The 186,467-nt window shown below is 59.3% G+C and carries 163 protein-coding genes, 4 tRNA genes, 5 pseudogenes and 1 riboswitch; of the genes and pseudogenes, 82 read left to right on the top strand and 90 right to left on the bottom strand.

Translation table 11 applies throughout. The features are described 5' to 3' along the window. Positions 1-147: 147 nt before the first annotated feature. From RG836_RS18370 to RG836_RS18380, 3 genes are read right to left on the bottom strand one after another with little or no spacing between them, the layout of a single operon-like run. The gene (locus tag RG836_RS18370; protein ID WP_310848180.1) at positions 148-1,494 is read right to left on the bottom strand and encodes an ATP-binding protein; all 1,347 of its coding nucleotides are present in this window, start codon (positions 1,492-1,494) and stop codon (positions 148-150) included. Further along, a complete protein-coding gene (locus RG836_RS18375) occupies positions 1,491-2,168 on the bottom strand; it encodes a response regulator transcription factor (protein ID WP_310848182.1) in 678 nt (225 codons plus the stop codon). The genes RG836_RS18370 and RG836_RS18375 overlap by 4 nt, the downstream gene beginning before the upstream one ends. A gap of 49 nt (positions 2,169-2,217) precedes the next feature. Beyond that, entirely contained in the window at positions 2,218-2,556 is a 339-nt protein-coding gene (locus RG836_RS18380; protein ID WP_310848183.1) for a hypothetical protein, read from the bottom strand. A gap of 166 nt (positions 2,557-2,722) precedes the next feature. Here RG836_RS18380 and RG836_RS18385 point away from each other — a divergent pair, with 166 nt between their 5' ends. Continuing rightward, positions 2,723-3,448 (top strand): 4'-phosphopantetheinyl transferase family protein, encoded by a 726-nt coding sequence (locus RG836_RS18385; RefSeq protein WP_310848185.1) that lies wholly within the window; start codon positions 2,723-2,725, stop codon positions 3,446-3,448. A gap of 159 nt (positions 3,449-3,607) precedes the next feature. Here the strand turns inward: RG836_RS18385 and RG836_RS18390 are convergent, their stop codons facing one another. Both RG836_RS18390 and RG836_RS18395 read right to left on the bottom strand, forming a co-directional pair. Next, entirely contained in the window at positions 3,608-5,218 is a 1,611-nt protein-coding gene (locus tag RG836_RS18390) for an ATP-binding protein (RefSeq protein WP_310848187.1), read from the bottom strand. Next, on the bottom strand, positions 5,215-5,937 hold the full coding sequence (locus RG836_RS18395) for a response regulator (protein WP_310848189.1): 723 nt from the start codon (positions 5,935-5,937) through the stop codon (positions 5,215-5,217). Before RG836_RS18395 ends, RG836_RS18390 begins: the two co-directional genes overlap by 4 nt. A gap of 765 nt (positions 5,938-6,702) precedes the next feature. Between RG836_RS18395 and RG836_RS18400 the strand changes: the two genes are divergently transcribed. Next, positions 6,703-9,597, top strand: coding sequence for a ribonucleoside-diphosphate reductase subunit alpha (locus RG836_RS18400; protein WP_310848191.1), 2,895 nt, complete (start codon positions 6,703-6,705; stop codon positions 9,595-9,597). A 672-nt stretch (positions 9,598-10,269) separates the two neighbouring features. Here the strand turns inward: RG836_RS18400 and flgE are convergent. The 6 genes from flgE to RG836_RS18430 form a co-directional block, all read right to left on the bottom strand. After that, positions 10,270-11,589, bottom strand: coding sequence for a flagellar hook protein FlgE (gene flgE, locus RG836_RS18405; RefSeq protein ID WP_310848193.1), 1,320 nt, complete (start codon positions 11,587-11,589; stop codon positions 10,270-10,272). Between the two features lie 31 nt (positions 11,590-11,620). Continuing rightward, positions 11,621-12,346, bottom strand: coding sequence for a flagellar hook assembly protein FlgD (locus RG836_RS18410; RefSeq protein ID WP_310848194.1), 726 nt, complete (start codon positions 12,344-12,346; stop codon positions 11,621-11,623). A gap of 15 nt (positions 12,347-12,361) precedes the next feature. After that, on the bottom strand, positions 12,362-12,805 hold the full coding sequence (flgC, locus tag RG836_RS18415) for a flagellar basal body rod protein FlgC (protein ID WP_310848196.1): 444 nt from the start codon (positions 12,803-12,805) through the stop codon (positions 12,362-12,364). Between the two features lie 3 nt (positions 12,806-12,808). Next, on the bottom strand, positions 12,809-13,216 hold the full coding sequence (gene flgB / locus RG836_RS18420) for a flagellar basal body rod protein FlgB (RefSeq protein ID WP_310848198.1): 408 nt from the start codon (positions 13,214-13,216) through the stop codon (positions 12,809-12,811). 359 nt (positions 13,217-13,575) lie between these two features. Further along, positions 13,576-14,403 (bottom strand): protein-glutamate O-methyltransferase CheR, encoded by an 828-nt coding sequence (gene cheR, locus RG836_RS18425; protein ID WP_310848200.1) that lies wholly within the window; start codon positions 14,401-14,403, stop codon positions 13,576-13,578. Between the two features lie 45 nt (positions 14,404-14,448). After that, positions 14,449-15,381 (bottom strand): chemotaxis protein CheV, encoded by a 933-nt coding sequence (locus RG836_RS18430; RefSeq protein WP_310848202.1) that lies wholly within the window; start codon positions 15,379-15,381, stop codon positions 14,449-14,451. Positions 15,382-15,462: 81 nt separating this feature from the next. Here RG836_RS18430 and flgA point away from each other — a divergent pair, with 81 nt between their 5' ends. The 4 genes from flgA (at position 15,463) to RG836_RS18450 (ending at position 18,073) form a co-directional block, all read left to right on the top strand. Continuing rightward, complete coding sequence (flgA, locus tag RG836_RS18435) at positions 15,463-16,224, top strand: flagellar basal body P-ring formation chaperone FlgA (RefSeq protein ID WP_310848203.1); 762 nt, start codon at positions 15,463-15,465, stop codon at positions 16,222-16,224. 161 nt (positions 16,225-16,385) lie between these two features. Beyond that, positions 16,386-16,712, top strand: a complete 327-nt coding sequence (gene flgM, locus RG836_RS18440; protein ID WP_310848204.1) for a flagellar biosynthesis anti-sigma factor FlgM — start codon at positions 16,386-16,388, stop codon at positions 16,710-16,712. Positions 16,713-16,761: 49 nt separating this feature from the next. After that, positions 16,762-17,229 carry a flagella synthesis protein FlgN gene (locus tag RG836_RS18445; protein WP_310848206.1) on the top strand — a complete coding sequence of 156 codons (468 nt, stop codon included), beginning with the start codon at positions 16,762-16,764 and terminating at the stop codon, positions 17,227-17,229. A gap of 97 nt (positions 17,230-17,326) precedes the next feature. Then, positions 17,327-18,073 carry a flagellar brake protein gene (locus RG836_RS18450; protein ID WP_310848207.1) on the top strand — a complete coding sequence of 249 codons (747 nt, stop codon included), beginning with the start codon at positions 17,327-17,329 and terminating at the stop codon, positions 18,071-18,073. 77 nt (positions 18,074-18,150) lie between these two features. Here RG836_RS18450 and RG836_RS18455 read toward each other — a convergent pair whose 3' ends face one another. From RG836_RS18455 to RG836_RS18470, 4 genes are all read right to left on the bottom strand, one after another. Beyond that, positions 18,151-19,545, bottom strand: coding sequence for an MFS transporter (locus RG836_RS18455; RefSeq protein WP_310848209.1), 1,395 nt, complete (start codon positions 19,543-19,545; stop codon positions 18,151-18,153). A gap of 69 nt (positions 19,546-19,614) precedes the next feature. Continuing rightward, a complete protein-coding gene (locus tag RG836_RS18460; protein WP_310848473.1) occupies positions 19,615-20,856 on the bottom strand; it encodes a glutamine synthetase family protein in 1,242 nt (413 codons plus the stop codon). A 242-nt stretch (positions 20,857-21,098) separates the two neighbouring features. Next, positions 21,099-21,791, bottom strand: coding sequence for a sensor histidine kinase (locus RG836_RS18465; RefSeq protein WP_310848211.1), 693 nt, complete (start codon positions 21,789-21,791; stop codon positions 21,099-21,101). Further along, complete coding sequence (locus RG836_RS18470; RefSeq protein WP_310848213.1) at positions 21,788-23,392, bottom strand: response regulator; 1,605 nt, start codon at positions 23,390-23,392, stop codon at positions 21,788-21,790. Before RG836_RS18470 ends, RG836_RS18465 begins: the two co-directional genes overlap by 4 nt. A gap of 211 nt (positions 23,393-23,603) precedes the next feature. Between RG836_RS18470 and RG836_RS18475 the strand changes: the two genes are divergently transcribed. Beyond that, positions 23,604-24,596, top strand: coding sequence for a membrane dipeptidase (locus RG836_RS18475; protein ID WP_310848215.1), 993 nt, complete (start codon positions 23,604-23,606; stop codon positions 24,594-24,596). A gap of 18 nt (positions 24,597-24,614) precedes the next feature. Here RG836_RS18475 and RG836_RS18480 read toward each other — a convergent pair whose 3' ends face one another. Continuing rightward, positions 24,615-25,571, bottom strand: coding sequence for a LysR family transcriptional regulator (locus RG836_RS18480; RefSeq protein WP_310848217.1), 957 nt, complete (start codon positions 25,569-25,571; stop codon positions 24,615-24,617). 110 nt (positions 25,572-25,681) lie between these two features. Between RG836_RS18480 and RG836_RS18485 the strand changes: the two genes are divergently transcribed. Continuing rightward, positions 25,682-27,109 (top strand): aldehyde dehydrogenase family protein, encoded by a 1,428-nt coding sequence (locus RG836_RS18485; protein ID WP_310848219.1) that lies wholly within the window; start codon positions 25,682-25,684, stop codon positions 27,107-27,109. Between the two features lie 12 nt (positions 27,110-27,121). On the opposite strand, the gene RG836_RS18490 is transcribed toward RG836_RS18485, so the two are convergent. Beyond that, positions 27,122-27,198, bottom strand: a tRNA-Arg gene (locus RG836_RS18490). Between the two features lie 293 nt (positions 27,199-27,491). Here RG836_RS18490 and RG836_RS18495 point away from each other — a divergent pair. The 3 genes from RG836_RS18495 to RG836_RS18505 all read left to right on the top strand — a co-directional run bounded on the left by RG836_RS18495 (position 27,492) and on the right by RG836_RS18505 (position 28,677). Continuing rightward, positions 27,492-27,713 carry a hypothetical protein gene (locus tag RG836_RS18495; protein ID WP_310848221.1) on the top strand — a complete coding sequence of 74 codons (222 nt, stop codon included), beginning with the start codon at positions 27,492-27,494 and terminating at the stop codon, positions 27,711-27,713. Positions 27,714-27,735: 22 nt separating this feature from the next. Continuing rightward, entirely contained in the window at positions 27,736-27,915 is a 180-nt protein-coding gene (locus RG836_RS18500; protein WP_310848223.1) for a PA3371 family protein, read from the top strand. Between the two features lie 435 nt (positions 27,916-28,350). Beyond that, the gene (locus RG836_RS18505) at positions 28,351-28,677 is read left to right on the top strand and encodes an Arc family DNA-binding protein (RefSeq protein WP_028620557.1); all 327 of its coding nucleotides are present in this window, start codon (positions 28,351-28,353) and stop codon (positions 28,675-28,677) included. Between the two features lie 119 nt (positions 28,678-28,796). On the opposite strand, the gene mgtE is transcribed toward RG836_RS18505, so the two are convergent. Beyond that, entirely contained in the window at positions 28,797-30,239 is a 1,443-nt protein-coding gene (gene mgtE, locus RG836_RS18510) for a magnesium transporter (protein ID WP_310848225.1), read from the bottom strand. A 306-nt stretch (positions 30,240-30,545) separates the two neighbouring features. Here mgtE and RG836_RS18515 point away from each other — a divergent pair, with 306 nt between their 5' ends. Continuing rightward, positions 30,546-31,070 carry a DUF4124 domain-containing protein gene (locus tag RG836_RS18515; RefSeq protein WP_310848227.1) on the top strand — a complete coding sequence of 175 codons (525 nt, stop codon included), beginning with the start codon at positions 30,546-30,548 and terminating at the stop codon, positions 31,068-31,070. A 19-nt stretch (positions 31,071-31,089) separates the two neighbouring features. On the opposite strand, the gene RG836_RS18520 is transcribed toward RG836_RS18515, so the two are convergent. The 7 genes from RG836_RS18520 to ltaE form a co-directional block, all read right to left on the bottom strand. After that, positions 31,090-31,166, bottom strand: a tRNA-Arg gene (locus RG836_RS18520). A 72-nt stretch (positions 31,167-31,238) separates the two neighbouring features. Further along, positions 31,239-31,315 (bottom strand) — tRNA-Arg (locus tag RG836_RS18525). A 108-nt stretch (positions 31,316-31,423) separates the two neighbouring features. Continuing rightward, a tRNA-Ser gene (locus tag RG836_RS18530) sits at positions 31,424-31,514 on the bottom strand. Positions 31,515-31,576: 62 nt separating this feature from the next. Further along, entirely contained in the window at positions 31,577-31,765 is a 189-nt protein-coding gene (gene csrA / locus RG836_RS18535) for a carbon storage regulator CsrA (protein WP_002554426.1), read from the bottom strand. Positions 31,766-31,954: 189 nt separating this feature from the next. Further along, positions 31,955-33,196, bottom strand: coding sequence for an aspartate kinase (locus RG836_RS18540; protein WP_310848229.1), 1,242 nt, complete (start codon positions 33,194-33,196; stop codon positions 31,955-31,957). An 86-nt stretch (positions 33,197-33,282) separates the two neighbouring features. Beyond that, positions 33,283-35,901, bottom strand: coding sequence for an alanine--tRNA ligase (gene alaS, locus RG836_RS18545; protein ID WP_310848231.1), 2,619 nt, complete (start codon positions 35,899-35,901; stop codon positions 33,283-33,285). A gap of 146 nt (positions 35,902-36,047) precedes the next feature. Further along, entirely contained in the window at positions 36,048-37,052 is a 1,005-nt protein-coding gene (gene ltaE, locus RG836_RS18550) for a low-specificity L-threonine aldolase (RefSeq protein WP_310848232.1), read from the bottom strand. Between the two features lie 197 nt (positions 37,053-37,249). Then, positions 37,250-37,421, top strand: a riboswitch (FMN riboswitch). 100 nt (positions 37,422-37,521) lie between these two features. Between ltaE and RG836_RS18555 the strand changes: the two genes are divergently transcribed. Further along, entirely contained in the window at positions 37,522-38,031 is a 510-nt protein-coding gene (locus RG836_RS18555; RefSeq protein WP_310848234.1) for a 6,7-dimethyl-8-ribityllumazine synthase, read from the top strand. Between the two features lie 50 nt (positions 38,032-38,081). Here the strand turns inward: RG836_RS18555 and astE are convergent, their stop codons facing one another. The 7 genes from astE to RG836_RS18590 all read right to left on the bottom strand — a co-directional run bounded on the left by astE (position 38,082) and on the right by RG836_RS18590 (position 45,955). Further along, positions 38,082-39,092, bottom strand: coding sequence for a succinylglutamate desuccinylase (astE, locus tag RG836_RS18560; RefSeq protein WP_310848236.1), 1,011 nt, complete (start codon positions 39,090-39,092; stop codon positions 38,082-38,084). 12 nt (positions 39,093-39,104) lie between these two features. Continuing rightward, on the bottom strand, positions 39,105-39,392 hold the full coding sequence (locus RG836_RS18565; RefSeq protein ID WP_310848238.1) for a topoisomerase II: 288 nt from the start codon (positions 39,390-39,392) through the stop codon (positions 39,105-39,107). Between the two features lie 68 nt (positions 39,393-39,460). Further along, positions 39,461-40,807, bottom strand: a complete 1,347-nt coding sequence (gene astB, locus RG836_RS18570) for an N-succinylarginine dihydrolase (protein ID WP_310848240.1) — start codon at positions 40,805-40,807, stop codon at positions 39,461-39,463. 138 nt (positions 40,808-40,945) lie between these two features. Next, positions 40,946-42,412 carry a succinylglutamate-semialdehyde dehydrogenase gene (gene astD, locus RG836_RS18575; protein ID WP_310848242.1) on the bottom strand — a complete coding sequence of 489 codons (1,467 nt, stop codon included), beginning with the start codon at positions 42,410-42,412 and terminating at the stop codon, positions 40,946-40,948. Further along, on the bottom strand, positions 42,409-43,437 hold the full coding sequence (gene astA, locus RG836_RS18580) for an arginine N-succinyltransferase (RefSeq protein WP_310848244.1): 1,029 nt from the start codon (positions 43,435-43,437) through the stop codon (positions 42,409-42,411). The genes astD and astA overlap by 4 nt, the downstream gene beginning before the upstream one ends. A 47-nt stretch (positions 43,438-43,484) precedes the next feature. Then, complete coding sequence (gene aruF / locus RG836_RS18585) at positions 43,485-44,504, bottom strand: arginine/ornithine succinyltransferase subunit alpha (RefSeq protein ID WP_310848245.1); 1,020 nt, start codon at positions 44,502-44,504, stop codon at positions 43,485-43,487. 230 nt (positions 44,505-44,734) lie between these two features. Then, complete coding sequence (locus tag RG836_RS18590) at positions 44,735-45,955, bottom strand: aspartate aminotransferase family protein (protein ID WP_310848247.1); 1,221 nt, start codon at positions 45,953-45,955, stop codon at positions 44,735-44,737. Positions 45,956-46,263: 308 nt separating this feature from the next. Here RG836_RS18590 and RG836_RS18595 point away from each other — a divergent pair, with 308 nt between their 5' ends. Then, positions 46,264-51,315, top strand: coding sequence for a dermonecrotic toxin domain-containing protein (locus RG836_RS18595; protein WP_310848249.1), 5,052 nt, complete (start codon positions 46,264-46,266; stop codon positions 51,313-51,315). Here the strand turns inward: RG836_RS18595 and argR are convergent, their stop codons facing one another. The 7 genes from argR to acs all read right to left on the bottom strand — a co-directional run bounded on the left by argR (position 51,316) and on the right by acs (position 59,151). Further along, positions 51,316-52,296, bottom strand: a complete 981-nt coding sequence (argR, locus tag RG836_RS18600; RefSeq protein ID WP_310848251.1) for a transcriptional regulator ArgR — start codon at positions 52,294-52,296, stop codon at positions 51,316-51,318. Positions 52,297-52,449: 153 nt separating this feature from the next. Next, complete coding sequence (locus RG836_RS18605) at positions 52,450-53,214, bottom strand: ABC transporter ATP-binding protein (RefSeq protein WP_192305779.1); 765 nt, start codon at positions 53,212-53,214, stop codon at positions 52,450-52,452. A gap of 27 nt (positions 53,215-53,241) precedes the next feature. After that, on the bottom strand, positions 53,242-54,354 hold the full coding sequence (locus RG836_RS18610) for a succinylglutamate desuccinylase/aspartoacylase family protein (protein WP_310848253.1): 1,113 nt from the start codon (positions 54,352-54,354) through the stop codon (positions 53,242-53,244). Position 54,355: 1 nt separating this feature from the next. Then, entirely contained in the window at positions 54,356-55,054 is a 699-nt protein-coding gene (locus RG836_RS18615) for an ABC transporter permease (protein WP_310848254.1), read from the bottom strand. Next, entirely contained in the window at positions 55,051-55,740 is a 690-nt protein-coding gene (locus RG836_RS18620; RefSeq protein ID WP_007951063.1) for an ABC transporter permease, read from the bottom strand. Before RG836_RS18620 ends, RG836_RS18615 begins: the two co-directional genes overlap by 4 nt. A 91-nt stretch (positions 55,741-55,831) precedes the next feature. After that, complete coding sequence (locus RG836_RS18625; protein WP_310848258.1) at positions 55,832-56,605, bottom strand: ABC transporter substrate-binding protein; 774 nt, start codon at positions 56,603-56,605, stop codon at positions 55,832-55,834. A 590-nt stretch (positions 56,606-57,195) separates the two neighbouring features. Then, complete coding sequence (gene acs / locus RG836_RS18630) at positions 57,196-59,151, bottom strand: acetate--CoA ligase (protein WP_310848260.1); 1,956 nt, start codon at positions 59,149-59,151, stop codon at positions 57,196-57,198. Positions 59,152-59,565: 414 nt separating this feature from the next. Here acs and RG836_RS18635 point away from each other — a divergent pair, with 414 nt between their 5' ends. The 7 genes from RG836_RS18635 (at position 59,566) to RG836_RS18665 (ending at position 65,154) form a co-directional block, all read left to right on the top strand. Continuing rightward, the gene (locus tag RG836_RS18635) at positions 59,566-59,829 is read left to right on the top strand and encodes a DUF2790 domain-containing protein (protein WP_310848262.1); all 264 of its coding nucleotides are present in this window, start codon (positions 59,566-59,568) and stop codon (positions 59,827-59,829) included. 698 nt (positions 59,830-60,527) lie between these two features. Continuing rightward, the gene (locus RG836_RS18640; protein ID WP_201120113.1) at positions 60,528-61,778 is read left to right on the top strand and encodes a ribonucleotide-diphosphate reductase subunit beta; all 1,251 of its coding nucleotides are present in this window, start codon (positions 60,528-60,530) and stop codon (positions 61,776-61,778) included. Between the two features lie 397 nt (positions 61,779-62,175). Continuing rightward, a complete protein-coding gene (locus RG836_RS18645; RefSeq protein ID WP_310848479.1) occupies positions 62,176-62,337 on the top strand; it encodes a hypothetical protein in 162 nt (53 codons plus the stop codon). A 353-nt stretch (positions 62,338-62,690) separates the two neighbouring features. After that, positions 62,691-62,912: a DUF7683 domain-containing protein gene (locus RG836_RS18650; RefSeq protein WP_310848265.1), complete on the top strand. Its 222-nt coding sequence runs from the start codon at positions 62,691-62,693 to the stop codon at positions 62,910-62,912. 190 nt (positions 62,913-63,102) lie between these two features. Beyond that, positions 63,103-63,366, top strand: a complete 264-nt coding sequence (locus RG836_RS18655; protein ID WP_310848267.1) for a colicin E3-like toxin immunity protein — start codon at positions 63,103-63,105, stop codon at positions 63,364-63,366. A gap of 317 nt (positions 63,367-63,683) precedes the next feature. Beyond that, positions 63,684-64,673 carry a hypothetical protein gene (locus RG836_RS18660; RefSeq protein ID WP_310848269.1) on the top strand — a complete coding sequence of 330 codons (990 nt, stop codon included), beginning with the start codon at positions 63,684-63,686 and terminating at the stop codon, positions 64,671-64,673. Positions 64,674-64,836: 163 nt separating this feature from the next. After that, the gene (locus RG836_RS18665; RefSeq protein ID WP_310848271.1) at positions 64,837-65,154 is read left to right on the top strand and encodes a helix-turn-helix domain-containing protein; all 318 of its coding nucleotides are present in this window, start codon (positions 64,837-64,839) and stop codon (positions 65,152-65,154) included. Between the two features lie 162 nt (positions 65,155-65,316). Here the strand turns inward: RG836_RS18665 and RG836_RS18670 are convergent, their stop codons facing one another. Beyond that, positions 65,317-66,390, bottom strand: a complete 1,074-nt coding sequence (locus RG836_RS18670) for an MBL fold metallo-hydrolase (RefSeq protein ID WP_310848273.1) — start codon at positions 66,388-66,390, stop codon at positions 65,317-65,319. Between the two features lie 214 nt (positions 66,391-66,604). Here RG836_RS18670 and RG836_RS18675 point away from each other — a divergent pair, with 214 nt between their 5' ends. From RG836_RS18675 to RG836_RS27345, 4 genes and pseudogenes are all read left to right on the top strand, one after another. Further along, a complete protein-coding gene (locus RG836_RS18675; RefSeq protein WP_310848275.1) occupies positions 66,605-67,213 on the top strand; it encodes a TetR/AcrR family transcriptional regulator in 609 nt (202 codons plus the stop codon). A gap of 166 nt (positions 67,214-67,379) precedes the next feature. Continuing rightward, positions 67,380-68,456, top strand: coding sequence for a diguanylate cyclase (locus RG836_RS18680; protein ID WP_310848277.1), 1,077 nt, complete (start codon positions 67,380-67,382; stop codon positions 68,454-68,456). A 183-nt stretch (positions 68,457-68,639) separates the two neighbouring features. Beyond that, positions 68,640-69,413: pseudogene (locus tag RG836_RS27340) on the top strand (PAS domain-containing protein); the annotation flags it as partial. 108 nt (positions 69,414-69,521) lie between these two features. Then, a pseudogene (locus RG836_RS27345) lies at positions 69,522-69,959 on the top strand (methyl-accepting chemotaxis protein); the annotation flags it as partial. A 137-nt stretch (positions 69,960-70,096) separates the two neighbouring features. Here the strand turns inward: RG836_RS27345 and RG836_RS18690 are convergent. After that, complete coding sequence (locus RG836_RS18690; RefSeq protein WP_310848281.1) at positions 70,097-70,423, bottom strand: DUF2025 family protein; 327 nt, start codon at positions 70,421-70,423, stop codon at positions 70,097-70,099. A 247-nt stretch (positions 70,424-70,670) separates the two neighbouring features. Between RG836_RS18690 and RG836_RS18695 the strand changes: the two genes are divergently transcribed. The 3 genes from RG836_RS18695 (at position 70,671) to RG836_RS18705 (ending at position 73,652) form a co-directional block, all read left to right on the top strand. After that, positions 70,671-71,798 (top strand): glycerophosphodiester phosphodiesterase, encoded by a 1,128-nt coding sequence (locus tag RG836_RS18695; protein ID WP_310848283.1) that lies wholly within the window; start codon positions 70,671-70,673, stop codon positions 71,796-71,798. 176 nt (positions 71,799-71,974) lie between these two features. Beyond that, complete coding sequence (locus RG836_RS18700; protein WP_310848285.1) at positions 71,975-72,292, top strand: PepSY domain-containing protein; 318 nt, start codon at positions 71,975-71,977, stop codon at positions 72,290-72,292. A gap of 175 nt (positions 72,293-72,467) precedes the next feature. Next, positions 72,468-73,652 (top strand): GAF domain-containing sensor histidine kinase, encoded by a 1,185-nt coding sequence (locus RG836_RS18705; RefSeq protein WP_310848287.1) that lies wholly within the window; start codon positions 72,468-72,470, stop codon positions 73,650-73,652. A 15-nt stretch (positions 73,653-73,667) separates the two neighbouring features. Here the strand turns inward: RG836_RS18705 and RG836_RS18710 are convergent, their stop codons facing one another. Further along, a complete protein-coding gene (locus RG836_RS18710) occupies positions 73,668-75,290 on the bottom strand; it encodes a methyl-accepting chemotaxis protein (protein ID WP_310848289.1) in 1,623 nt (540 codons plus the stop codon). 283 nt (positions 75,291-75,573) lie between these two features. On the opposite strand from RG836_RS18710, the gene RG836_RS18715 reads away from it, so the two are divergent. The 3 genes from RG836_RS18715 (at position 75,574) to RG836_RS18725 (ending at position 78,444) form a co-directional block, all read left to right on the top strand. Continuing rightward, positions 75,574-76,596: a transporter gene (locus RG836_RS18715; RefSeq protein WP_310848291.1), complete on the top strand. Its 1,023-nt coding sequence runs from the start codon at positions 75,574-75,576 to the stop codon at positions 76,594-76,596. 262 nt (positions 76,597-76,858) lie between these two features. Next, complete coding sequence (locus RG836_RS18720; RefSeq protein WP_310848293.1) at positions 76,859-77,725, top strand: 2OG-Fe(II) oxygenase family protein; 867 nt, start codon at positions 76,859-76,861, stop codon at positions 77,723-77,725. Next, positions 77,722-78,444, top strand: a complete 723-nt coding sequence (locus RG836_RS18725; RefSeq protein WP_046031989.1) for a TylF/MycF/NovP-related O-methyltransferase — start codon at positions 77,722-77,724, stop codon at positions 78,442-78,444. The genes RG836_RS18720 and RG836_RS18725 overlap by 4 nt, the downstream gene beginning before the upstream one ends. A 160-nt stretch (positions 78,445-78,604) precedes the next feature. Here RG836_RS18725 and RG836_RS18730 read toward each other — a convergent pair whose 3' ends face one another. Then, on the bottom strand, positions 78,605-79,501 hold the full coding sequence (locus RG836_RS18730; RefSeq protein ID WP_310848296.1) for a LysR family transcriptional regulator: 897 nt from the start codon (positions 79,499-79,501) through the stop codon (positions 78,605-78,607). Positions 79,502-79,625: 124 nt separating this feature from the next. On the opposite strand from RG836_RS18730, the gene RG836_RS18735 reads away from it, so the two are divergent. Further along, complete coding sequence (locus tag RG836_RS18735) at positions 79,626-80,384, top strand: SDR family NAD(P)-dependent oxidoreductase (RefSeq protein WP_310848298.1); 759 nt, start codon at positions 79,626-79,628, stop codon at positions 80,382-80,384. A gap of 52 nt (positions 80,385-80,436) precedes the next feature. Here RG836_RS18735 and RG836_RS18740 read toward each other — a convergent pair whose 3' ends face one another. After that, complete coding sequence (locus tag RG836_RS18740) at positions 80,437-80,871, bottom strand: multidrug/biocide efflux PACE transporter (RefSeq protein ID WP_310848300.1); 435 nt, start codon at positions 80,869-80,871, stop codon at positions 80,437-80,439. 88 nt (positions 80,872-80,959) lie between these two features. Here RG836_RS18740 and RG836_RS18745 point away from each other — a divergent pair, with 88 nt between their 5' ends. Then, the gene (locus tag RG836_RS18745) at positions 80,960-81,814 is read left to right on the top strand and encodes a LysR family transcriptional regulator (RefSeq protein WP_310848303.1); all 855 of its coding nucleotides are present in this window, start codon (positions 80,960-80,962) and stop codon (positions 81,812-81,814) included. A gap of 44 nt (positions 81,815-81,858) precedes the next feature. On the opposite strand, the gene RG836_RS18750 is transcribed toward RG836_RS18745, so the two are convergent. The 4 genes from RG836_RS18750 to RG836_RS18765 form a co-directional block, all read right to left on the bottom strand. Then, a complete protein-coding gene (locus tag RG836_RS18750; protein ID WP_310848305.1) occupies positions 81,859-83,094 on the bottom strand; it encodes an RNA polymerase sigma factor in 1,236 nt (411 codons plus the stop codon). Further along, a complete protein-coding gene (locus RG836_RS18755; protein WP_310848307.1) occupies positions 83,094-83,570 on the bottom strand; it encodes an SRPBCC family protein in 477 nt (158 codons plus the stop codon). Before RG836_RS18755 ends, RG836_RS18750 begins: the two co-directional genes overlap by 1 nt. A 28-nt stretch (positions 83,571-83,598) precedes the next feature. Beyond that, entirely contained in the window at positions 83,599-83,943 is a 345-nt protein-coding gene (locus RG836_RS18760; protein WP_310848309.1) for a YciI family protein, read from the bottom strand. Positions 83,944-84,022: 79 nt separating this feature from the next. Beyond that, positions 84,023-84,457 carry a YybH family protein gene (locus RG836_RS18765; RefSeq protein WP_310848311.1) on the bottom strand — a complete coding sequence of 145 codons (435 nt, stop codon included), beginning with the start codon at positions 84,455-84,457 and terminating at the stop codon, positions 84,023-84,025. Between the two features lie 156 nt (positions 84,458-84,613). Here RG836_RS18765 and RG836_RS18770 point away from each other — a divergent pair, with 156 nt between their 5' ends. Continuing rightward, entirely contained in the window at positions 84,614-85,102 is a 489-nt protein-coding gene (locus RG836_RS18770) for a GNAT family N-acetyltransferase (RefSeq protein WP_310848313.1), read from the top strand. Positions 85,103-85,115: 13 nt separating this feature from the next. On the opposite strand, the gene RG836_RS18775 is transcribed toward RG836_RS18770, so the two are convergent. The 3 genes from RG836_RS18775 to RG836_RS18785 form a co-directional block, all read right to left on the bottom strand. Continuing rightward, positions 85,116-85,457, bottom strand: a complete 342-nt coding sequence (locus RG836_RS18775; RefSeq protein WP_310848315.1) for a type II toxin-antitoxin system RelE/ParE family toxin — start codon at positions 85,455-85,457, stop codon at positions 85,116-85,118. Beyond that, positions 85,441-85,716 carry a type II toxin-antitoxin system Phd/YefM family antitoxin gene (locus tag RG836_RS18780; RefSeq protein WP_310848317.1) on the bottom strand — a complete coding sequence of 92 codons (276 nt, stop codon included), beginning with the start codon at positions 85,714-85,716 and terminating at the stop codon, positions 85,441-85,443. Before RG836_RS18780 ends, RG836_RS18775 begins: the two co-directional genes overlap by 17 nt. A gap of 97 nt (positions 85,717-85,813) precedes the next feature. Continuing rightward, positions 85,814-86,305 carry a GNAT family N-acetyltransferase gene (locus RG836_RS18785; RefSeq protein WP_310848319.1) on the bottom strand — a complete coding sequence of 164 codons (492 nt, stop codon included), beginning with the start codon at positions 86,303-86,305 and terminating at the stop codon, positions 85,814-85,816. 164 nt (positions 86,306-86,469) lie between these two features. On the opposite strand from RG836_RS18785, the gene RG836_RS18790 reads away from it, so the two are divergent. Continuing rightward, a complete protein-coding gene (locus RG836_RS18790) occupies positions 86,470-86,634 on the top strand; it encodes a hypothetical protein (protein WP_310848321.1) in 165 nt (54 codons plus the stop codon). Here RG836_RS18790 and RG836_RS18795 read toward each other — a convergent pair. Beyond that, positions 86,621-87,109, bottom strand: a complete 489-nt coding sequence (locus tag RG836_RS18795; protein ID WP_310848322.1) for a GyrI-like domain-containing protein — start codon at positions 87,107-87,109, stop codon at positions 86,621-86,623. The genes RG836_RS18790 and RG836_RS18795 overlap by 14 nt on opposite strands. 66 nt (positions 87,110-87,175) lie before the next feature. Continuing rightward, positions 87,176-87,838 (bottom strand): LysE family translocator, encoded by a 663-nt coding sequence (locus tag RG836_RS18800; RefSeq protein ID WP_310848324.1) that lies wholly within the window; start codon positions 87,836-87,838, stop codon positions 87,176-87,178. A 137-nt stretch (positions 87,839-87,975) separates the two neighbouring features. Here RG836_RS18800 and alaC point away from each other — a divergent pair, with 137 nt between their 5' ends. Further along, positions 87,976-89,187: an alanine transaminase gene (gene alaC / locus RG836_RS18805; protein WP_310848327.1), complete on the top strand. Its 1,212-nt coding sequence runs from the start codon at positions 87,976-87,978 to the stop codon at positions 89,185-89,187. A 217-nt stretch (positions 89,188-89,404) separates the two neighbouring features. Here the strand turns inward: alaC and RG836_RS18810 are convergent, their stop codons facing one another. After that, positions 89,405-90,757: a GntP family permease gene (locus RG836_RS18810; RefSeq protein ID WP_310848328.1), complete on the bottom strand. Its 1,353-nt coding sequence runs from the start codon at positions 90,755-90,757 to the stop codon at positions 89,405-89,407. Between the two features lie 82 nt (positions 90,758-90,839). Next, positions 90,840-91,373, bottom strand: a complete 534-nt coding sequence (locus tag RG836_RS18815) for a gluconokinase (RefSeq protein WP_310848331.1) — start codon at positions 91,371-91,373, stop codon at positions 90,840-90,842. Positions 91,374-91,589: 216 nt separating this feature from the next. Here RG836_RS18815 and gntR point away from each other — a divergent pair, with 216 nt between their 5' ends. The 3 genes from gntR to RG836_RS18830 all read left to right on the top strand — a co-directional run bounded on the left by gntR (position 91,590) and on the right by RG836_RS18830 (position 94,538). Next, positions 91,590-92,621, top strand: coding sequence for an HTH-type transcriptional regulator GntR (gntR, locus tag RG836_RS18820; protein ID WP_310848333.1), 1,032 nt, complete (start codon positions 91,590-91,592; stop codon positions 92,619-92,621). Positions 92,622-92,815: 194 nt separating this feature from the next. Beyond that, positions 92,816-94,159 carry a hypothetical protein gene (locus tag RG836_RS18825; protein WP_310848335.1) on the top strand — a complete coding sequence of 448 codons (1,344 nt, stop codon included), beginning with the start codon at positions 92,816-92,818 and terminating at the stop codon, positions 94,157-94,159. Next, the gene (locus tag RG836_RS18830) at positions 94,152-94,538 is read left to right on the top strand and encodes a hypothetical protein (protein ID WP_310848337.1); all 387 of its coding nucleotides are present in this window, start codon (positions 94,152-94,154) and stop codon (positions 94,536-94,538) included. Before RG836_RS18825 ends, RG836_RS18830 begins: the two co-directional genes overlap by 8 nt. Positions 94,539-94,609: 71 nt before the next feature. Here the strand turns inward: RG836_RS18830 and RG836_RS18835 are convergent, their stop codons facing one another. Further along, positions 94,610-94,969 carry a DUF6124 family protein gene (locus tag RG836_RS18835; protein WP_310848338.1) on the bottom strand — a complete coding sequence of 120 codons (360 nt, stop codon included), beginning with the start codon at positions 94,967-94,969 and terminating at the stop codon, positions 94,610-94,612. A gap of 439 nt (positions 94,970-95,408) precedes the next feature. Here RG836_RS18835 and RG836_RS18840 point away from each other — a divergent pair, with 439 nt between their 5' ends. The 3 genes from RG836_RS18840 to RG836_RS18850 all read left to right on the top strand — a co-directional run bounded on the left by RG836_RS18840 (position 95,409) and on the right by RG836_RS18850 (position 102,243). Continuing rightward, positions 95,409-96,833 carry an MFS transporter gene (locus tag RG836_RS18840; RefSeq protein ID WP_310848340.1) on the top strand — a complete coding sequence of 475 codons (1,425 nt, stop codon included), beginning with the start codon at positions 95,409-95,411 and terminating at the stop codon, positions 96,831-96,833. Between the two features lie 274 nt (positions 96,834-97,107). Beyond that, the gene (locus RG836_RS18845) at positions 97,108-101,472 is read left to right on the top strand and encodes a dermonecrotic toxin domain-containing protein (RefSeq protein WP_310848342.1); all 4,365 of its coding nucleotides are present in this window, start codon (positions 97,108-97,110) and stop codon (positions 101,470-101,472) included. 201 nt (positions 101,473-101,673) lie between these two features. Then, positions 101,674-102,243 carry a hypothetical protein gene (locus RG836_RS18850; RefSeq protein ID WP_310848344.1) on the top strand — a complete coding sequence of 190 codons (570 nt, stop codon included), beginning with the start codon at positions 101,674-101,676 and terminating at the stop codon, positions 102,241-102,243. Between the two features lie 229 nt (positions 102,244-102,472). On the opposite strand, the gene RG836_RS27350 is transcribed toward RG836_RS18850, so the two are convergent. Both RG836_RS27350 and RG836_RS27355 read right to left on the bottom strand, forming a co-directional pair. Continuing rightward, positions 102,473-103,042 carry a methyl-accepting chemotaxis protein gene (locus RG836_RS27350; protein WP_409078093.1) on the bottom strand — a complete coding sequence of 190 codons (570 nt, stop codon included), beginning with the start codon at positions 103,040-103,042 and terminating at the stop codon, positions 102,473-102,475. Beyond that, positions 103,016-103,792: pseudogene (locus RG836_RS27355) on the bottom strand (PAS domain-containing protein); the annotation flags it as partial. The gene RG836_RS27350 and the pseudogene RG836_RS27355, both read right to left, overlap by 27 nt. Positions 103,793-104,552: 760 nt before the next feature. On the opposite strand from RG836_RS27355, the gene RG836_RS18860 reads away from it, so the two are divergent. Beyond that, positions 104,553-104,966 (top strand): GNAT family N-acetyltransferase, encoded by a 414-nt coding sequence (locus RG836_RS18860; protein WP_310848348.1) that lies wholly within the window; start codon positions 104,553-104,555, stop codon positions 104,964-104,966. A 96-nt stretch (positions 104,967-105,062) separates the two neighbouring features. After that, a complete protein-coding gene (locus tag RG836_RS18865; RefSeq protein ID WP_310848350.1) occupies positions 105,063-105,887 on the top strand; it encodes a class I SAM-dependent methyltransferase in 825 nt (274 codons plus the stop codon). Between the two features lie 138 nt (positions 105,888-106,025). On the opposite strand, the gene def is transcribed toward RG836_RS18865, so the two are convergent. The 3 genes from def to RG836_RS18880 form a co-directional block, all read right to left on the bottom strand. Continuing rightward, positions 106,026-106,565: a peptide deformylase gene (gene def / locus RG836_RS18870; RefSeq protein WP_310848352.1), complete on the bottom strand. Its 540-nt coding sequence runs from the start codon at positions 106,563-106,565 to the stop codon at positions 106,026-106,028. 2 nt (positions 106,566-106,567) lie between these two features. Beyond that, the gene (locus tag RG836_RS18875; RefSeq protein WP_310848354.1) at positions 106,568-107,512 is read right to left on the bottom strand and encodes a YihY/virulence factor BrkB family protein; all 945 of its coding nucleotides are present in this window, start codon (positions 107,510-107,512) and stop codon (positions 106,568-106,570) included. 172 nt (positions 107,513-107,684) lie between these two features. Then, positions 107,685-107,876, bottom strand: a complete 192-nt coding sequence (locus tag RG836_RS18880) for a CsbD family protein (protein ID WP_046816634.1) — start codon at positions 107,874-107,876, stop codon at positions 107,685-107,687. 198 nt (positions 107,877-108,074) lie between these two features. Between RG836_RS18880 and RG836_RS18885 the strand changes: the two genes are divergently transcribed. Then, complete coding sequence (locus RG836_RS18885) at positions 108,075-108,452, top strand: hypothetical protein (RefSeq protein WP_310848357.1); 378 nt, start codon at positions 108,075-108,077, stop codon at positions 108,450-108,452. 267 nt (positions 108,453-108,719) lie between these two features. Here the strand turns inward: RG836_RS18885 and fadD1 are convergent, their stop codons facing one another. Both fadD1 and fadD2 read right to left on the bottom strand, forming a co-directional pair. Then, positions 108,720-110,420 carry a long-chain-fatty-acid--CoA ligase FadD1 gene (gene fadD1 / locus RG836_RS18890; RefSeq protein ID WP_310848359.1) on the bottom strand — a complete coding sequence of 567 codons (1,701 nt, stop codon included), beginning with the start codon at positions 110,418-110,420 and terminating at the stop codon, positions 108,720-108,722. A 388-nt stretch (positions 110,421-110,808) separates the two neighbouring features. Next, positions 110,809-112,497, bottom strand: coding sequence for a long-chain-fatty-acid--CoA ligase FadD2 (fadD2, locus tag RG836_RS18895; RefSeq protein ID WP_310848361.1), 1,689 nt, complete (start codon positions 112,495-112,497; stop codon positions 110,809-110,811). A 214-nt stretch (positions 112,498-112,711) separates the two neighbouring features. Between fadD2 and RG836_RS18900 the strand changes: the two genes are divergently transcribed. Both RG836_RS18900 and RG836_RS18905 read left to right on the top strand, forming a co-directional pair. Next, positions 112,712-113,656 (top strand): alpha/beta hydrolase, encoded by a 945-nt coding sequence (locus tag RG836_RS18900; protein WP_310848363.1) that lies wholly within the window; start codon positions 112,712-112,714, stop codon positions 113,654-113,656. 40 nt (positions 113,657-113,696) lie between these two features. Further along, positions 113,697-114,167: a MaoC family dehydratase gene (locus RG836_RS18905; protein WP_093099066.1), complete on the top strand. Its 471-nt coding sequence runs from the start codon at positions 113,697-113,699 to the stop codon at positions 114,165-114,167. A gap of 323 nt (positions 114,168-114,490) precedes the next feature. Here the strand turns inward: RG836_RS18905 and RG836_RS18910 are convergent, their stop codons facing one another. Beyond that, complete coding sequence (locus RG836_RS18910) at positions 114,491-114,958, bottom strand: ferritin-like domain-containing protein (protein ID WP_310848366.1); 468 nt, start codon at positions 114,956-114,958, stop codon at positions 114,491-114,493. 206 nt (positions 114,959-115,164) lie between these two features. Between RG836_RS18910 and RG836_RS18915 the strand changes: the two genes are divergently transcribed. Continuing rightward, positions 115,165-115,401 (top strand): DUF3820 family protein, encoded by a 237-nt coding sequence (locus RG836_RS18915; RefSeq protein ID WP_099585436.1) that lies wholly within the window; start codon positions 115,165-115,167, stop codon positions 115,399-115,401. A gap of 30 nt (positions 115,402-115,431) precedes the next feature. After that, on the top strand, positions 115,432-116,613 hold the full coding sequence (locus tag RG836_RS18920) for an aminotransferase class V-fold PLP-dependent enzyme (RefSeq protein WP_310848369.1): 1,182 nt from the start codon (positions 115,432-115,434) through the stop codon (positions 116,611-116,613). 21 nt (positions 116,614-116,634) lie between these two features. On the opposite strand, the gene RG836_RS18925 is transcribed toward RG836_RS18920, so the two are convergent. The 4 genes from RG836_RS18925 to zwf all read right to left on the bottom strand — a co-directional run bounded on the left by RG836_RS18925 (position 116,635) and on the right by zwf (position 120,371). Continuing rightward, complete coding sequence (locus tag RG836_RS18925) at positions 116,635-117,357, bottom strand: intradiol ring-cleavage dioxygenase (RefSeq protein WP_310848371.1); 723 nt, start codon at positions 117,355-117,357, stop codon at positions 116,635-116,637. Between the two features lie 161 nt (positions 117,358-117,518). Further along, positions 117,519-118,184, bottom strand: a complete 666-nt coding sequence (locus RG836_RS18930; protein WP_310848373.1) for a bifunctional 4-hydroxy-2-oxoglutarate aldolase/2-dehydro-3-deoxy-phosphogluconate aldolase — start codon at positions 118,182-118,184, stop codon at positions 117,519-117,521. A gap of 17 nt (positions 118,185-118,201) precedes the next feature. Next, on the bottom strand, positions 118,202-118,915 hold the full coding sequence (pgl, locus tag RG836_RS18935; protein WP_310848375.1) for a 6-phosphogluconolactonase: 714 nt from the start codon (positions 118,913-118,915) through the stop codon (positions 118,202-118,204). Further along, on the bottom strand, positions 118,902-120,371 hold the full coding sequence (zwf, locus tag RG836_RS18940; protein WP_310848377.1) for a glucose-6-phosphate dehydrogenase: 1,470 nt from the start codon (positions 120,369-120,371) through the stop codon (positions 118,902-118,904). The genes pgl and zwf overlap by 14 nt, the downstream gene beginning before the upstream one ends. Before the next feature lie 268 nt (positions 120,372-120,639). On the opposite strand from zwf, the gene RG836_RS18945 reads away from it, so the two are divergent. After that, positions 120,640-121,500, top strand: coding sequence for a MurR/RpiR family transcriptional regulator (locus RG836_RS18945; protein ID WP_310848475.1), 861 nt, complete (start codon positions 120,640-120,642; stop codon positions 121,498-121,500). 174 nt (positions 121,501-121,674) lie between these two features. On the opposite strand, the gene RG836_RS18950 is transcribed toward RG836_RS18945, so the two are convergent. From RG836_RS18950 to edd, 11 genes are all read right to left on the bottom strand, one after another. Continuing rightward, positions 121,675-122,529, bottom strand: a complete 855-nt coding sequence (locus tag RG836_RS18950) for a D-hexose-6-phosphate mutarotase (protein WP_310848379.1) — start codon at positions 122,527-122,529, stop codon at positions 121,675-121,677. 109 nt (positions 122,530-122,638) lie between these two features. After that, complete coding sequence (locus tag RG836_RS18955) at positions 122,639-123,985, bottom strand: carbohydrate porin (protein ID WP_310848381.1); 1,347 nt, start codon at positions 123,983-123,985, stop codon at positions 122,639-122,641. 188 nt (positions 123,986-124,173) lie between these two features. Further along, the gene (locus RG836_RS18960; protein ID WP_310848383.1) at positions 124,174-125,334 is read right to left on the bottom strand and encodes an ABC transporter ATP-binding protein; all 1,161 of its coding nucleotides are present in this window, start codon (positions 125,332-125,334) and stop codon (positions 124,174-124,176) included. Positions 125,335-125,336: 2 nt separating this feature from the next. Beyond that, positions 125,337-126,182: a carbohydrate ABC transporter permease gene (locus RG836_RS18965; RefSeq protein ID WP_310848385.1), complete on the bottom strand. Its 846-nt coding sequence runs from the start codon at positions 126,180-126,182 to the stop codon at positions 125,337-125,339. Then, positions 126,175-127,083 carry a carbohydrate ABC transporter permease gene (locus RG836_RS18970; RefSeq protein WP_017340433.1) on the bottom strand — a complete coding sequence of 303 codons (909 nt, stop codon included), beginning with the start codon at positions 127,081-127,083 and terminating at the stop codon, positions 126,175-126,177. Before RG836_RS18970 ends, RG836_RS18965 begins: the two co-directional genes overlap by 8 nt. 157 nt (positions 127,084-127,240) lie before the next feature. Beyond that, positions 127,241-128,542 carry an ABC transporter substrate-binding protein gene (locus tag RG836_RS18975; RefSeq protein ID WP_310848388.1) on the bottom strand — a complete coding sequence of 434 codons (1,302 nt, stop codon included), beginning with the start codon at positions 128,540-128,542 and terminating at the stop codon, positions 127,241-127,243. Positions 128,543-128,660: 118 nt separating this feature from the next. Further along, the gene (locus tag RG836_RS18980; protein ID WP_310848389.1) at positions 128,661-129,920 is read right to left on the bottom strand and encodes a D-mannose isomerase; all 1,260 of its coding nucleotides are present in this window, start codon (positions 129,918-129,920) and stop codon (positions 128,661-128,663) included. Positions 129,921-130,184: 264 nt separating this feature from the next. After that, a complete protein-coding gene (locus RG836_RS18985) occupies positions 130,185-131,654 on the bottom strand; it encodes an ATP-binding protein (RefSeq protein WP_310848391.1) in 1,470 nt (489 codons plus the stop codon). Further along, the gene (locus tag RG836_RS18990; RefSeq protein WP_310848393.1) at positions 131,644-132,375 is read right to left on the bottom strand and encodes a response regulator transcription factor; all 732 of its coding nucleotides are present in this window, start codon (positions 132,373-132,375) and stop codon (positions 131,644-131,646) included. Before RG836_RS18990 ends, RG836_RS18985 begins: the two co-directional genes overlap by 11 nt. Before the next feature lie 186 nt (positions 132,376-132,561). Continuing rightward, positions 132,562-133,521: a glucokinase gene (locus RG836_RS18995; RefSeq protein WP_310848395.1), complete on the bottom strand. Its 960-nt coding sequence runs from the start codon at positions 133,519-133,521 to the stop codon at positions 132,562-132,564. Further along, positions 133,518-135,344 carry a phosphogluconate dehydratase gene (edd, locus tag RG836_RS19000; protein WP_310848397.1) on the bottom strand — a complete coding sequence of 609 codons (1,827 nt, stop codon included), beginning with the start codon at positions 135,342-135,344 and terminating at the stop codon, positions 133,518-133,520. The genes RG836_RS18995 and edd overlap by 4 nt, the downstream gene beginning before the upstream one ends. A 220-nt stretch (positions 135,345-135,564) precedes the next feature. Here edd and gap point away from each other — a divergent pair, with 220 nt between their 5' ends. From gap to RG836_RS19070, 14 genes are all read left to right on the top strand, one after another. Next, positions 135,565-136,566, top strand: coding sequence for a type I glyceraldehyde-3-phosphate dehydrogenase (gene gap, locus RG836_RS19005; protein WP_310848399.1), 1,002 nt, complete (start codon positions 135,565-135,567; stop codon positions 136,564-136,566). Between the two features lie 108 nt (positions 136,567-136,674). Next, positions 136,675-137,199 (top strand): RNA polymerase sigma factor, encoded by a 525-nt coding sequence (locus RG836_RS19010; protein WP_310848401.1) that lies wholly within the window; start codon positions 136,675-136,677, stop codon positions 137,197-137,199. A gap of 67 nt (positions 137,200-137,266) precedes the next feature. Then, entirely contained in the window at positions 137,267-138,232 is a 966-nt protein-coding gene (locus tag RG836_RS19015; protein WP_310848403.1) for a FecR family protein, read from the top strand. A 121-nt stretch (positions 138,233-138,353) separates the two neighbouring features. Continuing rightward, on the top strand, positions 138,354-140,918 hold the full coding sequence (locus tag RG836_RS19020) for a TonB-dependent receptor (RefSeq protein ID WP_310848405.1): 2,565 nt from the start codon (positions 138,354-138,356) through the stop codon (positions 140,916-140,918). 125 nt (positions 140,919-141,043) lie between these two features. Next, positions 141,044-141,652, top strand: a complete 609-nt coding sequence (locus tag RG836_RS19025) for a biliverdin-producing heme oxygenase (RefSeq protein WP_310848407.1) — start codon at positions 141,044-141,046, stop codon at positions 141,650-141,652. 166 nt (positions 141,653-141,818) lie between these two features. After that, positions 141,819-142,220, top strand: a complete 402-nt coding sequence (locus RG836_RS19030) for a YbaN family protein (RefSeq protein ID WP_310848409.1) — start codon at positions 141,819-141,821, stop codon at positions 142,218-142,220. A gap of 47 nt (positions 142,221-142,267) precedes the next feature. After that, entirely contained in the window at positions 142,268-143,611 is a 1,344-nt protein-coding gene (locus tag RG836_RS19035; RefSeq protein WP_310848410.1) for a CoA transferase, read from the top strand. 440 nt (positions 143,612-144,051) lie between these two features. Beyond that, positions 144,052-145,479: an arginine-ornithine antiporter gene (arcD, locus tag RG836_RS19040; protein WP_310848412.1), complete on the top strand. Its 1,428-nt coding sequence runs from the start codon at positions 144,052-144,054 to the stop codon at positions 145,477-145,479. A 32-nt stretch (positions 145,480-145,511) separates the two neighbouring features. Beyond that, positions 145,512-146,768, top strand: a complete 1,257-nt coding sequence (arcA, locus tag RG836_RS19045; protein WP_310848414.1) for an arginine deiminase — start codon at positions 145,512-145,514, stop codon at positions 146,766-146,768. A gap of 13 nt (positions 146,769-146,781) precedes the next feature. Then, positions 146,782-147,792, top strand: a complete 1,011-nt coding sequence (locus RG836_RS19050) for an ornithine carbamoyltransferase (protein ID WP_310848416.1) — start codon at positions 146,782-146,784, stop codon at positions 147,790-147,792. A gap of 142 nt (positions 147,793-147,934) precedes the next feature. Beyond that, positions 147,935-148,864 (top strand): carbamate kinase, encoded by a 930-nt coding sequence (gene arcC / locus RG836_RS19055; RefSeq protein ID WP_310848417.1) that lies wholly within the window; start codon positions 147,935-147,937, stop codon positions 148,862-148,864. Positions 148,865-148,876: 12 nt separating this feature from the next. Continuing rightward, positions 148,877-149,236, top strand: a complete 360-nt coding sequence (locus RG836_RS19060; RefSeq protein WP_310848419.1) for a DUF5064 family protein — start codon at positions 148,877-148,879, stop codon at positions 149,234-149,236. 196 nt (positions 149,237-149,432) lie between these two features. After that, positions 149,433-150,941, top strand: a complete 1,509-nt coding sequence (locus tag RG836_RS19065) for a sigma-54-dependent transcriptional regulator (protein ID WP_310848421.1) — start codon at positions 149,433-149,435, stop codon at positions 150,939-150,941. A gap of 110 nt (positions 150,942-151,051) precedes the next feature. After that, a protein-coding gene (locus RG836_RS19070; RefSeq protein ID WP_310848423.1) for an IS3 family transposase occupies positions 151,052-152,421 on the top strand; the annotation gives its coding sequence in 2 pieces (ribosomal slippage) (positions 151,052-151,528 and positions 151,531-152,421; 1,368 coding nt in all). A gap of 80 nt (positions 152,422-152,501) precedes the next feature. Here the strand turns inward: RG836_RS19070 and RG836_RS19075 are convergent. Further along, positions 152,502-155,108: a beta-galactosidase gene (locus RG836_RS19075; RefSeq protein ID WP_310848425.1), complete on the bottom strand. Its 2,607-nt coding sequence runs from the start codon at positions 155,106-155,108 to the stop codon at positions 152,502-152,504. 93 nt (positions 155,109-155,201) lie between these two features. Next, positions 155,202-157,346, bottom strand: coding sequence for an ATP-dependent DNA helicase DinG (gene dinG / locus RG836_RS19080; protein ID WP_310848427.1), 2,145 nt, complete (start codon positions 157,344-157,346; stop codon positions 155,202-155,204). 100 nt (positions 157,347-157,446) lie between these two features. Between dinG and RG836_RS19085 the strand changes: the two genes are divergently transcribed. After that, positions 157,447-157,911, top strand: coding sequence for a CopD family protein (locus RG836_RS19085; protein ID WP_310848429.1), 465 nt, complete (start codon positions 157,447-157,449; stop codon positions 157,909-157,911). A 200-nt stretch (positions 157,912-158,111) separates the two neighbouring features. Here RG836_RS19085 and RG836_RS19090 read toward each other — a convergent pair. From RG836_RS19090 to RG836_RS19105, 4 genes and pseudogenes are all read right to left on the bottom strand, one after another. Beyond that, positions 158,112-158,862: pseudogene (locus RG836_RS19090) on the bottom strand (collagen-like protein). Continuing rightward, complete coding sequence (locus RG836_RS19095) at positions 158,855-159,133, bottom strand: DUF1145 domain-containing protein (protein WP_310848431.1); 279 nt, start codon at positions 159,131-159,133, stop codon at positions 158,855-158,857. The pseudogene RG836_RS19090 and the gene RG836_RS19095 overlap by 8 nt, the downstream one beginning before the upstream one ends. Positions 159,134-159,298: 165 nt before the next feature. After that, complete coding sequence (locus RG836_RS19100) at positions 159,299-160,024, bottom strand: PA1041 family peptidoglycan-binding anchor lipoprotein (RefSeq protein ID WP_310848433.1); 726 nt, start codon at positions 160,022-160,024, stop codon at positions 159,299-159,301. Between the two features lie 92 nt (positions 160,025-160,116). After that, positions 160,117-160,812: a PA1041 family peptidoglycan-binding anchor lipoprotein gene (locus tag RG836_RS19105; RefSeq protein ID WP_310848435.1), complete on the bottom strand. Its 696-nt coding sequence runs from the start codon at positions 160,810-160,812 to the stop codon at positions 160,117-160,119. A 192-nt stretch (positions 160,813-161,004) separates the two neighbouring features. Here RG836_RS19105 and RG836_RS19110 point away from each other — a divergent pair, with 192 nt between their 5' ends. The 5 genes from RG836_RS19110 (at position 161,005) to RG836_RS19130 (ending at position 166,803) form a co-directional block, all read left to right on the top strand. Then, entirely contained in the window at positions 161,005-161,502 is a 498-nt protein-coding gene (locus RG836_RS19110; protein ID WP_310848436.1) for a DUF6231 family protein, read from the top strand. A gap of 165 nt (positions 161,503-161,667) precedes the next feature. After that, the gene (locus RG836_RS19115; protein ID WP_310848438.1) at positions 161,668-162,816 is read left to right on the top strand and encodes a tyrosine-type recombinase/integrase; all 1,149 of its coding nucleotides are present in this window, start codon (positions 161,668-161,670) and stop codon (positions 162,814-162,816) included. After that, positions 162,816-164,492: a hypothetical protein gene (locus RG836_RS19120; protein ID WP_310848440.1), complete on the top strand. Its 1,677-nt coding sequence runs from the start codon at positions 162,816-162,818 to the stop codon at positions 164,490-164,492. The genes RG836_RS19115 and RG836_RS19120 overlap by 1 nt, the downstream gene beginning before the upstream one ends. Further along, positions 164,489-166,378 (top strand): site-specific integrase, encoded by a 1,890-nt coding sequence (locus RG836_RS19125; protein WP_310848442.1) that lies wholly within the window; start codon positions 164,489-164,491, stop codon positions 166,376-166,378. Before RG836_RS19120 ends, RG836_RS19125 begins: the two co-directional genes overlap by 4 nt. After that, positions 166,375-166,803 (top strand): TetR family transcriptional regulator, encoded by a 429-nt coding sequence (locus tag RG836_RS19130; protein ID WP_310848444.1) that lies wholly within the window; start codon positions 166,375-166,377, stop codon positions 166,801-166,803. The genes RG836_RS19125 and RG836_RS19130 overlap by 4 nt, the downstream gene beginning before the upstream one ends. 291 nt (positions 166,804-167,094) lie before the next feature. Here RG836_RS19130 and RG836_RS19135 read toward each other — a convergent pair whose 3' ends face one another. Beyond that, a complete protein-coding gene (locus RG836_RS19135; protein ID WP_310848445.1) occupies positions 167,095-167,418 on the bottom strand; it encodes a helix-turn-helix domain-containing protein in 324 nt (107 codons plus the stop codon). Between the two features lie 1,456 nt (positions 167,419-168,874). Here RG836_RS19135 and RG836_RS19140 point away from each other — a divergent pair. From RG836_RS19140 to RG836_RS19150, 3 genes are all read left to right on the top strand, one after another. Then, positions 168,875-170,224, top strand: coding sequence for an AAA family ATPase (locus tag RG836_RS19140; protein WP_310848447.1), 1,350 nt, complete (start codon positions 168,875-168,877; stop codon positions 170,222-170,224). Next, positions 170,224-170,955 (top strand): HNH endonuclease family protein, encoded by a 732-nt coding sequence (locus tag RG836_RS19145; protein WP_310848449.1) that lies wholly within the window; start codon positions 170,224-170,226, stop codon positions 170,953-170,955. Before RG836_RS19140 ends, RG836_RS19145 begins: the two co-directional genes overlap by 1 nt. Before the next feature lie 406 nt (positions 170,956-171,361). Continuing rightward, positions 171,362-173,032: an ATP-dependent nuclease gene (locus tag RG836_RS19150; protein ID WP_310848451.1), complete on the top strand. Its 1,671-nt coding sequence runs from the start codon at positions 171,362-171,364 to the stop codon at positions 173,030-173,032. 69 nt (positions 173,033-173,101) lie between these two features. Here the strand turns inward: RG836_RS19150 and RG836_RS19155 are convergent, their stop codons facing one another. Both RG836_RS19155 and RG836_RS19160 read right to left on the bottom strand, forming a co-directional pair. Beyond that, a complete protein-coding gene (locus RG836_RS19155; protein ID WP_310848453.1) occupies positions 173,102-173,962 on the bottom strand; it encodes an ImmA/IrrE family metallo-endopeptidase in 861 nt (286 codons plus the stop codon). 2 nt (positions 173,963-173,964) lie between these two features. Continuing rightward, positions 173,965-174,288 (bottom strand): helix-turn-helix domain-containing protein, encoded by a 324-nt coding sequence (locus RG836_RS19160; protein WP_079301519.1) that lies wholly within the window; start codon positions 174,286-174,288, stop codon positions 173,965-173,967. Between the two features lie 144 nt (positions 174,289-174,432). Between RG836_RS19160 and RG836_RS19165 the strand changes: the two genes are divergently transcribed. From RG836_RS19165 to RG836_RS19175, 3 genes are all read left to right on the top strand, one after another. After that, positions 174,433-175,542 (top strand): multiubiquitin domain-containing protein, encoded by a 1,110-nt coding sequence (locus RG836_RS19165; protein WP_310848456.1) that lies wholly within the window; start codon positions 174,433-174,435, stop codon positions 175,540-175,542. Continuing rightward, on the top strand, positions 175,539-176,915 hold the full coding sequence (locus RG836_RS19170; RefSeq protein ID WP_310848458.1) for a ThiF family adenylyltransferase: 1,377 nt from the start codon (positions 175,539-175,541) through the stop codon (positions 176,913-176,915). The genes RG836_RS19165 and RG836_RS19170 overlap by 4 nt, the downstream gene beginning before the upstream one ends. A 162-nt stretch (positions 176,916-177,077) precedes the next feature. Then, on the top strand, positions 177,078-177,257 hold the full coding sequence (locus RG836_RS19175) for a ubiquitination-like system serine protease family protein (protein WP_310848477.1): 180 nt from the start codon (positions 177,078-177,080) through the stop codon (positions 177,255-177,257). Between the two features lie 381 nt (positions 177,258-177,638). Here the strand turns inward: RG836_RS19175 and RG836_RS19180 are convergent, their stop codons facing one another. Together RG836_RS19180 and RG836_RS19185 are read right to left on the bottom strand one after the other, a co-directional pair. Continuing rightward, complete coding sequence (locus RG836_RS19180; protein ID WP_310848460.1) at positions 177,639-179,339, bottom strand: hypothetical protein; 1,701 nt, start codon at positions 179,337-179,339, stop codon at positions 177,639-177,641. Next, positions 179,336-180,454, bottom strand: a complete 1,119-nt coding sequence (locus RG836_RS19185) for a protein kinase domain-containing protein (protein ID WP_310848462.1) — start codon at positions 180,452-180,454, stop codon at positions 179,336-179,338. The genes RG836_RS19180 and RG836_RS19185 overlap by 4 nt, the downstream gene beginning before the upstream one ends. 212 nt (positions 180,455-180,666) lie before the next feature. On the opposite strand from RG836_RS19185, the pseudogene RG836_RS19190 reads away from it, so the two are divergent. The 6 genes and pseudogenes from RG836_RS19190 to RG836_RS19215 all read left to right on the top strand — a co-directional run. Next, a pseudogene (locus RG836_RS19190) lies at positions 180,667-180,983 on the top strand (IS5/IS1182 family transposase); the annotation flags it as partial. Positions 180,984-181,275: 292 nt separating this feature from the next. Further along, positions 181,276-181,752: a YchJ family protein gene (locus RG836_RS19195; protein ID WP_310848464.1), complete on the top strand. Its 477-nt coding sequence runs from the start codon at positions 181,276-181,278 to the stop codon at positions 181,750-181,752. 46 nt (positions 181,753-181,798) lie between these two features. After that, on the top strand, positions 181,799-182,293 hold the full coding sequence (locus RG836_RS19200; protein WP_310848466.1) for an LEA/WHy family protein: 495 nt from the start codon (positions 181,799-181,801) through the stop codon (positions 182,291-182,293). Beyond that, positions 182,293-182,502 carry an SEC-C metal-binding domain-containing protein gene (locus RG836_RS19205; RefSeq protein WP_007906737.1) on the top strand — a complete coding sequence of 70 codons (210 nt, stop codon included), beginning with the start codon at positions 182,293-182,295 and terminating at the stop codon, positions 182,500-182,502. The genes RG836_RS19200 and RG836_RS19205 overlap by 1 nt, the downstream gene beginning before the upstream one ends. Positions 182,503-182,823: 321 nt before the next feature. Further along, positions 182,824-183,468 (top strand): glutathione binding-like protein, encoded by a 645-nt coding sequence (locus RG836_RS19210; RefSeq protein ID WP_310848469.1) that lies wholly within the window; start codon positions 182,824-182,826, stop codon positions 183,466-183,468. 262 nt (positions 183,469-183,730) lie between these two features. Next, complete coding sequence (locus RG836_RS19215) at positions 183,731-186,178, top strand: penicillin acylase family protein (RefSeq protein WP_310848471.1); 2,448 nt, start codon at positions 183,731-183,733, stop codon at positions 186,176-186,178. Positions 186,179-186,467: the final 289 nt, after the last annotated feature.

Genomic DNA, 186,467 nt, shown 5'->3' on the forward strand with positions numbered 1-186,467 from the left:
GAGGCCATCACCCAAGAAATGGATATGTACACCTGCAAAAAATCCATCGCCTAAGACATAGTCATCGCTGGCAAGCCAAGCTCCCACTGGTTTCTGCGTCGTGCACAGAAACCTCATTCGGCGTTGGCGACAGTGAAAAAAAGCCAATCAGGCCATCGGAAAATGTATCCGAAACGCCGCGCCGCCCAAGGGTGAATCGCCCAGGGTCAGCTTGGCGCTGTAGCTCTCGATGATGTCCTTGACCACCGCCAGACCAATGCCCTGCCCCGGATGCTGACGGTCGAGGCGCTCGCCCCGTTGCAGAATCCTCGCGCGCTGGTCCACCGGTACGCCGGGGCCGTCGTCTTCGACGCACAGCTCGAGCCCCACCAGGCTCTCGCGCACGCTGATGCGCACTTCCTGCAAACACAGGCGATAGGCGTTTTCCAGCAGATTGCCGAGCATTTCCAGCAAGGCGCCCTGCTCGATCGGCACGTAACAGTGTTCCGGCAGATCGAAGGTGACCTTGACCCGTTTGTCGCGGTACACCTTGTCCAGGGTGTCGCAGAGGCTTTGCAGCACCGGGCGCAGGCGCACCTGATGGCGCACCAGGCCGCTTTTGCGCAGGCTGGCGCGCTGCAATTGATAGCTGATTTGCTGGCTCATGCGCTCGATCTGCCCTTGCAGCACCCAGGCCTGATCGCGATTTTCCGGACGCTGCGCCATGTCTTCACTGACCCCTTGCAACACCGCCAACGGGGTTTTCAGGCTGTGCGCCAAATCGTCCAGAGAATCGCGATAACGACTGCGTTGCTCGCGCTCGCTGTGCAGCAGACGGTTCAGCGAGCCGGTCAGGCGCAGCAGTTCGCGCGGGTGTTTTTCGCTGAGGCTTTCGCGGGTGCCGCCCTCGATTTCATCGAGTTCCTGGCTCAGCCGCCGCAGGGCGCGCAAGCCCCAAGTCAGGCCGCCCCACAACAACGCCAGCAGCACCAGCAACGCGGCGCCGAAACCGAGGTAGAGGTTTTCCCTCAGACCTTCGAGCGTGATCTCGTAATCGCGCACCGGTTGCAGGGCAACGATGCTGAACGCTGCGCTTTTGCCGCCGAGCAGTTGGACCTCGACGTCATAAACGAAGAACTCCTCGCCATTGGCCTCGCGGATCCGCGCAAACTCATTGCCGCGTCCGTCATAGCGTGGCTTGTAGTTGATGTGTTCTTCCTGAGTCGCCTTGGAGCGCCAGACCTGGCGCCCTTCGCGGTCATAGATGTAACCGAGCAAGCGGCTGTCGGTGAGGTTGAAGCGCTCGTCGGGCAACTGCGCCGGCATCACCAGGTGATTGCCGTCGACCCGGGCGGCGGAGATCAGCGTGGTCACGTCCGAGGCCAGCCGTTGCTCGATGGAATCCTGCAACGCCAGGCGGAACGCGCCCTGCATCGCCGGCAGCAGGGCCAGCATGAACAACACCGCCAGCAGCGCGGCGGCGAGCATCAAGCGCACCCGCAGGGAGCGAATCAAGTGCAGCGCTCGTTGAACAGGTAACCGAGGCCGCGCACGGTGTCGATCGGCTTGAAGCCCGCCGGCCCTTCGAGTTTGCGCCGCAACCGCCCGACCAACACTTCGATCACGTTTGGATCACGCTCGTCATCGTCCGGGTACAACTGCTCCATCAAACGATCCTTGGCCACCACTTGCTGGTGATGGCGCATCAGGTATTCGAGGATGCGGTATTCGTAGGCGGTCAGCGCCAGGGGTTGATCGTCGAGCGAGGCCTGTTTGCGATTGAGGTCCAGCCGCAACGGCCCGGCGACGATGGTCGATTGGGTGAAGCCGCTGGAACGGCGCAGCAGTGCATTGAGGCGAGCGTCCAGCTCTTCGAACTGGAATGGCTTGACCACGTAATCGTCGGCGCCGGCGGCCAGGCCTTCGACCTTGTCCTGCCAATTGCCCCGGGCGGTGAGGATCAGGATCGGAAAGCTCTTGCCGCGGGCGCGCAGCTGGCGGATCAGGTCCAGGCCGCCAAGGCCCGGCAGGCCGAGGTCGATCACCGCCAGGTCGTGGTTGAACTGCTCGGTCTGATACAGCGCCTCTTCGGCATTGGCCACGGCTTCCACCACATGACCGCTGTCGGTCAGACGGGTCAGCAAGTGATGGCGCAACAGCGCTTCATCTTCGACAACCAGCAGCTTCATAAGGGTCTCCCAGGCAATTCGATATCTTGCGCGGCATATTCGCGACGGCTCACGTGTTGATCCGGCCGCCTACCGGCTCCCACAGATCGTAGCGGCCCAGGGTGTCCTGGCGCAGTTTAATGCCATTGTAGGCACTGCACACGGTTTGATACGCCGCGCTGTAGCCCACTTGATGACGGGCCTGACCGAGGTGCGCGGCCCAACCATGATCCTCGCGGTGGCCGCCGCTGTCGGCGCTGCGGAAGCGGTCGTTGAGCGCGTGGGACTTTTTGTCCTTGTTGCCGGCCTGGCCCAGGTTTGGGTCCGCGAGTTTTTCATCCGCGGCGTGCACCAGGGCGCTGGCGCTCATGACGGTGAGTGCGAGCATCCATTTTTTCAAAGAAGTCATGGGTGTTTCCTCGGCGGTGTGCTTCTGGGTACGCGCCAAGGTTACCCACCTGCCCCTGAACTGGCCCTGAACACGCCTTGAACGGCGGCTGAATCAACAACGCGACCGCCAAACATTCCAGCGGCCGGGCTACCCACTCGCCCGGCAACCCGGCAAAATGCCGAACATGACGCCAATCCCCGCCCTCCCCGCCTGCTGCACCCCGCTCGATGCCCACTGGCCGCTGCCCGACGTGTTGCCGGGCACGGTGCTGATCGGCACGCATTTCAATCCGTTGAACCTGCGCGCAGATGATTTCCAGCGCAGCCTGGTGGAAGTGCCAGCGAGCATTCAGCGCTCGGTGGCCAAGCGGCAGGCAGAGTTTCTCGCCGGACGGGTGTGCGCCCGGGCCGCGTTGCTGCAGTTGGAAGGGTCCAGCGTGATTCCGCCCATTGGCGACGACCGCGCGCCGATCTGGCCGCCGCACATCAGCGGCTCGATTACCCACAGCACCGGGCGCGCGGCGGCGATCGTCGCGCATAAGCGCGACTGGCGCGGACTGGGCATGGACCTGGAAAACCTGCTCGACGCTGAACGCGCGGAACGCCTGGCCGGGGAAATCCTCAACCCGCCGGAACTGCAACGCATGGCCGCCGGCCGCCGCGACGACCTGGCGCTGTGCGTGACCCTGACCTTCTCGGTGAAGGAAAGCCTGTTCAAGGCGCTGTACCCGATCGTTCAGCAGCGCTTTTACTTCGAGCATGCCGAAGTGCTGGAATGGAACCGCCAAGGCCGGGTTCGGCTGCGGCTGCTGATTGATCTGAGCAACGAGTGGCGGCATGGCACCGAGCTGGAGGCGCAGTTTTCAGTGGCGGATGGGCAGGTGTTGAGTCTGGTGAGTATCAAGGCTTGAAGGTCTTGTGTTGGAGCTGATGGCCTCATCGCTGGCAAGCCAGCTCCCACTGGGGGTTTTGGTGTATTCACTTTTGTCTGAACACCTCAAATCACTGTGGGAGCTGCGGTGCGACGATTCGACTTGCCAGCGATGGCGGTAGCCCTGCCACCGCGGACCTCAAGGCTTGTCCTGATGCCGCGGCCAGCTCAGGCTGAAGCACGCCCCGCCGAGGTTTTTGCTTTTGCCGATCAACGCCCGGCCGTCGTGCCAGTGAATGATCCGCCGCACGATCGACAGCCCCAGACCATGGCCACCGGACGCGCGAGTGCGGCTGTCGTCGAGGCGCAGGAACGGGGTGAAGATTTTCTCCCAGGCTGACTCCGGCACGCCCGGCCCGTCATCTTCCACATCGACCCGACAGCGCAACTGCCCCACTTGATAACTGATCGAGACTTGCGACTGCGCATGGCGCATCGCATTGCTCACCAGATTCTGCAGCGCCCGGTGCAGGTAGCGCGGCTCGGCTTCGACCCAGGCGCCATCGCAGTCCGCGGCAGACAAGCAATGGCCGCGCTGCACATTGACATCGGCGCGCAGAGGCGCCAATTCTTCGATCACCTGATTAAGCAGCGCATCAAGATCGACCCGCTGGAAATTCAGCGCCGGCGAGCCTTGCTCCAGCCGCGCGTAGGTGAGCATCTCGTCCACCAGCCGATCGAGGTCCTCGATGTCGTGGTCCATGCCTTCGCGGTATTTCTCCAGGGCTTGAGGGGTGGTCGCCGAGCCGATCATCTCCAGACCGAAGCGCAGGCGCGCCACCGGGGTGCGCAATTCGTGGGACACCGCGCGCACCAGTTCACGCTGGATCGCCAGCAACTGCTGCAAGTGCTCGGCCATGCCGTTGAACGCCGACGCCAGGCGCCCCACCGAATCGGCGCCACGAGTTGGCACACGGGTTTCCAGGCTGCCCTTGGCGATGCGCGTGGCGGCGGCTTCGAGGCCGCGCAAACGGCGCTCCAGTTGCCGCACCAATAAATAGACGATCAGCCCGATCAGGCTTAACCCGAGGGCGGCGATCAACACCAGCCACTCCGGCGGATACGGATTCATCTGGTACAACGGGCCGATTTCCAAAACCCACGGCGTACCGACCATCCCGGAAAACACGCGGATCGAATCGCCGTTTTTGCCCAGCGCCATCACCGTGTCCCCCTCGGACACGCGCCGGGTCTGGTCCTCGTCCATGTCTGCTTGTTGCAGGGTGACCAGCCGCAAGTCGAAACCGAAGCCTTTATCTTCCTTGAGCTGCGCCAGGCGCTTGGGCTGCTCGACCACCGGGTAACGCACCAATTCGTCCGCCAGCAGGAAAATCGTCGCTCGGGCCAATTGCTCGCTGATCTGCTGCACCTCGCCGGTCAGCATCAGCTGTTCCTTGTCGCTGATCAGCCGATAGACCCTCGCCGCGTGTGGACCGGTTTGCTCGACCAGCGCCTGGCCGCGCAACACGCGGGTGCGCTGGCCGAGGTCGAGGTCGGTCTGGGCGAAGGTTTGCAGGGTGAGCGGAATCCCCAGCAGCCGCTCCCACACCAGCAGCGCACGGTGGCGTTCGGTCTGGTTCATCGGTTGCAGGTTGTCGGCCATCAGCGAAAACGTGCCGTGGGCCAGGCGTTCGCGGTATTGCTCGCTGCGCACCTGATTGAGCAGGTGCAGCGCCAGCACGCCGAGGACCGCCACCAGAATCAGCGCGGCGCACATGCCGCCGTAAATACGCAGAAAAATGGAATTCACAGCGGCAGGTCGACACAGGCTTCAGGCACGAACAAATAGCCTTTGCTGCGAATGGTCTTGATCAGCCGCGGATGAATCGGGTCATCGCCGATCTTCGGGCGGATTCGCGAGATGCGCACATCGATCGAGCGGTCCTGGCCGTCGTAGCCGATGCCGCGCAATGCGGTGAAGATTTCTTCCCGGGACAGGATGCGACCGGCGTTGGCCACCAGTAGCCACAGCAGGTCGAATTCGGCGCTGGTCAATTCGATGCCGACATCACTCAACCAGGCTTCGCGCAAGGCGTTATCCACCACCAGCGAGCCGAACTGCAGGCGCCGGGTTTTCTGCGGCGCCGCTTCCGGCGCTTCGCTGCGCCGCAACAAGGCCTGGATGCGCGCCAGCAGCAAGCGCGGGCGCACCGGTTTGCACACGTAATCGTCGGCGCCCAGGTCGAGGCCGAGAATCTGGTCGGTGTCGTCGCTGCGGGCGGTGAGCATCAGGATCGGCCCGTCATAGCGGTCGCGCACCTTGCGGCAGATGCTCAAGCCGTCTTCGCCGGGCAGCATCAGGTCGAGGATCACCAGATCCGGCTGCTCGTTGATGATCCGCGCCGCTGCCAGCGCCCCATTGCCTTCGATGGCGACGCGCAGGCCGTTGGCTTCCAGGTAGTCGCGAGTCAACTCAGCCAGCCGCTGGTCATCCTCGACGATCAATACCTGCCAGGCTTCTTGCTCCATGAACGACCTCTACTTGCCGACACTGATTAAAGGCTGGCCTCTATAAAGGAAGCTTTCTGCCCTCGGTTTGTCATGTCCCGTGTGCATGATCGGGGGATCGGAAAGGACGACACAACGGCCGATTGTATAAACGTCGCTCGCCGAGAACACAAGCCGCGAAACCGCCTCGGTCGGGACGATTTTTTGTGATAGCGTTCGCGCCCTCGAAATTTCAGCAGACGGATATCGAGGGATGAAAATCTGTGACAAACGGTCTACTCCAACGCCGTCGCGGCCTGCGCGTTATTTCCACCTGCAACACACACTTTACGCACAGCTTTATCCACAGGTAGTACGTTGCAATCCGTGTCCAAAACGCATTATCTTGTACCCCGGCGCCGAAAAAACCCTACATGTAGGGTTTTTGCGTAAAAGACCAACCATATTTCGGGCCCCGAACTCAAGCGCTTTATTGACTGTTTCCGGTGGAACGAAACGTTATTTTCAAAGCCCAAACCGCGCGCGCGGATGGCACCGTTATTTGAGCCGCTAACGGCCGAAACGGTACGGGTGTTGCAGTCCATGACTGTCACCCCGAAAGGAATCCCGGTCTCGAGCCCAGGCTCGAGCCAAAAGACTTCGGCATGGAAGCTGGCAGCACTGGCCTTCTTCCTACTGTCCCGAAGTTGTTATGCCCGACGCCAGTCGGTTGTAGTGCTTCAGGACGGAACGGTGGGCACCGTGATGGTGCCCAAACAAACATAAAGAACGTGGAGACACCCCCCCATGCAAACCGACACAACTCGCGAGAACCCGCAAGGCACCTTGCCGCAGGCCGCTGATTCGAATTCGGATCTGTCCGCCACCGCGCCGGGCCAATTGCGCGTGATCAAGCGTAACGGCACTGTCGTTGCTTACACCGATGACAAAATCACCGTCGCGATCACCAAAGCATTTCTCGCAGTTGAGGGCGGCACCGCTGCCGCCTCGTCGCGAATCCACGACACCGTGGCGCGCCTGACCGAACAGGTCACCGCGACCTTCAAGCGCCGCATGCCGTCGGGCGGCACCATCCACATCGAAGAAATCCAGGACCAGGTCGAACTGGCCCTGATGCGTGCCGGCGAGCAGAAAGTTGCCCGCGACTACGTGATCTACCGTGACGCCCGTTCCAAGGAACGCGCCGTCCGCAGCCCGGCCGAAGAAGCGGTCCAGGCGCACCCGTCGATCCGCATCACCCGCGCCGACGGCAGCCTCGCGCCACTCGACATGGGGCGCCTGAACACCATCGTCACCGAAGCCTGCGAAGGCCTGGAAGAAGTCGACGGCGACCTGATCCAGCGCGAAACCCTGAAAAACCTGTACGACGGCGTGGCCCTGACCGACGTCAACACCGCCCTGGTGATGACCGCCCGTACCCTGGTCGAGCGTGAGCCGAACTACTCGTTCGTCACCGCTCGCCTGCTGATGGACACCCTGCGCGCCGAAGGCCTGGGCTTCCTCGGCGTTGCCGAAAGCGCGACCCACCACGAAATGGTCGACCTGTACGCCAAGGCGCTGCCGGCCTACATCGCCAAGGGTATCGAATTCGAATTACTGAACCCGATCCTCGCGTCTTTCGACCTGGAAAAACTCGGCAAGGCGATCAACCACGAACGCGACCAGCAGTTCACTTACCTGGGCCTGCAAACCCTGTACGACCGTTACTTCATCCACAAGGACGGTATCCGCTTCGAACTGCCGCAAATCTTCTTCATGCGCGTGGCCATGGGCCTGGCGATCGAAGAGAAGCAGAAAGAAGACCGCGCCATCGAGTTCTACAACCTGTTGTCGTCCTTCGACTACATGTCCTCGACCCCTACCCTGTTCAACGCCGGCACCCTGCGTCCACAGCTGTCGAGTTGCTACCTGACCACCGTGCCGGACGACCTGTCGGGCATCTACGGCGCGATCCACGACAACGCCATGCTGTCGAAATTCGCCGGCGGCCTGGGCAACGACTGGACCCCGGTCCGCGCACTGGGCTCTTACATCAAGGGCACCAACGGCAAATCCCAGGGCGTCGTGCCGTTCCTCAAAGTGGTGAACGACACCGCCGTCGCCGTGAACCAGGGTGGCAAGCGCAAAGGCGCCGTGTGTGCCTACCTGGAAACCTGGCACATGGACATCGAGGAGTTCATCGAGCTCCGTAAGAACACCGGTGATGATCGCCGTCGTACCCACGACATGAACACCGCCAACTGGATCCCTGACCTGTTCATGAAGCGTGTCTTCGACGACGGCAAGTGGACTCTGTTCTCGCCATCCGAAGTACCGGACCTGCACGACCTGACCGGCAAGGCATTCGAAGAGCGCTACGAGTACTACGAAGCCCTCACCGAGTACCCGGGCAAGGTCAAGCTGTTCAAGACCATCCAGGCCAAAGACCTGTGGCGCAAAATGCTCTCCATGCTGTTTGAAACCGGCCACCCATGGCTGACTTTCAAAGACCCGTGCAACTTGCGCAGCCCGCAGCAGCACGTGGGCGTGGTTCACAGCTCGAACCTGTGCACCGAGATCACCTTGAACACCAACAAGGACGAGATCGCCGTTTGCAACCTGGGCTCGATCAACCTGCCGAACCACATCGTCAACGGCAAGCTCGACACCGCCAAGCTGGAACGTACCGTCAACACCGCCGTGCGCATGCTCGACAACGTGATCGACATCAACTACTACTCGGTGCCGCAAGCGAAGAACTCCAACTTCAAGCACCGTCCGGTTGGCCTGGGCATCATGGGCTTCCAGGATGCGCTGTACCTGCAGCACATTCCTTACGGTTCCGACGCCGCCGTCGACTTCGCCGACAAGTCCATGGAAGCGGTCAGCTACTACGCGATCCAGGCCTCCTGCGACCTGGCCGACGAGCGCGGTGCCTACGAGACGTTCCAGGGTTCGCTGTGGTCCAAAGGCATCCTGCCGCTGGATTCGCAACAGATCCTGATCGAACAGCGTGGCCAGAAATACATCGACGTTGACCTGAAAGAATCCCTGGACTGGGCACCGGTTCGCGCCCGTGTGCAGAAAGGCATTCGTAACTCCAACATCATGGCCATCGCACCGACCGCCACCATCGCCAACATCACCGGCGTGTCGCAGTCGATCGAACCGACTTACCAGAACCTCTACGTGAAATCGAACCTGTCGGGCGAATTCACCGTGATCAACCCGTACCTGGTCCGCGACCTGAAAGCCCGCGGTCTGTGGGACTCGGTGATGATCAACGACCTGAAGTACTACGACGGTTCGGTGCAGCAGATCGAGCGCATCCCGCAAGAACTCAAAGAGCTCTACGCCACCGCGTTCGAAGTCGACACCAAGTGGATCGTCGACGCCGCCAGCCGTCGCCAGAAATGGATCGACCAGGCGCAGTCGCTGAACCTGTACATCGCCGGCGCTTCGGGCAAGAAACTGGACGTGACCTACCGCATGGCTTGGTACCGTGGCCTGAAAACCACCTACTACCTCCGTGCCCTGGCCGCGACCAGCACCGAGAAGTCGACCATCAACACCGGCAAGCTCAACGCTGTTTCCAGCGGCGGCAACCACGGCGACGACTCGGTCCTGGCCGCTCCAGCCGGCCCGGCTCCAGTGCCAAAGGCTTGCGCCATCGACGAGCCGGATTGCGAAGCTTGCCAATAAGCTGAGCCTGGTTGGCGCTGAACAGCGCTGACATGGAACCCCCGACAGACCTCTGGTTTGTCGGGGGTTTTCTTTTGGCTGGGGGGAAGTGGTGGGTCAGGTGACGGTGTGGGGGAAGTGCGGCCGCCTTCGCGAGCAGGCTCGCTCCCACAATTTGGATTGGCGTACATCTGGTAGTGACTGGTTAGCTGTCAGGCCGCCATCGCTGGCAAGTCGAATCGTCGCACCGCAGCTCCCACAGGGTTCGGGGATGTCCGAAACAGTTGTGTACATCCATCAGGCCGAGTGTCAGCTCGCCGCGCTTTTGATCTTGATCTTGCTCTGCTTTTGATCCACCCGCCCCGTCGGAAGGCTGAGTGGAGGTGTTTATCCGGGGATTGGCGCGCAGCGCCGCATGACGCAGTCATGCTCATCGCATGCAGGTGCCAGCGAAGCCAACCGGAGGGCGATGCCCCCGGATGAATGCCGGAGCGAAGGTACTCCGAGCCTAGGCGAGGAGCCGGACGTCAGGGGCGAGACCTTTGCTTACTTTGGGGCGTTTGCCAAAGTAAGGCGCCGTAAGGGCGCAACCCTAAGCAGCCGTTACCGCAGCAACGGATATACACCCAAATCCCCCACCCAAAACACAAAAAACCCCTCAAAAAGAGGGGTCCCTTGCCCATCACCCAGACATCAAGTCATCTGAATAATCGTCTGCATAATCGTGCTCTGCGTAGAAATAGTCTTCGCATTCGCCTGATAGTTACTTTGCCCCTTGATCAAATCCACCAACTCATTGGTCAAGTTAACGTTCGACTCTTCCAACGAGTTCGCAACGATCGAACCCAACGTACCGGTCTTCGGCGCATCGATACCGGCCAGGCCCGAATCGAAGGTCTCTTTCCACGCTGTGCCGCCAATCGGCTGCAAGCCTTGCTCGTTGGCGAAGCTCGCAACGGCGACCTGGCCGATGGCCTTGGTCTGCTTGTTGCTGAACGTGGCGGTCAGAACACCGCTGGAGCTGATGGTCAGGCTGGAAATCTGCCCGGTGGCGTAACCATCCTGGCTTTGGAAGGTCCGCGCCGTCGCCAGGTTGTAGGACGTGGTGCTGGCCATGTTGAGCGTCACGCCGCCTGCTGCCGCGGCCGAACCGTTGGCCGCCCAGGTTGGCGGGTTAGTTGCTTTGTCAATGACCACGCCCGGCACCCAGCCAGTCATGGTCAGCTTGTTCCCGACCTGGGTCCAGCCAGTGGAGGTCATGGTGTCGATGCTGCCATCGGGCTTGAACACGATCTCGGCGGTGAGCGGCGTGCCCGGTGGCGGGGTCAACGGGTTGCTCGGGGTGCGGTCGCCATCCATGTAGGTGTAGACCGTCCAGGTGTTCGGCGCAGCGCCCTTCACGTAGTACTGGTCCATGCTGTGCGAGTTGCCCTGGGTGTCGAACACCTGAGTGGTGATCAGGCTGTTGTAGCTGCCCGGGGTGTTAACAGCGAACGGGGTGATTGCCGGCAGCGGATCCGAGGAGTTCAGGTTCAACGTCTGGTTGATGTTGGCCGTCGGTTTCGGGCTGAGGCTCGAAGTGTCGATCTTCAGGTCAGTCAGGATGCCGTTGATGATCTTGCCGTTGCCATCGACGCCGTAACCCTGCAAGCGGTTGCCATTGTTGTCGACGATGAAGTTTTCCGGGTCGACCTTAAATGCACCGGCACGGGTGTAGCTAAGGGAACCGTTGTCGCTCATCACGAAAAAGCCGTTGCCCTGGATCGCCATGTCCAGCACGTTGCCGGTGTTGCTCACGTCGCCCTGGCCGAACTGCTGGGAAACGTTAGCCAGGCGCACGCCGTTACCGACGGTTTTGCTGCCGGTACCCAAGCGGGTGGCCGAGTACACGTCTTCGAATTCCGCACGGGACGATTTGAAACCGGTGGTCGCCACGTTGGCGATGTTGTTACCGGTCACGTCCAGTTGTTTGTTGGCTGCATAGAGACCGCTAAGGCCGATATTGAAAGACATATTCCACTCCTTTGTGCCGGGTTAGTCGGCTCTACTTACCAATGGTTTGAACGTTGGAGATGCCCACCTTGCCGAGGCCGGCCAGGTTCAGCATTAACTCTTCGCCAGGAATCATGGTGACGCTGTTGACGGTCGCGGGCAGGTAGGTGTCCAACGCCACCGACTGACTGTCGATGGTGGTGGTGGCGGTAAAGGTGTAGCTGCCCGCCGGGGCCACTTCGCCTGCTTCGTTCTTGCCGTCCCACTTGAAATCGGTGACGCCGCCGTTCTGCTTCTCCAGGACGATCGAGCGCACGGCTTTGCCGTCGGCATCCTTGACGTTGATGGTCACGGTCAGCGGATCGCCCGACTCCGGGACCACCACAGTGCCGTCCATGGTCTTCGACGTGTCGACCACGGTCTTGTCGGTCTTGATGATCACCGAACGGCCCACCAGCGACGACGCCTGCAGCGCTTGCGACGAGCCGAACGCATCGGAGATGTTCTTCACCGAGTCGTTCAGGGTAGTGATGCCTTCCAGGCTGCTGAACTGCGCCAGTTGTGCCACGAACTCGCCGTTGTCCTGCGGATCGAGCGGGTTCTGGTTGTTGAGTTGGGTCACCAGCAGCTTCAGGAACGAGTCCTTGCCCAGGGTCTGACTACCGGTAGCCGTGCTGGTCGCCGAAGAGATCGCGTCGTTAGTGGTGGCCGGGGCTTTATAGGAGTTAGCCAGGACATCCTTGATGCTTACGCCGCCGGTGGTATCGGTCACACTCATTTGTGTCGCCCCTTATCACTGACCGAGGGTCAGGACCTTCTGCATCATGGTTTTGGCGGTGTTCATCATTTCAGCGTTGGTCTGGAACGAACGGCTGGCGGAAATCATGTCGGCCATTTCTTCAACCACGTTGACGTTCGGGTAGTAGACATAACCCTTCTCGTCCGCCGCGGGATGGTTCGGCTCGTAACGCGCATCGAGGTTGCTCTGGTCTTCGACCACGCCCAGCACTTGCACGCCTTGGCCGGCGGCATCCTGGTTCTGGAACAGCGAATCGCTGCCGCCGGTTTGGCCGCCCTGGAACATGGTGGCGAACACCGGGTGACGGGCGCGGTAGGTCTGGTCGATGCTCGACGACACGGTTTCGGCGTTGGCAATGTTCGAGGCCACGGTGTTGAGACGCGTGGTCTGGGCGCTCATGCCGCTACCGGCGATGTTGAAAACACTGGCAAGTGACATGAATTACTCCCCGCGCAGGGCTGAAACCAGCCCTTTGAATTTGCTGTTGAGCATGGTGAAGCTGGCCTGGAAGCCCACGGCGTTTTCCGCGTAGTTGGACTGTTCAAGTTGCGCATCAACGGTGTTCTGGTCGATCGACGGTTGCATCGGCGTGCGGTACATCAGCGATTCGCCGCCGTTGCCCACGCCTTCGGCCTCGATATGACGGCTGTTGGTCATGTTCAGGGCGAACTTGCCCCCCTTGGTCTTCTCGTTCTGCTCGGCGAGCACTTTCGAGAAGTCCAGGTCCCGAGCCTTGTAGTTCGGGGTGTCGGCGTTGGCGATGTTGTTGGCCAGGACTTCAGCACGCTGGGCGCGGAAGCCCAGGGCTTGTTCGTGGATACCGAGCGCTTTATCGAAGCTGATGCTCATGTCGGGAAACCTTCGGGTGACCTGATTTTTCGTATCAGGGATATAGCAAGCCGCGTGCCAAACCACTGAAGCCCCATAAACCGGGGCTTTGCCGGGAAGTGGCAAGGCGGCAATGCCAGAAAAGCGGCAATGGGCTTCCGCCAGATGCCGCTTTTCTGCCGCTTTCGCCAGCGCCAAGCCCTCCTCCTGTGGGGGCAAGCCTGCTCGCGAAGATGGCGTGTCAGTCGACATCCTCGTTGAATGACAGACTGCATTCGCGAGCAGGCTTGCTCCCACGAGGGGACGGTGCTGCCGGGGAAATCGCAGGCAAAAAAAACGGGAGCCCCTGAGGACTCCCGTTTTGCAATGCCGCCAACGAATCATTTCGCCTGATAAATAATCCCCGGGCTGCACTGGACCATTTGGTAATGATCCGGCAAACCGTTCAGCGCTTCCGACGCACCAAGGAACAAATAGCCTCCCGGCTTCAAGGTGCTGTGGATGCGCAGCAGGATGTCTTTCTTCACCTCGGCGGAGAAGTAGATCAACACGTTGCGGCAGAACACGATGTCGAATTTGCCCAGGCTGGCGTAGCTGTCCAGCAGGTTGAACGAGCGGAATTCCACGCGGCTTTTGATTGGCGCCTTGATCGCCCAGCGTCCTGGCCCTTTCGGGTCGAAGTAGCGCTGCAGGCGTTCGGGCGACAAACCTCGACCGATCGCCAGGCTGTCGTACTCGCCGGTCTTGCAGTTGTTGAGCATGGTGCCTGACAGGTCGGTGGCAACGATCTGCACGCCCATCTTCAACTGGCCGAGATTGACCCGTTCGAACTCGTCGATCGACATCGACAGCGAAAACGGTTCCTGGCCCGACGAACACGCCGCCGACCAGATCCGCAGGCGCTGGCCTGGCGCTGCCTTGATCGCTTCCGGCAAGACTTTGTTCTTCAGCACTTCAAACGGATAGGTGTCGCGAAACCACAGGGTTTCGTTGGTGGTCATGGCGTCCACCACCATCTCGCGCAAACCGCTGCGCGGCTGGGTCTGGATGCGCTGCACCAACTCGCCCAGCGACTTGATGCCCTGCTGCTCCATTAACTTATTGAGGCGGCTCGAGACCAGGTACTGCTTGTTTTCACCGAGCAAAATGCCACAGGCTTTTTCCAGGAAGACCCGGAATTGTTCGAAATCCAAATTACCCGTAGACAATGATGCCGCCTCTTACTCGTGTTGATCGCCAGCGGCAAAAGGCCCCTAGCTGATGTCTGCTGCTTTGATCCGCTCGACGACGCGGGATGCCAGGTCATCCGGGCGAAATTTGGCCAGGAAGTCATCAGCACCGACTTTCTTGACCATCGCCTGGTTGAACACGCCGGACAACGAAGTATGCAGGATGATATGCAGCTTTTGCATGCGCGGGTCGTTGCGGATTTCCGCCGTCAGGGTGTACCCGTCCATTTCCGGCATTTCGATGTCGGAAATCATCATCAGGAACTCTTCTTCCGGCTTCTTGCCTTCATCGACCAGTTTGCGCAGGTAATCCAGCGCTTGCCGCCCATCGTTCAACGCCACCACTTCGACGCCGACCGTTTGCAGGCAACGGGTCACCTGCTTGCGCGCCACCGACGAGTCATCAACCGTCAGCACCCGCAGCGACAGCGCCTTGTGTTGGGTTTCAACGTCCACCACACCGATCGAAATCGCTTCCGGAGTGGGCGCGACTTCCGCCAGCACTTTCTCGACGTCGATGATTTCGACTAACTGATTGTCCACCCGAGTCACAGCGGTCAGGTAATGATCCCGACCAGTGCCCTTGGGCGGTGGATGGATCTCTTCCCAGTTCATGTTGACGATGCGCTCCACCGAGCGCACCAAAAACCCCTGGGTCTTGGTGTTGTACTCGGTGATGATCACGAACGGATTGCTTTGGTCGAGCAACCGGCCAGAACCGGTGGCCATGGCCAAATCAAGAATCGGAATGGTCGCCCCACGAATATTTGCCACCCCGCACACGACAGGACTGGACTTGGGCATCAACGTCAGCTTCGGGCATTGCAGCACCTCGCGCACCTTGAATACGTTGATCCCGTAGAGCTGCTGGCCGTCAAGACGGAACAACAACAACTCCAGGCGATTCTGCCCCACCAGCTGTGTGCGCTGGTTTACCGAATCCATTACACCCGCCATGCCAGACTCCCCAACCAACGCTAAGTGTGTTGCGACGCACATTCATCACTAAACGGCACGGCGCTTGCTTTTTAACTTGTCATGAACGCACAAACGACATTTTTTCGACGCCTGACCTCCGCTGGCCGCCAATGGCTGTGTGCGGCGACGGCGCTCGTTCTGTTTAACGCTGGCGGCCCTGCCCTTGCGGACTCGGTCACCCTGCCTGATCTACTTATCGGCGTCACCCAGGGCTTTCTTGAATTCACCGTAGAGGACTATCTGGCCACCAGTCAAACGGAAGGTCGCTATGAAATCCAGGTGAATCAGCTCGATCCGCGCATGCGCATGCCTGCCTGCGACAAGGAATTGACAGCGACCCTGGAGAGCCCGGCGACCCCGATTGGCCGGGTCACGGTGAAGCTGCGTTGCGACGGCGTGTCGCCCTGGACCGTGTTCGTGCCCGCTCAAGTCCGCCTGTTTCGCGATGTCGTGGTGACCGTCCGGCCGCTGAAACGCGCGGGGATTATCGAGCCCGGGGACGTGGCCATGCGTGAACGCGACATCAGCCTGATCAGCCAGGGTTACCTGACGTCGGTGGACCAGGCGATCGGGCAGCGATTGACCCGACCAACGGTCAATGATCAAGTGATTACCCAAGTGCACATCGAACAAGCCGAAGTGATCCGCAAAGGTGACCAGGTGGTGATCACCGCCCGCAGCGGCACGCTCAGCGTGCGGATGCCCGGCGAAGCCCTCGCCAACGGCGGCATGAGCGAGCAAATACGAGTCAAGAACCTTAATTCGCAACGGGTGATCAAGGCGCAAGTGACCGCGCCGGGACAGGTGCAGGTGTCTATGTAGAAGACCGGATGGACGACTGGCGCGCAGCCCGGCTGTTCCCTAAACTGTGGCCCATGCTGGCAAGCGCTGACGTGCGCACGCTCATTGATAAATGAGCCTAAAGTTTTTCGGGGTATGGCCGAAAACATGGCAAGCGTCCAAATATCCAGAGGTTTTCAATCATGGTCATCGATTTCAGCCGTTTAAACAGCTCCCCGTCACTCACAGGCAGTACGCGTACCAGCGCCAGCAAGGATCTCGGAGAAACCGACAAGTCCGCGACGCTGAATAGCCCGGCCGAACAGGCCGCTGCCGCCAAGAGCGGGGAATCGGTACACCTCAGCAATGAGGCTCAGCAGTTGCAGAAGGTCACTGACAAGCTGCGCGATCAACCTGCGATCGACAAGGCGCGTGTCGCCGAGTTGAAAGCAGCCATCGCCGATGGCAGCTACAAAGTCGACAGCAACCGTGTAGCCAGCAAACTGCTCAACTTCGAAGCCCAGCGCTAAGGCCCCGGCCGGCGCCAGGCTTTTGGACGCTTAAAAACCAAGGCCAGCCATGCACGACACTAATCTACTGCAACTGATCACCGACGACTTTGCCCCAGCGCAGTATTTGCTGGAGCTGCTGCAGACCGAGTCGCTCGCCCTGCACGGTCGCGACATGCCTCAACTCGAGGACATTCTGGCGCAGAAGCAGGCGATGATCGTGTTGCTCGAACAGCATGGCCGCAAGCGCAGTGAACTGCTGGTCAGCCTGAACCTGCCGCCGACCCGCCAGGGCCTCGAGCAACTCGCCAGTCACTCCGACATTGGCGAACAGTTGCTCAGCAGCAGCGATGAATTGACTCGCCTGCTCAACGCCTGCCAGGACATCAACACCCTCAATGGCCGCTCGATCCAGGTGCAGCAGGCCGCCACGGCCAATCAGTTGAAAATCCTCAATGGTGGCGAACCGCCGACCCTCTACGATGCCCGTGGCTCGACCGCCAACATGGCCAAACCACGCCCGCTCAGCCAAGCCTGACATATCACGTAAATGAGCGCGCTCTATTCAAAGCGCGCAACATGCTGGCAAAATGCTGGCTCTTGGAAGTCGTATTTTGTCTGGAGAGTGACTGAACGTGTTCAACGCCTTAAACGCGGATGATGCTCCGCAACCGCCCAAGGTGCTTTCCACGGCGCTGGAAATTTCCAACACTCTGCGCATGCTGCAAGAAAGCCACGATCCTCTGATCATTACCTTCCACGAACGCAGCCAGCGCTTTCAGAGCTACCTGGTGAACGTTGACCGTGACAGCAACCAGATCGCCCTCGACGAAATGATTCCCCGTGACGGTGAGCGCTTTCTGCTGGCCGGCGAGCCGTACCGGATCGAAGGCTTCCATGACGGCGTGCGCGTCGCCTGGGACAGCAACGGCACGCTCGACATCGGCGAATTCGGGGGGGCGCGCTGCTACCGTGGCACGCTGCCCGACGAAGTGGTCTACCACCAACGCCGCAACGCCTTCCGCGCCGCGCTTAAACTTACCGACCTGGTGAGCATCGAACTGGGCGGCGAAAAGCTCAAGGCGCCAATCCGGGGCAAACTGCTGGACATCTCTGCCACCGGCTGCAAGCTGCGCTTCGACGGCGACATCACCAGCCGCCTGCAATTGGGCCAGGTTTACGATCGCTTCACCGCTGATCTGCCGTTCGGCAGCATGGTGGCGCCGGTCGAGCTGCGTTACCTGCATTTCGAAGAGCGCATCGACACCACCTTCGCCGGCGTGCGCTTCCACAACATGAGTGGCCAGGTACAGCGTCAGGTTGAACGTTTCGTTTATCAGCTGCAGCGCGAAGCGCGACGGTTCGATAAAGACGACATGTGATTCGAGCAGCTCAAAAAAAACGGGCAGTCCTTTGCGGGGACTGCCCGTTTTTTTATGCCTGAGGGTTTAGCGCGGGATCAGGGCCGCGCTTGGGTGAAGTCTGGTGTCTCCGGCTCAGGCGGCTCTTCATCGGTCGCCTGGCCTTGCCACTCAACCTCTGCTTCCGACTCGCCATCAGCGGCGGGCTCGGCGTCTGGTTCGCCCGTGGCTTGGGTACACATCTGATCCTGGACAATCTGCTCGTCGACCCGCGGATCGAGTGCCGCCACCAGCGGCGAACTCGACATGCTGTCGGGCATCGCCACGTGATGCAAGGGCGCATCGTCGACCTGATGCAGGTTGGTCACGGCTTTCGGGCGGATTCGCCACACCAGCACCAATGCAAAGAAGCTGAAGAACGCGTAGAGCATCTGGCTGCCGAACAACTTCATCAGCACCCCCGCCACTAACGGCCCGATGCTCGCCCCGATGCCGTAGGTCACCAGCAGCATGGCGGTCAGCGAGACCCGGCGATCGCCCTCGACATGGTCATTGGAGAACGCCACCGCCAACGGATAAAGGCAGAACTGCACCAGCGAGCAGAGGAACCCCGCTATAAACAGCACCTCCAGCGGCACCTGCGACAGGATGGCCAGCGGCAGCGCAGCCACCGCCAGGCACAGGGCGAAGCAGCGGATCAGCAGCGCTCGATCATAACGATCGGACAACCAGCCCAGCGGCCACTGCACCACCAGCCCGGCGAAAATGCAGCTACCCATGAACAGACCGACCTGCTCGGTGCTCAGCCCTTGCTGCGAAGCGTACAACGGCGCCAGACCGTAAAACGAGCCAACGATCAGACCGGCGCCCAACACGGTACTCAGCGACTGCGGCACACGCTTCATGAAGAAGCGCGGCTCCATCGGCGCCGGACGCAACGGCGCCGGGTGAATCCGCCGGGTCAGTGCCACCGGCACCAGGCACAAGGCGAAACACAGCGCCACCAGCATCAGCAATTCAAGACCCAACGACGGGTGCATGACCAGAATCAACTGACCCAGTACCAGCCCCAAATACGAGGCGATCATATAGCCGCTGAACACCAGCCCGCGCTGCTTGGCCTCGGCCTGCTCATTGAGCCAGCTCTCGATGACCATGTACTGGCACATCATGCCCAGGCCGACGATCATCCGCAGAAACAGCCACGCCGGCAGATAATCCACCAGGCCGTGGCCCAGCACCGCGGCACCGACGATCCCGGCACAGGCCGAATACGCACGAATGTGCCCGACTCGGGCGATCAACCGGTGGCCGATCTTGCCGCCCAGCACCAAGCCGAAATAGTTGGCCGCCATCAACGCACCGACCCACAGACCATCAACGTGATCAGCGGCCAGGCGCAGGGCGAGATAGGTACTCAACAGGCCTGAGCCGATCAACATCATCAGCGAGGCAAAATAGAGCGCTCGAAAGGATTTCCAGATTTCGCGCATCGGTTTTCCGAGCGGCTCCTTGCAGTAAGTATCGGTCTACCTCAACGATAGCCCGACGGCGACGGTTCGTTATGCCTGGGCCGCAAGAACACGCCGTTCCCAGGGAGTTATTTCGTTAAAGAAACTGGTTAACTCCAGGGTCTTCGAAGCGATGTAGCCTTCGATGAACTCAGCGCCGAACAGTTCCCTGGCCAATGGGCTACGAGTCAGACGTTCAAGGGCGGCATGCAAGGTACATGGCAGCGAAAGATTATCCGGCACCACGAACTCGCCCTGGATCGGCGCCGAGGGCTCAAGCTCATGCTCGATGCCGTACAGCCCCGCCGCCAAACTGGCAGCGATGGCCAGATACGGATTGGCGTCAGCGCCCGGCAAACGGTTCTCGACCCGCCGCGCCACCGGTGCACTGGCCGGTATGCGCAAGCCGGCGGAGCGGTTGTCATGGGACCAGCAGGCATTGTTCGGCGAAGCGAACGGGTGGCACAGCCGCTGATACGAATTGACGTTCGGCGCAAACAGCGCGGTCAAGTCGGCCATGCCGGCCTGCTGCCCGCCGATGAAGTGGCGGAACATCGCCGTCGGCTCGCCCACCTCGTCGCTGAACACGTTACGACCACTGACCGCATCCACCACGCTTTGATGAATATGCATCGAACTGCCTGGCGTGTGCGCCAGCGGCTTGGCCATGCAGACCACGGTCAAGCCGTGCTTGAGTGCGACTTCCTTCAGCAGGTGCTTGAACAGGAATGTCTGGTCGGCCAGCAGCAGCGGATCGCCGTGCAGCAGATTGATCTCGAACTGGCTGACGCCCATCTCGTGCATAAAAGTGTCGCGGGGCAAGCCCAACGCGGCCATGCTTTTATAGACTTCGCTGAAAAACGGCCGCAGCCCGTTGTTGGAGCTGACGCTGAACGCCGACTGCCCGTCCTCGCGCCGGCCATCCAGGCCCAGCGGCGGCTGGAACGGCAGGTTCGGGTCGGTGTTCGGCGCGAACACAAAGAACTCCAGCTCGGTCGCCACCACCGGCGCCAGGCCACGAGCGGCGTAACGGGCGATCACCGCTTTGAGTTGGCCGCGGGTCGACAAAGGCGAGGGTTCGCCGCTCAATTCGTCAGCGTCGCAAATAGCCAATGCGCGGGGTTCGTTGCTCCAGGGCAGACGATGGATTTGCTGTGGATCGGCGACCAGCGCCAGGTCACCGTCGTCGCTGCCGTAAAACTTCGCCGCCGGGTAACCGCCCATGATGCATTGCAGCAGCACGCCGCGCGCCAGTTGCAGGCGCCGGCCTTCGAGAAAGCCTTCGGCGGTCATTACTTTGCCCCGTGGCACGCCATTCAAATCCGGCGTGACACATTCAATCTCATCAACGCCGGTCAATCGCTGCGCGAGTGAACACTGGCCATCGGTTGTCATGACGCAATCCTTGTTGTTGTACCAGCCGCGAACGGCGACCCGTACAAAATAGGCTTCGGCTGTTCAGTATTTCAAGCAGCGCAACGCAAATAGCGCTCTGGATCAGGGCTTGGCCGCAGCTGAAACGATAATGCCCGGCGTCAGGGCAGATAAAGGCTGAACAACCCGCCACCCAGCGGCCCGCCATTGGCGATCCGGGTATGACCGCGCACACCGTTGCGCTGATGCAGTTCGGCAATGCGCCCCGCAAAGTACAGGCCCAGGCCGGTGCTGCCGCTGCTCTGATTGATGCCTTGCACGTATTCATCCTGACGTTCGATCATCTGCGCCGGGTAGCCGGCGCCATCATCGTTGATGGTCAGTACGGTTTGCCCGCCGTGGTCGTGCACGCTGATCAACAAGGCGTGGCGGGCATGGCGGATGGCGTTGTTGATGCTGTTGGCCAGCACCGACGCCACCAGCTCGCGATCGAAGAACCCCAGCGGGCTCAGCGGGTCGACTTCATAGGTAGCGACGATGCCTCGGCTGCTGAACACCTCTTGGTGACAGGCCAGTTGCGCTTCGATGAAGTCGTCGAGCTCGTGGTAGTCCGGCTGCATCGGCAACTGATTGACGCCGAGTTTGTACAGCCCCAGCAACTGCACAAGCATGGTATTGAGGTGCGCGAATTCGAAGTCGATCACCCCTTGCTCCGGCGTCAGGCGCTCGGGCTCCGGCAGGCGCGCCAGCCATTGCGCCTGTGCCTGCATCAGCATCGCCAGAGAGTTCTTCATGTCGTGGACAGTGGAGGCAATCACCGTGGAAAAATCCAGTCCTTGATTCTGTTCGCTCATTCGCCAAACGCCTTTATTTTCAGCTTCTGGTAACGCGGGTAGCGCGCGTCCGTGTCGGGCATCATGCCCACCATTTTCAAGCAGCCCCGGCATTCTTCCAGCTCCGCCGACGCAACGCTGGTGTCGGTGCCGTGCAGCAGTGATTGCGCCATGTTCAAGGCAATACTGATGTTTTTCGGCTGCATCGTCAGCGCACGGCGGAACAAGGTCCGCGCTTCGGGCAGATTGCCGGTCTTGTAGACCCGCACGCCTTCGCGGTTGAGCTCGGCGGCGGCGTTGCTGGAACTGAGGATTTCCGGGTCGTCGGTGAGCTTGGCGATGCTTTGCATCACCACCGGGTCGTCGCCGTAGATTTCCGCGCAGTTCTTCAGCATCGAGGCGCCGGCCTTGTCCTGGCCGAGCATCTGCAATTGCTTGGCCACCAGCAACGCGGCCTCGGGGCTCATGAATTGCTCCATGCCTTCGAGGCGCAACATGGCTTGTTCGGTGAGTTTTTCGGCAGTCTCGGCGTCATTGAGCAACAGGCTGGTGGCCTTCATCAAACGCGCGCGGATCTGCAGGCCAGGATCGGCCGGGTTTTCCTTGGCCACCACGCTCAGCGTGGTGTTGATTTCCAGACGCGTGCGGGTGTCCAGGCCTTTGTCGCTGCCCTTGCTGATCAAGGCGTGAGCCAGGCCGAGGTTGCTTTCGGCATCCTTGAACCGCGACTGCGCGCCTTGCGACACCGCTTGCCGATACGCCCGGGAGGCGGTCTCGAAGTCTTCGTTGGTCATCGCCAGTTTGCCCAGTTGCGCCTGGCGACGTACCGCCAGCGGCGACAGACGCACGGCTTCTTCCAGCACCCGCTGCGCGCCCTTGGTGTCGTTCTCCACCACCATGACTTCGGCCATGCCGTCGTACAGCGCCGGCATCATTGGGAAGGCTTTCAGGGCTTTTTCGTAGATCTCTTTGGCTTGCAACACCTGGCCGCGCTTGAAGTGCAAGCGGCCCAGCCCGACGTAGGCCCAAGGCAGCGGACGGTCGGCGAGAATCTGGTTGTACAGGCGCTCCAGCGCTTCGTTCTGGTTCATGTCGCGCAGAGCGTCGGCGCGGTAGCGCAGGCACAACGGCCCGTAGCGCGGATCTTCCTTGCACAGGGCGATGCAGGCGTTAAGCACTTCCATCGGTTTGCCGCGATCCAGTGCCTGCAAGATCGGCTTGAGCAAAGTCTTGCGTTGCTCCAGGCGTTCGAGGCGCTGGGCCAGCCCGGAACGGTTGAACGGTTTGGTCAGATAAGCGTCGGGCTCATGCTCCAGGGCGCTGAGCACCATGGCTTGGCTGCTTTCGGCAGTGACCATCAGAAACACACTTTCGTGGCTGATCAGTTTTTCGATCATCAAGTCTTCGAGCACTTGCTGACCGTTCTTCTTGCCGTCGCCGAGGTGGTAATCCTGCAGAATGAAGTCATAGCGCTTCTGCGAACACATGCGCAGCGCCTGTTCGCCGCTGTCTGCCGTGTCGACGTCCTTGACCCCCAGTTCGCGCAGCATCGAACGCACGGAACTGCGGAAATCCGAGAAATCATCGACGATCAAAAAGCTTTTTTGGTGGTACGCCAGCATCGAAGATTTCCAGGCAAGTCGTAAGTAAACCCAAAGGCATGACCAGGTTATCGGCCAGAAATGGCGAACCATAAGCGCGCGCGAGCACCACTTGATGTTCTCGCCGCTCCTTGCAGACTTAACCGGCCTGGGAGTGCAAGATGCGCAGATTGCCAACGCGCCATGGTGCGCGAATTTGTAATCAACGCCGGGACGGGAAGCGGTTGAACAGATGACGACCAAGCCAGCAGAAACCACCACACCGTTCATTCAATGGGAGGCCCACGCGTGCCTGCCGTTGATTCCCGGGCAGGACATGTCCAGCCTGTTGCGCTATCGCGACGCCGGTTTCCATCATGTGTCGGTCAATGTCGGCATGGACATGACACCCTTCGAAACGGTGGTCAGGGTCATCGCGGGCTTCAGAAGCTGGCTGCATCAACATCCGGACGACTTTGCGCTGGCGGGCACCCTCGACGATATCTTCCAGGCACGTCAGCAGTGCAGGCTTGCGGTTTCGTTCGACCTCGAAGGTTCAAGCATGCTGCTGCGCGACCCTGCCATGGTCGAACTGTTCGCCCATTCCGGGGTGCGCCAGATGTTGCTGGCCTACAACAGGGACAACGATTGCGCCGGCGGATGCCATGGCGCGGGGATGGGTTTGAGTCCACTGGGGCGCAAGGTTGTCGGCGCGATGAACAGCGCTGGCATCACCGTCGATTGTTCCCACGCGAGCAAGCGCTCAAGCCTGGAGACGATGGACATTTCACAGCGCCCGGCGATCTTCTCCCACACCAACATCAAAGCTCTGTACGACCACCCTCGGACTATCGATGACGAACAGATTCACGCGTGCGCGGCCCAGGGTGGCGTGATCGGTCTGACGGGTCTGGGCATCTTCTTGGGCGATCCATCCGCTTCTGTGGCGGCATTCGTACGACAAATCGACTATCTGGCGGAGCGCGTCGGCACACGCCATATCGGCCTGGGCCTGGACACCGAGTTGAGCCCTGAACATGACGATTTGCCCGCCGGCGTGAACCAAGAAGACTGGTGGCCACATCAACACTATGGGCCAATGACCGGGCATACCCAGTTGCAGCCAGCAACGCTCGGCGAGGTCGCTCGACAACTCACGAGTCTCGGCTACACACAAGCGGACATCCACGCTATCTATGGTGGAAACATGATGCGGATTGCCGCCGCTACTTGGCCGACTCGTTGAGCAGACCTTCAAGCGGTTTTATCTTGCAGTTGTCTGCACTGATCGAGCTGGTTTTTGTTCAGAGAGCCGAAGCGCCTCGTTCTGGTCGCCGACTTCATGAATCAGCTCGATCAACGCGCGCAATCCGGCGGGCACATGCCGATGGCCCGAATAATAAAGCGACAGCCCCGGCGCGGGCGGCGTCCAGTCTTCCAGCACTGAGATCAGGCGGCCATTGGCGAGGTCATCGGCCACGTACCACTCGGCCACCTGCGCCAGGCCGAGCCCTTGGCGCACCGCCTCAAGCATCAGAATCGGCGAATCGAGCACCAAGGTGCCGGGTACATCAAGATTGAACGCCTGCTCGTCTTCAATGAAATTCCAGGGCGACGGCACGCCGCTGGGCATGCGTGCGCGGATGCAGCAATGCTCGGCCAGATCCGCCGGCGTTCGCGGGGTTGGCTGGCGAGCGAAATAATCGGCAGAGGCCACCACCCTCATTGCAACCTCTTGGGTGAGCGGCACGCGGATCATGTCTTGTGGCACTTTCGAACTGGCGCGCAGGCCAGCGTCGAACCCTTCGGCAATGATGTCGACCAATCGACCTTCGGTGGAGATGTCCACGGTCATGGCTGGATAGCGCTGAAGGAACCGCAACAGGATCGGTTCAAACACCATCAGCGCCGCCCCCAGTGAACTGTTGATCCGCAGGGTACCGCTCGGGATCGCCGTGTGTTCCGCCACCGCGGCCATCGCTTCCTGGATGTTGATCACCGATGGGCCGATTTGCGCGACGAAACGTTGTCCAGCCTCGGTCAGCGACACGCTGCGAGTGGTGCGATGGAACAGCCGCGCACCAAGTCGCGCTTCCAGGCTGGCCACCGCATTACTGACCGCAGTAGTCGACATGTCCAGCTCCAGTGCCGCCGCACGAAAACCCTGGCGTCTCGCGACGGCGAGCACCACTTCCAGTTCAGTCAGACCGCTTTTGTACATTGTCCCGCTTACCGTAATAGCTCGTCCGTGTTTGATCCTATTATCAAAACACTGCGCTGTCCCTAAATTGTTCCTGTGCTTTCCCATCGCTAACCATCAGGAACACACCCATGTGGAAGATTGATCAGGCATACATCGACGGCGCGTTTGTGCCGGTCAGTGGCAAAGAAGTCGTCCAGAGCCTCAATCCGGCAACGGAACAGGTTATCGGTACTGCCATCCTGGGCAGCCGTGAGGATGCCAAGCGCGCAATCGCCGCTGCACATCGCGCGCAACAGGCATTGGGCCAGACCGGTAAAGCCGAGCGGATCGACATGCTCCGCAGCCTGCAAGCGGCAGTGCTTGCGAGCAGCGACCCGATTCGCGACAGCGCCATCGAGGAATACGGCGCACCGCTGGCCCGCGCGCAGTGGGTCAGCCAATACGCTTCGCAGTGCTTTGCCAACGCTGCGCAGACACTGGCCGACTACCCGCTCACGCGGCACATCGGCGCCACCCGCGTGATGATGGAACCGGTGGGTGTGGCCGGGTTGATCGCCCCTTGGAACAGCACCGCCGGCACTGTCTGCAGCAAACTGGCCTCGGCCATTGCCGCCGGCTGCGCGTCGGTGATCAAGCCCAGCGAATTGAGCCCTATCCAAACCCAAGTGCTGGCGGACGCGTTGCATCGCGCCGGTTTGCCCGGCGGGGTGTTCAACATCCTGCTCGGCCGTGGCAACGACGTCGGCGACGAAATCAGCAGCAGTGCGTTGATCAGCAAAATCTCTTTCACAGGCTCGACCCCTACCGGCAAAGTCATTGCCCGCGCCGGCCTGGACACCCTGAAAAGGGTCAGTCTGGCATTGACCGGCAAATCCGCTTCGCTGGTCCTCGAAGATGCCGACCTCACCAACGCCATTCCCTTGGCGGTGAACGCCGCTTTCATGAATAACGGCCAGGCCTGTGTGGCGGGTACGCGACTGCTGGTGCCGCGCCGCCGACTGACCGAGGTCATCGAACGGGTACAAGCCTTCGTCGGCAACCTGCGCGTCGGCGATCCGCATGCCCCTTCCACCGACCTCGGGCCCCTGGTCAACCGCGCGCAATACGAGCGCGTGCAGGGTTTTATCCGTCGCGGCCAAGAACAAGGTGCGCGTTTGATCGTTGGCGGCGAAGGCCGGCCGCTGGGCCTCGAGCAAGGCTTCTTCGTCAAACCCACGGTATTCGCCGAGGTCACCAACGACATGGACATCGCCCAGGCGGAAATCTTTGGCCCGGTGCTTTCGATTATCGCTTACGACGACGAAGACCACGCCGTCGACATCGCCAATGACTCGATCTACGGCTTGCAGGCGTATGTGTTTTCGTCGCAACCACAGCGGGCCCTACGGATTGCCGCGCGGTTGCAGGCAGGCACTGTGCTGATTAATCGAATCGCTCCCGACTTGCTCGCGCCGTTTGGCGGAATGAAGCAATCGGGAATTGGACGCGAGTTTGGGGCGATGGGCTTGGAGGCGTTTTTGGAGGCGAAGGTGGTGGCTTCGGCTGAATGCGTGTGAGGCCTTTGAAAGTGGTGTCCCAGGGCAGGTTCGAACTGCCAACCTTCCCCTTAGGAGGGGGATGCTCTATCCAATTGAGCTACTGAGACACAGGTCGACCGCGAAGAAAACGCGGTGCGAGAGACGGCGTGCATGTTAACGGTCGGGTCCGCTTTTGTCATGTCGTCCGTAGGGCTTTTTCCCCGCAGACAAACTGCCTCGCGAGTGCTGGCCCCACAGCATCGTGCAGTTTGCAACGCGGCGAAATTGGCGGCATTGCACAATGCAATGACAGGCCACCTCGGAATACCAATAACTAATTGTTTTTAATAGGTTTTTTTACAAATAACTTGTTGGCATGACGACTGCTTTATCCCTCTGTAGAGAATAAAGGAGTCGCGTCATGAACAGAGCCCTACTGCTAGCCAACGCCACCGCCCTGACGGTGCTCTTGGGCACTCATTTCATGCCGCATGCCGAAACCCTCGACGTTGTATACGGGGCGCCTGTGCACACTGCGCCGCAGCACTTGGCACAACTGGCGGTGATGAGTGACGACGCGCTGACTGTCAACGACCAGAGCGCTCCGGCCACTGCAGAGTTATCTCAACGGTTAGTTTTCTGAATTTCGAATGTTGGAGGCAAACATGTCCAAATCAGCTTTAGTGCTTTTGATCCTGGCACTGGTGAGCGGGCTGATCCATTGGTCGCTGCCACACGGGTCGTCGGCTACCTTGCCCCTGATCGCCAGCGGCGTGTTTAGTGTGATGTTTTTGTTCGCACTGATCGTCGGCCGCCGGATCAAGTTTGACCCTGTTTTACGCTGAATCTCCTTTCGCGCCTGCACTCGTTCAGGCGCATTGTTATATGCCGTCCATCCTGCAATCCCCTCTCCAGGCACCTTTACGCTAGTAAATCGGCCAATTGCCACTATCCTGTACCAGTAGGGACGCAAGATTCATTGCGCCGTGTGCCGACCTTTGGATGCGCACGCATGTGCCGTCAGGTTTGCAGACGCGGGCAGTGATACGGGCACAGGAAACTTTTCAAACCAGTCCGCATTTCTGATAATTGGTGCTGGCATAAAGCCTTTATCCAGTTCAATATTTGTCACAGAATTGACGCCAATGATCTGGCTACTTTGAGGCATGATGCGGGCCTCTTAACAATTCAGGTTGAACCATTTGGCTGAAAACCTTGTCCTACCAGACATCGTTCGGCTAATCCCGAGAACCGCTTCCCTGAACTAACCGGTTAAATATATGCGCCCATTGAAACAGGCAATTTATTCCAGCCGTACGGCTGACAAGTTCGTCGTACGTCTGCCAGACGGAATGCGTGAACGCATTGCCGAGGTGGCTCGCAATCATCATCGCAGCATGAACTCCGAAATCATCGCGCGCCTGGAGCAGAGCCTTATTCAGGAAGGTGCACTGGGTGAAGAACTGAGCATGCGCCTGGACAGCCCTGAATTGTCCTTGCACGAACGCGAATTGCTTCAACGCTTCCGCCAACTGTCCCATCGTCAGCAAAATGCACTGGTTTCGCTGATCGCTCACGACGCCGAACTGGCAGCCGACGCTTCCTGATTCAGCCCAAACAACTCAAGCCAGCCTAGCGCTGGCTTTTTTTCGTCCATGGTTTGCTTACTGCAAATTCCCAGACACAAAAAAACCCGCCAATTGGCGGGTTTTTGTTTGGAGCGGTCTCAAAGCAAGAATATCGTCGCCAGCCCCAAGAAGATGAAGAAGCCACCACTGTCGGTCATCGCCGTGATCATCACACTGGCACCCATTGCCGGATCACGCCCCAGCCGCGCCAATGTCATTGGGATCAACACCCCCATCAGCGCCGCCAGCAATAGGTTCAGCGTCATGGCGGCGGTCATCACCACGCCCAGCGACCAACTGCCATAAAGCAGGTACGCCACCACACCAATCACGCCACCCCACACCAGTCCATTGATCAATCCCACCGCCAACTCTTTGCGCATCAGCCGCGAAGTATTGCCGGTGCTGACCTGGTCGAGTGCCATCGCCCGCACAATCATGGTGATGGTCTGGTTGCCGGAGTTGCCGCCGATACCCGCCACGATCGGCATCAGTGCCGCCAGCGCCACCAGCTTCTCGATCGAGCCTTCAAACAGGCCGATCACCCGGGACGCGACAAACGCCGTCACCAGATTGACCGCCAGCCAGGCCCAACGGTTACGCAGGGACTTCCAGACCGAGGCGAAGATGTCTTCTTCTTCGCGCAGACCCGCCATGTTGAGGACTTCGTTTTCGCTCTCTTCACGGATCAGGTCGACCATTTCATCGATGGTCAAACGGCCAATCAGCTTGCCGTTCTTGTCGACCACCGGCGCCGAGATCAAGTCATAACGCTCGAACGCCTGGGCTGCGTCGTAGGCATCTTCATCCGGATGGAAACTCACCGGATCATTGGCCATGACGTCCGCGACCTGTTTGTCCGGATCATTGACCAGCAGTCGCTTGATCGGCAGCACGCCCTTGAGCACACCGCCGTAGTCGACCACGAACAATTTATCGGTGTGGCCCGGCAGCTCCTTGAGGCGACGCAGGTAGCGCAGTACCACTTCGAGGCTGACGTCTTCGCGGATGGTGACCATCTCGAAGTCCATCAGTGCGCCGACCTGTTCTTCGTCATAGGACAGCGCCGAACGCACGCGCTCGCGCTGTTGGCTATCGAGCGCCTCCATGAGTTCGTGAACGACGTCTCGCGGCAGCTCGGGCGCCAGGTCAGCAAGTTCGTCGGCGTCCATCTCCTTGGCGGCCGCCAGGAGTTCGTGATCGTCCATGTCGGCGATCAGGGTTTCCCGCACCGAGTCGGACACTTCGAGGAGGATGTCGCCGTCGCGCTCAGCCTTCACCAACTGCCAGACCGTCAGACGATCTTCGAGTGGCAAGGCTTCAAGAATGTAGGCAACGTCGGCGGAGTGCAGGTCATCAAGCTTGCGCTGCAGCTCGACGAGGTTCTGCCGGTGGACCAGATTCTCGATCCGGTCGTTATGCGGACCTTCCTGGCGATGAGTCAGGTCTTCGACCACACGCTGGCGCTGCAGCAACTCAACGACTTGAGCGAGGCGGTCTTGCAGGCTGTCTTGCGGTTTTCTTACTTCAACTTCGGTCATAGGCGAACTCCACTCCCAGCAGCGGGGCGCGCCGGAAGGATCAATCAGTCAATTCATGATTGGAAAAACGGGGTACTGAGTAACTACTGGGTAAGTCCATGGAAGTATTCCAAAAGCCCCGGCGGGGCTGACGGGCGCAATGATACACCGCCTGACGGTTTTAAACGTTAAAAAATCATGGCTAGAACAAGCGCTTGCGAGACAAACCTGAGTGCGCTCCTGATCCATAGAAGTGCGACGACTTATTCTGAAAAGAAAACACACCGGCATCGCAAAATGTAGCGACTACCCTTGTCGATAACCGTCATGGAGGACGCCCTATTGTCATCGAGTCCACGCTGTTTTCTGCTACTCGCCCTACTCTGCCTGCCTCTTGCCAGCACCGCGACCACTGTTCACCGCTGCGAGGACAGCGAAGGCCGCATCACTTTCACCACGCTCAGTTGCACCGCTGGTGAACGGCTTACGCAGCTTGAAGTCCGCACGTATCTACCGGGCAGCACCGCTGCGGTAATGGACGTGGAAAGCACCGACACATCAGGTATGAAAATGCCACCTCGACCACTTGTGGTGGTTGGCCGGCAAGAAGCGCCTTGCGAACCGCCCATCGATGCCAGGCAACGGCGAGATGCCATTCTCAACAAACGAATCATTGCCGGTATGACCGTGCAGGATGTTGAAAGCGCGCTCGGCAAGCCGGACAAGATCAATATTCGCAATTCAAGCACGAGCTATCGCTACACAGCCAAACGAGGACGCAGTGCGCAGGTGGTGTTCGATGAGAAAGGTTGTGTAAAAGGCAAACCGCAGACGGCAAAAAGCCCGCAGTAAATGCGGGCTTTTTGGTATTTGGTGCACTCGACAGGATTCGAACCTGTGACCGCTCGGTTCGTAGCCGAGTACTCTATCCAGCTGAGCTACGAGTGCAAGTTGTGTTTTTAGACCAGATCACAACTGGTTATAGCAAAGTCACTTACATCACTGCAAATAACTCTTAAATGGTGCACTCGACAGGATTCGAACCTGTGACCGCTCGGTTCGTAGCCGAGTACTCTATCCAGCTGAGCTACGAGTGCATTTGTTGCCGCGCATTATAGGCCGTCGGATCTTTTTGTAAAGCGCTTATTTCTAGTAATTTCAACAACTTACCGAAGAAGCCAGATGACAACGTACTAAACAAATAATGGCGGAGAACGGGGGATTCGAACCCCCGACACCCTTTTGAGGTGTACTCCCTTAGCAGGGGAGCGCCTTCGGCCACTCGGCCAGCTCTCCGCAACACGGGGCGTATATTAACCAGCTTCTTCCCCGTTTGCAAACACAAAAAACGATAAAAATTAATGGCTTGGTTCTTCGTCCTTCTCTTTCTTTATACGCAGGTAAATTTCTTCACGATGGACCGCCACCTCTTTGGGAGCGTTGACACCGATACGCACTTGATTTCCTTTGACGCCGAGCACGGTCACCGTGATTTCGCCGTCACCAATAATCAGGCTCTCTGCGCACCGACGAGTCAAAATCAGCATACCTATCTCCTCACGCGAGTCAGTTCAGGGACTACAGTCTGCAAAAAAAAGGCATGTGACCTACAACCGGAACGATCGCAGCCCTACAACGCCTAGTATTGACCAGCGCGAGCAAAAGAACAGTTTTGGGATCGCGCCGTTCTTGAAAGAAGGCACGGCCAGATCAGGCCGTGCCCCAGCGACAACGCATTACTCGCCCTGGCGGGCCGGCGCGTCGAGTTCGAAAGCCGTGTGCAATGCACGCACGGCCAGCTCCAGGTACTTCTCTTCGATCACGACCGACACCTTGATTTCGGAGGTCGAGATCATCTGGATATTGATGCTTTCCTTAGCCAGGGATTCGAACATCCGGCTGGCCACGCCTGCGTGCGAGCGCATGCCGACGCCGACGATCGACACCTTGGCAATCTTGATGTCGCCCACCACTTCACGGGCACCGATCTCGCGAGCGGTGTTTTCCAGCACAGTCTGTGCGGCCTGGAAGTCATTACGGTGTACGGTGAAGGTGAAGTCGGTGGTGTTATCGTGCGCAACGTTCTGCACGATCATGTCGACTTCGATGTTCGCGGCACTGATCGGGCCGAGGATCTTGAAGGCCACGCCCGGGGTGTCTGGCACGCCACGGATGGTCAGCTTGGCTTCATCGCGATTGAAAGCGATGCCGGAAATGATCGGCTGTTCCATGGTTTCCTCTTCATCAATAGTAATGAGGGTGCCCGGACCCTCCTTGAAGCTGTGCAGTACGCGCAGCGGAACGTTGTACTTGCCGGCGAATTCCACCGCACGGATCTGCAGCACCTTGGAACCGAGACTGGCCATTTCCAGCATCTCTTCGAAGGTGATCTTGTCCAGGCGCTGGGCCACAGACACCACACGCGGGTCGGTGGTGTACACCCCGTCGACGTCGGTGTAGATCTGGCATTCGTCAGCCTTCAAGGCCGCTGCCAGCGCCACGCCAGTGGTATCGGAACCGCCACGCCCCAGAGTGGTGATGTTGCCGTGCTCGTCAACGCCCTGGAAACCGGCGACAACCACCACACGACCGGACTTCAAATCACCGCGAATCTTCTGGTCATCAATCTGCAAGATACGCGCTTTATTGTGCGCGCTGTCCGTCAGGATCCGTACCTGGTTGCCGGTGTACGACACCGCAGGCACGCCGCGCTTGATCAGTGCCATGGCCAACAGGGCAATCGTCACCTGCTCGCCGGTGGAAACAATCACGTCCAGCTCACGCGGGACCGGCTGATCGTCGCCGCTGATTTGCTTGGCCAGATCGATCAGACGGTTGGTCTCGCCGCTCATTGCAGACAGCACAACCACCAGGTCATCGCCGGCATCGCGGAATTTCTTAACCTTGTCGGCGACCTGCTCGATTCTCTCGACAGTGCCGACTGAGGTGCCTCCAAATTTCTGTACGATCAAAGCCATTTCAAAGCCGCCTCTGCCCATGAAGGGCGCCCAATAATCAAACAGCTGCGAAGCCCGTCACTCGACAACGGGCTCGGCACGCAGCCTTATAAACCCTGCTCTACAAATGGAACGGTCAGGGCCAGTGCCGCGTCCAGTGCGCCGGCGTCTACGCCACCGCCCTGCGCCATGTCCGGACGACCACCGCCCTTCCCGCCCACTGCCGCAGCGGCTTGCTTCATCAAATCACCGGCTTTGAGTTGGCCAGTCAGGTCCTTGGTTACGCCTGCAACCAACACGACCTTTTCTTCATGGACACTGCCGAGCAGGATCACTGCGCGGCCGAGCTTGTTCTTCAACTGGTCGACAAGCGCCAACAGCGCCTTGCCATCCTGGCCGTCCAGACGCACGGCCAACACCTTCACGCCTTTGATGTCCAGCGCCGAGGCCGACAGATCGTCGCCCGCGGCACTGGCAGCCTTGGCCTGCAGTTGCTCCAGTTGTTTTTCCAGCAGACGGTTGCGCTCGAGCACAGCCGACAGTTTATCGATCAGGTTATCGCGGCTGCCCTTGACCAGATTGGCCGCTTCCTTGAGTTGTTCTTCCGCAGCATTCAGGTACGCCAGCGCCGCAGCACCAGTGACCGCTTCGATGCGACGCACGCCCGAAGCCACGCCACCTTCGCTGATGATTTTCAGCAAACCGATGTCGCCGGTGCGGTTGGCGTGAATACCGCCGCACAGCTCCACCGAGAAACTGCCGCCCATGCTCAGCACACGGACGTTATCGCCGTACTTCTCGCCGAACAGCGCCATCGCGCCTTTGTTCTTGGCGGTTTCGATGTCGGTTTCTTCGGTCTCGACGGCGGAATTCTTGCGAATCTCGGCGTTGACGATGTCTTCCAGCGCTTTCAGTTGCTCAGGTTTGATCGCTTCGAAATGGCTGAAGTCGAAGCGCAGGCGCTGACTGTCGACCAGCGAGCCTTTCTGCTGAACATGCTCGCCCAGCACCTGACGCAACGCAGCGTGCAGCAAGTGTGTGGCCGAGTGGTTCAGCGCAGTGGCGGCGCGCACTTCGGCGTCAACGTGAGTCTCCACCGGAGCGCCAACGGTCAGGCTGCCCGATGCCAGGACGCCGTGGTGCAGGAAAGCGCCGCCGGTTTTGGTGGTATCGCGCACGTCAAAGCGCGCACCACCCGCCTGGAAGAACCCGCAGTCGCCGATCTGGCCACCGGATTCCGCGTAGAACGGCGTCTCATTAAGGACGATCACTGCTTCCTGGCCTTCGCTCAGCACGTCGACCGACTGGCCATCCTTATAAATGGCGACAATTTTCGCCGAGCCGCTGGTGGCTTTGTAACCGGTGAACTCGGTGGCCACGTCGACCTTGACCAGGGTGTTGTAGTCCAGGCCGAACGAGCTGGCGGAACGTGCGCGCACGCGCTGGGCTTCCATCTCGCGTTCGAAGCCTTCCTCGTCGACAGTCAAGTTGCGCTCGCGGGCGATGTCGGCGGTCAGGTCCATCGGGAACCCGTAGGTATCGTAGAGTTTGAACACCACGTCACCCGGCACCACGGTGCCTTTGAGTTCCAGCAGATCCTGCTCGAGGATTTTCAGGCCGTGCTCCAGGGTCTTGGAGAACTGCTCTTCTTCGGCCTTCAGCACGCGCTCGATGTTGGTCTGTTGCTGCTTGAGTTCCGGGAAGGCATCGCCCATCTCGGCGACCAGCGCCGCGACGATCTTGTAGAAGAAACTGCCGGTGGCACCCAGTTTGTTGCCGTGACGGCAAGCCCGGCGAATGATCCGGCGCAGCACATAGCCGCGACCTTCGTTGGACGGCAGCACGCCGTCGGCAATCAGGAAACCGCACGAACGAATGTGGTCGGACACCACTTTGAGCGACGACTGATCGCCATTTTCGCAGCCGATCGCTTCAGCCGATGCTTTCAGCAGGTTTTTGAACAGGTCGATGTCGTAGTTGGAATTGACGTGCTGCATCACCGCACTGATCCGCTCCAGGCCCATGCCGGTATCGACCGACGGTGCTGGCAGCGGATGCAACACGCCATCGGCGGTGCGGTTGAACTGCATGAACACGTTGTTCCAGATCTCGATGTAGCGGTCGCCGTCTTCTTCCGGCGAGCCCGGTGGGCCGCCCCAGATGTGGTCGCCGTGATCGTAGAAAATCTCGGTGCAGGGTCCGCACGGACCGGTGTCGCCCATGGTCCAGAAGTTATCGGACGCGTAAGGCGCGCCTTTGTTGTCGCCGATGCGGATCATGCGCTCGGCCGGTACGCCGATCTGTTTGGTCCAGATGTCGTAGGCTTCGTCGTCGGAGGCGTAGACCGTGACCCAGAGCTTTTCTTTCGGCAGCTTCAACACGCCGGTGAGAAAGGTCCAGGCATAGGTGATCGCGTCGTGCTTGAAATAGTCGCCAAAGCTGAAATTGCCGAGCATTTCGAAGAAAGTGTGGTGACGAGCGGTATAACCGACGTTTTCCAGGTCACTGTTCTTGCCGCCGGCGCGCACGCACTTCTGGCTGCTGGTCGCGCGGGTATACGCACGTTTTTCCTGGCCCAGGAAGCAGTCCTTGAACTGGTTCATCCCCGCGTTAGTGAACAGCAGGGTGGGGTCGTTGCCCGGAATCAAAGAGCTGGAGGCTACACGGGTGTGGCCTTGCTCTTCGAAGAAGCGAAGGAAGGCTTCACGGATTTCTGCGCTTTTCATTAGGTTCTTCCACGGAGGCTGCGGCCAAAGGCCTGTGCGAAACGTCAACAGACGAAGCAACGGCAAAGGGCCGCATTATATCGGCCCTGCGCGCGGGGTACAGCGTGTTTATACGATTGAAAGCTTCAATTGGACGGCTAACGCCGTCAGTGGCGTGAAAACTCGACGAACGCCGCGATCACCTGCTCGATTTGCGTCGCGTTCACGTCCAGGTGCGTGACCATCCGCAGTCGCCTGGCGGCACTGAGCTTGATCCCGTGCTCGGCGGCGAACGCTTTGAGTGCTTCGGCGCGCTCACCAATGTTGACGTAAACCATGTTGGTCTGCACCGGCTCGACCGTATAACCGGCTTCACGCAGCCCCTCGGCCAGACGCTGTGCGTTGGCGTGGTCGTCGGCCAGGCGCTGAACGTTGTGGTCCAGGGCGTACAGCCCCGCTGCCGCGAGTATCCCGGCCTGGCGCATGCCGCCGCCGACCATTTTCCGCAGCCGCCGCGCCTTGGCGATCAATTCCACCGAGCCGCACAACACCGAGCCAATGGGCGCGCCAAGCCCCTTGGACAGGCACACTGAGACCGAATCGAAATACTGGGTAATCTGGCGCGCATCCACGCTCAACTTGACGGCTGCGTTGTATAACCGCGCACCGTCCAGATGCAGGGCCAAGCCGTGTTGCTGGGTAAACTGACGCGCTCGGGCCAGATATTCCAACGGCAACACCTTGCCCTGCATAGTGTTTTCCAACGCCAGCAAACGGGTCCTGGCGAAATGGAAGTCGTCGGGCTTGATCGCGGCGGCTACCTGATCCAGATCGAGGGAGCCGTCTGCCTGCACTTCTAAAGGTTGTGGCTGGATCGACCCCAGGACCGCCGCGCCACCTCCTTCGTACTTGTAGGTATGCGCCTGTTGCCCAACGACATACTCGTCACCGCGCTCGCAATGCGCCATCAGCCCGAGCAGGTTGCTCATGGTGCCGGTCGGCACGAACAGCGCGGCGGCGAACCCCAGCCGCTGGGCCAGTTCGGCTTCGAGCCGGTTGACCGTCGGATCTTCACCGTACACATCGTCACCGGTGGCGGCGGTCGCCATGGCGTCAAGCATGCCAGGGGTTGGTTGGGTGACCGTGTCGCTGCGAAGATCGATAACGCTCATGAATCTAGCCTCGGTGTGCAGGGGGAAAACCCTTTCAGGGAGATTTACTGTGGTCGGAGCCGTCAATAATCAAGCCTCGATCGTGTAAAACGCCAGATAAGCCAACAAAAATAATCGATGACAATCATCGATACGTCGCCATGCGCATCCCGGAAATATATGGTAAAAAGTCTCCGCCGCCCGACAATCGGGCGGCGCAACGTTCTTAGGGCGGGGTGCAACTCCCCACCGGCGGTAATTGCGCGCAACGCGCATAGCCCGCGAGCGCTTGGCGGCAGACACGGCTTCGGCGGTGCAGGTTGGCAAGGTCAGCAGACCCGGTGTGATCCCGGGGCCGACGGTCATAGTCCGGATGAAGAGAGAACGGGATTGACACCAAAGGGCCGCCTTGTCTCCTTGCGAGCGTGCGTACCCTTGAATCCCATTCGATTCATAACGCCCTGTTTTTCACACAAACAGGAGTCAGAACATGCAACCCACCGCAATCGACAGCAAAAGCAAACATCATTCGGGCGAGCGCGTAGCGTTCATCCAGGCCTGCTGGCACAAAGAAATCGTCGACCAAAGCCGTAAAGGCTTCGTCGCCGAAATGCTCGCCCAGGGCTATCAAGAGTCCGACATCGACTTCTTCGAACTCGGCGGCGCCTTCGAAATCCCGCTGCACGCCAAACTGCTGGCCAAGACCGGCCGCTACGCCGGCATCGTCGCCGCCGGGCTGGTGGTGGATGGCGGGATCTACCGTCACGAGTTCGTCGCGCAATCGGTCATCAGCGCTCTGATGCAGGTTCAACTGGAAACCGAAGTGCCGGTGTTCTCCGTGGTGCTCACCCCGCACCACTTCCACGCTGGCGAAGAACATCAGAAATTCTTCTTCGATCACTTTGTGCACAAAGGCCAGGAAGCGGCGAAAACCTGCGCTGACACCCTGCGCAAAGTGCGCGCACTGAGCCGTCCGGAGCAGCGCGCGGTAGCGGTTTAAGCCCCTGTGGGAGCGAGCCTGCTCGCTCCCACTTTGTTTTTGCGTTGCGCTCAGGCCAGGTTTGCGTCAGTCGTCGGCACGATCAATATGCCGGCGCGCAAGCCATTCTTGACCTTGGGATTGGGAAAGATGATGCGCGCACCCTCCTCCTCGATGATCCAGCGTGTCTGGGCAATATCTTCGGCCAACACGTAACCCACATCCAACTGCGAAAAGTTTTCGACATCCGCGGGCAGGTTCAAGCGGAAGCTGTCGCTGTGCTTGATGATTTCCCGCGCGACACTGAACAGCTGCATACCGTCGAGACCGCTGTCGGCCAGCGGCGGCTCGTTGCCTTCGATGATCTGTCGCAGTCGGGTTTCCAACGGTGACACGTTGACTCCCTGGTTCTGCCCGAACGGGCGCGCCTTGCCCAGTTCAAGCGTGAAAGCCTCGGCCCCGAGCTTGTCGTAAGTATAAGAACTGAAAACGATCGACGGCTTGTTCTGCAGCAGCACCGCTTCCATGCCAGCGGCGCGCAAACGGGCCAATTCCTGGCGGGAATGTTGGCGCCCTTCTTTCCAGGGGTACAGCGCGAACTGCTCGATCTTGGAACCACGAATGGCGGTGTGCAGGTCGTAGTGCAAGCGACCGCGATCCGGCAGGCTGAAGAAACTTGCGGCGAGGCGCTCAAGCTCACAGGCGCGCAACGCTTCAGAACCGCTGCTTTGTTCATGACGGCCGTTGAACAGCCGATTGACGTCCTGCTCGACGAAACGCTCGCCGCGACGCATGGCCTCGGGGTTGCCGAACAGAAACAGAATACGGGCGCGGGGCTTGATGTCGCCCCGGGCGATGCCATGCAGCAAGCGGTCGAGCAACTCGATCGGTGCTGTTTCGTTGCCATGGATACCGGCGGACAGCAGCAGGTCCAGGCCGTTATCACGGGCTTGCGGCGGCCGCACTTCCAGCGCGCCTTCACTCAGCCAGCGCATGCGCACGCCTTCGACAGTCAGTTGAGTCTTCTCCGCCGGTTCGCGGCCGGCGAGGGTCAGTTCAAGCAGTTTGCCGAGGGCGAGCATAGAGCCGATTCCTTAGTGATCGTGGTTGCAATCCGGACCGTGGACATGGTCTTCGTCGCCGACGTCCGCCGGTTCCATTTCCAGTTGCAGACTCACCAGATTAGTCGCCAGCGGACGCAACAACAGGTTGGCGTACTCGGCGTCACCTTCTTCGACGTCGACGCCGATCAGCAACTGGCCTCGGCCGTCGTGCTGGATCCACAGCTCTTTGCCTTGCCAAATGACCGCAACGCGGGTGCAGGACGTTTCCAGTTGCGTGCCGTCGGTGTCTTCAAGGATCAGCTGCAGGGTATCGCTCATGTCTTTACGCTCTTCGGGTGGGGATAACACCGCGCGTCGGCCACTCGATGGGTCGAGCGCGTGGGGTCTTAATTGATCTGGAAGGGATAAACCGCGCCCAGTTTAAGGATTTGCGTCAGTTCATCCAGTGCCGTCCGGCATTCAAGCAACAATTGCGGGTCTGCCAGATCGTTTTCGGTCATGCGATCGCGGTAATGCTTGTCGACCCACTGGGTCAGGCTGCCGTACAGCGGTGCCGTCATGATAACCCCAGGGTTGACCGCCGCCAGTTCGGTTTCATTGAGCGCCACGCGAAGCCTGAGGCAAGCCGGGCCACCACCGTTCTGCATGCTCTGTTTGAGATCGAATACCTGGACTTCGCGGATCAGCCCGCCCGCACTGGTCAGGCCTTGCAGGTAGTGCCAGACGCGTTCGTTGCTGCGGCACTCTTCCGGAACAATCAACAGCATTGAGCCGTCGGGACGCGACAGAAGCTGGCTATTGAACAAGTAGGACCGAACCGCATCCTCGACAGTGACCGCGGAACGCGGAACACACACAGACTGAAATGTCCCACCGACCTTGGCGAGTTTGCCTGCCAGTTCGGCCAGCATCTGTTCGGTTTCGAGGAACGCGTCCTCGTGGTAGAACAGCACCTCGCCGTTGCCCACGGCGATCACATCATTGTGGAAGACGCCATGGTCGATGACCGATGGATTCTGCTGAGCGTACACCACGCCGTCGTCTTTCAAACCGTGCAACCGCGCGACCGCCTGGGACGCTTCGAGGGTCTGGCGCGCCGGATATTTCTGCGGGGCCGGGTAACGGGTGTCGAACGCACTGCGACCAAACACAAAGAATTCGACCCCGGCCTCGCCGTAGTCACGGCAGAAACGCGTGTGGTTGGCCGCGCCTTCGTCGCCAAACTGTGCCACTGCCGGCAACGCGGCGTGATGGGCAAAGTGCTTGGGGTCGGCGAACATCGCCCCCAGCACGCGGCTGGTGGTTGGGTGTTCGATGCTGCGGTGATATTTGCAGTTGAGGTTGGCGGCGGTGAAATGCACGCGACCGTCCGCGGTGTCGGCACTCGGGCTGACCGTGGCCGCGTTGGCCACCCACATGCTCGATGCCGAGCAACTCGCCACCAGCAACGGCATCGCCTGTTGGGCGGCCTGCTCGATGACTTGCGCATCGCTGCCGCCAAACCCCAGACGACGCAGGGCGCCCACGTCCGGCCGTTCTTGCGGTGCCAGCACGCCTTGCTGAAACCCCATGTCCATCAACGCTTTCATTTTCGACAAGCCCTGCAACGCCGCTTCCCTGGGATTGGAAGACTGCTGGCTGTTGCTCTGGGACGCGACGTTGCCGTAAGACAAACCGCCGTAGTTATGGGTCGGCCCCACTAGACCGTCAAAATTGACTTCATAGGATTTCATCAGCGAGGCTCCACGAGAATCTGGTTTTTATAAGCTTCAGTACAAGTCAGTGCGACCGCGGTGCGGCCTTCGCGAGCAGGCTCGCTCCCACAGGGAAATCTATTCCAACATGGGAGCGAGCCTGCTTGCGAACGGGCATCACGCCATCTTCACGCCAGGCGTGAGGGCCGCTGGCATCACCAGGCTCGGCGTCTCCAGTGACGCCACCGGATACGCGCAATAATCCGCTGCGTAATAAGCGCTGGCACGGTGGTTACCCGACGCACCGACACCGCCGAACGGTGCACTGCTCGCGGCGCCCGTGAGTTGCTTGTTCCAGTTGACGATACCGGCGCGGCTTTCCAACCAGAACTGCTGGTAGCGTGCTTCGGAGTCCGAGAGCAAGCCAGCTGCCAAGCCGTATTGGGTGTCGTTGGCTTCAGCGATGGCCGACTCGAAATCGGTGTAGCGAATCACTTGCAGCAACGGGCCGAACAGCTCTTCATCCGGACGATCAGCCACCGCCGTGACATCCAGAATGCCCGGCGTGAGCAACGCCGCTTGCGCCTGCGGTTGAGTCATTTCCAGCAACGCCACGGCGCCATTGCCCAGCAGCTGCGCCTGAGCGTCCATCAACGCTTTGGCAGCGCCAAGGGAAATGACCGAGCCCATGAACGGCGCCGGTGTCTGGTCAAATGCGCCGACATCAAGGGTCGAACTGACCGTCACCAGCCGCGCCAGCAACGAGTCGCCCCAGGCACCTTCCGGCACCAGCAGGCGGCGGGCGCAAGTGCAACGCTGTCCCGCCGAAATGAACGCCGACTGAATGATGGTGTAGACCGCTGCATCGAGGTCCGCCACTTGATCCACCACCAGCGGGTTATTGCCGCCCATTTCCAGGGCCAGAATCTTGTCCGGACGCCCGGCGAATTGCTGGTGCAGATGGTTACCGGTGCGGCTCGAACCGGTGAAGAACAAACCGTCGATGCCAGGGTTGGCCGCCAGGGCGATCCCGGTTTCCCGCGCGCCCTGCAGCAGGTTCAGCACACCCGCCGGCAGCCCGGCCTCGATCCAGCACTTGACCGTTAGCTCAGCAACTTTTGGCGTCAACTCGCTCGGTTTGAACAGCACGCTGTTACCCGCCAGCAGCGCGGGCACGATGTGCCCGTTCGGCAAATGCCCCGGGAAGTTGTAAGGACCGAAGACCGCCACCACACCGTGCGGTTTGTGGCGCAGCACGGCAGTGGCGTCGCCTAGGGGGCCGCTCTTTTCGCCGGTGCGCTCGCGGTAGCTCTGCACCGAGATGGCAACTTTGTTGACCATGCTGGTGACTTCCGTGGCCGATTCCCACAACGGCTTGCCAGTCTCCTCACCGATACAGCGGGCCAGTTCGTCGGCGTGGTTTTTCAGGCTGGCGGCAAAGGCTTCCAGCACCGCGATGCGTTCGTTAAGCGTGCGCCGCGCCCAGCCCGGAAATGCCTGGCGAGCCGCTTGCACCGCCGATTCCACCTGTTCGACCGTGGCGCCCTGCCCCGACCACAGCACTTGCTGGGTCACCGGGTTCAATGATTCAAAGGCGTCACCTTGGCCAGCCAGCCAACTGCCGGCGATGTACAACGAATTCATTGTTTCGACTCCCGAGTAGCTGACAACGGAACGGCGCGCACCTGATCGCCGGCGTTGAGTTGCAGGCGCTTGGCGGTCAGCGGGTCGACCACCAGAGTGCCGGCGGCAAAGCGCGCAGGGGCGGCGGTGATCCGGCAGTCTTCGCGCTTGCGGTTGTGAATCAAGAAAGGCGTGGCGTCGTCGCCTGGCGTACCTACGGCGAGCACCAGGGCCTGGCTGTCGCGGACTGCGCGGATCTTGCCGGTTTCGCATTCCACGGCCGGGCCGGCGTCGAAAATATCGACGTAACCCTGGTAGCTGAAGCCTTCGCTGCGCAACATCGACAACGCCGGCTCGGTGTCCGGATGCACCTGGCCGATGACGTTGCGCGCCCCTTCCGAGAGGAAGCAGGTGTACAGCGGAAACTTCGGCATCAACTCAGCGATGAAGGCTTTGTTGCCGACGCCAGTCAGATAGTCGGCCTGGCTGAATTCCATCTTGAAGAAGTGTCGCCCCAGGCTCTCCCAGAACGGCGAGCGCCCAGCATCGTCTGACATGCCACGCATCTCGGCGATTATCTTGTTGCCGAACAGTTGCGGGAACTCCGCGATAAACAGCATCCGCGCCTTGGCCAACATGCGGCCATTGAGCCCGTTGCGGTAATCGGCATGCAGAAACAGCGAGCACAGTTCCGAGTTACCGGTCAGGTCGTTGGCCAGGAACAACGTCGGGATTTCCCGGTAGATATTCAGCTCCTGAGACGCGCTGACCGTCAGGCCGACCCGAAAGTTATACCAGGGCTCGCGCAGGCCAACCGCGCCAGCGATGGCGCTAATGCCCACGACACGGCCGCTATCGTCTTCGAGCACGAACAAGTAATCCGCATCACCCCGCCCGGCTTCACCGCGAAAGGTCTTTTCGGCCCAGCCGACCCGATGGGCCAGACGTTCCTCGTTGGCCGGCAAGGTGGTCAGACCAGTGCCGGTACTTCGGGCCAAGTCGATCAGAGCGGGTAAATCGCTGCTGCGTACGGGACGAACGATCATGCTATCTCCTCAAACGGGCCGCCTGCGCCACCCGCGAAACTCGCTGTTTAAACCGCCACCAGGCGCACGCTCGCACCTTCGCCGACGCCCAGGGCTTCGGCCGCGTCAAGGTCCAGAATCACCGGTTTGCCTGGCGCGTAATCGAGCTCAAGCAACACTGCGCGGTAATCCTGCAACTGGGCGTTGGCCACCAGGTATTGCCGCCCGGCGCCTTTGACCGCCTCGCCAATTTTTACCGGCACCACGCGGCTCTGGGCAATCGAGCGAATCCCAGAAATCCGCGCGTGCAGGGTCGGGCCACCGTCGAAAATGTCGATGTAATGATCGGTTTCAAAACCTTCGCGCATCAGGATGTCGAAGGTGATCTGCGCCCGAGGGTGCACCTGGCCCATGGCTTCCTGGGCGGAGTCCGGCAGCAGTGGTACATAGATCGGATAGTGCGGCATCAGCTCGGCGAGGAAGGTGCGGCTTTTCAGGCCACACAGGCGTTCGGCGGCGGCGTAGTTGAGGTCGAAGAAATTGCGCCCGATGGCATCCCAGAAGGGCGAGTCGCCATTTTCGTCGCTGTAGCCGACGATCTCGGTCACCACCGAATCGGCAAAGCGCTCGGGATGACTGGCGACAAACAGCAAACGGCCGCGGGAGTTAAGTTCTGACCACGGCGAACCCACCAGCTCAGGCAACACGTAGAAACTGGTCAGCAAGCTATTGCCAGTCAGGTCGTGGCACTGCGAGAGCACGTGGATCTTGTTGTGGATCTTCAGTTCGCGGGACGCGTGGACAAAAGTCTCGTTGCGGAAACTGTAGAACGGTTCGGAATACCCCGCCGAGGCGACGATCGCCGAGCAGCCCGCCAGTTTTCCGGTGGCGGTGTCTTCCAGGACGAAGAAATAACTTTCCTCACCGTTGAAGCTGACCTCAGCGGCAAACGACGCTTCGCTCGCAGCGATCTTATCGCTCAGTCGTTCCACGTCATCCGGCAAGGAAGTGACACCAATCGGGCTGTCTGCGGCCAGACGCTGTACCTCGCCCAGATCAGCCATTTGCGCGGGGCGCATCACCAACATGGTGTCACTCCTTTCCTAGAAAACTTACAGAAGAAAAATAGCCGGGGCGGCTCTGAAGCCCATCAGAGTCGAGTGTGGGAGCGAGCCTGCTCGCGAAAGCGCTGTATCAGGCACCCGAGATGCCGACTGACACGCCCTCTTCGCGAGCAGGCCCGCTCCCACATTGAATAATCCAGCCCGGAACAAAAAATTCGTTTCGGCGCCCGACGGGTCGGGCGCCGAAAGGTCTATCAAGCCTGCGTCAACTTGGCCAGCGCACGCTCGAAACGGTCGAGACCGGCATCGATGTCAGCGTCGTCGACCACCAGGCTCGGGGCGAAACGCACCACGTCCGGGCCGGCTTGCAGGACCATCAGACCTTCGCGCTCGGCGGCGTTGAAAATATCCTTGGCCTTGCCTTTCCAGGCGTCATTGAGCACGCAACCGAGCAACAGCCCAACGCCCCGTACCTGGGTGAACACGCCGTACTTGGCGCCAATCTGCTCAAGGCGCGCCTTGAACTTGTCGTGCTTGGCGTTCACGCCGGCCAGCACTTCCGGGGTATTGATCACGTCGATCACCGCTTCGGCGACTGCGCACGCCAACGGGTTGCCGCCGTAGGTGGTGCCGTGGGTACCCACCACCAGGTGCTTGGCCAGTTCATCGGTGGTCAGCATTGCCGCGATCGGGAAACCACCACCCAGGCTCTTGGCGCTGGTCAGAATGTCCGGCGTCACGCCGTAATGCTGGTAAGCAAACAGCTTGCCGGTGCGGCCCATGCCGGTTTGCACTTCATCGAACACCAGCAGCGCATTGTGCGCGGTGCACAGCTCACGGGCGCCTTGCAGGTATTCGAGTTCAGCGGGGATCACACCGCTTTCGCCCTGGATCGGCTCCAGTACCACGGCGCAGGTCTTGTCCGAAACAGCGGCCCGGAGCGCTTCCAGATCGTTGTACGGCACATGGGTAATGCCAGTGATCTTCGGCCCGAAACCGTCGGAGTATTTGGACTGGCCACCGACATTCACGGTGAACAGTGTGCGGCCGTGGAAGCTGTTGAGGGCGGCGATGATTTCGTACTTCTCGCTGCCGAACCGATCGAACGCCACGCGACGGGCCAGCTTGAACGCGGCCTCGTTGGCTTCGGCGCCGGAGTTGCAGAAGAACGCACGCTCGGCAAAGGTCGCGTCGAGCAGCTTGTGCGCCAGGCGCAGCGCGGGCTCGTTGGTGAACACGTTGGACACGTGCCACAGCTTGTTCGCCTGCTCGGTCAGCGCGCCGACCAGCGCCGGGTGCGCATGCCCGAGCACGTTGACCGCGATGCCGCCAGCGAAGTCGATCAACTCGCGGCCAGACTGGTCCCACACGCGAGAACCGGCACCACGCACGGGAATGAAAGCCGCAGGCGCGTAGTTGGGAACCATAACCTGATCGAAATCTGCGCGTTCTACCGCAGCGTGCTCAACGGACATCGGAGTCTCCTGATGAGGAACACTCGCCTGGAACTGGCGAGCTTGGTGAGGATTGTAAGGACAGTTTTCCGCCCGGCCTTGCCGCCAAGCGACAACTTCTTATAGCGCAAACCCCGGAATTCAACGGGTTTACGGCAATGCGACATATACCGTCGCAAAGGCGCAGTTTAAACCGATGTGCGGGTGTAACGGCAGCGCTGGCGACATTTGAATTCAAGTCAAATTTTCATGTGCGGTATATATATACCGCACATGAAAATTGGCGTCCGGTTCTGATAGCACGCTCGACCCGCTAAAAGGACAGCGCCATGAATCCTCCGATAGACACGCAACACCTGCCGCTATGGCCGCAGCATCCCGACACGCACTACAGCCATCTGGCGACAACGCTGCCGCCATGGCTGCTGACTGCCTCCGCCTCGCGCCGCACCGCATTGGCGGCGACCCCGCCCGACCTCGTTGATCGATTCAAGGACCTGACCTTCGAACAACACCGCGTTCTAAAAAGGCAGAACGGCACGTACTGGAAGGCGCAGAACGCCATCGACCAACACCTGGAACGATTGCAAGACGCTCATTCATTTGGCGAGCCATTGCTTCGTGACGCCCTAAAACAACAATACGGGCTCGATCTGGATGTCAGAACCACCTGGCTGCGCCTGTATATCCCGGCCTCCATCCCCTGGTTCCCGATCAAGTCCGGCGCCGCTCGCACCTGGACGGTTTCCCTGCTCGACGCGGCACTGCACAACTTCGAACCCGCAGAAACCGAAAACGACGCTTACGAGGCCGACTCGACCTACATCACCCAACCCACTGCGGCGGGCCGATTCGAGGTCCTCGACAACCTTAAGGATCGTCTCGGGATTGCTGACTTCGCGCGCCTGTGCCGAGAACTGGATCTCGGCGGAAAGTACCAGCTCATGCTTAGCGAAAACCTGGGGGTCAGCGACCCGATGGTTAACGCCGTGCTGCAACCGCAAATCAAGGCGAGCCACCAAGCCAGCCTGCACATGGCGCTGGAACTGGCGGTTGTCAGCAGGGAGCCATTGTCGCCCGACACCTATCGCTCGATTCGGGGCCTGGTAGACGGCGTGCCCGGCATGCTACTCGCCGGCAAACCGCTGCTGTGCCACGAGCTGACGATGATGTCGGCGCCGCTGACAGGCATCTTGCTGTTTGCCCCAGACCTTGAGCGCAACCGCGACACAGTCCCGGTGATTGCTTACATCCCGGATGACCCGCAGCAACCGCTGAAAGAATATCCGTCAGGGGCTCACTTGATGGCCGACCTGAGCCGAAAGCTGCGCGACACGGAGTACCAGACCTTCTTTAGCCGCTTCGTCGCCCATGCCGATCGCGGCTACTTCTTCTCCGACTTGAACCAACGCCTGACTCACACCACTTGGCATCAGCGAGCCTACGGCGACGCGCGCCCCTCCTGGCGCGCCGATGCGGCCGCCCATACCAACCTGCAATTTGCCGCGCGCCCGATTACCAGCGATGTGTGGACGCATCTGCATCAGAGCAAGCTCGACAAGATACTGAACGACGCCCGCACCCTCGCCGTGTCCACCGCCAGCGCCGATCGCAACGCTCGCTGGGAACGCTGGGACTCCTTCACGAAAATCGCCTCGACGTTGCTGCAAATTGCCGCGTTCGTCGCCCTGCCTTTTGTCCCCTTTCTCGGCGAACTGATGCTGGCGTACACCGCGTACCAGGTACTCGACGAGACCTTCGAAAGCATCGTCGACTGGGCGCAGGGCCTCACGCAACAGGCCTTCGCACACACGATGGGTGTGATTGAATCACTGGTGCAGCTCGGCGCCTTCGCCGCAGGCGGCAGTATCGCGGTTGCAGAATTTCGCCAAGCATTGCCCCGCGAATGGGTTGACTTCATCGATCGCTTCATCCCCGTCAAATCCACCGATGGGCGAACCCGTTACTGGAATGGTGACCTGACGCCCTATGAACAACCGGATGCGCTGCCCGAGTCCCAGCCCGACGCGCGAGGCCTTCAGCAGCATGGCGACAGGATGATCCTGGCGCTGGAAGGCAAGCGCTACTCGGTCGCACAAGGCGAAGAGCGTCCGGGGTATCGCATCGAACACCCGCGCCGGCCCGAAGCTTACAAACCCCGCCTGAACCATAATGGCCAGGGCAGTTGGCAAACTGAACTCGATCAACCACTGACCTGGAGCCGAGACAAGGTCATGCAGCGTCTTGGACGAATCGCGGACACCCTGTCGGCGAGCGATCGGGAAACAGCGCTGAAGGTCAGCGGTTACCACGAGAACGCCGTGCGCAAGCTGCATGTGGACCTTGAGCCCCTGCCCTCGCTGCTGGCCGACACGTTGACCCGCTTCAAAATCGACCGGGAGCTGCACACCTTCATTGCGCGACTCGCCAGCGACGATCCCGCCACTTACCTTGCCGCCGATGGCCCGACCCAGCTGCAACTGCTGACAGAGCGCCTGCCTTGGCCCGAACAGAAAGGGCTGCGCTTGATCGACGGACGCGGCGACGTGGTGTGGCAAAGCAGCTACCAGGACGGTCCGTCTTCTACAATTCATGACATTCGCCCAGGCAGTGGCGATGTCTTGAAAGCCGCGCTCGAGGGCCTCAGTGAAGCCGACATCAAGGCACTGGCCGCAGAGCGTTTCGGCGCGCCTGCGCTGTCGCTGGATGCACGCGCCACTCAGCTTCGCGTCAAACTGGCGCAGATTGCACAGCAGCAACGCAGCGCATTGTTCGACGCGCGTTATCGCGCGCAACAACGTGACATCGATCCCTTGGCGCAGCATCTGGTAGATGCGGTACCCGGCCTGCCGGGGGGCGCCGCCGAAGAACTGCTGTTGAGCGCCAGCGCCACTGAATGGCAACAGCTCGAACAAGGCGTCGTTGCGCCACGCCTGCGGGAACTGGCTCGCTGGACACTGCAAAACGTACGGGCGGTCCGTGCACGGGAAGGTCTGGACCTGGATTCCTGCGACAACCCGGACACCCACCGTCTGGCCCTGCATTCGCTGGCACGCCTGCCGGGCTGGTCCGGCGAGGTGCGCATCGACGTTACCCGCTACAGCGTCGAAGGCGATGTGATTGACAATACGGGTCTGGCCACCGCGCCGGCGCGCAAAGTGCTGGTGCAACTCGAAGAGGGTCTCTACCAGGCTTACGACGACGCCGGCCAACAATTGTCCGGGGCAGAGGATTTCTATAACTGCGTGCTCAAGGCCTTACCGGACAACGAGCGGCAGCGGATCCAGCTACAGATCGGTCAAGGTCCGGCGCTGAAACAAGCCATCGCGCGCCATTCGCCGGCCCACGACGAGGTGCAACGGCTACTGGCCTCACACCCCTTGCTCAAGCCTGCTTACGATCCGCGACTCATGCGTCTTCCTGGGGGGACCGACGGTTATCCGTATCGTCATCCCGGCGCACCGTCACTTAATTCCCGGGTCCGCGACCTCTACCCGTCCCTGAGTCCTGAACAAATTGCTGACTTTGCCCGCACCCTACAACAGCACCCGTCGGGCGCGCGGATTGAGCTGTCACGGCTGTTCGCCGAGTTCACCCAACTGGACGCCGATTTGCGCACATGGGCTCAGACGGAAGTGCACCATCACCCATTTACGGGCGCCCCACTGACACCCGCGCAATTAGCCGCCGCCGCGGATAACCGCGCCATCCTGGCAGACCAGCTGCGCTTATGCTGGCGGCGCCAGACCCCGATTACCGACCCCGCCGCCCAGGGTGGCGATCCCGATTACCTGTTCCAGTTCACTCGCCCACTGATTGGCGAGTTCCCGCGGCTGACTGCCGATTTCAGCCACATCACCTACGTGATACTCGAGGGCAACGAAAACACGCTCGGCGCTCGCGCGTTCCTGAATACATTCACCGGCGTGCGCCAACTGGCCGTGCGCAATATCGCGCTGCCGACCTTGCCCGAAGTAGTGGCGACCCGGCCGAATCTGAACCAGTTGATCATCAGCAATTGCATGTTGAGGCTCACCCCGGAAAGCCAGTCGGTGATCGCCTCTCTGCACCAACTGCACACGCTCGATTTGTACCGCAATCCATTGGGCATGGGCGTGAGCCTCGAGGCAATGCCGGACCTGGAATACCTGGACCTTGGCGGCTGCGGCTTGACCAGCACACCCGAGGGCCTGGCCACCCGGACAAAATTACGTACGGCCATCTTCACCGACAATGTGATCAGCCATTTGCCGGTCGAACTGTTTGACCTGCCGCCAAGCCGCGTCAACAACTTCGAATTCGACAACAACCCGCTATCCGTCGCTACGCGCAATCGCATCAAGGCCAGTTACCAGTCCAGCGGTCAGGACTACGGGGTTAGCGCGCCGCAAGCAGACCTGGAGCGCGCAGTCCTTTTGTATCCGCGCCTGGATCGCGAAGAGGCCAGCGCATTCGTCTACCGCTTGCCCGGCACGCTGGAATCAGGGCGCACGGAGCTGACGCGCCTGGAAGACGAGTACCGCACCCTGGTCGACACGCTGGCGAACTGGACAGCGGATGTTCCTGAAGTGCACCCCGCCAGCGGAGCCCCCTTCACGCCCGAGGAACTGTTGGCCGAGCACAGCATCCGGGACGATTTCAAACGTGAGATGGAAAAAGCCTGGCGTAAGGAAATAGATAGGGATGGGTTCGAGGAAGACTCGGACCCCGACGCAGCGTCTTACGAGCTCGTGCTCGACATGCCAGTTACTGGCGGCCTGCCTGCCCTGGAGGCGGACTTCGGCCATGTGTCGCACCTGTACATGAGCAACGAAACCGGTCTGAGCCACGTCGGCAGCGAGTTCTTGCGCGGTTTTGCCAAGCTCAAGGCCCTCACGATCAACAACTATCGCCTGGCAACCATCCCCGACGCGGTGCTCACCATGGGGCAAATGAGATCGCTGGTGCTGACCAACTGCCACCTAACCCTCACGCCCGAGACCGTCGCAGGCCTGGCCGGGATGGATAAAATGGACATTCTTGACCTGAGCCAAAACCCACTGATGCTCGCGCCGGATGTCAGCCAAATGTCCGCGCTCTCAACCCTGATCCTCAATGACACCCAGCTCACTGAACTGCCCAACGGAATGCTGGGCCTTAGATCGCTCGATGATGCCAACCTCAGCCACAATCAGATTCAGAACCTGCCGAGCGATTTGCTGGAGCTACCTATGGAGATCGCCGAAAGCATCAATCTGCGCGGTAACCCGTTTACCGGACAAAGTGTTCAGTTGCTACACGCCTACTTCCGCAGGACCGGCGTGGATTTTGGAGTGGAGTCGATTATCAATGAAGCCGAACTGGAGGTCTCGGAGTCCGACGATTCAACACCAGAGGATTGATCAGCCGCGCTCGGAAGGCACCGACGACAACTCGAATGGGCTACTGCTGCGCCGCTGGTTGCGATCTTCCCGCGGCGTGGCACCGAAGAAGTTGCGGTACGCGCTAGAGAAATGCGGCCCCGAGGAGAAGCCACACGAAAGGCCGATCTGAATGATCGACTTGCTGGTTTGCATCAACATCTGCCGGGCCTTGTTCAGGCGCAGTTCCAGGTAGTACTGGCTCGGCACACGGTTGAGGTATTGCTTGAAGATCCGCTCAAGTTGCCGACGGGACACGCACACGTGCTGGGCAATTTCGTCGGTGGTCAACGGTTCCTCGATGTTGGCTTCCATCAGCAACACCGCCTGGGTGAGCTTCGGATGGCTGGAGCCGAGGCGGTTTTGCAGAGGGATACGTTGGCGTTCGCCGCCTTCACGGATGCGTTCGACCACCAGTTCTTCGGACACGGCGCCGGCCAGTTCGGCGCCGTGATCCCGGGCCAGCACCGCCAGCAGCAGGTCGAGCACCGACAGGCCGCCGCACGCTGTCAAACGGTCGCGATCCCAGTCGAACAGATGGCTGGTGGCGATGACTTTCGGGAAACGCTCGGCGAAATCGTCCTGCCAACGCCAGTGCACGGCGGCGCGATAACCGTCGAGCAAACCGAGTTGTGCCAGGGGGTAAACGCCGGCGGACAAACCACCGATCACACAACCGGCGCGCACCAGTTGTTTCAGCGCGCTGCTCAAGGCCGGGGCCAGGGTGGTTGGCGGCTCATCCGCGAGTAAAAACAGCTTCTGCAAGCCTTCGAGCTTGCCCGCCCAAGGTTCGCCCGGCAATTGCCACGCCCCCTCGGCGGGCGACTCAGCCTGCAAAAACGACAACTCGTAAATCACGTCCGGATGCACCCGTTGCGCGACACGCAAGGCCTCCTCAGCCAGCGCAAGCGTCAACGCTTTCGTGCTGGGCCAAATCAGGAAACCTATTCGATGGGCAGTCATGGCGGGCAATCCGAAACGAAGAACAGTAATGAAGGCGTGGGCCAATGCTAGCCCGTAAGTGAACGCAAATCCCAAAACCAGCATCTGTCCCCTGTGGGAGCTGGCTTTGAGCTGCGAAGCATGCACTATCCAGGTGCGTAACGGCAGTCTTGATTACTTGAGGCTGCCCGAGAGGAACTGCTGCAAACGCTCCGACTGAGGGTTGACCAACACCTCACGGGGATTGCCGCTTTCCTCGACGACACCTTTGTGCAAGAACACCAACTGGTTCGACACTTCACGGGCGAAACCCATTTCATGAGTCACCACCACCATGGTCCGGCCTTCCTGGGCCAGGGCCTGCATGACTTTGAGCACATCGCCCACCAGTTCCGGGTCGAGGGCCGAAGTCGGCTCGTCGAACAGCATCACTTCCGGCTCCATCGCCAGCGCTCGGGCAATCGCCACGCGCTGCTGCTCGCCGCCGGACATATGCCCCGGATACGCGTCTTTGCGGTGGGCCACGCCGACCTTGTTCAGGTAGTGCTCGGCTTTTTCCCGGGCTTCGGCCTTCGGAACGCCTAGCACGTGGACCGGTGCTTCCATGATGTTTTCCAGCGCGGTCATGTGCGACCACAGGTTGAAATGCTGGAACACCATCGACAGCCGCGAACGCATACGCTGCAGCTGCTTCGGGTCGGCGGCTTTCATGGCGCCGTCCTTGTTCGCCACCAGTTTCAGCTCTTCGTTGTTGAGCAGAATCCGACCGGCGTGCGGCTGTTCCAGCAGGTTAATGCAACGCAGAAAGGTACTTTTGCCGGAGCCACTGGAGCCGATGATGCTGATCACATCACCGGCCGCCGCTTTCAGGGACACGCCCTTGAGCACTTCATGACTGCCGTAGCGTTTGTGCAGGTCTTGGACTTCAAGTTTGTACATGCGGTCGGTTCTCACAAAAACAGTCAGTCAGTCGTTGAGCAAGCGCCCGTGCCGCAGCGCTTCGCGCCCCGCCACCTTGGCCAGCCAGAAACCGGGTTGGGCATAACGCAGCCGTTCAACGGCAAACAGCACCCCGGACGTGCCAGCACACACCGTGCTGACGCGATCGGACAACGGATCGATCACTTCAAAAATCTCGTCGCCAGTCTCGACCCATTCACCGGGCCGACGCAGGAAACTCACCACACCGGGGTGCGGCGCAAACAGCAATTCGGTGCCTTCGAACGGCAGTCCTTCGCAGGCTTCGTACGCGGGCTGGGGCCAGTCGCCGCTGATCAAACCTTGTTCGGCGAGGAACGCCAGGATGCCTTCGGCGTAAGCTTCGGCGTCCGCGCGGGCGGTGTCCGCCTGGCCGCCGAGTTCAATGGTGGTCGACAGACAGGCCAGCGGGATCTGAGCCTCTGGAAAATGTCGCGACAAGCGCAGCCACGGCAGCGAACAGGCTTCGTCGAACGAACTGCCGCCGGAATCTTCCGCCAGCAGCCCGACCCGCACGTTCAGGTGCGCGGCCAGCGAGCGCCACTGGGGCCAGTGCTGCGGCAAGGCGTACATGTGCAGCGCGGCCTCGGCGTCGCAATGCAGGTCCAGCACCACATCCGCCGTGCAGGCATGACTGAGCAACACTCGCTGCATGCCTTGCAACTGGCTGGCAGCCGGCGGCAATGCCGCGAGCACGTCGCTCATGGCCTGACGGATCAAACGGACGTTGGCGTGGGGATCGTCGCCCAGGCGTCCTTTCAGCAGCGCCGCGACCGGCTCGCTCAATTCGACGAAATCACGGTTGAAATTCTTGCCGCTGCCGGCCTCGAATCGCCCTTGGTGACTGCCCTGCAGCAGTTGGCCCAGACCCAGCGGATTGGCCACCGGCACCAACTCGATAACACCGTTGAGCACGCCCAGGGCTTCAAGTTCGCCGAGGCGTTTTTTCAGTTCCCACGCCGTGCGCATGCCCGGCAGTTCGTCGGCATGCAAACTGGCCTGGATATAAGCCTTGCGCTCACCACTGCCGAAGCGGAACACCGACACTTGGCGTTCGCTGCCCAGGTGATTCCATGGCAAGACGTGATCGATGCGTTCCATATCAGTGCTTCCGTGGGGCGAGGTAGCCCAGCCAGCGGCGCTCGGCGAGTTTGAACAGGCGCACCAGGATGAAGGTCAGGCACAGATAGAACACGCCGGCGGTGATGTAGGCCTCGAACGGCAAGTAATACTGGGCGTTGACCGTACGCGCGGCACCGGTGATGTCGATCAGGGTGACGATCGACGCCAGGCTGGTGGTCTGCAGCATCATGATCACTTCGTTGCTGTATTGCGGCAGCGCGCGGCGCAGGGCCGATGGCAGCAAGATGCGCTTGTACATTTTGTAGCGCGACATGCCCATGGCCTTGGCCGCTTCGATCTCGCCGTTCGGCGTGGCGCGCAGGCTGCCGGCGATGATCTCGGCGGTGTAGGCGCTGGTATTGATCGCAAAGGCCAGGCACGCGCAGAAGGTGGCGCTGGACAGCCATGGCCAGAAAATGCTCTCGCGCACCGCTTCGAATTGGGCCAGGCCGTAGTAGATCAAAAACAGCTGCACCAGCATCGGCGTGCCGCGGATGACGTAGGTGTAGAGCCACGCGGTCATGTTGACGGCCGCGTTTTTCGAGACGCGCATCAGGCCCAGGGGCAGTGCCGCCAGCAAGCCGAAAAACAGCGACAGCGCGAGCAGCTTGAGGGTCGTTAGCAAACCGCTGAAGTACAGCGGCAGGGCCTCATAGATGACGTTGTAGTCGAAGATCATAGATCAGCCGCCCTTACGCCTACCGAGTAGCGCTTCTCGAGGTGACGCAATGCCAGCAACGAGACGCTGGTGATTACCAGGTACATCGCCGCCACTGCGAGGAAGAAGGTGAAAGGCTCGCGGGTGGCATCGGCCGCCTGCTTGGCCTTGAACATCATGTCTTGCAGGCCCACCACGGAAATCAGCGCGGTGGCCTTGGTCAGCACCAGCCAGTTATTGGTGAAGCCCGGAATCGCCAGGCGAATCATCTGCGGCACCAACACCCGGAAAAACACCTGGAAGCTGCTCATGCCATACGCCATGCCGGCTTCGGCCTGGCCTTTGGGGATCGCCATGAACGCACCGCGAAAGGTTTCCGAGAGGTATGCGCCGAAGATAAAGCCCAGGGTGCCGATACCGGCGGCCAAGGGATTGAGGTCGATGTAGTCGTCGTAGCCGAGCATCGGCGCGACGCGGTTAAGCAAGTCCTGGCCGCCGTAGAAAATCAGCAGAATCAGCACCAGGTCGGGAATGCCACGAATCACCGTCGAATACAGGTCGCCCAGCCAGGCCAGCCAGCGCACCGGCGACAAGCGCAACGCAACCCCGATCAGACCCAGCACAATCGCCAGAGCCATGGAGGACAAGGCGAGCTGAAGCGTCAACCAAGCGCCATCGAGGATGACAGCCCCGTAGCCTTTCAACATGATTCAGGTCCTCGAATGGGGGGATGAAAAAATGGCGCAAACCGCAGAGATCCTGTTGCTTGCGCCATTGGCGACGAGTCGCGGGGACGTATTACTTGCCGTAGATATCGAAGGCGAAGTACTTGTCCTGGATTTGCTTGTATTTGCCGTTCTCACGAATGGCCGCGATCGCGCTGTTGATTTTGTCTTTCAAAGCATCGCCCTTGCGCACCGCGATGCCAACGCCGTCGCCAAAGTACTTGACGTCGGTGAAGGCCGGGCCGGCGAACGCGAAGCCTTTGCCGGCGTCGGTTTTCAGGAAGCCATCATCCAGCAGCGTAGCGTCTGCCACGGTGCCGTCGAGGCGACCGGCGGCCACGTCGAGGTAGATTTCGTTCTGCGAACCGTAAGGCTTGACCTCGACACCCAGCGGGGCCAGGACTTCGCGGGCGAAACGCTCGTGGATCGAACCGCGCTGCACGCCGATGTTCTTGCCCTTGAGCTCGGCCAGGCTATCGCTCACCTGAGTGCCGGCCTTCATGACCAGGCGCGCCGGGGTGTTGTAGTACTTGTTGGTGAAGTCCACAGACTTCTTGCGGTCTTCAGTGATCGACATCGACGACAGGATGGCGTCGATCTTGCGCACTTTAAGGGCCGGGATCAGGCCATCGAATTCTTGCTCGACCCACTGGCACTTGACCTTCATTTCTTCGCACAGGGCGTTGCCGATGTCGTAGTCAAAACCGACGATGCTGCCGTCCGGCGCTTTCGACGCGAACGGAGGGTAAGCCGCCTCGATTCCGATTTTCAGTGGCTTCTCGTCGGCGAACGACGGCAGGGACAGCACGGACAGTGCCAGGGCGCCAAGCAGCACAAGTTTCTTCATCTGGGACTCCATCGGTAGAGGGCAAAACGGCAGAGTGAGCGTTAGCCCAATATGCGAATGAGTGGAACCGCAACGCGGTGCTGCGACCGTAAACGCCTGAGCCGGTTTTGGCACAGGCAACGACGAGCGAGTGATCGGCATTCTAACGACAGGCCCGAAGCCGATATTTCTTCAATGCGACAACTAATTACAGAAGCGCTGAGAAAGCCGTTTGGGCACGTTGACAGCCCTGCAATTTCATGCAAAGCCAAAAGACAGTGAACCGATACACGTAGCAAATTGCGCGCCCATTATTGGCAAAGCCTTCTAATCCGGCAAGCCTAGGCTTTTGCCTAATTTTCTGAAGGACGTGGAACGCCCGCTTGTAGGGGATTTCCGTTTCGCAACGCCCCGTTCCCGGGCGGCGGGTTACACATTTGCTGAATGGGTAACAGATGGGTGGCGGTCGATAAATATTTGGCTCACACAAATCCCTGTGGGAGCGGGCTTGCCCGCGAAGAGGCCCCCGACCAGACGACACAAAATCATGAAGAATAAAAAACCCCACCAGGCTCACACCCGGCGGGGTTTTGATGACTTAATAAAAGTGCTTACGCGACATTCATGGTCTTGTGCGTATCAATCAAATGCTGCACCACACCCGGATCGGCCAGGGTGGAGATATCGCCCAGCCCATCGTATTCCGCCGTGGCGATCTTGCGCAGGATGCGGCGCATGATCTTGCCCGAACGCGTCTTCGGCAGGCCGGGCGCCCACTGGATGACATCCGGCGAAGCAATCGGGCCGATCTCCTTGCGCACCCAGTTTTTCAGTTCCAGGCGCAGTTGCTCGCTCGGCTCTTCGCCGCCGATCAGGGTTACGTAGACATAAATGCCTTGGCCCTTGATGTCGTGCGGCACACCCACCACCGCCGCTTCGGCGACTTTCGGGTGGGCAACCATGGCGCTTTCGATCTCGGCGGTACCCATGCGGTGGCCGGAAACGTTAAGCACGTCGTCCACACGGCCGGTAATCCAGTAGTAACCGTCCTCGTCACGACGAGCGCCGTCACCGGTGAAATACATGCCGCGGAAGGTCTTGAAGTAGGTGTCGACAAAGCGGTCATGGTCGCCGTACAGGGTGCGCGCCTGGCCTGGCCACGAATCGAGAATCACCAGGTTGCCCTCGGCAACGCCCTCAACGATGTTGCCCAGGTTATCCACCAGCGCCGGCACCACGCCGAAGAACGGACGCGCCGCCGAACCCGGTTTCAAGCCGTGTGCGCCAGGCAGCGGGCTCATCATGTTGCCGCCGGTTTCGGTCTGCCACCAGGTGTCGACGATCGGGCAACGAGATTGGCCGACGTTCTTGTAGTACCAGTCCCAGGCTTCCGGGTTGATGGGCTCGCCCACCGAACCCAACAGACGCAAGCTGCTGCCATCGGCGCCTTCGACCGCTGCCTTGCCCGCGGCCATCATGGCGCGGATCGCCGTCGGTGCGGTGTAGAGGATGTTGACCTTGTGCTTGTCGATGATCTTTGCCACCCGGGTGATGTCCGGGTAGTTCGGTACGCCTTCGAACAGCAACGTGGTCGCGCCGTTGGCCAGCGGGCCGTAGACGATGTAGCTGTGGCCGGTGACCCAGCCAACGTCGGCGGTGCACCAGTAGATTTCGCCAGGGCGGTAGTCGAACACGCGCTCATGGGTCATGGCCGCGTACAACAGGTAACCGCCGGTGGTGTGCTGCACGCCCTTCGGCTTGCCGGTGGAACCCGAGGTATAAAGGATAAACAGCGCTTCTTCGGCGCCCATTTCTTTCGGCGCGCAAACGGTGCCGGCCACCTTCATCAGGTCTTCGTACCAGATGTCGCGATGCTGGTTCCACTTGATGTCGCCGCCGGTGCGCTTGCACACGATGACTTTCTGGATGCTGCTGGTTTCCGGGTTGGTCAGGGCGTCGTCAACGTTGGCCTTCAGCGAAATCTTCTTGCCAGCGCGCACGCCCTCGTCGGCGGTGATCACCACTTTCGAACGGCAGTCGATGATGCGACCGGCCAGGGCTTCCGGCGAAAAACCGCCAAACACCACCGAGTGAATCGCGCCGATCCGGGTGCAGGCCAGCATGGCGACCACGGCTTCGGGGATCATCGGCATGTAGATGGTCACCACGTCGCCGCGGTGCACGTCCTGGCCACGCAGGGCGTTGGCGAATTTGCAGACTTGTTCGTGCAACTCGCGGTAGGTGATGTTGCGGCTCTCGGCCGGGTCATCCCCTTCCCAAATAATTGCGATTTGATCGCCGCGCTCGGCCAGATGACGGTCGAGGCAGTTGTAGGAAACGTTCAGGGTGCCATCGGCGAACCACTTAATGTCGACATGGTGATCGTCGAACGAGGTTTGCTTCACCGTGGTGAAAGGCTTGATCCAGTCGAGGCGCTGGGCTTGTTCGCGCCAGAAGCCGTCCGGGTTGACGACCGACTGCTGGTACATGGCCTTGTAGGTGGCCTCGTCAGTCAGCGTGTTGGCTGCTACCTCGGGACGAACGGGATACAGAGAAGCCGCACTCATCTTTCTTACCTCGGTGGAATAGTTGTTTTTGTATGACTCCGTTGTAGCCGGGGCTGCTGCATAGAACCATTCGACGATGGTAGTAACAAGCCCCTACAGAATGTGGCGCTACCACCACCGACGCCTCAAGCCCGGCGCTCTGCGCGTTTGTTAAGGGTTTTTCATCTTCGCCCCGAGTTGGGCGGCAATCGGAATTCCCGGGCGATTGTTACAAGAATCACCAACAGTGTTTATCAAAAGCAGGTCTGTTTGGTGCAGGTCTCGGCGCCTAGAATCCGTCTCGCCAACCAGGCAATCGATTAACACGCTACAGCCCCCACGAAGGCCGTTAATCCAAGTCTCAACACTGAAGTTACACACGCAACCCCATAAAGGTTGCGTGACCCCTTTCGACCTCAAAAAGGTAAATCTGAAATGAAAGCTTTATTAGCTCTGGCCCTCAGCAGTCTGTGCGCAACCGCCATGGCTGGCGAGGCGAAGACTGATGCCGCGCAGCAACAACCAGTTGTCGAGCAATACACTTACGCCACCCATCTGGACATTGCCAAAGTTGTTTCCATGAGCGAAGTTCCGAATGTATGTGCTGTAGTGCCGATGAAAATGGAATACGACGACTCCAAAGGTGAGCGCCATATTCTGAGCTACAAAGTGATGGGCAACGGCTGCTCCAACAGCTGATGAATGCCTTGAGTATCGGCCGCAGGGAATCGGTCTTGCGGCGCCGATACTTGAACGCCTGTTTCGCGCTCGATTTGTTCGTTTTTTGATCAAAAATTGAAACCAGCCTGATGATTTTTTGATCATCTCGCCTAGTGCCTCGGAGCGCCCAAACGGCTCGAAAAACACAACATGTAGTGAAAAATCCGAAATATGGCTGTTTTTTGATCAATCACCGACCGATACCATTTTCCCGTCAAACTGCACACATCACTGTGGTCAAAACCGCTGCAAGCCACGTCCCATCTAGCCTACAGCTATTTGCATGAAAAACCTCGCCTCTACCCCTCCTCCAGGCCTTCAAAAATAGTCAAAAAAAATCTCCACCGGGCAAACCCCCGCCGTGCCTTGCTTCGCTGCCGAAACGGCCGTCGTCGACCCTGCCGTGAGCCATTTCGCCGCAACACAGCGTTAAAAAACTCCCTATAATGCCGCCTTAAACCGGCCTGCAATATTCCCTTACAGGGAGTGGACAGCAGCCTGAGGCCCACGCAGTCCACTGCGTCCTTTCGTGGCTTCAGTACACCGGTACAATTTTCTGTTTATTGCCTGCGTTAGCTGCTGCAACAAACGATTCCTTAAGATCCAACGCGGCCAGTAGGCCGTGTGAACAACCATCACACGGGCACATCTGGCCCTCACGCAGGAGACGACACGTCATGCTGAGCTGGGACGAATTCGACAAAGAAGACAGCGGCGAAGCCGTGGTAAAAGGCGCCAACGCCGGCCACGCGACTGAAGCCAACATGGACCGACTCGACACCGCTGGCGGTGTCGCCGCGCAAGAAGCGCGCGCTGTCACTGCGTCCGATTCCGCCGCCATCGCTCGTGCCAAGGCAGCGCTCGACACCCTCGACGTCGCTGAAGGCCTCGCCGAACTCGAAGGCGCCTCCGCCCGCGTCGCCGTCGACGAAAAGCGCATGATCAACTGCCGTGCCGACCTCAACCAACTCGTGCCATTCAAGTACGATTGGGCCTGGCAGAAATACCTGGACGGTTGCGCAAACCACTGGATGCCGCAAGAAGTCAACATGACCGCCGACATCGCCCTCTGGAAAGACCCGGAAGGCCTGACCGACGACGAGCGCCGCATCGTCATGCGCAACCTCGGCTTCTTCTCCACCGCCGACTCCCTGGTGGCCAACAACCTGGTCCTGGCGGTTTACCGCCTGATCACCAACCCGGAATGTCGCCAGTACATCCTGCGCCAGGCGTTCGAAGAGGCGATCCACACCCACGCCTACCAGTACTGCATCGAATCGTTGGCCATGGATGAAGGCGAGATCTTCAACATGTACCACGAGATCCCGTCGGTCGCGAAAAAAGCCACTTGGGGCCTGAAATACACCCGTTCGATCTCCGATCCGAAGTTCGAAACCGGCACCGTCGAAACCGACAAAGAACTGCTGCGCAACCTGATCGCGTACTACTGCGTTTTGGAAGGCATCTTCTTCTATTGCGGCTTCACCCAAATCCTCTCCATGGGCCGCCGCAACAAAATGACCGGCGTCGCCGAGCAGTTCCAGTACATCCTGCGCGACGAATCCATGCACCTGAACTTCGGCATCGACGTGATCAACCAGATCAAAATCGAAAACCCACACCTGTGGGATGCCGAAATGAAGGAAGAAGCTTCGCAGATGATCCTGCAGGGCACACAACTGGAAATCGAATATGCGCGTGACACTATGCCGCGCGGCGTTCTCGGCATGAACGCGGCGATGATGGAGGACTACCTCAAGTTCATCGCTAACCGTCGTCTTTCGCAGATTGGGTTGAAAGAGGAATATCCAGGGACGACCAACCCGTTCCCTTGGATGAGCGAGATTATGGACTTGAAGAAAGAGAAGAATTTCTTTGAGACGAGAGTTATTGAGTATCAGACGGGTGGTGCGCTTAGCTGGGATTGATTTCCGAGTTTGCCGCGACTTGACGATTGCTAGTTGAATCAATCAGTCAGAAAAAAAGAGCCCCGACCAAATCGGGGCTTTTTTGTGGTCGCTTGCCCCCCCCATCGCTGACCAACATCTCATAAGCCGCTTCCGCACTGCGGTGATCCGAGAATTCGCGCCTGGGTAGCTGAGTTGGAGAAAGGTGTGTGCGAAGGCTGAGGCGAAAAGGCACCGTTTTACAGATAGCATTACAAGAATTGCGTTCACAGGCTGGCGGCTGGCAGGCTGAAGTCCGTAAACAGCGATAACTCCGAACATCATTCAAGACACGTCCTACAGCCTCGATCCGTTCCGTTCGTTAACTTCGTGCAGTCCCTTTTTAGGGGCTTTCGATGGATGAACAGAAGGATGTTCAATGGCTGGCAACAAGGACATTCCACGGGTTAAGCACTCTCCTGCCGGGGATGAAGCCAGACAAAATGCTTATGACGCCACGCTCGCCAAGCAGGATGCTTTTGAACGCGATAGCCATGAAACCCAAAACCATCTGAGCCAGCACGGGGGAACAGATCGTTGAAACACACAATAATGGGTGTTCGAGATGGAGAAGATTTCACATCTTATAAAACCACCTTGAAAATTCCAAGTAATGAACTCGCTCGGGTAATGGGTTGGGAGAGTAAAGAAGATTTTGTCTATGATTACCAACTTACAAAAAGCCAAATCAGAGCTATTGAGCAAGTTTGTACGATATCGCTCCCTAATGACTTGACTCTGTTTTTAACTAGCTTTGAAAGCTGACAATGCGTCTGAGCCAACCTGGATGTGCATATGCCGTGCTCCTGACATCTGCCTCCCGTCCGCTAACGCTGGGACTGAGTGTCGGCGATAAAACCAACTGCGGATGACGCCTGTAAAACGATGAAGTACATGATTGAAGCTTTTGATAAAAGAAGCGGCTTTTTAGAATTCGAGGAAGAATTACCGAGTGGGGCAGACGAAGATATAAAAAAAATAATGGGGTGGACAACGGAACAGCAAGGCTGGGAAGGCTATGACCTCTCGCGCGGACAGATTGAAGCGTTGGAAAAACTGATGGAGAAGAAAATTTACGATCCTCTTTTCAAATTCCAACTCAGTTGCAATGTTTAAAACGTGTTTTCCTTCATATCCCAAGGCGGTGCGGCAATTGTTGGCCCATATCGTTTGGTTTGCTGGATGCGCCGCAGTCGCAGGTATTGGGGCTGCGGTGCAGCCCATCGGGAGCAAGCTCCCTCGCCACTAAAGCTGCCTGGCGTAGGCTGGCTGCTTGACGGAAGCATCACAAAATTTTGAGGCTGATATGGGACTGAAAATCAGTTTGGAGTGGTATGACAAACGAACTGAGATGGGCGAAGGGGAAGAGTTATCGAAAGACTTTGGCGATGATGGATCCGTCATTGAAGCATTGGGCCTGCCGATTGAAGGTAATGTGAACAATGGAGGTTTCAACGTCTCTGTGCAGTGGGTGGACACGCTTCAGCCCCATTTTCGACATCCCCTTCAGTTGCTCTCATATGACTACCAGGTCGCGTTTGTTTACAGGGATCGGTGGCCATCGAAGTGAACGCCGAGGATTACTGTGTTTTTGGCGAGGGAGCTTGCTCCCGCTCGGCTGCGCAGCAGTCGTCGCTGCTAGCCATTCGACATTTCTGATACGCCGCAGTCGCTGGTTTTGGGGCCGCTTCGCAGCCCAACGGGGGCAAGCCCCCTCGCCACAAATAGTGTTTACAACCTGGTTGCGGTGTTGGGTCTGGGATTCGCGAGCAAGCTCGCCCACAGGTTCAGTGGGTTGCCGCAGCTTTTGCGGCAATTTGAAAACAGTCAGTGCATCCCGCCCCGCCTCCCGCTATTAATACCCTTCCCTCCCGGCCCGAGCCTGCCATGAAATTCGACCTCGCCTATTGCCTCAGCCTCGACGACAAGTTGTCGATCTATGACGTGCGGGATTTGAATTTCGATGAAACCGTGACGTTCGATTCGGCGCAGGAGCAGTTCCTGTGCCCCAACGATGCTTGTCGCGTGGCGTTCGATGCAGCGAATGGCTTGGGGACGTTCAATGCCAAGAATGTGAATTACGTGCGTACGCCGCACTTCAAGAATCTGCCGAGTACGCGGCATGTCGAGGGTTGTCCTTACGTTAGCCTGAAGGCGTCGGCGGTGGGTGTTGAGGCGGACGGTGCGGAATCGGATAACGGGCCGGAGGAACATTTCCCGTCGGAATTGTTACTGACGCGCCGTGAGTATGTGCGCAAGCCGTCGAACCCGGTGGATTCGGCGGACGTGGCGCGAGATGCACCGTTTACTCACGCACCGGCCACTACCACCGAGACGCCGCAGAGAGAATCAGCGCCGGATAAAACCAGCGTCTTTGCCCATCCGGTGGAGTGTTTTGTCTCGAACTTCGCCGACAAGGAGTTGCTCAAGCGCATGCCGCTGAAGATCGGCGAGCATCAGGCGCCGTATGCGTCTTTCTTCAAGAAGATTGAATACCTGCAGGACAACAGAGAGCTGATTTACTGGGGCAAGATCAGGCAGATCAAGGATTACACCCAGAGCTTTCGCATCGATTTCGAGCAGAAAGTGTGGGTCAAAGCGGCCGGTGAGGCGAAGAAGAAGCCGTATTCGGTGAATGTTTATCTGAGCAAGAAGCTGATCGACACCTACCGCAAGCGCAAGGCGTTTCTACAAGAGATCAAGCACGCCATCGAGAGTGAGCGGGAGCTGTTCTGTTTCTTTTATGGTGTGACGCCGGAGTTGAAGCAGGTGCCGAGCAAGAAAAACCCTGAGCAGACGTTCGGGGTGTTCAGCGCCAATATCGAGAATCTGGATCACTTCATGGTGCGGGAGGCGCCGGGGTTGGCGCAGAGGTAACAGCCGCTCGAGGCGGATCTGAAATTGATCTTCACGCTCCCAGTCGGTCTATCGCTCCGTAAAAAATCAAACCATCAAAAATTTGAGATTGATCCGGGCGCAAAACAACTGTACAAAAACACAGTATATTTTGAATCGCCACTCTCGAGCCCGGAGAACCCCCATGGCCTCAGTCGCAATGAAAGTCACCCTGGAACGCATCGTCCTGTTCCAATTCACCCACCACCACTGCGCCCAGGCCCGCGCCATGCTGGGCTGGAGCGTCGACACCCTGGCCCGGGAATCCGGCGCATCGGTGGACGCCATCGAACGCTTCGAGGCTGGTGGCGAACTGCTCGACGTCACGCGCTTGGCCTTGGCGTTCCGCTTCGAGGCAGAAGGGTTGGTGTTCTTCCCAGGCTTCGCGCCGGGGCGCGGGATGAACGTCAGAGGCTCCACGCCAGACCCGATGGCACGGTCGGATTACGGGATGATTGAGTGACCATCAGGCGTTGAAGAAAGGAGCACCGGGCGGATTGAAGTGTTTTTCACCTGACCACCACCACTCGCTAAAACCCGTGGGCGGGGGTCAGGCTATTCGATGGTCACCCGCGAACCGCCGGTTTGCCCTCGTCCAATGCGCTCACATCCGTAGGAAAACGCGTCATGACTTGTAGCCGCTACACGCTACGTTCTCTTTTTCCTGCACCACCCCGTCCACTTCCAGCCACCAGGCGCGGCCGCGGTGTGGCTCGGTCAAGGTGAACGCTTCGCCCATTTGCGGCGTGGTAATGGCGACGCTGCGCTCCCACGCCAGGGCGAGGATGCGGTCGAAGGGTTCGTGCCAGGCGTGCATTGCCAGGTCGAAGGTGCCGTTGTGGATCGGTAGCAGCCAGCGACCTTTAAGGTCGAGGTGCGCCTGCAGACTTTGTTCGGGCTGCATGTGCACGTGCGGCCATTCGACGTTGTAGGCGCCGGTTTCCATCAGGGTCAGGTCGAACGGGCCGTACGTCTCGCCGATGCGTTTGAAGCCGTCGAAGTAACCGGAATCGCCGCTGAAGAAGATCCGCGTGGCGTCGTCGATGATCACCCAGGACGCCCACAGCGTGCTGTTGCCGTCGCTCAAGCCGCGGCCGGAGAAATGCTGTGACGGTGTAGCGATGAAGCGGATGCCATCGACTTCCGTGCCTTGCCACCAATCCAGTTGCCGCACCTTGCTGGCGTCGACGCCCCATTTGATCAGCCGATCGCCCACGCCCAGCGGCGCGAGGAAATGCCGGGTTTTGTGCGCGAGGGTCAGCACGGTCTGGTGGTCGAGGTGATCGTAGTGGTCGTGGGACAGGATCACCGCTTCGATCGGCGGCAGTTCATCGAGGCTGATCGGCGGCTGGTGAAAGCGTTTCGGGCCAGCCCACTGCACCGGCGATGCGCGTTCGGCGAACACCGGGTCAGTCAGCCAGAATTTGTCGCGCAGCTTCAACAGGAGGGTGGAATGGCCAAGCCGGAAGACGCTGTGATTGGGTGCGGCCAGCAAGTCGGCCTGGGTCAGCGCCCGCACCGGCACCGCGCCCGAAGGCCGGGTGGTGCGCGGTTTGTGGAAGATCACGTTCCAGAGGATGCGCAGGGTTTTGCGAAAGCCTTCGCGCTGCACCGGCGCATGGTTGCGAAACGCGCCATCGGTGCGGCGTGAAGCTTCGGGTGAGGCGCTGTTGTCGCGGGAAGACACTGGATTGGCCATGACGGAGTAACTCCAGAAAAACCGCAGCATCGGCGATTTTTCTTACTGGAAGATTAAGGGGCCAAGGCATGCACGCATTAGCCTAACGGTGGTGCTCCAACAGCAGAGTCAGCAAAGGACTACACTGCTCGGTGTAGTTTCTACCTTGCAACAAAGTCGTTAGTAAGTAAACTGCCGAGTGTAATTCTTCCCTTTTTCCTGCCGAAGCGTATTTATGACAGCTCCACAGCGCCTCACCGATCGTAAACGCGAAGCCATCATCCAGGCGGCGATCAGCGAATTCCGTGCCCACGGTTTCGATGTCACCAGCATGGACAGGATTGCCGCCAGCGCCGGAGTGTCCAAGCGCACGGTGTACAACCACTTCCCCAGCAAAGAAGAATTGTTCGCCGAAATCCTCAGCCAATTGTGGACCCGCGTCAGCGCCGAACTCGACATCCCCTACCGCGCCGATCAACCCCTTCGCGAGCAATTGCGACAGTTGTTGCAGGGCAAGCTGCAACTGCTGGCCGATGACAATTTCCTCAACCTGGCGCGGGTGGCTATTGCCGCCACCCTCCATTCACCGGACCGCGCGCGCAACATGGTCGAGCGCATGGGAGAGCGCGAAGAGAGCCTCACAACCTGGATCCGCGCCGCGCAGGCCGACGGTCGACTGAAACCCGTCGACCCGACGTTCGCCGCACAACAAATGCACGGCTTGCTCAAGTCATTCGCCTTCTGGCCGCAGATTTCCATGGGCCAGCCGCCGCTCACCTCGCAAGCGCAGACCCAAGTGGCGGAATCGGCGATGGATCTGTTCCTCGCCGGCTATCAAATTTAGCCGCGCCCTGCCCTTCATTGCCCGGTCATTCAGCCGATAAATGGCTTCATAGGCCACTGATCATTGCCCTTGGAATAAATGACAATGTCCGCTGAACGGCGGATCGACAGTCGCTGCCTTTCCGACACGGCAAAATTGTTTCCGAATGAATCTGGCGCAGGTATCTATGGAAAACCATCGCGGAAAAGGGCTGTCGTTTGCCAAACGGATTTACCTGCCCAGGGTGATCGGTCTCGGTATCGGCTTCATCAGCGTGGCGGTCGCGCTCTACCCGTTGAACATGCCGATGTGGGTCTGGGGGCTGATGCTGTTCAATGGCTTCGTCTGGCCGCACGCGGCCTATCAACTGGCGTCGCACTCGGTATTCCCCTATCAGGCCGAGCGCCGCAACCTGGTGTATGACTCGCTGTTCGGTGGTTTCTGGGCCGCCGCCGTACAGTTCAATCCGCTGACTGCGGTCACCATTTTGTCGATGATGACGATGAACAACGTGGCCGCCGGTGGCCAGCGATTGTTTGCGCTCGGTGCGCTCGCGCAAGCCGGCGGGGCGCTGGTGGGGTGGCTGATCTTCGGCTTCAATTTCACCTTCACCACGACTCAGGCACAAGTGCTGGCCTGCCTGCCGATGCTCACCCTGTATCCGCTGGCGTTGGGTCTGGTCAGTTACAAATTGGCGATCAAGCTCTCCGAACACAAACGCACCCTCGGTGCGCTGAGCCGCGCCGACAGCCTGACCGGTTTGCTCAACCACGGTGCCTGGAAGGACTTGCTGCACGGGCGCTTCGAAAAGTGCCGTGAGCAGCCAATGCCGGTGTCCATCGCACTGATCGACATCGACCATTTCAAGGCCATCAATGACACCTACGGGCATATCGTCGGCGACTCGGTGTTGCGCCAGTTGAGCCGCGAGTTGCAGCTCCTGCTGCGCGACAGCGAGTTGATCGGGCGTTACGGCGGCGACGAGTTTTGCGCGATCCTACCGAACATGCCGGTGCACCAGGCCAAGGAGTACATGGAGCGTCTGCGGGATGTGTTCGCCAATTACCGGCACCGCGACGTTCACCAATTGCGCGTCAGCCTGAGCATCGGCCTGGCACCTTATCAAGGGGCATTCGCCGACGCCGCCGCCTGGCTCGATCAGGCGGACAAGGCGCTGTACACCGCGAAGAACACTGGGAGAAACAAAATATGCGTGGCCACGGACATTCACCCGCAGGCTCAAACCAGCGGTCTTCCGGCCTAAGGCAAAACTTATACAAAATTATTAAAACCCCGCAAACTTGTACAAGTTTGCGGGGTTTTGTATAAGTGTCGTTGTGCCAGTAAGGGAACGCCGGCAATCAGCAGATAACGCCGATCGATATTCATTCGGCCTGCAACTGTTGTCCCAGGGACCAACTTCACGTGTCTCCCAGCCGAGCAGCCCATGCTATTCAATCGACATAAAATCGTCCTCGATCAACAGCAACTCCTGATCAGCCGCCAAACCGCCCTGCTCGACGCCATCGATCGCTCCATGGCCGTGATCGAATTCGACCTCGATGGCACGGTGTTGCAGGCCAACGACAACTTCCTCAAAACCATGGGTTACGGCGCTGCCGAGGTGATCGGCCAATCGCACCGCAAATTCTGCACCCCAAGCTTCGCCCGCAGTGCGGACTACGAACAATTGTGGGCCCGCCTGAAAAACGCGCAGTTCGAGTCCGGCACTTATGAGCGCCTCGACAGCCAAGGCCGGACGGTATGGCTGGAGGCCAGTTACAACCCGATCCAGGACGAGACCGGCCGGGTGGTGAAAGTGGTGAAATACGCCCTCGACGTGACTGCCAAGGTGCAAAAGGAAAGCGAGTCGAACGCCAAGCTGCAGGCCATCGACCGCGCCATGGCGGTGATCGAGTTCAACCTGGATGGCACTATCATCAGCGCCAATCAGAATTTCCTGAACCGCATGGGTTACAGCCTTGCTGAACTCAAAGGGAAGAATCACTCGATGTTCTGCACCCCGCAGCAGGCAAAAAGCAGCGAGTATCAGGATTTCTGGCGCCGTCTCAATCAGGGCCAGTTCTTCAGCGGCCAGTTCGAGCGCGTCGATAAACACGGGCGCACCGTGTGGCTGGAAGCCAATTACAACCCGGTCTACGACGCCAGCGGCACCCTTTGCAAAGTGGTCAAGTTCGCCTCCTGCGTTACCGCGCGGGTCGAGCAGCACGAGCAGGATTCGCGCAGTGCCAGCGAGGCGTATCACATCTCGGTCGAGACTCGCCGCGTCGCCGAACAGGGCACTGAAGTGATTCAGAAAGCCGCCAGCGAAATGCGCGATATCGCCGCCAACATCGATGAATCGTCAGCACTGATTGCGCAATTGGGCGAGCGCTCCGAGCAGATCACCGCCATCGTCAACACCATTCGCGGCATCGCCGACCAGACCAATTTGCTGGCGCTCAACGCCGCCATCGAAGCGGCGCGCGCGGGGGAACAGGGACGCGGCTTTGCGGTGGTGGCTGACGAGGTTCGGCAACTCGCAGCACGCACCAGCGGCTCGACCATGGAGATTTCCACCATGATTGGCTTGATCCAAAGTGAGACCCGGCTGGCGATCAAAAGCATGGACGGCACCCGCGACCGCGCGGCAGAAGGGGTCGGCCTGGCGGATCAGGCGGGCATTGTGATCCTGCAGATTCGCGACGGCGCGAGCCATGCGGTGCGGGCGGTGAGCATGTTTGCCAATGAGCGAACCGCGGGGTGACCGGTTTTTAACTTAAGCCCGAGGTGACTGCATTCGCGAGCAGGCTCGCTCCCACAAAGTTGTTCTGTGAGCCCAGCATTCGTGTACACCGCAGATCCATTGTGGGGGCGAGCCCGCTCGCGAAGAGGTCATCAAAATCAACCACTGACCCGACTGCGCACCGCCACAATCTCCGGCACATCCCGCTTGCTCATGTACACCCGCAACGGTTCGCTGATGTTGATCCGGTCGTCGATGTTCTGCTCCAGCAACAACTGGATGCGCTCGCGGCTCAGGGTCATGGTGTGATCGGGCCCGGCGGTCCAGACGAACTCACTGGCGGGCACGATGCCGTCGTCGGCCACGTCCATGCCGAACGCGTCTTCGCTGAAGCGAACCAAATACTGGCGGGTTTTGCGGTTGAGGCCGACAAAGCCATTGAGCTGGTCGGCGGCCTGGCAGATGAGCTGGGAAGTGATGCGCATGGTAAACCTCAAGGTTGCGTCCCGTGGGACGGTGGATCGATGGTTTACACGCAGGGCGGTGACGCGGCAGCGTTTATCGGATGACCCTCTGATGGGGAAACTGCCGACGCTAAGCCTACTGCAATGCCGTGAGCGGTTGTGTGAGAAAAATCATGAAACGTACGTTTAGGTCGGTCTCGCGATAGCGCTCGCCGCGCTCAGTTGTTAAAAGAGACGTCTCCAACAGATTTGCGAAAGGACCTCGAACATGCCCGCGACTTTCACCCAAACCGGTCTGCTGCTCAGCCTGCTGCTTGGCGTCGGCCAGGCCCACGCCGCCAGCGCGATCAGCCCCGCCGACCTGGCAGCCGAAAACGGCATCCCGCACCCGGCCGTGATCGCCCACCGTGGCGCCTCGTTCGACGCCCCGGAATCCACGGCCCCGGCCTATAAAGTCGCCCGCGATCTCGGCGCCGATTACCTGGAACTGGACCTGCAACGCAGCAAGGATGGCGTGTTATTCGCCTTGCATGACGACAACCTGCAACGCACCACGGACGTCGCCACCAAGTTTCCTGAGCGCAAAGCAGCAGCCGCGAACCAGTTCACCATGAAAGAACTGAAAACCCTCGATGCCGGCACCTGGTTCAACACCGCTTACCCCAATCGTGCGCGGCCGTCCTACGCCGGTTTGCAGATTCTGACCCTCGATGAAGTGATCGACATTGCCGAAGCCAATCCGCTGCACAAACCCGGCCTGTACATCGAGACCAAAGAGCCGAAGCAGTTTCCTGGCATCGAGGCGGACCTGAAGAAAAAGCTCCAGGCACGCGGCTGGTTGAACCCGGCCGGGACTAAACCGGCCCTCAGCGACGCCGCCGTCGGTCGTGGCAACGGTAAGGTGGTGCTGCAAACCTTCGAAAAAAGCAGCCTCGAACTGCTGCACAAGGAAATGCCGCAAGTACCGAAAATCCTCTTGCTGTGGGTCGGCCCTGGCAGCATCGAGCCGAAATCGAACGTGACCTTCGCTGCATCCGGGGAAAAGGACAAGGCCACCTACTACGCCAAACAAGAGCCGAAATCCAAGGCCGAATTCCAGCGGTGGGTTGATTACGCCAAGCGCCAAGGCGCGATCGGCACCGGCCCGTCGGCGTTGCTGACCAAGGGTGGCGACCAGAGTTACTCCGACCTGGTGCAGCCCTGGATGAACCAGTACACCCACGACCAAGGCTTGCTGGTGCACGTCTACACCGTAGACGCCGATGTGGACTATCAGAAAGTCATGGACGCGGGCGTCGATGGCATTTTCACCAACCGCGCCAGTGAACTGCTGAAGTTCTACAAGCGGCCGGCGGCAGCGACGGTGGATCAGTTGCTGCGTAACAATGGGTATTGATGGAGCGCTTGGCTGGGGACCGAGTTGAGGCGTTCGCGAGCAGGCTCGCTCCAACAAGGTTGTAGGTGAAACCAGGTCTGCCGACTTGAATGGCGGTAATGTTTGGAATTAAGGGTGAGTTAAGTTGCCAGAGATAACCTGAGGCCACTTAAATAGCTCACCCAAGGAAAGAACTTATGAAAACGTTGACTGCCCTGTTTACCGCTGCTGCCCTGACCTTCACCGCTGCCGGCCTGGCCCAGGCCGATGATGATGTCCGAGTCGATCAGATTCCTGGGCTGGTCAAGGAAGGCAAGATCAAGTCGCCAGAAGAACTGAACAAGATCGCGCTGGACCTGCACCCAGGCTTTACCATCAAAGACACCGACCTGGACAAGCGCTTCAACGGTTATGAATACGAAGTTGAATTGCGCAACGCCACCACTAACGAAGAGTGGGACGTTGAGCTGGACGCCGCCACCGGCAAAGTGCTGAAGAACAAAAAAGACGACTGATCAAATCTCGTCTGCAAAGCCGTGCAATCCATAGGGTTGCGCGGCTTTTTCACGTTTGCGCTGCTCTGAACCCCTTTAGCCGACAACCCGCTAGCGCCAACTGGCCGCCGGGCAGTTAGAATCCCCACGTCAGCCCCATGCACACCGCATGGCGATGCAGTAGGGAACCCTTGTTATGAGGCCGAGCGCGGCAGCAGACATCGCCACCATCGGTCGCATCAGCGCGGTGCCGGCGCTCCTTCAAGTGATTCGGGAAATGACCGGCATGCGCTTCGCCGCAGTAGCGCGGGTCACCGAGGATTCTTGGACCGCCTGCGCGGTGCTTGATCAACTGGACTTCGGCCTGCAAGTCGGCGGCGAACTGGATGTGGTCACCACCCTGTGCCACGAGATCCGTTCCGCGCATCAATCGGTGGTGATCGACAAGGCCAGCGCCGACCCCTTGTATTGCAACCACCACACGCCGCGCCTGTATCAGTTTGAAAGCTATATCTCGGTGCCGGTGTTCCGCAGCGACGGCAGCTTTTTCGGCACCATCTGCGCCCTCGACCCCAACCCTGCCGAACTCAAATCCAGCGCCATCCAGAGCACCATGGAGTCGTTCGCGCGTTTGCTGGCGTTGCAGATTGAGGCCGAGGAAAACCAGCAGCAAACCGAGACTGCTCTGATTGAGGAACGGCAAACCGCTGAGTTCCGCGAGCAGTTCATCGCGATGCTCGGCCATGACTTGCGCAACCCGCTGTTCGCCATCAGTGCGGCGGCGGAAATGCTGCAGCGCAAACTGGCCAACGCCAGCGGCGACAAATTGCTGGGGCATATCCTCAGCAGCACCCGACGCGCTTCGCAACTGGTGGACGATGTCCTCGACTTCGCCCGGGGTCGGTTGGGCAACGGCATCCCGGTCAACCTGGCGCCGTGCAGCGACCTGGCGCCGACGCTGAACCATGTGATCGAGGAAATCCAGAACGTGCACCCGCAGCGCCGCATCCGTGCGTCCATCGGGGATTTGCAGGGGCTACGGGTTGATCGCGAACGTGTCGGTCAATTGCTCTCCAACCTGCTGGCCAACGCGATGGTCCATGGCGAGCCACAGGGCGAAGTCGAAGTCAGCGCGCAGGTCGAGCACGGCGCGCTGCAGTTGAGGGTGAAAAACCCGGGCAAGATCGCCGACGAGATTCTGCCGCAACTGTTCCTGCCCTACTCCCGACCGACTCGCGACACGCCCCAGGCTGGTCTGGGCCTGGGTTTGTACATCGCCAGCCAGATCGCCCAGTCCCACGGCGGGCAACTGCAGGTCACCTCGACCGCACAGGACGGCACCGCGTTTACCTTCAGCTTGCCGGCCAGCCCGCAGGCTTGACCGGCGCGCGCAACATCAGGCGCTCAGGCGCGCCGTCACCTCGTTCAATTGCCCGGACAGGCCATGCAGGTTGCGACTGGCGGACTCCGTGCGCTGAACGTTGTCGAGGTTGGTGCTGGCGATCGAGGTGATCTCGGTCAGGTTGCGCGAGATGTCTTCGGCCACCGAGGTTTGTTCTTCGGCGGCGGTAGCGATCTGGCGGTTCATGTCGCGAATCGCTTCCACGGCCAGGGTGATGCGCTCCAGCATGGCGCCGGCCTGGGTCACTTGCTCGACGCTCTCTTCACTGCGCGACTGGCCGCTCTCAATGGCTTGCGCAGCGTCCACCGCACCGGTTTGCACAGTTTCAATGATCTGATTGATTTCCAGGATCGACGCCGCCGTGCGTTGCGCGAGGCTGCGCACTTCATCGGCCACCACCGCAAAGCCCCTGCCCGCCTCACCGGCACGCGCCGCTTCGATCGCGGCGTTCAGCGCCAGCAGATTGGTCTGTTCGGCAATGCCGCGAATCACTTCCAGCACTTTGCCGATGCGCCCGCTGTCGGTTTCCAACTGACGGATCACCGTGGCGGTGTTGGCGATTTCGCCGCGCATGCGCGTGATGGTGTGGATGGTGCCTTGCATGACTTTCTCGCCCTGCTGCGCCGATTGATCGGCGTCGTCCGCGGCTCGTGCGGCATCGGCGGCATGACGCGCGACTTCCTGGGCAGTGGCGGACATTTCGTTCATCGCCGTGGCCACTTGGTCGGTGCGGTTGAACTGCTCGCTGGTGCCGCTGGCCATGATGGTCGCGATGGCGTTCAATTCGCCACTGGCGCTGTCCAGGTCCGAGGCACTGCGTTGCAAGCGGGTGAAAGTTTCCGCGAGGAAGTCGCGCAAGGTGTTGGCAGCCACTGCCAGTTTGCCCAGTTCATCCTGCCGGTCGCTGGCCACGCGTTCGGCAAACTTGCCCTGGCTGAGTTGCGCCACGTAGTCGATCAGTTTGCGAATCGGCTCCACCAGGTTGCGGTTGATCAGCCACAGGCTGAGCAGCGCAATCAGCAAACCGGACGCCAGCATCACCACCACGCCCAGCAACACCGTGCGCTCGGCACTGGCGCTGATCAGGGCCGATTGCTCGTTGCCCTGTTGACGCAGTTCAGTCACCAGCTCGCTCATTTGTTCACTGGCCGCTCGGTCAACACCCTTGACGGCGTTGTCCCCCGCCGTCGGATCGGCGCCCGCCGCCACGTAGGCATCGCGGCCCTTCTGGTAGGCCGCGCCCAGCAGTCGGTGCTCTTCCCGCAGACGTTCGATGCGGGTTTTCAGGGCAGGCTCAATACCCGCCTGCCCGGCCAACTGGCCGAGAATCCGCTGCACATCCCGCTGGCGTTCTTCGAACTGCTTCCAGTATTTGTCCAGATCCGCCGGCTGCTTGCCGCGCAGCAGGACGTTCTTCCATTCCTGCACCTGAACCTTGAATTGCAAGTTGGCCTCATCGATCAACTGCGAGGTGTGCAACGGCCCGGCGATCAGTTGGCTGTAGCTCTGCACGCCACTGGACAGAAAATGAAAGCAGGCCAGCGCGATCAACAGCATCGCCAGCAAGCTGCCACTTAGCAGGGCAAGGATTTGCGCTCTCAGGGATTTCTGCAACATCGAGGACTACTCATGACAGGAATGGGGTACACCGCCCAGGCGTGATAGCACCGGCGTGAACATGGTCGACCTCCCTGTCTGCACCCCGGCTCATGGCCGGGGAGCGCAACTTAACCCAAGCGAGATCGGCGTGCCAGAGCGGTTCTTGAGGTTTATCCGACCGTCGGTAGAGGCGGATTTATGGCGCCATGGAACGGTCACAAAACCGTCAGATTCGGTTGCGATGATGGGGTTTGCTTGAATCCGTAAACCTGCGACATGCACCTCCTTTCTGCGAGCCGCCATGAACCATAGCCTCGACCACAGTCATCGCGATTCGGACCTGTTCGGCCTGCTCTACGGTTTCAGTTTTCGCCCCGGCGAACGTGGCCGCGAGATCGATTCGGCAATGGCGTTGCGCAGCCTGCAACATCTGGATGACAGCGACGAATTCCTCTGGCTGCACCTGAACCTGGCCCACGCGGCGTGCGAGCGCTGGATCAAGAGCCACCTGGCGCTGCCCGACGAGTTTTTCGAGGCGCTGCACGAAGGGTCGCGGTCGACGCGCATCGAGCATGTCGATTCGGCGCTGTTGGCGGTGGTCAACGACGTGGTGTTCAACCTCAGCAGCATGGTTTCCTCGGACGTCTCGACCCTGTGGGTGTGCGTGCGCAGCAAGTTGATTATCAGCGCGCGTCTGCAACCGCTGCACTCGGTGGACAAGCTGCGCTCGTCGGTGAAGGCCGGCGAGCATTTCCGTTCGCCGCTGGAACTGCTGGTGCATTTGCTGCGCGACCAGGGCGAAGTGCTGACGCAGATCGTGCGCAAGACCAGTCTCAGCGTCGACCAGATCGAAGATGAGTTGCTGTCGTCCCGGCTGTCCACCAACCGCGCCGAGCTGGGCGCCAACCGCCGGGTACTGGTGCGCCTGCAACGGCTGTTGGCGCTGGAACCGGGCTCGCTGCTGCGCCTGTTGAACCGGCCGCCGCCGTGGTTGCAGAAGGAGGACGTCAAGGAGTTGCGCAAATCCACCGAGGAGTTTGCGCTGATCATCAACGACCTCACGGCCCTCGGTGAGCGGATCAAATTGCTGCAGGAAGAGATCGCCGCCAACCTCAACGAACAAAGCAACCGCACGCTGTTCACCCTGACCGTGGTCACGGTGCTGGCGCTGCCGATCAACATCATCGCCGGGTTCTTCGGCATGAACGTCGGCGGCGTCCCCCTGGCCGGCGACCCGCACGGCTTCTGGGTGCTGGTGGCGCTGGTTGTGACCTTCACCGTCATAGCCGGGCGCTGGGCGTTTCGCAAGCGGCGGGATTATTAGCGGCCGGCGATCGACCTGGATTTGTCTTGTGGTGAGGGGGCTCGCCCCCGTTGGGGCGCGAAGCGGCCCTTAACCCCTACTGCCTCATTTATGGCTGACACAACCGGGTTGAATGGTTTTGGGAGCAAGCCGCTCCTGCCACAGGTTTCGTTGCGGGTTCCGGCCATTCGCGGGTTATTGTCCTACCATCCGCCAGATCGCACTTCAGTTTGCTAACGTGTGGCCGACTTTATAGAGACTCGATGTATTCAGGAGAGGAACCGTGAATCTGTACATCAATCAGCTTCAGCAAAAAGCTGACTTCAAAGAAGCCATTTACGCCGGCGATATTTTCCTGAACACGCAGTTGCGCGCGGCCAAAGACCTGTGCGCTTTCGCTCAGGAAAGCATCACCGCCGCGTTCGACGGCGAAACCCGGCACCAGGCGTTGCACACGCTGATGCCCGTGGAAGAATTCGTGGTTCTGGTGACCCGGCTCAAGGGCCAGTTCACCAACAGTCAGCGCGCCAAGGACTTGATCCTGGCGTTCATCGACGAGATCGGCGTCGACCCGCGCGAGTACATTTTCGACGTGCCGCGCATTCGCGTGGTACCGAACTATGAGTACCTGCACGCCGGCGTCAGCTACGCCTACAAACCCCATCGCGATACCTGGTACGGCAGTGTCGATTGTCAGATCAACACCTGGATGCCGGTGCACACCATCAGCCCCGACCAGACCATGATGATCAATGGCGGCTACTTCGACGTGCCGGTGAAGAACACCTCCAGCGAATGGAGCCTGAACGACTGGATCAACAACCAGCGGCACAAGGCCAAGGACAACCTCAAGGAGGAAGTCCGGGTGCATCCGGTGCCGCTCGAAGCGATCAACAGCGCGTCCGAAGTGCGGGTGGCCGGTAACAGCGGCGACATGCTGATTTTCTCCGGCTCACACCTGCACGGCACCGTCGCCAACCACACCGACCGCACCCGCTTCAGCGTGGATTTCCGCCTGATGCACCTCGACGATCTCAAGCACAACCGCGGCGCCATCAACGTTGACAGCGCCTGCCCGGATGTCGGCGCGGGCTTCAAAGATTATTTCCACGCTCACGACTTTTCGAATTTCCAAGGAATCCAGCAATGACCAAGCGTCGCATCACGCCCGCCGAGGCCCAGTACAACGAAACCCGCGCCAACGTCCTGAAACGGGTCGATGCCGAGTACGTGGCCGACGCGCCGTTCGTGTTCGCCAACCGCATCGGCGTGACCGCTGCCCTGTCGCGCATGGAGCTGTTCAAGAAAGTCGCCGAAGTACCCGGCGCGATCATCGAGTGCGGTGTGTACAAGGGCAACTCGCTGATGCTGTACATGCACTTGTCGATGATTCTCGAGCCTTACGCGATCAACCGTTCGATCGTCGGCTTCGACACCTTCGAAGGCTTCCAGAGCATCGACAAAAAAGAAGACCCGGCGGACGTCAACGAGACCATGTTCTCCGACACCGACCAGTCGCTGATCCAGGACATGATCGACGCCAACGACCTGCTGCGCCCGGTCAACCGCATCCCGCGTTGCGAGCTGGTGAAAGGTGACATCGTCAAGACCGTGCCAGAGTGGGTCAAGACCCGTCCGGATCTGGTGGTGGCTATGCTGATCCTCGACACCGACCTGTACGAGTCGACCAAAGTCGCCCTGGAAACCTTCCTGCCGTACATGCCTAAAGGCGCAATCGTGGTCCTGGACGAAGTCGCCTACCGTAACTTCCCCGGCGAAACCAAAGCCTTGCGTGAAGTGCTCGACCTGAACAAAATCGAACTCAAGCGCCTGCCGTTTGACTCGTGCGTGGGTTACTTCCACGTCTGACCCAACCCTGCAAAACCACTGGGAGCGAGCCTGCTCGCGAAAGCCCTGGCACGACCGACGATGATGTCGACTGTACCGGCCTCTTCGCGAGCAGGCTCGCTCCCACAGGGTTTTGTTTTTGGCTGAAGATTCTGGCTGACCTCAATCCATCGGGGATTGCTCAAGCCACCGCCCTGATCACTTGCCCCAGCCAATCCATGAACGCCCTGACCCGCAACGGCAGGTGTCGCTGTCGGGCATGAAGCAGTGAGACTTCCATGGCGGGCGCCGTGAATTGCGGCAACACGGCCACCAACTCCCCGCTGAGCAAATACGGGCGCATGCCGATGATGGGCGCCTGGATCAAGCCGAATCCACCCAGGCACGCCGATTCATAACCGTCGCTGTTATTCGTTGTGACGCTGCCGTCCATCGGTACCCGGTGCACCTGCCCGTCGACCTGATACACAAACCCTTCCGAGCGCGAGCCCAGCACACCGACGTAATGCACCAGCCGATGCCGCGCCAAGTCTTCAAGGCCTTCGGGCACGCCGTAGCGTTCGAGGTACGCCGGGCTGGCGCAGTTGACCATGACGAAATCGCACAGGTGCCGCGCCACCACGCTTTGATCCGGCTGCGCACCGACCCGCACCACGCAATCGAAGCCTTCGCTGAGCAGGTCCACGCGGCGGTCGGTGGTGCTGATCTCCAGTGCCAGGTGTGGGTGCAGCGCCATGAACTCCGGCAGCCGTGGCATCACCACGCGGCGCGCGAGAATGTTCGGCATGTCGACCCGGATCCGCCCCACCAGCGCGCTGGCGTCCTGGCGGAACAGGCCTTCGATTTCGTCCATGTGCGACAGCAGGTCTTTACTGCGCTCGTAAAGTACCAATCCATCCTGGGTCGCCTGCACTTTGCGCGTGGTGCGCTGTAATAACCGCGTGCCCACTAACGCTTCCAGCGCCTGTACTTGCTCCGAGACGCTGGAGCGCGGCAGGCCGAGGCTTTCGCTGGCCAGGGTGAAACTCGACATTTCGGTCACCCGGACGAAGGTGCGCAACAGGTCCAGTTTGTTCATGGGTTTGACGCCTGAATTGTTCGGCTAAACCGATCAGTGATTTCGTTTCCGCTACGTTTATCACCTTGTCGCGGATAAATACACTTCCTCACATCGCCTCCCCCATCACCCTTGAGGAATCACCATGACCCGTAAAATCGCCCTGATCACCGGCGCTAGCCGCGGCCTCGGCAAAAGCGCTGCCTTGCACCTGGCCGCGCAAGGTGTCGACATCATCGGCACGTTCAACAGCCAGGAGGCCGAGGCGCAAGCCGTGGTCGCACAGATCGAACAATTGGGCGGCCGTGCGACGATGCTGCAGCTGAACGTCGGCCGCAGCGAAAGCTTCGGCGATTTCGGCGCGCGGTTCAGCGCGATCCTCAAGGACCAATTCGGTCGCGAGCGATTCGACTTTCTGATCAACAATGGCGGGATCGGCCTGCATGCCGATTTCGTTGACACCACGCCAGAGCAATTCGACCTGCTGCTGAACATCCACTTCAAAGGACCGTTTTTCCTCACCCAGCAACTGCTGCCGCAACTCAATGACGGCGGGCGCATCATCAATATCTCCAGCGGCCTCGCGCGTTTCGCCCTGCCCGGCATGAGCGCCTACGCGGCGATGAAAGGCGCGATGGAAGTGCTGACCCGTTACCTGGCCAAGGAACTGGGCGCCCGCGGGATTGTGGTCAACACCCTGGCCCCCGGCGCCATCGCCACTGACTTCAGCGGTGGCATGGTGCGGGACAATGCTGAGGTCAACCGATTCGTGGCCGCCAACACCGCACTCGGCCGCGCCGGTGAGGCGGATGATATCGGCGGCGCACTGGCGATGTTGCTGGCACCAGGCAGTGGCTGGATCAACGGCCAGCGGATCGAAGCGTCTGGCGGGATGTTTATCTGAACGGCTAAAACCCACGAAGTGGCGAGGGCTGAAACCCTTGCCACGGCGGCGTTTAATGAACCGCAGTTTTGCTCAGTAACCGCTCGCGCATCACGTCATAGCCCCAGTGATACAAGTACGTGTACGGCAGGAAAAACAGCAACACGCCGATGTCCAGCAGGAAGGCTTGCCACAGGCTGATCTCCAGCCACCAGGCCACCAGCGGCACGCCCAGCGCGACCAGACCGCCCTCGAAAAACAACGCATGCACCGCCCTCACCCACGGCGTCCGGGCGATCGACCAACGTTTGAGCGCGCGGTCGAACACGCCGTTGAACACCACATTCCAGGCCAGTGCCAACGCGGCGATGGCCACGGTGGCCACGCCCATGTCGAACAGCGGTTTGTCCATGATCCACGCCAGCAACGGCGTACAGATCATTACCGCCAGCAACTCGAAACCAACGGCTTGCAGCACCCGTTCGGTGAAAGACTTTTGCAGGTTCATGTCCCGACTCCTGAATGACGATGGTTGCGATCATCCAGCAGCACGCCGATACTTCCTAACCAATAACCATCGACCAGGGCGATAGACCATGGCCTCCCACGAAGTATTGCTGGCGTTTGTCGAAGCGGCGACCCAGGGCTCGTTTTCCGCGGCCGGACGCAAATTGGGTAAGAGCCAGTCAACCATCAGCGCTGCGATCGCCAGCCTGGAGATCGACCTCAATCTGGTGCTGTTCGACCGCAGCAGCCGCAACCCCAGCCTGACCCCGGCCGGCCACGTGATGTTGCAACGGGCCGAAGACATCCTCGCCGCCAACAGTCGCCTGGCGATGACCGCCAGCCAGTTGTCCCAAGGCGTGGAGGCGAAGCTGACGGTGGCGATTTCCGACACTTACCAATCGAACCGCTTCGAAGCAGCGCTGAGTGCGTTCGAACAACGCTACCCGGACCTCGAACTTGAATGCCTGATTGCCGAATGCGATGACTTGGTGGCGTTGGTGCAACGCGGTCGCGCGCACGTGGCGTTCGCCGAAATGCAGGAGGTTTACCCGCCAGACCTGGTCAGCGCCACGGTGGATGAGCGGACCGAGATTGCGCTGTTCGTTGCCCAGGGTCATCCGCTGGCGCAAGCGGCGCACATCGATAAAGAGGTGCTGCAACAGCATCGCGAGCTGCGCCTGGCGACCATCGTCAATCCTTATGAAACCCGCGCTCAGGGTCGAGTCTGGTCGGCACCGAGTTACTTGATGCTGCTGGAAATGGCCGAGCTGGGTTTCGGCTGGGCCCCGCTGCCCCGTTGGCTGGTGGGGCGCTTCGGCACCGGCGTGCTGCAAGAATTGAAGGTGCGCGGCTGGCCGAAACCGGTGTTTGTCGATGCCCTGTGGTCGCGACTGCATCCGCCGGGGCCGGCGGGAAGTTGGTTGCTGGGCAAGATGTTGGACTAGAGGTGCGGCCATTCGCGAGCAGGCTCGCTGCCACAGGTAAGCGGTCAGTCAAGCTCGCTCAAGCGCCGTTCGATAAATCGCTGCTCCGCCCCTTGCTGGGTCAATTGCAGCGCTCGTTCATACGCGGCCCGCGCTTCGTCGACCCGGCCCAATTGGCGGCAGAACTCAGCGTGGGCGCAATGCGCCAAGTGATAATCCAGCAACTCGCCGCGCTGCAAAATTGCCTCGACCAAGACCAGCGCCGCTGCCGGTCCATCGCGTTTGGACAGCGCCGCCGCGCGATTGAGTTCGATCACCGGCGAGGGCATTGCGCGCAGCAATACGTCGTACAGCCCGACGATCTGCGGCCAGTCGGTGGCCTCGGCGCTGGGCGCTTCGGCGTGCACCGCAGCAATCGCCGCTTGCAGGCAATACGGACCGAAACGCCGGGTCCCGAGCGCGGCTTCGACCAGCGCACAACCTTCGGCTATCAGGTCGGCATCCCACAGCGCGCGGTCCTGCTCATCCAGCACGATCAACTCGCCGCTGGTGGAGGTGCGGGCCGGGCGGCGGGCCTCGTGCAACAGCATCAGGGCCAGCAAACCCAGGACCTCCGGCTCGGGCAACAACTGCGCGAGTAAACGGCCGAGGCGGATGGCTCCGCGGCTCAAGTCCTCGCGGGTCAGCTCGGTGCCGACCGAAGCCGAATAACCTTCGTTGAACACCAGGTAAATCACCCGCAACACGCTGTCGAGGCGCTCGGGCAATTCCGCCAGGGACGGCACTTGATAAGGGATTTTCGCATCGCGAATTTTCGCCTTGGCCCGCACGATGCGCTGGGCGATGGCACTGGGCGCCGAGAGAAACGCGTGGGCGATCTGCTCGGTGGTCAGGTCGCAGACTTCACGCAGGGTCAGCGGCACTTGCGCGTCGGCCGCCAGTGCCGGGTGACAGCAGGTGAAGATCAGCCGCAGGCGATCGTCTTCCACGTCTTCGTCACTCCAGTCGGCCTGCTCCAGGGCTTCGAGCTGGGCGATCAGCATCGGCTTGGACGCATTGAACCGCGCCCGTCGGCGCAACATGTCGATGGCTTTGAAGCGCCCGGTGGACACCAGCCAAGTGCGCGGATTGTCCGGCACGCCGTCCCGCTGCCAGCGCTCGACCGCGATAAAAAACGCCTCGTGCAGCGCCTCTTCGGCGAGGTCGAAATCCCCCAGCAAACGAATCAGTGTGGCGAGTATCCGCCGCGACTCCTCGCGATAAACCCGCTCGACCTGGGCCTTGACCGCGTCAGTCGGCATCAGTCGCGCATGCCTTCGGTCACCAGCGTCACCAGGCGATCGAGGCTTTGCCCCCAACCGTCGTGGAAGCCCATGGCCTCGTGGGCCTGGCGATCGTCCTCGTTCCAGTGCATGGCGCACGCGGTGTAAAGGGTTTTGCCGTGCATGTCCTCGAAGGTGACTTTGGCCGCCATGAAGGGCTTGCCCGAAGGAATCCAGCCAGGAATGAAGGCGTCGGTAAACACCAGGCGCTCCGGGGCGACGATTTCCAGAAACACGCCGGTGTTCGGGTATTCACTGCCATCCGGCGCGCGCATCAGGGTGCGGAATTGCCCGCCCACCCACAGGTCCATTTCGCACTCCGGGGTGGTCATGCCGTGCGGGCCCCACCACTGGGCGAGCAGCGCGGGCTCGGTCCAGGCGCGAAACAGTCTGCTGCGGGGCGCGTCGATCAGGCGACTGATGGATAACTCGAACGGGGCAGGTTGAGCAGTCATGGCAAGGATCCTGTTGTTGTGCTTGTTCTCAGGGATTCAATTCGCGGACCGGACGCACCTCCACACTGCCAACCCGGGCCGCCGGGATGTGCCCGGCGACCTGCAGCGCTTCGTTGAGGTCCTTGGCATCGATCAGGTAGAAGCCGGCCAGTTGCTCTTTGGTCTCGGCGAACGGGCCATCGGTCATCGACAACTTGCCGCCACGCATGCGCACTGTAGTCGCGGTCTGCACCGATTCCAGGGCCTCGGCGGCGAGCATCCGGCCACTGCCTTGGACCGACTCGGCGTAGGCCATGCATTCGGCGTCTTCCGGGCTATCGGGCAGGCTGTGCAGAAGGTTCTCGTCGCTGTAGACCAGGCATAGGTATTTCATGGGCGTCTCCTTGATCGAGCTGTTCAACTATGGTCGCTGATCGGCACTTTGGCGACATGGCCCGACGATCAGCCGTGGCTCAGGGCTTGAGGTCGAACAGCGCAGCGCCGCTGGCGGGGTCGAACGGCGCCGACCAGTGCTCGTGGACAATCCGCCATTGCCCGTTGATCCGCCGATAACCGGCGCTGGCGCGCATCCAGCACGACTGCATCTCCCCCTGCTCATTGGTGCCGCCGCACTGCGCCAGCCAGTGGGCGAACGCCACGTCTTCGCCGGCGGTGATGGTCGGCGCCTGGAACTCGAACATGTGCGGGCCGGGGCACATTTGCATGCAGGCTTGCCAATGCTGGTGGTAAGCGGCCTTACCGACGAATTGCAGCGCCTGGATGGCATCGAACGCAACGATGCTCTCGTCGTAGAACGACATGATGGTATCGACATCCTTGGCCGACACGGCTTGGCGGTAAGTGTCGATCAGCATCTGGATTTCAGTCTTTGCGGCAGCGGTACTCATGGTGGTTCTCCCAATGAGAAATCGGTGAAGACATCCTTAGTCGTCTGGCGTCGCAAGCAATCGACAGCGTAAATAAAAAATTATCAGCAGCCGCAACTGGCTAGAATCCGCCACCACGCTTGATGACGAAAAACGCAGTAAAAAAGGATGTCGCCCGTGACCACCCGACTCGTGCCCTACGAAAGCCTTAACGCCGTGCAGCGTCAGCAAGTCGAGGCGATTGAAGTTCACCCGCAACAGCTCAAGTATTCCGGCGACATTCACGGCGCCTTGCACGCGGTGCTGTCCAGACAGAGCAGCGGAGTCAAAGGCTTTGCCCTGCTGGCCGACGACGTGCCGGTGGCGTTTCTGCTACTGAAACGCCCACCCGCCCTGCCCGCCTGGGCCAGCGAACACAGCGCCACCCTGCACGCCCTGCAAGTCGACCACCGCGCCCAAGGCAAAGGCTACGGCAAAGCCTGCCTGCAAGCCTTGCCCGCTGTTGCGCGCGAGGCCTGGCCGGAGATCAAGGGGCTGGAATTATCAGTGGACGCCGACAACGAAGCGGCTATTGCGCTGTATGCGCGGTTTGGCTTTGTCTACAGCGGCGAGGCGTATAAGGGGCGGGTTGGGTATGAGCGGCGGATGGGGTGGGTGTTCCCATGATGTGTTCAACAACTCAAAGCGACAAACAATAATCAAGGAACTGCTTCTCGACACTTTGCCGCTGGCCTATGACTAAAACCACGACGACAAGATTCTCATTAGGGAACACTTCGTATAGAACACGCTGCCCCATGGGCAAGTATTCGTGGAAGTGGGTCACACCGAGAGACGCCGCCTGCTGACAAATAGGGAAACTATGAGCGTGCTCACTCAGTGTCGTGATCGTTTGCAAAACCAACTGGTCGACTAACTGCGCGGCTTTACGCGCGCCGTACTGCTGTGCCAAGTAGTGTTCCATCGCAATAAAGCCGTGCTCCGCCGCGGTCGCAAACTCAACTTTATACGTCTTGGTCATTGTCATCTTCTGGAGGCAACTGACGACGTTTTGCCAAACGTTCCAACAGCGTATCGCCCGTTATGAGCTTGCCTTGTTCCTTGTCTCGCGACGCAAATGAAAGCAGCTTAATCAGTGCAATGGCTTCATCCCTGCGCCGGCGCTCATCATAAGATTCAATGACATAGGCCGGTACTCCGTTCTGCGTCACCAGCATCGGTTCCGATAGATCCAGAGCCGCAGCGTTTTTTTTGACGAAACTAATCGTTTCAACTCGCATGGTTCACTTCCTCGCCTAACCGGCTCCGAAAAGGCCGGACCGCAACAAGGCCCAAATTTAGGCTAATAAAAGACTTAGCACAACATCCTGGCGCTGGTTAGCGCAACACCAACACCATCTCATGCCACGCCATCCCGCCATGCTCCGAGTCCGATGGCTTGAGGTAGGCGAAGCCAAATCCGGCGTAGAGGGGGATGTGCTGCTCCTTGCACATCAGGTGGATGCTGGCTTTGCCCAGATCGCGCATGCGCTGGATGAATTCGCCGAGCAAGCGCTTCGCCAGGCCCTGGCCCTGGAAGTCCGGGTGCACCACCACCGACATCACCACCACATGCGGGCCTGCGGGGTCGTGGCCGATCAGTTCCTTGAAGGCTTCGTCGGACATCTGCACGTCAAACGCCGCACCGGAATTGATGAAACCGGCTACAACGCCTTCCACGTCAGCGACGATGAATCCCTCCGGCCAAGTGGCGATGCGGGTGGCGATTTTTTCCCGGGTGGCGGCTTCATCGCCCTCGTAAGCCAGGGTTTCGATGGCGTAGCACCGGTCCAGGTCGGTGGCGGTGACGGGGCGAATAATGGTGGTCATGGCGGCAACAAATCAGCGGTGGCAAGGCCGGCGATGATAAAGGAATAAGGTCTTCGTATCGATCATCGCGCGCGCCGTAAAGCCTGCGTATAAGCGCTGTTGTTGCCCTGCATTTGCCGGTATTTCTGCTGCCCTGTCTCGCACATTGAAGAGGGCAAACGAGCATGGACAAGGTTCAGATAGGCCTGACGTTGCTGATCACCATCAGTGCATTTGGCCTGATCACGTTGCTGGTGGACTGGCAGCGGGCGCGTAAACGCTTCAAGGAAAAACAGCGCGGCGCGGCGGTCCGTACCGCCCCGCCGCTGCGCAAGGTCAATCGCTCTTAAGCGGTAGCCAGATTTCCAGCTTGCCGGTGTTGAGCTTCGGGTTGAAATCCTCGCTGTAACGCTCGAACTCCGGCGCGTCCGCCGCTTGCTGTCCGGACTGCGGAAGCCAGGTTTTCCAGATGTACTGGAAGGTCTGCGGTAGCTGATCGAGGGCGCCTTTGTGCTCGAACACTGCGTAGCGCTGCGGTTGCACTTCCACCCAGCGGTAGTCGTCCGGCAGGTCATCAAGTTTGCTGATCTCGACCCCGGCGATGTATTCAAAGCCACCCTTGCCGTCAGGGTTGCAGCAGATGCCGTAAGTGACTTCGTTGACCTGATCGGGAATGCTGTCGATCTGCAGAATGAATCGCTCCCACAGTTCCGGAATCTTGTGGGTGGTTTCAGCCGTGAAACGCCCGCCCAATCCGGCGATTAACAGGAACTGGCCGTGCTCGAACCGTGGCGCTGCCGGATCAACGTGTGTGTGCTCATCCATGACTCAACTCCTGGGACAAATAAGGGGTTAGGCGGGGAGTATAGAAGCCCCGCCGGATCAGAAGTGTTACACGCCTGAAACAACTGCCGCGCCTGCGCCACCGACGAACTCGTTGTACCCCGATACAATCACGTACACCGCGAAATAGCAGAAGATCGCCGCTGATGCCAGATAAGAATAACGCAGCAATTTATCTCCCAGCAGCCTGCCGCCGTGGCTGGCAGCGAAGCACAGGCTGGCACACCACAGCAGCCCGGCGCACAGAAAACCGCTGAGGAACAGCGCCGAACTCAGCGGCCCGCCGCCACCGGAACGGGCGATCAGCGTGCCGCCGACCGCCGCGAACCACAGGATTGCGCTGGGCGACGACATCGCCAGGAAAATCCCGCGCAGGAATTCCTTGCGATGGGAGTTGTGCCCCACCTCTGCGCTTTGCTCCAGTGCCGCCTCGTGGTGAATCGCCGAATAGAGCATCTTCGCCGCGAAGTACACCAACAACGCCGAACCGCCGATCCACAGCACCCAACGCACGCTTTCGTATTGCAGCAATACGGTCATCCCGGCCAGCGCCAGCACCGCGTAGATCAAGTCGCCGACGCAAGTCCCGAGCCCCAGCGCGAAGCCCTGGAAATAGCCGCGCTGCATGGCCAGGGTGATCATCGCGATATTGGCCACGCCGATATCCAGGCACAGCGACAGGCTCAGCAGGAAGCCACTGGTAAATTCCATCAAGCCTTTTCCTTGGAAAAATTGTTCACACCCAGGCTGGACAGTCCACCGTCGCAGCCCTTATCTTCCGCCACAGGCCACCGCAGTGGCCAGCGTCGCTCGGACGGTTCCGGGCGCTTACGTTACCCGAGGCAACAATGGCCGAACAAGGTTCGCCGCGCCGCTTTGCGCGCATCGATCGACTCCCCCCCTACGTCTTCAACATCACCGCCGAGCTGAAAATGGCTGCGCGGCGCCGTGGCGAAGACATCATCGACTTGAGCATGGGCAACCCCGACGGGGCCACGCCGCCGCACATCGTCGAAAAACTGGTGCAAGTCGCCCAGCGCGAAGACACCCACGGTTACTCCACGTCCAAGGGCATCCCGCGCCTGCGTCGGGCGATTTCCAATTGGTACAAGGAACGCTACGAGGTCGACATCGACCCGGAAACCGAAGCCATTGTCACCATCGGTTCCAAGGAAGGCCTGGCGCACTTGATGCTCGCCACCCTCGACCAGGGCGACACGGTACTGGTGCCGAACCCCAGTTATCCGATCCACATCTACGGCGCGGTGATTGCCGGCGCTCAGGTGCGCTCGGTACCCCTGATCCCCGGCGTGGACTTCTTCGCCGAACTGGAACGGGCGATTCGCGGCTCGATTCCGAAACCGAAGATGATGATCCTCGGCTTCCCGTCCAACCCGACCGCGCAGTGTGTGGAGCTGGATTTCTTCGAACGGGTGATCGCCCTCGCCAAGCAGTACGATGTGCTGGTGATCCACGACCTGGCCTACGCCGACATCGTCTACGACGGCTGGAAAGCCCCGTCGATCATGCAGGTGCCGGGCGCCAAGGACATCGCGGTGGAGTTTTTCACCCTGTCCAAGAGCTACAACATGGCGGGCTGGCGCATCGGTTTCATGGTCGGCAACCCGGAACTGGTCAACGCCCTGGCGCGGATCAAGAGTTACCACGACTACGGCACCTTCACCCCGTTGCAAGTGGCCGCCATCGCCGCGCTCGAAGGCGATCAGCAGTGCGTCAAGGACATCGCCGAGCAATACCGGCAACGGCGCAACGTGCTGGTCAAAGGCCTGCATGAGCTGGGCTGGATGGTCGAAAACCCGAAAGCCTCGATGTACGTCTGGGCCAAAATTCCGGAACCTTACGCACACTTGGGCTCGCTGGAATTCGCCAAGAAACTGCTGGCCGAGGCCAAGGTTTGCGTATCGCCAGGGGTGGGTTTTGGCGAGTACGGCGACGACCACGTGCGCTTCGCCCTGATCGAAAACCAGGATCGCATCCGCCAGGCTGTGCGCGGCATTCGCGGGATGTTCAGGGCGGATGGTTTAGTCAGCAAATCCTGAGAACTGCGGCAGCCCGCTGTGGCGAGGGAGCTTGCTCCCGCTCGGCTGCGCAGCAGACGCAAAACCAGCCAATGCGGTTTTCCTGAATCACCGCGCTCGCCGGTTTCGGGGGCGCTGCGCACCCCAGCGGGAGCAAGCTCCCTCGCCACAAAAAGCCTGTTCATCGCCCACAAAAAAACCGCATCGCTGCGGTTTTTTTGTGCCTGCCCGGTGTCGCTTAGACGAACAACGACAGCAGCAAAATAAAGCCCAGGCCCACCACCGAGAGGATGGTTTCCATCGCGGTCCAGGTCTTGAAGGTTTCCGCCACGGTCATGTTGAAGTACTGCTTCACCAGCCAGAAACCGGCGTCGTTCACGTGGGACAGGATCAGCGAACCGGCACCGGTGGCCAGCACCAGCAGCTCACGGTTGACGCCCGGGATCATCCCCACCACCGGCACCACGATACCGGCACCGGTAATGGTCGCCACGGTCGCCGAACCGGTGGCGATGCGAATCACCGCCGCCACCAGCCACGCCAGCAGGATCGGCGAGATCTGTGCGTTCACCGCCATGTGGCCGATCACGTCACCCACGCCGCTGGTGACCAGCATCTGCTTGAAGCCACCACCGGCACCGATGATCAAAATGATCGCGGCAGTCGGCGCCAGGCTGGCGTCGAGCAGTTTCAAAATCTGGTTGGAACCGATGCCTTGGCGATGGCCGAAGGTGTACAGCGACAGCAGCAACGCCAGCAGCAGCGCCGAGATCGGGTGGCCGATCAGGTCCATGAAGGCACGGAAGAAGTTGCCGTCCGGCAGCACCACGTCAGCGAAGGTTTTCAGCAGCATCAGGAACACCGGCAGCAGCACAGTGATCAGGGTGATGCTGAAGCTCGGCAGTTCCTTGGCATCCGGTTCGCGGGCCAGTTGATCCACCAGTTCCTGATTCGGATGGCCGGGGATGTATTTGGCGATCCACGTGCCGTAGATCGGACCGGCAATAATGGCGGTCGGCAGCGCGACGATCAGGCCGTAGAGAATGGTCTTGCCGATGTCGGCACCGAACACGCCGATCGCCAGCAGCGGCCCCGGATGCGGCGGCACCAGGCCATGCACCGCGGACAGACCGGCCAGCAACGGGATACCGATCTTGATGATCGACACGCCGGTGCGGCGCGCGACGATGAACACCAACGGAATCAGCAGCACAAAGCCGATTTCGAAGAACAGCGGAATGCCCACCAGGAACGCGGCGAACATCATCGCCCACTGCACTTTAGCCTTGCCGAACGCGCGGATCAGGGTCTGCGCGATCTGATCGGCACCGCCGGATTCGGCCATCATTTTGCCGAGCATGGTGCCCAGCGCGAGGATGATGCCGACAAACCCGAGCACCCCACCGAAGCCGTCCTGGAACGCCTTGATGATCGTGCCGATTGGCATGCCTGAGGTCAGGCCGAGGAACGCGGCGGCGATGATCAGGGCGATAAAGGGGTGAAACTTGAACTTGGTAATCAGGACAATCAGCCCGATCACCGTGACCACTGCATCGAGCAGCAGGAACGTCTCGTGGGACATGCCAAACATTAGGGGTGTCTCCTGGTTTGTTGTTGTTATTAAAGCGGGTTATTCACACGTCGAAGGACAGCGCTATCTGTTACAGCAAAATTCATACGACCTTGACCAGGCCGTGGTCACGCCACCAATCGTGCGCCTGCTTGGCCAGCTCATCGACGCCGTGATTGGACGCGTCGAGCGCCAACGTCAGCGGTTCGCCGACCGGCGATTCCAGGGTGGCGAACTGGCTGTCGATCAAGGTCGACGGCATGAAGTGCCCGGGACGGTGGGCGACGCGCTCGGCGGCGACTTCCGGGGTCAGCTCTAGGAACACAAAACCCAAGCCCGGCAAGGCACTGCGCAGGCGTTCGCGGTAACTGTGCTTGAGCGCCGAACAGGTCAGCACCGGGCGGTGGCCCTCGGCGTCGACGCGACGCAATTCGTCGCACAGGCTGTCGAGCCAGCCAGCGCGGTCTTCGTCGTTAAGGGGGATGCCCGCGCTCATCTTTTCGATATTGGCGGCGGGATGGAAAGTGTCGCCTTCAATGGCGGTGGCGCCGCTCAGCTCGCAGAGAGCCTGGCTGACGCAGGTTTTGCCGCAACCGGCCACGCCCATGATGACTAGGGCGGTGATGGAATCTGTCATGTAACACCTCAGCGCGCAGACAGCGCTACCTTTGCAGTTTGTGACACCGATGCAAAAGCAGAAGTTGCCGACGCCTTCTTGTCATTTTTGTGGGTTGCAGCATGTTCGTTCCCAACGCCAAAAAGCAGGGATCAGGCAAACCCCCGCTCACGCATTTGCAGCTGCATCGAGACAGCGCTACCTTAGTGCCTTGTTTTTTGTTTGGCAAGCCGCCCGATGACCTCCCCTAAAAACGATAAGAATCCGCGCACCACTGGCCGCCCTACCCTCAACGAAGTCGCACGCCTGGCCGGCGTCAGCCCGATTACCGCCTCCCGCGCCTTGCGTGGCGTCAGCACCGTGGCCACCGAACTGGTGGAAAAAGTCCAGAAAGCTGCGCTGGAGCTGAACTACGTGGTCAACCCCGCCGCCCGCGCCCTGGCTTCGGCCCAGAGCCATTCGGTGGTGGTACTGGTGCCGTCGCTCTCCAACTTGCTGTTTATCGACACGCTCGAAGCCATCCATCAAGTACTGCGGCCCAAGGGCTTCGAAGTGCTGATCGGCAACTTCCACTATTCCCGCGACGAAGAAGAAAACCTGCTTCGCAACTACATGGCCTACCAGCCGCGCGGTCTGCTGCTGACCGGTTTTGATCGCACCGAAAGTTCGCGACGCATGATCGAGACCAGCAACATCCCCTGCGTGTACATGATGGAGCTGGACGCCAACGCCGGCGTCAACTGCGTCGGTTTCTCGCAACTGAGCGCGGGGGAAACCGCCGCCGAGCACTTGCTGTCGCGCGGTCGTGTGCATCTGGCCTACATCGGCGCGCAACTGGACCAGCGCACCTTGCTACGCGGCGAAGGTTTCCGCCGCGCCCTGCAAAAGGCCGGGCGCTACAACCCCGACCTGGAAATCCTCACCCCGCGCGCCTCTTCGGTGGGCCTTGGCGGCGAACTGTTCCTCCAGTTGATGGCCAGCCATCCCGAAGTCGACGCGATCTTCTTCGGCAACGACGATCTCGCCCAGGGCGCCCTGCTCGAAGCCATGCGTTGCGGCATCAAGATCCCTGAACAAGTGGCGATCCTCGGCTTCAACGACCTGCCCATGTCCGCGCACATGGTCCCGCGCCTCAGCAGCATCAACACCCCCCGCGAAGCCATCGGCCGCCGCGCCGCCGAGCAAATGCTCACCTTAATGGCCGGCAACACCGTGGCCAAACCGGTGCAGGACATGGGGTTTGAGTTGAGGGTGCGGGAGAGTACGTGACACCCGAGAGCGCTCCAGCGAACCCGCGTGAAAACCCCTCGACGGGCGTGTTGCAGCTTCTGGCTCGAGATGTCTTCAGTGAGTCGAGTACGCCATCGATTCAGACCATGCCTACTTTCACCAGCGAATTCTCCGACATAAATCAGCGACGCTGATCGCCACAGTCCCTTTCTTTTCAAGGAGTGGACTGCGGCATGACTCGACTCATCCCCCATCATGAACTCGCCATTGGCTCAGACCAGATCATCGATCCGGACCAAGCCGTCTATGACCTGCGTCAGGCATTTAACTACCCCTATGACTTGCAAGGGTTCGACGACTTCCTCAACGCGTTTGGCATCAACCATTCGAACTACATGCGGGCAGCCAACCAGCAGAAACTCATTGATGCAGTGAGTCGCGGCGACTGGGTCATGGTTCGGCCCAAAGCCGTAAAGGACAGCGGCGGTGCTTCGTGGAACTCTTTCAATCCCAAACCCGAACCTGCGCCCGCGCAACATCTCGTAGAAGAACACGCCTTTACGGTGCCTAAACCCGTCGAATCGGGATTCCATATCGTTCAGCAAGCCATGAGCCTCGATGCTCTGGAACGTGCACTCTACGAAAAGTCACTCAGCGACGCGCTACGCAAAGAGTTTCGTTCGCTGAATCGGCATTTGGGTGAGCGAGTAAAGCCGGGACAAATGGTGATCTTCAGTGATTCGCGGCATTACCTGTGTCGGCGTGAAGAGGCGCAAATGATGGCCGCAGCGCAAAAAGTGGATGAGGCGCTAAGGGATTTGACTGAGGAGGAAGCCGCGTTTCTGGTGGAAAATCACGAGCTCATTGAGCCGTTTCTGGAAATTTCCGCAGGCTCACTGGGCGTTGCTTCTTTCATGGTGGGGCAACACTTAGAAAGTTTGAAGAACGGACTGAAAAGCCTTGAGGCATTGCACCAGGAACAGTTCCGCAAATATGGGCACTTACACTCACAAGAATTTCTGGCCCAGCGCAAACCGCTCATGGCCAAGCTCGATGCCAGCCTCGGACCGTTTATACGCAAAGGCACGGGCCTCGCGGATCACCCAAAACTGAAACGCGCGCTCGGCTTATCGACTCGAAGAACACTTCATCATTGGAGCAAGGCCGGAGCACCCACGCAGTTACCGGGATACGCGACAAATATTGCGGGTGTGGCGCGTGCGGCGAAGTTTATGCAGACAGGGGGATACATCGGTATTGGTCTGGCGACCGGTGCATCGGGCATGCGTATCAGCGAGGTTTGCCGTTCCGGCACGGAAGCAGAATGTCAAAAGGTTAAGTTCATAGAAGGCGCAAAACTGGCCGGCAATGTGGGCGGATCTGCAATTGCCGGTGTGTCCGCGGCCCCGATCACAATGGAGTACTGCGCAAACCTTGCACTAAAACGCCGGCCAATTGGCGGCGTGTTATGCGTGCTGGTGTTGAGCGGCGCCGCCGCCTCGCTTGGCGGGAATGTCGGTTCGAAGACCGCTGAACTAACGACTGAAATAATTTACGAAACCGTCGTCCATGATTGATATCAAGCTGTTGTACGCGTCAGTTGTGTGCTTTTTGTTTGCAACGGGCTTCCTCAATTTTGCCGTGATGCTGTACGTGCGTTTTTTCAAACTGCAGGAAATAGAAGCGTACTTCCAAGACTGTTTCTTGATAGCGAGCGGGCAGCGGACTGCCGGTAATGGCTTTTACGGTCGCAACGTCAGGCTCGGTAACGTCAGGGCTTTGCTGCGAGACAACAGCTCGATACGCCCACAACTCGATGCCCAAGCGCGGGATGACGTCAGGCGTTTTCCAAAGCGCTTGCGGCTCTTGATTGAGCTGCCGCCTCGAGTGAATGCAGGCGTACTGCTGGGTCTGATCGCAGTGTGGAGTTGGGGTAACTACGAAAGTTTTTATTGAAAGAGTGCCCGCTCCCGTCGCGCAACCAATAGCGGCCGGGAGCGGGCGGCTCTCATTTAACGATGATGTGATCAGCCCACCCTCTCAACGTTATCCAGCATGCGATTCACCGCCAGTTCGGCCAGTGAGACCATCTGCTGGATGGCCAGCGCGGTGCTGCGGGTGGGGCCGTCCAGGTCGAAGGCGAGGTCGCTGGCCATGACGTTGGCCGAGGCCAGGGTTTCGCAGGCGTGGGCCAGGAGGCTTTCGTTGTCGACGTCGGGCGCGATGATGAACATCGTGCTGAGGCGTTTGGCCGTGGGTTTGTCGTCCGGCGGGTTGAGGTAATGATCCAGGGCGCGGTTGGCGGCGTCGTTGAAAGTCTTCGAGTGTGGATCGGTGTAGGGGGAAACGTCGTCGGTTTCCGGGGGGTTTGGTGTGGCTTTGAACATGGTGACTCTCCGCTGATGGTATGAAGCTGGCCCAATCGGTTTCCGAACGAATGGGTGGCAGCTGTACGCAGGCTGGAAACCCGGGCAACGGCAACCCGGTTGACCCGAAGGTCTCCCGCGCACAGCCGCCATAACGGAGTGCACACAGTAAAGCGCGCAAGGATACGTTATGAAGGGCGCTTTGGCGCCGTTTGCTCGTCAGGGTTTCCAATCCTGGTCGCTGAATTTGCAGCGACGAAATCAGGTTAAAGAGACCACTTCCGACGGACAACCTGAAAAGCTTGTGGGAAGAGTCAGTCAAATCAGCCAGTCGTTAAACATCGATCCGCCGACCACCACAGCTTTCGAGTACGCGGTACGACCGATTAGGCAAATTTGTAAACAATAGTTTCCGATAGCAGGCTAAGCTTCTGCGCCAATAAAAATTCGGAAAACGCCCATGACCTCTGTCTCCCTTTCCTACGCGCAACAGGACGGAATCGATCCGCTGCGTGCCGCTGAAGTGTCCGCCAGAATCGATCGCCTGCCCGCCGTTGCCACGTTGTGGAAATTGGTGGCGCTGCTGTCGATTGGTGGGTTTTTCGAGCTGTATGACTTGTTCCAGACCGCTTACATCAGCCCCGGCCTGATCCGTGACGGGATTTTCGCCACCGGTAGCGCCGGCGTGTTCGGTTTCTCCGATCAGGCCGCGTTCGCCTCGGCGACCTTCCTGGGCCTGTTTCTCGGCGCCAGCGTGCTCAGCCCCTTGGCCGACCGCTTCGGCCGCCGCGCGATCTTCACCTTCGCGCTGATCTGGTACACCATCGCCACGGTGCTGATGGGTTTGCAGAGCTCCGCGTTGGGCATCATCGGCATGCGTTTTCTGGTCGGCATCGGCCTGGGCATCGAACTGGTGACCATCGACGCCTACCTCTCGGAACTGGTGCCCAAACGCATGCGCAGTTCGGCGTTTGCCTTTGCCTTCTTCGTGCAGTTTCTCTCGGTGCCAGCAGTGGCGCTGATGTCGTGGTGGCTGGTGCCGCAAGCACCGTTTGGGGTGTCCGGCTGGCGTTGGGTGGTGTTGGCCAGCGCAGTGTTTGCGCTGTTTATCTGGTGGCTGCGTTCGCGCTTGCCGGAATCGCCGCGCTGGCTGGCGCAACAGGGCCGGTTCGATGAGGCCGGACGGATTCTCGACGACATCGAAGCGCGCTGCGTGAAGGACCATGGCCAGCCACTGGACACGCCGGAACCGGAAGCGGTCGATGTGCAGGGTCGCGGGCGTTTTGCAGACATCTGGCAACCGCCGTACCGCCGCCGGGCTTTGATGCTGATTGTGTTTCATGTGTTCCAGGCCATCGGCTTCTTCGGTTTCGGCAACTGGCTGCCGGCGCTGTTGTCCGGCCAGGGCGTCAGCGTGACCCACAGCCTGGCGTACGCGTTTGTCATCACCCTCGCCTATCCACTGGGGCCGTTGTTGTTCGTCAAGTTTGCCAATCGCTTTGAAAACAAGTGGCAGATCGTCGGCTCGGCCCTCGGCGCCATGACCTTCGGCAGCCTGTTCGCCTTCCAGACCAGCGCCTTCGGCCTGATCTTCTGCGGCGTGATGATCACCTTCTGCAACGCCTGGCTGAGCTTCAGTTATCACTCGTATCAAAGTGAGTTGTTCCCCACCAACATCCGCGCCCGAGCGGTAGGTTTCTGCTATTCGTTCAGTCGCTTGTCGACCGTCTTCAGCAGCCTGCTGATCGGGATTTTCCTCGAGCACTTCGGCACGCCAGGGGTATTGGCATTCATCGTCAGCAGCATGTTGATCGTGATGCTGACCATCGGGTGGTTCGGGCCGCGCACGCGCAATCTGGCGTTGGAGAACATTGCTCATCGATGACGAATAGCGAGCGCTAATGGCAAGGCCACGGTTGTTCACCGTGGCCTTTTTTATGTCTGACGTATACAGGTTAATTATTCCTACACAGCGTGAAGTCTCCGCCCACGAAGTTCAGCGAATCGTACTTCATGTAAATCCAAATGGCTGCGCTACGCTCATTTAAATCAAAGAGCGACTTGCGACGCCTGCATCACCATCAAGTAACCACACCAATTACTTTTAACTTCAGGCGTCGGCCATTATCAGTTTTTCACTTATTAACCAGACCCCATTAATGAACAGCCTGACGAATAAACCTTCCTCCAGCATTCACCACGAATTCATTGAAAGTGCCCTGCCCGACTGGCTGACCACGACCTCGGCCCAGAGAGCCAGTGCGCTGAAGGCCTCGACACTTGGCGTTGAGCCCTGGATTCGCCAGGCCACGGACGCCGAGCACCAGCGCACGGCCAGCGCCCTGGGTAACAGTTGGCGCTCGCAGAATACAGTCGACCGCATGTTGAGCACTGTGCAAAACATTGCTGACTTTGCCGAACCACTGTTGAAGAAGGCGTTGAAAAAACAATATCAATTAGACGTCGACGTGAGGGAGGTCTACGTTCGACTGTACAGCCGCACCTCAACCATTACCCAAGGCAGTCGAGCAAGAACTGTGTCCTTACTGGACGCTGCCTTGCACAACTTTCAACAATCAGAAACATTACTGCCGGACTCTGAATTCATTACTCGTCCCAATAATGCCGGGCACTTCAATGTATCTATTATCGGGCGCCACATAACCATCACCCAGTTCAAAACCCTGTGTCGGGAACTTGATATTGGCGCCCGTTATCATCGGCATCTGCAGGAGTTCTTGCGTCCTGTCGATCCGATGGTCAGGCGCTTTACTCAACACCAGATCATCCAGAGTCAGAAAGACGCTCTGTACCTGGCGGCGCAATTGGCGCTGATGAAAAAAGACATCGGGCTCGACGGTTACCGCGTGGTGGCCGGCATGCTTGAGGACCGCAAGGACCTGCGTTTCGATGGTCGCCCCGTCCACTATCACCACCTGAGCATCATGAATATTCAACTCAGCGGCATCGTGCTGATCGCCGGTGACCTGGACACGTCGGGACATCAGGGTCGAGTCATCGCCTACGTGCCCCATGACCCCGAGCATCCGCTCAAGGAATACGCCTCTGGCAAACTGTTCGCTGACGAACTGACTCGCCAGTTGCGGCGCTCCACAACCGAGCCAAGCGGCCGAATGACCTACTTGCAATTTTTCATCCGCTTCGTCGCACATCAGCAGCGGGGAGCACTTTGCTCCGGCCTCAACAGCCACTTGGTGCAAACCACTTGGCATCCCACGGTCAAAGGGGTTGATCTGCCGAATTGGCGTGACACCGATGTAGCCAATCCTCGCCTGCACTTCGGCGCACTGGCGTTCGAGGACGACATCCAGCATCGCTATCACGGTGATCTGTGGCGCTATCTTTACGAACAGCAGTTGAACAAGATTTTCAACGATGCTCGGGAAATTGCCGTATCCACCGCGGACGCGGACCGGCGCGAGCGCTGGGCGTGGATCGATAACCTGGAGAAGATGCTGTCCGAGGTCGTCAACGTGGCGCTGTTGGTGGTGACGCCGTTCGTGCCGTTGTTAGGCGAATTGATGCTGGCCTATACCGCGTACCACATGGTCAGCGAGCTGGTGGAAGGCGTGGTCGACCTGGCTGAAGGTTTGTACCTCGAAGGCGCCAATTACCTGATCGACTTCACCGAAAGCCTGATTCAATTCGGTACGTTTGGCGCCGGGATGCAGCTAGGGCAACTGGCCTGGTCCCGACTGTCGCCCTTCATTGAAAATACTCGCCAGGTCACTTTGGTCGATGGCCGCCAACGCCTATGGCACCCCGACCTTGAACCCTACGCTCGTAAAGACCTGAACCCGCCCGCCGACGCGCCACTCGATGAACACGGCCTCGCGTTGCATCAGGGCCGGCGCATCCTGCGAACCGATTCGCATCGCTTCGAACTGGAGCAGGACCGCAATGGCACTCACCGCCTCAAGCACCCGACGCGAGCAGACGCCTACCGACCGAAGGTCCACAGCAATGGTGCCGGCGCGTTTGTCATTGAAGGTGAGCAGCCGCAAGTGTGGGATGACGATACGTTAATGAAACGGCTGGGAGCGTCGGCGGATTCCCTTGCTGATTCGTTCAGCGACATCCGCAAGGTCAGCCGGACCGACATCGCAGCGATTCGGCAGATGTACGTGGGTCGTGAGCGCGCATTGCCGTTGCTGGATGACACCTTGGCACGCTTCAAGATTGATCGCGAACTGCAAACGTTTATCGACCGCCTCGCCCCATCGCGGCTCGCACTGCACAGCAGCGCCGATGTCGCCCTGCAACTGCAGTTGCTGGCCGACAACGGCCTGTGGCCGAGCGACAAACCGCTGCAATTGGTCGCCGCCGACGGCGAGATTGTCTGGCAGACCGGCAGCGGCGCCGCAGCCCCCGTGCGCATCAGCCAGGGTGTCGACAACAGCACATTGCTGGAAACCTTGCTGAGCCATCTCGATAACCGCGAACTCAAGCACTTGATGGAAACCGAACTGGGCGGCGCAGTGGGCGACCTACACACCAATGCCAACCGCTTGCGAGCTGAACTGCGGCGACTGGCGATTCGGCAACGACTGTCGCTGTTCGAGTCGCGCTACCGCACACTCGGCAGCCGCGCCGCCGTGCCGGTGCAAAACCTCATGGACCAGGTTCCCGGCTTACCGGTGGCCGTGGCCCGCGAACTGCTGTCCCTTGCCAGCCCCGTGGAGTTCAGTGAACTGGCGCTGGGTCGTCTGCCTGCACGACTCAAAGGCCTCGCCGAGCATGCACGCCGGGAAGTGCGGCTGTCACGCATGTACGAAGGGCTGTACCTGCGCTCGGTGGAAAACCCGGACACTGACAAACTGATCCTTCACACCGCCGCCCACCTCAGGGGCTGGCCAACCGATGTGCTGATTCAGGTCAGGCAGTTCGAAGCCGCGGGTGCGGTGCAAGACAGCATTGGCCCGGCCGACGCCATGCACCAGCGAATGTTGGTCGCCCGCGAAGATGGCACCTTCGAACTGCATGATGCACAAGGCAAGCGCCTGCACAGCGCCACCGACCTTTATTCGGCAGTGGTGCAGGCGCTGAGCGAAGACCAACTGACGACGCTGGGCATCCGTGACGGCGAGCAACTCGCAGACGCCGTGCGAAACAACACCCTGCCACCCTATCGACTGACCAGGGTGCTGACTGACCTCACCACTCCCCGCCCCATTCGGTTCGATCCGAGCGTCATGCGTTTGCGCGGCGGTGCGCCCACGGGCGACGACGAAGTGGCCCAATTGCTGAGAATCGCCGAGAACGATGTCGATCTGGTCCAGCCAGCCTTCCAGTCGGACAGCCCGCAGCACGAGCAATTCAGCTACTTGCGAGGGCTCAAGCTGATGCATGACGACGCTTACCCCGAGGAGTGTTTCAACCAGCTCTGGCAAGCCTTCTTTGACGCCAATACCGCCGGCGATGGTGCCGCCCATCAGCGCGTGGTGAGCAGCATCGAAGCGTTGCCGGAGCTGAAAAAACTGATGGATGAAGCGCCATTCAACGCACTCCTCGCCCGCCTGTTTACCGAGGAAGGTCTGGTGCCCCTGAGTGACAGTGAACGCGACTTGGCGAGCATGGCGCGCAACTTCGAGCAGACCGGGCGGGGCGACGAATACCTGGCACTGCAACGGGCCCAGCGAGAGGATCAGTTACCGGAAATCACGCCTCTGGATGAGTTGCATCGATACCTGCCCCATGACGCACTGCCGGCGCCTGTCACCGTATCGCCGGAGATTCTCGCCCATCTGCAAATGGCTCAGCGGGCGATTGTCCGCGCCAAAGAGCTGATTCCGCTGTCGGGCAATCAACTGCCCAGCATTTGGGAGAAAGGCAGTTCGGCAATTCAAAAACTCAAGGCTTTGCGCGAAATAGACCCGCTGACCGGCCAGCCGAAAGCGCAATTGAGTACCGCTGAAGCCGTGAGCAGAGCGCTGCAGATTCGCGGTGGCAACTGCTCGGAAAACTCCAAGGTAACCTTCGCGTTGCTCGCGGCCGAAGCGCGACCGGTGGATGTCCATATCGTCGCTGCTCGTGATTTCGATCATCAGTTTGTACTGATCGGCAATGACCTGGGTGCCCCCGACTCTCTGGTGGTTGCCGACCCCTGGCCGGAATTCCCGGCGGCTCACCTGGCGTCTGAGGCGGTGTTCAGCTACCACGCCGAGCCGATCCTGACCCTCCCAGCGGGCGCACCGCAAGCCGAGTTCGCCTTCATTCGCCAACAACCAGCCGGGCCGGCGCCGCTGCCGATCAGGGGTAGCGATGATTCGATCCTGCGCCTGATCCGGCTCAACAAACTCAGTTACAACGTCTGGACGTCGCTGCGCACACCGGGGCAAACCTATGCGACGCCTGGGGCGGTGCCGATTTCGTTTCAGCGACTGCCGACGGCAGTCATCGAAAACAGGATTAGCGCTTACCGTCATTACAAAGCAGCGTTGCAGACGTTTATCGACGGGCAGAATCAGGTGGGCCTGCCGGCTGCGAAAACGGTAAACGAATAATTGCAGCGCCAGAGCGGCAACCAGCCAGAGGCGCGACCTGCGCGGCGCCCTGCCGTTGGCCGCAAGCGGCAACAGTTGACCGTCGGTCGGCAACCGCGCGGCTTTTTGCCGTGGCCGAACCCAACAAATACGGGACTTGGCGGCATAGGCACGCAACTTGCTCTACCTGCTTCACCGCAATCACCTACAGGTTTATTCATCATGTTGGTCAGTGCCAAACAACTTCACATCACCCTGCCACCCAAGCGGGTCGGCGACGATCCCACCACCGACGCCGCGGCCGGCCTCCAGGGCGGCGCCCAGGGTCTGCTGGCGACTGCCCTGCAGAACCAGATTCAGAGCCAGAGCGCGCAAGGCAGTGGCCAGGTGCAGGCCTCCGAAGTCGCCGAGACTACCCAGGCGGTGAACGCCGCCGCCAAAATCAGCGACAACATCGACGAGGCGTTCGCCAAGACCCGCGTGCAACTGTCCGCCGCTGAATCGGCGAGCGCAAAGTCGGCCAAGGGCTCCGCCATGAGCGGCGCGGACGAGTTCAAGGCCTACATGAGCAAAACCCCGGAGGAGCGTTACCGCGACAGCATCCTCAAGGAAATGGGCCTGACCGAGGAAGAAGTCGAAGCCATGCCGCCTGAGCAGCAACAGGCATTGGCCCAGGAAATCGCCCAGCGGGTCGAGGACAAAATGAAAATGGCCCAGGCCGAGAAAGAGCAGGAGCAACGCGAGAAGACAGGCAGCCAGCCAGTGGTCGATAAGTTGCTGGCATCGCTTTGATCGAGCAGTCACTGAAAAACCCTGTGGCGAGGGAGCTTGCTCCCGCTTGAGTGCGCAGCACTCACCCAATGATGGTGGGGTTGCTACGCAACCCAGCGGGAGCAAGCTCCCTCGCCACAAAAAGCTTGATCTGTTCAACTCCAAAGCAGCGTGATCTGTTCAACTCCACACAAGTAGCGGATCAGCTCAACTCAAAAAGCGTGATCCGTTCAACTTCGAACAAGTGTGGTCAGTTCAATTGCAACGTCGAGTTGAACTGGCTGATCGCATCCACCACATGCCGCGAGCCTTGCTGGATTTCCAGGATCACCTCTCCCGCCTCGTTCGCCAGTTCCACGCCCAACCCGGTTCGGCTCAGGCTGGACTGCATGCTGGTGACCGCGCTCAGGGACAAGTCGTGGTTTTTGCGCACCACCTCGACGATCTCCAGCGTCGCCTGGCTGGTGCGGGCCGCGAGGCTGCGCACTTCGTCGGCGACCACGGCAAATCCGCGACCATGCTCACCGGCCCGCGCGGCCTCGATCGCGGCGTTAAGCGCCAGCAGGTTGGTCTGATCGGCAATACCGCGAATGGTCTGGACGATGGTGCCAATGATGTCTGACTGTTTGCTCACCGCATCGATGCTCAATGCCGCTTCGTTGAGGTCGCGGGAAATGTCCTGGATGATCTGCACGGTCTGTTGCACTACCTGCGACCCTTTGCGGGCGCAGACGTCGTTCTGCACCGAAGTGCTATGGGCCGATTCGGCGGCAGTCTGCAGGGTGGTGACTTGCTGGGTGATATCGCTGGCGAACTTCACCACTTTGTACAGCCGCCCTTTGGCGTCGAACAGCGGGTTGTAGGATGCTTCCAGAAACACCGTATGACCGAACTTGTCTTTACGTTCGAAACGGTGCGAATGGTATTCGCCGCGGTTGAGTGACGCCCAGAATGCCTTGTACGACGCGGACTCACTTTCACTGCGGTGGCAAAAAATACTGTGGTGCTGGCCAATCACTTCGTTGAGCGAGTAGTGCATGGTCTTGAGGAAGTTCTCATTGGCAGTGATGACGTTGCCGTCCGGGGTGAATTCGATCACCGCCATTGACCGGCCAATCGCCGCCAACGAACTTTCGTTTTCGTGTTCTTTTTTGATGCGCTCGGTCACGTCGGTGGCGACTTTGATCACGCTCTGCACCTGACGTTCGGCGTTCAGCACCGGCATGTAACTGGCTTCGAGCCAGATCTCGCGGCCACTCTTGCTCAACCGCTGGAAGGTGCCGCTGATGGGTTCGCCACGGGCCAGGTCGCGCCACAACTTGGCGTAGGCATCGCTGCGGTAAAACTCTTCTTCGCAGAACACGCGGTGATGTTTGCCGCGAACTTCCTCAAGGCTGTAGCCCATCACCGCGCAAAAATTCGGGTTGGCGTCGAGCACAATGCCGTCCGGGGTGAATTCAATCATCGCCATCGAACGGCTGATTGCTGCCAATTTGGCATTGGCTTGGGCCAGCGCGCAAGACGAGCGCTCGATTTCCAGCAGGTCAGCCTTGTGATGTAGGTTAAACATGGTCGTATCACCTTAAGCGCTGTCTTTGATTGACGAATGTTCCTGGTCTTTCAAGGGGTTATCACAACGATCAATGGGCCAGGCACACGCAGTCCTCCAAGAGAGGATTAGGTCAGGTGATTAATGATGTTCAATCGGAGAGTCCATGGTGCAACGCTCTTATCAAGACATCCATCTCTTGATAGCCCGCCTGCGGGCCAACCCTAACGTTCATCAGTAACTCCATTTACGCTGCCACATCCATGATTTGCCCGGTGCCTTACGTGCGAACCCTTTGCGGGTCGCGGCTCCCCCTGCCCGCCGAGACGAACGCTAACGGTCGAGTGAGTTAACAGGAGCATAGCCAGCAACGTTGCGGATGCAAGGTCACTAGTCAGCCAGCATTTACGCCGTTCAGGACAAAATCAGGACGTTTTTGGCACGCCTGCGGCGCTTGCACACTTGGGTGCGCAGGCAGGCGGGACGTTACGGGGAGGTGGAGCGATCGCTGGGATGTTCGAGACTGAAGCCCGGAACCGGGCTTCAGTGAAGCAAGGGTAAACGCTGTCAGTGACCGAACACATCGACCTTCTTGGCCTTCTTGTCCGCACGTTTTTCATCGGCGGTTTTTGCCGGTTTCTTTTTTGCCGCTTTTTTTGAATCCATGCCTTTGGCCATGATACGTACTCCACTCATACGGGATGTGCGTTCAGGTATACACCTATCGCTGGCGCCGCGTTCTTTTATAATCGCCGGCCCGATCCCCGCGCCGTGCCCGACCATGCCCGAAACCCACTACAGCCGCCTCGACGACACGTTGTATCCGCTGATGAACAAGTTCTACCGCGGCCATCAATCGTCGATGAAAGCGGTGCGCGATGCCCAGCTTTGGGTAGCACGCCGCGACGAGATTGTCGCGGCGCTGAGCTTGCGCGCGGTGGCGGGCGGGCATTGGTTGACCGGGCTGTTCGTCGACCCGGCCTGTCGCGGCCAAGGCCTGGCAGCCGGGTTGATGGCCCAGGCGCTGCGGGACGTCGAGGACACGGTGTGGTTGTTCTGCCACCCGGAACTGCGCGAGTTCTATCAGCGCCACGGCTTCAGCGAAGCGCAGCAGCTGCCGCAGGCGATGGCCGAGCGGCTGTTCCGTTATTCGCGCAGCAAACCGATGATGGCGATGGTCTGGACCCGCGCTTAGAACCGTTAGTGAGGACGTGCTGCGATAAAGTGTGATCAGCGGACGATTGCTGCGTGCTAGCCTCGGGGCCGACTTCGAATTCGTTCAGGACGCCCCATGAAACCTGCCTTGCTTGCGTTGACCTTGACCGCCCTGCTCGCCCCGGCAATTAGCCAGGCCGCCACCTCCAGTTCCACCGCCGCTGTCTCGCCGGAACAATACGCCCAAGTGCTCGCCGGCTCGTGGCGCGTGCCGCAGAATGCTTTGCGTGATCAGTATCGCCATCCGCAGCAGACGCTGAGTTTCTTCGGCCTCAAGCCGAACCAGACGCTGATCGAAATCACCCCGGGCAACGGCTGGTACAGCGAACTGCTGGCCCCGCTGCTCAGGGATCACGGCCAGTACATCGCCGCCGTTCAGGCGCCGAACGCCAGTGATTACGCACGCAAGAACGCCGATACCTTGCAGAAGAAATTCAGCGACGGCCCGTCGCAATACGCCAAGGCGCAGATCGTGCCGTTCGACCCCAAGGCCCCAAGCCTCGGCGCGGCGGGCTCGGCGGACACCGTGCTGACCTTCCGCAACGTGCACAACTGGGTGCTGGCCGACACCGCACCGCAGATGTTCCAGGCATTTTTCAGGGTATTGAAACCGGGGGGCGTGCTCGGCGTGGTGGATCACCGCGCGCATCAAGGGGCGTCACTGGATGAGATCAAGCACAGCGGCTACCTGCCCACCGAGTACGTGGTGAAGCTGGCGACCGATGCCGGCTTCAAGCTCGACGCGCAAAGCGAAATCAACGCCAACCCTAAGGACACTAAGGATTACCCGGACGGCGTCTGGACCCTGCCCCCGGCGCTAGTGCTGGGGGACAAGGACCGGGCGAAGTATCAGGCGATTGGTGAGTCGGATCGGATGACGTTGCGGTTTATCAAGCCCTGAAGTTGCGAGCTTGAAGGTGGGAACAGGCCTGCTCGCGAATGTCGGCCAGCACGCCCGCCCGACAGTGCGCTTTCGCGAGCGGGCTCGCTCCCACAGGGTCCAGTGCACAGGGTTTTGTGGGGAATGAGGGATTAGCGATCACTCATCCGCATTCGGGTCCATGTCCGGGAACATCACTTCGATAAAGCCGAACTTGCTGAAGTCAGTGATCCGCGACGGGTAGAGCCGGCCGATCAGGTGGTCGCATTCGTGTTGCACCACTCGGGCGTGGAAGCCCGACGCGGTGCGGACGATGGGCTGACCCTTAGGGTCGAAGCCTTCGTAACGGATGTGCCGATAGCGATCAACTGCGCCGCGCAAGCCCGGCACGGATAGGCAACCTTCGAAACCTTCTTCCAACTCCGGGCTGAGCGGGGTGATCAGCGGGTTGATCAGAATGGTCTGCGGTACCGCTTCCGCGTCCGGGTAGCGCTCGCTGTGCTCGAAACCGAAGATCACCAGTTGCAGGTCGATGCCGATCTGCGGCGCGGCCAAGCCGACGCCGCCAACGCTTTCCATGGTCTGGAACATGTCGTCGATCAGTTGCCACAACTCGGGGCTGTCGAACATCTCGACGGGGACTGGCGGGGCGATGCGCAGCAGGCGTTCGTCGCCCATTTTCAGAATGTCACGGATCATGATCAGACTTCGTCAGTGCTCGGCTTGAGCGAGTGATCCCGGCCCAATCCCGAAACGTGTTGTTTAGGTTCGTTATCGCCGGGGACTTTTTCCCCAGGGTCTTTGCCTTCGGACGACATGTGCTCGATCACCGCATTCATTTCCGCACCGAGCAACAGCACCGCCGCCGAAATATAGAAGTACAGCAACAGCACGATGATCGCGCCGATACTGCCATACATCGCGTTGTAGTTGGCGAATGTCTTGACGTAAAACGCGAACCCCAGCGAAGCGATGATCCACACCACCACCGCCAGCACCGAGCCCGGCGTGATGAAGCGAAATTCTTGCTTCACGTCCGGCATCACGTAATAGATCAAGGCCACGGCCACCATCATCAGCACCACGATCACCGGCCAACGGGCGATGGTCCATACCGTCACAATGAAGTACTCAAGCCCCACCTGCGCGGCGATCCAGCCCATCACTTGCGGCCCGAGCACCATCAGCGCGGCGGCGACCAGCAACATCCCGGCAATGCCGATGGTGTAGACAATCGACAGCGGGAAGCGCTTCCACACCGGGCGCGCTTCGACCACATCGTAGGCGGCATTCATCGCGCTCATCATCAGGCGTACGCCGGCCGAGGCGGTGTACAGCGCAATCACGATACCCACCGAGAGCAAACCGCCCTTGGATTGCTGCAACTGGTCGATCACCGGATTGACCTGTTCCAGGGCCTGGGGCGGCAGCACCAGTTCCGATTGCAGGCGCAACCAGGAGAAGAAGTCGGGTAAGTGTAGAAAACCGATCAGGGCGATCAGGAATAGAATGAAGGGGAACAGCGAGAACAGCATTTGATAGGCCAGCGCCGACGCGTAGGTCGACATTTCGTCGTCGATGAATTCGGTGACTGTGCGCACCATCACGCGATGGATGGGCAGGCCTTTCATGTCCGGGAAAATCATGAGCGTCTCCTTTCGCCGCAAAAGGGATTGAAGTCGTGGCGACTCAGGGGCCGTTTTCTTTGATCAAAGTAGCCTACTTGGCGGGTTGGAAACAATTTCCGTGCGCAAGTTCAGGCCGACACAAAAACGGCCATCCGCGGATGGCCGTTCATGTTACGCGTTACCGGCCGGTTCAAGCCTTGTCGACGCCTTTCTTCACAGCGTCTTTGGCTTTGCCTACAGCTTGCTGCGCTTCACCTTTCTTTTCCTGAACCACGCCTTCAGCGCGCATTTTGTCGTTACCGGTGGCCTTGCCGACGCCTTGCTTGACGTTGCCGGCGGCTTCGTTGGCCATGCCTTTTACTTTATCGCCTGTACTGCCCATGGTGATTCTCCTGAACAATTGAAACGGGGAAAGTCGGTACGTAATGATTGACCGGAGGCCTTTGCGCCAAGTTTCATTTATTTTCCGAACGGCATTTGATCCCCTGCCGCAGATCAGGCTTTATGTTTGCCGGTTTTGCCCCGAGAATGCCCACACATTCAGGCTCCGACCCTGAAGATCCAACCCCGTAGGAATGTTATGAAACTCGATAAAAAACAGGCCATCGCCCGCAGGAACCAGGAATTGGGCGGTGCTGTGCTCGGCGTCAACAATTGCCATTTCACCGAACTGAACCGTAACCGCAACATCTGGTGGTTCGATATTCCGGTGGCACGCCTGGCCGTGGGTCAATACGAGTGGATTCACTTGTTGATGCACACCCCGGACACTGACGAACTGCTGCATCTGAAAGTGCCGACGGTGTTCCTGCGGGAGAAACTCGAAGGCCTGGTAGTGCGCAACGAAGGCAAACGCAAAGCCGCCCTGAGCCTGGAACTGAGCGCTGACAAGGACTCGTATCTGCAGGACATGCGCCCGGCAGGCACCAACGTGGATTTTGCGCCGTTCAGGCAGTGAACCGCTGACGCCTAGTGGCGAGGAAGCTTTTGTGCCCGGTCCGCTTCTGCGGCCAGTCAGCTTTTGTGGCTAATCAGCTTTTTGTGGCGAGGGAGCTTGCTCCCGCTGGAGTCCGAAGGACTCCCCAGCTATTCCAATTGTTGGAGGTTTCTTGGGGCCGCTGCGCAGCCCAGCGGGAGCAAGCTCCCTCGCCACAAAGATCAACAGCCACGTCCGATAGCGGACAGACAGCCCAACAAAAAGCCCCGCATCCGCGGGGCTTTTGATTTAGGCGACGGCCTGTTTGGCCTTGAGCTTTTTCAGCTCTTCATCGCGCAGTTCGCGGCGCAGGATCTTGCCGACGTTGGTGGTCGGCAGCGCGTCGCGGAATTCCACCGAGCGTGGCACTTTGTAGCCAGTGACATTGGCGCGCATGTGCTCCATTACCTGATCCTTGGTCAGGTTCACCCCCGGTTTGGCGACGATGAAAATCTTGATCGCCTCGCCCGATTTCTCGTCCGGTACGCCGATGGCCGCGCATTGCAGCACGCCTGGCAAAGTCGCCAGCACGTCTTCCAGCTCATTGGGATAAACGTTGAAGCCCGACACCAGGATCATGTCTTTCTTGCGATCGACGATGCGCATGAAGCCGTCCGGCTGGATCAGCGCGATGTCGCCGGTTTTCAGCCAGCCTTCGCTGTCGAGCATTTCATCGGTGGCGTCCTGGCGCTGCCAATAGCCCTTCATGACTTGCGGACCTTTCACACACAATTCGCCGATTTCGCCGAGCGGTTGTTCCACACCGGCATCGTCGATGATCTTGCACACGGTGGACGGCACCGGAATCCCGATGGTGCCGATCTGAATGTGCTGGATCGGATTGACCGTGGCCACCGGGCTGGTTTCGGTCATGCCGTAACCTTCGCAGATCCCGCAACCGGTCACAGCTTTCCAGCGCTCGGCAGCCGCCAGTTGCAGGGCCATGCCGCCGGACAAGGTGACCTTCAGCGCCGAGAAATCCAGCTTACGGAACGCTTCGTTGTTGCACAGCGCCACGAACAGGGTGTTGAGGCCGACGAAGCCGCTGAACTTCCACTTCGACAGTTCCTTGACCATCGCCGGCAAGTCGCGCGGGTTGCTGATCAGGATGTTGTGGTTGCCGATCAGCATCATCGCCATGCAGTGAAAGGTGAAGGCGTAAATGTGGTACAGCGGCAGCGGCGTGATAAGTATTTCGCTGCCTTCGTTGAGGTTGGAGCCCATCAAGGCCTTGCATTGCAGCATGTTGGCGACCAGGTTGCGATGGGTCAGCATCGCGCCCTTGGCCACGCCGGTGGTGCCGCCGGTGTATTGCAGCACGGCGACATCGCCGCTGGCCGGGCTGGCTTCGGTGACCGGTTGGCCTTGGCCTTTGCTCAGTACGTCGTTGAACTTGATGGCCTTGGGCAAGTGATACGCCGGGACCATTTTTTTCACGTACTTGATGACGCTGTTGATCAGCAGACGCTTGAGTGGCGGCAACAGGTCGGCCACTTCGGTGACGATGACGTGCTTGACTCCGGTTTTCGGCAGCACGGCTTCCGCCAGGTGTGCCATGTTGGCCAGGCACACCAGTGCCTTGGCGCCGGAATCATTGAATTGGTGTTCCATTTCCCGCGCGGTGTACAACGGGTTGGTGTTGACCACGATCAGCCCGGCGCGGATCGCACCGAACACGGCGACCGGGTACTGCAGGACGTTGGGCAGTTGCACGGCGATTCGATCGCCGGGTTTCAAATCGGTATGCTGTTGTAGGTAGGCGGCAAAGGCACCCGACAGTTCGTACAGCTCACCGTAGGTGAGTGTCTTGCCGAGGTTGCTGAAAGCCGGTTTGTTGGCGAAGCGCTGGCAGGACTGTTTCAGCACTGCCTGAATATTTGGGTACTCGTCCGGATTGATCTCGGCAGCAATCCCGGTCGGGTACTTGTCCTTCCAAAAGTCTTCGTTCATGGAAGCCCACTCCTCAGCAACGCGAATTCTTCACCGCATTTGATGCGATTATTATTGGTGTGTGTGTGTTGATGGTGAATCTGGCTTTTATTTAACGCCGAGAAGTCACAAAGCGCGCCGAGAGTAGCAGCTTTGCCGGGGGTCGACTAGAGCCAAAGCGGGCCACATAGTCACTTTTGTGACTCAAGAACGACAGTCAGTCATTTTAGAGCAAAAAACCTATAACTTCTTGGAAGCCACGGAATTCTCGGCTCTGGCGTACGCCGAAAAGCATCGCGGGCAAGCCCGCTCCCACAGGTTTCGCGTCGTACACAAAGTGCGTGCACAACAGTGAATCTGTGGGAGCGTGGCTTGCTCGCGATCCGCGTGAAGCGCGGCCATTCAACAATCAGGCGATATCGCGCAACTCCCGCCGCAGAATCTTGCCCACCGGCGTCATCGGCAGCGACTCGCGCAGCACGATGTGTTTCGGCACCTTGTACGCGGTGAAGTTTTCCTTGCAGTAGGCTTTCAGCTCTTCAAGGCTGACGCCGGATTCCCGCGCCACCACAAACAGCTTCACCGCCTCGCCGGAACGCTCGTCCGGCACGCCGATCACCGCGCAGTTGGCGACCTTCGGGTGCGCCATCACCACGTCTTCGATTTCATTCGGGTACACGTTGAAGCCGGAGACGATGATCATGTCTTTCTTGCGATCGACGATGTGCACAAAGCCATCCGCATCGATCACCGCGATGTCACCGGTTTTGAACCAGCCCTCGGCGTCCAGCACCTCAGCGGTGGCTTCGGGCTTGTTCCAGTAGCCCTTCATGACTTGCGGGCCCTTGATGCACAACTCGCCACGCTCGCCCAGCGCCAGTTCGACGCCATTGTCGTCGATGACCTTCATCCAGGAACCCGGTACCGGAATGCCCACCGTGCCGAGGCGCGCCTTGGAACCGTAAGGATTGGTACTGGCCACTGGCGACGTTTCAGTCAGCCCGTAGCCTTCGACGATCCGGCAACCGGTGAGCTGTTCCCAGCGCTCCGCCGTGGCCTTGACCAGCGCGGTGCCACCGGAGTTGGTGACTTTCAAATGGGAGAAATCCAGGGTCTTGAACTCGGGGTGTTCCATCAGCGCCACGAACAGGGTGTTAAGCCCCAGCAGGCAGGTGAAACGCCAGTTTTTCAGTTCCTTGATGAAGCCGCCGATGTCCCGTGGATTGGTAATCAACACGTTGTAGTTGCCGGTGACCATCATGCACATGCAGTTCGCTGTGAAGGCATAGATGTGGTACAGCGGCAGCGGCGCGATCATTACTTCCTGGCCCTCGCGCAGCAGCGGCTGACCGTCATCGCCGAATTGCCCCAGGCACCCGCGCACTTGCTGCATGTTGGCCACCAGGTTGCCGTGGGTCAGCATCGCGCCCTTGGCCAGGCCTGTGGTGCCACCGGTGTATTGCAGCACGGCGATGTCGTCGAGGCCGACTTTCAGCGGCTTGATGCCGTGGCCGCGCCCGAGCCGCAGCGCACTCTTGAATGAAATGGCCTGTGGCAGTGAGTAGGCCGGGACCATTTTCTTGACCTTGCTGACCAGGGTATTGACCAGCCAGCCCTTGGCCGCGGGCATCAAGTCGCCCATCTTCGCTTCGATCAGGTACTGGATGTCGGTGTCGGGCAGCACCTCCTGGACTTTCTGCCCGAACATGTTCAGGTACACCAGCGCCCGCGCGCCGGAATCCTTGAACTGGTGGCGCATCTCCCGCGCGGTGTACAACGGGTTGGTGTTGACTACGATCAGCCCGGCGCGCAAGGCACCGAACACGGCGATCGGATACTGCAGGACGTTGGGCATCTGCACCGCGATGCGGTCGCCGGCCACCAGGTCGGTGTGCGTTTGCAAATAGCCGGCGAATGCCGCGCTCTGCCGTTCCAGCTCGGCATAGGTCAGGGTCACGCCCATGTTGCTGAACGCCGGGCGGTCAGCGAATTTCTTGCAGGAACGCTCGAACACCTCGATCACCGACTTGTAGGCGCCCAGGTCAATGTCTTGGGGCACGCCGGCCGGGCGTTTGTCATTCCAGAAATCAGGTTGCATTGTTATTGTCCTCTTTACCTGAGCGTGTCCGGGCCCGCCTCTGTATCGCGTCGAACAGCGGGGCTCTTGGGACACTAGCAGCTATGGCCAATCAGGCAAATATGCCAAAGACCGTCATAGACCGTGTGAATCTTCCTGCCGTGGTGTCGGCTGATCAGACGGTGCCTTGTGGGATGCGCTATACAGTGCAGCAACATTGAGCAAAGGAATCGCCATGATCCACGACACGTTCTGGCTGACCGCGAGCGATCACAGCCGCGTCTTCGTCAACCAGTGGTTGCCAGACACTCCGGCACGGGCGCTGATCCTGCTGGCCCACGGCATGGCCGAGCACAGCGGCCGATACGAACGACTGGCCGCCGCCCTCTGCGCCGTCGGTTACGGCGTTTATGCTCCGGATCTGCGGGGACATGGCAAAACCGCCGAAAGCGCCACCCTCGGCCACTTCGCCGATGACGATGGTTGGTGCAAGGTGCTCGGCGATCTGGCCAGCCTCAATCAGCACATCGGCCAACAGCATCCCGGCACGCCAATCATCCTGCTCGGCCATAGCATGGGCAGCTACTTGGCCCAGGCGTATCTGCTGCACCACAGCGCCAGCCTTCAAGGCGCGGTGCTTAGCGGTTCGAATTTCCAACCGGTGGCGCTGTATCGCGCGGCGCGAGCGATTGCCCGCGCGGAACGCCTGCGCCAGGGCGGCAAGGGGCGTAGCGCGCTGATCGAGTGGCTGTCGTTTGGCTCATTCAACAATAAATTCAAACCGGTTCGCACCCGCTTCGATTGGCTTAGCCGTGACCCGTCTGAGGTTGACCTGTACGCCCAAGACCTGCTCTGCGGCTTCCGGTGCACCAATCAACTGTGGATCGACATGCTCGGCGGCTTGCAGCAGATCAGCAAAGCGTCCAATCTCGCGCAGATCGATCCGGGCCTGCCGTTGCTGGTGATCGGCGGCGAATGTGATCCGGTGAGCGACGGCAAGCGTCTGAACGATTTGGCCAACGCCTTGCGCCAGGCCGGTTGCCAGCACTTGCAGTTAAAGATTTACCCGCAGGCGCGCCATGAACTGTTCAACGAAAGCAACCGCGATGAAGTGGTCGCGGACTTGCTGGCCTGGCTCGAACAGGCACTGGCCACCCCACGGGCGCACCGCACTGAATAACGCCGTTCAGCCACACTCTTGCGACAGGAACCCTAGACACATGACCCAAGTGACCAACATCCCCTACGAAGCCCTCGAAGTCGGCCAGACCGCCAGCTACAGCAAAACCGTGGAAGAACGCGACATCCAGTTGTTCGCCGCGATGTCCGGCGACCACAACCCAGTGCACCTCGACGCTGAGTTCGCCGCCGCCAGCATGTTCAAGGAACGCATCGCCCACGGGATGTTCAGTGGCGCACTGATCAGCGCCGCCGTCGCTTGCGAATTGCCTGGGCCGGGGACGATCTACATTGGCCAGCAAATGAGCTTCCAGAAGCCAGTGAAGATCGGCGACACCTTGACCGTGCGCCTGGAGATCCTCGAAAAACTGCCGAAATTCCGCGTGCGCATCGCGACCCGCGTGTTTAACCAGCGTGATGAACTGGTGGTGGATGGCGAAGCCGAGATTCTCGCACCGCGAAAGCAGCAGACCGTGACGTTGCCAACACTGCCGCCGATCAGTATTGGTTGAGCCAAGGGCTGGCGGCTTTTGATCTCGTGGCGAGGGAGCTTGCTCCCGCTGGAGGCCGTAGGACTCCCTCCTCCAGCCACATCCGTATCAGCTGAAGAAACAGGGGCCGCTGCGCAGCCCAGCGGGAGCAAGCTCCCTCGCCACAAAAGCAAAAACGAAGACCGAAGGACTCCCTTCCCGACCCACATCCGTAACAGTTGAAGAAACAGGGACCGCTTCGCAGCCCAGCAGGAGCAAGCGCCCTCGCCACAAAAACCTTTACAAACATTCGGCAAAAAAAAAACGCCAGTCAGACTGGCGTTTTTTAGTGTTGCTACGCGACCTTACGAACGAGCGCGAGCCTGGTTACGCAGGGCTTTGACTTGGTCGTGGTTGCGCTGCACGCCGTGGTACTGACGTTCAACCAGGTCACGAATACCCACGAGGTTGTGCTTGTTGATTTTCTCGATGGCTTCTTTGTAAGCCTTCAGCGCGTGGTCTTCACCGCGTTCGGCTTCGTTCAGCACAGCCTCTTCGTCTTTGCCGGTGAACATGGCTTTAACGTCGACCCAACGGCGGTGCAGGTCACCGCTGACGCTGGTGGAGGTTTCCGGATCGCCGCCCAATTTGCGAACTTCTGCTTGCAGTTCAGCAGCAGCAGTGGCGCAATCGGCCGAACGAGTCACAAACAGGGTTTTCAGCTCTGGGTGCTTGATGTCTTCAGCGCAAGTCTTGAACCCTTCCTGACCGTCTTTGCTGGTTTCAATCAGGTCGTTCAGTACAGAGATGGCTTCTTTATTCATGTCGGTCATTTTTCAATTCCTTGCGGGTTGATGAGAGATGCAAGGGATATTGCACCGTGCATGCCAGCTTTGAATTGAAGATTTATTTCTTGTATTTCAATGACTTACAAATATAGCCAAAATCTGTATCCGCTTTTTTTGCATGATCTGTCATTTGGCCTGCATGCAGAATGCCTGTATTTTCAAAGCCGTCTTAATCTCAACGACCCTGCGGCATGAATCCTGAAAAGCTCGAACTGCTGATTACCCGAGAAATGCCCTTTGGCAAATACAAAGGCCGGATCATTGCCGACCTGCCCGGTCCCTACCTGAACTGGTTCGCCCGTGAAGGGTTTCCGCACGGCGAACTGGGCGGCTTGCTGGCATTAATGCAGGAAATCGACCACAACGGCTTATCCGAGCTGCTCGACCCCCTGCGCGCCAAACACGGAAAACCCGCACCGCGTCACTGACGTCGGCGCCTCTTATGGATCGAGAACCCCATGCCTGATAACAACCGCCGAGCCAAAGATGAAGCGTTCTGGAAAACCTTCGCCGACCGCTACGATCGCCAACCCGGACCGATCAACCTGGAGAACGGATACTTCGGGCGCATGTCGCGCACCGTGGTCGAGGAGTATCAGCGCAATATCGAGTTGATCAACCGCAGCAACTCGGTGCACGTGCGCCAGCGCTTCGAACAGACCGACGGCCCGAAAATTCGCGCACAACTGGCGGCACTGCTGGATGTGCCCCCTGAAGCCGTGGCCTTCGCCCACAACGCCACGCACGCCCTGCAATCACTGATTCGCAACTACAACGCCTTGCAGCCGGGCGATCAGATCCTGATCAGCGACGTCGAGTACGACACGGTCAAGGGCGCCATGCGCTGGCTGGCGAAATACCGAGGCGTTGAACTGATCACTATCGAGCACCCTCACCCCGCCACGTTCGATAATCTGCTGGCCAGCTACCGCGATGCCTTCGAGCGTTACCCGCGCCTGAAGATGATGGCCCTGACCCACGTCACCCACCGTACCGGGCTGGTGATGCCAGTAGAGGCCGTCGCGCCACTGGCCAAGGCCCATGGCGTCGACATCATCCTCGACGGCGCCCACGCCTTGGGCCAACTTGAATTTGACCTGCAGGCGCTCGGCATCAGTTTCGCTGGTTACAACCTGCACAAATGGATCGGCTCACCGCTGACCCTGGGCTTTTTGTACATCGCGCCAGAGCGGCTGGCAGACATCGACCCGGACATGGCCGAGCCGTATTACCCACTCGACAACATCCTCGGTCGCATCCCCCACAGCACACCGAACATCCCCGCGCTGATGACCCTGCCGCTGGTATTCGAAGAACATCGCTCGCTCGGCGGCGCGGCGGCCAAGGGCGCGCGGCTCAATTACCTGCGCGACATGTGGGCCCGTCCCGCCCGTGACCTGCCCGGCATCGAGGTCATGACACCGGACGATCCACGCTTGTCCTGCGGCATCAGTGCCCTGCGCTTCACCCGGCATGCCGATCAACAGGCACTGGTCGAAAGGTTGCTCGCCGACTACAACCTGTTCACCGTCACCCGCAGTGGCTCGGCTTGCGGCACCTGCATTCGGATTACCCCGGGGTTGACCACCACCGCGGCCGAGATGCAGTTGCTGATCCGCGCCCTGACCGAGCTGAGCTGAACCGGGTCGCGACCGAGGGCTTCAGACGGTGTATTTGTCGAAGTCCTCGGGCTTGATCTGCGCCGACGCGGCCAGCGTGTCGACGGCAATCGTCATCTGTCCGAAAAACCCGTCTTCCCAAGTGTCACGACCGATGCTGTGCACCTTAAGCATCGACGCGGCACCGCGCATGCTGGCGTAGTAAGGGTCTTGCTCATTGTTCAGCGCCAACGCCTTGCGCCCGCCGTATTCCCGGGCGCTGAGCACCGAGCGCGACGCTACTTCGGGGAAGTACAGTTGGCCGACCCAGGCGACATGCCGCTCTTCAAGGTAATTGGTGCCTGAGACAATGCGCACAGCAATATGAATGTGCAGCGTGCGACCGGCATAGAAACCAGGGTAGATCGTGGTGAAACGTACAGTGCCCTTTTTGTCGGTGAACTGGCCGCCGCGCAGGTAGGTGTCGTCATCGGTGCGGGGAATGGCGCCGATATCGGAGGCGTCGACTTCCTCGTCCGGGTTGACCTTGCTCCAGCCCGAGTAGGCGCCGCGAGCATTGCAATGCCAGAGGTCCAGGGCATCGCGGATCGGGGTGCCCGTCATGGCGTCGACAATGTTCAGGCGCAGCAATAACGGCAGGCCATTGGCGCCTTCGCTGATGTTGCGGCGGATCAGGTTGGGATTGCGGAAATAAGGACCGGCGATTTGCTCAGGGGTCAGCAGAAAAGCGGGACCGGGGGCGGCGGGGGCAATGTAGTCGTTCATGTGCGGCTCTCTTCCATAAGATGAACTCAGGATGGGGGCTCGCCGACAGCGAAGTGCGGTAAATATTTATCGCTTCTGTAAGCAGATAAAAAAAAGGTGCGCCGACCAAGCGCACCGAAAAGCCGTAAAACACGCAACGGTGTAGGGTGAAAAAGCCTGAATCAGTCCAGCAGCGCCAAAGCCTCAGCGGTGCATTCCTGGATGCGCGCCCAGTCGCCGTTCTTGATCCACTCCGGATCGAGCATCCAGCTACCGCCCACGCACATCACGCTCTTCAGCGCCATGTAGCTCTTGATATTGGCCGGGCCAACGCCGCCGGTCGGGCAGAACTTCACTTCGCCGAACGGGCCGCCCAAGGCCTTGATGGCCGCAACACCGCCACTGACTTCCGCCGGGAACAGTTTGAAGCGGCGATAGCCCAGACCATAGCCTTCCATGATCCCGGAGGCGTTGCTGATACCCGGCAACAGCGGGATCGGGCTGTCGACGCTGGCTTCGAGCAGGTCGCGGGTGATGCCTGGGGTCACAATGAACTGCGAACCAGCCGCTTCGGCCGCCGCAAGCATGCTGCGATCAAGCACGGTACCCGCACCGGTGAGCAGCTCCGGACGTTGCTCGCGCAATATCTGGATGGCCTTGAGGCCGAACTGCGAGCGCAGGGTTACTTCCAGTGCCGTCAGACCGCCAGCGGCCAAGGCATCCGCCAGCGGCAGGACGTCTTGTTCGCGGGCAATGGTGATCACCGGCAGAATCCGCGCCTTGGCGCAGAGGCTGTCGATCAGGGCGACTTTCTCCGCCATGGAAACGGTCGGGCGTGGGGTTGTCATAGCGGCTGATCCTTGGCTCATGGGCACCAGTAAATCTCTAACGTGGGTTGCAGAAAGGCACGAACCGGCATCGCAGCAACATCGTCGCTGGCCAACGCGGTGTCCAGTGTGGTCAGTTTCGACTGACCGGAAATCGACAGAACGGTGTGCTTGGCCGACGCCAGCAGCGCACGGCTCATGGTCAGGCGCTGATGCGGCACGGTCGGCGCCAGCATTGGCCAGCAACGACGGGTGCCGTCGACGTCCAATGCTTCGGCCAGGTTCGGGCTGTTGGGGAACAGCGAAGCCGTGTGGCCGTCGTCGCCCATGCCCAGGACCAGAACGTCGATCACCGGCAACTCGGACAACAGCCGATCAGCCTGTTCCGCCGCTTGCTCCAGATTGGCCGCGGCGCTATACAGGCTGAGGAATTGCGCCTTGGCCGCCGGGCCCTGCAGCAGGTAGCGCTTGAGCAGACCGGCATTGCTGTCGGCATGTTCCACCGGCACCCAGCGCTCGTCGGCCAGGCTGACGACCACGTTGGACCAGTCCAGCGTTTGCTTGGCAAGGTGCTGAAAAAAAGCCACCGGACTGCGGCCACCGGACACCACCAGGGTGGCGGTGCCTTGCGTGTCGATTGCTTCACTCAGTTGCCGCGCCACCGACAACGCCAGGCCCTCGGCGAGCAGCACCGGGCTCTTGAACTCATGGGCGTTGACGCCCTGAGGCAGTTTCAAATCAGATATCGCCATACCACGACCTCCCATCCCGCGTGATCAGAGCAATGGAGCTCATGGGGCCCCAGGAGCCGGCCGCGTACGGCTTGGGCGCATCACCGGATTTTTTCCACCCGGCGATCAACTGGTCACACCACTTCCACGCGGCTTCGATTTCATCTTTACGGACAAACAGGTTCTGATTGCCGTTCATCACTTCCAGCAACAACCGCTCGTAGGCATCGGGGATCCGCGCGCTGCGATAGGTGTCGGAAAAATTCAGCTGCAACGGACCGCTGCGCAACTGCATGCCCTTGTCCAGGCCTTGTTCTTTGGTCATCACGCGCAAGGAAATGCCTTCATCCGGCTGCAGGCGAATAATCAGCTTGTTGCTGATCTGCAGACGCTGCTCGGGGGCGAAGATGTAGTGCGACGGTTCCTTGAAATGGATGACGATCTGCGACAGTTTCTGCGGCATGCGTTTACCGGTGCGCAGGTAAAACGGTACGCCGGCCCAGCGCCAGTTGCGGATGTCGGCACGCAGGGCGACGAAGGTTTCGGTGTCGCTCTGGGTGTTGGAGTTGGGCTCTTCCAGATAACCCGGCACCGATTTGCCTTCGCTGTGTCCGGCGATGTACTGGCCGCGCACCACTTGCGTGGTCAGACCTTCCGGGCTGATCGGTGCCAGGGCCTTGAGCACTTTGACCTTCTCGTCTCGGATGCTGTCGGCGGACAAGTCTGCCGGCGGGTCCATGGCGATCAGGCAGAGCAACTGCAGCAAGTGGTTCTGGATCATGTCGCGCAACTGGCCGGCCTTGTCGAAGTAACCCCAACGGCCTTCGATGCCGACCTTCTCGGCCACGGTGATTTCCACGTGGGAGATGTAATTCTGGTTCCACTGGGTTTCGAACAGGCTGTTGGCGAACCGCAGGGCGATCAGGTTCTGAACGGTTTCTTTGCCCAAATAGTGGTCGATGCGATAAGTGCGATTTTCCGGGAAGAACTGCGCCACCGCGTCGTTGACCTTGCGCGAAGATTCCAGGTCGGAGCCAATGGGTTTTTCCAGGACCACGCGAGTGTTTTCGGTCAGGCCAACTTTCGACAGGTTCTCGCAAATCGCGCCGTACACAGCGGCCGGCGTGGCGAAGTACGCGATCACCTGCTGCGCGGTGCCGGCCTGTTCGGCCAGGGCCACGTAGTCTTCCGACTTGAGGAAATCGACGTGCAAATAGCTCAGGCGTGCGAGGAAACGTTCGAGCAGTGCCTCGTCGAGGTCTTTGGCGCCGACGTAGCGCCGCAGTTCGTCGGCGATGAACGCCAAGTGCTGTTGCTCGCTGCCCGGTTCGCGGGCCAGCGCCAGAATTCGCGTGTCATCGTGCAGAAGTCCGGCGCCGTCCAGTTGGTACAAGGCAGGAAACAGCTTGCGCAGGGCCAGATCGCCCAGCGCGCCGAACAAGGCAAAGGTGCACGGTTCAACCGTAATCGAAGGCATGATGTTGGTTCTTTTATCAAGTTAAGCTACAAATACCTTTTTTCAAGGCATCGCTCAAGGAAAAATGTAGTAATAACCACAACATTTTCCCAATATACACATTCCGGGTGGTGGTCAATCGGAGCCATCAGTAGGATAGGCCACCGTCGCGGGCCCGATCAAAGGCCCAATTTGCATAGTCGACCGCTTATTTGCATAGCTCTGTGTGCATAGCCCTGCTGACATTGCCGAGCTACTTTCCCGAGCCAAGGAACCCCATATGGACCGCGTGCGCAATTTACTGGAACAGATCCAGAGCCGCCTTGAAGAACTGAACAAGGCCGAACGCAAAGTGGCCGAAGTGATTCTGCTCAATCCGCAGCAGGCCACGCGCTTCAGCATCGCTGCCCTGGCTCAGGCTGCGTCAGTCAGCGAGCCGACGGTCAACCGCTTCTGCCGTTCGTTCGGCGTCAGCGGTTATCCGGAGCTCAAGCTGCAACTGGCGCAAAGCCTGGCCAGCGGCGCGGCCTATGTCAGCCGAGCAGTGGAGGCCGACGATAACCCGGAAGCCTACACGCGGAAGATCTTCGGCAGCGCCATTGCCTCGCTGGACAGTGCTTGCCAGGCCCTGGACCCGAACCTGATCAGCCGCGCCGTCGACTTGCTGATCCAGGCGCGGCAGATCCACTTTTTCGGCCTCGGCGCCTCGGCCCCGGTGGCGCTGGATGCGCAGCACAAGTTCTTCCGCTTCAACCTGGCCGTTACCGCGCATGCCGATGTGTTGATGCAGCGGATGATTGCCTCGGTGGCACACACCGGTGAGCTGTTCGTGATTATTTCCTACACCGGGCGCACCCGTGAGCTGGTGGAAGTGGCGCGCATCGCCCGGGAGAACGGTGCCTCGGTGCTGGGCCTGACCGCCGAGGGTTCGCCGCTGGCGAAGGCCAGTACCTTGAGCCTGAACATTCCGCTGCCGGAAGACACCGATATTTATATGCCGATGACCTCGCGGATCATCCAGTTGACCGTGCTCGACGTACTCGCCACCGGCATGACCCTGCGCCGCGGGGTGGATTTCCAACCGCATTTGCGCAAGATCAAAGAGAGCCTGAACGCCAGCCGGTATCCGGTGGGGGATGAGTTCAACTGATTCAAGATCCTGATTGCCTGATCGGGCCTCATCGCTGGCAAGTCGAATCGTCGCACCGCACCTCCCACAGTGATCGCCAGTGTTCATGGCAAGTCATTCCACCAGTGAACCTGTGGGTGCTGCGGTGCGACCATTCGAGTTGCCAGCGATGGGGCCATTGTTTACACCGAGAATCTAGGCAGCCGCCCACGCCTGCAAACTCAAATGCGCCCTCTCCCCCGGCGCCAGGTGCAGACTGTCAGTGCCACCGCTGGCCGCTTCGACACAGACAAACGCGCAAACCTCATCCCAACTCACGCCCAGTAGCGGCCGCGAACCTGGATGCCAGACCACGGTGTCGGCCTGATCGCCGGTGTCGATGCACAACTCGCGCTGCCAGGCGTGATCCTTGAGCTGCAATTCACCGTCGTGCTGGAACACCCGCTGACAGCCACCTTCGACCCGCAACTCGCCTTCCTGCTGACAAACCTGGCGACTCAACTGGTCATAACCTTGCGCGCCGTCGAGTCCAGACAGCGCTACCTCGCCGACGTCGCCGATACGCCAGTAAGCGTGCAATGCCTGGCTCAATTGGCACGGCATGTCGTCTTGGTGCTCAGTGCTCAGGTGCAATTCCATGCGTTCGCCAAGGTGCGCGTGCAGGTCGACCTGCCAGTCGCACAACTGTAAACGCCAATGCAGGCGCACACCGTCGTCATCGCTGCAGCTATCGAGCAATTTCCAGTCGATCAACCGCGCCCAACCATGGGACGGCCACGCGTTTTCGCTGGGATGACGGCCATACCACGGCCAGCACACCGGCACGCCGCCGCGAATCGCGCCGACCTGCGGCCACTTCGCCGCGCACCACAACCAAGGCTTCTGCCCCGCAGGCTGAAAGTGCAGCAATTGCGCGCCCTGGCGACTGAACACCGCCTGACACAGCGGATGATCGATCACCAACACATCGCGCAATTGATAGCGCTCCCAGGCGAACACTGGACGTTCGCGCAGGGATTTGAAGAAGCGTTGCAGCGGTTGCTCATGCATGTGAAGCAGTCCCGAAAATCATCTGCCTACCCGTACCCTACAAAAAAAAGCGGACAGCCTTGGCCGTCCGCAAATATGCGCACATAGAGAGGAGCTTATCGCAGACGCCTTAGAACACCGACTGAATTTTCAGACCGGCCACGAGGGCGTTGTCGACATCATCAACACCACCTGGGTGAGTGATGTATTGCAGGTTAGGACGCACGGTCAGCCAGTTGGTAACGTGAATCCCGTAGTTGAGCTCGTAGTTGTATTCGGTGTTGCGCAACGGCGAGAACAGCGGATCTTCGTAGTTGGTTACACCGTTGGCGGCGTTGATCAACTCGGAGTTCTTCTTCACGTCATCGTTGACATGGATACGCGCGGCGCCGATGCCGATGTCGTCTTTCGGACGGGCATCGAACGGACCTTTGTACACAAACATCAGCGACTGATAGTTGTCGACGAAGTTGGTGTCCTTGTCGTGGAAGGTGGCGTTGGCGGCGATGTTCAGACCACGGGACGCATCACCGTTGTGGGTGGTGAGTTGCTGTTGCGCGACGAACCAATAGCCGGATTTGCTGCTATGGCTGCGGTACGAATTGCCCGTGGTGGCGGCATCGTTGCCGTTGTCGTCTTCGCGGACGTCGTCAGCCTTGGCCGTGCTCTTGTAGTAACCGACACGGTATTCGCCCGGCAGATTGCCAGGGTTCGGCAGCCAGACCAGTTCGACTGGCAACACGGTGCCTTTGGTGCCGCTGCCGCTGAGCTTGAAGCCGTTGCCGTGCTCGAGCTGCGACGGGTTCTGGTTGTACGCACCGATCTGCGCGTAGAACTCAGGCGAGATGTTGTACTTCACGCGGATCGCCGCCTGGCTGACTGGCCAGTTGTACCAGATGCCGGTCGCCCAGTTACCCGCCTGGGAACCGCAAAACGCCAGGTTCTGGAACTCGCAAGGGAAGCTGTTGAAGTCTTCGCCTTCGCCGAAGTAACCGGCCTTGACGTCCAGTTTGCCGTCGAGGAACTGGTGCTTGATCCACAGTTGGGTCAGACGCACCATGTGGCCACGGCCGTAGACTTCCTGCGAGGAACTCAAGGTGCCGGCACGCGGGTCGCCCACGCGGTCGTTGGAGATGTTCTGACCATTACGATTGGTCAGCTGGATCTTGGCCTGGGTGTTATCCCAGCCCAACAGTTTTTGCAGATCGAGTGCCGCGCCGAGGCCGAACTGATCGGAGTAACGCGCAGTCTTGTCGTCGTTGAAGCCGCCGTTCAAGTTACCGCCTACTTCACCGACATAGTCCATCTTGATGTCGATGCCTTGTTCGATCAGCTTCGTCCGCTCGCCACCCCAATCCCCGGTCATCCACTCGGAATCGGTGCTGAACGCGTCAGCGGCGTGAACGCTACCGGCCATTGTCAGCACCGCAATCGCTGACAATTGGCAGATAAGCTGAGCGTTGTTGTTCTTCTTCATCCCTACATCCTCTTTTATTGTTATTTACTTGTTTTTATCTAACGCGGTTACATCAAGTGCAGCGGACAACAGGCCATCCACCGCTTGCTCTACTGCGGGAGAGAGCCTGATCGCGAAAGCGGTATGTCAGCCCCATCAATGATGGAAGGCACCGCGCATTCGCGAGCAGGCTCGCTCCCACTGGTTCTTCAGCGCCCTTTGAACTGCGCGACATTCGCCGACAACGCCTCGGTTTTTGCCACGGCCGGCGCCCCCAGACGCTCGCCGGTCTTGGCGTCGAACAGCAGCACTTTGGCCGGATCGAATTGCAGGGTCAGGGTCTCGCCCACTTGCGGCGCGACGTCCGGCGCCAGGCGGCAGCAGACCTTGGTGTCGTTCAACTGGACGAACACCAGGGTGTCCGGGCCGGTCGGCTCGGTGACCTGGACTTCGGCGCGAATGGTCGGCAAACCATTGGGCTCGCCGGCCGCCAGGACGATTTGCTCCGGGCGCAGCCCGAGGATCACTTCGCGGTCTTCGAGGCCGGCGTCCTGCATACCCATCGGCAATTCACAACGGGCCTGGCCGCTGTCGAGCAGCGCCAGCAAACGGCCGTCCTTGCGTTGCAGGCGCAGCGGAATGAAATTCATCGGCGGCGAGCCGATGAAGCTGGCCACGAACAGGTTTGCCGGGTTGTTGTAGATCTCTTTCGGCGTACCGAACTGCTGGATAATGCCGTCCTTCATCACCGCCACTTTGTCGCCCAGGGTCATGGCTTCGATCTGGTCGTGGGTCACGTAGACCGTGGTGGTTTTCAGGCGCTGGTGCATCAGTTTCATTTCGGTGCGCATCTCGACCCGCAGCTTGGCGTCGAGGTTGGACAGCGGTTCGTCGAACAGGTAAATCTTTGGCCGCCGCGCCAGGGCCCGGCCCATCGCCACACGCTGTTGCTGGCCACCGGAGAGCTGGCCCGGTTTGCGGTTGAGCAAGTGTTCGATTTGCAGCAGCTTGGCGACGCGATTGACTTCCTCGTCGATGTCCACCTGCTTCATCTTGCGAATTTTCAGACCGAATTCGATGTTCTCGCGCACGCTCATGGTCGGGTACAGCGCGTAGGACTGGAACACCATGGCGATGTCGCGATCTTTCGGGCTCATGCCACTGACGTCCTGGTCGCCGATCATGATCGCGCCGCCGGTGATGGTTTCCAGGCCGGCAATGCAGTTCATCAGGGTCGATTTGCCGCAACCCGAAGGGCCGACCAGGATCAGGAACTCACCGTCCTTGATCGACAGTTCGATGTTCTTCAGGGTGTCCGGCAGGCCGGCGCCATAAGTCTTGTTTACGTTGCGAAGTTCGAGCGTTGCCATGATTACCCCTTGACTGCGCCGGCCGTCAGCCCGCGCACGAAATACTTGCCTGCGACCACATAGACCAGCAGGGTCGGCAGCCCGGCGATCATCGCCGCCGCCATGTCCACGTTGTATTCCTTGGCCCCGGTGCTGGTGTTGACCAGGTTGTTGAGGGCCACGGTGATCGGTTGCGAATCGCCGCTGGAGAACACCACGCCAAACAGGAAGTCGTTCCAGATCTGGGTGAATTGCCAGATCAGGCAAACCATGATGATCGGCGTCGACATCGGCAGGATGATCAGCCGGAAAATCGTGAAGAACCCCGCGCCATCCAGGCGTGCCGCTTTCACCAGCGCATCGGGAATGCTCACGTAGTAGTTACGGAAAAACAGCGTGGTGAACGCCAGGCCGTAGACCACGTGGATGAACACCAGGCCGGTGGTGGTGCTGGCCAGGCCCATTTTACCGAGGGTGAACGAGGCTGGCAGGAGCACAGTCTGGAACGGCAGGAAGCAGCCGAACAGCAACAGGCCGAAGAACAATTGCGAGCCGCGGAAGCGCCACATCGACAACACGTAGCCGTTCAACGCGCCGATGGCGGTCGAGATCAGCACCGCCGGCACGGTGATCTTGATCGAGTTCCAGAAGTAGCCATCAACCGTGGCCCAGGCTTTGACCCAGCCGATACCGCTGACCACGGTCGGCCAGCTCAGCAGGTTGCCGGAGTTGATGTCTTCCGGGGTCTTGAAGCTGGTCAGCAGCATGACCACCAGCGGAATCAGGTACAGGAACACCGCGAAAATCAGCACCGCGTAGATCGCGATGCGACTCAAGCTGAAGGCCGGTTTGGCCGCAAAACTAGTCATGACGCTTGGTCCTCAGCTCGGAATACAGGTAAGGCACGATGATTGCGAGAATCGCACCGAGCATCAGGATTGCACTGGCCGAACCCATGCCCATCTGGCCGCGACTGAAGGTGAAGGAGTACATGAACATCGCTGGCAAGTCGGACGAATAACCCGGACCACCGGCCGTCATGGCCGCCACCAGGTCGAAACTCTTGATCGCGATGTGCGCCAGGATCATCACGGCACTAAAGAACACCGGACGCAGGCTTGGCAGCACCACTTTGAGGTAGATGCGCGGCATGCTCGCGCCATCGATCTGCGCGGCGCGGATGATCGATTGATCGACACCGCGCAGGCCGGCGAGGAACATCGCCATGATAAAGCCCGAGGCTTGCCATACGGCGGCGATCACCAGGCAGTACACCACGCGATCCGGGTCGATCAGCCAGTCCAGGCGGAAGCCTTCCCAACCCCAGTCACGCAACAATTTGTCCAGGCCCATGCCTGGGTTGAGCAGCCATTTCCACGCGGTACCGGTGACGATCATCGAGAGCGCCATCGGGTACAGGTAAATGGTGCGGATAAAGCCTTCACGACGAATACGCTGGTCGAGGAACACCGCCAGCAGCACGCCGATGACCAGGGTGATGCCGATGAACATGCCGCCGAACACGGCCAGGTTCTTGCTCGCTACCCACCAACGATCGTTGTCGAACAGCCGCTGGTACTGCGCCAGGCCGGCCCACTTGTAAGTTGGCAGGAACGTCGAGCTGGTGAACGACAGGACGAACGTCCACAGGATGTAGCCATAGAAGCCCACCAGGACGATGAACATGCTCGGCGCCAGCACCAGTTTCGGGAGCCAGCGCTGCAGTGCATCAAACGGCGAGGCTTTGCTGAACACAGCAACAGAACTCATGGGGAAATCCAGTACGAGGAAATAAAACTACAGTGACATCCCCTGTGGGAGCGGGCTTGCTCGCGAAAGCGGTGGGTCAGGCGATACATGCATCAACTGACACGACGCCTTCGCGAGCAAGCCCGCTCCCACGGGGAGGGACCTGCGTTACTGATGACTACTTGGCAGACTTGATCGCAGCACCGAGTTGCTTGGCGGTGGTGGCTGGGTCGGCTTTCGGGTCATTGATGTAGTTAGTGATCACATCAAAGAACGCGCCTTGTACCGCCAACGTGGTCGCCATGTTGTGCGCCATGCTCGGCTGCAGGCCGCCGGACTTGGCGTCCGCCAGGAAGTCCTTGGCCGCGGTCTGGGCGCAGGAATCGAAACCGTACTTGCCCATGTCGCTGAGCATGTCGTTGCGAACCGGGATCGAGCCTTTGTTGATGCTGAAGACTTTCTGGAAGTTCTCGCCCAGCACCACTTTGGCGATGTCTTGCTGACCGGCCGCGGTGCCTTCGTCTTTCTGCTTGAACACAGCCAGCGAGTCGATGTTGTAGGTGAACGCCTTGTCGGTGCCCGGGAACGCTACGCACTGGTAGTCCTTGCCGGCGACTTTCTTGGCGGCGGTCCATTCACTCTTGGCCCAGTCACCCATGATCTGCATGCCGGCCTTGCCGTTGATGACTTTGGCCGCTTCCAGGTTCCAGTCCTGGCCCTTGCCGTCGGCGTCCATGTAGGTCGCGACTTTCTTCAACTCGGTCAGCGACTTGACCATTTCCGGACCGGTCAGCGCGCCGTTGTCCAGGTCGACCAGGGCTTTCTTGTAACCGTCGGCCCCCATGACCGAGAGCACCACGGCTTCGAACACGGTGCTGTCCTGCCACGGCTGGCCGCCGTGGGCGAGCGGGATGAAACCGGCGGCTTTCAGCTTGTCGCCGGCGGCATAGAATTCTTCGAGGGTGGTCGGGGCTTTTTCGATGCCGGCCTTCTTGAAGACTTCCGGGTTGATCCACAGCCAGTTCACACGGTGGATGTTCACCGGCACGGCCACGTAATCACCGTCGTACTTCACGGTATCGGAGACTTTCTTGTCGAGCAGGCTGTCCCACTTCTCTTGCTTGGCCACGTCCTTCAGGACGTCGGTGTCGAGCAAACCGGTGGACGCCCATTCCTGAATATCGGGGCCTTTGATCTGCGCGACGCCTGGCGGATTACCGGCCACGGCACGGCTTTTCAGTACAGTCATTGCAGTGGAACCGCCACCGCCGGCGACAGCGCCATCCTTCCAGGTAAACCCGTCTTTTTCGACTTGGGCCTTCAGGACATCGACCGCTGCCTTTTCGCCACCCGACGTCCACCAGTGCACGACTTCGACCGTGCCTTTGGCATCGGCGGCAATCGCGCTGACAGGGAACACACCGAGAGGGAACAGGGAGGCAAGAGAAATGACAGTAGCGAGGCGAGAAATCGCATTCATCTGAGAATTACCTTTCTTGTTGTTATGCATGCAAGTCTGGTGCTTGCGCTGCAAACGAGTTTAAACAGGGTCGTTCGTACCGCAGGTAACGAAGCGACGGCGAAATGTCACGACATGGTTACATAAGCAGCGAACCTGACGTCTGCGCCAACGCCGTCGCCATGCTCGGTGCCAAGGGCAGACGCGGGATCAGCACCGCTTGCCAGGCGTGATAGAGGTCGGGCTTACCGGCCCAAATGTCGGCGCTTGGACGGTTTTGCGGGTCGAGTTCGTGGTGCCAGCTACCGTCGCAACGGTCGATGAAGTGCTGCTCGCAGAACTCCCAGAAACAGCGGTACCAGGTTTCGTATTGCGCTTGCCCGGTGCGCTGGATCAGGGCGCTGGCGGCGGCGCTGGCCTCGCAGTGAGTCCAGTGCAGACGGTGGCGCACCACGGCACGATTATCCCAGTCGAGGGTGTAGACGATGCCGGGGGCGCCATCGATGTTCCAGCCGTGCAGGCAGTTCTGGTCGAACAGCTTTTGCGCATCGGTGGCCAGCCAGCCCGGCGTCAACAGCCCAGCCTGGACCCGTGCTTCTTCGAGGTGCAGCAGCAACCGCGCCCACTCGAAACCATGGCCCGGGGTAGTGCCGTAAGGGCGGAAACCGTCGGCCGGGTTGTCGTGGTTGTACTCGCGCAAGGGCTGCCAGTCGCGGTCGAAATGCTCGACCACCAAGTAGTCATTGGCGGCGGCGTGCTGATGGATCACCCGCTCGACGATGCGTTGCGCGCGGTTCAACCAGCGTAGGTCACCGGTGACATCGGCCAGGGCGAGGAAGGCTTCGGTGCCGTGCATGTTGCTGTTGGCGCCGCGATAGGCCTCTTCGTTGCTCCAGTCGCGGGCAAAGGATTCGCGCAGGGCGCCCTCCTCCTCGCTCCAGAAATAGGTGTCGATGATGTGGATCGCGTCATTGAGCAAGGCTTGCGCACCCGGCCGTTGCGCCACCACCGCCGAACTCGCGGCCAAGGCCACGAAGGCGTGCAGGTAAGCCGCTTTGCCGGTATTGCCATCCCGCGCTTCGGCACTGGCGAACCAACCACCGTGCAGCGCGTCGCGCAAGGGGCCGGCGAGGCTGCGCACGCCGTGATCGACCAGCTCGGCGTATCCCGGCAGACCCTGGATATGGGCCATGGCGAAGCTGTGGGTCATGCGCGCGGTGTTCATGGTTTCGGCTTGAGCGTCGGCGGGCAACTGACCGCGCTCATCAAGGTTGCCGAAGCCTTCAGGGAGTTTCGAAGCCTTGGCAAACCCCAGCAGGCGCAGGCCTTCGCTGGCCAGCCATTGCTGATGGGCAGGGGCTTCCAGCCAGGAGCCGGGAGCAGAAGATAAGGTGTCCATGAAAGGCCTTTTTGTTGTTAGGACTGCGGGCAGTCTAAACAACGGGCGACGGCGGGCTTGTAACGAAGGGGGCAGGTTTTGTCACCAGCTTGTGACATTTCTGGAACATGTTCCCTGTGGCGAGGGAGCTTGCTCCCGCTGGGCTGCGCAGCAGACCCAAAAAAAACAGAACCGCTAAATTTTTCCGAGTCCTTGAGCCTGAGGCGCCCACCCGATCCAGCGGGAGCAAGCTCCCTCGCCACAAAAAACATTTTTCGCCACAGGTCAGTCGATACTGCGCGGCAACTGCAATGTCACCCGCAACCCACCCTCGCGCAGGTTCTGCAGGCTGACCTCGCCGCCATGGCTATGGGCGATGTTGCGGGCGATGCCCAGGCCCAGGCCGTAACCCTGCTGCTGCCCGGCGAGGCGAAAGTGCGGCTCGAAGACTTGCTCCAGCCGCTGCTCCGGCACGCCGGGGCCTTCGTCATCGACGTGCAGGATGAACGCACTTTCATCGTCGTCGATGTACAGATGGGCGTTCTGCCCGTACTTCAAGGCATTGTCGATCAGGTTGCCGATGCAGCGCTTGAGCGCCAACGGTTTCCCCGGATAGGTCGCCAGTGCCCGCCCGTTCTGGGTCACGCGGCCATTGCCGTTAGGCGCCAGGTAGGGTTCCACCAGGCAGTCGAGCACATGGTTGAGGTCGACCGCTTCGATGTTTTCGTGGATGTCGGTGTCTTTCACGCACTGCAGCGCACCTTTGACCAGCAACTCCAGCTCATCCAGATCGCGGCCGAACTTGGTCTGGAGCGTTTCATCTTCGAGCAATTCGACCCGCAGGCGCAGGCGCGTGATCGGCGTGCGTAAGTCGTGGGAAATCGCGCTGAACAACTGGCTGCGCTCGGTCAGGTAACGGCTGATGCGTTCGCGCATGCTGTTGAATGCACGGCCTACTTCGACCATTTCACTGCCGCCGCTTTCCGCCGCTGGCTCCACTTCGGCGCCCAGGGACATATCCCGCGCGGCCCGCGCCAGGCGTTTCAGCGGCCGGGTTTGCCAGTGCACCAGCAGGCCGATGAACAGCAGCAAAAATACGCTGGTCAGGACGATGAACCACACTTGCTGCGCCGGCAGGCCTTGTTCTTCAAGGCTGGTGTAGGGCTCCGGCAACAGCGAGGCGATGTACAGCCATTCGCCGGGCGCCATCTGGATTTGCGTGACCAGCACCGGCGGGTTGACCGGCTCCAGAGTCAACGCGTAGTGCGCCCAGGAACGCGGCAATTCGTCGAGCTTCAGGCCGTTGTTGAAGATGCGCAGGTCTTCCGGGCTGACGAAGGTTACCGAGATGTCCGCCTCGTTGCCCAAGGACTGGCGCAGCACTTCATGCACGGCCTTGAGCACCGCTTCTTTGCGCGGAGTGATCGGCAGCACGTCCATGCCCAGGGGTTTGTCGTTGAGGGTCACCACGAACCGGGTGCCGCCCATGCTGCGCAACTGGTCGAGCACCAGCGGCCGGTACGCCACCGGCAACGAGCGCAGATAGCTGACCGAGGCGTTCATCGAATGCGCCAGACTGCGAGCGCTGGTCACCAGGCCTTCGAGCTGCGTGGCGCGCAGTTGCGAGACCCAGATCACGCTGGACAGCGCCTGGCCGAAAATCACCGCGATCAGGGTCAGCAGCAGCATGCGCCCGAGCAGCGAGCGCGGCATCGGCACCTGGCTGCCGAGCTTGCGCAGCACCTCAGAGGCCACTGCTGGGAACCACATTGGCGGCCAATTGGTAACCGCTGCCGCGCACGGTGCGAATCAGTCTTGGCGGTTTGTCGGTGTCGCGCAAACGCTGGCGCAGCCGACTGACCGCCATGTCGACGATGCGATCCAGCGGCATCAGGTCACGGCCACGGGTGGCGTTGCCGATGGTGTCGCGGTCGAGGATTTGCTGGGGATGGTCGAGGAACAATTTGAGGAGGGCAAAATCGGCGCCGGACAGAATCACTTCTTCGCCGTCGGTGTGAAACAGCCGATGGCTGACCATGTCCAGCCGCCACTCGTCGAACGCCAGCACTTCGCCACCCACGCGCTCCTGGCCAAACTGAGCGCGGCGCAACAAGGCCTTGATCCGCGCTTGCAACTCTCGCGGGCTGAAAGGTTTGCCCAGGTAATCGTCGGCGCCCAGCTCCAGGCCAATCACCCGATCGGCCTCGTCGGAACTGGCGGTCAGCATGATGATCGGCACCTGGGCTTGACGCGGATGTTGGCGCACCCAGCGGCACAGGCTGAAACCGTCTTCGTCCGGCAGCATCACGTCGAGGATCACCAGGTCACTGGGCGCCTCGTTCAATGCCTGCCGAAAACCGGCACCGTCCGGCGTGGTCCGCACCTGGAACCCGGCGCGGGTCAGGTAGGTGTCCAGCAACTCGCGTATCTCTTGATCATCATCGACCAACAAAATCGACTTGTTGACTGAGCTCACGGGGGCATCGTCCTTGTGGGTGTGGGTGGGGGCGGATTATGCCTGATGCGGATCCAAAGACGCCTGTGCTTTTGTGGCGAGGGAGCTCGCTCGCGCTTGAGTGCGCAGCACTCACACACTTAACGATCGACGGGAGAACTTGCGGCGGCTTCGCTGCCCGGCGGCGGGCAGCTCCCTCGCTGGTGCTTACGCAGACTTTGCTTGATCCAGCGCCACACCCGCGCCCATCAGCCCGGAATACGGGGCCGTCACCAGCCACACCGGGATGCCTTTGAAGTAGTCGCTCATGCAGCCCTTGTCGGCAAAGCTGCGGGCGAAACCGCTTTCGAGGAAGAATTCGGCGAACCGTGGCACCACGCCGCCGACGATGTACACACCGCCACGCCCGCCGGTGGTCAGCACGTTGTTCCCGGCCACGCGACCGAGCCAGCAACTGAATTGCTCGAGCACTTCCAGGGCCACCGGGTCGCCGGCCAGGGCGGCGGCAGTCACCTCTTCCGGCGAGTCGAACTGCGGCTCATGGCCGTCCACCGCGCAAATCGCCCGGTAGACCCGAGGCAAGCCGCCGCCGCTCAGGGCAGTCTCGGCGCTGACGTGGCCGATTTCGTCGTGAATGTGTTGCCAGAGTTGTGTTTCGCGCACGCTGCCCAATGGCAGGTCGACGTGGCCGCCCTCCCCCGGCAACGCAGCAAAGCGGCCTTCGCCGAGATTCAACAGGGTGCCGACGCCGAGCCCGGTGCCCGGCCCGATCACAACCGCCGGACGCATCGGCTCCGGCGTGCCTTCGCAGACCACGCGGAACTCGTCAGGCTGCAAGCGCGTCATGCCCAGGGCCATGGCCGAGAAATCGTTGACCAGCAGCAAGCGCTCAACCTGCAAAGCCTTGCAGAAGGCCTTGCTGCTCAGGCGCCAGTGGTTGTTGGTGAACTTGAACTCATCGCCACCCACCGGGCCGGCCACCGACAGGCATACCGACCCGACATCGCCAGGCTTGAGGCCGAGGCCGCTGAGGTACAGGCTGATCGCCTCTTCCGGGCTGGCGTGATCGGCCGTGGCCAGCACTTGCACCGCTTCGAGCTGATGATCTTTCCACAACGCGAACCGCGCGTTGGTGCCACCGATGTCACCGACCAAGGCCAATTTCAATTAAGCGTCTCCAGGGCAGAGGTAAAGGCGCTGGCGCCTTGCTCTGCCGAGCTGAACGCCATGCGCATGAAACCAAACAGTTCGCGCCCACTGCCGACGTTATTGCCCAGCAGACCTTTGGCCGGGGTGCGCGCGGCGAACTCGTCAGCGTCTACCAGCAACTCGAGAGTGCCGTTGACGCCATCGACGCGGATCATATCGCCCTCTTGCACCCGCGCCAAAGCACCACCGACATAAGCTTCGGGGCTGACGTGGATCGCCGCGGGGATTTTCCCCGACGCGCCGGACATGCGCCCGTCGGTCACCAGCGCGACTTTGAAGCCGCGATCCTGAAGCACGCCGAGGAACGGAGTCATTTTGTGCAGCTCCGGCATGCCGTTGGAACGCGGGCCCTGGAAGCGCATCACCGCGACGAAGTCCTTCTCCAGCAAGCCGGCCTTGAACGCATCGGCCAGGTCTTGCTGATCCTGAAACACCATGGCCGGCGCCTCGACGAATTGATGTTCAAGGGCCACCGCCGAGACTTTCATCACCCCACGGCCCAAGTTGCCTTCCATCACCCGCAAGCCACCTTCCGGCGAGAACGCACGGGCTACCGGGCGCAGGATGTTTTCGTCGAGGCTGTCAGTCGGGCCTTCGCGCCAGACCAGTTGCCCGTTGTCGAGGAACGGCTCTTGGGTGTAGCGGCTCAGGCCGTGGCCTAGCACGGTGTTGACGTTTTCGTGGAGCAGGCCTGCCTCCAGCAATTCGCGGATCAGGAACGACATGCCGCCTGCGGCCTGGAAGTGGTTGATGTCGGCTTTGCCATTTGGATAAACGTGGCTGAGGGTCGGCACCACTTCCGAGAGGTCGGCCATGTCCTGCCAGGTCAGTTGAATCCCGGCGGCCATGGCGATGGCCGGCATGTGCAAGGTGTGGTTGGTCGAACCGCCGGTAGCGTGCAGCGCGACGATGGAGTTGACCAGCGAACGCTCATCGACGATTTCGCCGATTGGCATGAAGTGACCGTTCTGCTTGGTCAGGCGCGTGACCTGGTGCGCGGCTTCGCGGGTCAGGGCATCGCGCAGCGGCGTGTTCGGGTTGACGAACGAGGCGCCCGGCAAGTGCAGGCCCATGACTTCCATCAGCAACTGGTTGGTGTTGGCGGTGCCGTAGAAGGTGCAGGTGCCGGGGCTGTGGTAGGACTTCATCTCCGACTCCAGCAGCTCTTCGCGGGTGGCCTTGCCTTCCGCGTACTTCTGCCGCACGTCGGCTTTTTCCTTGTTGGAAATCCCCGAGACCATCGGCCCGCCCGGGACAAAAATGGTCGGCAGATGACCGAAGCGCAGCGCCCCCATCATCAGGCCCGGGACGATCTTGTCGCAAATGCCCAGCATCAGCGCGCCGTCGAACATGTTGTGCGACAGCGCCACGGCCGTGGACAACGCGATCACTTCGCGGCTCGGCAGGCTCAGCTCCATGCCTGGCTCGCCTTGGGTCACGCCGTCGCACATGGCGGGCGTGCCGCCGGCGAACTGGCCGACCGAGCCGATTTCGCGCAGCGCTTCCTTGATCTGTTGTGGGAATACTTCGTAGGGCTGATGCGCCGAGAGCATGTCGTTATATGACGAAACAATTGCGATGTTGGCCGCGTTCATCATCCGCAGGCTGTGCTTGTCTTCGCTACCGCAACCGGCCACGCCGTGGGCAAAGTTGGCGCATTGCAGCTTGCCGCGCATCGGACCGTCGCTGGCAGCGCCGCGAATGAGCGCAAGGTAAGCCTCACGGGTGGCACGGCTGCGGGCAATAAGCCGTTCGGTGACCTCAAGAACGCGGGGATGCATGTGTAGAACTCCAGGCTAACGGATGTGGCGACCTGATTGTCTATGCTGATCAAAAGCCGCTTAGAGGGGAACGACAAGCGGTTTTTTTGACCATTCGGACCAGTTGATTCAGGTCACTCGTTGTAGATAAAACAAAATATTGCCACTAAAAAGGCTTGTTTTCTATTTTTATGCGAATAATCTTGTAATTCCAACAACAAAACGACGGCAGCGCTGTTCAATGACTCTTCGAATCGCAATCAATGGTTTTGGCCGTATCGGCCGTAATGTCCTGCGCGCACTGTATACCCAAGGCTATCGTCAGGATTTGCAGATCGTCGCCATCAATGATTTGGGCGACAGCTCGATCAACGCTCATTTGCTTAAGTACGACACCGTTCACGGCACGTTCGATGCGGAAGTCCAGCACGATAATGAGAGTCTGACCGTCAACGGGGACCGCATTGCCGTCAGCGCCATTCGCAACCCGGCCGAACTGCCTTGGGCCGCCGAAAAAATCGACGTGGTGTTCGAATGCACCGGTCTGTTCACCGACCGCGCCAAAGCCGCCGCGCACATCAGCGCCGGCGCACGCAAAGTGATTATCTCGGCCCCGGCCAAAGGCGCCGACGCCACCGTGGTGTACGGGGTCAACCACGACATTCTGCGCCAATCGCACCAGATCATTTCCAACGCCTCGTGCACCACCAACTGCCTGGCGCCGGTCGCCCAAGTGCTGCATCGCGAGTTGGGCATCGAAAGCGGCCTGATGACCACCATTCACGCCTACACCAACGACCAGAACCTGACGGACGTCTACCACACCGACCCGTACCGCGCCCGTTCGGCCACGCAGAACATGATCCCGAGCAAGACCGGCGCCGCTGAAGCAGTGGGCCTGGTGCTGCCGGAACTGGCGGGCAAGTTGACCGGCATGGCGGTGCGCGTCCCGGTGATCAATGTGTCGCTGGTCGACCTGACCGTGCAGCTCAAGCGCGAAGCCAGCGCCGACGAGGTCAATGCGCTGCTCAAGGACGCCAGCCAGCATTCGAAAATCCTCGGTTACAACACCCTGCCGCTGGTCTCCAGCGACTTCAACCATAACCCGCTGTCGTCGATCTTCGATGCCAACCACACCAAGGTCAGCGGCAAGCTGCTGAAGGTACTGGCCTGGTATGACAACGAGTGGGGATTCTCCAACCGCATGCTCGATAACTGCCTGGCGCTGTGTAACGCCGAATAATGCGCCACCGGGTATTTCGCGGCATTACAGATCGCTCACAAATCTGCGCTTGACCGTTCGGGCGGATGATAAGCATTATCATTCGCTCGAAATGGATCAGGTCAGCCCGTGAGTCAGTCGCGCTTCAATCATGTGTTCCTCGCCCAGCGTATTTCCCTGCTGCGCACCCTGGAACGAATGGTCAACAACCCCAGCACCGCCGAAGACCTGTTGCAGGAGACCTACCTGCGCGTGACGCGGGCGCTGAGCGAACGGGCTATCGATCACCTCGAACCTTTCGTGTTCCAGACCGCGCGCAACCTGGCGCTGGATCATTTGCGTGCGCGGCGCATCCAGTCGCGCACCATGCTCGACGATGTGCCGCTCGACGTGGTGCAAAGCGTCGCCGCCCCCGCCAGCAGCGCCGAGGATGCCGCCCATGCCGAACAGTTGCTCGAGCGTTTGAACGTCAGCCTCGGTGAACTCAGCGCCCGGCAGCAGCAAATCTTTATCCTCAGCCGCCTGCACGGCCACAGTTATCTGGAAATCGCCGAGCAACTGGGCGTATCGCTCAGCACGGTGCAGAAGGAATTGAAACTGATCATGGCCGTTTGCGTCGGCGTGGTTGAGCGCAGTGACAACCGCTTCAAGTGAAGCGCATGACTTGCAGCCTGCGGCTCGAAGCTAGAAACTGCGCTCCTGCCCCCTCCGAGGAAACACCGTGACGGACACCCATCGCTCCCATTCGCCTGAGCAGGCGCGGGACTCTGCCGATGCCATGGACCAGGCGCTGGACTGGCTCATCGTGCTGGGCAGTCCGAGCGATGAACAGACGCGCGAGTTCCATGCGTGGCTGGCGGCCGATCCGCTGCATGCCCAAGCGTTCGCCAAGGCCCAGGCGATCTGGGACGGGCCGCAAGTGATCCAATGTGCGCAAAGCCTGGCCGCCCTGCCGCATAAAGTCACCTGGCGTTCGCGCCTGCGCCCGCACTGGAAACCAATGGCCACCGCTGCAGTGCTGGTGCTCGGTTTATTCAGTTTCAGCAACCTGCCGCTGCGTCTGCAAGCCGATCACTTGACCGTGGTTGGCGAGCGCCAGCGCCTGCAACTTGAAGACGGCTCGAAAGTCCTGCTGAACACTAACTCGGCGTTTTCCAGCACCATTAACGATCAGCGCCGCGTTGCCCGCTTGTATCAGGGCGAGGCGTTCTTCGAAGTGCCGGCCAATCGTGGCCAGCCGCTGGAAATCGACGCTGGCCCGGTGCAGGCCAGCGTCCACGACACCGCATTCGCCGTGCGCTACCTCGACGGCGTGACGCAAGTGCAGGTGCAGCGCGGCGACGTCGACCTGCGCGCCACCCGTGACGATGCCCGCGTGCGCCTGTCGGCCGGGGAAAGCATCCGCATCGGCCCCAATGGTTTCGACCGCCCCGCTAAACTCGATGCCGCCACCGACCTGGCCTGGGTCCAGGGCCGGCTGGTGTTCGAGAACTGCCCGCTCAGCCAGGTGCTGACCGAACTGCGGCGCTATTACCCCGGCTGGATCATCAATAACAACGAACAGTTGGCCGAGGTCAACGTGACCGGCAATTACCGCCTCGACCAGCCACTGGACATCGTGCGTTCACTGGCGCACATCACCTCCGCACGCCTGCAGGAGTTTCCGGCGCTGGTGATCCTGAACTAAATGAGAATTATTTTTACTCGATAAGCGCAACCCGTTCGTCTCGTTATAGCCAATGCAATTGATTCGCATCTCGCGATGCAATCTGCACCTATAAAGATTCGTGCGACACGGAGCGCTATCGATGTCCTCACGCCAGACCCGCCAGACCTCTTCACCGACCCGCATGCTATCGCTGCTGACCGCCGCCATCCTCACGGCCGGCACCGCACCGCTGATGGCCGCCACTGCGACCGAGCCCACGCCGCGCAACATGGGTGATTACCAATTTGCCATCGCCCGGCAACCGCTGGTCTCGGCGCTAAATGCCTTTACCGCCGTGACCGGTTGGCAGGTGGGCATGTCCGCCGACCTGGCGCAAGGCGTCGACTCGCCGGGGGTGCAGGGTTCCCTGGCACCAGAGAAAGCTTTGGAGCGTTTGTTGGTGGGGACCGACCTGAGCTACCGCAAATTGGGCAACAACAACATCGTCCTGGAAAAACGCAATCTCGCCGGCGCGCTCAATCTGCAGCAGGTGACCATCAGCGCCACTCGCCAGGAACAAAACATTTCCAGCGTACCAAGCACCGTCAGTGTCGCGACGCGCGAAGAGCTGGACCGCAACAACGTCAACTCCATCAAGGATCTGGTGCGTTACGAACCGGGTGTTTCGGTGGGCGGCGCCGGCCAGCGCGCCGGTATCACTGGCTATAACATCCGCGGCATCGACGGCGACCGCGTGCTGACCCAAATCGACGGCGTGCAAGTGCCGGACAGCTTCTTCAACGGCCCCTACGCGCAGACCAACCGCAATTACGTCGACCCGGAAATCGTCAAGCGCGTGGAAATCCTCCGCGGCCCGGCCTCAGTGCTGTACGGCAGCAACGCGATCGGCGGCGCCGTCAGTTATTACACCCTTGATCCGGACGACATCATCAAACCGGGCCAGGACGTCGGCGCGCGGCTGAAGACCGGCTACAGCTCGGCGGACGACAGTTGGCTGACCTCCGGCACCGTCGCCGGCCGCACCGGCGAGTTCGACGGTTTGCTGCACCTGAGCCAACGCAATGGCCACGAAACCGAGTCCTACGGCGAACACAGCGGCATCGGCCTGAACCGCACCGAAGCCAACCCTGAAGACGTGCGCACCACCAACATCCTCGCCAAACTGGGCTGGAACTACGCCGACGACGCGCGCTTCGGCCTGACTTACGAGCATTACAAGGACGACCGCGACACCAACCAGTTGAGTGCCGTCGGTGGCCCGTTCAACGCGGGTCGCGGCTTTGGCTTCTACAAGTCGCGCACCGGCAACGACACCGTGTCCCGCGAGCGTTTCGGCCTGGAACACAGCTTCGGCCTCGACAGCCTGCTGGCGGACAACATCAAGTGGTCGTTGAACTACCAGATTGCCAAGACCGACCAGACCACCGAAGAAATCTACGCGCCATCGCGTACCGTGCTGCGTGAGCGCAACACCACCTACAAAGATCGCCAGTGGGTATTCGACGCTCAGGCGGACAAGGCTTTCGCGATGGCCGACACCGATCACTTGGTCACTTACGGCACCACCATCAAGCAGGACAAAGTCACCGGCCTGCGCACCGGCAGCGGCACCTGCCTGACCGTGTTCGGCGCCTGCCGGGTGATCGGTGCGCCGAGCGCGGCCGATGCCTTACGTCCGGCGAGCGACTTCCCCGACCCGACCATCAACAGCTACAGCCTGTTTGCCCAGGACCAGATCAGTTGGGGCAACTGGACCTTCGTGCCCGGCGCTCGCTACGACTACACCGAGCTCAAGCCGCACATCACCAGCGAGTTCCTCACCACTGCGGATCAGAGCGGCAATGGCACGGTAAGCGACGAGACCAAGACCTGGCATCGCCTGTCGCCGAAGTTTGGCACCACCTATAGCTTCAACGACCACTACACCTGGTACGGCCAGTACGCCGAAGGTTTCCGTACACCGACCGCCAAGGCGTTGTATGGCCGCTTCGAGAACCTGGCGGGCGGCTATCGGGTCGAGCCGAATTCCGATCTCGAGCCGGAAAAGAGCAAGAGCTATGAAACCGGTCTGCGTGGCCAGTTCGACGCGGGCACTTTCGATGTGGCGGTGTTCTACAACAAATACCGCGACTTCATCGACGAGAACGCCATCACCCCCGGCTACACCGAGACCACCTTCCAGAGCAACAACATCAAGCACGCCACCATCAAAGGCGTGGAACTCAAGGGTCGCCTGAACCTGGACAGCCTCGGTGCGCCGAGCGGCCTCTACACCCAAAGCTCGGTGGCCTACCTATATGGCCGTAACGACGACAGCGGGCAGCCGCTGAACAGCATCAACCCGCTGACCGGCGTGTTCGGCCTGGGTTATGACCAGGACAATTATGGCGCCCTATTGAGCTGGACCCTGGTCAAGCGCAAGGACCGCGTCGACAGCACCAGCTTCAAGACCCCTGACGGCACCAGCACCCAATTCAAGACCCCAGGCTACGGCGTGCTCGACCTGGCCGGTTTCTACAAGGTTACCGACGACGTGACCATCAATGCCGGCCTGTACAACCTGACCGACAAGAAATACTGGCAGTGGGACGACGTGCGCGGCTACGACAGCGTCGGCGAAGCCTCGGTTACCCAGCCGGCCAACCTTGATCGCCTGACCCAGCCAGGTCGCAACTTCGCGGTCAATCTGGTCTGGGACATCTGATCCGGACGTGACCTGAACCACCTCGGCGCTCGCCCCACGACAGCGAGGCGCTGAGGTTTTTTTTACTGTCGCGTGCCTTGCCGTTCGTCTCGTTATCAAGCGCCTCTATTTTTCAAGGAAACTCCATGACCGCTCAGGACACTGTTCAACTCCCTGCCCTGCGTTCACAACGGCTGAACCAGATCACCAATGAACCACACACCAAGCTCGATGCCCTGGTCAAAGCCCACGCGCCGTTCGAAACCCAAGCCAATTTCGCCCGCTTCGTAGTTGCCCAGTATCTGTTCCAGTCGGAACTGGTGGCGCTGTACAACGATGCCGAGCTCACCGCCATCGTCCCCGACTTGCCCGCACGCTGCCGCGCGGAAGCGGCCAAAGCCGACCTCGCCGATCTCGACACGGACATGCCGGAACCGGTGGCCGGCGCAGTCAGCAATCCCACCAAGACTGAAGCCCTGGGCTGGCTGTTCGTCTCCGAGGGTTCCAAGCTCGGTGCTGCGTTCCTGATCAAGCGCGCCGTCGGCCTGGGCTTGAGCGAAACCTTTGGCGCCCGTCACCTCGGCGAACCGGCCGGCGGTCGTGCCCAAGGCTGGAAATCCTTCGTAAAAACCCTCGATTCGCTGACCTTGAGCGCTGAAGAAGAGGCGGATCTGGATAAAGGCGCGCTGGCTGCGTTCAACCGCTTTACTCTGTTGCTGGAACAGGCTTACTCCCCTGAGCCGGCACTTGTCTGATTCATTACAACGTCCTCTGGCAATGATTCTCCAGTGGGAGCGAGCCTGCTCGCGAAGGCATTCTGACAGTTGCATTTAAAATGATTGATACGCCGCTTTCGCGAGCAGGCTCGCTCCCACAATGCCCCAAGCAGGCCTGCAACTTCCCGAGTTCTAGCAAAATCACATGCCTCGTATCGCCACCTCCAGACTCGCCCGCCTGCTGTTCGCCCTCCTCGCCTACCTCAGCCTGGGTATTGGCTTGGTCGCAATCGTCATTCCGGGACTACCGACCACTGAATTCATCCTGCTCGCAGCCTGGGCCGCAACCAAGAGTTCGCCGCGCCTGAGCGCCTGGCTGGAACAGCATCGGCTGTTCGGCCCGATACTCAACAATTGGCACAACGGCAAACGAGTTGCCCGGCGCGCCAAGGTCAGCGCCACGATCAGCATGCTTATATGCGCCGGTCTGATGTTGGTGCTGCTCGATCATGGCTGGCCGATCTACCTGGCGATTGTCGGCATGGGCCTGGGCAATCTATGGATCTGGTCGCGCCCGGAACCCCTGCCCTTTCCGCCGAGCCACTGAACCGCTTTTTGTTTTATGCTCGACGCTCTCGCTTCGGAGGGCCTTTGATGACCGATCTGCTCACGTCTCTGCAAACCGCGCTCGGCTTGCCCGTCACGCCCCTGTCTTTCACGTCGAGCGGCGCGCTGCCCTCGGCGTTCGCCGTCACCGAACTGGCCAGCACCAGCATCGCGGTGGCCGGCCAGGCGGTTAGCCAGTTGCTCGAACAGCAAACCGGCCGTTTACCCGCAGTGGAAGTCGACCAGCGCCTGGCCTCGTTCTGGTTCGCCACGTCGATCCGCCCCGTAGGCTGGAGCGTGCCGCCGATGTGGGACGCGTTGGCCGGGGATTACCCGACCAAGGACGGCTGGATTCGCCTGCACACCAACGCACCGCACCATCGCCTCGCGGCCGAAGCGGTGCTCGGCCGCTGCGGCGACCGGGCGGCAACCGCGCAAAAAGTCGCGAAGTGGAGCAGTGCCGAACTGGAAGATGCCGTGGTCAACGCCGGAGGCTGCGCCGCCGAAATGCGCACCTGGGCGCAATGGCAAACCCACCCGCAAGGCCTGGCGGTAAACGCCGAGCCGCTGGTTCAGTACGGCATCAGCGGCAACAACCTCACGCCTTGGCAAGGTTCGGTGGCCCAGCCGCTGGCCGGCGTCAAAGTGCTGGACCTCACCCGCGTACTCGCCGGCCCCACTGCCAGCCGCTTGCTCGCCGGGCTTGGCGCCAACGTGTTGCGCATTGACCCGCCGACGTGGAATGAACCCGGTGTCGTGCCGGAAGTGACCTTGGGCAAACGCTGCGCCCGCCTCGATTTGCACAACAGCGAAGACCGCGCGGTCTTCGAAAGCCTGCTCAAGGACGCCGATATTCTGCTGCACGGCTACCGTGCCGATGCCCTGGACGGCCTGGGTTTTGGCGAAGAACAACGCCAGCAACTCAACCCCGGGCTGATCGACGTCGGCCTCAACGCTTACGGCTGGAGCGGCCCGTGGCAATACCGCCGTGGCTTCGACAGCCTGGTGCAGATGAGCAGCGGTATCGCCGCCGCCGGCCAGCAATGGAAACAGGCCGATCAGCCCACGCCGCTGCCGGTGCAAGCACTGGACCACGCCACCGGTTATTTGATGGCGGCGAGTGCGATTCAACTCCTGGCGCAACGCTTGTCGTCCGGCGCAGCCGGCTCGGCACGGCTGTCACTGGCCCGCACTGCCAAGCAATTGATCGAATATGGGCCGGGCGTCCGTGAGCCGCTTCGGCCGGAGGATGAACAGGACCAAGGTGTGCTGGTGGAGCAAACACCGTGGGGGCCGGCGCATCGCTTGCAGGTACCGTTGAAAATCATCGGCACGCCGGTGCAATGGGCATTGCCAGCAACCGAACTGGGCTCGCACCGGGCTCAGTGGTAGCACGCTGCCCCATCGTCGGCTGATCGTTGGCCGATTGTTCCCACGCTCCAGCGTGGGAGCGTCTCAAACGCTCAAACTCGTAAATATACATAAACCGCAATTACATCTAATAAATAGGGTGAAATAAACGCTATTGTTTAGAAGCGCTTACGCCACGCTGCAGCTTATTGATGTCATGCCTTTTAAAAGATCTCCAAGCTCAGGCATTTGCGAACCGCTGAAAACCCACTAACTTAATGTCTCCAAAGATATTTATTTATCACCATCCAAACACCAGAAAAGCTTCTGGAAAAGGCCTTCCAGCGACTCAGTTAATATTTAGCATGCTTCCCAATTCATTCATCACCAATGGAATTGGGTGATGTACTGATCCATGTCAGTTGTTTGTCATTCAATCGGACGTACCCTGCGATCTCTCTTCTCCGCAATGGAGTTATGTAATGTCTGTAGCTTCCGGAAAACTTCGACTCGGCGCCCTGGTGGCGCTGGTCGTCGGCTCAATGATCGGTGGCGGGATATTCTCTTTGCCGCAAAACATGGCGGCCAGTGCCGATGTCGGTGCGGTGTTGATTGGCTGGGCCATCACCGCAGTCGGCATGCTCACCCTCGCGTTCGTTTTCCAGACACTGGCCAACCGCAAGCCCGACCTGGACGCAGGCGTGTACGCCTACGCCAAGGCCGGTTTCGGCGACTACATGGGGTTCTCGTCGGCCTGGGGCTATTGGATCAGTGCGTGGTTGGGCAACGTCGGTTATTTCGTGCTGCTGTTCAGCACCTTGGGCTATTTCTTTCCGGTGTTCGGCGAAGGCAATACCTTAGCGGCAGTAATCGGCGCGTCGGTGCTGCTCTGGGCGGTGCACGTCCTGGTGCTGCGCGGGATCAAGGAAGCGGCGTTCATCAACCTGGTGACCACCGTCGCCAAGGTCGTGCCGCTGCTGCTGTTCGTATTGATCGCGGTGTTCGCCTTCAAGCTCGACATCTTCACCGCAGACATTTGGGGCCTGGAGAATCCTGACTTGGGCAGCGTAATGAGCCAGGTGCGCAACATGATGCTGGTCACCGTGTGGGTGTTTATCGGCATTGAAGGCGCGAGTATTTTTTCGGCGCGGGCGGAAAAACGCAGCGACGTGGGTAAAGCCACGGTCATCGGGTTTATCACCGTGCTGCTGTTCCTGGTGCTGGTCAACGTGCTGTCGCTGGGGATCATGACCCAGCCGGAACTGGCCAAACTGCAAAACCCGTCGATGGCAGCAGTGCTCGAACACGTGGTCGGGCACTGGGGCGCAGTGCTGATCAGCGTTGGCCTGATTATTTCGCTGCTCGGCGCGCTGCTGTCGTGGGTGCTGTTATGCGCGGAGATCATGTTCGCCGCCGCCAAGGACCACACCATGCCGGCTTTTCTGCGCAAGGAAAACGCCAACCACGTACCGGTCAATGCGCTGTGGCTGACCAATGCCATGGTCCAGGTGTTCCTGATCATCACGCTGTTTTCCGCCAGCACTTACCTGTCGCTGATCTACCTCGCCACCTCGATGATTCTGGTGCCCTACCTCTGGTCTGCGGCCTATGCGCTGTTGTTGGCAGTGCGCGGCGAGGGTTACGAAAACGCCTTGGCCGAGCGTAGGAAAGACCTGTTTATCGCAGGCGTCGCGGTGGTCTACGCGCTTTGGCTGCTGTATGCCGGCGGCGTCAAATACTTGCTGCTCTCCGCTTTGCTGTATGCACCCGGCGCGATCCTGTTTGCCAAGGCCAAACGCGAAGTCGGCAAAGCGGTATTCACCCCTGTCGAGAAGCTGATTTTCGTCGCCGTGGCGGTAGGCGCCCTGGTGGCGGCCTATGGTTTGTATGACGGCTTCCTGACCCTGTGATCGATCACGGCACCACTCCTGGAGAATCTGTAATGAGCACCGAAAAAGTGAAGTACGGCGTCCACTCCGAAGCCGGAAAACTGCGTAAGGTCATGGTGTGCTCCCCAGGCCTGGCCCATCAGCGGCTAACCCCGAACAACTGCGATGAATTGCTGTTCGACGACGTGCTGTGGGTAGCTCAGGCCAAGCGTGACCACTTCGATTTCGTCACTAAAATGCGCGAACGCAACATCGACGTGCTGGAAATGCACAACCTGTTGACCGACATCGTCGCCATCCCCGAAGCCTTGGACTGGATACTCGATCGCAAGATCAGCGCCAACTCGGTCGGCCTCGGCCTGGTCAATGAAGTCGGCTCGTGGCTGCGCAGCCTGGAGCCGCGCAAGATCGCCGAGTTCCTGATCGGCGGCGTGTCGGCGGACGACCTGCCCGACAGCTTCGGCGGCAAGACTATCGAGATGTTCCGCGACTTCCTCGGCCACTCCAGCTTCATCCTGCCGCCGCTGCCCAACACCCAGTTCACCCGCGACACCACGTGCTGGATCTACGGCGGCGTAACGCTCAACCCGATGCACTGGCCGGCGCGCCGCCAGGAGACTTTACTCGCCAGCGCTATCTACCGCTTCCATCCCGAGTTCACTCACGCTGAGTTTCAAATCTGGTACGGCGACCCGGACCGGGACCACGGCAGCGCGACCCTCGAAGGGGGCGACGTGATGCCGATCGGCAACGGCGTGGTATTGATCGGCATGGGCGAACGCTCGTCGCGCCAGGCCATCGGTCAACTGGCGCTGAGCCTGTTCAAGCACAACGCCGTTGAGCGAGTGATCGTCGCCGGCCTGCCGAAATCCCGCGCGGCGATGCACCTGGACACGGTGTTCAGCTTCTGCGACCGAGACTTGGTCACGGTATTCCCGGAAGTGGTCAGCCAGATCGTTGCGTTCAGCCTGCGTCCTGACGCGAGCAAACCCGGCGGCATCGACGTGCGTCGCGAAGAGTCCAGTTTCATCGACACCGTGGCTGCGGCGCTCAACCTCAAGCAACTGCGGGTGGTCGAGACCGGCGGCAACAGCTTCGCCGCCGAACGTGAGCAATGGGACGACGGCAACAACGTGGTGGCGCTGGAGCCCGGCGTGGTCATCGGCTATGACCGCAACACCTACACCAACACCTTGCTGCGCAAGGCCGGCGTCGAAGTCATCACCATCAGCGCCGGCGAACTCGGCCGTGGCCGTGGCGGCGGCCATTGCATGACCTGCCCGATCATCCGCGACCCGATCGATTACTGAAAGGAGTTCCATCATGGCTTTCAACATGCGCAATCGCAGCCTGCTGTCGCTGATGCACCACACCACGCGCGAGCTGCATTACCTGATCGACCTGTCCCGCGACCTCAAGCGTGCCAAGTACACCGGCACCGAGCGGCCACACCTGCAAGGCAAGAACATCGCGCTGATCTTCGAGAAAACCTCGACCCGCACCCGCTGCGCCTTTGAAGTTGCCGCCCATGACCAAGGTGCCCACGTCACTTACATCGACCCGGTGTCGTCGCAGATCGGCCACAAGGAAAGCATGAAAGACACCGCCCGCGTGCTCGGGCGGATGTTCGACGCCATCGAGTACCGTGGCTTCGAACAGGAAATCGTCGAGGAACTGGCGAAGTTCGCCGGGGTACCGGTGTTCAACGGCCTGACCGCGGAATTCCACCCGACGCAGATGATCGCCGACACCCTGACCATGCGCGAACACAGCGACAAACCGCTGCACGAGATCAGCTATGCGTACCTCGGTGACGCGCGCTACAACATGGGCAACTCACTGTTGATGATCGGCGCCAAACTCGGCATGGACGTGCGCATCGCCGCGCCCAAAGCCCTGTGGCCGCACCAGGATTTCATCGACCAGTGCCAGGCCTTCGCGGCCGAGAGTGGCGCGCGCATCACCATCACCGAAGACCCCAAGGCAGCGGTCAAAGGCGTGGATTTCATCCACACCGATATCTGGGTGTCGATGGGCGAGCCGGTGGAAGCCTGGGACGAGCGCATCGAGCAACTGCTGCCGTATCAGGTCAACAGCGCCATGATGAAAGCCTCGGGCAACCCACGGGTGAAGTTCATGCACTGCCTGCCGGCGTTCCACAACAGCGAAACCAAGGTCGGTAAGGACATCGCCGCGCGCTACCCGCACTTGGCCAATGGCGTGGAAGTGACCGAGGAAGTCTTTGAATCCCCGGCCAACATCGCCTTCGAACAAGCAGAAAATCGCATGCACACCATCAAGGCGATATTGGTGTCGGCGTTGGCGGATATCTAAAGCCGTGTAATTGAAAGAACGCGGTCAATGTGGGAGCGGGCTTGCCCGCGAATGCGCTGCATCGGTCGACATCAATGTTGCCCGACTGCCCGTTCACCACTGGACCGAGTCGTTAACCAGCGTTCTGTAGAAGGACTTGATTATGCGTATCGTCATCGCCCTGGGCGGCAACGCCCTGCTCCGCCGGGGTGAACCCATGACCGCGGACAACCAGCGCGCCAACATCCGCATCGCCACCGAGCAGATCGCCAGGATTTACCCCGGCAATCAACTGGTGATCGCCCATGGCAATGGCCCACAAGTCGGTTTGCTGTCGTTGCAAGCCGCGGCCTACACCCCGGTGTCGCCTTATCCGCTGGACGTACTCGGCGCTGAGACCGAGGGCATGATCGGTTACATCATCGAGCAGGAACTGGGCAACCTGCTGGACTTCCAGGTGCCGTTCGCCACCCTGCTGACCCAGGTCGAAGTCGACCCCAACGACCCGGCCTTCCAAAAGCCCAGCAAACCGATCGGCCCGGTCTACAGTCAGGCCGATGCCGAGCGTCTCGCGACGGAAAAAGGCTGGGCGATCGCCGCCGACGGTGACAAATTCCGCCGCGTGGTGTCCAGCCCCCGGCCGAAACGCATCTTCGAAATCCGCCCGATCCAGTGGCTGCTCGACAAGGGCAGCATCGTCATCTGCGCTGGCGGTGGTGGCATTCCGACAATGTACGGGAACGATGGCAAGCTCCAGGGCGTCGAAGCGGTGATCGACAAGGACTTGTGCTCAGCGTTGTTGGCCGAGCAACTGGACGCCGAACTGCTGGTGATCGCTACTGACGTCAACGCGGCTTTCATCGATTTTGGCAAGCCATCGCAGCAGGCTATCGCCCGGGCCCACCCGGACGAACTGGAGAAATTGGGCTTCGCCGCCGGCTCCATGGGACCGAAGGTCCAGGCCGCCTGCGAGTTCGCCCGGCACACTGGCAGAGTCGCGGTGATCGGTTCACTCTCGGACATCGAGGCCATCGTCCAAGGCACCGCCGGCACGCGGATCAGCACAGCCACACCGGGCATTACCTATTTTTAAGGAGAGACGTAAATGGCAACGTTTGAACCGGGTCACCTGCACATCGAGCGTCACGCGTTGAACAAGGACGATTACAGCTACAACCTGCACATCGACTACGAAGTCAGCCAGGACCCCAAGGAAGGCACGGGCATGCTGTTCAAGATGCATGGCTCGGTGGAGGGTAAGGACCTCAACGAAGAGTTCTTCCTGCCCAAGGACCAGGCCTTCGACTTCGCTCGATACGCCTCCCGCATTGCGCACAAATACGGCATGCCCACTGACGCCGGCATTGGCTCGATGCACAAGGAATACGACCAGATGTTCGAAGACGTTCGGGCGCAACTCGATGTGAAACCCGGCGACCCGGTAAAACCCGAACACCTGGAATAGCCCTTTTTTGTGGGAGCGAGCCTGCTCGCGAAGACGGACCGACATCTGCCCCATGCCGGCTGACACGCCCTCTTCCCGAGCCGGCTCGCTCTCATCAGCATGCTGGGGCAGCTCGGAATCCGCGCAAGATTTCACCATTGCCCCGCCCCAAGGCATACTGGCCACCCTCCGCACTGCAGAACTCTGAAACCGCCCCATGCGTATCCACGTCAGCTTCATCGACCGCGTCGGCATTACCCAGGAAGTCCTGGCCCTGCTCGGTGGACGCAATCTCAATCTGGATGCCGTGGAGATGGTGCCGCCCAACGTCTACATCGACGCGCCGACCCTCAGCCCGCAAGTGCTGGACGAATTGCGCGAAGCGTTGTTCGCGGTGCGCGGCGTGCAAGCGGTGACCGTGGTCGACATCCTGCCGGGGCAGCGTCGGCACTTGCAGCTCGATGCCTTGCTGGCGGCCATGACCGACCCGGTGCTGGCCCTCGACAGCGCCGGCAAGGTGCTGCTGGCCAACCCCGCGCTGATTGCCCTGTATGGGCGCGAGCCCGCAGGTGAAAGCGTCGCGGAACTGTTTGATGATCCGGCATTGCTGGCGGTGCTGCTGGAACAGGGGTTCCGCCTGCCGCTGCGCGAGATTACGGTCAACGGCCAGACCCTGCTGCTGGACGCCACGCCAATCACCGACGCCGGCGCGCTATTAACCCTGTATCAACCCAATCGCATCGGCGAACAACTGTCGGCGCTGCACCACGATCACGCGGAAGGTTTCGACGCGCTGCTCGGCGAATCACCGGCAATCCGCATGCTCAAGACCCGCGCCCAACGCGTGGCGACGCTGGATGCGCCGTTATTGATCCAGGGCGAGACCGGCACCGGTAAAGAATTGGTGGCCCGCGCCTGCCATGCCAGCAGTGCGCGGCACAGCGCGCCGTTTCTGGCGTTGAATTGTGCGGCATTGCCGGAGAACCTCGCCGAAAGCGAGCTGTTCGGTTACGCCCCCGGGGCCTTCACCGGTGCGCAACGGGGCGGCAAACCGGGGCTGATGGAACTGGCCAACCAAGGCACGGTATTTCTCGATGAAATTGGCGAGATGTCGCCGTACTTGCAGGCCAAGCTGCTGCGCTTTCTCAACGACGGCAGCTTCCGTCGGGTCGGCGGGGATCGCGAAGTGAAGGTCAACGTGCGGATTCTTAGCGCGACCCACCGTGACCTGGAAAAAATGGTCGCCGAGGGGACCTTCCGTGAAGATCTGTTTTACCGACTCAACGTGCTTAACGTCGAAGTCCCGCCGCTGCGCGAGCGTGGCCAGGACATTCTGCTACTGGCGCGCTACTTCATGCAGCAGGCCTGCGCGCAGATCCAGCGCCCGATCTGCCGCTTGGCGCCCGGTACTTACCCGGCGTTGCTGGACAATCGGTGGCCAGGCAATGTGCGGCAGTTGCAGAACGTCATCTTCCGCGCCGCAGCGATTTGCGAAAGCAGCCTGGTGGACATCGGCGACCTGGACATTGCCGGCACCTCCGTGGCGCGCCAGAGCGATACGGAGGTCGACAGCCTGGAGCAAGCCATGGAAGAGTTCGAGAAGACCCTGCTGGAAAAACTCTACGTCAGCTACCCCTCGACCCGGCAACTGGCGAACCGCTTGCAGACCTCGCACACGGCGATTGCCCATCGATTGCGCAAGTATGGGATTCCTAACAAACCATAGGCCTTCTCGGTCGAAATGTGGGAGCGGGCTTGCTCGCGAAGGCGTCGTGTCAGGCACCATGAAGTGCGCCCCAGAAGTTGGACACCCATCCAACCTCCGGGGTGTTTTTCATGAGCAAGTACTCAACTCAATTCAAACTGTCCGTTATCAAAGCCTTTCTTGAGCGAGGCAGGGGCTTTCGGTTCATAGCCGCCCAATTCCAAGTGGACCCCACCTTGCTTCGTCGTTGGGTTGAGGCTTACCAACTACATGGTGATGCCAGCCTCCAGCCCCGTAGCAGGGGCTATAGCACCGATTTCAAGCTCTCCGTGCTTCAGCGTATGTGGCGTGACAAGCTGTCCTTTCGCCGTGTCGCGGCGCTTTTCAATCTGGGCAACTCCACTCAGGTGGGCAGATGGCAGCGGCAGTATTACAGTGGCGGCATCGAAGCCCTGACTGCTGGGAAAGGATTGAACACTGCCATGAAGCTGCCACCCGCCAAACCTTCTGAATCCTCATCGACCAACGATGAGGACCTCTCGCACGCCGAGCTGCTGATCAAGCTTCGTAAGCTTCAGGTGGAGAACGCCGTGTTAAAAAAGCTCAAGGAATTTCGGGAGGAGGAGAAAAGACAGGCCAAAGCGGCCAAGAAAAAACCCGGTTAGTGACTCAGTTGCGAGAGCACTTCGAGCTCGATGATCTGCTTGAGGCTGTGGGGCTGGCGCGCAGCACGTATTACTACCAGGTCAAGGCCATGGCGGGCGGGGATCGGTTCGCCTCGTTGAAAGCTTCTATCCAGCGTATCCAGGACGCCCATAAAGGTCGTTATGGCTATCGCCGGATGACCGCCGCGCTGACTAATGCTGGCCACCGAGTTAACAGCAAAACGGTTAGGCGACTGATGGGCGAGCTGGATCTCAAATGCACGGTACGCCCGAAAAAATATCGGTCGTATCGCGGGCTAATGGGCGAGGCATCGCCCAATACCCTGGCTCGCCAGTTCGAGGCCGAACAGCCGAATCAGAAATGGGTTACCGACGTTACGGAGTTCAAAGTGGCCGGAGAAAAGCTGTACTTGTCTCCCGTGCTGGACCTGTACAACGGCGAAATCGTGGCTTACCAAACGGCCACCCGACCACGCTATGGCTTGGTAGGTGACATGCTGGAGAAGGCGCTTGAGCGATTGCCCAAAGCTGCCAAGCCAATGCTGCACTCGGATCAGGGCTGGCACTACCGATATCCGGATTACCGGGAGCGTCTGGAAAAAGCAGGGCTGGAGCAAAGCATGTCACGCAAAGGCAACTGTCTGGACAACGCGACGATGGAGAGTTTTTTCGGCACTCTGAAGTCGGAGTATTTTTACCGTGAACGTTTCGACAGCGTGGCTCAATTACAAGCGGGACTCGATGAATACATTCGTTATTACAACCATGATCGAATCAAGATGAAGCTTGGCGGACTGAGCCCTGTAGCGTACAGAACCCAGTCCACGATAGCCTAGCCACCTGCTGTCCAACTTTTGGGGCGCACTTCACAAATCCTGTGGGAGCGGGCCTGCTCGCGAATGGCGATAAACGCGGTCTAGTGCCCCTTACCCGAATGCCCACCCGCCCCCGCGGCGCCCTGCCCCGGGCCTTTGCCGGCATCGCCCTTGCGTCCGCCCGCGCCTTCGTGGCTCTCGGCGGCTTTCGCGGCAGGCTCAACGTTTTTCGCCAGTTGCTCGACCGCCTGCAGGTTGGCTTTGCGCACGCTTTCCACGAATCCCTGGAACGGCAGATCAGTCACGCCGACCAAACCAAAGTGGCCGTTTTCACCATCAAGCAGACGGCCAGTCACCGGTTGATCGAGGTACTGGAACCAGTGCACGCCGACGATCGATGGTTCGCTCAGTGCCTGTTTGAGGAAATTGGCGTAGGCCGGGCCGCGATCCTCTTCCTTGGCCAGCGGTGTCACGCCACCCCAGAACGGCCCGCGATCGCTGGAGCCGAAGTTGAATTCGGTGATCAGCACCGGTTTGTCCAATTCACGTAATTTGGCGAAATCGTAGCCGTCCTGCGGTTGCAGGGTGTAGAGGTTAAAACTCAGCACGTCGCAGTATTGCGCACAGGATTGCACCGCTTCCGGGGTGCTGACGGCGAAACGCCCGCCCAGCAGCAGTTGATTGGGCGCGTGCCACTTCAGCGAGTCGGAAATGGTCTTGAAATAAGTGTCGGCGAAAACCTTCTGGAAATATTTGAAGTCCGCCTCGATTTCCGGGTGCTCGGGGTTGGGTTGTGGCGGTACGAAGCCCGGGTCTTCCATCAACTCCCAGGCCGGCAGGTCAATGCCCCAGGCTTTCGACAGCCCGGCCTGATTGCGGTATTTGTCGCGCAGTTGCTTGAGGAATGCTCGCTTGGCCGGCACGTCCGTGGTCATTTTCAAGGTTCCGTAGGCCAAGGCGTAACGGGCTTTCGGGTCATCGCCCGGCCCGGCCCAGGCCAGCTCGTTGTCAGCGTAGTAGCCAATCAGCCATGGGTCGTCGCGGTGGTCCCGGGCGGCAATGGCCACGGCACGCTCGGTGGCCATGGCGAAGCGCGGATCGAACGGGTCAGGCATGCCGCCCCACCAGTCGGTGCCGGTGCTGATGCTGGCGTAATCGCCGACGATCGACAGCGGCAAGGTATAGGGCACGCGATCAGCGCTGGCCAGGGAATCGGCGCTCCAGTTGCCGACCGTGTTGAAACCCCAGGCTTGCAGACGATCAAGGGTGTGCGCCGTCCAGCGCTTCTCATCCAGGGTGACCTTGCACGGCCCGATGGCCTTGTGCTCGGCGGCTTTGTCCGCCGTCGCATCGCCGGCATCGGCCTTGGCGGCTTCAGCGACACCAGCCTTAGGCGCTTCGGCCGGCGCTGGCGGCGTCTGTTCGGTGGTGCGTTCAACCGTGGCATCGGCCGCACCGACTTTTGCCGCTTCCGCGACGCCCGCCTTGGGCTGCGCCGCCGACTGGCCGACCGGTTGCTCGGCGGTGCGTGCTGCGCTGGCGTCGACTGCGTCAGCCTTTGCCGCTTCAGCGACCCCGGCCTTGGTTTCGCTGCCCGGCGCGCAAGGCTCGCCGTACGCACGTTGCAGGTTGGCGGCGTAAAAATCGTACCAGCGCCCGGTGTTATAGGCGCGGCCCTGATCCGAGGCGTTGCCGCTGTTGCTGTTGCCTTCCCCGTAGAAACTGGCCAGGCCATCGTCAGGTTTAGGCAGCGCTTCGAACATCCACTCACGCCCCGCCACGTAGGTGCGGCTGACGTCCGGGGCCACGGTGTTGACGCCCAGCGAGTAGAACGGATGACCGTCCGGCGTCACCAGGTACCAGCGGCCGTCCTGTTTTTCCGTGCGGAAAAACCCGCTGGCCTTGAATGTCGGGCCCTTGCTCCAGCCGCCGTACTGATCGAGCGACGACTTGTCCCGCCCCGCCAGCCAGGTTTTCAGCTGCTGCTGTTCCTTGGCCGCCGCGCTTTTCAGTTGTTCGTCACTGCTGACCTTCTCGGGCCACTTGGCACGAGTCGATTGGCCGTAGGCGTCAACCAGATTGCCATAAGCGGCGCGCTGTACCGACTCAACGTCTTGCACGCCAAAGCGTTCCAGCAAGATGCTCTGGGCTGCTTTGGGCTGATCCATCGAGACGCTGACCGATACCACTTGGCTGCGATCGATTTCGCCGCTGCTGCTGGCGAGCAATACACGCTGGCCATCCACGGTGATCGGCATCGGTGGCCCGGCTTTCATGCCCTGGCTCAGCGGCGTGTTGGCCACCAACGGCACCACCAGGGTTTGCGCCGGGCCGGCCGGCAGGTCGACGCGGCTGACCAGCGTGCGGCCATCGTTGCTCTGCACGGTAACGTAGAGGGTGATTGCCCAGTTCATCGCGCTCTGGATGCGTAAGCTCATCGCCCCCGATTGCGACCAATCCCAGGCGCCGGTTTGCGGGCTCAGGCGCAGGGTCGGTTGCGCCACCGGGTTGAACGTCACCCGGCGCAGCACTTCACCCTCGGCAGTTTGTTCGGCGTTGGCTTGCGGCAGACTGGCGTCCTGGGTCGCCACCTTCACCACGTCAGCGGGGCGAACGAAGTTGAACAGCGTCTGCTGCCCGGCCGGGGCGGCCAGCAAGGGCGTGGCAAAGATCAGGGCGAACACGGCGGGCAACGAACGGCAAATCATGGGACGCAATTCTCCCCAGCGGCCTTCAATGGCCAATGGATAACGGTAGTTGAGGGGTAGACAACGCGGTGGGCGGATTTGCCCACCGGTGTTTCAGGAAATTTCGCGGCGAAACGGCGGCAACGCATTGAGGATGGCTTTGCCATAGCGCTGGGTGACCAGGCGTCGGTCGAGCAAGGTGATGATCCCTCGGTCTTCTTCAGTGCGCAGCAGCCGGCCGCAGGCCTGCACCAGCTTCAGTGAGGCGTCCGGCACGGAGATTTCCATGAACGGATTGCCGCCGCGCGCTTCGATCCATTCCGCCAGCGCCGCTTCCACCGGGTCATCCGGCACTGAGAACGGGATCTTGGCGATCACCACGTGTTCGCAGTAAGCCCCCGGCAAGTCGACCCCTTCGGCGAAACTGGCGAGGCCGAACAGCACGCTGGAATCACCGCCATCGACCCGCGCCTTGTGCTTGTTCAGGGTTTCCTGTTTCGACAGGTTGCCCTGGATGAACACTTGCTTGCGCCAGTCCCGGTCGAGGCCGTCGAACACGTCTTGCATCTGTTTGCGCGAGGAGAACAGCACCAAAGTCCCGCGCGAACCTTCGACCAGCGCCGGCAGGTCGCGGATGATCGCGGCGGTGTGGCCGGAGGCGTCCCGTGGATCGGCCTTCAGGTCCGGCACCCGCAGCACGCCGGCGTCGGCATGATGGAACGGGCTCGGCACCACCGCCGTGACGGCTTTTTTCGGCAGCCCGGCGCGCATGCGGAAACGATCGAAGGTGCCCAGCGCTGTGAGCGTCGCCGAGGTGACCAGCGCGCCGTAGGCCACGTTCCACAGGTTGCGCCGCAGCATTTCGGCGGCGAGGATCGGGCTGGCGTTGACCTCGATGTCGAACAGCGAACCGCTTTCGGCCAGGGTCAGCCACCGGGCCATCGGCGGGTTGTCGTCCGGGTCTTCGGCGGTGAACGCGGTCCACAGTTCCCAGTTGCCGGCGGCCCGAGACAGCAGGCTACCGAACAGCGGATACCATTCTTCGGCCTGGTTGCTGGCGATGCCGATGTTGACCTCGCCGTCCATGCCTTCCTTGAGCAGATCGGTCAGGCGTGTGAACAGGTCGTTGAGCCGGGCAAAGCCCTTTTTCAACTCGATGCCCATTTCCCGCATGTGCTCGGGAATCACTCCGCCGACGAAGCGATGCCGCGGCCGCTCACGGCCTTCGACGTCTTCGCCGGGCTTGAAGTCGGCGACCTGCTCGCACGCGGTAAACATGAATTGCTGCTGGGTCTTGATCTCGCGGGCCAGCTCCGGCACCTGCTCGATCAGCTTGCCGAGATCGCCCGGCAACGGATGCTGGGCCAATAATTTGGTGAGGTTCTTGGCGGTGGTTTCCAGCCAGTCGGCGGTGGAACGCAGGCGCGTGTAGTGGGCGAAGTGGCCGATGGCTTTGTCCGGCAGGTGGTGACCTTCGTCGAACACGTACAGCGTGTCGCGCGGGTCCGGCAACACAGCGCCGCCGCCCAAGGCCAGGTCAGCGAGGACCATGTCGTGGTTGGTGACGATCACGTCGACCTTGCCCATGCCTTCGCGGGCCTTGTAAAAGGCGCACTGACCGAAGTTCGGGCAATGCCGGTTAGTGCACTGGCTGTGATCGGTGGTCAGGCGCGACCAGTCGGCGTCTTCCAGCGCGGTCGACCAACTGTCGCGGTCGCCGTCCCATTTATTGCCGGCGAGCTTCTCGATCATGCTGGTGAACAGCTTCTGGCTGGCCTCATCGACCTCGATCTTGAAGCCTTCTTCTTCGAACAATTGCGCGGTGGCGGTTTGCGCGTGGCCTTCCTGCAGCAGCATGTCGAGCTTGGAGAGACACATGTAGCGGCCGCGGCCCTTGGCCAGGGCGAAAGTGAAATTCAGCCCGCTGTTGCGCATCAGGTCGGGCAGATCCTTGTAGACGATCTGCTCTTGAAGGGCGACGGTGGCGGTGGCGATCACCAGGCGTTTGCCGGCAGCCTTCGCGGTGGGAATCGCCGCCAGGCTGTAGGCCACGGTCTTACCAGTGCCGGTGCCGGCTTCCACGGCTACCACCGCCGGGTCGCCACTGCGCCGGCCTTCGTCGTCGGTGTCGATGTCACCCAGGACTTTCGCCACTTCGGCGATCATCAGGCGCTGGCCGTAACGCGGTTTGAGGCTCTTGGCTTCGAGAAAACGCGAGTAGGCGCCCTGGATCGTGGTTTTGAGTTCAGTGCTGATCATGGATTGTCGGCGCAAAAAAAACGCTGGATAAATTTTCAGTGGTTCGGATCGGCCGCTACTATACCCCGCTAATTAATCCCGCGCAGAACGGAGTACCTCAATGACCGCTTTTAGCCTTGTCTACAGCCTGCATGTCCTCGCCGCCCTGGTCTGGGTCGGCGGCATGTTTTTCGCCTGGATGGTCTTGCGCCCCGCGGCCATGAAGGCGCTGGAAGGTCCTGCCCGACTAAAGCTGTGGGCAGAAGTGTTTCAGGGTTTTTTCCGCTGGGTCTGGGTCGCAGTGATCCTGCTGCCGATCAGCGGCGTGGGCATGATTCATCTGCAGTTCAGCGGCTTCGACACCGCCCCGCGTTATGTGCAGGTGATGATGGGCTTGTACGTGGTGATGGTCGCATTGTTCATCCGCATCCAGGCGTTGTTGCTGCCGGAACTGCGCACAGCGGTGGCGGCGCAGGACTGGCCGACGGGCGCGAGCGTGCTGGGCCGGATTCGGCGGTTAGTCGGGGTGAATTTGATTGTCGGGCTGGTGGTGGTGGCAATCGCCGCGGTCCGGCCGATGTTCTGATGACATCGAGGCGAGTGAACTTTGTGGCAAGTGAGCCTTTGTGGCCAGTGCTTTTTTGTGACTATCGAGCTTTTGTGGCGAGGGAGCTTGCTCCCGCTGGGCTGCGCAGCAGCCCCCAAGATCCTTCAACTCCGAAGATCGAAGGGAGTGCTGCGCACTCAGCGGGAGCAATCTCCCTCGCCACAGGGGTCGTGCAAAGGTTACAACCGCTGAACAGTAACGGCGCCATCGGCGCCAGCAGGTCCGGGCTGGCCGTCGACACCGGGCCGGCCGCCTTTGCCGCCGTCGGCGCGGTAGACGATGCAACCCTTGGACTTGCCACCCGCCCCCGGTTTGCCACCAGGGCCCGCCGCGCCACCGGCACCGCCGGCGACTTGCACCTTGATCTGCTCGACCGGGAAATCATGCGGCACTTCCAGACGCACGATCGCTCCCGGTGCGCCGGGCTGGCCGTCGCTGCCGTTGCTGCCATCGGCGCCGCGCCCGGCTTGCCCCCAAGTGCAACCCGGCGCTTCGCCATTTGCGCCGTCGAGGCCGACATAACCCGGCGCCACCCCGCGCATCCACCAGCAGTTCGGCGGCATTCAGGGTTTCGATGCGTACGTTCAGGTTACGTCCCGAGCGCGCAGCCTTGAGGTAAGTGCCCGGCGCACCGCGTGCGGTGATCTGACTGCCGCTGGACAACTCGGCGCGGCTGACTTTCAGCTCCAGCGGCTTTTCGCTTGGCACAATGGCAATGCGCGCATCACGGCCCAGGTGCAACTCACCGACGGTCAGCTCGGTGACGTTCGACGGGATCAGCAAGGTGCCGTAGTCGGCGACTTCCAGCTTCTCCAGTTGCAGGGTGCTGGCGGTGTTCGGCAGGCGCATCAGCGAATGGGTTTCGACATTCACCACTTGGGCACAGGCCCAGGGGCTGATGAACGCGGCAAGCAGACAGAGTTTACGCATGAGAAGCCTCCGGAACGGCCGGGGCCGGGATGGTTTGCAGGTGAAAGATGCCGACGATGAGGATGTACAAACGGTCGCGCCATGGATGGGAGCGGCCACGGAGGCTGCCGTTGAACAGCAACATTTCCAGGAGATGGGTGAAAAATAACAGGCTGCCGGCCAGATTGATCAGCAGGTGCAACGGATTGACCAACGGTACAAACAGATTCAACAGCACCACCAGCCAGAACAGCAGGGTCAGCACGCGCCCCAGCCCCCAAAACACCTTCATACGCTCCCCCGATAAGAATTATTCTTTCTTTGCGCGCACCTTAACGGGATACCGGCGCGATAAGCCAGAGGTCAGCGCAAAATTCATCTTCGGGAGCCCGAGCGGCCGCCGGCCGATATAGACCGGCGGTCGGCAGCTCTAACTCGCGGTTCTTCGACATCCTGCCTAGCGATTGATGTGCAATTCCACGCGACGGTTCTCCGCGCGGCCCTCTTCGGTGTCGTTGTCGGCCAAGGGCTGGCTTTCACCGCGACCTTCGCTGGTGAGTTTGCTCGGCGCCAGGCCCTGCTGCAGCAGATAGGCCGCCACGCTACTGGCGCGACGCTCCGACAGCGCCTGGTTATAGGCTTCGGTGCCCTGGCTGTCGGTGTGGCCGATCACCTTAATGCTGACCACGTCGGCATTACGCAGCTTGTCCATCAGCCCATCGAGTTTCTCGCGGGCAGCGGGTTTGAGGTCGGACTTGTCGAAGTCGAACAGGACATTGCCGGCATCGCTGAGGGTGATGACTTCGGCGGCAACTACTGGAGCTTCCACCGGTTTGACGCTGGGCGGGTACTGCGGCAGCGGACAACCGTGGTGTTCGACCGGGGTATTGGCGGGCGTGTCGGGGCAACGGTCGCGGCGGTCGAACACGCCGTCGTCGTCTTCATCGCCATCCTGGGCGTAACAGACCAGACCTCCGGTCAACAGACCAAGCGCCGCGCCACCCGCGGCCCAGCCGGTGCTCTGGAGAGCGCCCAGGCCTCCACCGACGAGTCCGCCAACCAGGCTGCAAATTGGCCAGGTACGTTGATTGAGGGGAGCGGTGCCGTCGCTGTGTGTCGCGCAACCGGACAACAAACTGCCTAGCAGCACAACCGGTAAAGCGGTTCTTGAAAGAACGCTCATTGTGAATGCTCCTGAAGGACCGGCCCATACCGGTCATTCTGGAGTAAAGACCCGCATCCGCGACTGCACAAGCCGCGGATGCGGGGGGACGATCAACGCTCGATTTTGATTTCGGTACGACGGTTCTGCGCGCGACCGTCGGCGGTTTTGTTGTCCGCCACAGGTTGGCTTTCGCCGGCACCGGTCACCGACACGAAACTGCCGCGCGGTACGCCATCCTCGATCAGGTACTCGACCACCGAGTGCGCGCGACGATCCGACAGTTTTTTGTTGTAGGCATCACTGCCCACGCTGTCGGTGTGACCGGTCACGGTCAGTCGGGCTGTAGCGGCTTCCTGCTTCAGACGGGTTGCGACGGTATTGAGTTTGTCTTTATCGGCAGCGGTCAGCTTGGCGGAGTCGAACTGGAAGTGCACATCGCGGATGACGATGGTTTCTTCCCTGACGACAACCACTTCCTCGACCACAGGCGCAGGCACGGGTGGTGGGCAACCGTCTGCGTCGACCTGCACGCCTTTCGGTGTACCCGGGCACTTGTCGCGACTGTCCGGCACGCCATCACCGTCTTCGTCGCCATCGCCGTGCACCCAGCAATAAGCCGCCGCCAGGCCACCGACCACCAAGGCACCACCGCCGGCCCACGATGAACTTTCCGTTGCACCGAGACCTGCACCGACGACACCACCGACCGCCGCACAGGTCGGCCAGTCGGTTTTCTGCAAACCTGCGCAACCAGTCAACACACTGGTTAGCAGAACCAAGGGTAATGCTGTCCGAACTATGCTCATCTAGTTTTCTCTCCTGAGGGATCGGCTTAAAACCGATTCAGGGAGTAAAGACCCGAGTTTTAATCTCCGCCAGCAATAGGCCATCGTTGTTTTGCCCAATGTTCACGGAAGATCGCCGTCGTTCTCTTAATAACGCGCTAGGCCCGAGCGTTGCGGCAGGCTAGTCTTTGCGGTTCTGATTGAGGACTTTCGATGATTGCCGGTATTTCTCCCCGCACACCGCAGCAGGCCCTGGCTGCCCTGCTCGACCGCTATGCTCCGCAGAATCTGCTGCTGGTCGGCGCCAGCGAGTTCCCCGCGCTTGAGGCCTTCAAGCTGGCGCACCCGGACACCTGCGTCGCCCATGCCGCCCCCGGCGCGCTCTCGGCGGAACTGGCGGGCCGGCGTTTCGATCTGGCCCTGGCCGTCGACTGCCTCGAACATTTGCCCAAGCGCGACGGTCTGAACCTGTTAGGCGGGATCCGTAACCTCAATGCCAGCCGCATCGCGGTGCTGGCGGATTTGCCGGCCTGCGGCTGGCAGGAGACCGATTTCTTCTCCCTGGCCTTGCAAGCCAGCGAACGATTCCAGCGTGACGAACAGGTACTGACCCTGTTCACTTACGATTTGCTCGACTACAAACAAGTCCCCGACTGGCTCAACTCAAGGTTCTGGGCCAATCCGGAAAACTTCGGGAAATATTGGTGGTAACGCAATGATCTGACACCTTGCAACCGTTAGATCCCCATTGTATTAGATGGCAGCCCCTTACGACCTCATAGCCTGAGTTGGTGATTAAGGGGCGATCTAATAGCCCCTAAATCTGCAAAAGCAGAACTAAGGGATTGGGAGTCTGGTCAATGCAGGGGATGGTTGATGGAGCTTGTGAGGGCAACTCAAGATTTTGTGATTGATGGGCAACCTTACCCGGGGTTCCCCATTCTTCTGTGGGACTCGATGGAGAGTTGCGTCCCCGCCAATCAGTTCTTTCGCACTTACTTGCTTCGCGGGGAGATCGGGTCCAATCGTTCCTGGCCCAGTACTGGGCGCGCTCTTTACGATTTCTTCAGCTTCCTCCAAGCCCATGAGTTGGACTGGCACGACGTTGATCGTGGCGAGGCGAAGAGTCTGGTGGCAGCTTATCGGGACTATTGCCTGACAACGTGCAAACTGACACAGAACACCACTCGCCAGCGCTTGACTTACATCTGCAAGTTCTACAAGTACGCCCTCAACGAGGGGTGGGTGAAACGTGTGCCCTTCACCTATGAAGAACGCAAGGTAAAGCGTGAAGCGAGCTTCCTTGCGCATGTAGATGCCAGTGGCGGAAAGGCCATGGCAAACGATGTAATGCCCCGTACCTACAAGATCTTGCCCAAGTTTCTGAGCATGGCCGAGATCAAATTGCTCCTGACCGCAGCGGAGAACCCCCATCATCGGATGATGATGCGCTTAGCGCTGTATACGGGTCTGCGCCGCGAGGAAATAGCTGCCTTCCCGCTGGTCTATGTGTTCGACCCGGACAAGGCTGGAAAAACCGAACGCAACCTGCGCATTCAGCTCGATCCGTTTGACGGCAGCGGCATGGTGACCAAAGGCAGCAAGCGGCGAGATATTCGAGTTAGTCGCCAATTCATGGCCGATCTGTATCGCTATGTGACGAAGGTGCGCGGCGAGCGTGCCTCGCTGAGCAAGACCCCGCAAAAGGCATTGTTCCTCAATAAGTCCGGGGAACCTTATGGAGACAACGGCAAGAGTCTAAACCGGATCATCAGCGAGACTGGTAAGCAAGCTGGAATCAAGGTCCATACGCACATGCTACGGCATACTTACGCCACCCAAACTCTGGTCAGCCTTCAGCGTAACCCTACGAGCGGGCTGGACCCACTGGTGTTTGTCCAGCGGCAACTCGGCCACAGTTCGATTCAGACAACCATGGTGTACCTGCATCTGGTCAACGAAATGGCCGACCAAGCGGTGCTGGCCTATGACGATGAGTTGAACGCATTGGCGGAGGCGGGCTAATGGGAAAGCGCAAGGTATATGCAAAGACCGACCTCAGCGTCCCGCAAATCGAGTACAGCCACGACATGGCAGGCAATGTGGTCATTCTGCCCGAGGTCATCCCGCCGAGTCACACCACAATCAAGTTCAAGCGGAACGCTACCACCAGCCGTAGCTTCGATTTTGCCCGCTGGTATGGCGCTGGCATCGACCCCATCACCTATGCCTGCCAGCGTCAGATCGAGCGCTTCCTCTCAGATGGGGAAGCTGTGGTTGCAACTAGCACAGTGACTGCCAACTGCAACGCGCTGCGCAGCTTTCTCAATTACTGCATGTTGCGGGCAACGGCATTTGGCCGAGAATTGGCTTTGGCCGATGTAAACCGAGACCTGATCGACGGTTATCTCGGCCACCTCGCTGGGTTAGGAATGACAACTACAACTCAGAAAGCCTCCTACATGAAGACCAAGTCCGTACTGCTCCCCTTGGGGCGGCGTGGGCTGATCCACTTGGTCACGTCCGGTGATGCGGCCACCTTCCCGAATAATCCCTTTCCGAAAAGCAACCGCAAAGCCAAGGGCGAGAAGGCGCTGTCCAAACGCGAGCAGCAAGCGTTAACGGTGGCGCTGCGGCAGGCAATCAAGCCGATCTGGGACGACGACGCACCTGTGACCGGTGAACTCTTAAGCGTTATCCTGCTGATCGTGGCACTGCACACTGGACGCAATAACACACCGCTGCTGGAAATGTGTCGCGATTGCCTGCGCCCGCACCCCAAGGACAATACGGTGTTCCTGGTGCTATGGAAGCGGCGCGGCTATAACTCCAGCAAGGTGGCCCTCCGCGCTGAGTCAGACGCCGAACGCCTTTTGGAATCCACGCCGAGCGTGAGAACCAACGTGGAACGGTTGATCCGTCGCGTGATGACTCTAACCGCGCCTCTGGATGCAGAGGCACCGGTCGATCTCAAGGGCCGCGTGTGGCTGTATCGCACTCGCGCCGGGAAAAATGCCGGCGAAATCCATGCGTTGAATGCATCATCGTTGGTATGGGCAGTAACCAGTCTTGTAGCTCGCTATAACCTGACCGACAGCTGCGGAAAGCCACTACGCATTAACATCTCTCGTCTGCGCAAGACATTCGCCAACCGCATCTTCGAGTTGGCCGATGGCGACTTGGTGACAACCGCCGCGGCCCTCGGCAATACCCCTCGGGTAGCCGACCAAAATTACTTGGCGCCCGGCGAAGTCGCCCGACGCAACTGGCAGTTTATGGGTGAGGTACTGGTGCAGGAGTTGCTAACCCAGGCCATTGGAGCGACCTACAAGGATACCCCCATGGGCCGCTGCGCCGACCCGGTGAGCGGCCAGTACGCCCCGAAGCGTGAGGGCGCGACCTGCATGAACTTCATAAACTGCCTGCGGTGCAGTCACTACGCGGTGACCGCAGATGACCTGTACAAGCTGTTCAGCTTCTACTTCCGCGTGCTAACCGAGCGCTCTCGAATGGAAAAACGGCGCTGGGCACGAACGTACGCCCACATCCCCCGTTTGATCGACCACTACATCGTTGCCGAGGGTCTTCGTCGCGGCACGTTCAAGGCAGCCGTCGTAGAGGCATCCCGTGAGCGTGCCCGCACCCTACCACATCCGTTCTGGTCGGTTGATCTGATTGACAGCCTGGAAGTCTTTGCATGAGCGAAAAAACCTTGGCGGCAACAACTTGTGACTCCTTTGCAGCCCAGCCTGGCGATGTGTGTGGGCTTCCCGAAACTGAACGCGATGCCCTAATTGTTAGCAGCACTCAGGTCGATGAAAAGTGGGTCACCCTCAGCCGCTACGGCGATACTATTTGGCATCTCGTCGGTTTCGCCAACAACGTGGAAATGAGCAAGAAGCGGCTGGACTTCAGCACCGTACCGCCTGCGTTTCAAGAGGTGATGAAGGCGATTATGTACCTTTACCTACGACGGGGGCGCAGCAGGGGCGTAAGGCCTAAGGGCGGCTCGATGAAAAGTTTATTCCTAAATGCAGTTCCATTCTTACGCCACTTGGAGGCGCTTAAGCTCGATCACATTGGCGCGGCGACGCCCATGATCTGCCGGGCATATGTGAACATCTGCAAAGAGGACCGCCATACCATTCGATCTAAGGGGAAGCCACTTTCGAAAAGTGGAATGGAATCCCGATTCCAAGCCGTCGAAGCGCTCCATGAACTCAGTCAATACACCGATGACCGGATGCCGAAGCATCCATGGCCCGAGACTTCCGCGAAGGCACTGGCAGGCCGCACGGGCAGTGGACTCAGAGACGGCAGCAAAACACTACTGATTCCCGATGACGTGTTCTGCATTCTGTTCGAGCGAGCCTACCAGCAAGTTGAACGCGGTCATCAACTGCTTGACCTCCGCGATGCACTGGATGCTCTAAAGACTGATAGAAAGGGCCAACCTGCCAGCACCCTCAACGTTGCCAAGAATCTCCAACTTGACGCCCTTGGTTGGGAGGGCGGTCTGAGGAAACTCAAAAAGGCGCTATCCGATCTACGGACTTCTTGTTACATCGTCGTAGCCAGCACCTCCGGCTGTCGCAACCATGAGCTGAGCAACCTACAGTCAGGCGCACACCACCGTACCGAGGACGATGAGGGCACCATTTACCACTGGATGCGCTCTCGGTCGGAAAAAACCGATGCAGGTATGCATGACTGGATGATCCCCGAAGCGGCTGTGCGCGCACTGCGCCTGATGGAACGCTGGAGCGCGCCCTATCAGGCCATGCTAGCCGCCGAAATCATGCAGCGGCGCCGCGCCAATCCATTTGATCCACAGATCGTGGAGGCACAGAAGCATCGCCATGCGCTCTTTATCGGCCTAAATCTAACAACTAACCAGGCACGCACGCTTTGCAACAAAACTTGGAATCTACTTTTTAAGGAGTTCGCGAAGGATTGCGGTCTGAGTTGGAAACTTTCTAGCCATCAGTTCCGCCGCAAGTTCGCCAACTACGCCGCGCACAGCCGCTTCGGCGACCTGCGCTACCTCAAGGAGCATTACGCACACTGGTCGTTAGACATGACCTTGGGCTACGCCATGGACGATAGCTGGGGACGGAATCTGGACCTAGAACTGTACGCCGATATTCAAGGTGAGTTGGAGGACATAAAACTCGGTGTCACGGACAACTGGCTAGGTGACGATCCCTTGGCCGGGGGCTATGGCAACGCGCTCAAGCAGTGGCAGCGGGAGCCGCAAAACTTATTGATCTTCAAGGATCACACCTCGATGCTGAAATCTATTGCCGAGAGCACCGCAATTCGCAGCAACGGCCATGCCTGGTGCACGGCGGACAATGACGATTGCGTCGGCAACACCCTTGAACGAACGCGATGCGGCACCTGCAACCATGCCGTCATCGGACGCAGCCACGCGGCCATCTACCAACGACTCTATGATGATCTGAAAGGGCTGCTGCATTGCAAGGACATTGGCGAGGGCGGCCGCCAACGCATTGAGCGCGACCTGAATCGCTGCCGCGACGTACTGGTACAGTTGGGAATGGACCCGGAGACTTTAATCGCATGAAACTCAAGGACAAGGTGGCCAACTACAAGCCTGCTGAGGATCGCGAAAAGGATCTGAAGCTCGCCCTTCTCCGCATCCAGAAGGGTCGTACCCGCACTGGAGAATCCAAGGTTACTATCGCAGCAGTCGCCCGTGAAGCGGGCGTATCGACAGCGCTGATTCACAACCACTACCCACGAATTGCCGAAGCGATCCGGGAGGTTCAAGGTCGTTCCAGTCGCGCCATGCGTGATGTGAAACAACAAGACTTGATTACGGAACGCAAGAAGTCCGTTGCGTACCGACAGGAGATCGAAGAATTGCGGGCCAAGGTCGCCAATCTCGCATCCATCAACGAGGTGCTGATGTACGATAACCGTGTGCTCAAAGCAAAGCTGAATGACCCTAAGGTGGTCGAGTTCACTTCAAGGAAGCCGCATGGATAGGTCGATTTTGCATAGCATGCATTCGCACCCTTTTGCGTCGAGGGAAAGGTCATATCCTTAGTAACCGAAGCCTATATTACTCCGTGTAAACCACTTTGGTTCCTTGTTAACCACGGTGGTTTACAGTGCAAAAATTAGGCTTACAGGATTTTGGCCTGCCTGGCCCCCGTAAGTGTCCTGCGTTTGATCGCCACCTGAAAACCATCCCTGCGTCGATACAATGCACCGATCCGACGAAGTGATATATAGCGCTTTAAAGTCATTACTCGAGTGTTTCCAAGTCTCTAGCGTTTACTCGGTTTTGGGGTAACGCTTGCGTAGTTTCGAGACGCCCTCGGCGACCTCAAGACGCTCAATCTCTCCAATGACATCCTCAAGGACCTTCGCAACAGATCGATTATCCTTTAGGGCGTAGCTACCGACCATCAACGTTTTGGGGTGCGTACCGAGCACAGCAGCAATGTTGTCGAGCTTCTCGATAGTCGGAGCGTACAGTCCTCGCTCCATTGTGCTGATGTAAGTCCGACTGCTGAGGGTGGAAAAGTCCTCCTGCGTCCGGCCTTGCTTCACACTAAGCCACCAAAGAACTGTCCCGGCAGCACTTTTCAATTCCACTTTGCATGCCCTGCAAAAGGAACGATAAGGCGCTTTCGAACAGTATATGACTACAATCTATACTGCTCATGTCGAGGGTTCGCCGTGTTCATAACCAATAGTCAGGCAGAAGTGAAAGGCTCTCAAGTAATGCTGGAGCCTGGCCACCAAGGTTGGCATTTTGTTCAACTACATCTGATGTCACCTTGGTTTCATACAACGATAGTCAGATGCGAGGACGGCCTAGAGTTCCACGACGTGGTGTTCGTGGATAGCTTGCAAGCGCTAACGTCCCTTCTGGAGCTAACGGAAGCGGGAATCCAAGTGAGGTCGGTACAGTTGGTGTCACCTGGGTGGCTCAACGGCACCGGTGACTGGCACATGGATACATTGCTGGAAATCGCTCGAAGTCAGGATGGGACCTCACTGCGGTATACCCTCCATGATGGCCGCCATTTCTATTTCCCTGAGGCCCAGCCAGATGCCTCAAGGGAATACAGTGTGATGGTATTTCCAACACGGGAGGACGATGGACCGTAGCCTTCAGATTTTTGATGCGTGGTATTAGACGCATGAATAGTTTTAGTAATACCCGCTCAATCCAGTCCGGCAGACCGAAGCCTAGTGTGAAAAAGGCAGCTGTGGCACAGTTACGGTTGTGCACAAAAACGCCCATGCGGGTGACGTAGATTTCGCCCCCTACGTTACCAATGGAAAATTCTGGTCTGAAAACGATCACTGAGAGCAGCAATCCATTTCAGAACACAACTCGGGAAGGTGATCAGATTTTCCAATGTTGTCACCACTCCCATTTCCGTCGACTCCAATAATCCTGCCGTTCGGGCATTAGGCTTGTTGCAGTTCGTTCGAAATGCGTTCGCCAAAAAGGTGGACACCACCTGTCGCAGAGGTCAGATATCGACCCAAGGCTGACGGTGGCGGCATACAGCCATAAGCGATCGGGGGAAAGGCTAGTGGCCGACCTGACCAACGAAATATAGGAAGGTCTAGCGATGCCTAGCGAATTTTGCTAGATATCGCTAAATTTACGTTTAGTTGACCGCAGCGATGACCTCTTGTTTGCATATGCTGACGTTCAGGCCAAAGTTTCGGGTCGAGGACGACTGTAAATTCTAAGTGGATTGCAGCCCATCGCGACAGGCACCTATCGGCCGACTCAGCGATCCTCGATGATGTACGCAATGGGTCGATTTCATCTGATCGCGGCCATAAGTGGATCTCAGATCCAGATCTACTTTCAACCTAAAGTGGCCGTTCGACAGGCTTCACACTGAGCATTAAGCTCGACTTCCTTAGAGGTACGTCGCTAGTGAATACCTAGGAGTGCGATTTTTTCCGATTCAGACCCACGAACCTGCTCGATAACGTATTCGTACAAACGAAACCAATGATAGCCATTCGATACGTCTACGAAAGTAGGTAAGATTCATAGGTACTATTTTGGAAACAGTAATCAATGTATATCACTGAAATTGAAATCACGGACCTCCGAAGCTTCAAGGGGACCCAAAGTGTGTCTTTGGCCCATGCAGATGGTAGCTACGCTGGATGGACTGTTTTCGTAGGAAGAAACGGGGCCGGTAAAAGCACCCTTCTTAAATCAATCGCCCTTTCGGTTATCGGCCCATTGGCGTCCAGATCTCTAGCAGGAACGTTTACGGGGTGGGTCCGCGCTGGTAAAAAAGTAGGTACCGTAGCCGTTCGCTTAGAAGGCGACAAGAGAGATAGCTTTCAACCTGGCGGTAGAACCACAAAAGATCCGTTTTGGGTAGGCCTTCAATGGACTTCATCTCACTACGGGACATGGACCAGTCAATCAAGTGACTTTCTCGATCGCTGGATGATAAAAGAGCCCAAGACTCGTCAGAAAATTCCCGATAGAGGTCCATGGAAAGATACCCCAAGAGGATGGTTCATTGCGGGGTATGGCCCTTACCGCCATCTTGGTCCTCCCCCAGCTGAAGTAATTAAACTAAGCGGCGATCCTGTTCTTGCTCGGCTTGTGAATCTTTTCAATGAAACTGCAACGCTTTCAGATGCCATTGATTGGTTAAAGCAGCTTCATCATCGTAGTCTCGAAAAGAGAGCCGGTGCAGAAGGTCTAAAGTCCACAGTTCTTGACATCTTAGGTGAGGGATTACTTCCTGACGGAAGCGTAATAAAAAAAGTCAACTCCGATGGATTATGGATCCTGCGTGATGGCGTGGAATTGCCACTCGAAGAAGTTAGCGATGGTTATAGGACTGTAGCCGCTTTAGTTGTCGACATATTGAGACGATTATACGAAGCCTACGGATCACTAGAAATATCTAAGGATGCTTCCGGAAAGTCAATCTGTAATCTTCCCGGGGTTGTTATAATTGATGAAGTAGATGCGCACTTGCATGTGGCATGGCAACAAAAAATAGGATTTTGGCTAACAGAAACTTTTCCACTGATACAGTTTCTAGTTACCACCCACAGCCCTTTTATCTGTCAAGCGGCGAGTAGTAATGGAATTATACGTCTTCCGGCGCCTGGTGATTCGAGAAATATTGAACATATAAGTGAGGGTACATGGAGTGCCGTCGTGAATGGTGGAGCCGACGACGCCGTCATGACGGATTTATTTGGTTTGGAACATGCGCACTCCGAGCGCGCTGAGGAGCTGCGCCAGGAAATTGCTACCCTCGAAGCTAAAGTCATACGAAATATGGCTACTGAAGCAGATATTGCAAAATATGAAATGCTCAAGGATTATATCGGAAACGATATGGGTACTCTAGCCGACCTAAAATTACGAGCAATTTTAGGGGGCAATGGGTAATGCGCCGCCTGATCAGACCGATACTCACGACAAATACTATTAGGAGCCTAGGTAGGGTTACTAATCGAATTTTGGCAGCTCAGAACCCTAAAGCTCGGGCTGAGAAAAGCTGGGATAATAAACCTGGCGTGGCATTTTCAGAAATAAGGAGGAAGCTTGAAGGTATGGCTTCTGGGCGAAGCCGTTGTATGTATTGTGAGGATAGTTTCGGAACTGATATAGACCATTTTTGGCCTAAAGCAGATTATCCTGAACGGGCGTTTCTCTGGGAAAACTACCTTTTAGCTTGCAGTTTCTGTAACAGCAATTTAAAACGGAAATTATTTCCTATTGATGCAGCGGGCTCGCCACTGCTGATCGACCCTACAGTAGATCATCCCGAGCTACACCTTGGGTTACTGCCAACTACAGGAGAGTACATTTCTCTCGGAGTAAAGGGAGCTGAATCAATAAAAGTTTTTGGTTTAAATGATACGGCGTCCTCCAGGAATCTTCCACTTGGCAGAAGACAAGCATTTGTCTGCCTATTGGCACTCCTTAAAGAATACGATAGCGTCCATGTAAACGACCCTAACAAAGCCAACGAGATTCGATTAGCAGCTAAAGATTTTCCATTTAGCGCCGTACTAAATTGGCTAGTAACCACAGCCCAACTTCCCAACGGACCATCAGTTTTGGGAGCAGATGTGGCAGGCCTTATTCAGACTCATAATGTTCAAGGGTGGCTTTAGGTTTTATTATCTTTTGTTAATAGAAATCAATAGGTAAATCACGCTACCCACGAAAAGCCTTTTACCCCCAACAACTGGTAAAGCGTGATCGGTCGCTGCTGGCCGACTACTGCTTCTCGCTAACGTCAGCTTCGGGTGCCGATCACGGCAACAAAGCGTGCTAGTCAAATCTGATGCACTCGGTGGTCAGAACGAATGCAAAATGGGTGGGCAAGCCTGTGCAATTACTCACCCGCAATAACCCTAGTCAATTTATTGTTTCTGCCTCAAGATCGGGCATACTAGAACACAACATAATTTAACGAAAGACTCATTAAGTCGACGGTTAGCTCACTAAATCGCCGGTTCGGGTATATAGAACAAACAGCCGATACCTTTCAATCACCTCTAGAGTCCCACTCCATTCATGAAGATTACCCGTATCTGGTTTTCTGGAATTCGGGCGCTCAATACGCCTGAAAAGAAATCGTCATGCAGCGGCTGGATGGATCTACCAACCGCCCTAACGCAATCGAAACCCATCGAGCCAGGGGAGATAAATATCTTGATCGGCGAAAACGGTGGTGGCAAATCGACGGTCATCGATATGATTCGGGCAGTGGCCTTTCCAGAAGTACTCGCTTCGCTCCCAAGAGAGAATCCACCGAATGGAACCCCACCAGCCTTCGAGATTGAATTCGAGGGCGGTGACAGACTTGTCTACCGCTTCTGTGCTCCCCTAGATGATGAACTGGACGGAGCGGAGTACGTAGGCTGCTACCAGTTTTGGCGCAATGGCAACGAATCTGCATACTTAAATGAAGGCGATCTTTACAAGCATGCACCAAACAGCCCCATACCCAGATTTTTTACGTTTGAAAACATTAAGTACCGTAACGGCTCTCACCCGGAAGATATGTTTGACACGAAGTTCGTGGATGAGCTCAATGCAATTCGTGAGCATCTCCAAGGCTTGGCGATCAAACCACGCGGACCAATGGCAAAGGACCTGCTGAATCGCAGCTCTCTTCAAGCTGCTGAAAACGGTCTATTGAATGTATGGTTAGACGATGACCATAAGATGTCCAACCAATTGCATGGCCAGTGGCTCCCTTCGGGGTGGAAAAACTTCGCCGCGATTGTAGCTTGGCTAAGGACCTGTCCAAACGAAAGCATCTGTCTAATCGAAGAGCCGGAAATCCATTTGCATCCAACTCTAATACGTTACCTGATGAATAGCCTGATCAATATCGCTAGGACAGAGAAAAATCAGCAACTTTTCATCAGCACCCACTCAGCTGCCCTGATTAATATCGCGACAAAAGACAAACTGAAAATCTTCCAAAGCTACGGCACCTATATTGACTGCAAACCGGACCTAGGAGCAGTCCTAGACCGCATGGGATACATGGCATCAGACATTCTTCAGGCCAACTGTGTCATCTGGGTAGAGGGGCCGTCCGACCGCTATTATTTAAACCACTGGATTAAGGGCATCGCCCCGGAATTGCTAGAAGGCACACACTACTCGGTCATGTTCTACGGGGGCCGCCTACTCAGCCACCTGACTGCTGAAGATGACGACGATCACAACCTAAGTGATCTAATCAGCCTGACCACTTTAAACCGTCACTCAGCGATCCTGCTCGACAGTGACAAGGACAGTCCCTACAAGCGAATCAACACCACAAAGAAACGGATCATCTCCGAATTCAGCTCAAGCAAAGAGCGGTACGCTTGGGTTACCAAGGGTCGTGAAGTAGAAAACTATCTAAACATGGACAAACTTGAAGCGATCATCAAGGAGGTACATCCCTCGGCAGCCAAGATCGCAGAGAAAAGCACCTGGTCCAATCTGCTGGAATATAAAAAACCTAGGGCTAGGAAGATCAAGACAGCGAACAAGGTAAAGGTCGCAACCCATTATGTAGCCAGCCATGCACAAGACTACAGTGTGCTCGACTTGAAGCTACGCATACAGGAGTTATGTGAGTTTATAAGACGCTGGAATCCGGGGCACACGCCGAACGCCGTTGTGGTTCCTGTTGATCCCATTGCGGACAACGTCTACCCGGCGCTTTCAGCCCAGCGCGTGTAAAAACACATGCACCGTTTTGAAGTCTGGACGGCTAGCGTAACTCCGTTTCGCCATTGATCGTGGTAAGCGTTACGTTGCCTCCTCGCCTGATATTAAGCGTGGGGCGCCTATTTCCGGCAGCAGCAAAATTCCGAGCGTATAGCAGAATCCCTTGCCCTCTACTACAAACGCGTGCTCTTCCAAGATCATGTCATCTGGCTCCTGAGGAAACCAAGCTTTTGCTGGAAATGCTCCAGCATGACCACTTGGCGTCCATAAGGAGTTCTGAAGTAGCGATCCTGGTGGGACCTCTATAGTTTCCCTTTTTGTAGCAAAATAAGCGCCTGAGCGAAACGCAGCCTTGTTCGACGATGCCCAGTCCAGGAATCCATCTTTGGCGGCAACCACGATCACCCGGCCTCTCGCCAAATCCCGCCATTTCAGCGCTGCCGCGGTAAGACTGACCCCGTACCGATTTGCGCAGTGCATCAGCAGGTCAACTGAAAACCGTTGAGAGTCGATTTGCTGCCGAAAGTCATCAGCGGGCATCAGCAACGCTGAGGAAAACGAGTCGGCTTCCGCTTCGATTTCACGTTCCAAAGCGTCGGTGCTCGAAGCTGAGTTTTGAGAGCATTTGAACTCATCACGCCCGCTTCGATGCATCAGGTAATGGCCAAACTCGTGAGCCAAAGTAAATCTAATCCTCCCCGGTGATTCGAGCTGATCGTTGTAGGCAATCATCCATTTAGAGCCAGCCAAATTTCGTACGAGCAGCCCTTCAAAGCCAGGCAATGCACAGGGTTTCACATCCGTTATAGGGTCCGAAAATATCGAACCATAGATCTCTAACGCAACCGTCTTGACGTCAATGGGGAACAGGAAGTCCTTGGAGACGGCATGCCGGACATTTTCCAAGACATTGTTTGCATGGAACGTTGGCGTGCCGTCCACTGTTAGGAACCCTTCCGGAACACGTCTAGAAAGGCTTCGAGCTTGGCTTTGTCTTCGTCTTTCAACTGTTTGTATTTCCGAAAAAACGCCTCGTCCCGCACTGACTGATCAGGGGAACCCGACTCCTCGTCCATAAGGTATTGCGCAGTCACACCGAGCACTGCGGCAATCTTCGAGACCTTGTCAGCTGACGGGTTTGGTTTGTCCCGGTTCTCGAGCTCCCAGAGATAGCTTTTGCTGGATTCAGTCTCAGTTGCAAGGCGGTCCAGCGACATACCTAACTCTCGACGCCTTTCATTGATTTTTTGGCCTAGGAAGGATGCCACGACATTTCACCTCTCATTTTGGTTCATCAAATATACCACTACACCGAACGCCATCGTACCTGTTGACAGGCATAAAGATAGCAGGTAATAATTCTCCTGCGTTCGGTACACCGAACGATTAAATACCATTATGGAGAACGCAACATGATTAACGATCACACATTTGAACGTCAAAAACCGTCTGAATGCCAAGGTTCTACAATCGAGGTGGCTGACCAAGATCTGCAATATCGCCAAGTTCGACTCGATGACCTTACGCCGACGGGCGCTCAGATCGCCGCAGCTGCCGGCTTTAAGCCAGATCAGATTCCAGTAGTGCTGCGAGTACTGCCATCGGGAGCTCTGGAAGATATCCGTCCAGAGGAAAATGCGGAAATAACCCACAAGACCAACCGCTTTATCGTGGTTGAGTCTGATCGTAAATACTTGCTGGCTGTGGATGGTGCCCGTATCGAGTGGCCGTGCAGACACATTTCTGGCCACGCAATTCGCACCCTCGCGGATGTGGCACCAAATAAACTTTTGCTGCTAGAACGCGAGGACGAAGCAGATTTAGAGGTCGAAGATACCCACTTCATTGACTTGGACAACCCGGGAGTAGAACGTTTCATTACTCGAAAGGCCATCTGGAAGCTGAACATCCAAGGCGAGGTGTACGAATTCAGCACTCCGACCGTACCTGTTCGCGAGGCAATGTTGAAGGCCGGCTTGGACCCCAACCTGATCTGGCAAGTCTTCCTCATGGTCAAAGATATGCCCAAACAATCGCTGACCGTCAGCGACAGCATCGACCTGCGGGCGCCTGGCATCGAGAAGCTCCGCTTGACTCAAAAAGATGTATCCAATGGAGAGGCTGCGCCGCCACTTCGCCGCGACTTCAAATTGCTTCCGCGTGACGAACAGTATTTGGATGCTGTTGGTCATCGCTGGGAAACCCAGGTAACCAAAGAAAATGGGCGCTGGCTGGTGATCCAGGGATACTCCTTGCCTCCAGGTTTCTCCGAGCAGACTGTACAACTGGCACTGAACATTCCTGAGGGTTACCCATCCACCATGCTGGACATGTTCTATGTCTACCCATCCGTTCGTCTCGCCAACGGTGCTGGCATACCTTCGACCGAAATTGTGGGCACACTCGACGGCGTCACGTTCCAGGGTTGGTCGCGTCACCGTCCCTGGAGTCCTGTCAGTGACAACGTAGTCACTCAGTTGGCAATGGCAGAAGGTTGCCTGCTTAAGGAGGTGGGACTGTGACAGCACAATCTCGACTCGTGCTAACTGACGTAATCCATACCTCGCTCCGGGAACATTTGTTCCCGGGCGATGGAAAGGAAGCCGCAGCCATTTTGATCTGTACGCGCTCCCCTGGCACTGATCTAAAGCTTCTTTCGAAGAAACTCATTTTGGTGCCACATAACGAATGCTCGGTCCGCACACCTGACACCATCACTTGGCCTGGCGAATACCTGGAGATGGCCATCGATGATGCATCCCCGCAATCGCTTTCAATCATCTTGGTTCACTCGCACCCGGGCGGTCTGTTCGACTTTTCCTGGGTGGATGATGCAAGCGATGCCAGCACCATGGTCTCGCTCAGACAGGGCGTAGAGACGCTCCATGGCTCTGCAATAATGGTCCCCGGAGGCGCGATGCGTGCCCGGGTATATCATTCGGACTGTACCGTCGAGGAGATCGCAATGGTCACAGTGCCTGGTGACGACATTCAGTACTGGCCGGCGCAATCTGCAATAGGGAAACCGACGATGGCGTTCACGTCCGACATGTCGGCAGCGCTCAGCCAGTTAACTGCGGCAGTGATCGGCGTATCCGGTACTGGGTCAATAGTTGCAGAGCAATTGACCCGGCTTGGGTTCAAAAAAATCATCTTGGTCGACCACGACCATGTCGAGGAAAAAAATCTGAACCGGATACTTAACTCCACAATCGTGGACGCGAAATCTCGACGCGCGAAGGTCGATATGTTCGCCGATGTGATCCGGCGTATTCGTGGTACTGACATTGCACAACCAATTAACGCCTCCATTTTTTCAAGGGAAGCTGTACTGGCGGTAGCCGATGCTGATGTACTATTCAGCTGTGTTGATACACACCAAGGCCGAATGGTCTGCGACCTTATGGCATCGAGCTTCCTGATTCCTCTGTTTGACGTTGGCGTGAAAATCCCTACCCGGCTGTCACCTGCGGGCTTGCGCAAGATTCATGATGTTCAAGGGCGTGTGGACTATGTCAAACCCGGCGGGTCCACACTGAGGGACCGCAGAATCTTCACTCCAGAATCACTCTATGCAGAAGCCCTATTGAACACAGATGCGGATGCCCACCGGGATCAAGTCGCACGCGGTTACATTGCAGGCATTCAAGAAGAGGCGCCGTCGGTGATCACTTTGAACATGCGAGCCGCAAGTGCCTGCGTGAATGAATTCATCGCCCGCGCCTTCCCGTTTCGTGAAGAGAGCAATGTGAACTATGCCCAGACGACGTTCTCACTGTCCGGCTGCCTGGAGGAGTTCGAAACGGAGAGCTCGTTTGAAAAACAAGCCAATCCTCAGCTCGCGCTAGGCGGTGAGGAACCGCTTTTGGGGCTACCGGACCTGGGAGCACCCTAAATGAGCCTTCTCAAAACGCTCGTCCGAAGGTTTGTGCTCAAGATCGAGCGATTTCTCCCCCCAAGACGATTGATCGTCGTCCAAGGGGATGTCCTCCCGGCACGAATGCCGATCCGGTCGATTGTTCTTGCTCAGGACGGGCAAGAGGACTGGTGCATAGGCATGCAATGCCCCTGCGGCTGCGGGCACACCATTGAATTGCTCGTCATCGACGAAGCAAAGCCACGGTGGGACTACAGCGTTAACGCCTCAGGCCTCCCGTCTCTTCAACCGTCTGTGTGGCGGAACAGTGGCTGCCGTTCACACTTTTGGCTAAGGAAGGGGCGTATCCAGTGGGTGTAGTGAGTTTTTAAATGAGAGTGGTTTAGAAACAGTAGCGATTTGACTTTGTCGCAAGATGAAAGTTAGAACACTCAAGCCCTACATACCACTCAAATAAAGGAAATGCACAGCTTGTTCATTTTGGAACGGACACACTCGTGCATCTTATTGATGGTAACGACAACCGGCCAGATTCTTATACATCCCGGGAAGATATGGGCGAAATATTAGAACTTTCCTGGACCAATGAAAGTGAGCCCATCATGAATTATTTTTATTGATAAAAGCAGGCTCTTCACTCGCTCTCTACGTAACAGGTAAGGCCGCCTGCGCTCATCATTCAAGATACTTAATTATTAATTCTACCTAAATAAACTAACATTACAGAAAAATGTAAAATGGTTATCGTTTAGGTGACTTTCGACTGTCATCGGCATTGTCGGTGAATTGATTAAGACTTTCGATTTGCGAAAATTTTTTAGGGAGCCAAAACTTCGATAGTGCCGCGTCGACACTTAGCGTGCGATTTTCGACACCAGAACTCGGAGACTCGGCTACCTGCATCGCCCTAGTGCTTTCAGATCTAAATTTATCGCGCCAAGTTCCGGGGAGACTACTGAGCCTAACAATTTTCTCAAGATAGTACTCTCCACCTGGCGTCGCACTGGATGACTTTCCTGAAAGCGCTAGCTTCGTTCGTGACATAATCTCATACGCCCAATCCGTATCGCATATCAATGCTTCTCGAAGGTAATTAACTAGGAGCAGAATGATGAACTCGGGAGCGTTTTTTTCGTAAATACGCGCAGACTCTTCATATCGCTTACGCCCCCGTTCGTTATCCCCGAGACGGTATTCAAGCATCCCCAGATTCGCTAAGGCGTGCGCTGAGATGCTCCAATCATCGCTAGCCACCATATCATTCAAGTCTCGGTAGGCTTGTTCAACCTCGACCAAGATGGAAGCTGGTGGTTCACTGAGGTCGGTCTTAGCTATCCACGCGAATATTTGATTAAGTTTCAGCGTCGGATTTTGAGGGTTAGCAATCAGCCCCTTATTGGCAACAAGAGTTACAAGCTCATAATGATCGAGTAGCGAGGCTAGATAGGAGGCTGCGATAGCTGGACCTATGGAATAAGGCTCCTGCTCGTACCATGCCATTGCGTACTTTAGAGCAAGGGGTATTTCCTTTTTACTGTAAGCTTCCCAATACTGCGCCTCATATGCCACAAGCTGAGTATTTAGAGGAATTTGAATAAGCTTCTTAAGATTTGAACTTCTTTCCGCCCACTTTGCCTGCGCGAGAGAGTTTTGGTTAGGTTCAACCAAAGATTGTTTAAACAGTTTTTTTGCTTTTTTTTCAGCTCCATTGATTAGCTCCAAAGTACCAAAAGAGCTAGCTAGTTCAGAGGTATGAATTGGCTTTATATTTGATTCTAGCAATCGCTTACCAACCGATAAAAGTTTAGATTGCTTTTCAGCTTTGCGAGAGACAGCCATTTCTGTGGCCACCAGCCAAGGGTCTGACTTTACGTATTCATTTTTTAACAGCACATGGTGAGCTCTGTCAGGCTCTTCGAAATGTACAAACACACGAGATGCGACTCGGGTTATCCATCGGTGATTTACACCTGCGTGCAGAGCACCGAGCATAGCTTTAATCGATTTATCTTTCTCCCCGAGAATTGCGTACTCACGAGACAAGTCTGCCCAGGCCAGCGGGTTGTTCGGGGCGCTTGCTAGGAGTTTCTTTAGCTTGGATACTGGATGGCCTAACAGTGGATTAGGTGTTACTTCTGGCGACCCTATGGCCTGCTTAATAAGTCCTGCGAGGCTCGGGGGTACAAAACCTTGCTCATTCAAATAAGACGCAGCCAAATAAGCTGAAGCACGATCATTTTCAATAATCGCAACATTGAGGAGCTCCACTGCAATACCGATAGTTCTATGACCCTCAAACTCCAAACGTATTTCGGCGGTTGTTTCCATCGGTAAAAAAACCTTGTTGTGTTTTTTTATCGAATTAAGCTCGGGTAGACTGGCTGCTTGCTTGGATGTCACCCACGCAGGCAAAACGTCTCTCTCGCTGTCAAATAATTTCACAAACTGATCTCGCCTGAAGTTTTCTTGGGCATCTTACGCGCCTCAATGATTGCTTTGAAACCTAGCCTATCTAATTGAGATACAAACCTGTTAATTCCAAGGTCCTGGTTTTTAGCACTTATCGTCTTACGGGAACCACGCTCGCTATATGCTGGAGTACCGCACTGACGAATGATGTCAATTACTTCACTCCCCAACCAATTAGGAAGTTGCTGCTCCCACTCTAGGAGCACCTCTTCAAACACTTGAATTAGGTAAGGCAGCGCATCCACATAAGAAGCATGGTCGCCCTCCCAAGCTGCTGGAATGAGCGCTACCGGTAGGCGATCTCGGAAAACCGAGTTCAAACTTGTATTAAAGAACAAAAAGCTTATTAGAGAAGCAAACTGGTAAAGATCACAGCGCTGGCGCCTGTCTTTCCAGTTGTCAAGTGAATGACCGTAAAGCTGTTCAGGAGGTGCATACGCATAGTCCCCAGCAATATCATACAAATCATTTGAACTTCTAACATCCTGTTTGCTAGCTCTTCCTAAATCGCCTATTTTGGCGGTTTCGCCGCCGAATATCATGACATTAGATGGCTTTAGATCTTGATGAGCTATCTGAGCACCATGCAACTGAATGAGTCCGGAGGCAACATCCCTCAGGTAGTACAGCTTCACCGAAAGATCGACGTACTCTGATTTACCTATGTAGTTTCTTATGTCGCCCCCGTCTGCCAACTCCATAATCATGTATGGTACCGCGCTGAATTGTTCACCAGCCAGTGGCGGGAGGTTCACTTGGCCGTGTGCTAGAATCTTCACTATACGCTTCATATTTTTATCAGCGCATAGTGAATGAAGCTTAGTTTCAAACTCATATGCTTGAAGGTGGGCCAACAGCATGGTGGTAAAGACTTGGCCAGCAGCAACTGCTTCATTAATTGGTGTAAGTATATCGAACGCCTTGAGAAAGGCCTTACGGTCTCCATTGGAGACTTCATAGGAAAATGAGAAAAACCCCCCTGACCCACCGTTTCGGCGCCCGGTAGGGATAATTTTGCCTACCTGCCAACCATCACTCAAAGCCATACCAGCTAGTCGTGCTGCAGGATTTACATACGCCGTGCTCATCGTTGATTTCCCTATCGTGCGTGCTGCATGAATTTATATCGCAATACTAACTGTTTTCGCTTCCAGAGAAGGTAGGCTTTCTACTCAAGGCTCCCCGCCCTCGTTACCCGCGAGACGTAGCTTGGCGCCTCCCTTGAATGTCGTCGATGGGTCGGTGAGCGACCACCAAGCAATGTGACTGATCCCCTCTGTCCGGCCCCAACGTGGGGGCAATCGTCGGCTACAACTTGCCAACTGCGGTCGATACTCAGCACCATTTGATCGTTGCTCACAAACTGACTACGTCGGTTCCGATCGCGATCAACTCAACACGATGGCCAAGCAGCCCACGCTAGGCGACGGCGTAAGACACATTGTCGGTAGTGGCTGACCGAGGTTACTTCAAAAGCGCACAAATCCTGGCTTGTCACAATGCAGGCATCATCACCTATGTGACCAAGCCAATGACCTCCGGGGCTGACGGGCGCTTCTATAACGGTGCCCTCTCTATGCCACATCAGAAAACAAACACATTTGTCCGGCTGGAGACGTCACCGCAGGATCAACACTGTCAAATCTAAGTGCACTTAAGTCGAGTTCGTGGACAAAATTTTCTTCGGTTACGTAATCGATTCTGAAATCGCGCGCCCGCTGACCGTCATAGACTAACCTCCACCTCTGACGAACGCTCAAATGAGGGGTTGCCATGGGTTTGCAATGAGACCGATTGGCAGTCACGCACTCGTCCCAAGCGTAAAAATACGTAAAAAAAGTTAGATTAGGTAAGTGACTGATTTATGGAAGATAAAACACATGTAACTGTTAGTAAGGCTCCGGATTCAGTGAGTACATCCATTTGCCCTTGCGGCAGCGGCACCCTGCTCGACGCCTGCTGCGGCCATTACCATGCCGGCCACCCGGCACCCTGCGCGGCGGCGCTGATGCGCTCGCGCTACAGCGCTTACGTGTTGGGCCTGGTCGACTACCTGGTCGGCACGACGATGCCAGCGCAACAAAGCGGTCTCGATCGCCAGTCGATCGCCGATTGGAGCGCGCAAAGCACCTGGCTCGGCCTTGAGGTGGAAAGCTCGGAAGTCTTCGGCGGCCAGCCCGAGCACGCCTTCGTCACGTTCACCGCCCGTTGGCACGACAGCACCGGCGAACACAGCCACCGCGAGCGCTCCTCTTTCGTACAGAACGCCGGGCGCTGGTACTTCATCGATCCCACCGTGCCGCTCAAGGCCGGGCGCAACGATGCATGCCCCTGCGCCAGCGGGCAAAAATTCAAGAAATGCTGTTCGAGCTACTTCGCCACCTGACTTGACGCCAAGGGACTAGACTGGGGCTCAAGGGAGAAACACCACCATGATCACCCGGCGACTCGCGCTGCACCTTTTTACGCTACTGCTGGCACTCGGTCTCACCGGATGCGCCTCGTGGTTCAGTGACGATGACGGGCCCGAACCACAGGTGCATCTGGTTAAGGTCGAGGTCGTGCGGGCCAAACTGATGGAGCAGAAATTTCTTCTGCACTTTCGCGTCGACAACCCCTACGACAGCGACCTGACCGTGCGCGGCCTCGAATACCGGGTGCACTTGGGCGACATTTTGTTGACCGAGGGCGAGCATGAGCATTGGTTCACGGTGGGCCCGAAACGCAGCGCGTACTTCAAGGTGCCCGTGCGCACCAACCTCTGGCCGCAGATTCGCGAGCTGGTGAAAATGCTGAAAAAACCCGAGCAGGCCATCCCCTATCGTCTGGAAGGTGAGCTGGAAACCGGTTTATTCATCGCGGACTACGTGCACCTCAGGCGCAATGGCGTGATAATCGCCGCCGATTTAATTCCGGAGCGCAACTGATGACCCAGCAACCCCACGTCCATGGCCCTGACTGCAACCATGATCACGACCATCACGATCACCATGACCACGATCACGGCCATGTCCACGGCCCGAACTGCGGCCACGCTCACCAGGAACCGGTGCGCAACGCCCTGAAAGACGTCGGCCGCAACGACCCTTGCCCGTGCGGCAACGGCAAGAAATTCAAGAAGTGCCACGGGGCTTGAGGCCCTGACGCACATCCTGTGGGAGCGGGCTTGCCCGCGATGAGGCCGTGTCAGTCGCCATCGAGACTGAATGTGCTGACGCTTTCGCGAGCAGGTTCGCGAGCAGGCTCGTTCCCACGGGCAATCGATCAGTGCCGAGCATGAGTGTCGAGATAATCCGGGCCTTTTAGCGCCATGCCGATATTTCTCACGCTCAGTCATTGAATTTCCCGCACTTGAGCATCACTTCATCTGACAGGCAAGCCATCCAGTGCAAACAGGACGACCTAATGCCCACGGCGGCTGTTCGCTCTTCCCTGCGTCCTTGATTTGGAGTTCTGCATGATCGACTTGTATTACTGGACCACACCCAATGGCCACAAGATTTCGCTGTTCCTCGAAGAGGCCGGCCTGCCGTACACCGTGCATGCGGTGAACATCGGTCAGGGCGATCAGTTCAAACCCGAGTTTCTGAGGATTTCCCCGAACAACCGGATTCCGGCCATCGTCGACAACGAGCCGGTGGATGGCGGCGCACCGCTGTCGGTGTTCGAGTCCGGGGCGATTCTGCTGTACCTGGCGGAAAAAACCGGCCAGTTCCTGCCCAAGGATCTACGCGGCCGGCAACTGGCGCTGCAATGGCTGTTCTGGCAAATGGGTGGCCTGGGGCCGATGGCCGGGCAGAATCACCATTTCAGCCAATTCGCTCCGGAGAAAATCCCTTACGCGATCAAGCGCTATGTCGATGAAACCGCGCGTTTGTATGGTGTGCTCGACAAGCAATTGGCGGACAAGGAATTCGTCGCTGGCAGCGAATACAGCATCGCGGACATGGCGATCTACCCGTGGATCGTCTCGCACCAGTGGCAGAGCCAGAACCTGGACGACTTCCCCAATGTGCAGCGCTGGTTCAACCGCATCAAGGAGCGCCCGGCAACTGTGAAGGCCTACGCCTTGGCCGCCAGGATCAACCCGCCGAAATCCTGACAGTCGCCGCTGCGAGCCTTTTGTGGCGAGGCAGCTTGCTCCCGCTGGGCTGCGCAGCAGCCCCAAAAATCCCGGCGATCACCGCCATTTTGGCCAGTGCTCCGCACTGGAGCGGGAGGAAGCTCCCTCGCCACGGGGGCTCCGTCCCGGGTTTATCCGACAAATCCTGAAATAAGATTCCCGCCCCGCTTGCGCGCCCTGCTCCTGCTCACTAACGTAGCGGCTTTATTGCGCCTCTACCCCGCCCCGCAGGAGCTTTGCCATGGCCTCGCCAGCCCTTTCATCCTTTTTCCCCCGGTTCGGCGTTGCCGCAGCAGTGGTGGGTGCTCTTAGTCTGAGCGGTTGTCAGACCTGGGACGCCCAGGACAGCCTCCCGCCCACCTCCGGGGTGCAGCCGCTCAAGGGGCTGGCGCAGAATGTTTCGGTGCGGCGCAATGCCATGGGCATGCCGTTGATCGAGAGCAACAGCTTCCACGACGCCCTGTTCGCCCTCGGCTATGTGCATGCCAGCGACCGCATCGCGCAAATGGTCACCCTGCGACTGTTGGCCCAGGGCCGCATGGCGGAAATGTCCGGTGCCGAGTTGCTGGACGTCGATCGCTACATGCGCGCAGTCAACCTGAAGAAAAGCGCCGACGAGCTGTACAAGGCCTCGTCGCCACGGCTCAAGCGCTTCTTCGAAGTGTATGCGCGGGGCGTCAACGCCTACCTGTTCCGCTACCGCGACAAGCTGCCAGGCGACCTCGCCAGCAGCGGCTTTAAACCCGAATACTGGAAACCGGAAGACTCGGCCCTGCTGTTCTGCCTGCTGAATTTCAGCCAGTCGGCCAACCTGCCGGAAGAAATCGCCTCGCTGGTGCTGGCGCAAAATGTCACCACTGACAAACTGCCGTGGCTGGCTCCGGCGGCCCCCGATGAACAGTTGAAAGTGGCTGAAGGCGAAAAACTCAAAGGCCTCAAACTCAACGGCCAGGTGCCGGGGTTGACCGAGCTGAGCAAAGCCACCGGACAGTTCGCAGGCCTCAATCTGCTAGCGTCGTCCGCCAGCAATTGGGCCATCGCGCCGCCACGCAGCCGCAGCGGCAAGAGCCTGATGGCCAGCGACAGCCACTCGGCGCTGGGCGTGCCGTCACTGTGGAGCTTCGTGCAGATCCGCGCGCCGAAGTACCAGGCGGCCGGCGCGTCGATCGCCGGTATTCCGATGATTCTGCAGGGCTACAACGGCAAAGTGGCCTGGAGCATGACCCAAGTCACTGGCGACAATCAGGACCTATTCCTGGAAAAACTCAAGCGCCAGGGCAACGGCCTCAGCTACGAGGCCAACGGCAAGTGGCTGCCGGTGGGCGTGCGCAACGAAACGTACTTCGTCAAAGGCCAGCGCTCGTTCCGCGAGCCGATATACGAAACCCGTCATGGGCCCCTGCTCAACAGCGCCCAAGGCACCGCGCTGGCCAACGGCTTCGGCCTGGCGTTGCAGACGCCGAGCCTGACCGACGACAAAACCCTCGACGCCTTCTTCGACCTGACCCGCGCGCAGACCCTCGAAAAAGCCTCGGACGCCAGTCGCGAAATCCGCGCCATCGCCGTCAACATGTTGTTCGCCGACGCTGGCAGCATCGGCTGGCAAGTCACTGGGCGTTTCCCCAACCGTCGTGAAGGCGAAGGCCTGTTGCCGTCGCCGGGCTGGGAAGGTCGCTACGACTGGGACGGTTACGCCGACGCGATGCTGCACCCCTACGATCAGGACCCGGCACAAGGCTGGCTAGGCACCGCCAACCAACGGGTTATCCCCCATGGCTACGGTATGCAACTGTCCAATTCCTGGGCCGCGCCCGAACGCGGTGAACGCTTGGCCGAGATGGCCGGCGCCAGCAAGCACGACACCCGCAGCCTGATCGCCATGCAATACGACCAGACCACCACCTTCGCCGCCAAGTTGAAGAAAGTCTTCGAAGCGCCGGGCATGGCCAAACCGCTGAAGCAAGCGATCGACGCGTTGCCGCCGGCGGACCGTGACAAGGCGCGTGAAGCCTACAGCCGCTTGCTGGCGTTTGACGGCCGACTCAGCCCGGTGTCGGCGGACGCGGCGATTTATGAGTTGTTCCTGCAAGAAAGCATGAAACAGATATTCCTCGACGAACTCGGCCCGGAAGGCAGCCCGGCGTGGAAAGCGTTGGTGGCTAATGGCGAATTGTCCTACGCCGCCCAAGCCGATCACTTGCTCGGCCGCGAGGACAGCCCGTTCTGGGACGACCAGCGCACTCCGCAGAAAGAAGACAAACCGGCGATCCTCGCCCGCAGCCTCGCCGCCGCCATCAGCGCCGGCGAAAGCCAACTGGGTGCCGACCGCAAAGCCTGGCAGTGGGGCAAGCTGCACACTTACACCTGGAAAAACAGCGCTGGCCAGACCGTGCGCGGACCATTGGCCGCTGGCGGCGACCACACCACGCTAAACACTTCGGCTTACGCCTGGGGCCAGGACTTCAACACCACCGCCGCCCCGACCTTGCGCATGATCGTCGACTTCAGCCAGACCGAACCCCTGATGGGCCAGGGCGGCAGTGGCCAATCGGGCAACCCGTCCAGCCCCTATCACCTCAACGGCCTCGACGCCTGGACCAAAGCCCACTACCAAAGCCTGCCGCTGCAACCGCAGAACTTCGACAAGGTGTATGGCAAAACACGGCTGACGCTGACACCGGGGAAATAACCGGTTGACTGGGCCCTCCGGGGCTCGGTGCGGCGATGAACAGCGTTGCAGTGACTGGGCGGGCCATGCAGATGTATTGCCTGATAAGACGCCATCGCTGGCAAGTCGAATCGTCGCACCGCCGCTCCCACAGGGTTTGGGGACATCCGCCTCGCCAGCAGGGAGATAGCCTTCGTCGGAACGCCGCCCGGAGCCGGCTCGCTCCCACAAGGGGAACACGAACAATCCGAAGCCAGGTCGGCTACTAGGCCGCCTCGGCGAATCGCTTTTGATCTGGCTTTTGATCTGC

Source organism: Pseudomonas rhizozeae, from assembly GCF_031583775.1.
GTDB lineage: Bacteria > Pseudomonadota > Gammaproteobacteria > Pseudomonadales > Pseudomonadaceae > Aquipseudomonas.

What these genes read in the sequence shown, in the direction of transcription:
- RG836_RS18375 (WP_310848182.1), bottom strand. Translation starts at nt 2,168, where the DNA reads ATGAAGCTGCTGGTTGTCGAAGATGAAGCGCTGTTGCGCCATCACTTG.
- RG836_RS18380 (WP_310848183.1), bottom strand. Translation starts at nt 2,556, where the DNA reads ATGACTTCTTTGAAAAAATGGATGCTCGCACTCACCGTCATGAGCGCC.
- RG836_RS18385 (WP_310848185.1), top strand. Translation starts at nt 2,723, where the DNA reads ATGACGCCAATCCCCGCCCTCCCCGCCTGCTGCACCCCGCTCGATGCC.
- RG836_RS18395 (WP_310848189.1), bottom strand. Translation starts at nt 5,937, where the DNA reads ATGGAGCAAGAAGCCTGGCAGGTATTGATCGTCGAGGATGACCAGCGG.
- RG836_RS18400 (WP_310848191.1), top strand. Translation starts at nt 6,703, where the DNA reads ATGCAAACCGACACAACTCGCGAGAACCCGCAAGGCACCTTGCCGCAG.
- flgE (WP_310848193.1), bottom strand. Translation starts at nt 11,589, where the DNA reads ATGTCTTTCAATATCGGCCTTAGCGGTCTCTATGCAGCCAACAAACAA.
- RG836_RS18410 (WP_310848194.1), bottom strand. Translation starts at nt 12,346, where the DNA reads ATGAGTGTGACCGATACCACCGGCGGCGTAAGCATCAAGGATGTCCTG.
- flgC (WP_310848196.1), bottom strand. Translation starts at nt 12,805, where the DNA reads ATGTCACTTGCCAGTGTTTTCAACATCGCCGGTAGCGGCATGAGCGCC.
- flgB (WP_310848198.1), bottom strand. Translation starts at nt 13,216, where the DNA reads ATGAGCATCAGCTTCGATAAAGCGCTCGGTATCCACGAACAAGCCCTG.
- RG836_RS18430 (WP_310848202.1), bottom strand. Translation starts at nt 15,381, where the DNA reads ATGGCGGGTGTAATGGATTCGGTAAACCAGCGCACACAGCTGGTGGGG.
- flgA (WP_310848203.1), top strand. Translation starts at nt 15,463, where the DNA reads ATGAACGCACAAACGACATTTTTTCGACGCCTGACCTCCGCTGGCCGC.
- flgM (WP_310848204.1), top strand. Translation starts at nt 16,386, where the DNA reads ATGGTCATCGATTTCAGCCGTTTAAACAGCTCCCCGTCACTCACAGGC.
- RG836_RS18445 (WP_310848206.1), top strand. Translation starts at nt 16,762, where the DNA reads ATGCACGACACTAATCTACTGCAACTGATCACCGACGACTTTGCCCCA.
- RG836_RS18455 (WP_310848209.1), bottom strand. Translation starts at nt 19,545, where the DNA reads ATGCGCGAAATCTGGAAATCCTTTCGAGCGCTCTATTTTGCCTCGCTG.
- RG836_RS18460 (WP_310848473.1), bottom strand. Translation starts at nt 20,856, where the DNA reads ATGACCGCCGAAGGCTTTCTCGAAGGCCGGCGCCTGCAACTGGCGCGC.
- RG836_RS18465 (WP_310848211.1), bottom strand. Translation starts at nt 21,791, where the DNA reads ATGAGCGAACAGAATCAAGGACTGGATTTTTCCACGGTGATTGCCTCC.
- RG836_RS18470 (WP_310848213.1), bottom strand. Translation starts at nt 23,392, where the DNA reads ATGCTGGCGTACCACCAAAAAAGCTTTTTGATCGTCGATGATTTCTCG.
- RG836_RS18475 (WP_310848215.1), top strand. Translation starts at nt 23,604, where the DNA reads ATGACGACCAAGCCAGCAGAAACCACCACACCGTTCATTCAATGGGAG.
- RG836_RS18480 (WP_310848217.1), bottom strand. Translation starts at nt 25,571, where the DNA reads ATGTACAAAAGCGGTCTGACTGAACTGGAAGTGGTGCTCGCCGTCGCG.
- RG836_RS18485 (WP_310848219.1), top strand. Translation starts at nt 25,682, where the DNA reads ATGTGGAAGATTGATCAGGCATACATCGACGGCGCGTTTGTGCCGGTC.
- RG836_RS18495 (WP_310848221.1), top strand. Translation starts at nt 27,492, where the DNA reads ATGAACAGAGCCCTACTGCTAGCCAACGCCACCGCCCTGACGGTGCTC.
- RG836_RS18500 (WP_310848223.1), top strand. Translation starts at nt 27,736, where the DNA reads ATGTCCAAATCAGCTTTAGTGCTTTTGATCCTGGCACTGGTGAGCGGG.
- RG836_RS18505 (WP_028620557.1), top strand. Translation starts at nt 28,351, where the DNA reads ATGCGCCCATTGAAACAGGCAATTTATTCCAGCCGTACGGCTGACAAG.
- mgtE (WP_310848225.1), bottom strand. Translation starts at nt 30,239, where the DNA reads ATGACCGAAGTTGAAGTAAGAAAACCGCAAGACAGCCTGCAAGACCGC.
- RG836_RS18515 (WP_310848227.1), top strand. Translation starts at nt 30,546, where the DNA reads ATGGAGGACGCCCTATTGTCATCGAGTCCACGCTGTTTTCTGCTACTC.
- csrA (WP_002554426.1), bottom strand. Translation starts at nt 31,765, where the DNA reads ATGCTGATTTTGACTCGTCGGTGCGCAGAGAGCCTGATTATTGGTGAC.
- RG836_RS18540 (WP_310848229.1), bottom strand. Translation starts at nt 33,196, where the DNA reads ATGGCTTTGATCGTACAGAAATTTGGAGGCACCTCAGTCGGCACTGTC.
- alaS (WP_310848231.1), bottom strand. Translation starts at nt 35,901, where the DNA reads ATGAAAAGCGCAGAAATCCGTGAAGCCTTCCTTCGCTTCTTCGAAGAG.
- ltaE (WP_310848232.1), bottom strand. Translation starts at nt 37,052, where the DNA reads ATGAGCGTTATCGATCTTCGCAGCGACACGGTCACCCAACCAACCCCT.
- RG836_RS18555 (WP_310848234.1), top strand. Translation starts at nt 37,522, where the DNA reads ATGCAACCCACCGCAATCGACAGCAAAAGCAAACATCATTCGGGCGAG.
- astE (WP_310848236.1), bottom strand. Translation starts at nt 39,092, where the DNA reads ATGCTCGCCCTCGGCAAACTGCTTGAACTGACCCTCGCCGGCCGCGAA.
- RG836_RS18565 (WP_310848238.1), bottom strand. Translation starts at nt 39,392, where the DNA reads ATGAGCGATACCCTGCAGCTGATCCTTGAAGACACCGACGGCACGCAA.
- astB (WP_310848240.1), bottom strand. Translation starts at nt 40,807, where the DNA reads ATGAAATCCTATGAAGTCAATTTTGACGGTCTAGTGGGGCCGACCCAT.
- astD (WP_310848242.1), bottom strand. Translation starts at nt 42,412, where the DNA reads ATGAATTCGTTGTACATCGCCGGCAGTTGGCTGGCTGGCCAAGGTGAC.
- astA (WP_310848244.1), bottom strand. Translation starts at nt 43,437, where the DNA reads ATGATCGTTCGTCCCGTACGCAGCAGCGATTTACCCGCTCTGATCGAC.
- aruF (WP_310848245.1), bottom strand. Translation starts at nt 44,504, where the DNA reads ATGTTGGTGATGCGCCCCGCGCAAATGGCTGATCTGGGCGAGGTACAG.
- RG836_RS18590 (WP_310848247.1), bottom strand. Translation starts at nt 45,955, where the DNA reads ATGTCCGTTGAGCACGCTGCGGTAGAACGCGCAGATTTCGATCAGGTT.
- RG836_RS18595 (WP_310848249.1), top strand. Translation starts at nt 46,264, where the DNA reads ATGAATCCTCCGATAGACACGCAACACCTGCCGCTATGGCCGCAGCAT.
- argR (WP_310848251.1), bottom strand. Translation starts at nt 52,296, where the DNA reads ATGACTGCCCATCGAATAGGTTTCCTGATTTGGCCCAGCACGAAAGCG.
- RG836_RS18605 (WP_192305779.1), bottom strand. Translation starts at nt 53,214, where the DNA reads ATGTACAAACTTGAAGTCCAAGACCTGCACAAACGCTACGGCAGTCAT.
- RG836_RS18610 (WP_310848253.1), bottom strand. Translation starts at nt 54,354, where the DNA reads ATGGAACGCATCGATCACGTCTTGCCATGGAATCACCTGGGCAGCGAA.
- RG836_RS18615 (WP_310848254.1), bottom strand. Translation starts at nt 55,054, where the DNA reads ATGATCTTCGACTACAACGTCATCTATGAGGCCCTGCCGCTGTACTTC.
- RG836_RS18620 (WP_007951063.1), bottom strand. Translation starts at nt 55,740, where the DNA reads ATGTTGAAAGGCTACGGGGCTGTCATCCTCGATGGCGCTTGGTTGACG.
- RG836_RS18625 (WP_310848258.1), bottom strand. Translation starts at nt 56,605, where the DNA reads ATGAAGAAACTTGTGCTGCTTGGCGCCCTGGCACTGTCCGTGCTGTCC.
- acs (WP_310848260.1), bottom strand. Translation starts at nt 59,151, where the DNA reads ATGAGTGCGGCTTCTCTGTATCCCGTTCGTCCCGAGGTAGCAGCCAAC.
- RG836_RS18635 (WP_310848262.1), top strand. Translation starts at nt 59,566, where the DNA reads ATGAAAGCTTTATTAGCTCTGGCCCTCAGCAGTCTGTGCGCAACCGCC.
- RG836_RS18640 (WP_201120113.1), top strand. Translation starts at nt 60,528, where the DNA reads ATGCTGAGCTGGGACGAATTCGACAAAGAAGACAGCGGCGAAGCCGTG.
- RG836_RS18645 (WP_310848479.1), top strand. Translation starts at nt 62,176, where the DNA reads ATGGCTGGCAACAAGGACATTCCACGGGTTAAGCACTCTCCTGCCGGG.
- RG836_RS18650 (WP_310848265.1), top strand. Translation starts at nt 62,691, where the DNA reads ATGATTGAAGCTTTTGATAAAAGAAGCGGCTTTTTAGAATTCGAGGAA.
- RG836_RS18655 (WP_310848267.1), top strand. Translation starts at nt 63,103, where the DNA reads ATGGGACTGAAAATCAGTTTGGAGTGGTATGACAAACGAACTGAGATG.
- RG836_RS18660 (WP_310848269.1), top strand. Translation starts at nt 63,684, where the DNA reads ATGAAATTCGACCTCGCCTATTGCCTCAGCCTCGACGACAAGTTGTCG.
- RG836_RS18665 (WP_310848271.1), top strand. Translation starts at nt 64,837, where the DNA reads ATGGCCTCAGTCGCAATGAAAGTCACCCTGGAACGCATCGTCCTGTTC.
- RG836_RS18670 (WP_310848273.1), bottom strand. Translation starts at nt 66,390, where the DNA reads ATGGCCAATCCAGTGTCTTCCCGCGACAACAGCGCCTCACCCGAAGCT.
- RG836_RS18675 (WP_310848275.1), top strand. Translation starts at nt 66,605, where the DNA reads ATGACAGCTCCACAGCGCCTCACCGATCGTAAACGCGAAGCCATCATC.
- RG836_RS18680 (WP_310848277.1), top strand. Translation starts at nt 67,380, where the DNA reads ATGGAAAACCATCGCGGAAAAGGGCTGTCGTTTGCCAAACGGATTTAC.
- RG836_RS18690 (WP_310848281.1), bottom strand. Translation starts at nt 70,423, where the DNA reads ATGCGCATCACTTCCCAGCTCATCTGCCAGGCCGCCGACCAGCTCAAT.
- RG836_RS18695 (WP_310848283.1), top strand. Translation starts at nt 70,671, where the DNA reads ATGCCCGCGACTTTCACCCAAACCGGTCTGCTGCTCAGCCTGCTGCTT.
- RG836_RS18700 (WP_310848285.1), top strand. Translation starts at nt 71,975, where the DNA reads ATGAAAACGTTGACTGCCCTGTTTACCGCTGCTGCCCTGACCTTCACC.
- RG836_RS18705 (WP_310848287.1), top strand. Translation starts at nt 72,468, where the DNA reads ATGAGGCCGAGCGCGGCAGCAGACATCGCCACCATCGGTCGCATCAGC.
- RG836_RS18710 (WP_310848289.1), bottom strand. Translation starts at nt 75,290, where the DNA reads ATGTTGCAGAAATCCCTGAGAGCGCAAATCCTTGCCCTGCTAAGTGGC.
- RG836_RS18715 (WP_310848291.1), top strand. Translation starts at nt 75,574, where the DNA reads ATGAACCATAGCCTCGACCACAGTCATCGCGATTCGGACCTGTTCGGC.
- RG836_RS18725 (WP_046031989.1), top strand. Translation starts at nt 77,722, where the DNA reads ATGACCAAGCGTCGCATCACGCCCGCCGAGGCCCAGTACAACGAAACC.
- RG836_RS18730 (WP_310848296.1), bottom strand. Translation starts at nt 79,501, where the DNA reads ATGAACAAACTGGACCTGTTGCGCACCTTCGTCCGGGTGACCGAAATG.
- RG836_RS18735 (WP_310848298.1), top strand. Translation starts at nt 79,626, where the DNA reads ATGACCCGTAAAATCGCCCTGATCACCGGCGCTAGCCGCGGCCTCGGC.
- RG836_RS18740 (WP_310848300.1), bottom strand. Translation starts at nt 80,871, where the DNA reads ATGAACCTGCAAAAGTCTTTCACCGAACGGGTGCTGCAAGCCGTTGGT.
- RG836_RS18745 (WP_310848303.1), top strand. Translation starts at nt 80,960, where the DNA reads ATGGCCTCCCACGAAGTATTGCTGGCGTTTGTCGAAGCGGCGACCCAG.
- RG836_RS18750 (WP_310848305.1), bottom strand. Translation starts at nt 83,094, where the DNA reads ATGCCGACTGACGCGGTCAAGGCCCAGGTCGAGCGGGTTTATCGCGAG.
- RG836_RS18755 (WP_310848307.1), bottom strand. Translation starts at nt 83,570, where the DNA reads ATGACTGCTCAACCTGCCCCGTTCGAGTTATCCATCAGTCGCCTGATC.
- RG836_RS18760 (WP_310848309.1), bottom strand. Translation starts at nt 83,943, where the DNA reads ATGAAATACCTATGCCTGGTCTACAGCGACGAGAACCTTCTGCACAGC.
- RG836_RS18765 (WP_310848311.1), bottom strand. Translation starts at nt 84,457, where the DNA reads ATGAGTACCGCTGCCGCAAAGACTGAAATCCAGATGCTGATCGACACT.
- RG836_RS18775 (WP_310848315.1), bottom strand. Translation starts at nt 85,457, where the DNA reads ATGACCAAGACGTATAAAGTTGAGTTTGCGACCGCGGCGGAGCACGGC.
- RG836_RS18780 (WP_310848317.1), bottom strand. Translation starts at nt 85,716, where the DNA reads ATGCGAGTTGAAACGATTAGTTTCGTCAAAAAAAACGCTGCGGCTCTG.
- RG836_RS18785 (WP_310848319.1), bottom strand. Translation starts at nt 86,305, where the DNA reads ATGACCACCATTATTCGCCCCGTCACCGCCACCGACCTGGACCGGTGC.
- RG836_RS18790 (WP_310848321.1), top strand. Translation starts at nt 86,470, where the DNA reads ATGGACAAGGTTCAGATAGGCCTGACGTTGCTGATCACCATCAGTGCA.
- RG836_RS18795 (WP_310848322.1), bottom strand. Translation starts at nt 87,109, where the DNA reads ATGGATGAGCACACACACGTTGATCCGGCAGCGCCACGGTTCGAGCAC.
- RG836_RS18800 (WP_310848324.1), bottom strand. Translation starts at nt 87,838, where the DNA reads ATGGAATTTACCAGTGGCTTCCTGCTGAGCCTGTCGCTGTGCCTGGAT.
- alaC (WP_310848327.1), top strand. Translation starts at nt 87,976, where the DNA reads ATGGCCGAACAAGGTTCGCCGCGCCGCTTTGCGCGCATCGATCGACTC.
- RG836_RS18810 (WP_310848328.1), bottom strand. Translation starts at nt 90,757, where the DNA reads ATGTTTGGCATGTCCCACGAGACGTTCCTGCTGCTCGATGCAGTGGTC.
- RG836_RS18815 (WP_310848331.1), bottom strand. Translation starts at nt 91,373, where the DNA reads ATGACAGATTCCATCACCGCCCTAGTCATCATGGGCGTGGCCGGTTGC.
- gntR (WP_310848333.1), top strand. Translation starts at nt 91,590, where the DNA reads ATGACCTCCCCTAAAAACGATAAGAATCCGCGCACCACTGGCCGCCCT.
- RG836_RS18825 (WP_310848335.1), top strand. Translation starts at nt 92,816, where the DNA reads ATGACTCGACTCATCCCCCATCATGAACTCGCCATTGGCTCAGACCAG.
- RG836_RS18830 (WP_310848337.1), top strand. Translation starts at nt 94,152, where the DNA reads ATGATTGATATCAAGCTGTTGTACGCGTCAGTTGTGTGCTTTTTGTTT.
- RG836_RS18835 (WP_310848338.1), bottom strand. Translation starts at nt 94,969, where the DNA reads ATGTTCAAAGCCACACCAAACCCCCCGGAAACCGACGACGTTTCCCCC.
- RG836_RS18840 (WP_310848340.1), top strand. Translation starts at nt 95,409, where the DNA reads ATGACCTCTGTCTCCCTTTCCTACGCGCAACAGGACGGAATCGATCCG.
- RG836_RS18845 (WP_310848342.1), top strand. Translation starts at nt 97,108, where the DNA reads ATGAACAGCCTGACGAATAAACCTTCCTCCAGCATTCACCACGAATTC.
- RG836_RS18850 (WP_310848344.1), top strand. Translation starts at nt 101,674, where the DNA reads ATGTTGGTCAGTGCCAAACAACTTCACATCACCCTGCCACCCAAGCGG.
- RG836_RS18860 (WP_310848348.1), top strand. Translation starts at nt 104,553, where the DNA reads ATGCCCGAAACCCACTACAGCCGCCTCGACGACACGTTGTATCCGCTG.
- RG836_RS18865 (WP_310848350.1), top strand. Translation starts at nt 105,063, where the DNA reads ATGAAACCTGCCTTGCTTGCGTTGACCTTGACCGCCCTGCTCGCCCCG.
- def (WP_310848352.1), bottom strand. Translation starts at nt 106,565, where the DNA reads ATGATCCGTGACATTCTGAAAATGGGCGACGAACGCCTGCTGCGCATC.
- RG836_RS18875 (WP_310848354.1), bottom strand. Translation starts at nt 107,512, where the DNA reads ATGATTTTCCCGGACATGAAAGGCCTGCCCATCCATCGCGTGATGGTG.
- RG836_RS18880 (WP_046816634.1), bottom strand. Translation starts at nt 107,876, where the DNA reads ATGGGCAGTACAGGCGATAAAGTAAAAGGCATGGCCAACGAAGCCGCC.
- RG836_RS18885 (WP_310848357.1), top strand. Translation starts at nt 108,075, where the DNA reads ATGAAACTCGATAAAAAACAGGCCATCGCCCGCAGGAACCAGGAATTG.
- fadD1 (WP_310848359.1), bottom strand. Translation starts at nt 110,420, where the DNA reads ATGAACGAAGACTTTTGGAAGGACAAGTACCCGACCGGGATTGCTGCC.
- fadD2 (WP_310848361.1), bottom strand. Translation starts at nt 112,497, where the DNA reads ATGCAACCTGATTTCTGGAATGACAAACGCCCGGCCGGCGTGCCCCAA.
- RG836_RS18900 (WP_310848363.1), top strand. Translation starts at nt 112,712, where the DNA reads ATGATCCACGACACGTTCTGGCTGACCGCGAGCGATCACAGCCGCGTC.
- RG836_RS18905 (WP_093099066.1), top strand. Translation starts at nt 113,697, where the DNA reads ATGACCCAAGTGACCAACATCCCCTACGAAGCCCTCGAAGTCGGCCAG.
- RG836_RS18910 (WP_310848366.1), bottom strand. Translation starts at nt 114,958, where the DNA reads ATGACCGACATGAATAAAGAAGCCATCTCTGTACTGAACGACCTGATT.
- RG836_RS18915 (WP_099585436.1), top strand. Translation starts at nt 115,165, where the DNA reads ATGAATCCTGAAAAGCTCGAACTGCTGATTACCCGAGAAATGCCCTTT.
- RG836_RS18920 (WP_310848369.1), top strand. Translation starts at nt 115,432, where the DNA reads ATGCCTGATAACAACCGCCGAGCCAAAGATGAAGCGTTCTGGAAAACC.
- RG836_RS18925 (WP_310848371.1), bottom strand. Translation starts at nt 117,357, where the DNA reads ATGAACGACTACATTGCCCCCGCCGCCCCCGGTCCCGCTTTTCTGCTG.
- RG836_RS18930 (WP_310848373.1), bottom strand. Translation starts at nt 118,184, where the DNA reads ATGACAACCCCACGCCCGACCGTTTCCATGGCGGAGAAAGTCGCCCTG.
- pgl (WP_310848375.1), bottom strand. Translation starts at nt 118,915, where the DNA reads ATGGCGATATCTGATTTGAAACTGCCTCAGGGCGTCAACGCCCATGAG.
- zwf (WP_310848377.1), bottom strand. Translation starts at nt 120,371, where the DNA reads ATGCCTTCGATTACGGTTGAACCGTGCACCTTTGCCTTGTTCGGCGCG.
- RG836_RS18950 (WP_310848379.1), bottom strand. Translation starts at nt 122,529, where the DNA reads ATGCATGAGCAACCGCTGCAACGCTTCTTCAAATCCCTGCGCGAACGT.
- RG836_RS18955 (WP_310848381.1), bottom strand. Translation starts at nt 123,985, where the DNA reads ATGAAGAAGAACAACAACGCTCAGCTTATCTGCCAATTGTCAGCGATT.
- RG836_RS18960 (WP_310848383.1), bottom strand. Translation starts at nt 125,334, where the DNA reads ATGGCAACGCTCGAACTTCGCAACGTAAACAAGACTTATGGCGCCGGC.
- RG836_RS18965 (WP_310848385.1), bottom strand. Translation starts at nt 126,182, where the DNA reads ATGACTAGTTTTGCGGCCAAACCGGCCTTCAGCTTGAGTCGCATCGCG.
- RG836_RS18970 (WP_017340433.1), bottom strand. Translation starts at nt 127,083, where the DNA reads ATGAGTTCTGTTGCTGTGTTCAGCAAAGCCTCGCCGTTTGATGCACTG.
- RG836_RS18975 (WP_310848388.1), bottom strand. Translation starts at nt 128,542, where the DNA reads ATGAATGCGATTTCTCGCCTCGCTACTGTCATTTCTCTTGCCTCCCTG.
- RG836_RS18980 (WP_310848389.1), bottom strand. Translation starts at nt 129,920, where the DNA reads ATGGACACCTTATCTTCTGCTCCCGGCTCCTGGCTGGAAGCCCCTGCC.
- edd (WP_310848397.1), bottom strand. Translation starts at nt 135,344, where the DNA reads ATGCATCCCCGCGTTCTTGAGGTCACCGAACGGCTTATTGCCCGCAGC.
- gap (WP_310848399.1), top strand. Translation starts at nt 135,565, where the DNA reads ATGACTCTTCGAATCGCAATCAATGGTTTTGGCCGTATCGGCCGTAAT.
- RG836_RS19020 (WP_310848405.1), top strand. Translation starts at nt 138,354, where the DNA reads ATGTCCTCACGCCAGACCCGCCAGACCTCTTCACCGACCCGCATGCTA.
- RG836_RS19025 (WP_310848407.1), top strand. Translation starts at nt 141,044, where the DNA reads ATGACCGCTCAGGACACTGTTCAACTCCCTGCCCTGCGTTCACAACGG.
- RG836_RS19030 (WP_310848409.1), top strand. Translation starts at nt 141,819, where the DNA reads ATGCCTCGTATCGCCACCTCCAGACTCGCCCGCCTGCTGTTCGCCCTC.
- RG836_RS19035 (WP_310848410.1), top strand. Translation starts at nt 142,268, where the DNA reads ATGACCGATCTGCTCACGTCTCTGCAAACCGCGCTCGGCTTGCCCGTC.
- arcD (WP_310848412.1), top strand. Translation starts at nt 144,052, where the DNA reads ATGTCTGTAGCTTCCGGAAAACTTCGACTCGGCGCCCTGGTGGCGCTG.
- arcA (WP_310848414.1), top strand. Translation starts at nt 145,512, where the DNA reads ATGAGCACCGAAAAAGTGAAGTACGGCGTCCACTCCGAAGCCGGAAAA.
- RG836_RS19050 (WP_310848416.1), top strand. Translation starts at nt 146,782, where the DNA reads ATGGCTTTCAACATGCGCAATCGCAGCCTGCTGTCGCTGATGCACCAC.
- arcC (WP_310848417.1), top strand. Translation starts at nt 147,935, where the DNA reads ATGCGTATCGTCATCGCCCTGGGCGGCAACGCCCTGCTCCGCCGGGGT.
- RG836_RS19060 (WP_310848419.1), top strand. Translation starts at nt 148,877, where the DNA reads ATGGCAACGTTTGAACCGGGTCACCTGCACATCGAGCGTCACGCGTTG.
- RG836_RS19065 (WP_310848421.1), top strand. Translation starts at nt 149,433, where the DNA reads ATGCGTATCCACGTCAGCTTCATCGACCGCGTCGGCATTACCCAGGAA.
- RG836_RS19075 (WP_310848425.1), bottom strand. Translation starts at nt 155,108, where the DNA reads ATGATTTGCCGTTCGTTGCCCGCCGTGTTCGCCCTGATCTTTGCCACG.
- dinG (WP_310848427.1), bottom strand. Translation starts at nt 157,346, where the DNA reads ATGATCAGCACTGAACTCAAAACCACGATCCAGGGCGCCTACTCGCGT.
- RG836_RS19085 (WP_310848429.1), top strand. Translation starts at nt 157,447, where the DNA reads ATGACCGCTTTTAGCCTTGTCTACAGCCTGCATGTCCTCGCCGCCCTG.
- RG836_RS19095 (WP_310848431.1), bottom strand. Translation starts at nt 159,133, where the DNA reads ATGAAGGTGTTTTGGGGGCTGGGGCGCGTGCTGACCCTGCTGTTCTGG.
- RG836_RS19100 (WP_310848433.1), bottom strand. Translation starts at nt 160,024, where the DNA reads ATGAGCGTTCTTTCAAGAACCGCTTTACCGGTTGTGCTGCTAGGCAGT.
- RG836_RS19105 (WP_310848435.1), bottom strand. Translation starts at nt 160,812, where the DNA reads ATGAGCATAGTTCGGACAGCATTACCCTTGGTTCTGCTAACCAGTGTG.
- RG836_RS19110 (WP_310848436.1), top strand. Translation starts at nt 161,005, where the DNA reads ATGATTGCCGGTATTTCTCCCCGCACACCGCAGCAGGCCCTGGCTGCC.
- RG836_RS19115 (WP_310848438.1), top strand. Translation starts at nt 161,668, where the DNA reads ATGGAGCTTGTGAGGGCAACTCAAGATTTTGTGATTGATGGGCAACCT.
- RG836_RS19120 (WP_310848440.1), top strand. Translation starts at nt 162,816, where the DNA reads ATGGGAAAGCGCAAGGTATATGCAAAGACCGACCTCAGCGTCCCGCAA.
- RG836_RS19125 (WP_310848442.1), top strand. Translation starts at nt 164,489, where the DNA reads ATGAGCGAAAAAACCTTGGCGGCAACAACTTGTGACTCCTTTGCAGCC.
- RG836_RS19130 (WP_310848444.1), top strand. Translation starts at nt 166,375, where the DNA reads ATGAAACTCAAGGACAAGGTGGCCAACTACAAGCCTGCTGAGGATCGC.
- RG836_RS19140 (WP_310848447.1), top strand. Translation starts at nt 168,875, where the DNA reads ATGTATATCACTGAAATTGAAATCACGGACCTCCGAAGCTTCAAGGGG.
- RG836_RS19145 (WP_310848449.1), top strand. Translation starts at nt 170,224, where the DNA reads ATGCGCCGCCTGATCAGACCGATACTCACGACAAATACTATTAGGAGC.
- RG836_RS19150 (WP_310848451.1), top strand. Translation starts at nt 171,362, where the DNA reads ATGAAGATTACCCGTATCTGGTTTTCTGGAATTCGGGCGCTCAATACG.
- RG836_RS19165 (WP_310848456.1), top strand. Translation starts at nt 174,433, where the DNA reads ATGATTAACGATCACACATTTGAACGTCAAAAACCGTCTGAATGCCAA.
- RG836_RS19175 (WP_310848477.1), top strand. Translation starts at nt 177,078, where the DNA reads ATGCAATGCCCCTGCGGCTGCGGGCACACCATTGAATTGCTCGTCATC.
- RG836_RS19185 (WP_310848462.1), bottom strand. Translation starts at nt 180,454, where the DNA reads ATGAGCACGGCGTATGTAAATCCTGCAGCACGACTAGCTGGTATGGCT.
- RG836_RS19200 (WP_310848466.1), top strand. Translation starts at nt 181,799, where the DNA reads ATGATCACCCGGCGACTCGCGCTGCACCTTTTTACGCTACTGCTGGCA.
- RG836_RS19205 (WP_007906737.1), top strand. Translation starts at nt 182,293, where the DNA reads ATGACCCAGCAACCCCACGTCCATGGCCCTGACTGCAACCATGATCAC.
- RG836_RS19210 (WP_310848469.1), top strand. Translation starts at nt 182,824, where the DNA reads ATGATCGACTTGTATTACTGGACCACACCCAATGGCCACAAGATTTCG.
- RG836_RS19215 (WP_310848471.1), top strand. Translation starts at nt 183,731, where the DNA reads ATGGCCTCGCCAGCCCTTTCATCCTTTTTCCCCCGGTTCGGCGTTGCC.